The 227,222-nt window shown below is 72.1% G+C and carries 207 protein-coding genes (1 of these 207 running past the window's edge); 85 read left to right on the plus strand and 122 right to left on the minus strand.

The window, feature by feature from the left end; all coding sequences use genetic code 11:
- Positions 1-121 precede the first annotated feature (121 nt).
- Both ACFIF2_RS19580 and ACFIF2_RS19585 read right to left on the minus strand, forming a co-directional pair.
- Positions 122-1,774: a DUF3152 domain-containing protein gene (locus ACFIF2_RS19580; RefSeq protein ID WP_395574326.1), complete on the minus strand. Its 1,653-nt coding sequence runs from the start codon at positions 1,772-1,774 to the stop codon at positions 122-124.
- Positions 1,775-1,782: 8 nt separating this feature from the next.
- Positions 1,783-2,805 (minus strand): alpha/beta fold hydrolase, encoded by a 1,023-nt coding sequence (locus ACFIF2_RS19585; protein WP_395574328.1) that lies wholly within the window; start codon positions 2,803-2,805, stop codon positions 1,783-1,785.
- Between the two features lie 218 nt (positions 2,806-3,023).
- Between ACFIF2_RS19585 and ACFIF2_RS19590 the strand changes: the two genes are divergently transcribed.
- The 4 genes from ACFIF2_RS19590 to ACFIF2_RS19605 all read left to right on the plus strand — a co-directional run bounded on the left by ACFIF2_RS19590 (position 3,024) and on the right by ACFIF2_RS19605 (position 5,004).
- Positions 3,024-3,245: a hypothetical protein gene (locus ACFIF2_RS19590; protein ID WP_395574330.1), complete on the plus strand. Its 222-nt coding sequence runs from the start codon at positions 3,024-3,026 to the stop codon at positions 3,243-3,245.
- A gap of 249 nt (positions 3,246-3,494) precedes the next feature.
- Positions 3,495-4,136 (plus strand): TetR/AcrR family transcriptional regulator, encoded by a 642-nt coding sequence (locus tag ACFIF2_RS19595; protein WP_395574332.1) that lies wholly within the window; start codon positions 3,495-3,497, stop codon positions 4,134-4,136.
- Positions 4,137-4,293: 157 nt separating this feature from the next.
- Positions 4,294-4,521, plus strand: coding sequence for a DUF3107 domain-containing protein (locus ACFIF2_RS19600; protein WP_159535660.1), 228 nt, complete (start codon positions 4,294-4,296; stop codon positions 4,519-4,521).
- Positions 4,522-4,734: 213 nt separating this feature from the next.
- Positions 4,735-5,004: a hypothetical protein gene (locus ACFIF2_RS19605; RefSeq protein WP_395574334.1), complete on the plus strand. Its 270-nt coding sequence runs from the start codon at positions 4,735-4,737 to the stop codon at positions 5,002-5,004.
- Between the two features lie 82 nt (positions 5,005-5,086).
- On the opposite strand, the gene ACFIF2_RS19610 is transcribed toward ACFIF2_RS19605, so the two are convergent.
- Positions 5,087-5,860 carry a ferritin-like fold-containing protein gene (locus tag ACFIF2_RS19610; protein ID WP_395574336.1) on the minus strand — a complete coding sequence of 258 codons (774 nt, stop codon included), beginning with the start codon at positions 5,858-5,860 and terminating at the stop codon, positions 5,087-5,089.
- A gap of 565 nt (positions 5,861-6,425) precedes the next feature.
- Here ACFIF2_RS19610 and ACFIF2_RS19615 point away from each other — a divergent pair.
- A complete protein-coding gene (locus ACFIF2_RS19615; protein ID WP_395574338.1) occupies positions 6,426-9,029 on the plus strand; it encodes a DEAD/DEAH box helicase in 2,604 nt (867 codons plus the stop codon).
- Positions 9,030-9,191: 162 nt separating this feature from the next.
- Positions 9,192-10,085 carry an alpha/beta fold hydrolase gene (locus tag ACFIF2_RS19620; protein ID WP_395574340.1) on the plus strand — a complete coding sequence of 298 codons (894 nt, stop codon included), beginning with the start codon at positions 9,192-9,194 and terminating at the stop codon, positions 10,083-10,085.
- Positions 10,086-10,145: 60 nt separating this feature from the next.
- Here ACFIF2_RS19620 and ACFIF2_RS19625 read toward each other — a convergent pair whose 3' ends face one another.
- Positions 10,146-11,051 (minus strand): NYN domain-containing protein, encoded by a 906-nt coding sequence (locus ACFIF2_RS19625; protein WP_395574645.1) that lies wholly within the window; start codon positions 11,049-11,051, stop codon positions 10,146-10,148.
- A 235-nt stretch (positions 11,052-11,286) separates the two neighbouring features.
- Here ACFIF2_RS19625 and ACFIF2_RS19630 point away from each other — a divergent pair, with 235 nt between their 5' ends.
- The gene (locus tag ACFIF2_RS19630) at positions 11,287-11,439 is read left to right on the plus strand and encodes a hypothetical protein (protein WP_007444413.1); all 153 of its coding nucleotides are present in this window, start codon (positions 11,287-11,289) and stop codon (positions 11,437-11,439) included.
- Between the two features lie 115 nt (positions 11,440-11,554).
- Here ACFIF2_RS19630 and ACFIF2_RS19635 read toward each other — a convergent pair whose 3' ends face one another.
- The 3 genes from ACFIF2_RS19635 to ACFIF2_RS19645 all read right to left on the minus strand — a co-directional run bounded on the left by ACFIF2_RS19635 (position 11,555) and on the right by ACFIF2_RS19645 (position 13,856).
- Positions 11,555-12,160, minus strand: coding sequence for a MarC family protein (locus ACFIF2_RS19635; RefSeq protein WP_395574342.1), 606 nt, complete (start codon positions 12,158-12,160; stop codon positions 11,555-11,557).
- Positions 12,161-12,215: 55 nt separating this feature from the next.
- Positions 12,216-13,073, minus strand: coding sequence for a PHP domain-containing protein (locus tag ACFIF2_RS19640; RefSeq protein ID WP_395574344.1), 858 nt, complete (start codon positions 13,071-13,073; stop codon positions 12,216-12,218).
- 141 nt (positions 13,074-13,214) lie between these two features.
- Positions 13,215-13,856: a DUF6758 family protein gene (locus ACFIF2_RS19645; RefSeq protein ID WP_395574346.1), complete on the minus strand. Its 642-nt coding sequence runs from the start codon at positions 13,854-13,856 to the stop codon at positions 13,215-13,217.
- 157 nt (positions 13,857-14,013) lie between these two features.
- On the opposite strand from ACFIF2_RS19645, the gene ACFIF2_RS19650 reads away from it, so the two are divergent.
- Positions 14,014-15,237, plus strand: coding sequence for an MFS transporter (locus ACFIF2_RS19650; protein ID WP_395574646.1), 1,224 nt, complete (start codon positions 14,014-14,016; stop codon positions 15,235-15,237).
- 30 nt (positions 15,238-15,267) lie between these two features.
- Here the strand turns inward: ACFIF2_RS19650 and ACFIF2_RS19655 are convergent, their stop codons facing one another.
- Positions 15,268-15,864: a suppressor of fused domain protein gene (locus ACFIF2_RS19655; protein WP_395574348.1), complete on the minus strand. Its 597-nt coding sequence runs from the start codon at positions 15,862-15,864 to the stop codon at positions 15,268-15,270.
- Between the two features lie 542 nt (positions 15,865-16,406).
- Here ACFIF2_RS19655 and ACFIF2_RS19660 point away from each other — a divergent pair.
- Together ACFIF2_RS19660 and ACFIF2_RS19665 are read left to right on the plus strand one after the other, a co-directional pair.
- Positions 16,407-17,522, plus strand: a complete 1,116-nt coding sequence (locus ACFIF2_RS19660; RefSeq protein WP_395574350.1) for a magnesium and cobalt transport protein CorA — start codon at positions 16,407-16,409, stop codon at positions 17,520-17,522.
- A gap of 33 nt (positions 17,523-17,555) precedes the next feature.
- Positions 17,556-18,068, plus strand: coding sequence for a hypothetical protein (locus tag ACFIF2_RS19665; RefSeq protein ID WP_395574352.1), 513 nt, complete (start codon positions 17,556-17,558; stop codon positions 18,066-18,068).
- A gap of 6 nt (positions 18,069-18,074) precedes the next feature.
- Here ACFIF2_RS19665 and ACFIF2_RS19670 read toward each other — a convergent pair whose 3' ends face one another.
- On the minus strand, positions 18,075-18,815 hold the full coding sequence (locus tag ACFIF2_RS19670) for a hypothetical protein (RefSeq protein WP_395574354.1): 741 nt from the start codon (positions 18,813-18,815) through the stop codon (positions 18,075-18,077).
- 248 nt (positions 18,816-19,063) lie between these two features.
- Here ACFIF2_RS19670 and ACFIF2_RS19675 point away from each other — a divergent pair, with 248 nt between their 5' ends.
- From ACFIF2_RS19675 to ACFIF2_RS19685, 3 genes are read left to right on the plus strand one after another with little or no spacing between them, the layout of a single operon-like run.
- On the plus strand, positions 19,064-20,353 hold the full coding sequence (locus tag ACFIF2_RS19675) for a magnesium transporter MgtE N-terminal domain-containing protein (protein ID WP_395574356.1): 1,290 nt from the start codon (positions 19,064-19,066) through the stop codon (positions 20,351-20,353).
- On the plus strand, positions 20,343-20,942 hold the full coding sequence (locus ACFIF2_RS19680) for a DUF1003 domain-containing protein (RefSeq protein WP_395574358.1): 600 nt from the start codon (positions 20,343-20,345) through the stop codon (positions 20,940-20,942). Before ACFIF2_RS19675 ends, ACFIF2_RS19680 begins: the two co-directional genes overlap by 11 nt.
- 43 nt (positions 20,943-20,985) lie before the next feature.
- A complete protein-coding gene (locus tag ACFIF2_RS19685; protein ID WP_395574360.1) occupies positions 20,986-22,119 on the plus strand; it encodes an Mrp/NBP35 family ATP-binding protein in 1,134 nt (377 codons plus the stop codon).
- Between the two features lie 65 nt (positions 22,120-22,184).
- Here the strand turns inward: ACFIF2_RS19685 and ACFIF2_RS19690 are convergent, their stop codons facing one another.
- The 5 genes from ACFIF2_RS19690 to sigE all read right to left on the minus strand — a co-directional run bounded on the left by ACFIF2_RS19690 (position 22,185) and on the right by sigE (position 27,487).
- Complete coding sequence (locus tag ACFIF2_RS19690) at positions 22,185-22,859, minus strand: hypothetical protein (protein WP_395574362.1); 675 nt, start codon at positions 22,857-22,859, stop codon at positions 22,185-22,187.
- Between the two features lie 215 nt (positions 22,860-23,074).
- Positions 23,075-23,521: a sec-independent translocase gene (locus ACFIF2_RS19695; RefSeq protein ID WP_395574364.1), complete on the minus strand. Its 447-nt coding sequence runs from the start codon at positions 23,519-23,521 to the stop codon at positions 23,075-23,077.
- A 148-nt stretch (positions 23,522-23,669) separates the two neighbouring features.
- Complete coding sequence (locus ACFIF2_RS19700) at positions 23,670-25,733, minus strand: trypsin-like peptidase domain-containing protein (protein WP_395574366.1); 2,064 nt, start codon at positions 25,731-25,733, stop codon at positions 23,670-23,672.
- 96 nt (positions 25,734-25,829) lie between these two features.
- Positions 25,830-26,747: an anti-sigma factor family protein gene (locus tag ACFIF2_RS19705; protein ID WP_395574368.1), complete on the minus strand. Its 918-nt coding sequence runs from the start codon at positions 26,745-26,747 to the stop codon at positions 25,830-25,832.
- Between the two features lie 68 nt (positions 26,748-26,815).
- Positions 26,816-27,487, minus strand: coding sequence for an RNA polymerase sigma factor SigE (gene sigE, locus ACFIF2_RS19710; RefSeq protein WP_395574370.1), 672 nt, complete (start codon positions 27,485-27,487; stop codon positions 26,816-26,818).
- Positions 27,488-27,776: 289 nt separating this feature from the next.
- Between sigE and ACFIF2_RS19715 the strand changes: the two genes are divergently transcribed.
- Entirely contained in the window at positions 27,777-28,475 is a 699-nt protein-coding gene (locus ACFIF2_RS19715) for an O-methyltransferase (protein WP_395574647.1), read from the plus strand.
- A 200-nt stretch (positions 28,476-28,675) separates the two neighbouring features.
- On the opposite strand, the gene ACFIF2_RS19720 is transcribed toward ACFIF2_RS19715, so the two are convergent.
- Positions 28,676-28,843: a DUF3117 domain-containing protein gene (locus ACFIF2_RS19720; RefSeq protein WP_003966491.1), complete on the minus strand. Its 168-nt coding sequence runs from the start codon at positions 28,841-28,843 to the stop codon at positions 28,676-28,678.
- Between the two features lie 348 nt (positions 28,844-29,191).
- Between ACFIF2_RS19720 and ACFIF2_RS19725 the strand changes: the two genes are divergently transcribed.
- Positions 29,192-29,995, plus strand: coding sequence for an enoyl-CoA hydratase/isomerase family protein (locus ACFIF2_RS19725; protein WP_395574372.1), 804 nt, complete (start codon positions 29,192-29,194; stop codon positions 29,993-29,995).
- Between the two features lie 48 nt (positions 29,996-30,043).
- Here ACFIF2_RS19725 and ACFIF2_RS19730 read toward each other — a convergent pair whose 3' ends face one another.
- Together ACFIF2_RS19730 and ACFIF2_RS19735 are read right to left on the minus strand one after the other, a co-directional pair.
- The gene (locus ACFIF2_RS19730) at positions 30,044-30,640 is read right to left on the minus strand and encodes a DNA-3-methyladenine glycosylase I (RefSeq protein ID WP_395574374.1); all 597 of its coding nucleotides are present in this window, start codon (positions 30,638-30,640) and stop codon (positions 30,044-30,046) included.
- A complete protein-coding gene (locus ACFIF2_RS19735) occupies positions 30,637-30,993 on the minus strand; it encodes a DivIVA domain-containing protein (protein WP_395574376.1) in 357 nt (118 codons plus the stop codon). Before ACFIF2_RS19735 ends, ACFIF2_RS19730 begins: the two co-directional genes overlap by 4 nt.
- 282 nt (positions 30,994-31,275) lie before the next feature.
- Here ACFIF2_RS19735 and folP point away from each other — a divergent pair, with 282 nt between their 5' ends.
- Positions 31,276-32,136 carry a dihydropteroate synthase gene (gene folP, locus ACFIF2_RS19740; RefSeq protein ID WP_395574648.1) on the plus strand — a complete coding sequence of 287 codons (861 nt, stop codon included), beginning with the start codon at positions 31,276-31,278 and terminating at the stop codon, positions 32,134-32,136.
- Between the two features lie 95 nt (positions 32,137-32,231).
- Here the strand turns inward: folP and ACFIF2_RS19745 are convergent, their stop codons facing one another.
- Positions 32,232-32,990: a TIGR00730 family Rossman fold protein gene (locus tag ACFIF2_RS19745; RefSeq protein WP_395574378.1), complete on the minus strand. Its 759-nt coding sequence runs from the start codon at positions 32,988-32,990 to the stop codon at positions 32,232-32,234.
- A 108-nt stretch (positions 32,991-33,098) separates the two neighbouring features.
- Complete coding sequence (gene dapE / locus ACFIF2_RS19750) at positions 33,099-34,178, minus strand: succinyl-diaminopimelate desuccinylase (protein WP_395574380.1); 1,080 nt, start codon at positions 34,176-34,178, stop codon at positions 33,099-33,101.
- An 85-nt stretch (positions 34,179-34,263) separates the two neighbouring features.
- Between dapE and ACFIF2_RS19755 the strand changes: the two genes are divergently transcribed.
- Positions 34,264-35,316, plus strand: coding sequence for a heavy metal transporter (locus tag ACFIF2_RS19755; protein WP_395574382.1), 1,053 nt, complete (start codon positions 34,264-34,266; stop codon positions 35,314-35,316).
- A 322-nt stretch (positions 35,317-35,638) separates the two neighbouring features.
- Positions 35,639-36,070, plus strand: coding sequence for an ATP-binding protein (locus ACFIF2_RS19760; protein ID WP_395574384.1), 432 nt, complete (start codon positions 35,639-35,641; stop codon positions 36,068-36,070).
- A gap of 640 nt (positions 36,071-36,710) precedes the next feature.
- On the opposite strand, the gene ACFIF2_RS19765 is transcribed toward ACFIF2_RS19760, so the two are convergent.
- Both ACFIF2_RS19765 and fdxA read right to left on the minus strand, forming a co-directional pair.
- Positions 36,711-37,808: a bifunctional succinyldiaminopimelate transaminase/glutamate-prephenate aminotransferase gene (locus tag ACFIF2_RS19765; RefSeq protein ID WP_395574386.1), complete on the minus strand. Its 1,098-nt coding sequence runs from the start codon at positions 37,806-37,808 to the stop codon at positions 36,711-36,713.
- Positions 37,809-37,918: 110 nt separating this feature from the next.
- A complete protein-coding gene (gene fdxA, locus ACFIF2_RS19770) occupies positions 37,919-38,239 on the minus strand; it encodes a ferredoxin (protein ID WP_003973842.1) in 321 nt (106 codons plus the stop codon).
- A gap of 140 nt (positions 38,240-38,379) precedes the next feature.
- On the opposite strand from fdxA, the gene ACFIF2_RS19775 reads away from it, so the two are divergent.
- The gene (locus ACFIF2_RS19775) at positions 38,380-39,405 is read left to right on the plus strand and encodes a GNAT family N-acetyltransferase (protein ID WP_395574388.1); all 1,026 of its coding nucleotides are present in this window, start codon (positions 38,380-38,382) and stop codon (positions 39,403-39,405) included.
- A gap of 17 nt (positions 39,406-39,422) precedes the next feature.
- Positions 39,423-40,295, plus strand: coding sequence for a transglutaminase-like domain-containing protein (locus ACFIF2_RS19780; RefSeq protein ID WP_395574390.1), 873 nt, complete (start codon positions 39,423-39,425; stop codon positions 40,293-40,295).
- A 53-nt stretch (positions 40,296-40,348) separates the two neighbouring features.
- Here ACFIF2_RS19780 and ACFIF2_RS19785 read toward each other — a convergent pair whose 3' ends face one another.
- From ACFIF2_RS19785 to ACFIF2_RS19800, 4 genes are all read right to left on the minus strand, one after another.
- Entirely contained in the window at positions 40,349-42,634 is a 2,286-nt protein-coding gene (locus ACFIF2_RS19785) for a hypothetical protein (protein ID WP_395574392.1), read from the minus strand.
- Between the two features lie 156 nt (positions 42,635-42,790).
- Positions 42,791-43,210, minus strand: coding sequence for a DUF6113 family protein (locus tag ACFIF2_RS19790; protein ID WP_395574394.1), 420 nt, complete (start codon positions 43,208-43,210; stop codon positions 42,791-42,793).
- Positions 43,207-44,076, minus strand: a complete 870-nt coding sequence (gene mshB / locus ACFIF2_RS19795; RefSeq protein WP_395574396.1) for an N-acetyl-1-D-myo-inositol-2-amino-2-deoxy-alpha-D-glucopyranoside deacetylase — start codon at positions 44,074-44,076, stop codon at positions 43,207-43,209. The genes ACFIF2_RS19790 and mshB overlap by 4 nt, the downstream gene beginning before the upstream one ends.
- 128 nt (positions 44,077-44,204) lie before the next feature.
- A complete protein-coding gene (locus tag ACFIF2_RS19800) occupies positions 44,205-44,399 on the minus strand; it encodes a hypothetical protein (RefSeq protein ID WP_029393692.1) in 195 nt (64 codons plus the stop codon).
- A gap of 197 nt (positions 44,400-44,596) precedes the next feature.
- Here ACFIF2_RS19800 and ACFIF2_RS19805 point away from each other — a divergent pair, with 197 nt between their 5' ends.
- On the plus strand, positions 44,597-46,711 hold the full coding sequence (locus tag ACFIF2_RS19805; protein WP_395574398.1) for a prolyl oligopeptidase family serine peptidase: 2,115 nt from the start codon (positions 44,597-44,599) through the stop codon (positions 46,709-46,711).
- 128 nt (positions 46,712-46,839) lie between these two features.
- Here ACFIF2_RS19805 and ACFIF2_RS19810 read toward each other — a convergent pair whose 3' ends face one another.
- The 5 genes from ACFIF2_RS19810 to ACFIF2_RS19830 are packed head-to-tail and all read right to left on the minus strand — an operon-like array spanning position 46,840 to position 52,459.
- Positions 46,840-47,931: an ABC transporter ATP-binding protein gene (locus tag ACFIF2_RS19810; protein WP_395574400.1), complete on the minus strand. Its 1,092-nt coding sequence runs from the start codon at positions 47,929-47,931 to the stop codon at positions 46,840-46,842.
- Entirely contained in the window at positions 47,924-48,907 is a 984-nt protein-coding gene (locus ACFIF2_RS19815) for an ABC transporter ATP-binding protein (RefSeq protein WP_395574402.1), read from the minus strand. Before ACFIF2_RS19815 ends, ACFIF2_RS19810 begins: the two co-directional genes overlap by 8 nt.
- Positions 48,908-48,915: 8 nt before the next feature.
- A complete protein-coding gene (locus ACFIF2_RS19820) occupies positions 48,916-49,896 on the minus strand; it encodes an ABC transporter permease (RefSeq protein ID WP_395574404.1) in 981 nt (326 codons plus the stop codon).
- On the minus strand, positions 49,889-50,812 hold the full coding sequence (locus ACFIF2_RS19825) for an ABC transporter permease (protein ID WP_395574406.1): 924 nt from the start codon (positions 50,810-50,812) through the stop codon (positions 49,889-49,891). The genes ACFIF2_RS19820 and ACFIF2_RS19825 overlap by 8 nt, the downstream gene beginning before the upstream one ends.
- A 9-nt stretch (positions 50,813-50,821) precedes the next feature.
- Positions 50,822-52,459, minus strand: coding sequence for an ABC transporter substrate-binding protein (locus ACFIF2_RS19830; RefSeq protein ID WP_395574408.1), 1,638 nt, complete (start codon positions 52,457-52,459; stop codon positions 50,822-50,824).
- Between the two features lie 513 nt (positions 52,460-52,972).
- Here ACFIF2_RS19830 and ACFIF2_RS19835 point away from each other — a divergent pair.
- From ACFIF2_RS19835 to ACFIF2_RS19855, 5 genes are all read left to right on the plus strand, one after another.
- Positions 52,973-53,998, plus strand: coding sequence for an ABC transporter permease (locus ACFIF2_RS19835; RefSeq protein WP_395574410.1), 1,026 nt, complete (start codon positions 52,973-52,975; stop codon positions 53,996-53,998).
- Between the two features lie 80 nt (positions 53,999-54,078).
- The gene (locus ACFIF2_RS19840) at positions 54,079-55,836 is read left to right on the plus strand and encodes an ABC transporter substrate-binding protein (RefSeq protein WP_395574412.1); all 1,758 of its coding nucleotides are present in this window, start codon (positions 54,079-54,081) and stop codon (positions 55,834-55,836) included.
- 105 nt (positions 55,837-55,941) lie between these two features.
- The gene (locus tag ACFIF2_RS19845; protein ID WP_395574414.1) at positions 55,942-56,922 is read left to right on the plus strand and encodes an ABC transporter permease; all 981 of its coding nucleotides are present in this window, start codon (positions 55,942-55,944) and stop codon (positions 56,920-56,922) included.
- Positions 56,923-56,968: 46 nt separating this feature from the next.
- Entirely contained in the window at positions 56,969-58,006 is a 1,038-nt protein-coding gene (locus ACFIF2_RS19850) for an ABC transporter ATP-binding protein (RefSeq protein WP_395574416.1), read from the plus strand.
- 26 nt (positions 58,007-58,032) lie between these two features.
- Positions 58,033-59,073, plus strand: a complete 1,041-nt coding sequence (locus ACFIF2_RS19855) for an ABC transporter ATP-binding protein (protein ID WP_395574418.1) — start codon at positions 58,033-58,035, stop codon at positions 59,071-59,073.
- 187 nt (positions 59,074-59,260) lie between these two features.
- Here the strand turns inward: ACFIF2_RS19855 and ACFIF2_RS19860 are convergent, their stop codons facing one another.
- From ACFIF2_RS19860 to ACFIF2_RS19890, 7 genes are all read right to left on the minus strand, one after another.
- On the minus strand, positions 59,261-60,382 hold the full coding sequence (locus ACFIF2_RS19860) for an ABC transporter ATP-binding protein (RefSeq protein WP_395574420.1): 1,122 nt from the start codon (positions 60,380-60,382) through the stop codon (positions 59,261-59,263).
- A 72-nt stretch (positions 60,383-60,454) separates the two neighbouring features.
- A complete protein-coding gene (locus ACFIF2_RS19865; RefSeq protein ID WP_395574422.1) occupies positions 60,455-61,516 on the minus strand; it encodes an ABC transporter ATP-binding protein in 1,062 nt (353 codons plus the stop codon).
- 15 nt (positions 61,517-61,531) lie between these two features.
- Positions 61,532-62,509, minus strand: coding sequence for an ABC transporter permease (locus tag ACFIF2_RS19870; protein ID WP_395574424.1), 978 nt, complete (start codon positions 62,507-62,509; stop codon positions 61,532-61,534).
- Positions 62,510-62,608: 99 nt separating this feature from the next.
- Positions 62,609-64,405 carry an ABC transporter substrate-binding protein gene (locus ACFIF2_RS19875; protein ID WP_395574426.1) on the minus strand — a complete coding sequence of 599 codons (1,797 nt, stop codon included), beginning with the start codon at positions 64,403-64,405 and terminating at the stop codon, positions 62,609-62,611.
- A gap of 111 nt (positions 64,406-64,516) precedes the next feature.
- A complete protein-coding gene (locus ACFIF2_RS19880; protein WP_395574428.1) occupies positions 64,517-65,560 on the minus strand; it encodes an ABC transporter permease in 1,044 nt (347 codons plus the stop codon).
- 646 nt (positions 65,561-66,206) lie between these two features.
- The gene (gene typA / locus ACFIF2_RS19885; protein WP_395574430.1) at positions 66,207-68,114 is read right to left on the minus strand and encodes a translational GTPase TypA; all 1,908 of its coding nucleotides are present in this window, start codon (positions 68,112-68,114) and stop codon (positions 66,207-66,209) included.
- 189 nt (positions 68,115-68,303) lie between these two features.
- Positions 68,304-70,637: an ABC transporter family substrate-binding protein gene (locus ACFIF2_RS19890; protein ID WP_395574432.1), complete on the minus strand. Its 2,334-nt coding sequence runs from the start codon at positions 70,635-70,637 to the stop codon at positions 68,304-68,306.
- Between the two features lie 345 nt (positions 70,638-70,982).
- On the opposite strand from ACFIF2_RS19890, the gene ACFIF2_RS19895 reads away from it, so the two are divergent.
- The 4 genes from ACFIF2_RS19895 to ACFIF2_RS19910 are packed head-to-tail and all read left to right on the plus strand — an operon-like array spanning position 70,983 to position 74,853.
- Positions 70,983-71,270, plus strand: a complete 288-nt coding sequence (locus ACFIF2_RS19895; RefSeq protein WP_395574434.1) for a hypothetical protein — start codon at positions 70,983-70,985, stop codon at positions 71,268-71,270.
- A 28-nt stretch (positions 71,271-71,298) separates the two neighbouring features.
- Entirely contained in the window at positions 71,299-72,135 is an 837-nt protein-coding gene (locus ACFIF2_RS19900) for a hypothetical protein (protein ID WP_395574436.1), read from the plus strand.
- Between the two features lie 16 nt (positions 72,136-72,151).
- Positions 72,152-74,089, plus strand: a complete 1,938-nt coding sequence (locus ACFIF2_RS19905) for a fumarate reductase/succinate dehydrogenase flavoprotein subunit (RefSeq protein WP_395574438.1) — start codon at positions 72,152-72,154, stop codon at positions 74,087-74,089.
- Entirely contained in the window at positions 74,086-74,853 is a 768-nt protein-coding gene (locus tag ACFIF2_RS19910; RefSeq protein ID WP_395574440.1) for a succinate dehydrogenase/fumarate reductase iron-sulfur subunit, read from the plus strand. Before ACFIF2_RS19905 ends, ACFIF2_RS19910 begins: the two co-directional genes overlap by 4 nt.
- Before the next feature lie 16 nt (positions 74,854-74,869).
- Here ACFIF2_RS19910 and ACFIF2_RS19915 read toward each other — a convergent pair whose 3' ends face one another.
- The 7 genes from ACFIF2_RS19915 to ACFIF2_RS19945 form a co-directional block, all read right to left on the minus strand.
- Positions 74,870-76,093 carry a hypothetical protein gene (locus ACFIF2_RS19915; RefSeq protein WP_395574442.1) on the minus strand — a complete coding sequence of 408 codons (1,224 nt, stop codon included), beginning with the start codon at positions 76,091-76,093 and terminating at the stop codon, positions 74,870-74,872.
- 241 nt (positions 76,094-76,334) lie between these two features.
- Positions 76,335-78,920, minus strand: coding sequence for a SpoIIE family protein phosphatase (locus ACFIF2_RS19920; protein WP_395574444.1), 2,586 nt, complete (start codon positions 78,918-78,920; stop codon positions 76,335-76,337).
- Positions 78,921-79,300: 380 nt separating this feature from the next.
- Positions 79,301-79,711, minus strand: coding sequence for an ATP-binding protein (locus tag ACFIF2_RS19925; RefSeq protein WP_395574446.1), 411 nt, complete (start codon positions 79,709-79,711; stop codon positions 79,301-79,303).
- A gap of 135 nt (positions 79,712-79,846) precedes the next feature.
- On the minus strand, positions 79,847-80,269 hold the full coding sequence (locus tag ACFIF2_RS19930) for a (deoxy)nucleoside triphosphate pyrophosphohydrolase (protein WP_395574448.1): 423 nt from the start codon (positions 80,267-80,269) through the stop codon (positions 79,847-79,849).
- A gap of 28 nt (positions 80,270-80,297) precedes the next feature.
- Positions 80,298-80,489: an SPOR domain-containing protein gene (locus tag ACFIF2_RS19935; RefSeq protein ID WP_395574450.1), complete on the minus strand. Its 192-nt coding sequence runs from the start codon at positions 80,487-80,489 to the stop codon at positions 80,298-80,300.
- Positions 80,490-80,862: 373 nt separating this feature from the next.
- A complete protein-coding gene (locus ACFIF2_RS19940; RefSeq protein ID WP_395574452.1) occupies positions 80,863-81,615 on the minus strand; it encodes a GntR family transcriptional regulator in 753 nt (250 codons plus the stop codon).
- 147 nt (positions 81,616-81,762) lie between these two features.
- Positions 81,763-82,998, minus strand: a complete 1,236-nt coding sequence (locus tag ACFIF2_RS19945) for a DUF4190 domain-containing protein (RefSeq protein ID WP_395574454.1) — start codon at positions 82,996-82,998, stop codon at positions 81,763-81,765.
- A 143-nt stretch (positions 82,999-83,141) separates the two neighbouring features.
- On the opposite strand from ACFIF2_RS19945, the gene ACFIF2_RS19950 reads away from it, so the two are divergent.
- Positions 83,142-84,338, plus strand: coding sequence for a serpin family protein (locus tag ACFIF2_RS19950; RefSeq protein ID WP_395574456.1), 1,197 nt, complete (start codon positions 83,142-83,144; stop codon positions 84,336-84,338).
- 76 nt (positions 84,339-84,414) lie between these two features.
- Here ACFIF2_RS19950 and ACFIF2_RS19955 read toward each other — a convergent pair whose 3' ends face one another.
- A complete protein-coding gene (locus tag ACFIF2_RS19955; RefSeq protein WP_395574458.1) occupies positions 84,415-86,007 on the minus strand; it encodes a S8 family peptidase in 1,593 nt (530 codons plus the stop codon).
- 302 nt (positions 86,008-86,309) lie between these two features.
- On the opposite strand from ACFIF2_RS19955, the gene ACFIF2_RS19960 reads away from it, so the two are divergent.
- A complete protein-coding gene (locus tag ACFIF2_RS19960) occupies positions 86,310-87,686 on the plus strand; it encodes a phosphatase PAP2 family protein (RefSeq protein ID WP_395574460.1) in 1,377 nt (458 codons plus the stop codon).
- Between the two features lie 478 nt (positions 87,687-88,164).
- Here the strand turns inward: ACFIF2_RS19960 and ACFIF2_RS19965 are convergent, their stop codons facing one another.
- The 3 genes from ACFIF2_RS19965 to ychF form a co-directional block, all read right to left on the minus strand.
- On the minus strand, positions 88,165-88,578 hold the full coding sequence (locus ACFIF2_RS19965; RefSeq protein WP_395574462.1) for a DNA-binding protein: 414 nt from the start codon (positions 88,576-88,578) through the stop codon (positions 88,165-88,167).
- Positions 88,560-88,844 carry a hypothetical protein gene (locus tag ACFIF2_RS19970; RefSeq protein WP_395574464.1) on the minus strand — a complete coding sequence of 95 codons (285 nt, stop codon included), beginning with the start codon at positions 88,842-88,844 and terminating at the stop codon, positions 88,560-88,562. The genes ACFIF2_RS19965 and ACFIF2_RS19970 overlap by 19 nt, the downstream gene beginning before the upstream one ends.
- Positions 88,845-89,029: 185 nt before the next feature.
- Complete coding sequence (gene ychF / locus ACFIF2_RS19975) at positions 89,030-90,118, minus strand: redox-regulated ATPase YchF (RefSeq protein WP_395574466.1); 1,089 nt, start codon at positions 90,116-90,118, stop codon at positions 89,030-89,032.
- A 186-nt stretch (positions 90,119-90,304) separates the two neighbouring features.
- Between ychF and ACFIF2_RS19980 the strand changes: the two genes are divergently transcribed.
- Positions 90,305-90,916 (plus strand): DUF6542 domain-containing protein, encoded by a 612-nt coding sequence (locus tag ACFIF2_RS19980; RefSeq protein ID WP_395574468.1) that lies wholly within the window; start codon positions 90,305-90,307, stop codon positions 90,914-90,916.
- Between the two features lie 33 nt (positions 90,917-90,949).
- On the opposite strand, the gene ppgK is transcribed toward ACFIF2_RS19980, so the two are convergent.
- Both ppgK and ACFIF2_RS19990 read right to left on the minus strand, forming a co-directional pair.
- A complete protein-coding gene (gene ppgK, locus ACFIF2_RS19985) occupies positions 90,950-91,714 on the minus strand; it encodes a polyphosphate--glucose phosphotransferase (RefSeq protein WP_395574470.1) in 765 nt (254 codons plus the stop codon).
- Positions 91,715-91,743: 29 nt separating this feature from the next.
- Positions 91,744-92,775 (minus strand): 4-hydroxy-3-methylbut-2-enyl diphosphate reductase, encoded by a 1,032-nt coding sequence (locus ACFIF2_RS19990; RefSeq protein WP_395574472.1) that lies wholly within the window; start codon positions 92,773-92,775, stop codon positions 91,744-91,746.
- Positions 92,776-92,903: 128 nt separating this feature from the next.
- Here ACFIF2_RS19990 and ACFIF2_RS19995 point away from each other — a divergent pair, with 128 nt between their 5' ends.
- The 3 genes from ACFIF2_RS19995 to ACFIF2_RS20005 all read left to right on the plus strand — a co-directional run bounded on the left by ACFIF2_RS19995 (position 92,904) and on the right by ACFIF2_RS20005 (position 95,877).
- Positions 92,904-94,307 carry an APC family permease gene (locus ACFIF2_RS19995; protein WP_395574474.1) on the plus strand — a complete coding sequence of 468 codons (1,404 nt, stop codon included), beginning with the start codon at positions 92,904-92,906 and terminating at the stop codon, positions 94,305-94,307.
- A 103-nt stretch (positions 94,308-94,410) separates the two neighbouring features.
- On the plus strand, positions 94,411-95,619 hold the full coding sequence (gene xseA, locus ACFIF2_RS20000) for an exodeoxyribonuclease VII large subunit (protein WP_395574476.1): 1,209 nt from the start codon (positions 94,411-94,413) through the stop codon (positions 95,617-95,619).
- A 9-nt stretch (positions 95,620-95,628) separates the two neighbouring features.
- On the plus strand, positions 95,629-95,877 hold the full coding sequence (locus tag ACFIF2_RS20005; RefSeq protein WP_395574478.1) for an exodeoxyribonuclease VII small subunit: 249 nt from the start codon (positions 95,629-95,631) through the stop codon (positions 95,875-95,877).
- Positions 95,878-95,900: 23 nt separating this feature from the next.
- Here ACFIF2_RS20005 and ACFIF2_RS20010 read toward each other — a convergent pair whose 3' ends face one another.
- The 4 genes from ACFIF2_RS20010 to ACFIF2_RS20025 all read right to left on the minus strand — a co-directional run bounded on the left by ACFIF2_RS20010 (position 95,901) and on the right by ACFIF2_RS20025 (position 100,613).
- Entirely contained in the window at positions 95,901-96,116 is a 216-nt protein-coding gene (locus ACFIF2_RS20010; RefSeq protein ID WP_395574480.1) for a DUF4287 domain-containing protein, read from the minus strand.
- A 93-nt stretch (positions 96,117-96,209) separates the two neighbouring features.
- Entirely contained in the window at positions 96,210-97,748 is a 1,539-nt protein-coding gene (locus ACFIF2_RS20015) for a polysaccharide deacetylase family protein (protein ID WP_395574482.1), read from the minus strand.
- A gap of 100 nt (positions 97,749-97,848) precedes the next feature.
- A complete protein-coding gene (locus ACFIF2_RS20020) occupies positions 97,849-99,312 on the minus strand; it encodes a glycosyltransferase (RefSeq protein WP_395574484.1) in 1,464 nt (487 codons plus the stop codon).
- A complete protein-coding gene (locus ACFIF2_RS20025; protein WP_395574486.1) occupies positions 99,309-100,613 on the minus strand; it encodes a nucleotide sugar dehydrogenase in 1,305 nt (434 codons plus the stop codon). Before ACFIF2_RS20025 ends, ACFIF2_RS20020 begins: the two co-directional genes overlap by 4 nt.
- A gap of 213 nt (positions 100,614-100,826) precedes the next feature.
- Here ACFIF2_RS20025 and ACFIF2_RS20030 point away from each other — a divergent pair, with 213 nt between their 5' ends.
- Positions 100,827-101,417, plus strand: coding sequence for a malonic semialdehyde reductase (locus ACFIF2_RS20030; protein WP_395574488.1), 591 nt, complete (start codon positions 100,827-100,829; stop codon positions 101,415-101,417).
- A 120-nt stretch (positions 101,418-101,537) separates the two neighbouring features.
- Here the strand turns inward: ACFIF2_RS20030 and ACFIF2_RS20035 are convergent, their stop codons facing one another.
- On the minus strand, positions 101,538-102,071 hold the full coding sequence (locus ACFIF2_RS20035; RefSeq protein ID WP_395574490.1) for a DUF4245 domain-containing protein: 534 nt from the start codon (positions 102,069-102,071) through the stop codon (positions 101,538-101,540).
- Positions 102,072-102,196: 125 nt separating this feature from the next.
- Here ACFIF2_RS20035 and glpX point away from each other — a divergent pair, with 125 nt between their 5' ends.
- Positions 102,197-103,228 carry a class II fructose-bisphosphatase gene (gene glpX, locus ACFIF2_RS20040; protein ID WP_395574492.1) on the plus strand — a complete coding sequence of 344 codons (1,032 nt, stop codon included), beginning with the start codon at positions 102,197-102,199 and terminating at the stop codon, positions 103,226-103,228.
- Positions 103,229-103,303: 75 nt separating this feature from the next.
- On the opposite strand, the gene ACFIF2_RS20045 is transcribed toward glpX, so the two are convergent.
- Complete coding sequence (locus tag ACFIF2_RS20045; RefSeq protein ID WP_395574494.1) at positions 103,304-103,684, minus strand: WhiB family transcriptional regulator; 381 nt, start codon at positions 103,682-103,684, stop codon at positions 103,304-103,306.
- 105 nt (positions 103,685-103,789) lie between these two features.
- Positions 103,790-104,497 (minus strand): DUF1707 domain-containing protein, encoded by a 708-nt coding sequence (locus tag ACFIF2_RS20050; RefSeq protein WP_395574496.1) that lies wholly within the window; start codon positions 104,495-104,497, stop codon positions 103,790-103,792.
- Between the two features lie 200 nt (positions 104,498-104,697).
- On the opposite strand from ACFIF2_RS20050, the gene ACFIF2_RS20055 reads away from it, so the two are divergent.
- From ACFIF2_RS20055 to ACFIF2_RS20070, 4 genes are all read left to right on the plus strand, one after another.
- The gene (locus tag ACFIF2_RS20055; RefSeq protein ID WP_395574498.1) at positions 104,698-106,365 is read left to right on the plus strand and encodes a fumarate hydratase; all 1,668 of its coding nucleotides are present in this window, start codon (positions 104,698-104,700) and stop codon (positions 106,363-106,365) included.
- 88 nt (positions 106,366-106,453) lie between these two features.
- Positions 106,454-107,839, plus strand: coding sequence for a class II fumarate hydratase (locus ACFIF2_RS20060; RefSeq protein ID WP_395574500.1), 1,386 nt, complete (start codon positions 106,454-106,456; stop codon positions 107,837-107,839).
- 78 nt (positions 107,840-107,917) lie between these two features.
- The gene (locus ACFIF2_RS20065) at positions 107,918-108,622 is read left to right on the plus strand and encodes a DUF402 domain-containing protein (RefSeq protein WP_395574502.1); all 705 of its coding nucleotides are present in this window, start codon (positions 107,918-107,920) and stop codon (positions 108,620-108,622) included.
- A 280-nt stretch (positions 108,623-108,902) separates the two neighbouring features.
- Positions 108,903-111,041, plus strand: a complete 2,139-nt coding sequence (locus ACFIF2_RS20070; protein ID WP_395574504.1) for a SpoIIE family protein phosphatase — start codon at positions 108,903-108,905, stop codon at positions 111,039-111,041.
- Positions 111,042-111,110: 69 nt separating this feature from the next.
- Here ACFIF2_RS20070 and ACFIF2_RS20075 read toward each other — a convergent pair whose 3' ends face one another.
- Positions 111,111-113,423 (minus strand): transglycosylase domain-containing protein, encoded by a 2,313-nt coding sequence (locus tag ACFIF2_RS20075; protein WP_395574506.1) that lies wholly within the window; start codon positions 113,421-113,423, stop codon positions 111,111-111,113.
- A 270-nt stretch (positions 113,424-113,693) separates the two neighbouring features.
- Here ACFIF2_RS20075 and ACFIF2_RS20080 point away from each other — a divergent pair, with 270 nt between their 5' ends.
- The 5 genes from ACFIF2_RS20080 (at position 113,694) to ACFIF2_RS20100 (ending at position 118,739) form a co-directional block, all read left to right on the plus strand.
- The gene (locus tag ACFIF2_RS20080; RefSeq protein ID WP_395574508.1) at positions 113,694-114,668 is read left to right on the plus strand and encodes an SPFH domain-containing protein; all 975 of its coding nucleotides are present in this window, start codon (positions 113,694-113,696) and stop codon (positions 114,666-114,668) included.
- A complete protein-coding gene (locus tag ACFIF2_RS20085) occupies positions 114,665-115,039 on the plus strand; it encodes a hypothetical protein (RefSeq protein WP_395574510.1) in 375 nt (124 codons plus the stop codon). The genes ACFIF2_RS20080 and ACFIF2_RS20085 overlap by 4 nt, the downstream gene beginning before the upstream one ends.
- 147 nt (positions 115,040-115,186) lie before the next feature.
- On the plus strand, positions 115,187-115,714 hold the full coding sequence (locus tag ACFIF2_RS20090) for a PadR family transcriptional regulator (protein ID WP_395574512.1): 528 nt from the start codon (positions 115,187-115,189) through the stop codon (positions 115,712-115,714).
- Positions 115,711-116,400: an ABC transporter ATP-binding protein gene (locus ACFIF2_RS20095; protein ID WP_395574514.1), complete on the plus strand. Its 690-nt coding sequence runs from the start codon at positions 115,711-115,713 to the stop codon at positions 116,398-116,400. Before ACFIF2_RS20090 ends, ACFIF2_RS20095 begins: the two co-directional genes overlap by 4 nt.
- Positions 116,397-118,739: an ABC transporter permease gene (locus ACFIF2_RS20100; protein WP_395574516.1), complete on the plus strand. Its 2,343-nt coding sequence runs from the start codon at positions 116,397-116,399 to the stop codon at positions 118,737-118,739. The genes ACFIF2_RS20095 and ACFIF2_RS20100 overlap by 4 nt, the downstream gene beginning before the upstream one ends.
- A 140-nt stretch (positions 118,740-118,879) precedes the next feature.
- Here ACFIF2_RS20100 and ACFIF2_RS20105 read toward each other — a convergent pair whose 3' ends face one another.
- A complete protein-coding gene (locus tag ACFIF2_RS20105) occupies positions 118,880-119,818 on the minus strand; it encodes a hydrogen peroxide-inducible genes activator (RefSeq protein ID WP_395574518.1) in 939 nt (312 codons plus the stop codon).
- 137 nt (positions 119,819-119,955) lie between these two features.
- On the opposite strand from ACFIF2_RS20105, the gene ACFIF2_RS20110 reads away from it, so the two are divergent.
- Positions 119,956-120,510: a peroxiredoxin gene (locus tag ACFIF2_RS20110; RefSeq protein ID WP_395574520.1), complete on the plus strand. Its 555-nt coding sequence runs from the start codon at positions 119,956-119,958 to the stop codon at positions 120,508-120,510.
- Between the two features lie 5 nt (positions 120,511-120,515).
- A complete protein-coding gene (locus ACFIF2_RS20115; protein ID WP_395574522.1) occupies positions 120,516-121,052 on the plus strand; it encodes an alkyl hydroperoxide reductase in 537 nt (178 codons plus the stop codon).
- Positions 121,053-121,117: 65 nt separating this feature from the next.
- Here ACFIF2_RS20115 and ACFIF2_RS20120 read toward each other — a convergent pair whose 3' ends face one another.
- The 3 genes from ACFIF2_RS20120 to ACFIF2_RS20130 form a co-directional block, all read right to left on the minus strand.
- Positions 121,118-122,569 carry an AI-2E family transporter gene (locus ACFIF2_RS20120; protein WP_395574524.1) on the minus strand — a complete coding sequence of 484 codons (1,452 nt, stop codon included), beginning with the start codon at positions 122,567-122,569 and terminating at the stop codon, positions 121,118-121,120.
- Positions 122,570-122,735: 166 nt separating this feature from the next.
- Positions 122,736-123,440 (minus strand): transglycosylase SLT domain-containing protein, encoded by a 705-nt coding sequence (locus ACFIF2_RS20125; protein ID WP_395574526.1) that lies wholly within the window; start codon positions 123,438-123,440, stop codon positions 122,736-122,738.
- Positions 123,441-123,876: 436 nt separating this feature from the next.
- Entirely contained in the window at positions 123,877-125,202 is a 1,326-nt protein-coding gene (locus ACFIF2_RS20130; RefSeq protein WP_395574528.1) for a PhoH family protein, read from the minus strand.
- 1,022 nt (positions 125,203-126,224) lie between these two features.
- Between ACFIF2_RS20130 and ACFIF2_RS20135 the strand changes: the two genes are divergently transcribed.
- Positions 126,225-126,392, plus strand: a complete 168-nt coding sequence (locus ACFIF2_RS20135; protein ID WP_395574530.1) for a hypothetical protein — start codon at positions 126,225-126,227, stop codon at positions 126,390-126,392.
- A gap of 13 nt (positions 126,393-126,405) precedes the next feature.
- On the opposite strand, the gene ACFIF2_RS20140 is transcribed toward ACFIF2_RS20135, so the two are convergent.
- From ACFIF2_RS20140 to ACFIF2_RS20155, 4 genes are all read right to left on the minus strand, one after another.
- Entirely contained in the window at positions 126,406-127,206 is an 801-nt protein-coding gene (locus ACFIF2_RS20140) for a methyltransferase domain-containing protein (RefSeq protein WP_395574532.1), read from the minus strand.
- An 88-nt stretch (positions 127,207-127,294) separates the two neighbouring features.
- Entirely contained in the window at positions 127,295-128,167 is an 873-nt protein-coding gene (locus tag ACFIF2_RS20145) for an LLM class flavin-dependent oxidoreductase (protein ID WP_395574534.1), read from the minus strand.
- 65 nt (positions 128,168-128,232) lie between these two features.
- Positions 128,233-129,276 carry a hypothetical protein gene (locus ACFIF2_RS20150; RefSeq protein ID WP_395574536.1) on the minus strand — a complete coding sequence of 348 codons (1,044 nt, stop codon included), beginning with the start codon at positions 129,274-129,276 and terminating at the stop codon, positions 128,233-128,235.
- The gene (locus ACFIF2_RS20155) at positions 129,264-129,920 is read right to left on the minus strand and encodes a hypothetical protein (protein ID WP_395574538.1); all 657 of its coding nucleotides are present in this window, start codon (positions 129,918-129,920) and stop codon (positions 129,264-129,266) included. Before ACFIF2_RS20155 ends, ACFIF2_RS20150 begins: the two co-directional genes overlap by 13 nt.
- Positions 129,921-130,096: 176 nt before the next feature.
- Between ACFIF2_RS20155 and ACFIF2_RS20160 the strand changes: the two genes are divergently transcribed.
- Positions 130,097-130,468 (plus strand): DUF192 domain-containing protein, encoded by a 372-nt coding sequence (locus ACFIF2_RS20160; protein ID WP_395574540.1) that lies wholly within the window; start codon positions 130,097-130,099, stop codon positions 130,466-130,468.
- A gap of 5 nt (positions 130,469-130,473) precedes the next feature.
- Here ACFIF2_RS20160 and ACFIF2_RS20165 read toward each other — a convergent pair whose 3' ends face one another.
- On the minus strand, positions 130,474-131,031 hold the full coding sequence (locus tag ACFIF2_RS20165) for a hypothetical protein (protein WP_395574542.1): 558 nt from the start codon (positions 131,029-131,031) through the stop codon (positions 130,474-130,476).
- A 482-nt stretch (positions 131,032-131,513) separates the two neighbouring features.
- Between ACFIF2_RS20165 and ACFIF2_RS20170 the strand changes: the two genes are divergently transcribed.
- Entirely contained in the window at positions 131,514-131,807 is a 294-nt protein-coding gene (locus ACFIF2_RS20170) for a hypothetical protein (protein WP_395574544.1), read from the plus strand.
- 50 nt (positions 131,808-131,857) lie between these two features.
- Here ACFIF2_RS20170 and ACFIF2_RS20175 read toward each other — a convergent pair whose 3' ends face one another.
- The 4 genes from ACFIF2_RS20175 to ACFIF2_RS20190 form a co-directional block, all read right to left on the minus strand.
- Complete coding sequence (locus ACFIF2_RS20175; RefSeq protein WP_395574546.1) at positions 131,858-132,391, minus strand: hypothetical protein; 534 nt, start codon at positions 132,389-132,391, stop codon at positions 131,858-131,860.
- Complete coding sequence (locus ACFIF2_RS20180; RefSeq protein WP_395574547.1) at positions 132,388-133,116, minus strand: hypothetical protein; 729 nt, start codon at positions 133,114-133,116, stop codon at positions 132,388-132,390. The genes ACFIF2_RS20175 and ACFIF2_RS20180 overlap by 4 nt, the downstream gene beginning before the upstream one ends.
- Before the next feature lie 76 nt (positions 133,117-133,192).
- Entirely contained in the window at positions 133,193-135,490 is a 2,298-nt protein-coding gene (locus ACFIF2_RS20185) for a Tox-REase-5 domain-containing protein (RefSeq protein WP_395574549.1), read from the minus strand.
- A gap of 546 nt (positions 135,491-136,036) precedes the next feature.
- Positions 136,037-136,543 carry an ATP-binding protein gene (locus tag ACFIF2_RS20190; RefSeq protein ID WP_395574551.1) on the minus strand — a complete coding sequence of 169 codons (507 nt, stop codon included), beginning with the start codon at positions 136,541-136,543 and terminating at the stop codon, positions 136,037-136,039.
- 268 nt (positions 136,544-136,811) lie between these two features.
- On the opposite strand from ACFIF2_RS20190, the gene ACFIF2_RS20195 reads away from it, so the two are divergent.
- On the plus strand, positions 136,812-137,663 hold the full coding sequence (locus ACFIF2_RS20195) for a helix-turn-helix domain-containing protein (protein WP_395574553.1): 852 nt from the start codon (positions 136,812-136,814) through the stop codon (positions 137,661-137,663).
- Between the two features lie 10 nt (positions 137,664-137,673).
- Positions 137,674-137,865 (plus strand): hypothetical protein, encoded by a 192-nt coding sequence (locus ACFIF2_RS20200; protein ID WP_395574555.1) that lies wholly within the window; start codon positions 137,674-137,676, stop codon positions 137,863-137,865.
- 4 nt (positions 137,866-137,869) lie between these two features.
- Here ACFIF2_RS20200 and ACFIF2_RS20205 read toward each other — a convergent pair whose 3' ends face one another.
- The 14 genes from ACFIF2_RS20205 to ACFIF2_RS20270 all read right to left on the minus strand — a co-directional run bounded on the left by ACFIF2_RS20205 (position 137,870) and on the right by ACFIF2_RS20270 (position 149,602).
- Positions 137,870-138,484, minus strand: a complete 615-nt coding sequence (locus ACFIF2_RS20205; protein WP_395574557.1) for an OmpA family protein — start codon at positions 138,482-138,484, stop codon at positions 137,870-137,872.
- Between the two features lie 8 nt (positions 138,485-138,492).
- On the minus strand, positions 138,493-139,074 hold the full coding sequence (locus ACFIF2_RS20210; RefSeq protein ID WP_395574559.1) for a hypothetical protein: 582 nt from the start codon (positions 139,072-139,074) through the stop codon (positions 138,493-138,495).
- 34 nt (positions 139,075-139,108) lie between these two features.
- The gene (locus ACFIF2_RS20215) at positions 139,109-139,699 is read right to left on the minus strand and encodes a pilus assembly protein TadG-related protein (protein ID WP_395574561.1); all 591 of its coding nucleotides are present in this window, start codon (positions 139,697-139,699) and stop codon (positions 139,109-139,111) included.
- A complete protein-coding gene (locus tag ACFIF2_RS20220) occupies positions 139,699-139,899 on the minus strand; it encodes a Flp family type IVb pilin (RefSeq protein ID WP_395574563.1) in 201 nt (66 codons plus the stop codon). Before ACFIF2_RS20220 ends, ACFIF2_RS20215 begins: the two co-directional genes overlap by 1 nt.
- Positions 139,900-140,059: 160 nt before the next feature.
- Positions 140,060-140,935: a response regulator gene (locus ACFIF2_RS20225; protein ID WP_395574565.1), complete on the minus strand. Its 876-nt coding sequence runs from the start codon at positions 140,933-140,935 to the stop codon at positions 140,060-140,062.
- Between the two features lie 44 nt (positions 140,936-140,979).
- On the minus strand, positions 140,980-142,536 hold the full coding sequence (locus ACFIF2_RS20230) for a sensor histidine kinase (protein ID WP_395574567.1): 1,557 nt from the start codon (positions 142,534-142,536) through the stop codon (positions 140,980-140,982).
- 16 nt (positions 142,537-142,552) lie between these two features.
- Positions 142,553-143,446 carry a DUF5936 domain-containing protein gene (locus tag ACFIF2_RS20235; RefSeq protein WP_395574569.1) on the minus strand — a complete coding sequence of 298 codons (894 nt, stop codon included), beginning with the start codon at positions 143,444-143,446 and terminating at the stop codon, positions 142,553-142,555.
- 14 nt (positions 143,447-143,460) lie between these two features.
- The gene (locus tag ACFIF2_RS20240) at positions 143,461-144,405 is read right to left on the minus strand and encodes a type II secretion system F family protein (protein WP_395574571.1); all 945 of its coding nucleotides are present in this window, start codon (positions 144,403-144,405) and stop codon (positions 143,461-143,463) included.
- 9 nt (positions 144,406-144,414) lie between these two features.
- Positions 144,415-145,752, minus strand: a complete 1,338-nt coding sequence (locus tag ACFIF2_RS20245) for a CpaF family protein (RefSeq protein WP_395574573.1) — start codon at positions 145,750-145,752, stop codon at positions 144,415-144,417.
- A gap of 18 nt (positions 145,753-145,770) precedes the next feature.
- Positions 145,771-146,136: a TadE/TadG family type IV pilus assembly protein gene (locus tag ACFIF2_RS20250; protein ID WP_395574575.1), complete on the minus strand. Its 366-nt coding sequence runs from the start codon at positions 146,134-146,136 to the stop codon at positions 145,771-145,773.
- 1 nt (position 146,137) lies between these two features.
- On the minus strand, positions 146,138-146,467 hold the full coding sequence (locus tag ACFIF2_RS20255; RefSeq protein ID WP_395574576.1) for a pilus assembly protein: 330 nt from the start codon (positions 146,465-146,467) through the stop codon (positions 146,138-146,140).
- 188 nt (positions 146,468-146,655) lie between these two features.
- The gene (locus tag ACFIF2_RS20260; RefSeq protein ID WP_395574577.1) at positions 146,656-147,945 is read right to left on the minus strand and encodes a CpaE family protein; all 1,290 of its coding nucleotides are present in this window, start codon (positions 147,943-147,945) and stop codon (positions 146,656-146,658) included.
- Positions 147,946-147,952: 7 nt separating this feature from the next.
- Positions 147,953-148,660 carry a Flp pilus assembly protein CpaB gene (cpaB, locus tag ACFIF2_RS20265; protein WP_395574578.1) on the minus strand — a complete coding sequence of 236 codons (708 nt, stop codon included), beginning with the start codon at positions 148,658-148,660 and terminating at the stop codon, positions 147,953-147,955.
- Positions 148,661-148,735: 75 nt separating this feature from the next.
- Positions 148,736-149,602, minus strand: coding sequence for a hypothetical protein (locus ACFIF2_RS20270; RefSeq protein ID WP_395574649.1), 867 nt, complete (start codon positions 149,600-149,602; stop codon positions 148,736-148,738).
- 373 nt (positions 149,603-149,975) lie between these two features.
- On the opposite strand from ACFIF2_RS20270, the gene ACFIF2_RS20275 reads away from it, so the two are divergent.
- The gene (locus ACFIF2_RS20275; RefSeq protein WP_395574579.1) at positions 149,976-151,718 is read left to right on the plus strand and encodes a chitinase; all 1,743 of its coding nucleotides are present in this window, start codon (positions 149,976-149,978) and stop codon (positions 151,716-151,718) included.
- A gap of 120 nt (positions 151,719-151,838) precedes the next feature.
- On the opposite strand, the gene ACFIF2_RS20280 is transcribed toward ACFIF2_RS20275, so the two are convergent.
- From ACFIF2_RS20280 to ACFIF2_RS20315, 8 genes are all read right to left on the minus strand, one after another.
- Complete coding sequence (locus ACFIF2_RS20280; RefSeq protein ID WP_395574580.1) at positions 151,839-152,771, minus strand: hypothetical protein; 933 nt, start codon at positions 152,769-152,771, stop codon at positions 151,839-151,841.
- Between the two features lie 85 nt (positions 152,772-152,856).
- A complete protein-coding gene (locus ACFIF2_RS20285) occupies positions 152,857-153,264 on the minus strand; it encodes a peptidase inhibitor family I36 protein (RefSeq protein ID WP_395574581.1) in 408 nt (135 codons plus the stop codon).
- A 101-nt stretch (positions 153,265-153,365) separates the two neighbouring features.
- Entirely contained in the window at positions 153,366-154,712 is a 1,347-nt protein-coding gene (locus tag ACFIF2_RS20290) for an Nramp family divalent metal transporter (RefSeq protein WP_395574582.1), read from the minus strand.
- Between the two features lie 67 nt (positions 154,713-154,779).
- Positions 154,780-155,340 carry a hypothetical protein gene (locus ACFIF2_RS20295; RefSeq protein WP_395574583.1) on the minus strand — a complete coding sequence of 187 codons (561 nt, stop codon included), beginning with the start codon at positions 155,338-155,340 and terminating at the stop codon, positions 154,780-154,782.
- Between the two features lie 81 nt (positions 155,341-155,421).
- Positions 155,422-156,906, minus strand: a complete 1,485-nt coding sequence (locus ACFIF2_RS20300) for a GntP family permease (RefSeq protein ID WP_395574584.1) — start codon at positions 156,904-156,906, stop codon at positions 155,422-155,424.
- Between the two features lie 131 nt (positions 156,907-157,037).
- Positions 157,038-157,448, minus strand: coding sequence for a RidA family protein (locus ACFIF2_RS20305; RefSeq protein WP_395574585.1), 411 nt, complete (start codon positions 157,446-157,448; stop codon positions 157,038-157,040).
- The gene (locus tag ACFIF2_RS20310) at positions 157,445-158,209 is read right to left on the minus strand and encodes an IclR family transcriptional regulator (RefSeq protein WP_395574586.1); all 765 of its coding nucleotides are present in this window, start codon (positions 158,207-158,209) and stop codon (positions 157,445-157,447) included. Before ACFIF2_RS20310 ends, ACFIF2_RS20305 begins: the two co-directional genes overlap by 4 nt.
- Positions 158,206-159,246 (minus strand): sugar kinase, encoded by a 1,041-nt coding sequence (locus ACFIF2_RS20315; protein WP_395574587.1) that lies wholly within the window; start codon positions 159,244-159,246, stop codon positions 158,206-158,208. The genes ACFIF2_RS20310 and ACFIF2_RS20315 overlap by 4 nt, the downstream gene beginning before the upstream one ends.
- Before the next feature lie 147 nt (positions 159,247-159,393).
- On the opposite strand from ACFIF2_RS20315, the gene ACFIF2_RS20320 reads away from it, so the two are divergent.
- Both ACFIF2_RS20320 and ACFIF2_RS20325 read left to right on the plus strand, forming a co-directional pair.
- Positions 159,394-160,689 (plus strand): amino acid deaminase, encoded by a 1,296-nt coding sequence (locus tag ACFIF2_RS20320; RefSeq protein WP_395574588.1) that lies wholly within the window; start codon positions 159,394-159,396, stop codon positions 160,687-160,689.
- An 11-nt stretch (positions 160,690-160,700) separates the two neighbouring features.
- Positions 160,701-162,311: an amidohydrolase family protein gene (locus ACFIF2_RS20325; protein ID WP_395574589.1), complete on the plus strand. Its 1,611-nt coding sequence runs from the start codon at positions 160,701-160,703 to the stop codon at positions 162,309-162,311.
- A 63-nt stretch (positions 162,312-162,374) separates the two neighbouring features.
- Here the strand turns inward: ACFIF2_RS20325 and ACFIF2_RS20330 are convergent, their stop codons facing one another.
- Positions 162,375-163,307 carry a serine protease gene (locus tag ACFIF2_RS20330; RefSeq protein WP_395574590.1) on the minus strand — a complete coding sequence of 311 codons (933 nt, stop codon included), beginning with the start codon at positions 163,305-163,307 and terminating at the stop codon, positions 162,375-162,377.
- Positions 163,308-163,720: 413 nt separating this feature from the next.
- Here ACFIF2_RS20330 and ACFIF2_RS20335 point away from each other — a divergent pair, with 413 nt between their 5' ends.
- Together ACFIF2_RS20335 and ACFIF2_RS20340 are read left to right on the plus strand one after the other, a co-directional pair.
- On the plus strand, positions 163,721-164,932 hold the full coding sequence (locus ACFIF2_RS20335) for a pyridoxal phosphate-dependent aminotransferase (protein WP_395574591.1): 1,212 nt from the start codon (positions 163,721-163,723) through the stop codon (positions 164,930-164,932).
- A gap of 76 nt (positions 164,933-165,008) precedes the next feature.
- On the plus strand, positions 165,009-165,431 hold the full coding sequence (locus tag ACFIF2_RS20340) for a hypothetical protein (RefSeq protein WP_395574592.1): 423 nt from the start codon (positions 165,009-165,011) through the stop codon (positions 165,429-165,431).
- Positions 165,432-165,576: 145 nt separating this feature from the next.
- Here ACFIF2_RS20340 and ACFIF2_RS20345 read toward each other — a convergent pair whose 3' ends face one another.
- Positions 165,577-167,328 carry an Ig-like domain repeat protein gene (locus ACFIF2_RS20345; RefSeq protein ID WP_395574593.1) on the minus strand — a complete coding sequence of 584 codons (1,752 nt, stop codon included), beginning with the start codon at positions 167,326-167,328 and terminating at the stop codon, positions 165,577-165,579.
- A 249-nt stretch (positions 167,329-167,577) separates the two neighbouring features.
- Between ACFIF2_RS20345 and ACFIF2_RS20350 the strand changes: the two genes are divergently transcribed.
- The 4 genes from ACFIF2_RS20350 to ACFIF2_RS20365 are packed head-to-tail and all read left to right on the plus strand — an operon-like array spanning position 167,578 to position 172,028.
- Positions 167,578-168,660: a substrate-binding domain-containing protein gene (locus tag ACFIF2_RS20350; protein ID WP_395574594.1), complete on the plus strand. Its 1,083-nt coding sequence runs from the start codon at positions 167,578-167,580 to the stop codon at positions 168,658-168,660.
- Positions 168,657-169,877 (plus strand): toxic anion resistance protein, encoded by a 1,221-nt coding sequence (locus tag ACFIF2_RS20355; RefSeq protein WP_395574595.1) that lies wholly within the window; start codon positions 168,657-168,659, stop codon positions 169,875-169,877. The genes ACFIF2_RS20350 and ACFIF2_RS20355 overlap by 4 nt, the downstream gene beginning before the upstream one ends.
- Positions 169,874-171,430, plus strand: coding sequence for a substrate-binding domain-containing protein (locus ACFIF2_RS20360; RefSeq protein WP_395574596.1), 1,557 nt, complete (start codon positions 169,874-169,876; stop codon positions 171,428-171,430). Before ACFIF2_RS20355 ends, ACFIF2_RS20360 begins: the two co-directional genes overlap by 4 nt.
- Positions 171,417-172,028 (plus strand): hypothetical protein, encoded by a 612-nt coding sequence (locus ACFIF2_RS20365; RefSeq protein WP_395574597.1) that lies wholly within the window; start codon positions 171,417-171,419, stop codon positions 172,026-172,028. Before ACFIF2_RS20360 ends, ACFIF2_RS20365 begins: the two co-directional genes overlap by 14 nt.
- A 232-nt stretch (positions 172,029-172,260) precedes the next feature.
- Here ACFIF2_RS20365 and ACFIF2_RS20370 read toward each other — a convergent pair whose 3' ends face one another.
- Entirely contained in the window at positions 172,261-174,090 is a 1,830-nt protein-coding gene (locus tag ACFIF2_RS20370) for a phosphoenolpyruvate carboxykinase (GTP) (RefSeq protein ID WP_395574598.1), read from the minus strand.
- Between the two features lie 297 nt (positions 174,091-174,387).
- Between ACFIF2_RS20370 and ACFIF2_RS20375 the strand changes: the two genes are divergently transcribed.
- Both ACFIF2_RS20375 and ACFIF2_RS20380 read left to right on the plus strand, forming a co-directional pair.
- Complete coding sequence (locus ACFIF2_RS20375; protein ID WP_395574599.1) at positions 174,388-175,092, plus strand: hemolysin III family protein; 705 nt, start codon at positions 174,388-174,390, stop codon at positions 175,090-175,092.
- A gap of 60 nt (positions 175,093-175,152) precedes the next feature.
- Positions 175,153-175,884, plus strand: a complete 732-nt coding sequence (locus ACFIF2_RS20380; RefSeq protein WP_395574600.1) for a Mut7-C RNAse domain-containing protein — start codon at positions 175,153-175,155, stop codon at positions 175,882-175,884.
- Positions 175,885-175,906: 22 nt separating this feature from the next.
- On the opposite strand, the gene ACFIF2_RS20385 is transcribed toward ACFIF2_RS20380, so the two are convergent.
- From ACFIF2_RS20385 to ACFIF2_RS20405, 5 genes are all read right to left on the minus strand, one after another.
- Positions 175,907-178,321 carry a galactose oxidase-like domain-containing protein gene (locus tag ACFIF2_RS20385; RefSeq protein WP_395574601.1) on the minus strand — a complete coding sequence of 805 codons (2,415 nt, stop codon included), beginning with the start codon at positions 178,319-178,321 and terminating at the stop codon, positions 175,907-175,909.
- Positions 178,318-179,535, minus strand: coding sequence for a glycosyltransferase (locus tag ACFIF2_RS20390; RefSeq protein ID WP_395574602.1), 1,218 nt, complete (start codon positions 179,533-179,535; stop codon positions 178,318-178,320). Before ACFIF2_RS20390 ends, ACFIF2_RS20385 begins: the two co-directional genes overlap by 4 nt.
- Positions 179,532-181,181, minus strand: a complete 1,650-nt coding sequence (locus tag ACFIF2_RS20395) for an ArnT family glycosyltransferase (protein ID WP_395574603.1) — start codon at positions 181,179-181,181, stop codon at positions 179,532-179,534. Before ACFIF2_RS20395 ends, ACFIF2_RS20390 begins: the two co-directional genes overlap by 4 nt.
- Positions 181,178-182,440 (minus strand): glycosyltransferase, encoded by a 1,263-nt coding sequence (locus tag ACFIF2_RS20400; protein ID WP_395574604.1) that lies wholly within the window; start codon positions 182,438-182,440, stop codon positions 181,178-181,180. Before ACFIF2_RS20400 ends, ACFIF2_RS20395 begins: the two co-directional genes overlap by 4 nt.
- Positions 182,441-182,646: 206 nt before the next feature.
- Complete coding sequence (locus ACFIF2_RS20405; protein ID WP_395574605.1) at positions 182,647-184,701, minus strand: thioredoxin domain-containing protein; 2,055 nt, start codon at positions 184,699-184,701, stop codon at positions 182,647-182,649.
- A 163-nt stretch (positions 184,702-184,864) separates the two neighbouring features.
- Here ACFIF2_RS20405 and ACFIF2_RS20410 point away from each other — a divergent pair, with 163 nt between their 5' ends.
- Positions 184,865-188,074 carry a tetratricopeptide repeat protein gene (locus tag ACFIF2_RS20410; RefSeq protein ID WP_395574606.1) on the plus strand — a complete coding sequence of 1,070 codons (3,210 nt, stop codon included), beginning with the start codon at positions 184,865-184,867 and terminating at the stop codon, positions 188,072-188,074.
- 114 nt (positions 188,075-188,188) lie between these two features.
- Here ACFIF2_RS20410 and ACFIF2_RS20415 read toward each other — a convergent pair whose 3' ends face one another.
- Positions 188,189-188,419, minus strand: coding sequence for a hypothetical protein (locus tag ACFIF2_RS20415; RefSeq protein ID WP_395574607.1), 231 nt, complete (start codon positions 188,417-188,419; stop codon positions 188,189-188,191).
- Positions 188,412-189,272, minus strand: a complete 861-nt coding sequence (mca, locus tag ACFIF2_RS20420) for a mycothiol conjugate amidase Mca (protein ID WP_395574650.1) — start codon at positions 189,270-189,272, stop codon at positions 188,412-188,414. The genes ACFIF2_RS20415 and mca overlap by 8 nt, the downstream gene beginning before the upstream one ends.
- Before the next feature lie 202 nt (positions 189,273-189,474).
- Here mca and ACFIF2_RS20425 point away from each other — a divergent pair, with 202 nt between their 5' ends.
- Together ACFIF2_RS20425 and greA are read left to right on the plus strand one after the other, a co-directional pair.
- Positions 189,475-189,873: a DUF4307 domain-containing protein gene (locus ACFIF2_RS20425; protein ID WP_395574608.1), complete on the plus strand. Its 399-nt coding sequence runs from the start codon at positions 189,475-189,477 to the stop codon at positions 189,871-189,873.
- A gap of 181 nt (positions 189,874-190,054) precedes the next feature.
- Entirely contained in the window at positions 190,055-190,552 is a 498-nt protein-coding gene (gene greA, locus ACFIF2_RS20430) for a transcription elongation factor GreA (protein WP_395574609.1), read from the plus strand.
- 79 nt (positions 190,553-190,631) lie between these two features.
- On the opposite strand, the gene ACFIF2_RS20435 is transcribed toward greA, so the two are convergent.
- From ACFIF2_RS20435 to ilvA, 3 genes are all read right to left on the minus strand, one after another.
- A complete protein-coding gene (locus ACFIF2_RS20435) occupies positions 190,632-191,489 on the minus strand; it encodes an ABC transporter permease (RefSeq protein WP_395574610.1) in 858 nt (285 codons plus the stop codon).
- The gene (locus tag ACFIF2_RS20440; protein WP_395574611.1) at positions 191,486-192,493 is read right to left on the minus strand and encodes an ATP-binding cassette domain-containing protein; all 1,008 of its coding nucleotides are present in this window, start codon (positions 192,491-192,493) and stop codon (positions 191,486-191,488) included. The genes ACFIF2_RS20435 and ACFIF2_RS20440 overlap by 4 nt, the downstream gene beginning before the upstream one ends.
- A 152-nt stretch (positions 192,494-192,645) precedes the next feature.
- Positions 192,646-193,875 (minus strand): threonine ammonia-lyase, encoded by a 1,230-nt coding sequence (ilvA, locus tag ACFIF2_RS20445; protein ID WP_395574612.1) that lies wholly within the window; start codon positions 193,873-193,875, stop codon positions 192,646-192,648.
- Between the two features lie 168 nt (positions 193,876-194,043).
- Between ilvA and ACFIF2_RS20450 the strand changes: the two genes are divergently transcribed.
- From ACFIF2_RS20450 to ACFIF2_RS20460, 3 genes are all read left to right on the plus strand, one after another.
- The gene (locus ACFIF2_RS20450) at positions 194,044-194,541 is read left to right on the plus strand and encodes a MarR family winged helix-turn-helix transcriptional regulator (RefSeq protein WP_395574613.1); all 498 of its coding nucleotides are present in this window, start codon (positions 194,044-194,046) and stop codon (positions 194,539-194,541) included.
- A 162-nt stretch (positions 194,542-194,703) separates the two neighbouring features.
- A complete protein-coding gene (locus ACFIF2_RS20455) occupies positions 194,704-195,228 on the plus strand; it encodes a sigma factor-like helix-turn-helix DNA-binding protein (protein WP_395574614.1) in 525 nt (174 codons plus the stop codon).
- Between the two features lie 64 nt (positions 195,229-195,292).
- On the plus strand, positions 195,293-195,550 hold the full coding sequence (locus ACFIF2_RS20460; RefSeq protein WP_395574615.1) for a hypothetical protein: 258 nt from the start codon (positions 195,293-195,295) through the stop codon (positions 195,548-195,550).
- Between the two features lie 19 nt (positions 195,551-195,569).
- Here ACFIF2_RS20460 and ACFIF2_RS20465 read toward each other — a convergent pair whose 3' ends face one another.
- On the minus strand, positions 195,570-196,724 hold the full coding sequence (locus tag ACFIF2_RS20465; RefSeq protein ID WP_395574616.1) for a cystathionine gamma-synthase: 1,155 nt from the start codon (positions 196,722-196,724) through the stop codon (positions 195,570-195,572).
- A 97-nt stretch (positions 196,725-196,821) separates the two neighbouring features.
- Here ACFIF2_RS20465 and ACFIF2_RS20470 point away from each other — a divergent pair, with 97 nt between their 5' ends.
- Positions 196,822-197,940 carry a hypothetical protein gene (locus ACFIF2_RS20470; protein WP_395574617.1) on the plus strand — a complete coding sequence of 373 codons (1,119 nt, stop codon included), beginning with the start codon at positions 196,822-196,824 and terminating at the stop codon, positions 197,938-197,940.
- An 89-nt stretch (positions 197,941-198,029) separates the two neighbouring features.
- Here the strand turns inward: ACFIF2_RS20470 and msrA are convergent, their stop codons facing one another.
- Positions 198,030-198,542: a peptide-methionine (S)-S-oxide reductase MsrA gene (msrA, locus tag ACFIF2_RS20475; RefSeq protein WP_395574618.1), complete on the minus strand. Its 513-nt coding sequence runs from the start codon at positions 198,540-198,542 to the stop codon at positions 198,030-198,032.
- Between the two features lie 176 nt (positions 198,543-198,718).
- Between msrA and ACFIF2_RS20480 the strand changes: the two genes are divergently transcribed.
- On the plus strand, positions 198,719-199,387 hold the full coding sequence (locus ACFIF2_RS20480) for a HEAT repeat domain-containing protein (protein ID WP_395574619.1): 669 nt from the start codon (positions 198,719-198,721) through the stop codon (positions 199,385-199,387).
- A gap of 3 nt (positions 199,388-199,390) precedes the next feature.
- Complete coding sequence (locus tag ACFIF2_RS20485; RefSeq protein ID WP_395574620.1) at positions 199,391-200,398, plus strand: MerR family transcriptional regulator; 1,008 nt, start codon at positions 199,391-199,393, stop codon at positions 200,396-200,398.
- Between the two features lie 25 nt (positions 200,399-200,423).
- On the opposite strand, the gene ACFIF2_RS20490 is transcribed toward ACFIF2_RS20485, so the two are convergent.
- Positions 200,424-201,533: an ABC transporter substrate-binding protein gene (locus tag ACFIF2_RS20490; protein ID WP_395574621.1), complete on the minus strand. Its 1,110-nt coding sequence runs from the start codon at positions 201,531-201,533 to the stop codon at positions 200,424-200,426.
- Positions 201,534-201,728: 195 nt separating this feature from the next.
- Between ACFIF2_RS20490 and ACFIF2_RS20495 the strand changes: the two genes are divergently transcribed.
- Positions 201,729-202,322 (plus strand): DUF4291 domain-containing protein, encoded by a 594-nt coding sequence (locus ACFIF2_RS20495; protein WP_395574622.1) that lies wholly within the window; start codon positions 201,729-201,731, stop codon positions 202,320-202,322.
- A gap of 61 nt (positions 202,323-202,383) precedes the next feature.
- Here the strand turns inward: ACFIF2_RS20495 and ACFIF2_RS20500 are convergent, their stop codons facing one another.
- Together ACFIF2_RS20500 and ACFIF2_RS20505 are read right to left on the minus strand one after the other, a co-directional pair.
- Positions 202,384-202,977: a TetR/AcrR family transcriptional regulator gene (locus ACFIF2_RS20500; RefSeq protein WP_395574623.1), complete on the minus strand. Its 594-nt coding sequence runs from the start codon at positions 202,975-202,977 to the stop codon at positions 202,384-202,386.
- 135 nt (positions 202,978-203,112) lie between these two features.
- The gene (locus ACFIF2_RS20505; protein ID WP_395574624.1) at positions 203,113-204,153 is read right to left on the minus strand and encodes an NAD(P)-dependent alcohol dehydrogenase; all 1,041 of its coding nucleotides are present in this window, start codon (positions 204,151-204,153) and stop codon (positions 203,113-203,115) included.
- Positions 204,154-204,324: 171 nt separating this feature from the next.
- Here ACFIF2_RS20505 and ACFIF2_RS20510 point away from each other — a divergent pair, with 171 nt between their 5' ends.
- Positions 204,325-205,200 (plus strand): helix-turn-helix domain-containing protein, encoded by an 876-nt coding sequence (locus tag ACFIF2_RS20510; RefSeq protein WP_395574625.1) that lies wholly within the window; start codon positions 204,325-204,327, stop codon positions 205,198-205,200.
- A 68-nt stretch (positions 205,201-205,268) separates the two neighbouring features.
- Here the strand turns inward: ACFIF2_RS20510 and ACFIF2_RS20515 are convergent, their stop codons facing one another.
- The 3 genes from ACFIF2_RS20515 to ACFIF2_RS20525 all read right to left on the minus strand — a co-directional run bounded on the left by ACFIF2_RS20515 (position 205,269) and on the right by ACFIF2_RS20525 (position 210,830).
- Positions 205,269-208,667, minus strand: a complete 3,399-nt coding sequence (locus tag ACFIF2_RS20515) for a S8 family peptidase (protein WP_395574626.1) — start codon at positions 208,665-208,667, stop codon at positions 205,269-205,271.
- A 337-nt stretch (positions 208,668-209,004) separates the two neighbouring features.
- The gene (locus ACFIF2_RS20520; protein WP_395574627.1) at positions 209,005-210,252 is read right to left on the minus strand and encodes an Ig-like domain-containing protein; all 1,248 of its coding nucleotides are present in this window, start codon (positions 210,250-210,252) and stop codon (positions 209,005-209,007) included.
- Between the two features lie 224 nt (positions 210,253-210,476).
- Positions 210,477-210,830 (minus strand): hypothetical protein, encoded by a 354-nt coding sequence (locus ACFIF2_RS20525; protein ID WP_395574628.1) that lies wholly within the window; start codon positions 210,828-210,830, stop codon positions 210,477-210,479.
- Positions 210,831-210,939: 109 nt separating this feature from the next.
- On the opposite strand from ACFIF2_RS20525, the gene ACFIF2_RS20530 reads away from it, so the two are divergent.
- A complete protein-coding gene (locus ACFIF2_RS20530; protein WP_395574629.1) occupies positions 210,940-211,257 on the plus strand; it encodes a hypothetical protein in 318 nt (105 codons plus the stop codon).
- A 118-nt stretch (positions 211,258-211,375) separates the two neighbouring features.
- Here the strand turns inward: ACFIF2_RS20530 and hutH are convergent, their stop codons facing one another.
- The 3 genes from hutH to ACFIF2_RS20545 form a co-directional block, all read right to left on the minus strand.
- Positions 211,376-212,914, minus strand: a complete 1,539-nt coding sequence (hutH, locus tag ACFIF2_RS20535) for a histidine ammonia-lyase (protein WP_395574651.1) — start codon at positions 212,912-212,914, stop codon at positions 211,376-211,378.
- A 99-nt stretch (positions 212,915-213,013) separates the two neighbouring features.
- Positions 213,014-214,168: a diguanylate cyclase domain-containing protein gene (locus ACFIF2_RS20540; RefSeq protein ID WP_395574630.1), complete on the minus strand. Its 1,155-nt coding sequence runs from the start codon at positions 214,166-214,168 to the stop codon at positions 213,014-213,016.
- A 143-nt stretch (positions 214,169-214,311) separates the two neighbouring features.
- The gene (locus tag ACFIF2_RS20545; RefSeq protein ID WP_395574631.1) at positions 214,312-215,112 is read right to left on the minus strand and encodes an enoyl-CoA hydratase/isomerase family protein; all 801 of its coding nucleotides are present in this window, start codon (positions 215,110-215,112) and stop codon (positions 214,312-214,314) included.
- 221 nt (positions 215,113-215,333) lie between these two features.
- Between ACFIF2_RS20545 and ACFIF2_RS20550 the strand changes: the two genes are divergently transcribed.
- Positions 215,334-215,996, plus strand: coding sequence for a hypothetical protein (locus tag ACFIF2_RS20550; protein ID WP_395574632.1), 663 nt, complete (start codon positions 215,334-215,336; stop codon positions 215,994-215,996).
- 38 nt (positions 215,997-216,034) lie between these two features.
- On the opposite strand, the gene ACFIF2_RS20555 is transcribed toward ACFIF2_RS20550, so the two are convergent.
- Complete coding sequence (locus ACFIF2_RS20555) at positions 216,035-217,177, minus strand: adenylate/guanylate cyclase domain-containing protein (protein WP_395574633.1); 1,143 nt, start codon at positions 217,175-217,177, stop codon at positions 216,035-216,037.
- Positions 217,178-217,422: 245 nt separating this feature from the next.
- Positions 217,423-218,289, minus strand: coding sequence for a biotin--[acetyl-CoA-carboxylase] ligase (locus tag ACFIF2_RS20560; RefSeq protein ID WP_395574634.1), 867 nt, complete (start codon positions 218,287-218,289; stop codon positions 217,423-217,425).
- Positions 218,290-218,399: 110 nt separating this feature from the next.
- Here ACFIF2_RS20560 and ACFIF2_RS20565 point away from each other — a divergent pair, with 110 nt between their 5' ends.
- The 4 genes from ACFIF2_RS20565 (at position 218,400) to ACFIF2_RS20580 (ending at position 221,087) form a co-directional block, all read left to right on the plus strand.
- Complete coding sequence (locus tag ACFIF2_RS20565; protein WP_395574635.1) at positions 218,400-220,001, plus strand: acyl-CoA carboxylase subunit beta; 1,602 nt, start codon at positions 218,400-218,402, stop codon at positions 219,999-220,001.
- Positions 220,002-220,019: 18 nt separating this feature from the next.
- Complete coding sequence (locus tag ACFIF2_RS20570) at positions 220,020-220,226, plus strand: acyl-CoA carboxylase epsilon subunit (protein ID WP_395574636.1); 207 nt, start codon at positions 220,020-220,022, stop codon at positions 220,224-220,226.
- A gap of 79 nt (positions 220,227-220,305) precedes the next feature.
- Entirely contained in the window at positions 220,306-220,434 is a 129-nt protein-coding gene (gene mmpB / locus ACFIF2_RS20575; RefSeq protein ID WP_395574637.1) for a morphogenic membrane protein MmpB, read from the plus strand.
- A 32-nt stretch (positions 220,435-220,466) separates the two neighbouring features.
- The gene (locus tag ACFIF2_RS20580; RefSeq protein WP_395574638.1) at positions 220,467-221,087 is read left to right on the plus strand and encodes a nucleoside triphosphate pyrophosphatase; all 621 of its coding nucleotides are present in this window, start codon (positions 220,467-220,469) and stop codon (positions 221,085-221,087) included.
- Here the strand turns inward: ACFIF2_RS20580 and ACFIF2_RS20585 are convergent.
- A complete protein-coding gene (locus tag ACFIF2_RS20585) occupies positions 221,056-221,535 on the minus strand; it encodes a hypothetical protein (RefSeq protein WP_395574639.1) in 480 nt (159 codons plus the stop codon). The two genes, ACFIF2_RS20580 and ACFIF2_RS20585, sit on opposite strands and share 32 nt — an antisense overlap.
- A gap of 374 nt (positions 221,536-221,909) precedes the next feature.
- Between ACFIF2_RS20585 and ACFIF2_RS20590 the strand changes: the two genes are divergently transcribed.
- On the plus strand, positions 221,910-223,682 hold the full coding sequence (locus ACFIF2_RS20590) for an acetyl/propionyl/methylcrotonyl-CoA carboxylase subunit alpha (RefSeq protein ID WP_395574640.1): 1,773 nt from the start codon (positions 221,910-221,912) through the stop codon (positions 223,680-223,682).
- Between the two features lie 99 nt (positions 223,683-223,781).
- Here the strand turns inward: ACFIF2_RS20590 and ACFIF2_RS20595 are convergent, their stop codons facing one another.
- On the minus strand, positions 223,782-224,768 hold the full coding sequence (locus ACFIF2_RS20595; RefSeq protein WP_395574641.1) for a DeoR/GlpR family DNA-binding transcription regulator: 987 nt from the start codon (positions 224,766-224,768) through the stop codon (positions 223,782-223,784).
- A gap of 171 nt (positions 224,769-224,939) precedes the next feature.
- Positions 224,940-226,388: an NAD(P)H-quinone dehydrogenase gene (locus tag ACFIF2_RS20600; RefSeq protein ID WP_395574642.1), complete on the minus strand. Its 1,449-nt coding sequence runs from the start codon at positions 226,386-226,388 to the stop codon at positions 224,940-224,942.
- An 85-nt stretch (positions 226,389-226,473) separates the two neighbouring features.
- Here ACFIF2_RS20600 and ACFIF2_RS20605 point away from each other — a divergent pair, with 85 nt between their 5' ends.
- Together ACFIF2_RS20605 and ACFIF2_RS20610 are read left to right on the plus strand one after the other, a co-directional pair.
- Entirely contained in the window at positions 226,474-226,911 is a 438-nt protein-coding gene (locus tag ACFIF2_RS20605) for a gamma-glutamylcyclotransferase (protein WP_395574643.1), read from the plus strand.
- Positions 226,912-227,006: 95 nt separating this feature from the next.
- A protein-coding gene (locus ACFIF2_RS20610; protein WP_395574644.1) for a purine-nucleoside phosphorylase crosses the window boundary here: on the plus strand, positions 227,007-227,222 show its start. 609 nt of this gene lie beyond the right edge of the window; 216 of the gene's 825 nt are visible here — the first part of the coding sequence; the start codon lies at positions 227,007-227,009; its stop codon lies beyond the right edge, outside the window.

The raw sequence follows: 227,222 nt of genomic DNA on the forward strand, positions 1-227,222 counted from the left end.
TTTCCAATCGCGCCACCAAAAGGGGTGAACGGTCGTAACTTTCCCGTGCGGGATGCGTTCCGTCGCGCTAAGAGATCACTCGGTCACCATCGGTGACGCATCGGCCACACCTTGTCGGCGGTCAGCTGTTCGGGAACGCCCAGGGGTTGGGACGGCAGTCGATCCCGTCGTGATCGACGAACTTGGTCTGCTGCTGCATGACGGGGGCGAGCTCGCCGTCCTTGTCGCAGGAGACGTGGTTGTAGCCGATGCGGTGGCCGATCTCGTGGTTGATCAGCATCTGCCGGTACGCGTGGATCGCGTCGCCGTACGGCTCGGCGCCCTGCGCCCACCGGTAGGCGTTGATCATCACGCGCTCGGTGGCGGCGGAGTCGCAGGAGACGTTGTCCTGGGTGGTGTCCAGGCCGGACTTGGCACACCACTCGGCCGTGGTGCCCGGACTGGCGAGCGTGATGACGAAGTCGGGCTGCCCGGAGTGGATGCGCTCGAAGGAACGGGCGCCGTTGTGCGCCCAGCTCCGGTCGTCGTTCAGCGTCTTCTGCACGGCTTCGGCGAAGAGCTCCCCGTCCAGGCCGAGCCCCTGCTCCACGTCCACGCGGTAGGTGTACTTCTCTCCCTTGCCCGGCCCCTTGGCGATACCGGGGATCGCGTAGAACGTGCCGGAGCCCTTGAGCGTGGCGCCGAGCGGGTACCTCTTGCCCATCTTCTGCGCGTACGTCAGCGGCGCGGCGGACTCCGACGCGGAGGGTGTCGGCCGCCCGTCCGCCCGTGACGCTGAGTCGTGGATGTCGCGGGCCTGGTCGGTGGCGGACTGCGACCGTACGCCGCCCCCGTCCGCACCGTCGGCGACCTGACCGGCCACGACGACCGCCAGCACGGTGGTGACGGCGGCCGCGGCGATGCCGGTGAACGTTCTGCCCTTGCCGCCGCCGGCCGGTGCCGGGTCGCCCGTGGGCGCCCCGTCGTCGTCGGCGGCTCCGGCCTCGGCGCCGGGCGGGAGGTGTCCGCCACCGTCGGCGTTCCAGTCGGTGCCGGCGGCGTACGGGTCGGCGGGCGCCGCGGAGTCGGGGGTACGGCGCGGGGGGCGGGCCGCGAAGACGTCGTCGTGGCGGGCCGCGAAGACGTCGTCGTTCTCACCGAAGGCGTCCAGGTAGTCCTGCCGCGGTCCTCCCGGAGGCGTCTGCCGCTGCCGCGGGAAGGGCCCGCCGGACCTCGTCGACCGCACCGGGTGGCCGGGGTGGGCCGGCTGGCCGGGGTGTGCGGGGCGGGCGGGGCGCCCCGGGGGCGCGGGAGCAGCGGCGGGCGGTCCCGTCGGCACGCCGTACCCGGCGCCGGTCCGACCGTTCAACTCGCCCCAGCCACCGCCGGGTTCCCGCTGCTCGGGATGTCCGCCACGGACGTGCGGCACACCGCGTGCCGGGGTGCCCTCGGGAAGCCGGGGAACACCACGCGCGGGCGTGCCGTCCGGGATCCTCGGAACACCTTGCGCCGGAGTCCCGTCGGCGAACCGCGGCACACCACGCCCCGGTGTGCCATCGGGCCGGCCCTGGACGGCGCGCGGCGGCACACCGTCCACCGGCGCCGGCCGGAACTCCGGGCCGGGCGGCATCCCGCTCGCCGGTGGGACCCGCTCACTCGCCGACGGTGCCTGCCCGCCCGCGGACGAGCCGGCGCTCCGGCGGCGTCCCAGCAGGCCGGCACGCTCCTCCCGCGCCGGGGCGGTCTCCGCGGCGTCGGCCTTGGGTGCGGGTCCGCGGCGGCTGTGGCGTCCCACGTCGCGCCTCAGCCTCCTGTGGTCTGGTTGGCGGGCTCGTCCTCGACGACCCCGTCGGTCCTCTCGCCGACCGGCGACTTGCCGGTGTCCGCGAGGAGTTCGCGAAACGCCGTGGCCACGGTCTCCGGGTATTCCATCATCGCCACGTGCCCCGCGTCCGGCAGGGTCAGCAGCCGGGAGTCACGGAAGGCGCGGGCGGCGCGCTGGGCCATGCGGTAGCCGACGAGTTGGTCGCGTCCACCGTAGACCAGGAGCGTGGGTGCGAGAACCCGTTCGGCCTGCCGCCACAGCGCGTGCTGGCCGCCGAGCGTGTACGCGTTGACGATTCCGCGGGCGGAACGCGCCATCGCGTCCCAGAAGTACGGCAGCTGCAGCCGCCGCTCCATCTCCTCCACGGCGTTGCGGAAGCCCTCCTCGCTCACCCTCCCCGGGTCGCCGTAGCAGAGCGCCATCACACCGCGCACCCGCTGCTCCGCGGTCCACTGCCGAGTGAGCCGGGTGAACAGCGCGGCCACCCCCGGCAGGGCCAGCAGTCCCGTCGGCACGGCGCTGCGCTGCACGCGGATCTCCGGCAGGGCGGGCGACACGAGCGTCAGCGTCCGCACCAGGTCGGGGCGCGCCGCGGCCACGCGGGTGGTGACTGCGCCGCCGAGCGAGTTGCCGAAGAGATGTACGGGACCGCGCCCGGAGGCGTCGAGGTAACGGATGACCGCGCGCGCCTGACCCGTGATCGAGTAGTCGCCGTCGTCCGGGGGCGGGGAGTCGCCGAAGCCCGGCAGGTCGACGGCCTCGTTGTCGACGACGCCGTCCAGGAGCGGCATCAGTGCCGACCAGTTCTGCGAGGAACCGCCGAGGCCGTGGACGTAGAGCGCGGGCGGGAGCCCTTCGCGGGCGGGCGGGCGCGAGCGCACCGTCAGCGTGATGCCGGGCAGATGCACCGACCTGAGACGCTCACCGTCCGCGATCTTGACGGCCGCGACCTTGGGCAGCACGTTGGCGGGCGGCACGGACTGCGGCTCGGTCGAGGGCATGCGGCAATATTACGAGACGATCACACCGTCGTTCATGTGTTCGCCGTCACAAGCGGGGGTGCGTCGACGTGACGGCCGGGTACCGGTACCTCGCGGCGCACACACCGGGCGCGGGCGACGCATGGCGTCCGGAACGGGTGTCTCCTACGCTCGTGGAGTGGGCACCCGCGTGTGGCCCCTGCATCTTTACAGGGACGTTCGTAGGAAGGGAGCCCAGCATGACCGTCGATCCGACCGACCCCGAGACCTTCGACGCCGATGCGCGGGAAGCGGAGGAGTTCGACGTCGAGGCGCCGGACGCCGACGCGGCCGAGCAGCAGGCGGACCTCGCGCCGGAGCGCGACGATCCGCTGACCGACGTCGAGCCGGACCGCGCCAACGAGGCCGACCTGGCGGAACAGGCCCGGGTCGTCACTCACGACGAGGACGACTACCGGTGACGTGACGGAAGCGGTCGGCCACCGGAAGAGGGCGATCGCCGGAACACGGCACCGCGCGGTGACCGAGAGGCCCGCCGAGCAGGAGGGAGGCCGATTTCTGCCCGTCCTGGACACTTTTGAAACCTGTTGTGCGGCTTTCGCCGCCGTCCGGTCCGTGAAATTCTGCGCTCGCACCGCACACACCACGGTTACCGAAAAGTACGATGGCGACGCGGCGCACACCGCACGAGGACGACTATGGGAGGCGGCGTGACAGCCATCGAGCAGACAGAGGCGGTACGCCCACGGGGCACACGCCTTCCCCGCCGAGCCCGACGCAACCAGCTGCTGGGCGCCGCACAGGAAGTGTTCGTCGCCCAGGGGTACCACGCGGCGGCGATGGACGACATCGCCGAGCGCGCCGGCGTCAGCAAGCCGGTGCTGTACCAGCACTTCCCGGGCAAGCTCGACCTCTACCTCGCCCTGCTGGACCAGCACTGCGAGGCGCTGATCCAGTCCGTACGGAGCGCGCTCGCGTCGACGACCGACAACAAGCAGCGCGTCCGGGCGACCATGGACGCCTACTTCGCGTACGTGGAGGACGACGGCGGCGCCTTCCGCCTGGTGTTCGAGTCGGACCTGACCAACGAGCCCGCCGTGCGCGAGCGCGTCGACAAGGTCACGAACGAGTGCGCCGAGGCGATCTGCGACGTCATCGCCGAGGACACCGGCCTCTCGCGCGCCGAGTCGATGCTGCTGGCCTCCGGTCTGGGCGGCCTCGCCCAGGTGGTGGCCCGCTCCTGGCTGCACAGCGACCGCAGCGTGCCGCGCGACCAGGCGGTCCAGCTGCTGACCTCGCTGGCCTGGCGGGGCATCGCCGGCTTCCCGCTGCACGGCAGCGAGCAGCACTGACCGGCGCGGCGCGGGCCACGCCCGGCGGACGTGTTCCCGTCGGCTGTTCGCTCCTGGCGTTCTCCGGCGCACCGTGTACGTCCCCTCACCGGGCTAATGTGTGCGGGGTACGGCGCGGAAGATCGCGCACATCACTGACCGTCGGAGGGACATAGCCGTGGAGGTCAAGATCGGCGTGCAGCACGCGCCCCGCGAGATCGTTCTGGAGAGCGGTCAGAGTGCCGAGGAGGTCGAGCGGGTGGTGGCCGAGGCACTGGCCGGCAAGTCGCAGCTGCTGAGCCTCGTGGACGAACACGGCCGCAAGGTCCTGGTACCGGCCGACCGTCTCGCCTACGTCGAGATCGGCGAGCCCGCCCCGCGCAAGGTGGGCTTCGGCGCGCTGTAGCCGGCGGCCGCTGGACGACGGACGCGCATCGGGAGGGGCCCGGCGGTGACTCACCGCCGGGCCCCTCCCGCGTCCGGAACACGGTTCACGGACGGAGCACGGTTCACGGGCGGAGCACAGTTCACCCACAGGGGGAGGGTTGCATTCCGCAGGTCAGGGGTAAGACGGGTATGACCGTTTCGGGCAGGCCGGCCGCGTGGGAGGGACCCCGACATGCTCTTGGAAGCGCTCAGCGCCGCGATCCTCGGCCTCGCCCTGGCATGGGCCGCCGCCCACCGTCTGCCGCATCGTCTGCCGGCCCGCGTCCTGGTCCTGCCGACGGGGATCGCCGGAGCCCTCTTCGGGGCGTTCGTCACGCACACCGCGCTGGGCGCCGGGGGCCTCGTGGCCGTACTGCTGGGCTCGGCGGCGCTCTCCGCCGCCTCGCTGTCGCTGCTCCTGCGCCCCGCCGGAAGACTGCACCGCCGCTCGGCGACCGCCTGACGGACGCCCGACGGCAGACCGGGGCGGCCCGCACCGCACCGGTCCGACGCGCCGGGCCGGGCGCCGCGGGCCTCGACCCCGGTCAGGCAGCCAGGCCCAGAGCGGCCATCCGCTTGGTGTGCGCCTCGGTGATCCGGGAGAACATCCGGCCGACCTCGGCGAGGTCGAAACCGTCCGCGACACCGCCCACCAGCATCGTCGACAGCGCGTCCCGGTCCGCGACCACCCGCTGGGACTGCGACAGGGCCTCCCCCATCAGCCGCCGCGCCCACAGCGCGAGCCGCCCGCCCACGCGCGGGTCCGCGTCGATCGCCGCGCGCACCTTCTCCACGGCGAAGCCGGCGTGCCCGGTGTCGTCGAGCACCGCCAGCACCAGCTCACGGGTGTCGGAGTCGAGGCGGGCCGCGACCTCCCGGTAGAAGTCACTGGCGATGGAGTCGCCGACGTAGGCCTTGACGAGGCCCTCCAGCCAGTCGGAGGGAGCCGTCTGCTTGTGGAAGCCGTCGTAGGCGGCCACGAACGGCTCCATCGCCGCCGTCGGCTCCTCGCCGATCTCGGCGAGCCGGTCGCGCAGCCGCTCGAAGTGGTGGAACTCCGCCGAGGCCATCTTCGCCAGCTCCGCCTTGTCCGCCAGCGTGGGCGCCAGCTTGGCGTCCTCCGCGAGCCGCTCGAACGCCGCCAGCTCGCCGTACGCGAGCGCGCCGAGCAGGTCCACGAGCGCGGCACGGTACTGCGGGTCGGCGGCGGCCGTCGCCCAGTCCTGGGCGGCGACTCCGGTGGCGCCGGTGGCACCGGCGGTTTCGGCGGTTTCGGCGGGGGCGTCTGCGGCGTTTCCAGGCTTGTCAGAGCTCGTCATGCAGCGCACAATAGCCCGCCGACTCCCGACCGGAAGGCCCCCGGTCGCCCTCGAACCGTCCCCGATCCGTCCCCCATCCGTCCCCGATCCGTCCCCGATGCGTCCGTGGTCGTCCCAGGTCAGTCAGTGTGACGACGACTACGTGACCAAATCGGCCATCGCGTGTGCGCGAATCCGGGGTATGGTGGTAATGCGCCTGCCGAGTATGTGACGTACGGGTACGTGACATCGTCGTCGGGCCGCACGCATGAGGATGCCCGGTCGGTGGCCCGATCGGCTCCGACCCGACAGCCCTCCTGCCGTACGCGACAGTGCGTACGGGATCCGGAGGGGGACCCTCAGTGGTACGAGCGCTGGAGCGTCGACAGAGGTCCCGTGTCCTACGGCTCCCGCAAGGCGGCCGACGTCCCCGACACGGTCCGGCACGACCCGCGCGCTCGCCTCGCACCACGTACACAGAAGAGGCAGCACCCTGACTACGACGTTCCGATCCCTCGGGATCCTCCCCGAGACCGCCGAAGCCCTCGAAGCCGTCGGCATCATCACTCCCTTCCCCATCCAGGAGATGACGCTCCCCGTAGCCCTGTCGGGCAAGGACGTCATCGGCCAGGCCAAGACCGGCACGGGCAAGACGCTGGGCTTCGGCCTCCCGCTCCTCGAGCGTGTGACCGTCCCCGCCGACGTCGAGGCCGGCCGCGCCGCTCCCGAGGCCCTGACCGACGCCCCGCAGGCCCTCGTCGTCGTCCCGACGCGCGAGCTGTGCCAGCAGGTCACCAACGACCTCCTGACCGCGGGCAAGGTGCGCAACGTGCGCGTCCTCGCGATCTACGGCGGCCGGGCGTACGAGCCGCAGGTGGAGGCCCTCAAGAAGGGCGTCGACGTGATCGTCGGCACCCCGGGCCGTCTGCTGGACCTCGCGGGCCAGAAGAAGCTGAGCCTGAAGCACATCAAGAGCCTGGTCCTCGACGAGGCCGACGAGATGCTCGACCTGGGCTTCCTGCCCGACGTCGAGAAGATCATCAACATGCTGCCGGCCAGGCGCCAGACGATGCTGTTCTCGGCCACCATGCCGGGCGCGGTCATCGGACTGGCCCGCCGCTACATGTCGCAGCCCACGCACATCTCCGCCACCTCGCCGGACGACGCGGGCGCGACGGTCGCGAACACCAAGCAGTTCGTCTACCGCGCGCACAACATGGACAAGCCCGAGATGGTGGCGCGCATACTGCAGGCCGACGGCCGGGGACTGGCCATGGTCTTCTGCCGCACCAAGCGCACGGCCGCCGACCTGGCCGACCAGCTCAAGCAGCGCGGTTTCGCCTCCGGCGCGGTCCACGGCGACCTGGGCCAGGGCGCCCGCGAGCAGGCCCTGCGCGCCTTCCGCAACGGCAAGGTGGACGTGCTCGTCTGCACCGACGTGGCCGCCCGCGGCATCGACGTCGAGGGCGTGACGCACGTCGTCAACTACCAGTCGCCGGAAGAGGAGAAGACGTACCTGCACCGCATCGGCCGCACCGGCCGCGCGGGCGCCAAGGGTACGGCGATCACGCTGGTCGACTGGGACGACATCCCGCGCTGGCAGCTGATCAACAAGGCGCTGGACCTGGGCTTCAACGACCCGCCGGAGACGTACTCCACCTCCCCGCACTTCTACACCGACCTCGGCATCCCCGAGGGCACCAAGGGCGTCCTGCCGCGTTCGGAGCGCACGCGCGCCGGGCTCGACGCGGAGGAAGTGGAGGACCTGGGCGAGACGGGCGGCCGAGGCGGCCGTGACCGGGGTGGCCGTGACCGCGGCGGTCGTGGTGACCGGGGCGGTCGTGGGGGCAGGGACGAGTCCCGTTCCGCCGACCGCGAGGATGCGTCCCGTACGACGCCGCGTCGCCGCCGCCGGATGCGCGGTGGGGCGCCCGTGGACGCGGAGCTCTCCTCGACCGCCGCGCCCGAGGCCGTGGCCCAAGGTGCGGACAGCGCCGCCGACGCCGGCCCGGACACCGCACAGGGTCCCCGCACGCTGCGCCGCCGACGCCGTACGCGTGGTGGCGAGTCGGCGCGCGGGCCGGTGACGGCCACCACGACCGACGCACCCGTCGTGACGCCGGCCGTCGACAGCACGCCCCTCGCCGCGCCGGACGCCGTCGAGGCGGTCGAGGCCGTCGAGTCGGAGGCCCCGGCCAAGCCGCGCCGCCGCCGCACCCGCAAGCCGGCCGAGGCCGCCGCCCCGCTGGAGACGCAGGTGGAGACCGCCCCGGTGGTCGAGCCCGCGATCACCGAGCCGGCGGTCGTCGGGACTCCGGCGGCCGAGGCTCCCGCGGAGACCAAGCCGCGCCGCCGCACCCGGAAGGCCACCGCCACCGCCGCCGACCCCACGGCCACGGCCACGGCCACCGCCGCGGAGACGGCGGTCGACACGGCCGAGGGGACGACCGAACCGGCGGAGGCGAAGCCGCGCCGTACCCGCAAGACGGCTGCCACCAAGACGGCCGCCGCCAAGGCGGACACCGCCGTCGACACCGCCGAGGCCACGGAGACCAAGCCCCGCCGCCGCACCCGCAAGGCCACCGAGCCCACCGAGAGCGCCGCCGAGGCCACCGCCGGCATCCCGGCCCAGTCGGTGCAGGAGCCGGAAGCGGCGGAGGCGAAGCCGCGCCGTACCCGCAAGACGGCCGCCGCCAAGACGGCCGCCACCAAGACGGCCGCCGCCAAGGCGGACACCGCCGTCGACACCGCCGAGGCCGCCGAGGCCAAGCCCCGCCGCCGCACCCGCAAGACGGCCGAGCCCACCGAGGCCACCGACACCGCGGTCCAGGCACCGGAGACCACCGAGGCCAAGCCCCGGCGCACCCGCAAGACGGCAGCCACCAAGACGGCAGCCACCAAGGCGGACACCGCCGTCGACACCGCCGAGGGCACCGAGGCCAAGCCCCGCCGCCGCACTCGCAAGGCCACCGAGCCCACCGAGGGCGCCGCCGAGGCGACCGCCGGCATCCCGGCCCAGGCCGACTCGCAGGAGTCCGAGGCCGCACCGCGCCGCCGGACGCGTAAGGCCGTGGCTGCCGTGGACGCGCCCGCCGAGGGCGCCGACACCGCGGAGGCGAAGCCGAAGGCCCGCCGCACCCGCAAGGCGGCCACGGCCGCCGCGCAGCCCGCGGATTCCGGAGAGAGCTGATCCACCCGGGCCGTCCGGCCCGCCCGACCGTCGGCCCGGTCCCGCTGCCCATGCGGGGCCGGGCCGACGGCGTTCCCGCACCCGCTCGGGCTCGCGCGGTCCCGTCCCCCGGTGAGCCCCGCTCCCGCCGCCGGCCCCCGCCCCGCCCGATACCCTCGGCCCGTGAGCAGGAACGCCGCCTTCATCCCGCCCTCCGATGCCCGCGCGTACCGGCTGGACACCGCGCGCGGTGAGTTCGCCGTCGTCGACTCGCCCGTGCCCGACGGAGTCGAGGCGAAGGGGACCGTCCTGATGCTGCCCGGGTTCACGGGGAGCAAGGAGGACTTCACGCTGCTGCACGAGCCGCTGGGGGCCCGCGGGTACCGCACGGTCGCCGTGGACGGGCGGGGGCAGTACGAGTCGGACGGTCCGGAGCACGACGAGGCCGCCTACGCGCGCGCGGAGCTGGCCCGGGACGTGCACGCCCAGGTCGCCGCCCTCGGGACCCGGGTGCATCTCGTCGGGCACTCCCTCGGCGGTCAGATCGCCCGTGCCGCCGTGCTGCTCGACCACGGCCCGTTCGTCACCCTCACCCTGATGTCCTCCGGTCCTGCGCGGATCTCCGAGTCCCAGCAGCAGCGCGTGAAACTCCTGCGGGACGCGCTCGACACCATGACGATGGCCGAGGTCTGGAACGTGATCCAGGCGATGGGACCGCCCGAGGAGGTCGGCGCCCCGGCTCCCGCTCACGGCCCCGAGGACTCGGAACGGCTGCGGGACCGCTGGCTGGGCACCAGGCCCGCGCAACTCCTCGCGACGGGACGGCAGTTGTGCACGGAGCCGGACCGCGTCGCCGAGCTGGCCGCCGTACCGCTGCCCTGCCACGTGCTGTCGGGGGCCTACGACGACACCTGGCCCGTACCGCTCCTGGACGAGATGGCCGTCCGGCTGGACGCACGCCGGACCGTGATCGCCGGTGCCGAGCACTCCCCCAACACGGACCAGCCCCTGCCGACCGCCCGCGCTCTCGCCGACTTCTGGGACGACGCCCGGCACCGCTCCCCGCACGGCGCCTAGTACCGCGTGCCCAATACTGGGTATCCAACTGCCCCCTGGTACGGCGCCCTGGTACTGCGCCTAGTACTGCGCCTGCAAGTGCTCCCAGAAGCCGTCCCGCAGCGCCCGGCGCAGGTCGGCCTGGCCGCGCAGCGAGTACTGGAGCAGCCCCTCGGCCTCCACCAGGAGGTCCTGGTCCACGGAGCCGGGGAGGTAGGGGTGGCCGGGGAGGAGTTCCACCAGCGACTCGCGGCCCCGGGCCGCCAGCCACTTCGCCGCGATCTGCGCGCCGACGAAGCGGACGTCCTCGCGGGCGGGCCGGCCCGCGCCCGTCGGATCGAAGGTGTGGGCGGTGCGCCGGGAGACGTACGGCTTGAAGAACTCCAGGTCGAAGGTGCGCTGACTGTCGACCTCCCACAGCAGCGGGTCGGCCTGGTTGCGGCCCTCGGGCGCCTCGATGCCCCACAGGTGGACCCGGGCGCCGTACCCCTGGGCGGCCTCGACCGCCGAGACCAGGTCCTCGTCACCGCCGAGCAGGGCCGCGTCGCTGATGGCACGGTGCCGAGCAAGGGACTCCAGGTCGGAGCGGATGAGGGAGTCCACGCCCTTCTGCTGGTTGTTGGCGTTGAGGTTGCCGAGGCGGACCTTGACGTCCGGCAGTTCGGCGATGGTCTGCTGCTCGGCGGTGTGGATGCGGCGCCGGGCACCGTCGTACCAGTAGACCCGCAGCAGGCGGCTGTCCGCGAAGATGGTGCGCGCCGTGTCGATGAACGCGTCGATCAGGCCCTCGGCGTCCAGGTCGAAGGCCCTGCGGTCCTCGGTCCCGGCCACCAGGCGGCCCGCCGCCGCGTAGAGGTACCCGGCGTCGACGAAGATCGCGTGGGTCGAGGGCGTCTTCGCCACCTCGGCGAGCATGCGCTGAAGCAGCTCGTTGGTGCGGTCGATGCGGGCGTTCAGGGACGCGAGGTCGTCGTTCATCGTCTCCATTGTCCCGGCGGTCACGCTGCGAACACAACTGGTCCCGGTCAGTCTCACATCCGCGCGATGCGGCTCCGAAGCGGACGGCTTACCGGTCAGTAATTAGCCGTTCGAAAAATTTCTTTAGCGTAGGGAATGTTTGTAACACGCAGGCCGTTGACTATGAGGACTCCCCGGGCACCGACGACCCAGGAGTCCCACCAGTAGTTCTCCTCAGGAGGATGACCAGATCAAGGGAGAGGCCATGCGCTTTGAAGTCATGCGACTCGACGACGTCGACGGAACCCCCGTGGACACGACCGTCGTGGACGCCGCCTCTGTGAACCGCATCGTTCAGCAGGCCGCCGCCATCGGGCAGCGTCTGTGGATCCGCCCCGCCGACACCTCGGCCTTGTAGCGCGGACCTCCGCACACATTCGGGCCCCCGCACGGAACACCGTGCGGGGGCCCCGCGCATACCGTCGGCCGCCTGATGCCGCATGCCGCCGCATGCCGCCGGCTGCCGCATACCGCTAGGCGCCCTGGATCACCTGGGTCACGCCGTTGATGATCTGCTGCACGGCGATCGCGGAGAGCATCATGCCGGCGAGGCGGGTCACCAGGACCACGCCGCCGTCCTTGATGACCCGGATGATCAGCAGCGAGTACCGCATCACCAGCCACAGCACCACGTGGATCGCGAGGATCGCCGCCCACACCGACACCTGGGTGCTCACGCTGTCGGCCTTCTGCACCGCCAGGATGACCGACACGATCGCGCCGGGCCCGGCGAGCAGCGGCATGCCCAGGGGCACGAGGGCGACGTTGACGTCCTTGGTCTGCTTCGGCTCGTCCGTCTTGCCGGTGAGCAGGTCGAGCGCGATCAGCAGGAGCAGCAGCCCGCCCGCGATCATCAGCGCGGGGACGGACACGTGCAGGTAGTCGAGGATCTGGTGTCCCAGCAGACCGAACACGGTGATCACGCCACCGGCGACACAGACGGCCTGGAAGGCCATCCGCTTCTGCGCCTTGGCGGGCCGGCCGGAGGTCAGCGCGAGGAAGATCGGGGTGATCCCGGGGGGATCCATGATGACGAACAGGGTCAGGAAGAGGGAGCCGAAGACGGCGACGTCGAACATGGGTGAGCTACTGGCCTTGCGGAGGAGCGGAAAAGTGGACGCGCGGAGGTGAGGCTCAGGCCCCGCCGGCCCCCGGCACGGGGAACGCCCCGAACGCCCGCCGCGTGATCTCCCCGTACACCTCGGGGTCGGTCGTGTACTCGCCGAGCACACAGGTCTTCCGGTGGCCGTGGTAGTCACTGGAGCCGGTCACCAGGAGCCCCAGCTCCTTCGCCATGCCCCGCAGCCGTGCCCGGGTGTCCGCGTCGTGGTCCATGTGGTCGACCTCGATGCCGTCGAGCCCGGCGGCGGCCAGCTCGGCGATCGTGGTCTCCGGCACCGTACGGCCCCGCTTGGCGGCGGCCGGGTGCGCGAACACGGCGACCCCGCCGGCGCCCTTGACCAGCCGGAGCGCCTCGAACGGGTCGGTCTCGTGCTTCGCCACGAAGGCCCGTCCCCCGTCGGCCAGCCACTCCTCGGTGAAGGCGTCGCTCACGGTCGGCACGACGCCGAGCTCCACCAGCGCGGAGGCCACGTGCGGCCGCCCGACCGAGCCGTCGCCGGCGATGCGCTCGACCTGCTCCCAGGTGACGGGCACGCCCAGCGCGTTGAGCCGGGCGACCATGCCCTTGGCCCGCGGCACCCGGTCGTCCCGGACCAGCTCGCGCTCGGCGAGCAGGGCGGGCTCCTCGGGGTCGAAGAGGTAGGCCAGCATGTGCATGCTGACGCCGCCGACGCGGCAGGAGAGTTCGGCGCCGGTGACCAGCGTGAGCCCCTCGGGCAGCGCGGCGACGGCCTCGGCGTGCCCGCGGGTGGTGTCGTGGTCGGTCAGCGCGACGACGTCCAGCCCGGCCGCGGCGGCCTTGCGCACCAGCTGGGCCGGAGTGTCCGTGCCGTCGGACGCGGTGGAGTGGGTGTGCAGATCGATGCGCACGACGCTGACTCCAAGCGGTGACGGGACGGAGGGGGACGCTCAAGGATAACCGGAACTCCACCCGCCACTGTCACACCCGCAACGGCCCTGCGCCCCCTACGTCCACCCCGGGACCCACCCCTGCCCCCTCGGGGCACTCCCCTACGGCTGGAGCAGGCGCGGGGACAGCGCCCCGCACGGCACCAGGTCCACCTCGGCGCCCGCGTCCCGCAGGTCGGTCAGGACCAGCTCCTCGTACATCAGCAGCCCGGACCGCTCGGGCCACACCACGGCCCACAGCCACATCCCGAGGGCCTCTCCGGCGAAGACGGCCCGGTCGACGGGGGCGCCGGAGACGTGCCAGAGGGGGGTGGGGCGGCCGGCGGCGAGCACCTTCGCCTGGGCCGGCTTCTCGACGTCCATGTACGGCCCCGGATCGGGGGCGTCGAGGCCCGCGTACCGGGCGCCGAGGCCGACGCCGAGTTCCTCGGCGATCAGGATCAGCTCACCCATGCCGCCCAGGGGGCCGGGGCCGGAGCAGGCCACCGCGGTCGCGCGTCCGCCGCTGCGGTCGTCGCCCGCGCAGGCGACACCCGTGAACAGCCAGCCGACCGGCAGCGGCCACGGCATCCACACCGGGACCTGCGTGCGGTGCACCACGACGCCGAGCGCCTCGACGCTGGGCGGTAGCACGGGCTGCAGCGGATGCACGGCCCCGTGCAGGTCGCACTGCCAGGAATCGGCGAAGAGACCGGGAGCCCTGACCCGGCCACCACACTTCGGGCAACTGGGTTCGCCCCTCATAGAGCCCCACGGTCCTACCCTCACTCCGCCACGTCAAGGACGATCACCCATCCGGGCGGAGCGGCCGGTCGCCCGAAACTAGATGTATGTTGCATTAATTAGCGGCGCTAACTTACTATGTGCATACATCAACCATCCCGTCGTGATCGGAGCAAGCATGGACCCCTTCGACGCGGGTGCGGGCGGCATCCTGCGACAGCCCAAGGCGGTGTGGGCGACCGCGGGCGCGTCCGTCGTGGCCTTCATGGGCATCGGGCTCGTCGACCCGATCCTGCCGTCCATCGCCGAGGGCCTGGACGCGAGCGCCGGCCAGGTCTCCCTCCTGTTCACCTCGTACTTCCTCGTCACCGCGCTCGCGATGCTGGTCACCGGGTTCGTCTCCAGCCGCATCGGCGGCCGCGGGACCCTGCTGCTCGGCCTCGCCTTCGTCGTGGTCTTCGCGGGCCTGGCGGGCACCTCCGACACGGTCGGCCAGCTCGTCGGCTACCGGGCCGGCTGGGGCCTCGGCAACGCGCTGTTCGTCTCGACGGCCCTCGCGGTCATCGTCGGCGCGGCGGCCGGCGGCAGCGCGGCGGCCATCCTGCTGTACGAGTCCGCCCTCGGCCTCGGCATGGCCTGCGGCCCGCTGCTGGGCGCGCTGCTGGGCGACGCGAGCTGGCGCTACCCGTTCTTCGGCACGGCCTTCCTGATGGCCGTCGGCTTCCTGTGCATCACGGTGTTCCTGAAGGAGCAGCCGAAGCCGGCCCGCAAGACCTCGCTGCTGGACCCGCTCAAGGCGCTGGGCCACGGCGGCCTGGCCTCCGCCGCGATCTCGGCGTTCTTCTACAACTACACGTTCTTCACCGTGCTGGCCTTCACGCCGTTCGTGCTGGACATGACCCCGTACAGGTCCGGCGCGGTGTTCTTCGCCTGGGGCGTCCTGCTCGCCGTCTTCTCGGTGCTGGTGGCGCCGCGCGCGCAGCGGCGCTTCGGCTCGCTGACGGTGCTGGGCGGCTCGCTGGTGCTGCTGGCGGCCGACGTCCTGGTCCTCGGCTACGGCGACCACACGACCGCGATCGTCTGCACGGTCCTGTCGGGCGCCTTCATCGGCGTGAACAACACCGTCTACACCGAGCTGGCCCTCGGCGTGTCCGACGCGCCGCGCCCGGTGGCGAGCGCCGGCTACAACTTCGTGCGCTGGTTCGCGGCGGCCGCGGCGCCGTACTTCGCGCCGAAGATCGAGGAGTGGACCGACATCCACGTCCCGTTCGTCGTGGCGGCGGTCACCGCCGTGCTGGGCGCGCTCGTGGTCGTAGTACGACGCCGGGCGCTGACGCGCGACGCGCGGGAGGCGGAACCGCGGCACGCCGCCGAGGACGGGGTCACCGTCTTCGCCAACTGAGCCGCCGCGCACGGGGTTTGGTGAGTTCCGTCACTCCAGCGGGACGGACCTGCGGGACGGATCGCGCAGGTCCGTCCCCTGGGTCAGCCAGCGCTCTTGGAGGGCCTGCGCGCCGTGCACGCGCTTCCAGGCGGCCTCGTTCGGCGTCATCGGCAGCAGCGGCAGGAACCGCACGGGGTCCAGCGGGGCGTCCAGCTCCAGGTCCTCGACCAGGCCGCCCGGCTCGGCGACCAGGACCGAGGTGAACGGCGCCCCGGGCCACAGCGCCTCACCGACGTCGAGGGAGGCCCCGGGCGCCACGACCACGCCCTCGACCTGCGGGGACGCGGCCAGCACGGCCAGCGGACGGAGCACCTTGTCGGTGTCGGCGAGACCGGCCCGCACGGAGAGGACCAGTTCGGCCCGGGGCCCCTTCACCGGGTCGGCGAGCACCGCCGTGGGGTCGGCCATGGGCTGCGTGGACATGCCGAGCGTGGCGTAGCGGACGATGTCGCCGTCCTGGCCGCCACCCGGAAAGCGCAGTACCTCGATACGGTCGGTGCCCAGGAAGGTGACCGCCGCGCGCGCGTCCGGTTCGCCCAGCGCACTGAGCAACCGGGCCTCGACCAGGGGAAGAACATCAGCCATGCGGCGAGCATAGAACTCGTCGTGAAGAGGCAAAGCGTCGCCTTGACACGTCGGGCGACTGGTACTCTGGGCCAGCGGTTCGGGGCAGCACGCAGAAGCGGCTCGATCAAGACCCCGCCGCCTGAAGACTCCCCTACGGGGAACCCCTCCAAACAGAGGGAATCGATCGTCCCTCACGAGGGACCGGCCGGAGGAGGTGGGGCTGGCATGGACCGAAGTCGACCGTGCAGTACCACCCGCTCTTCCGGCCGCTGACGCGACTGCTCCGGCTACCCGCCCCCGCCGTCACCCGTCACCCGCGCGCCTTCACACGGAAGAGCACTTCGTCTCGTTTTGCCTGATCCGGCCCGTGGTGCCCGCCGATCCCGTCGGTGCACCGGTCCGATCAGCGGCTGTACCAGCAGCAGCGAAGTCGGCCACCGCGACGGTGCGGTGCTCCCCGCTTTGTGGACGCGCCGAAACACGCGTGATCAGGACGTCCTCATTCCGGGTTGTTCCACCCGACGCCGGCCCGTTCGCTGCCCGTCGCGAAGGAGCCTGCCATGTCGATGATCCGTGACCTGCGCGCCGCGGTCCGCCCGTCCCGCGTCTCCCTGCGCAAGGACAGCGGCGCCTACGACACCACCCGCGACCCGGCCACCGCCTCCGCGGTCGTCGACTGCGCCGTCTACCGCGACGGCGCGCGCGTCGAGACCGCGGAGCCGCTGAGCCCGCACCAGGCGATGCGTCAGGTGCGCCGCGACGGCGGGTTCGTGTGGATCGGCCTGCACGAGCCCACCGAGGACGAGTTCGCCGGTATCGCCCGGGAGTTCGGCCTGCACCCGCTGGCCGTGGAGGATGCCGTCCAGGCCCACCAGCGGCCCAAGCTGGAGCGCTACGACGACTCCCTGTTCACGGTCTTCAAGACCATCCACTACGTCGACCACGACGAGCTGACCGCCAACAGCGAGGTCGTGGAGACCGGTGAGGTCATGTGCTTCACCGGCCGGGACTTCTTCATCACCGTCCGGCACGGCGGGCAGGGCTCCCTTCGCGCGCTGCGGCACCGGCTCCAGGAGGACCCGGAGCTGCTGCTCAAGGGTCCCTCGGCGGTGCTGCACGCCATCGCCGACCACGTCGTCGACGGCTACATCGCGGTCGCCGACGCGGTGCAGGACGACATCGACGAGGTCGAGACGGAGGTGTTCTCGCCGGGCCGCAAGGGCACCCCGCGCGGCACCGACGCCGGCCGGATCTACCAACTCAAGCGCGAGGTGCTGGAGTTCAAGCGGGCGGTGTCCCCGCTGCTGCGCCCCATGCAGCTGCTCAGCGAGCGGCCGATGCGGCTGGTCGACCCGGAGATCCAGAAGTACTTCCGGGACGTCGCCGACCACGTCGCGCGCGTCCAGGAGCAGGTCGTCGGCTTCGACGAGCTGCTGAACTCCATCCTCCAGGCCAACCTCGCCCAGGCGTCCGTCGCGCAGAACGAGGACATGCGCAAGATCACCTCGTGGGCCGCGATCATCGCCGTACCGACGATGGTGTGCGGGGTGTACGGGATGAACTTCGACTACATGCCGGAGACGCACTGGAAGTTCGGCTACCCGCTGGTCCTGTCCATCACGGTCGGCATCTGCCTGGGCATCCACCGCACGCTCAAGCGCAACGGCTGGCTCTGAAGCCGGCCGCGGGCTCCTGGATAGGCTGACCGCATGACAAGCGAGCTGCTCGGCCAGGCCCTCGTCGAGGAGGCCACGAAGAAGTCCGGTCTCATCTGGGTCCGGGGGCCGGGCGTGCCCGCCCGCCCCCTGTGGCACGTCTGGCACGAGGGCGCGGCCTGCGTCGTCGGCGACGGACCCGGCGAGCAGCCGCTGCCCGGGCTGGCCGACACCGCCGCGGCCGAGGTGACGGTGCGCAGCAAGGACAAGGGCGGCCGGCTGGTCTCCTGGACGGCGCGGGTCGTGGAGCTGCCGCCCGGCTCCGAGGCCTGGCAGGCGGCGGTCGCCGACCTCAAGGGCAAGCGCCTGAACGCCCCGGACGGCGAGGCGATGACCGACCGCTGGGCCCGCGAATGCCGGGTGCTGCGCCTGGAGCCGACGGGGGCGACGGCACCGCTGCCCGACGGTTCGCTGGCCGAGGCGCCGCTCGCGAGCCCGGCGACGACCCGCGAGCCGGTCCCGGCGGGCCTGCCGCGCCTGCTGCTGAAGCGCCGGAAGAGGCGGTAGCGCGCCCTAGGACGTCGGCAGCTGCTTGCCGTAGTCGAGGGTGTCGTCCTTCGCCGGCTCCTCGAGTGCGAAGTCCCTGTTCCAGTCCGAGAAGCTGAGCGTGCCCGCGCTGCCCGCCCGCACCAGGCGCAGCGGGTACGGGGTGCCCTCCAGGGAGACGTCCAGCGAGCCGCCGGAGCCCTCGTCGCCGGTGATCCGGACGGTGCGCACGCCCGCCTGCTCGTGGCGGCCGTCCGTCGCCACCTCGCCGTGCAGGGTGACCAGGCCGCCGAGGAGGACGTCCTTGTCCGTGAAACCGCTGAACTTCTTGTACACCGGGTCGCTCTGCGGCACCTTCACGTACTTGCCGGCCAGCTTCTCGGCGGCCTTGGCGTCGCCGCCGTCCTGGCTCCAGAAACCGGCGTCGGCCTTGAGGAAGAGCTGCTCACCGACGCGCAGCAGCCCGAACGTCGTGCCCTCGGCGGCGACCGACCCGGTCCCTCCGTCGGGCTTCAGCCGCATGTCGAGGGTGTACGTGTTCCCGCCGGCGGCCACGGTCCCGTGCAGGCGTACCGCACCGGCGGACTCGGCGGCCGTACGGGCCTTGGCCTGGATCTTGTCGGCGGAGAGCTTCCCGACGCCGTTGGTGCCCGCGTCCGGGTCCTCCTCGGCGCTGCATCCCGTGAGCCCCGCTCCGGTCACCGCCAGGGCGCACACGGCGCCCACCAGTGCGGCCCTGCGGATTCGGCGCCGGGGAGTCACAGACACGGGTGGGGCTGCCTTTCTGACGGGGGCGGGCAGGAGCCGGCAGGGCGCTGGTCGGGTCCGAGCGGCGTACCGCAGCGTACCGGGGCCGTGCGCGGCCGGCGGAGCCAGTCCGTCCGGACCGGCCGCCAGGGCGGCGCCGTTCGGGACGGGCTAGCCTGAAGCCCGTCCGAGCGGGCAATTCGGGAAAGAGACACCGTACGAACCAGCCTTCACACTCTGAGGCACGCTTACGAAAAGGAGCCGCGGCCATGGCAGCGGGCGCCCCCCGGATCTTCGTCTCCCATCTCTCCGGCATCGCCGTGTTCGACCCGGCCGGCGACCAGGTGGGGCGTGTGCGCGATCTGGTCGTCATGCTCCGCGTCGGCCGCAAGCCCCCACGGGTGCTGGGCCTGGTCGTCGAACTGCCCACCCGGCGCCGCATCTTCCTGCCCATGACCCGGGTCACCGGCATCGAGTCCGGGCAGGTCATCACCACCGGCGTGCTCAACGTGCGGCGCTTCGAGCAGCGGCCCACCGAGCGTCTCGTCTTCGGCGAGCTGCTGGACCGGCGGGTCACGCTCGCCGGGACCGGCGAGGAGGTCACCGTCCTCGACCTGGCCGTGCAGCAGCTCCCGGCCCGCCGGGACTGGGAGATCGACAAGGTCTTCGTCCGCAAGGGGAAGAAGGGCGGCGCCTTCCGGCGCAACAAGGGCGAGACCCTGACCGTCGAGTGGTCCGCCGTCACCGGCTTCTCCGTGGAGGAGCAGGGACAGGGCGCCGAGAACCTCCTGGCCACCTTCGAGCAGCTGCACCCCGCCGACCTCGCCAACGTCCTGCACCACCTGTCCGCCAAGCGCCGCGCCGAGGTCGCCGCCGCCCTCGACGACGACCGCCTGGCCGACGTGCTGGAGGAGCTGCCGGAGGACGACCAGATCGAGATCCTCGGCAAGCTCAAGGAGGAGCGCGCCGCGGACGTCCTGGAGGCGATGGACCCCGACGACGCCGCCGACCTGCTCGGGGAGCTGCCCGAGGCGGACAAGGAGCGGCTGCTGAGCCTCATGGAGCCCGAGGACGCGGCCGACATGCGGCGCCTGATGGCGTACGAGGAACACACGGCCGGCGGTCTGATGACGACCGAGCCGATCGTGCTGCGGCCCGACGCGACCGTCGCCGACGCCCTGGCCCGCATCCGCAACCCCGACCTGTCCCCGGCGCACGCGGCCCAGGTCTACGTCTGCCGGCCGCCCGAGGAGACGCCGACCGGCAAGTACCTGGGCACGGTCCACTTCCAGCGCCTGCTGCGCGACCCCCCGTACACGCTGGTCGGCTCGATCCTCGACGACGACCTGCAACCCCTGGACCCGGACGCCGCGCTGCCGGTGGTCGCCGGGTTCTTCGCCGCGTACGACATGGTGGCGGCGCCCGTCGTCGACGATTCCGGGTCGCTGCTGGGCGCGGTCACCGTGGACGACGTACTGGACCACATGCTGCCCGACGACTGGCGGGAGACCGAGTACCACCTGGACGAGGCCGAGGAGGTGAGCGCCGATGGCGCCTGAGCGCGAGACGGCGACCCGTGAGCGCGCGGTGTCGGGGGCCACGGCCGCCTCCCGTTCCCGGACCCGCCTGGACCAGCCCCGGCCGCCGCGCCGCCGGCTGCTGCCCGAGTGGGACCCGGAGTCCTTCGGCCGGCTCTCCGAGCGCGTGGCGCGGTTCCTGGGCACCGGGCGGTTCATCGTCTGGATGACCGTCGTCATCATCTGCTGGGTGGTGTGGAACGTGTCCGCGCCCAGCGGCCTGCGTTTCGACGAGTACCCGTTCATCTTCCTGACCCTGATGCTGTCGCTCCAGGCCTCCTACGCGGCCCCGCTGATCCTGCTCGCGCAGAACCGGCAGGACGACCGGGACCGGGTCAACCTGGAGCAGGACCGCAAGCAGAACGAGCGGTCGATCGCCGACACCGAGTACCTGACTCGGGAGATCGCCGCCCTGCGCATCGGGCTGGGCGAGGTCGCGACGCGGGACTGGATCCGCTCCGAGCTGCAGGACGTCCTCAAGGACCTGGAGGAGCGGCAGAACGGCCATCACCCCGACCGCGGGGCATTCCCGGCGGACCGGTCCGCGGGACGTGACGTACACGACCGCTGACGGGGCTTTCCGCGCCCCCGGTGCGGCGCCGTACCATCGACCCATGGCTACGGAAGACGCGGTGCGCGAAGCACTGGCGACGGTGAACGACCCCGAGATCAACCGGCCCATCACCGAGCTGGGGATGGTCAAGTCGGTGGAGATCGGCGCGGACGGAGCGGTCGCGGTCGCCGTGTACCTGACGGTCTCCGGCTGCCCCATGCGGGACACCATCACGCAGCGCGTGACGGACGCGGTGTCGCGGGTCGAGGGCGTCACCCGCGTCGACGTCGAGCTGGACGTGATGAGCGACGAGCAGCGCAAGGAGCTGGCCACCGCGCTGCGCGGCGGCCAGACCGAGCGCGAGGTGCCCTTCGCCAAGCCGGGCAGCCTGACCAGGGTGTACGCGGTCGCGTCCGGCAAGGGCGGCGTCGGCAAGTCCTCGGTGACGGTGAACCTGGCGGCGGCGATGGCGGCGGACGGGCTGAAGGTCGGTGTCGTCGACGCCGACATCTACGGCCACTCGGTGCCGCGCATGCTCGGCGCCGACGGGCGGCCCACCCAGGTCGAGAACATGATCATGCCGCCTTCGGCCAACGGCGTGAAGGTCATCTCCATCGGCATGTTCACCCCGGGCAACGCGCCGGTCGTCTGGCGCGGCCCGATGCTGCACCGCGCGCTCCAGCAGTTCCTTGCGGACGTGTACTGGGGCGACCTGGACGTCCTGCTGCTGGACCTGCCGCCCGGCACCGGCGACATCGCGATCTCGGTCGCCCAGCTCGTGCCGAACGCCGAGATCCTGGTCGTGACGACCCCTCAGCAGGCCGCCGCCGAGGTGGCGGAGCGGGCGGGCGCCATCGCCGTGCAGACCCACCAGAAGATCGTCGGCGTGGTCGAGAACATGGCGGGGCTGCCCTGTCCGCACTGCGGCGAGATGGTCGACGTGTTCGGCACGGGCGGTGGCCAGGCGGTCGCCGACGGCCTGACCCGCACGACCGGCGCCTCGGTCCCGGTCCTCGGCTCCATCCCGATCGACGTCCGGCTGCGCGAGGGCGGCGACGAGGGCAGGCCCGTCGTCCTGTCCGACCCGGACTCCCCGGCGGGCACGGCGCTGCGGTCCATCGCGGGGAAGCTGGGCGGGCGTCAGCGCGGCCTTTCGGGGCTGGCGCTGGGGATCACGCCGAAGAACAAGTTCTGAGGCTCCGTACGACGTAGGGGCGCCGTCCGCCGGACGGCGCCCCTACGTCGTACGCGGTCACCCGGTCAGGCGTCGTACGCGGTGATGTCCTTCACCACGGAGAAGGCCAGCCCGTACGCGCTCATGCCCCGGCCGTACGCACCCAGGTGGACGCCCTGTTCGGTGGAACCGGCGAGCACCCAGCCGAACTCGGACTCCCGGTAGTGGAAGGGCGTCGGGACGCCGTCCACGGGGAGGGACAGGACCGTCCAGTCCTCTCCGTCGAGATCGTCCGCGAGGACCCACGCGGTCTCCGTCTGCTGCTCCAGCCAGTCGTCCCGCAGCGCGTGGTCCATCTGCCCCGGCCAGGTGAAGGACAGCAGGCCCACACCGGCCAGCCAGGCCGCCGAGGACACCGAGGTGGCCTCCAGCAGGCCGGTGCCGTCGGCACTGCGCCGGTCGGGGCTGGCCGCGACGGTCACGACGACCGCGAACTTCTCCTTCGCGTCCTGGTCGTCGCCCGACACGTGCTCGTTGCGCACCGACGGTTCGTCACCGTGCCCGAGGGAGCCGTGCTCCACGGCCCCGTCGGCCGCCGTACCGACCTGCATCAGCCAGCGCCGCCCCGTGAAGGCCTCGTCGAGGCCGTACCACGGGAAGGGCGCACGCAGGTAGCCGTCGACCGTACGCCGGACGGAGGGGACGTGTGGTCCCTCCTCCGCGGCCGGCGTCTGCGCGACTGCCCGACTCGTCGTCTCCATGTGCCCGGACGCCTCCTCGCTCTCGTCGGAACGGAACGGCCCGCCCCCCTTCGGGCGCACTCGTCCGGTCCGCACAACAACTCGGGCAGCATAGCCACACCACTGGCGGCAGCCGGGAAACCGCCCGGCGCGTGGGTCGCGCGGGCGTCGTCTTCAGGGCCCGTACGCCCCGTCCGGAGTGTGAGACGCGTCACTCGGGGGGCGAGTCGGTGGGATCAGGTGGCGTCCGCGTCGAAGGGCGGACGGTCGTCCGGGGCGGGGGCCTCGGGCTTCTTCGACATGTCGATACGGCCGCCGGTGGAGCCGGACGAGGACGACGTGCCGGACGACGACTCGGACTCGCGGCCGTGGACCGCGTCGGTGACCTCGGCCATCTCCTTCTTCAGGTCGAAGCCGTTGCGGATCTCCTTGAGTCCCAGGTCGTCGTTGTCCAGCTGCTTGCGGAGGAACGTCTTGGGATTGAGGTCCTCGAACTCGAAGTCCTTGAACTCCGGGCCCAGCTCCTGCCGGATGTCCTGCTTGGCGCTGTCCGAGAACTCCCGGATCTTCCGGATGGTGCGCGTCACATCCTGGATGACCTTGGGGAGCTTGTCCGGTCCGAAGACGAGCACGGCGAGGACGACGAGCGTCACCAGCTCTAGTGCGCCTATGTCATTGAACACCTGAAGCTCCTTGGGATGTCCGGGCCGCCCCCACGGTACCCGGCGATCCCGTCCGACCGGTACCGTCCCGTGACCCCCGAATGCGTGTATGCGGACGCTTTCCGAATTGTTTGCCTTCCTGGTGCCTTGGGCGGACCCGGGCGGCCGTTCAGCCCCCGTCGGAGGAGCCGAGGACCAGTGAGACCTTCGTCTCCTCGCCGTCGCGTTCGAGCGTCAGTTCCAGGCGGTCGCCGGGGCGGTGGGCGCGGGTCCTGACGATGAGTTCCTCGCCGGAGTGCACCCGTTTGCCGTCCACGGCGGTGATCACGTCCCCCGGCCTGATGCCGGCCTCGGCGCCGGGGCCGCCGGTGGTGACGGCCGGTCCCCCGTCGCTGCCCTTGGCGCCCACGCGGGCGCCGTCGCCGGTGTAGTTCATGTCGAGGGTGATGCCGATGACCGGGTGGGTGGCCCGGCCGGTGTTGATCAGCTCCTCGGCGACGCGCTTGCCCTGGTTGACGGGGATGGCGAAGCCGAGCCCTATCGAGCCGGCCTGGCCGCCGTCCGACTCGGTGCCGCCGCTGTCGGCCGACCGGATGGCGGAGTTGATGCCGATGGCCCGGCCCCGGGAGTCCAGCAGGGGGCCGCCGGAGTTGCCGGGGTTGATGGGCGCGTCGGTCTGCAGGGCGTCGACGTACGAGATGTCGCTGCCGTCGCCCTCCTCGCCGCCGGCCGTGATGGGCCGCTCCTTGGCGCTGATGATGCCGGAGGTGACCGTGCCCGCCAGGTCGAAGGGGGCGCCGATGGCGACGACGGGGTCGCCGACCCGGACGTTGTCGGAGTTGCCGAGCGGCATGGGGGTGAGTCCGCCGACGCCTTTCACCTTCACCACGGCGAGGTCGTAGCCGCTGTCGCGGCCGACGACCGTGGCCTCGGCGGTGTCGCCGCTGTGGAACGTCACGGTGATCTCGCCGCCGGATCCGGCGGGCTGCACGACGTGGTTGTTGGTCAGGATGTGGCCGCGGTCGTCGAGGACGAAGCCGGTGCCGGTGCCCGCCGCGTCGCCGCCGCTCGCGTGCAGGGTGACCACGCTGGGCAGGGCCCGCGCCGCGATGCCCGCCACGCTGTCCGGCGCCCGCTCGACCGCCTCCTGACCGGCCTGGGGCAGCTCGACCGTCCCCACGCCGCCGTTGCGCTCCAGGTAGACGCCGACGGCGCCGCCGATACCGCCGGAGACCAGGGCGACGACCAGCGCGCCCACGACGATCAGCTTCCTGGCACGCCGCCGCGGCTCCCGTGCCGCCGGGACCGTGCCGGCCGCCGGGACGGCCCAGGGGTCGTAGCGCCGCCAGGGGTCGGCGCCCCGGCCGTCCCCGTCCGCCGCCGCGGCCGCGGGCCCGGGGTGCGCCGGCGGTGGCTCCTGGGCGCCGGGGACCGGAGGCGGCGCGTCCGCGAACGCCGGGTCGGGCATCGCGCCCGCCGGCGGGGCCGACGGCGCGACCGGGGCGGCCGGCGCGGGGAGCGGCCCCGTCCCCGCCGTCGCCGTCGCCGTGCCGTGCGCCGGTGTGGCCGCCGGATGCTGCACCGGAGGAGCGGGGGCCCAGGGGCCGGGCTCGCCGTAGGGCGGGGTGCTGTACGGATCCGGCTCGTGCAGTGGCTTGGGACGCTCGGCCACCGGCACGGCGGCCCCGGCGTCACCGCCCTCGGCGGCGCGGGGGCCGGTGCCCGCGTGCGGGGGTGCGTCCGCGCCGGCGCTCACGGGTGGGCCCGCGTCCGCGGCCTCCGTCCCGCCCGGGGTCGGGTCGGCGGGGGCGCCGGTGGGGGTGCTTGTGGGCGGGCCGCCACCCGGGCCGCCGCCCGTCCGGAGGTCCGCGCCCTCGTCGGCCCCGGCCGTGCGAGGACCGGCGCCCGGGTGCGGGGCTGCGTCGGAGGGCGGGGTGGGGCGGGGGACCGCGGGCGGGTGGCCCGCGGCGGGGTCGCGTGGGTCGGGGGCCGTGCGCGGCCGTGGGGTCGCGTCCCCGCGCCCGTCCGGCCCGGCGGCCGGGCGGTCCAGCTCGTAGTCCCCCTCGTCGGTCGCGTGGGGTGCTGCCGGGCGTTCTAGCTCGTAGTCGCCGCCGTCGGTGCCGGTGGCGGGGGCCGTGCGCGGGCGCTCCAGTTCGAAGTCGCCGTCGGTCGCGTCGCCGGACGAGCGGGGACGGCTCCACCACTTCGCCTTCGTGGGCTTCCCCTCGGTCATGTTCTCCCCCACAGCTGGCCGCAGATGGTCGGCGCCAAGGGCTCTGGCGCCGTCCCGGGATTCAATCAGGTTCCCGGGCCGGCGCGCAGATCCCCGTCAGGGAGCCGGACGGTGGGAGGCGGCGGGGGCCGCCGCCGGGTAGGGCGACGGGACCGGGTCGGGGACGGGCGCGGCGAGCAGGCCCGGCGGCCCGGCCTCGGGGGCCGTGGACCAGGAGGTCAGGGCACGCGGCGGAAAGGCTTCGAGCGGACGTATCAGCGGTGACATGGCGGCGGCACCGGCCCTCACCGGGGTGGTCAGCGCGTGCACGGCCCGCTCGCGCGGATCGCCGGCGGCGGGCGGCGGCAGCCCGGGCAGCAGCGGCGCCGACCTCGCGGTGGGCGCGACGGGGGTGTCGCCGAGCGCCCGATGCCCCTGGACCTGTCCGAGCAGCGGACCGGCGGAGCGGCGTCGCTGGCTCTCGGGGTTCACCGCTCCCGCGCCGGAGGTGCGCGTCGGCGTGACGTTGCTGCCGTTGCCGGAGCCGCGGGCCTCCGTCGTGGTGTCCGGTGTGCCGACGGTGACCCCGCCCAGCGCGATCGCGGCCAGCGACACGGCCCCGGCCGCGGCGAAGGCGAAGCGCAGGCCGCGCGACGACGACCGCTCGGCCTCGTGCCGGCTCACGTCGTGGATCCGCAGGCCCCGCTCCCGCGCGGAGGACGGCAGCACGGCGGAGTGCGCCCGGGCGGGGACGTAACCGAACTCGAACCGCTCGCCCCGCTTCGTTCCGAAGACCCCGTCGAGGCCCGTGGCGAACCCGCCGCCGCCCAGCGGCGAGCCGCCGCCGTCCGGGTCGCCTCCCGCGGGCAGCCCCTGAAGGCGCGCCAGGAAGCTCTCGGAGGGGGCCGGCGGGGCCGCTTCGGCGAAGACGTTCTTCAACCTGCGCTGCGCGTCGACCTCCGCCTTGCACTTCGGGCAGGTCGCCACGTGCGCCAGCACGCGCTCACGCGCGTCATGACCGAGCTCTCCGTCCACCAGGGCGGAAAGTCGGTCTCCCAGATGCTGCTCCGCGAGGCGTCCCTCGCCTTCACGCCGTGATCCACTCACGCGGCCGTGCCCCCTCCTCCCAGAGCGGGAACACGGGCCGCGAACGAGCGACGCTCGGCGCGCGCCTGGGGAGAGCGGTGCGCGAGTGCCTTGCGCAGCTGGGAGCGGCCACGGTGGATCCGCGAGCGGACCGTGCCGAGCTTCACGCCGAGGGTCGCGGCGATCTCCTCGTACGACAGCCCCTCGATGTCGCACAGGACGACGGCCGCGCGGAACTCGGGCGCGAGGGTGTCCAGCGCCTGCTGGACGTCCGCGTCGAAGTGGGCGTCGTGGAAGACCTGCTGCGGGTTGGGCTCCTTGCTGGGCAGCCGCTCGGCCGCGTCGTCGCCGAGCGCGTCGAAGCGGATGCGCTGCTTGCGGCGCACCATGTCCAGGAAGAGGTTGGTGGTGATGCGGTGCAGCCAGCCCTCGAAGGTGCCCGGCGTGTACGTCGACAGCGACCGGAAGACGCGGACGAAGACCTCCTGCGTGAGGTCCTCGGCGTCGTGCTGGTTGCCGGTGAGGCGGTAGGCGAGGCGGTAGACCCGGCCGCTGTGGGTGCTGACGATCTCCTCCCAGGTGGGCGGAGTCCACGCCTGCCCGTCCGCGTCGCCGGCGAAGGTCGCGGTCTGGGCGTGTCCCGTGGCGGGACCGTCGGCGTGGCTGTGGTCAGCAGCGGTGTCGTTCACGGATTTCGGCCTGCCTGCCGATCCGAGGAAGCGCCGCAGCACTCCGCCCCGATCCGCGGGTGCGGCCGCACCTCCCCTGTCGGCTCTGGTGGTGTCCAGTGGAGCCCCTACCATAGCCACCTCGCCCGTTAGCTCCGGATAAGCGGTTTTACGAGAATTTGATCTGGGCTGACACGGCTCGTACGGCTGCGTCAGCACTTGCTCGGCGCACCTGCCCAATTCGCTGCCCCCCGGTCGCAGTCCCGGCCGCTCGGCCCCTGGTTTGCTCTCCTCTTAAACGACCGGTCCCATCTGCGGGTTCCCGACGCCAACGGATACAGTCACGCCGAGGCAACAACGGGGACAGGAGAGGGTCATTACCGGCAACCGGCAGACGAGCTGGGCGTTCGCCGACGCCTTTGTCGCCGAGGACGACGCGCTGCTGTGGGCACGCGACCGGGCCCGCGACGCGGGCCTGCGCTCGGTGACCCCGGGCACGGGCTCCGCGCTGGGACTGCTCGCCGCCGCCGTGGACGCCAAGGCGGTCGCCGAGATCGGCACCGGTTGCGGCGTCTCCGGGATCCATCTGCTGCACGGCATGCGGCCGGACGGCGTCCTGACCACGGTCGACCCGGAGCCGGAGCACCAGCAGTTCGCCCGTCAGGCCTTCCGGGCCGCGGGCTTCGCCAGCAACCGGGCCCGTTTCATCCCGGGCCGCGCGCTGGACGTGCTGCCCCGGCTCGCGGACGCCGGCTACGACCTCGTCTTCTGTGACGGCGACCGTCTGGAGTACCTGGACTACCTCGCTGAATCGTTGCGCCTGCTGCGCCCCGGAGGTCTCGTCGCCTTCGAAGGCGTCTTCGGCGCCGGCCGGACCATCGACTCCGGACCGCAGCCCACCGAGGTGCTGCGCCTGCGGGACCTCCTGCGCGCGGTGCGCGAGAGCCAGGAACTGGTGCCGTCACTGCTTCCGGTGGGCGACGGGCTGCTCTGCGCCGTCAAACGGTGAACCGGACGGCGCCCCGACCGGACGGCGCCCCGACCGGACGGCGCCCCGACCGGACGGCGCCCCGATCGGATAGCGCCCCGAGGGGAATCCCCGCTCCGACCCCCGCTCCGGGCGTACGGGAGAACGGGAAAAAAGAAAAACAACCGCCCCGGCACCATGCGCGGTACCGGGGCGGCTGAACGGGTGTGGTCGCTCGCGCGTCAGCCGACGACCTTCTTGAGGGCGTCGCCGAGCGCGTCGGCCTCGTCGGGGGTCAGCTCGACGACGAGTCGACCGCCGCCTTCGAGCGGAACGCGCATGACGATGCCCCGCCCCTCCTTGGTCACCTCGAGCGGGCCATCGCCCGTCCGCGGCTTCATGGCCGCCATGCTCGTTCCCCTTCCTGATACCAGCTCACCGTCACCGCCGACGGCCCGTGAGGGCACGCGCAGTCCGGCATGGACGCGCGACACCGGCATCGAACACATTGCTTCCCAGCCATTATCCCGCATCCCAGGACCCGATGACCAACATCGGTCGGCATCGCTTGGGCAACGCACGCGAGCAAAACCACTCAATTCGGCGATGTGACTGCGATACTGCGCGCCCTCGCACACTTCCGCCGAATGGCTACGGACCGGAATTCTTTGACGCAGGTCACATCCCCCGTGCGGTCCGCTTCCGGCGATCTCCGTCATGCTGTCTCCCACACACGCCACGACGCGGAGGGGAAATCCATGGCCGACACCGTGCTCTACGAGGTGAGCGACGGGCTCGCGACGATCACGCTGAACCGCCCCGAGGCGATGAACGCGCTGAACATCGAGACCAAGGTCGCGCTCCGGGACGCGGTGCGTTCCGCGGCGGCGGACGACGCCGTGCGGGCGGTCCTGCTGACCGCGGCCGGGGAGCGGGCGTTCTGCGTCGGCCAGGATCTCAAGGAGCACATCGGGCTGCTGGCCGCCGACCGGGAGACCGGCTCGGGCCGGACCATGAGCACGGTGCGCGAGCACTACAACCCGATCGTGCGGGCGCTCGTGGAGGCCGCGAAGCCGGTGGTGGCGGCGGTGAACGGCGTGGCGGCCGGGGCGGGCTTCGGCTTCGCGCTCGCCGCGGACTACCGGATCGTCGCGGACACCGCGGCCTTCAACACGTCCTTCGCCGGGGTCGCGCTCACCGCCGACTCGGGCGTCTCCTGGACGCTGCCGCGCGTCGTCGGGCCCGGGCGCGCCGCCGACCTGCTGCTGTTCCCGCGCAGCGTCGGCGCCCGGGAGGCGTACGAGCTGGGCATCGCCAACCGGGTCGTCCCCGCCGCCGACCTGCGCGCGGAGGCCGAGCGGACCGCGCGGGCGCTGGCCGAGGGGCCGACGGTGGCGTACGCGGCGCTGAAGGAGTCGATGGCGTACGGGCTGACGCACTCGCTGGCCGAGACGCTGGAGAAGGAGGACGAGCTGCAGTCCCGGGCGGGGTCCTCGCAGGACCACGCGATCGCGGTGCGCGCGTTCGTCGACAAGGAGAAGCCCCGCTACCTGGGCAAGTGAGCCGGTCACCAGCGGCCCGGGAGGGCCGAGCGCCGCCCTCGGCCCCCCTCAGACGCCGGAGGGGGTCCCGCGGGCCACGCACGCCGCCAGGTGGTCGTCGACCAGTCCGCAGGCCTGCATCAGCGCGTACGCCGTCGTCGGGCCGACGAACCGCAGGCCCCGCTTCTTCAGGGCCTTGGACAGCGCCGTGGACTCCGGTGTGACGGCCGGGACGTCGGCGAGGGTCTTCGGCGCCGGGCGGCCGTCCGGGTCGGGGGCGTGGGACCAGATCAGCTCGTCCAGCTCGCCGGGGGCCCACTCGGCCAGCACGCGCGCGTTGGCGAGGGTGGCGTCGATCTTGGCGCGGTTGCGGATGATGCCGGCGTCGGCGAGCAGTCGGTCGCGGTCCTCGTCGGTGAAGGCCGCCACCTCGGCGATCGCGAAGCCCGCGAAGGCGGTACGGAAGCCCGGGCGGCGGCGCAGGATCGTGATCCAGGACAGGCCGGACTGGAAGGCCTCCAGACTCAGCCGCTCGTACAGCGCGTCGTCGCCGTGGACCGGGCGGCCCCACTCCTCGTCGTGGTACGTCACGTAGTCCGCGGTGGACAGGGCCCAGGGGCAGCGCGGCGCGCCGTCCGGGCCCGGGACGGCCTCCCCGGCGCTCACTGGTCCTCCTGGGACGGCTTCTCCATGGAGACGTGCTGGTGGGCGACGGCGGCCCGGGCACCCGCCAGCGCGGACTCCAGGTCGGCGATGCGGGCGTCGCGCTCGGCCAGTTCGGCGCCGAGGCGGCCGAGGGCGTCGTCGACGTCCGCCATGCGGTAGCCGCGGGCGACGAGGGGGAAGCGGAGCCGCTCCACGTCCGCGCGGCCCACCGGACGGTCCGGGGGCAGGGAGTCCCGCAGCCGCTCGGGGGCGGCGTCGGGCAGCGGGCCGCTGTCGCCGCCGCTCACCACGGCGAGCGTCACCGCGGCGACCACGACGGCCAGCGCGACGACGAGGAACAGGAACATGACCATCGCTGGGCCCCCATGGTCGGGTCGAGTGCGGCGATCGCGTCGGTCGACGGATCGCCCGGCTGATGGGATCGGAACCGGAATCCGGGACGGGTCCCGGAACCGGGTCCCGGAACCGGTTCCCGGACTGCGCCGGGCACTGGGTCGGAGTCGGTTGTGTCGGGTCCGATCGTGCCATGCGAGTCTGACAGTCGGGGCCGCAGGCGGTCGAAGCGCGGTCCCGGGCTCGATTCGGCGGGACGTGAGAACGGTATGGACGAGGAGATGTCACAGGGGATGCTCGGGATGCTCAAGCTGGGCAGGCGTGAATTCGCGGCGCACGAACCGGTGATCATGGCGATCGTGAACCGGACCCCGGACTCCTTCTACGACCAGGGGGCGACCTTCCGCGACGAGCCCGCGCTCGCGCGCGTGGAGCAGGCGGTGGCCGAGGGCGCCGCGATCATCGACGTCGGCGGGGTGAAGGCCGGTCCCGGGGACGAGGTGTCGGCCGAGGAAGAGGCCCGGCGGACGGTGGGCTTCGTCGCGGAGGTGCGGCGGCGGTTCCCGGACGTCGTGATCAGCGTGGACACCTGGCGGCACGAGGTCGGCGAGGCCGTGTGCGAGGCGGGGGCGGACCTGCTGAACGACGCCTGGGGCGGTGTCGACCCCAAGCTCGCGGAGGTCGCGGCGCGGTACGGGGTGGGGCTGGTGTGCACGCACGCCGGCGGCGCCGAGCCGCGGACCCGGCCGCACCGGGTGACGTACGACGACGTCATGGCCGACATCCTCCAGGTGACCCTGGGACTGGCCGAGCGGGCGGTGGCGCTGGGGGTGCCGCCGGAGTCGGTGCTGATCGATCCCGGGCACGACTTCGGGAAGAACACGCGGCACAGCCTGGAGGCGACCCGGCGGCTCGGGGAGATGGTGGAGACGGGGTGGCCGGTGCTGGTGTCCCTGTCCAACAAGGACTTCGTCGGGGAGACGCTGGACCGGCCCGTGAAGGAGCGGGTGATCGGGACGCTGGCGACGACGGCGGTGTCCGCGTGGCTGGGGGCGCGGGTGTACCGGGTGCACGAGGTCGCGGAGACGCGGCAGGTGCTGGACATGGTCGCGACCATCGCGGGCCACCGGGAGCCCGCCGTCGCCAGGCGGGGACTGGCCTAGCCACCGGCCCGGGTGCGCCGGGCGGGCCCGGCCCGGCCGGCCACCGGCTCGGGTGCGTCAGGCGGGCCCTGCCCCCTGGCGCACCCGGCCCGGGCCTACCGGCCCGCCTCCTTGGAGACTAGGGCGACCGCCTCGTCCACGTCGTCCGTGACGTGGAAGAGGAGCAGGTCCTTCTCCGCGGCCTTGCCCTGGGCGACCAGCGTGTCGCGCAGCCAGTCGACCAGCCCGCCCCAGTACTCGGCGCCGAACAGGACGATGGGGAAGCGGGTCACCTTCTGCGTCTGCACCAGGGTGAGGGCTTCGAAGAGTTCGTCGAGGGTGCCGAGACCGCCGGGCAGGACCACGAAGCCCTGCGCGTACTTCACGAACATCATCTTGCGGACGAAGAAGTACCGGAAGTTCAGCCCGATGTCGACGTACGGGTTGAGCCCCTGCTCGAAGGGCAGCTCGATGCCGAGGCCGACCGACGTCCCCTTCGCCTCCAGCGCGCCCTTGTTGGCCGCCTCCATCGCGCCGGGACCGCCGCCGGTGATGACCGCGAAGCCCGCCTCCACCAGGCCGCGCCCGAGCCGGACGCCGGCGTCGTACTCGGGTGAGTCCGCCGGCGTGCGGGCGGAGCCGAAGACGCTGATGGCGGGCGGGAGTTCGGCGAGCGTGCCGAAGCCCTCGATGAACTCCGACTGGATGCGCAGCACGCGCCACGGGTCGGTGTGGACCCAGTCGGTCGGAGCGCGCTCGTCCAGCAGGCGCTGGTCCGTGGTGCTCTTCTGGACCTGGCCCCGCCGCCGGAGGACAGGGCCCAGGCGCTGCTCCTCCGGTGGCCGCTTCTTGCCCTCGGGGTTGCCGGTAGCCATGCGCGCTCCCTCCAGTTGCAGGTTCTTCCACCTCAGCGTAGATCTACGCGGGTTACGTACGAGGGACCTGAGCATGTCCGCCACGCTGCGGTCCAAACCCGCCGTGGATCACGTCGTCAGCCAGGACCGCAGGCGCTCCTCCCCCGCCAGGATCTTGGCCGTCTCCACCCGCTCGTCGCGCTTGTGCGCCAAGTGCGGGTTGCCGGGGCCGTAGTTGACCGCCGGCACGCCGAGCGCCGAGAAGCGGGACACGTCCGTCCAGCCGTACTTGGGCTGCGGGGTGCCGCCCACCGCCTCGATGAAGGCCGCCGCGGCCGGGTGGGACAGCCCCGGCAGGGCCGCACCGCTGTGGTCGTCGACCACGAACTCCGCCACCCCGCAGTCCGCGAAGACCTCCCGCACGTGGGCGAGGGCGTCCTCGGGGCTGCGGTCGGGGGCGTAGCGGAAGTTGACCGTGACCACGCACTCGTCGGGGATGACGTTGCCCGCGACCCCGCCCGTGATGCCGACCGCGTTCAGGCCCTCGCGGTACTCCAGGCCGTCGATCACCGGGTAGCGCGGCTCGTACGCCGCCAGGCGGGCGAGGATCGGGGCGGCGGCGTGGATGGCGTTGGAGCCCATCCAGCTCCGCGCGGAGTGCGCCCGCTCCCCCGTCGTCCTCAGCAGCACCCGCAGCGTGCCCTGGCAGCCGCCCTCCACCTGGCCGTCGGAGGGTTCCAGGAGCACCGCGAAGTCGCCCTCCAGCCACTCGGGGTGCGCCTCGGCGACGTGCTTGAGGCCGTTCAGCTCGGCGGCGACCTCCTCGTTGTCGTAGAAGACGAAGGTCAGGTCGCGGTTGGGGGCCGGGACGGTGGCCGCGATGCGCAGCTGCACCGCGACGCCCGCCTTCATGTCGCAGGTGCCGCAGCCCCACAGCACGCCGTCCTCGTCCAGCCGGGAGGGGACGTTGCCGGCGATCGGGACGGTGTCGATGTGACCGGCCAGGATCACGCGCTCCGCCCGGCCCAGGTTCGTGCGGGCCACCACGTTGTTGCCGTACCGCTCGACCGACAGGTGCGGCAGGGCGCGCAGGGCGCTCTCGATCGCGTCCGCCAGTGGCTCCTCGGTGCCGCTCTCGGAGGGGAAGTCGACGAGCCGCGCGGTGAGCTCCGCGGCGTCCAGCGTGAGGTCAAGCGGGGTATCGGCCATGGCCCCGACCCTAACGCCCCTGCCCTTTCGGGCATTGCCCGTACCAGGCGGACACCACTCCCTACCCTCCAGTACCTTGTAACGCGTGCTTCAGCCGTCGCCAACCCGCAAACGCCGTGGCCGCCTTCTCCGCTCCGGGGCGGCCTTCGCGGTCCTGCTCGCGGTCGCCGGTTACCTCGCGGTGCAGTACGTCACCGGGGGCGCGCCCGGGTGCAAGGTGGTCTCGGACGGGGACGACCGGACGAGCTACGAGTTCACGCCGGAGCAGGCGGTGAACGCGGCGGCCATCACCGCCGTGGGCACCGCGCGCGACCTGCCGGAACGGGCGGTGACGATCGCGCTGGCGACCGCCCTGCAGGAGTCCTCGCTACGCAACATCGACTACGGCGACCGCGACTCGCTCGGCCTGTTCCAGCAGCGCCCCTCGCAGGGCTGGGGCGAGCCGGAGGAGATCATGGACCCGGCGTACTCGGCGGGCATGTTCTACGACCACCTGGTCGAGGTGCCCGGCTACACGGACCTCCCGCTGACGGACGCCGCCCAGCGCGTGCAGCGCAGCGCCTTCCCGGACGCGTACGCCAAGCACGAGCCGGACGCCGCGCTGCTCGCCGCCGCGCTCACCGGACGGTCGGCGGCGACGCTGACCTGCGAGGGGCTCCCCGGTACGGCACCCGCCGACGGTACGGACGAAACCCCCGCCAAGGGGCCGCACGCGATCCGCGCGGCGCTCGTGCGGGACTTCGGGCGCGACGTGCTCCAGCCGATCGGCGCGGTGGTGGACGACGGGGCGGCGGCCCGCGGGGCCTCGCCGCCCCCCTCCCCGGCCACGGGTGCCGTGGACGAGTCCGACGGGCGGACCGTGACGCTGCCCGTCACCGCCGGCTCGGCACCGGACGCGGACGCGGAAGCGGTCTCCGGCGAGGACCTGGAACGGCGCGGCTGGCAGCTCGCGCACTGGGCGGTGGCCAACGCCTCCTCGCTGCGCATCGAACGGGTCGCCTACGCGGGCCGGGAGTGGACCGCGGGCAGCACCGACAGCGAGTGGCATCCCACGGGATCCGGCAGTTCCGGTGGTGCCGGTGGTGACGGTGGTGCCGAGCGGGGCGCGGGAGCGGTCCGGATCACGTCCGCGCGGTAGCGCCCACCCGTACGAGCGTTCACTCCTGGGAGTTACCCGCGCGGGTGGCGGATCGACGCGGTGCGTGCCTTATCCCGCCCCTCGCGCCGCATCCGGCGAAGCCCAGGAATATCAAGGGCTGTAAGGATTCGGCAGACTTTCGGACCGGCTCCGTTTTGCCCGTTTTTCTGTGCACCTGATAATGCGACGCATTACCAACTCTTTACGTTGGACCGCCGCAACCTTCGCGCCCTTCGAGCGGTAGTCACTGCGTCCGAGCCCGGACGATCAACCGCCGGGCACGGTCGGATCACTCATCGTTGACTTCCGTCGAAGGAGCATCATGTCCCTCCCCCTGACCCGCCGGATCGCCCGTGCCGCGCTGCTCGTCGCTGCGGGGGCGGCTGCCGGGGTCGGTGCGGCCGGCTCCGCCAGCGCGGCTCCCGAACTGCCCGCCGCCCCGAACCTCGGAGGGCTGACCGCCCTGGACGGTGCGAACGTGGGCAACACCGTCGACGCCGCGGCCCAGAACGTCACCGAGACCGCGGGCGACACGGGCAGCAAGGCGGTCAAGAAGACCGTCCCGGCCGCGGGCAAGACCGGCGGCTCGGTCGTCAAGAAGACCACGCCGGTGGCGCAGAAGACCGCCGGTGACGCGGCGGGTTCCGCCGGGGACATCGTCGGTGACACGGCGCAGACGGCCACGAAGGGTGGGCTGCCGACGGACGCGCTGGGCGCGGGTGGGCTGCCGGTGCAGGGGCTGCCGGTCGGCTGAGCGCCGGGCTTGTGCGGTGCGGTGCGGTGGCGGGGTCCGGGGTTCTTCCCCGGGCCCCGTCGCCTTTTGCGTGCCCGCGTCGGTGGGCTTACGCCGGTGCGGGGGGCTGACGCCCGGTGCGGAGGACTTACGCCGGTGCCGTGGGCGTGGGTTGGCCGTGGCCCGGCGTCGGGGGCTGTGCCCACCCGTTCCGCCCTGCGGAACGACTGCCCACAGCCGGGTGGGCGGGAGCCGGGCGGGCAGCCAAGCGGCCAGCCGGGCGGGCGACGGCCGGGTGGGCGGGCGACGGCCGGGTGGGCGGGCGTCAGTCAGGCGGGCGACAGCCGGGGGGCGGGCGTCAGCCGGGCGGCAAGGCAAGCCGCCAACCCGGCGGGCGACAGCCGGGCGAGCAGCCAAGCGACCGGCCAGGCGAGCGACACCCGGGCGAGCAGCCAAGCGGCCAGTCAGGCGGGCGACAGCCAAGCGGCCAGGCAAGCCGCCAGCCCAGGCGGGCAGCCAAGCGACCAATCAGGCGAGCGACACTCGGGCGACCAGCCAGGCGAGCGACACCCGGGTGGGCAGCCGCGGCCAGCCAGGCGGCCAGCCGGGTGAGCTGTCCGGCGGGAGCCGCGCGGGCGGGAGTCGGGCGGGACGTCGGGGGTCAGGGGGTCAGGCGTTGTACTGCCGCGTCGACTCGGGTGTCCGTGGCGGTGAAGGCGACGCGGATGAAGTTCTGGCCGGCCGGGCCGTAGAAGTCGCCCGGTGCCACCAGGATGCCGCGCTCGGCCAGGTGGGCCACCGTGTCCCAGCAGGACTCGTCGCGGGTGGCCCACAGGTAGAGGCTGGCCTCGCTGTGCTCGATGCGGAAGCCGTGGCCGAGCAGGGCCTCGCGCAGGGCCGCGCGGCGGGCCGCGTAGCGCTCGCGCTGGACGCGGACGTGCTCGTCGTCGCCGAGGGCCGCCACCACGGCCGCCTGCGTCGGCGCCGACGTCATCATGCCGCCGTGCTTGCGGATCTCCAAGAGCGGGCCCAGGACCGCCGGGTCACCGGCCAGGAAGGCCGCGCGGTAACCGGCCAGGTTGGAGCGCTTGGAGAGCGAGTGGACGGCGACCAGGCCGTCGTACGAGCCGCCGTTGACGTCCGGGTGCAGGACGGACACCGGGTCGGCCTCCCAGCCCAGCTCCAGGTAGCACTCGTCGGAGACGACGAGGACGCCGTGCTCGCGGGCCCAGGCCACGATCCGGGTCAGCTCGTCCTTGGACAGCACCTGGCCGGTCGGGTTCGACGGCGAGTTGAGCCACAGGAGGCGCAGCCCCGCCGGGTCCAGCGACGTCGGGTCGTCGTACGCCTCGTACTCCGCGCGGGCCAGCCGGGCGCCGACCTCGTACGTCGGGTAGGCCAGGCGGGGGAAGGCGACCCGGTCGCCGGGGCCGAGGCCCAGCTGGGTCGGGAGCCAGGCGACGAGTTCCTTGGAGCCGACGACGGGCAGGACGTGGCGGTGGGTGACGTCGCGGGCGCCCAGGCGGCGTTCGACCCAGCCGGTGATCGCGTCGCGCAGTGCCGGTGTGCCCCAGACCGTCGGGTAGCCCGGGGAGTCCGCCGCGTCGACCAGGGCCTTCTGGATCAGCTCGGGGACCGGGTCGACCGGGGTGCCGACGGAGAGGTCGACGATGCCGTCCGGGTGCGCGGCGGCCGTCTTCTTGTACGGCTCCAGCTTGTCCCAGGGGAAGGTCGGAAGGCGGTCGGAGACTGCGGACACGGTTACTGGCTCACTTTCGTCGGTACGGCAAACGCCTCGGTCCCGTGCGGCGCCGATCGGGGGCGATCAGGCCGTACGGGACCGAGGCGGCGCGGGTGTGCGGGCCGCTCTTACTGGTTCTGCGGCGGCAGCGCGGCGACGAAGGGGTGGTCGCGCTCGATCAGCCCCAGCTTGCTGGCACCACCGGGCGAGCCGAGCTCGTCGAAGAACTCGACGTTCGCCTTGTAGTAGTCCTTCCACTCCTCCGGAGTGTCGTCCTCGTAGAAGATCGCCTCGACCGGGCAGACCGGCTCACAGGCACCACAGTCGACGCATTCGTCCGGGTGGATGTACAAGGACCGCTGGCCCTCGTAGATGCAGTCGACCGGGCACTCCTCGATGCACGCCTTGTCCTTCACGTCGACACAAGGCTGCGCGATGACGTAGGTCACGCTGTCGTTCCTCCTCGATAGGGCGCTGGCGGGCCTCCTCAGGCTCCGCCGCCTGGCGCGCGGGAGCGCGGCGTCGTCGATGCCCGCCCCTAGTATCTCCGTTCTCGGGCATGATCCGAACAGGAGGGGTGGACCGACCCGTGGAAATCTCTGCCGCCGGACGTCTCGAGGTCCGCATTACCGCTGCTGACGTGGGCAAACGAGTCTCCGTCCGGCGCTTGAACGAGCCTAGTGACACGGCTGAGAAGTTCACCGACACGGTCGGTGTTCTCACATCATGGAACAACGGTGTGCTGCTGATCACACGGAAGAGTGGCGAGAGCGTCCGTGTTGCCGAGTCGTCGCTGGTCGCGGGCAAGGTCGTGCCCGCCGCCCCGGCGCGCCGACGCGGCCCCTCGGCGTCCTACGAGGAACTGGCGCGGGTCGCCGCACGGGCCTGGCGGCCGGTGGAGAGCGAGTGGCTCGGCGCGTGGGAGCTGCGGGCGGCGGCCGGGTTCACGCGGCGCGCCAACTCCGTGCTGCCGCTGGGTGATCCGGGGCTGCCGCTCGACGAGGCGCTGGCCGCCGTACGGCGCTGGTACGGCGAGCGGGGCCTGCCCGCGTACGTCCAGACCGCCACCGGGGCCGAGGGCACGCAGGAGCTGCTGGGCGCGGAGCTGGAGCGGCGGGGCTGGGTGCGGGAGGTGACGGCCGAGGTGTGGACCGGGGCCCTGGCACCGGTCGCCGACCTGGCGGAGGGCACCGGTGTGGTCCTGTCCCGGGAGGCGGACGAGGCGTGGCTGGCGCGGTACGGGCGCAAGGGGGTGAGTGACGTGGCCCTGCGCGTGCTGGCCTCGGGGCCGTCGGTGTGGTTCGCGACGGTGCCCGGCGCGAAGGCGGGCGCCCCGGCCGCGATCGGCCGGTGTGTCGTGGACGGGCGGTGGGCCTCCTTCGCGGCCGTCGAGGTCGATCCGGAGCAGCGGCGCCGGGGCCTGGCGACCGCCGTGATGGCCGCGCTGGCCCGGCGGGCGCTCGACGAGGGCGCGTCGGCGGCGTGGCTCCAGGTCGAGACGGACAACGCGGCGGCGCGGGCGCTGTACGCCGGGATGGGCTTCGCCGCGCACCACGCGTACCACCACTACCGGGAGCCCGCGAGCACCGGGGCGGCCGGTGACCGATCGCCGTGAAAGGGCACGAGTCAGCCATGCGTCATCCTCATCCCCCGTACCCCCCGTCGGCGGAACGTTCCGCCGAGGTGCGCCGGCGATTCGCCGACGAGGCCAGGTCCGAGCGGCCCGATCTGTCCACGCTGTGCCTGCTGCTGGGCGCCCAGGCGGACGGGGCGCTGGACGAGGACGGTCTGGACGCCGCGCAGATGGAGCTGGACCGGCTGGCCGGGCAGGTGCCGTTCCGGCCGGGCACGCCGCGGGCCTGGGCGGTGGCGCTGCGGGACCTGCTGGGTGAGCGGTACGGGTTCCACGGCCTCGCCGCGGACTACCGGCGGCTGGAGTCGTCGTTGCTGCACGAGGTGCTGCGGCGCCGGCGCGGGCTGCCGATCATGCTGTCGGTGGTGTGGCTGGAGGTGGCCCGGCGGGCGGGGGCCCCGGTGTACGGCGTGGCGCTGCCGGGGCACTTCGTGGTCGGGTTCGGGTCCGAGTCGGGGCCCCAGGAGGAGCGGGTGCTCGCCGATCCGTTCGACGGAGGGCGGGTCCTCGACGGCGGCGACGCGGACCTGCTGGTCGCCGGGGCCACGGGGGCGGGGCTGAGCCCCTCGATGCTGGAGCCGGCGGCGCCGCTGGATGTGGTGACGCGCGTCCTGAACAACATCCGGGCGTGGGCGGCGGCCCGGCCGGAACGGTCGGACGTCGGGTTGTGGGCGATCGAGCTGGCCCTGCTGCTGCCGGCGCACGCGGCGCGCCTGCGGTACGAGCGGGCGCGGCTGCTGGTGCAGCGGGGCGAGTTCACGGCCGGGGCCGGGGAGTTGGAGGCGTACGCCGAGGTCGTGGGGGCGGTGGACGAGGCGGTGGCGGAGCAGGTGCGCGGCGAGGCGCGGGCGGCTCGCGCGATGCTCAACTGAGCCGACGAGGGGGGCGCCCGGCGGTCGCCGGGCGCCCCCCTCGTTCCGGGGCGTCAGCTCGGGTCGGTCTCGATGACCGCGACGCGGTCGGTGCTGCTCCTCAGGGCCTGGCGCAGGGCGCCGTAGACGTCCTGCGGGGTGACGGGCGTCTTCTCACCGTTGGCCCGGGTGATGAGCACGCCGTCGAACGCCCCGCCGTAGAGGTCCTCGAGGGCCTTCAGGTCGGGCTTGTCGACCAGCTTGCCGTTGACGGCCGTGACCTTCAGGAACTTCCACAGGGACTTCTCGGGGCTCATCGGGACGGAGTGCGCGGCGTCGGTCCGCACGGTGACGTTGGCGGACATCGCCGGTTCGGCGAACTCCTTCATCATCCGGTCGACCTCGGCCTTGGAGACCGTGGGCTGCTGAGTGGTCGTCGGCACGTTCACCGGGGTGGCGGTGCCCGTCTCCACCTGCGCGCGGTACGCGGCCCGGACGGCCTCGGTCGACCTGGCGACGTCGATGCCCTTGCCCGCCTTGCCGTACACGGGCACGGCCTTGCCGGACTCGAACCTGATGGTTCCCTCGGTCACCGACCCGGCCCCGCCGGCGGCGTCCTGGAGGGCGGCGTGCAGCTTCTCCTCGTCGACGGGCATGACCGGGTCGACGACCCGCTTCTGGCCGAAGAGGGTGCCGAACACGGAGACCGGGTTGTAGTCGCTCTTCGCCGCCGCGCTGGCCGTGGCCTGCGCGTCGAGCTGGAGCCCCGCCTGGTCCGGCTTCAGGGAGACGGTCTCGCCGCCCACCGTCAGCTTGAGCGGCTTGCCCGCGCGGGCACCCAGGACGTCGTCCAGCTTCTCGACGGCGTCGTCGCGGGTGCCGCCGCCGATGTCGACGCCGAGCACGGTGGTGCCCTTGGGCACGTCGGAGCGGTTCATGAGCAGGCCGGCGCCGTAGGTGACACCGGCGATCACGACCAGGCCGCCGACGAGCAGCGGGAGCTTGCCGCGCCCCTTCTTCTTGGCGGGCTTGGCGGAGCTCGCCGGGGGCGTGGAGACCGGCTCGGGCAGCTTGGGGGGCGTCTGCGACAGCGGACCGTCGCCGGGCCCGCCCTGGAAAGGCGCGTTCCGGTCGGTCGGCACGACGGGGATGCCGCTGGTGACGGTGTTGCCGGAGACGTTGTCCGGGTTGCCGTGGCCGGGGGCGCCGGGCCCGGGTACGGGCTTCTGCGGGGTGAGGATCGCGGTGTCGTCACTGAGCCCGCCGCCGGGACCGCCGTGGGCGGCGCCGGGGGCCTGGGGCCTGCCGGGAGCGGCCGGAGCGCCGGGGCCGCGCAGGCCGCCCGGGCCGGGGCCGCGCTGTCCGCCCGGCGCGCCGGGCATCCCGGGTACGCCGAGACCGCCGGCCGGCGGTGGCGCCAGCGGGCTGTCGCCGGTGACCGGGCCGCCCGTCGGGCCCGCGGGGCCGCCCTGGACGCCGTACGGGGACTGCCCGTTGGGGCCGCTGTGCGCGCCGCCGGGGCCCGCGGTCCGGTCGTCGTGACCGCCCTGGCCGCTCCCGCCGGCGTACGGCAGGTCGTCGCGGCGCGGCTCGCCCGCGTCGGCGCCCGGGCGGGTGCCGTTGCCGGTGCCGCCGTTGCCCAGCGGGCCTCCCGCCAGGGCCTCGGTCACGTCGAAGGAGCCGGTGCCGCCACCGTGACCGGGCGCCACGGGTCCGCCCGTCGCGCCGGAGCGTCCGGCGCCGCCGCCGGGTCCGGGCCGGGAGCCGCCCGGCACGCTCATGGAGCCGACGACGCCACCGGGACGGCCACTCCCGCCGCCCGGTCGCGCACCGGCACCGGCACCGGGGGTACCGGCGCCCGGGCCCGCGGGCCCCGCGCCGGGCGCGCCCTGCGCACCGGCCGCCGCTCCCGAACCGCCCGGCGCGCCGGCGCCGCCCGCGGAGCCGCCGCCCTGAGCACCCTTGGCCGGGCCGGACCTGCGCGGCGCGAACCAGTCGCTGGTCGGCTTGTCGTCGGCCGGCTGGGCGGGCTCGGCGGGAGCCTCGGCGGCGCCCGAGGGCGCGGCGGAGCCCGGCGCGGGCCGCTCGTCGCTCACGGCGCCGGAGGAGTCGTCCTCGGCGTCCGCGACGGGCTTGCGCACGACGACCGGCGGGATGGGCCGCGATCCGGGGATGTTGATCCGGATCCGGGTCGTCAGCGTCGTCTCGGTCTTGCGCTCCTCCGGCCGCGAGGCCGAACGGCCCGCGTCCGCACCGGCGTCGGAAGCCGCGGGCGTCCCGTAGGGCGGGGTGCCCGAGGGGTATGCGGCTCCGCCGCGCCCGTGGGGCCCGGAGGACGGACTGTCAGTTTCACGACTCAAGGCAGGTTCTCCCGGTTGGCTCCGCCGCCCGGCACACCAGAAAGCGGGCGGCCCGGCGGCGCGCACCACCATACTGGCCACTTCTCGCGCGTATCCCGTGACCGCCGGGGAAACCCACACCGGACTCGCACGCGGGGGCCGCGGCGAAGCAGTACGTCACTTGCGAAGTCGGCCGGGGCCGCCGTCCGGTTGCCGCAGCGGCGCGAGGGTGGCGCACATCACAGCGATGGCGATCCCGCCGAGCAGGAAGAGATAGGAGCCGCTGCCGGCGGCGAAGAGGAAGTCGCCCTCCGGGCGGCTGGTGGTGAGCAGGACCACGACGAGCGCCCAGCCCGCGGCGGGGGCGACGGCACCGCCGCGGCGGCCCACGGCCCGGCCCGCGCCGACGCACAGGCCCGCCTCCGCGGCCAGCGCGAGCAGCAGCCCGCCCGGGAACCACGCCGGCTGGAGCAGCGCTCCGGCCACCCCGGCCACGGCCCCGAGAACGAAGAGCCCGAGGTAGAGGGCGGCCCGCCCGAGGGACGGCGCGCGCAACGGCCGGGCCAGGGCCGAGGCCGGCTCGGTACGGCCGCTCACGACGCCTCCTCGACGCCGAGCCCGGCGAACAGGTCGCTCTCGCGCCCGTCCGCCGCGCGCTCGCCGCGCACCAGTTGGTAGTACTCGGTGGTGAACAGCGGCTGGGCCAGGTCGTTCGAGAGGGCGAAGTACGGCTCGGCGACGGTGATCTGGGTGGCGTGCGCGCGCATGGCGGCGGCCTTGGCGGCGTGGGTGAAGCCCTCGCCGCGGATCTCGGTGGTGATCAGCTCGTCCTCCACCACGCCCGGCACGTCCTCGAGGCCGGCCGCCTTGTCGAAGGGCAGGCCGGGCAGTTCGTCGCCCAGGCGGGCGAAGGCGTCCTCGGCGACGGTGCGCGGCACCCGGTTCCAGTAGACCTTGTCGACCGGGCACCCCTCCTCGGCCGCCAGCTCCACCGCCCTCATGGCGATGCGGTGGGTCTGGATGTGATCGGGGTGTCCGTATCCGCCGTCGGGGTCGTAGGTGACGAGGACCTGGGGGCGCACCTCGCGGATCACCTCGACGAGGAGGCCGGCGGCCCGGTCGACGTCGGCCTGCCACAGGCAGCCCGGGTCGTCGTTGTCGGGCAGGCCCATCATCCCGGAGTCGGCGAACCGCCCCGGTCCGCCCAGCAGCCGGACGTCGTCGACGCCGAGCGCGCGCATCGCGGCCGCCAGTTCCTCCCGGCGGTGCCCGCCCAGCGCGGGCCCGCTCAGGTGGGCCAGCTCGGGCGGGACGACCTCGCCCCGCTCGCCGAGGGTGCAGGTCACCAGGGTCACGTGGACGCCCTCGGCCGCGTACCTGGCCATGGTGACGCCGTTGTTGATCGACTCGTCGTCCGGGTGCGCGTGCACCAGCAGCAGACGCCGGGCGGGGAGTTCCGTCATGAGCCCCACCCTATGAGGCCGCGCGCCCGTCCCCGTAACGAGGGAGACCGTCCGGGGGACCTCGCCGAGGTGCCACACCACCGAGGGAGCGAGGCGGCCCCGGACGCCCGAAGGCGCCGGCCCGTCCGTCAGAAGTTGATGCTGCCGATCATCCCCGCGATGTTCGTCGTCAGCTCACTGATCGTGGGCGCGACGGTCGAGGAGGCCAGGTAGAAGCCGAGCAGCATGCACACGACCGCGTGCCCCGCCTTCAGGCCCGACTTCTTGACCAGCAGGAAGACGATGATCGCCAGCAGCACAACCGCCGAGATCGAGAGTGCCACGGCGGCTCACCTCCTATAAGCCCAGGGACATGGGGGGGTCGGACGCAGTAGGACGCGGTCGAACCTCGGGGCAGATAAATCCACGCGACGGGCACCTGGTTGGTACCCACTCTGCGCTAGTGATCATAACTATCCGTGCGCGCGCATCTCTCGGCGCACGGCCGCACAAGGGGGCGCATGGCCAATATGGTCAGGGCATGACGACCGAGTCCGACTCCTTCCCCAAACGGCACGCCCGCACCCAGCGGTTCACGCTCGGCGCGCCGCGTTCGTTCACCGTGGCGCCCGACGGTTCACGGGTCGCCTTCCTGCGCTCCGGCACCGGTACGGACCGGGCCAACTCCCTGTGGGTCCTCGACGTCGAGGAGGGCGCGGAGCGCGTGGCGGCCGACCCGCGCGCCCTCCTGGGCGGCGCCGAGGAGCACCTGTCGCCGGAGGAACGGGCGCGGCGCGAGCGCAGCCGCGAGGGCGGCGCCGGCATCGTCGGGTACGCCACCGACGCCGCCGTCGAGCTGGCGTCCTTCGCCCTGTCCGGGCGGCTCTTCGCGGCCGAGCTGCGGGCCGGCACGGCGCGCGAACTGCCCGTCCCGGGGCCGGTGATCGACCCGCGCCCCTCCCCCGACGGCCGCCACATCGCCTACGCCGCCGGGGGCGCCCTGCGGGTCGTGGGCGCCGAGGGCGACGGGGACAGGGCGCTGGCCGAGGCGGAGGAGGAAGGCGTCACCTACGGTCTCGCCGAGTTCATCGCCGCCGAGGAGATGGGCCGCGTCCGGGGCTTCTGGTGGAGCCCGGAGTCGGACCGACTGCTGGTGGCACGCGTGGACGACACGCCGGTGAGCCGGTGGTGGATCTCCGACCCGGCCCACCCCGAACGTGATCCACAACACGTCCCCTACCCGGCGGCGGGCACCGCCAACGCCGACGTACGGCTGTTCCTGGTCGGGCTGGACGGGGGGCGCACGGAGGTTCTCTGGGACCGGGCCCGGTATCCGTATCTGGCGCGAGTGCACTGGTCAGCGGCGGGTGCGCCGCTCCTTCTCGTCCAGGCGCGCGACCAGCGCAGCCAGTTGTTCCTGGCCGTGGACACCACCTCGGGGACGACCCGGATGGTGCACGCCGACGAAGATCCAACTTGGCTGGAACTCTTCCCCGGTGTGCCCTGCTGGAGCCCCTCCGGGCAGCTCGTGCGCGTCGCCGACGAGGGGGGCGCGCGGGTGCTGGCCGTCGGCGAACGTCCGCTCACCGGAGCCCTGCTGCATGTGCGCGCGGTCCTGGACGTCTCGGACGACGACGTGCTGGTTTCCGCCTCGGCGGGCGAGGAGGCCGCCGAGCCGGAGACCGGCGAGGTGCACGTGTACCGGGTGAACGAACTCGGCGTGGAGCGCCTGTCGCGGGAGCCGGGCGTGCACTCGGCGGTCCGCGCCGGGGACGTGACCGTTCTCGTGTCCGCCACGCTCGGCCGGCCGGGTGCGCGGGTGCGGGTTCTGCGGGACGGCAAGGCGGTGGCGACGGTGGCCTCGCACGCCGAAGACCCCGATTTGTCCCCGCGCGTGACGCTCACCCAGGGGGGCGCACGCCGTGTCCCGTGCGCCGTGCTTATGCCAACGGACTACCACGGTGACACCCCCCTGCCGGTCCTCATGGACCCGTACGGTGGCCCGCACGGCCAGCGCGTGGTGGCGGCGCACAACGCCCACCTCACCTCGCAGTGGTTCGCCGACCAGGGGTTCGCCGTGGTCGTCGCCGACGGGCGGGGCACACCGGGACGGTCCCCGGCCTGGGAGAAGGCCATCAAGGACGACGTGGCCGCCGTCGTGCTCCAGGACCAGGTGGACGCGCTCCAGGCCCTCGCCGCCGACTTCCCGCTGGACCTGAACCGCGTCGCCGTCCGCGGCTGGTCCTTCGGCGGGTACCTGGCGGCGCTGGCCGTCCTGCGCCGGCCGGACGTCTTCCACGCCGCCGTCGTCGGCGCCCCGGTCACCGACCTGCGGCTCTACGACACCCACTACCAGGAGCGGTACATCGGTCACCCCGGCGAGCAGCCGGAGGTCTACCGCCGCAACTCGGTGATCGACGACGCCGGCCTGGTGGACGCCGCCGAGCCGCACCGGCCCATGATGATCATCCACGGGCTCGCGGACGACAACGTGGTGGTCGCCCACTCGCTGCGCCTGTCCTCGGCCCTGCTGGCCGCCGGCCGCCCGCACGAGGTGCTGCCGCTGTCCGGCGTCACGCACATGACCCCGCAGGAGTCGGTCGCGGAGAACCTGCTGCGGCTCCAGGTGGACTTCCTCAAGCGGGCCCTGACCTGACGTCACCCGCACGCCCCGACCGCTTTAACACGCGGGCAACTTCACCGAAGCGGTACCGATATACGGACCGGGCACGCTGTTCAGCGTACGGCCGTGCGGGTGCCGTTAGCGGGCCGGGGAGCGCCATGTCACCCCGGCCCGCTGCCGTTCCCGGCGCCGTCCGCGTCCGTCCCGGGGTCCGTCCCGGACTCCTTCTCGGGCGGCACGACCCGCTTCTCCTCCGCGAAGTGGCACGCCGAGTCGTGGGCGGCGGGACCGGTGGTGTGCCGGAACTCGGCGGGCACCGCGAGCGCCGGGACCTCCAGGGCGCAGCGCTCCCGCGCCTTCCAGCAGCGGGTGCGGAAGCGGCAGCCGGAGGGGATGTTCGTCGGGGACGGCACGTCGCCGGTCAGGATGATCCGCTCGCGGTGTTCCCGGGCCTGCGGGTCGGGGACGGGCACGGCGGACAGCAGCGCCTGGGTGTAGGGGTGCGTCGGGTGGTCGTAGATCTCGGCGTCCCTGCCGGTCTCCACGATGCGGCCCAGGTACATCACGCCGACCCGGTCCGAGATGTGCCGCACGATCGACAGGTCGTGCGCGATGAAGATGTAGGACAGGTCGAACTCGTCCTGGAGGCGGCCCATCAGGTTGATCACCTGGGCCTGCACGGACACGTCGAGGGCGGAGACCGGCTCGTCCGCGACGATGATCTCCGGGCGCAGGGCGAGGCCGCGGGCGATGCCGATGCGCTGGCGCTGCCCGCCGGAGAACTGGTGGGGGTAGCGGTTGATGTACTCCGGGTTGAGGCCGACCACGTCCAGCAGGTGCTGGACCCGTGCCCGCCGGTCGCCCTTCGGCGCCACCTCCGGGTGGATCTCGTACGCCTCGCCGATGATGTCGCCGACCGTCATGCGGGGGTTGAGGGAGGTGTAGGGGTCCTGGAAGACCATCTGGATGTTGCGGCGTACGGCCTTGAGCGCGCGGCCGGACAGCCGGGTGATGTCCTCGCCCTTGTAGCGGATCTCGCCGGCCGTCGGCTTCTCCAGGCTGACCAGCATCTTGGCGACCGTGGACTTGCCGCAGCCGGACTCGCCGACGATGCCGAGGGTTTCCCCGCGGTCCAGGTCGAAGTCGACGCCGTCGACGGCCTTGACGGCGCCGACCTGCTTCTTGAAGAGGATGCCGGTGGTCAGCGGGTAGTGCTTGACGAGGCCCCTGACCTGAAGGATCGGCTCAGCCATGCAGGCACTCCCTCCAGAAGTGGCAGGCGCTGCCCCGCCGCGCGCCGGTCTCCGTCACGTCGTAGAGGGGCGGTACGTCGGTGCGGCAGACGTCCTGGGCCATCGGGCAGCGCGGGTGGAAGGCGCAGCCGGGCGGGATGCGGGTGAGGTTGGGCGGCAGGCCCTTGATGGCGTACAGCTCCCGGCCCTTGTGGTCCAGGCGCGGGATCGACTCCAGCAGGCCCCGGGTGTACGGGTGGGCGGGCGCCTTGTAGATGTCGTGGACGGGGGCCGTCTCGATGATCCGGCCCGCGTACATGACGGCGATCTTGTCGGCCACGTCGGCGACCACGCCCAGGTCGTGGGTGATGAGGATCAGGCCCATGCGCAGTTCGCGCTGGAGTTCCGCGAGGAGGTCCATGACCTGGGCCTGGACGGTGACGTCGAGGGCGGTGGTCGGTTCGTCGGCGATGATCAGCTTGGGCTCCAGGGCCATCGCCATGGCGATCATGATCCGCTGGCGCATGCCGCCGGAGAACTGGTGCGGGTACTGCCGCACCCGCTCATTCGCGGCCGGGATGCGGACGCGGTCCATCAGCTCCACGGCCTTGGCCCGGGCGTCCTTGCGGGACATGCCGCGGTGCACGGTGAACATCTCGCCGAGCTGGTCGCCGACGGTGAGGACGGGATTGAGCGAGGACAGCGCGTCCTGGAAGATCATCGCCATCTCGGCGCCGCGCACCTTGCGGCGTTCCTCCTCCTTGAGCTTCAGCAGGTCCCGGCCCTCGAAGAGGATCTCCCCGGCGGTGACGCGGCCCGGCGGCACGTCGAGGATGCCCATGACCGTCTGCGCGGTGACGGACTTGCCGGAGCCCGACTCGCCGAGGACGGCCAGGGTCTCGCCCGCGTCGACGCCGTAGCTGACGCCGTTGACGGCCTTGGCGACGCCGTCCCGGGTGTGGAACTCCACGTGCAGGTCGCGCACTTCGAGCAGCATGCGGCGGCTCACCTCAGCTTCGGGTCGAGGGCGTCGCGCACCGCGTCGCCGAGCATGATGAACGCGAGGACGGTGAGGGCGAGGGCTCCGGAGGGCCAGAGCAGGGCGTGCGGGGCGTTGCGGACGTAGGGGGCGGCGGCGGAGATGTCGATGCCCCAGGAGACGCTGGGCGGCTTGAGGCCGACGCCGAGGAAGGACAGGGTCGCCTCCAGGGAGATGTAGGTGCCGAGCGCGATGGTCGCCACGACGATGACGGGGGCGACGGCGTTGGGCGCGATGTGGCGCAGCAGGAGCCGGGAGTTGGAGGCGCCCAGCGCACGGGCGGCCTGGACGTAGTCGTTCTGCTTGGCGGTGATGACGGAACCGCGGGCGATGCGGGAGATCTGCGGCCAGCCGAGCAGCACGATGAAGCCGATGACCGGCCAGACCGTGTTGCTGGTGATGACGGAGAGCAGGACGAGACCGCCCAGGACCACCGGGATCGCGAAGAAGACGTCGGTGATGCGGGACAGGACCGCGTCCCCCGCGCCGCCGAAGAAGCCGGCGAGGCCGCCGAGGACGCTGCCGAGGACGGCGACGCCGAGCGTGGCGAGGACGCCGACCGCCACCGACGTACGGGCGCCGTAGACGGTGCGGGTGTAGACGTCGCAGCCCTGGCCGTTGAAGCCGAACGGGTGGCCGGACTGGGAGCCTTCCTGGGCCTTGGCCAGGTCGCACTTGAGGGGGCTGCCGGAGGTGATCAGGGACGGCCAGACCGAGATGACGATCAGGAAGAGGATCACCAGGGCGGAGAGGATGAAGACGGGGTTGCGGCGCAGGTCGTGCCAGGCGTCGGACCACAGGCTGCGGGGCTTGTCCTGGGGGCTGCCCCCGTCCGGGCCCGGTGCCTTCTCCAGGGTCACCGCCTCGCTCGCGCCCAGGTCCATCGTCCCGCCCATGCCGGTGCCGGCGATGACACGTTCGGGCTCGTAGGGCTCCTGTTCAGGCATAGCGGATCCTCGGGTCGAGTACGGCGTACAGGAGGTCGACGAGGAGGTTGGCGAGGAGGAAGACGAGGACCAGGACGGTGACGAAGCCGACGACGGTCTGGGTGTTCTGGCGCAGGATGCCCTGGTAGAGCTGGTAGCCGACGCCGTGGATGTTGAAGATCCGCTCGGTGACGATGGCCCCGCCCATCAGGGCGCCGATGTCGGTGCCGATGAAGGTGACGACGGGGATGAGGGAGTTGCGCAGCAGGTGCCGGGTGACGACCCGGCGGCGCGGCAGGCCCTTGGCGATGGCGGTGCGGACGTAGTCGGAGCGCCGGTTCTCCGCGATGGAGGTACGGGTCAGCCGGGTGACGTACGCCAGCGACACCGAGGCGAGGACCAGGCCGGGGACGATCAGCTCGCCGAAGGCCGCCTCGGAGGAGACGGCCGGGTCGATCCAGCCCCACTTGACGCCGAGCAGCAGCTGGAGGAGGAGGCCGGTGACGAAAGTGGGGACGGAGATGACCACCAGCGTGAGCAGCAGGACGCCGGTGTCGACGGGCCGCCCGCGGCGCAGGCCGGTGACGACGCCGAGGACGATGCCGACGACGATCTCGAAGAGGACGGCGATGAGGGTGAGCCGGATGGTCACCGGGAACGCCGTGCCCATCAGCTCGGTGACCGGCTGGCCGTTGAAGGCGGTGCCGAAGTCGCCGGTGAAGACGTTGCCCATGTAGGTCAGGTACTGCTGCCACACGGGCTGGTCGAGGCCGAACTCGTGCCGCAGCCGGGCGGCGGTCGCCGGGTCGCACTCCCGGTCGCCGCAGAGGCCCGCGATGGGGTCGCCCATCACGTTGACCATCAGGAAGATCAGCAGCGTGGCCCCGATGAAGACCGGGATCATCTGGAGCAGCCGCCGGACGACGTAGCGTCCCATGGCGCCCCCTCAGCCGACCTTGATCTCGTTGTAGACCGGGACGCTGAACGGGTTGAGCTCCACGTCGGACAGGCGGTCCGAGTAGCCGGCGCTGCCGTTCTGGTACCAGAGCGGGATGGCCCCCATCTCGTCCCTCAGGACCTCCTCCGCCTGCTGGAAGAGGCCGATGGCCTTGGCGGTGTCGGTCTCGGCGTTGGCCTGGTCGACGAGGTCGTCGAACTCCTTGCTGGACCACTTGCCGTCGTTGGAGGAGGCGTTGGTGTAGTAGAGCGGCTGGAGGAAGTTCTGGATGAGGGGGTAGTCCATCTGCCAGCCGGCCCGGAAGGGACCGCTCATCTTCCGGTCGGTGATCTGGCCCCGGAAGTCGGCGAAGGTGCCGACCGGGTTGCCGACGCAGGCGCGGTCGTTGTCCAGGGCGTTGTTGATGGAGTTGCAGACCGCGTCGACCCACTGCTTGTGGGAGCCGGTGTCGGCGTTGTACGTGATCTTGACCTGGCCGCCGGGGAGGCCACCGCCGTCCTTGATCAGCCGCTTGGCCTCGTCGGGCTTGAACTCGCACGCCTCTCCGCACAGACCGGCCTTGTAGCCGCCGTCCTCGCCGAGGACGGGCGAGGTCCAGTCGGTGGCCGGGGTGCGGGTCTGCTGGAAGATCGTGTCGGTGATCTGCTTGCGGTCGATCGCCATGGACAGGCCCTTGCGGACCTTCTCGGAGCCGGGCTTGTTCCAGTCGTCGTCGTAGAACGGGAACGCGAGCGTCTGGATGATGCCGGCCGGGGTGTTGATGTAGCGGTCGCCGAGGTCGCTCTCGACGTTCTTGAGCTGGGCGGCGGGGACGTCGTCGACGAGGTCGAGGTTGCCGGCCATCAGGTCGGTGTAGGCGGTGTTGTTGTCGGTGTAGACCTTGAGGTCGACGCCTCCGTTGACCGCCTTGTCCGGCCCGGGGTACTGCTCCCACGTGCGCAGGGACATCTGGGAGCCGCGGGCGTAGTTGTCCACCATGTACGGGCCGTTGCCGACGGGCTTCTTCAGCCAGGCGTCGTGGTCGTCGAAGAAGGCCCGGGGCAGCGGCGCGAAGGCGGGGTAGCCGAGGGTGTCGGGGAAGGTCGAGAACTTCTGGCTGAGCTTGACGGTGAAGGTGAGGGGGCCGGTCACCTTCAGCCCGGAGAGCGTCTCGGCGCTCTGCTCGCCCCCGTCCTCGGGGTGGACCTTGTCGTAGCCGTCGATGTAGGCGAAGAAGTACGCGTTGCGCTGGTTGTTCTTCAGGCTCGCGCCGTAGTTCCAGGCGTCCACGAAGGACTGGGCGGTGACCTTCTCGCCGTTGCTGAAGGTCCAGCCGTCCTTGACGGTGACGGTGAAGTTCTGCGAGTCGGTGGTCTCGATCTTCTCGGCGAGCATGTCCTGCGCCTCGCCGGTCTTCGGGTCGTACTTCTTCAGCCCCCGGAAGATCATGTCGAGCACCTTGCCGCCCTGCACCTCGTTGGTGTTGGCCGGCTCCAGCGGGTTCTGCGGGTCACCCCAGGAGGAGCTGAGCACCGCGCCGGCGTCTCCGCCGCCCTCTCCACCCCCGCCCCCGCCTCCGCAGGCCGCTGTGGCGAGGACTACCGCCGCCGCGCATGCGGCCCATGTGGCGTGCGTGGCTCCGCGCATGGAGTGCCTCCTCGTGCCCTGACTCGTCCGACTCGTTCGCTGACTCGTCCGCTGATCCATTACCGGCCAGCATCAGGGCAAAAGGTGCACATCGCACACGCATACCTCCCTTTGGAGGAACCCCACAACCTCCCACGAGTCATGGAACGGCCGCCGGAGCGGACACCCATAACCCGCACCGAAGGATTCGAGGCGGCTGCGCAACGGATCTTCACCATCCGATGCGGAACCGTTGGATTTCGAACCCTCGACGTACACATTTCGACGACCCGGCGTCCGCATAACGAACACCTTGACCGATTAGTCCAGTTGGCCCTATTTAAGACACGGAATGATCACAGCATGCTACACGCGTAGCTATGGTTCCCCCAAGCAACGATCAAGAAGGTAAAGAGAAAGCCAAGCCGAACGGGATTTTATTGACCTTGAACGAATTGCGTTGAAAAAGTCCGGCGTAGCCCGTAGGGGGACGCCCTGCGGAGTCATTCAGCCCCTCCTTGGGCCAGGAGCACCATGACCCTCCCCACTCCATCAGCGGCCGCCCCGCTCGAGGTGACCGACGACAGCGTCGTCACGTCACCCACGCCCTCCCCCCGGGGCAGCGAGAGCCGCTCCCCCGGGCGCCTGGCCTGGACCCGCTTCAAGCGTGACAAGACGGGCGTCGTCTCCGCGTGCATCGTGGTCTTCTTCTTCGTGATCGCGCTCACGGCTCCCCTGATAGCCAAGCTCTACGGCAAGAACCCGTACACCACCTACGCCAGTGAGCGCCCCGAGCTGCTGGACCCCTTCTCCTACCCGGCCGGCCCCAACGGCGGGATGAGCGGCGAGTTCTGGTTCGGCATCGAGCCGCAGCTCGGCCGGGACGTGTTCACGTTCCTGCTGTACGGCATCCGCACCTCGCTGGGCATCGCGGTGGCCGCCACCCTGCTCACCGCGGTCGTCGGCGTCGTCGTGGGCATCACGGCGGGCTACCTCGGCGGCAGGACCGACTACTTCGTCAGCCGGGTCATCGACATCCTGCTCTCGTTCCCGTCCACGCTCTTCTTCATCGCCTTCATGCCGGTGGTCTACGGCCTGTTCGTCGCGGACGACGAGAACGTCCCGACCTCGCTGCGCGCCGTCTCGCTGATCCTCGTGCTGTCGGCCTTCGGCTGGGCGTCCCTCGCCCGGCTGCTGCGCGGCCAGGTGCTCGGCCTGCGCGAGCGGGAGTTCGTCGAGGCGGCCAAGGTCACGGGCGCGTCCCCGTTCCGGATCGTCTTCAAGGAACTGCTGCCCAACCTGTGGACGCCGATCATCATCCAGTCCACCCTCATGCTCCCGGCGTTCGTCACCGCCGAGGCCGGGCTGGCCTTCCTCGGCGTCGGCATCATCGACCCGACCCCGGACTGGGGCGTCATGATCCAGCGCGGCGCCCAGTTCTACACCGAGGACCTCACCTTCATGCTCTTCCCGGGCGTCTCGATGGTGATCTTCGTACTCGCCTTCAACCTCCTCGGCGACTCGGTGCGTGACGCGCTCGACCCCAAGTCCAAGCGCTGACCCCTCCGTTCCACCCCGGCTCGTTCGACGCCGTCCGGCCGGCCGTCCCGTCCCGTTCGTCCTTCTCTGGCAGGTGCCTCATGTCTTTCTCCCGTAGGAACTTCCTCATAGCCACCGGTGTGGTCGCGGCTTCGTCCACGGTGCTGACCGCGTGCGGCGGGGACAGCGGCTCCTCCGCCAAGCACGACGGCCCCAAGGTCAGCGGCAGCGAGACCATCGAGATCGCGGTCGGCACCAAGGCCGACTCGGCCGGTCCGGCCCCCGAGGTCAAGGGCGCGGTCAAGGGCGGGACGATCTACTCGCTGGACCAGTTCGACATGGACCACATGGACCCGGCGCAGATCTACGTCTCGACCGAGGCCGCCATCACCGTGCCGATCATGCGTGGCCTGACCGGCTACAAGATCGACGACAAGGGCGTCACCACCCTGGTCGGCGACGCCGCCACCGACGCCGGCACCATGAAGGACGGCGGCAAGACCTGGTCCTTCACCCTGAAGGACGGCCTGAAGTGGGAGGACGGATCGGACGTCACCGCCGAGGACGTCCGCCACACCTTCGAGCGCATCTTCGCCCCGTTCATCACCGAGGGCCCGCGCTACGTGCAGGAGTGGCTGGAGGGCGGCGACAAGTACGAGGGCCCCTACGAGGGCAAGCACCTCGACTCCGTCGAGGTCGACGGCAAGACCATCACCTTCCGCCTGAAGGAAGCGCGCAGCGACTTCAACTTCACGGTGGCCATGCGCGGCTACTCCCTGGTGCCCAAGAAGCTCGACACCAAGGAGAAGTACGACAAGAAGCCGGTCTCCTGCGGCCCGTACAAGATCAAGAGCCGTAGCGTCGGCAAGTCGATGACCTTCGTGCGCAACGAGCACTGGGACCCGCAGACGGACCCGATCCGCAACGCCTACCCGGACGGCTACCACTTCCAGTTCGGGTACGAGCTGGTCGCCTCCACCGACCGCTACATCGCGGACAAGGGCAACGACCAGTACGCGATGTCGATCTTCAACGAGGTCGCCCCCGAGCGCATCGCGCAGGTGCTCACCAACGCCGAGCACAAGAAGCGGGTCCTCACCCGGGTCGACACGGTCACCTACTACTGGCCGATCAACACCACCCGCATCACGGACGTCAAGGTCCGCCAGGCGATCAACTGGGCGTGGCCGCACCAGCAGCTCCAGACGATCAGCGGCGGTGCCTACAGCACCGAGATCGCCACCACCATCCTCAGCCCGGTCACCCCCGGTCACGAGAAGTTCGACCTCTACGGCACGACGAAGAAGCCCGGCGGTGACCCGGCCAAGGCCAAGGCGCTGCTGAAGGAGGCCGGCAAGCTCGGCCAGAAGCTCGTCATCGCCTACCAGTCCTCGGACACGCAGGTGAAGGTCGCCGTCGCGGTCAAGAACGCCCTGGAGGCGGCCGGCTTCGAGGTCGTCAACAAGCAGGTCGACAAGTCGACCTTTTACACCCAGATCGGCAAGATCGACAACGAGTACGACCTGTTCGGCGCCGGCTGGAGCCCCGACTGGCCGAACGGCTACTCGGTCTTCTACCCCTGCTGGCACGGCGACAACATCGGCGACGGCCGCAGCAACTACGCCCAGCTGAACGACACGGGCGTGAACAAGGCGATCGACGCCGCCGCGAAGATCACCGACCCGGACGAGGCCAACAAGGCCTGGGGTGCCGTCGACCGCCAGATCATGGAACTCGCGCCGGTCGTCCCGGACTACCACAAGATCCGCAACTGGATGTACGGATCCAAGGTCGGCAACGTCGTCTACGACGGCGGCAACAACTGCATCGCGCTCTGCAAGCTCTACGCCAAGAAGTAAGCGCGCACGAACCCCGGGGGGCGGTCACCAGCCGTGCGACCGCCCCCTGGGGCCCACCCCCTCCACGCCCCCGGCGACGGCGCCCCGTCCGGAAAGTCACGCCCCATGCTCCGCTTCCTAGTCCGCCGAGTCATCGGCGCGATGGTCATCCTGCTGATCATCAGCGCCGTCACCTTCTGGCTCTTCTACGCGATCCCGCGTGACCCCGCGATGATGTCCTGCGGCAAGAACTGCACGCCGGAAGCCCTGGAGAAGATCCGGCAGAACATGGGCATCGACGAGTCGATCGTCATGCAGTTCTGGCACTGGCTCGTGGGCGTGTTCTCCGGACGCGACTACGGCGGCTACGGCTACTGCGACGCGCCCTGCCTCGGCTACTCGTTCGCCAACAACGAGCCCGTCTTCGGCACGATCATGGACCGTCTGCCGATGACCCTCTCGCTCGCCTTCGGCGCGGCGTTCTTCTTCCTGATCATCGGTGTCGGCGCGGGCATGCTCGCCGCGCTCAAGCAGGGCAAGTTCCTGGACAAGTTCGCCAGCTCGGTGTCGCTGCTCGGCTCCTCGCTCCAGATCTACTTCGTCGGCTACGTCGCCATGTTCTTCCTCGTCTCGGAGCTGGGCATCTTCAGCCAGCCCTCGTGGACGCCGTTCACCGAGAACCCGGCCGCCTGGCTCTCCGGTCTGCTGCTGCCCTGGCTGGTGCTGTCGATCATCTTCACCGCCAACTACACCCGTATGACGCGCTCCCAGATGGTGGAGCAGCTCAGCGAGGACTACGTCCGCACCGCCCGCGCCAAGGGCCTGTCCCGGTCGAACGTCTTCTTCCGGTTCGCCTGGCGGGGCGCGATGGGACCGATCGTCACCCTGTTCGGCATCGACCTGGGCACGCTGATCGGCGGCGCCATCATCACCGAGTCGGTGTTCTCCCTGCCGGGCATCGGCCGGCTCGCGGTGCAGGCCGTGAACCAGAGCGACCTGCCCATGCAGCTGGGGGTCACCGTGCTCGCGGCCGGCGCGATCGTGTTCTTCAACATCATCGTCGACGCGGTCTACGCCCTCATCGACCCGCGGATCCGGCTCGCCTGACCTCCGCCCTCCCTACCCCCTCTGCATCACCTCCTGGAGCGTCCCCGTGACGAGCACCGAACAGCAGCCCTTCCTCTCCGTCAGGGACCTGAAGGTCCACTTCTCCACCGAGGACGGCATCGTCAAGGCCGTCGACGGGCTCTCCTTCGACCTCGCCAAGGGCAGGACGCTCGGCATCGTGGGCGAATCGGGCTCGGGCAAGTCGGTCACCAACCTGACGATCCTGGGCCTGCACGACCGGAACCGCACCGCGATCGAGGGCGAGATCCTCCTCGACGACAAGGACCTGCTCACCGCCACCGAGCGGGAGCTGGAGCGGCTGCGCGGCAACAAGATGTCCATGATCTTCCAGGACGCGCTGGCCTCGCTGTCGCCGTACCACACCATCGGCAAGCAGATCGGCGAGACGTACCGCAAGCACACCGGCGCCTCCAAGAAGGAGGCCCGGGAGCGGGCGATCGAGATGCTGCGCCGGGTGGGCATCCCGCAGCCGGACGTCCGGGTGGACGACTACCCGCACCAGTTCTCCGGCGGTATGCGCCAGCGCGCGATGATCGCCATGGCGCTGGTCTGCGACCCGGAGCTGCTCATCGCGGACGAGCCGACCACGGCCCTCGACGTGACGGTCCAGGCGCAGATCATGGACCTGCTCAAGGACCTGCAGCAGGAGTTCGGCACGGCCATCGTCTTCATCACCCACGACCTCGGCGTCATCGCCGACATCGCGGACGACGTGCTGGTGATGTACGGCGGCCGGTGCGTGGAGCGCGGCACCAAGGAGGAGGTGCTGCGCGACCCGCAGCACCCGTACACGCTGGGTCTGATGAGCTCCATGCCGAGCCTGGACGGACCGGTCGACGTGCCGCTGGAGCCGATCCCGGGTTCGCCGCCCTCGCTGCTCAACCCGCCCACCGGCTGCCGGTTCCATCCGCGGTGCGCCTTCGTGGAGAAGGTCGAGGGCGGACTGTGCTCCTCCGAGCGGCCGCTGCTCGAGGTGGTCGGCGGCCGGGGGTCCGCCTGCCACCTGCCGAAGGAGCAGCGCGAGGAGCTGTTCGCCGACTTCGCCGCGATCCGGCACAACTGACGTACAAGAGACGGGACTTCACCATCATGAGCAACGCGGAAACGCTCCTGGACGTCAGCGGACTGACCAAGCACTTCCCGATCAAGGGCGGCTTCCCCATCCCGCGCACGGTCGGCGCGGTCCGGGCCGTGGACGGCCTCGACTTCACGGTGGGCGCGGGCGAGAGCCTGGGCCTGGTCGGCGAGTCCGGGTGCGGCAAGTCCACGACCGGCCGGCTGATCACCCGGCTGCTGGAGCCCTCGGGCGGGACGATCACGTACCGCGGCCAGGACATCACGCACGCGGGGCGCAAGGCCCTCGCGCCGATCCGGTCCGAGATCCAGATGATCTTCCAGGACCCCTATGCCTCCCTCAACCCCCGGCAGACGGTCGGCAAGATCATCTCGGGTCCGATGGAGATCAACGGCATCGACCCGGCCGGCGGCCGGGAGAAGCGGGTACGCGAGCTGCTGGAGATCGTGGGTCTCAACCCCGAGCACTTCAACCGCTTCCCGCACGAGTTCTCCGGCGGTCAGCGCCAGCGCATCGGTGTGGCACGGGCGCTGGCCCTGGAGCCCAAGCTGATCGTGGCCGACGAGCCGGTCTCCGCGCTGGACGTGTCCATCCAGGCGCAGGTGGTCAACCTGCTCCAGAAGGTGCAGCGGGAACTGGGCATCGCCTTCCTGTTCATCGCCCACGACCTCGCCGTCGTACGGCACTTCTCCCAGCGCGTCGCCGTCATGTACCTGGGTAAGATCATGGAGATCGCCGACCGCGACGATCTGTACGACAACCCGCGTCACCCCTACACGCGCGCCCTCCTGTCCGCCGTGCCCGAGGCCACGGTGGAGGACACGCCCCGCGAGCGCATCCGGCTCGTCGGAGACGTGCCCTCGCCGATCAACCCGCCCTCGGGCTGCCGCTTCCGCACCCGGTGCTGGAAGGCGACGGACAAGTGCGCGTCCGAGGCCCCGCCGCTGGTGCGGGTGGAGGGCAACAAGCCCGGCCACCTGACCGCCTGCCACTACCCCGAGACGGCCGACGTCCCCTCGCCCCGCCTCACCAAGAGCCCCCGGGCGGCTGCCTGACGACACCCCTTTTCCGTCGGCACCGCCCGCGGAAGGGACGCTCCACGGCCCATTGACCCGAGCCCGGACACGTCGCCTTCCAGGGAGACCGAGGGCCCGCGCCTCCCCAGGCACGGGCCCTCGGTCTGTTCACGGGCGGGGCGGGCCGGACTCGGTCATTGCCCGTCCCCCTCCAGCGGGACCGGACTCAGTCCTTGTCCGTCTCCTCCAGCGCGGCCAGCGCCGGGTCCAGCACGATGTCCTCCTCGCGGGCCGCGATCGTCGGCTCCTCCGGGAAGTGGCAGGCGGTCAGGTGACCGTCGAGGTTGCCGTCGATGCGGACCAGCGGGGGCACCTCGCTCGCACACTTGTCCTGCGCCTTCCAGCACCGGGTGCGGAAGCGGCAGCCCGAGGGCGGGTTGATCGGGGACGGCACGTCACCGGCCAGGCGGATGCGCTCGCGCCGGCCGCTCTCGCCCTCCCCCAGGTGCACCTCGGGCACGGCGGACAGCAGGGCGTGGGTGTAGGGGTGGCGGGGGCGGGTGTAGATGGAGTCCCGGTCGCCGACCTCGATCACCTTGCCGAGGTACATGACCGCCACACGCTGCGAGAAGTGCCGGACGACGGCGAGGTCGTGGGCGATGAACAGGAAGGCGATGCCCATCTCGCGCTGCACCTTCTGGAGCAGGTTGACCACCTGGGCCTGGATGGACACGTCCAGCGCGGAGACCGGCTCGTCGGCCACGATCAGCTTCGGCTCCAGGGCCAGAGCGCGGGCGACCCCGATGCGCTGGCGCTGGCCGCCGGAGAACTCGTGCGGGAAGCGGTTGAAGTGCTCGGGGTTGAGACCCACGGTCTCCAGCAGCTCGCGCACGCGCTTCTCCCGGCCGCCGGCCGGGTCGATGCCGTTGATCTCCATCGGACCCGAGATGATCTTGCCGACCGTCTGCCGGGGGTTCAGCGAGGAGTACGGGTCCTGGAAGATCATCTGGATCTCGGACCGGATCGGCGCGAGACCCCTGCGGCTGGCGTGGGAGATGTCCTGGCCCCGGTACGTGATCTTCCCGGCGGTCGGCTCCAGCAGCCGGGTGATCAGCCGGCCCGTGGTCGACTTGCCGCAGCCCGACTCCCCCACCAGGCCGAAGCTCTCGCCGGCGTTCACGGTCAGGTCGATGCCGTCGACGGCCTGGACGTGGCCGACGGTACGCCGGATCGGGAAACCGCCCTTGACCGGGAAGTGCTTGGTCAGGCCCTCCGCCACCAGCAGCGGCTCCCCTGATCCGCCCGCCGCGGCCTCGCGCGGGGCGGGGAGGACGAGGTCTTCTTTCATGACTCCTCTTTCATGCGGCGTTCATGCGGCGGGCTGCTCCCCCTCGTGGGCGTCCCGGACGGTCGGGCGGTCCTACCCCAGCCGGGGCTTGATCTCCTCGGCGAAGATGGTCCGCTTCTGCTCCGCCGTCAGATGGCACGCGGAGGACCGGTCCTCGCCCAGCAGCGGGCGCTCGGTCACGCAGCGGTTGCCGCCGACCCGGTCCTTGAAGGTGCAGCGCGGATGGAAGCGGCAGCCGGAGGGCGGGTTCAGCAGCGACGGCGGGGTGCCGGGGATCGGTTCCAGCGCGGCGCTGAGGTCGGAGTCCAGGCGGGGCATCGAGTTCAGCAGGCCCCAGGTGTACGGGTGCCGGGGCGCCCTGAGCACCTCGTCCGTGGTGCCCCGCTCCACCGCGCTGCCCGCGTACATCACCATGATGTCGTCGGCGACGTCGGCGATGACGCCGAGGTCGTGCGTGATGAAGACGATCGCCGAGCCGAACTCCTGCTGGAGGTCCTTGAGCAGGTCCAGGATCTGCGCCTGCACCGTCACGTCCAGCGCGGTGGTCGGCTCGTCGGCGATCAGCAGGTCGGGGTCGCAGACCAGCGCCATGGCGATCATCGCGCGCTGGCGCATACCGCCGGAGAACTGGTGCGGGTAGTCCTTGGCCCGCTGCGCCGGGTTGGGGATGCCGACCTTGCCGAGCATCTCCACCGCCCGGTTCCACGCCTCCTGCTTGGAGCAGCCGGTGTGCTTGCGGAACGGCTCGGCGATCTGCCGGCCCACCGTGTAGTACGGCGACATCGCCGTCAGCGGGTCCTGGAAGATCATGGCGATCCGGTTGCCGCGCAGCTGCTCCAGCTCCCGCTCGGTGGCGGTGACGAGTTCCTTGCCGTCGAAGACGATCTCGCCGTCGATCGTGGTGGTCCGCGGGTTGTGCAGGCCCAGGATCGTCAGGTTGGTCACGGACTTGCCGGAGCCGGACTCGCCGACGATGCCCAGGGTCCGGCCCCGCTCGACGTCGAAGGAGAGCCCGTCGACCGCCTTGACGACACCGTCCTCCGTGGCGAACCGCACGCTCAGGTCCCGGACCGACAGGAAGCCCTCCGGCCCGGTGGGGGGCGGCGCGTCCTGGGTCTTGGTCAGTGTGGTCACGGGGGTGCCCTCTTCCTAGGAAAGCCGGACGCGCGGGTCGATCCAGGCGTACGCGATGTCGACGAGGATGTTGAGGATCAGGATCATGAAGGCCCCGACCAGCATGACGCCCATGGTCAGCGGCAGGTCCTTGTTGACCGCACCGTCCACCGCGAGCCGGCCGATGCCCTGGAGGGAGAAGGTCAGCTCGGTGACGACGGCGCCGCCGAGCAGGCTGGAGAGGTCGATGCCGAGGATGGTGACGATGGGGATCAGCGAGCCGCGCCAGGCGTAGCGGAAGAAGACGTACTTCTGCGACATGCCCTTGGCGCGGGCGGTGCGCACATGGTCCTCCGCCAGCTGCTCGATGAGCGAGGAGCGCGACATACGGGTGTACTGCGCGGTGAAGATGGTGGCCATCACGACCATCGGGATGGACAGGCCGACGAGCCAGCCGAACGGGTCCTCGGTGAAGGGGACGTACTTGGGGTCCTCCATCAGGCCCGTGCCGTACACGAGGACCATCAGGGCGATCGGGCCGAGGAAGTAGATCTGGAACGAGCTGAGCACCATGGAGGCGCCGGTGGCCACCTTGTCCACGTGCGAGCCGCGCCGGAAGGCGGCGAGCATGCCCGTGCCGAGGCCGACGATCAGGAACACGAGCGCGGCGCCGATGGTCAGCGACACCGTCAGCGGGAAGCGGTCCATGATGGTGTCCCAGACGAGGTCGCCCGAGTAGAAGGACTGCCCGAGGCACGGTGCGGAGCAGTGCCCGGTGGGGAAGTCGCGCCCCATGACGATGCCGGACATGAAGTCCCAGAACTGCTGGGCGACCGGCTGGTTGAGGCCGAGCACCTCACGGATCTCCTCGAGCCGCGCGGCCGAGCAGTCCTTGCCGCAGGCGAGGGACGCGTAGTCGGACGGGCCGGCGACGAAGAGGAAGAACGTCGCGGCACCGATCAGGAACAGGGTGACGGCGGCACCGACCGTGCGCCGGATGATGAACTGAAGCATGGCGGGTGGGCTGCTCTCTGCGGAGGCGGTCGGGAAGATTCACGGAACCCTGGGGGTGCGCTCCGCCTGGTGCGCACCCCCGCAGTCAGCCGTAGAGAGTCACGACTTGAGGAACAGGCCGTTCAGGTCGATGTAGCTGGACTCGGTGCTGTAGCGAGCGCCGCCGACGTTCGAGCCGTAGAGCTGGAACTGCTTCGTGTACCACAGCGGAGCGGCCGGGTTGACCTCCTCCAGGATGTAGCGGTGCGCTTCCTTCCACGTCGCCGCGGCCTCGGTCGGCTCCTGGGTGAGCGCCTTCTTGATCAGCTCCTGGACCTTGGGGTCGTTGATGTGCGAGTAGTTCGGCGAACCGTCGGCGACCTGCTCACCGTCGTAGACCGGCGTGACGACCGTGCCCGGGGACGGCCAGTCCTGGCCCCAGCCCGTGATGTACATGTCGTACGGGTTCTTCAGCTTGCCGATCTGCTCGTAGAAGCTGGCCGCGTCGATCTCCTTGGAGACGACCTCGATGCCGATCTTGGACAGCGCGTCCTCGATGGCGACCTTGTGCTTCTGGCCGGCCTCGTTGTTGCGGTAGGCGAAGACGAGCTTCTTCTCGGCGGCCGGGACGTCCTTGAGGAGTTCCTTGGCCTTCTCGATGTTGCCCGACGGCGTCTTCAGCCGGCCGTACGGGTCGTAGTCCGCCTCGTAGCCCGGCAGGGTCGGGGCGAACAGGTTGGGTGCGACGTCACCGCCGTACGCGCCGCCCTCGCCGGCGATGAGCGACTTGGAGTTGACCCCGTAGGTGATGGCGTCGCGGACCGCCTTGTTCTTCACCCGGTCGAGGTTGAAGGTCAGCGTCATCACGTAGGGCTGGTAGCCCTTGATGGTGCGCTTGTTGACCGCCGGGTCGCTGACGACGTCCTGGATCTGCGTGGCCTCCACGGCCCGGGTGAGCTGGATGGCGTTCTTGGCCTCGCCCTGGTCGGCGATCAGGCGCTTGGTCTGCGTCGACTCGGTCACGCCGAAGTCGAAGTTGTAGCCGTCCACGTACTGGTGACGGACCACGTCGGTCTTCGGGTCCCAGTTCTCGTTCTTGACGAGCTTGAGGGACTTGCCGACCTTGTACTCGGCGATCTTGTACGGGCCCGTGGCGACGGGGGCCTTGTCGTACTTCTCCTTGGTGTCGGTCTCCTCCGGCACGACCGTGTAGCCCGGCATGGCCAGCGTCTGCGGCAGGTCGGGACGCGCGGTGTCGAAGTGGAAGACGACCGTCTTGTCGTCCGGGGTCTCCAGCACGGAGTCCGGCAGGTGCTTGTCGCCGTAGCCGCCGTCGGGCAGGGCGTCGCGGTACTTGGGGCCGCTCAGCCAGGTCTGGAGGTAGGTCGGGCCGTCGAAGATGAACTTCGCGTACTGGCGCTCGACCGTGTGCCGTATGTCGGCGGACGTGATCGGGTTGCCGTTCTGGTCCTTGACGCCGTCCTTGAGCGTGAACGTCCAGGTCTTGCCGCCGTCCGAGGACTTGCCGGAGTCGGTGGCGAGGTCGCCGACGACGGAGACGTTGCCCTGGCCGTCCTCCTGGAAGTTGGTCAGGCCGCGGAAGAGCAGGTTGGCGACCTGTCCGGCGTCGGAGACGTAGATCTGGCCCGGGTCGAGGTGGGTCAGGCCCGCCTCCTCGTAGACGTTGATGGTGCCGCCGGGCTTGGCACCGGGGACCTCCTTGGCCGGACCGGTCGAGGCCGCGGCGTCGCCGTAGGTGACCGGCTTCGCCTGGACCTCGGCCTCCTTCTGGTCCTTCTTCGAGTCCTTGCCGGAGCTGCCGCCGCCCTTGTTCTCCGAGCAACCGGTGAGGACGAGCGAGCCTGCCGCGAGCGCGACCATCACGGCGCGCGCAGTGCGAGAGTTGAACGACTTCATGTGGTGATGCACCTGCCTGTCGGTTTTGTTATCCACTGAGCACTGCTGTGCACTGCCTGACGCGGCGTGAGCCGACGCGGGGGCGGCAGTCCCCCCACCCATGGACCCCTCTTACCGTCCTGACTTGGGGTCGAGGGCGTCCCGCACGGAGTCTCCGAGGAGGTTGAAACACAGGACGAAGACGACCAGCGCCACGCCCGGGAAGAACATGAACGCCGGGTCCTGCTCGGCGACCTTGGCACCGGTGGCGAACATCCGTCCCCAGTCGGGGGTCGGCTCGACGAAGCCGACGCCGGCGAAGGACAGGAACGCGATGCTGAGGATGGTGCTGGGGAGCAGGTAGGTGAACTGGATGAGGATCGGCGAGACCACGTTCGGCAGGATCTCCTTGCGGATGATCCGCCAGGGCGAGGCACCGGCGACCTTGGCCGCCTCGACGAACTCCCGCTCCCGCAGGGACAGCACGGTGGACCGGACCAGGCGGGCCATGCCCATCCAGCCCAGCAGCCACAGCACGATCAGGATGGCCAGCGCCCGGAAGTAGGTGGGCGTCTCGTCGCGCGGGTCGACGAAGAAGGAGGTCACCACCGGCATGAAGGCGATGAAGAAGAGCTGCTGTGGGAAGGAGAGGAAGAAGTCGGTGAACCGGCCGAGGAAGTAGTCGGTGCGGCCGCCGAAGTAGCCGCCCACCAGACCGATGAGGACACCGGTCAGCATCAGCAGCGTGGTCACACCCAGCGCCATGTACAGCGAGGTGCGCATGCCGTAGAGGAGCATGGTGAAGACGTCGCGGCCGAACTGCGGCTCGACGCCGAACCAGTGGTCGCCGGTGACACCGCCGAAGTAGCCGAGCGGCAGCCCGAAGTCGTCGAGGACGGGGTTGTCGGTCGCGTACTCGGGGTCCTGCCCGTACAGGGTGTACGGGTTCTTGCCGTAGAGCTTGGCGATCACCGGTGCCAGCGCGGCGATCAGGAAGTACGCGATCACGATCCAGGCACAGATGACACCGGTCCGGTCGCGCTTGAAACGCAGCCACATCAACTGCCCGGGAGACCGGCCCTCGAGACTGCCGGTCTCGCTCTTGCGGGCCGGCTCCGGTGCGCCGTCGACGGCGGCCGGTGTTCCGCCGCCCTCAAGGTCGATTGGACTTGTCACAGTTCGCCCATTTCACAGGTGTGGGTGTGCCGAACCGTCGACCGGCGCAGGGTGTGCGCGATCGCGGAACGGATCATGATGAAGCGTCGGGATGTCCCGGGGACGCGGGAGGAAACCCGCAGCCGGACGCGCGTAGCCGGATGCCCGGACGTCAGCGGCCGGCCCCGCTCCTCAGGGGCGATCGCCGTCCGACGGGGCGAACTCGGGGGCGACGGACCCAGTGACCCACCTGGTGCTCGTGACACCGCGCATGGGGCTCCTCCTCATGACTTCACGTGTTCACCGACAGGAGAGGGCGCACGCCTTGCCTCCGACACCCCTGACGGAAGCTCAGGCACCCCCTGGTGCTCGTGAGTCGGCACTGTCCCCACAGTGCGAGACCCATTGACCCGAGCGCTACGCGGCTAACTATCTGCCATGAGCAGAAGGACCGACCACCGTCTTTAAATCTCAATTCAGTCACGGCTCACGTCTAGATCTTCCAAAATCTGGACAAACTGTTCGCGACGAGAAGGCCGCGAAACGGACGTGTTACATGGCTATCGGGCGTTGATCTCCGCATGCCGGACGCCGGGCCCCGGAAAACCGGTTGAAAAAAGCCCGGATGCCCCCACGATGGGGGCACCCGGGCTCCGGGGGTGCGGGATCAGCCGTGCTTGGCGCGGCTCGCGGCGCGGGCGCGCTCGCGGGCGTCCAGGTTCACCTTGCGGATGCGAACGGCCTCCGGGGTCACCTCGACGCACTCGTCGTCGCGGCAGAACTCCAGCGACTGCTCCAGGGAGAGCTTGCGCGGCGGGACGATCGCCTCGAACGAGTCGGCCGAGGCCGACCGCATGTTCGTGAGCTTCTTCTCCTTGGTGATGTTGACGTCCATGTCGTCGGAACGGGAGTTCTCGCCGACGATCATGCCCTCGTACACCTCGGTGCCGGGCTCCGTGAAGAGCACGCCGCGCTCCTGGAGGTTCGTCATCGCGAACGCGGTGACGGCACCGGAGCGGTCGGCGACCAGCGAGCCGTTGTTACGGGTCGTGAGGGTGCCGAACCAGGGCTCGTGGCCCTCGTGGATGGAGTGGGCGATTCCGGTGCCGCGGGTCTGGGTCAGGAACTCGGTACGGAAGCCGATCAGACCGCGGGACGGCACGACGAACTCCATGCGGACCCAGCCGGAGCCGTGGTTCGACATGTTGTCCATGCGGCCCTTGCGCACGCCCATGAGCTGCGTGACCGCGCCCATGTGCTCCTCGGGCACGTCGATCGTCATGCGCTCGACGGGCTCGTACGTCTTGCCGTCGACCTCCTTGGTGACGACCTGCGGCTTGCCGATGGTCAGCTCGAAGCCCTCGCGGCGCATCTGCTCGACCAGGATGGCCAGCGCCAGCTCACCACGGCCCTGCACCTCCCAGGCGTCGGGGCGCTCGGTGTCCAGGACGCGGAGCGAGACGTTGCCGATCAGCTCCCGGTCGAGGCGGTCCTTGACCTGGCGGGCGGTGACCTTGCGGTCCTTGACGACCGCCTTGTTGTCCGCGCCCTTGCCGGTGGCGCCGCGGCCGACCAGCGGCGAGGTGTTGGTGCCGATGGTCATGGAGATCGCGGGCTCGTCCACCGTGATCAGCGGCAGCGGGACCGGGTTCTCCTGGTCGGCGAGGGTCTCGCCGATCATGATGTCCGGGATGCCGGCGACGGCGCAGATGTCACCCGGGCCGGCCTTCTCGGCGGGCTTGCGGGTGAGCGCCTCGGTCATCATCAGCTCGGAGATGCGCACGTTGCTGACGGTCCCGTCGCGCTTCATCCAGGCGACGGTCTGGCCCTTCTTCAGCTCGCCCTGGTGGACGCGCAGCAGGGCGATGCGGCCGAGGAAGTTGTCCGCGTCCAGGTTGGTCACGTGCGCCTGGAGGGGGGCGTCCTCGTCGTAGGTCGGCGCCGGGATGTGGTCCAGGATCGTCGAGAAGAACGGCTCCAGGCTGGTGGAGTCCGACGGGACCGTGCCGTCCTCCGGCTTGGTGAGGGAGGCGACGCCGTCCCGGCCGCAGGCGTAGACGATCGGGAACTCGATCTGCTCCTCGTCGGCGTCCAGGTCGAGGAAGAGGTCGTACGTCTCGTTGACGACCTCGTCGATCCGGGAGTCCGGGCGGTCCGTCTTGTTGATGCAGAGGATGATCGGCAGCCGCTGCTGGAGCGCCTTGCGGAGCACGAAGCGGGTCTGCGGCAGCGGACCCTCGGAGGCGTCCACGAGCAGGACGACGCCGTCGACCATCGACAGACCGCGCTCGACCTCGCCGCCGAAGTCGGCGTGGCCGGGGGTGTCGATGATGTTGATGGTGATGACGTCGCCGCCATCCTTCGGGTGGTACTTCACCGCCGTGTTCTTGGCCAGGATCGTGATGCCCTTCTCACGCTCCAGGTCGTTCGAGTCCATCATGCGGTCGTCGACGGAGTCGAGCTGGTGCGCGGCGAAGGCACCGGCCTGCTTGAGCATTCCGTCGACGATGGTGGTCTTGCCGTGGTCGACGTGGGCGACGATGGCGACGTTGCGGATGTCGTGGCGCGTGGCCATATGAGGCGTACTCCCGGAGGGTGTGAGGACGGCCCTCGCGTACGTCCGTGTCACGCGGGCCTGCCGGGCGATACATGCCACGGCCTCACCCAATGGTACGGGGCCCGGGGGACTGGAGCTTGCCGGGTGCGGCCGGGACGGGCGGGAGGGGCCGCGCGGGGCCCCTCCCGGAGGGTGGACCGGGCCCGGTCAGGAGGCCGGGGAGGCCGACGGGCGCGAGCCCTGGGCACCCTTCTTCAGGAAGCCCATGTCCTCGAAGACCGGCGTCTCGAAGCCGAAGGCGCCCGCGTTGGCCAGGTTCTTCCGGGCCGCCGTGAGCTGGGGGCGCTGGTAGAGGGGCAGGGAGCCCGCCGCCGCCCAGATCCGCGAGTCGGCCTTGCGCAGCAGGCCCCGGGCCTCCTTCTCGTCCAGCGTCGCGAGGGCCTGGTCGAAGAGCTGGTCGACCTGGTCGGTACCGACCCGCGTGTAGTTCTGCGCGACGTTCAGGGAGCCGTCGGCGGCCGGGACGGGCTTGGCGTAGATGGGGCGGGCGTCGGTGGCGGGGAAGGCGGTGGCGGGCCAGGAGTAGAGCGCCAGGTCGTACTCGCCGGAGGCGACGTGGTCCTTGAAGTAGCTCTCGTCCGGGACCTTGGTGATGTCGGTGCCGATGCCGATCTTGTCCAGCATGTCCGAGACCCGGTCGGCCACGGTGCGCAGGGCCTCGGAGCCGGGTCCGGAGGGGAGCACGAAACGCAGGGTGAGCGCCTTGCCGTCCTTGGCGAGGGGGGCCGCCGCCGAGCCGGCCGGGGCGGCGGTGCCCTTGGGGGCGTAGGCGCCGGGGGCGCCGCCCTGGGCGGTGTTCCTGCCGTCGCTGTGCTCCTCGCCGCTCTCCCGGCCGGAGCCGCCGCCCCCGCTGCCCTCGTCCCCCTTGCCCTTCTCCTCGTCCTCGCCCTCGTCCTTGCCCTTCTCCTTCTCCTTCTCTTTTTCCTTGTCCTTGTCCTCGTCGTTCTTCCCGTCGTCCTCGCCGACGATGTACGTCCCGTCGTCGCCGCCCTCGGACTCCTCCTCGTCCTTGCCGTCGTCGGACTTCTCCGCGCCGGCCGCCTTCTCGCCGTTCTCGGACTTCTTCACGGGCCCGCCGGGCACCCACCCGGCGTCCGCGAGGAGGGCGCGGGCCTCCTTGACGTCCTGCTCGCCCAGGGCGCCGCTGCCGTCGGCGTAGACGGGCTGGCCGGACAGGGCGAGGTGGCTGTCCACGGGCTCGGCGGGCAGCCCCAGCGGCTTCAGCACCGCCTCGGCCAGCTTCTCCCGGTCCACGGCGCGGGCGACGGCCCTGCGGACGCGTTCGTCGGCGAGGGGGCCGTCGGCGCCGTTGAGGGCGAGCTGCGTGTAGGCGGGCTCCAGCGACTTGCGGACCTCGAAGCCGCTGAGGGCCTTCTGCCGCCGTTCGAGCTTCGCCCGGGCCTCGCGCCGCTCCTCGCGGGCGAGGACCTCCTCCTCGGCGGCCTCCTCGTCGGAGCCGTTGGCGACCGCCCAGGAGCGCAGCGCCTGTGCGGCGGACCTGCCCTGCGGGCCGGGCAGCGGTGAGCCGCCCGCGCCGGCGGCGGGGGTGCCGTCCGGTCCCATGAGCGGCGTGCCGGTGTCGCCGGCGCCCGCGTCCGGGGGTCCGGCGGCCACGGCGACCTGCTCGGCGGTCTTCGGGTCGATCTCGGCCAGGTCGAGCCGGCCGGCGACCAGCTCGGAGACCCGCTCGTCGCGGGGTACGGCGCGCAGGACGATCTTCCTGAGCTTGGGCGCGCCGCCCCACCAGCGCGGATTGGGGGTGAGGACGACCTGGTCCTCCTGCGTGTCGACCTTCTTCGGGACGAAGGGGCCGGCGGTGACCGCGAGCGTCCGCCGCGCCCCGTCGTTGAAGGCGTCCGGCGTGCCCGTGACGTCCTTCGGGTACAGCGGCGTGAACAGCGACTTCCAGTCGGCGTAGGGCCGGCTGAAGGTGACCTTGACCTCCAGGTCGCTGGCGCCGCGCTCGATCTTCTCGATGCGGTCGTAGCCGGCGTTGCGGGCGGTCCAGTACGCGCTGTCCTTGCCCGACAGGGCCCGCCACTGGGCGGCGAAGTCGGCGGCGCCGATCTCCCGTCCGTCGCTCCAGACGGCCTGCTGGTTGAGCTTGTAGACGACGACCTGCTTGGGCTCGGTCTCGACGACCTCGGCCGACTCCAGGTAGTCGGGGTTGCGCACCGGGCGGCCGGTCTCGTCCGTCCGGTACATCGAGGGCAGCACGGCCTGCGCGACGCGGGTGGTGGTGGCGTCGGCGTCCGACTGGAAGGTGTTCAGCGTGTCCGGTACGGAGTCCACGGCCCAGCGCAGGGTGCCGCCGTCGGAGACCCGGGCGCGGGCCGCGGCGGCGATGTCCTGTTCGGCGAGCGGCTTGCCCGACGGGTCCTCGGAGCTGCATCCGGTCAGCACGGGAAGCGTGAGCACGCCCGCGGTGAGGAAGGCGACCGAGCGCGTGACCGCGCGCGGTCCGACGCCGACGTGGGACATCTCTGCTACCTCCGGAAGGCCGCGGGCCTGGTGATCGCTGTGGGCGGCATGCGCCTTTCCTGCGGCATGCGCCTCATATGCGGTATTTGGAGTTGATCATTTGTATCCGGACGGGGATGCGGCCACTGAAGAGGAAACGGTTCGGCGACGCCGGGAGACACGGCGACGACGGCCCCCAAGCCCACCCGTGCGGCCCAACGCCACCCGCGATGCGCCGACACGCCCCGGCCAATCACCGCACGTCCCTTCCCAGCGGCGGGTGTGACGCGCGACACTCTCAGGCGCATGAGCGTCACCATCCAAGGCCGGCCGCCGTGCCGTGTCCGACGGAAGCGAGGTCACGTCATGTCCGTGCACGACGACCTGTCATCGATCCAGCGCAGTCTCGACGACCTCTCCCGGTCGGTGGCCCGGCTGGAGCGCCTGCTGGGCGACGGCGGCCTGGAGGTCCGCCGGGTCCGCACCGACGCCGACCACCTGCGCGAGAGCGTCGCGCTGCTGCGCGCGGCGGCCGTACCGGACGCGCCCAGGCGTCCGGACCTCGTCACGATCCCCGACACGCCGTACGACGGCTCACTGTGGACGGACTCGGACGACGAGGGCCTGGGAGCCCGCGACCGCCGCGCTCCCTGAACCCGACCCGACCCACCGGAGTCGCCCAGTGGCCACTGGTACGGAACCCCCAGCCACCGACCCCCGCCCCGGGGGTGGTGGCGTCCACACCCCGACGCGCGCCGCCATCCGCGCCCCGCACCTGCGCACCGACCGCTGGTGGCTGGCGCCGGCCGCCACCGCCGCCGGCCTGCTGGCCTTCGTCGTCTACTCGACCTGGCGGGCCTTCGCCGCCGCGGACTACTACGCGGCCCCGTACGTCTCGCCCTTCTACTCCCCCTGCCTGGCCGAGAACTGCGAGCCGATGCGCGGCGGTCCCAACTGGGAGCTGTTCGGGAGCTGGTGGGGGATCTCCCCCGCGATCATCATCCTGATCTTCCCGCTCGGCTTCCGCCTGACCTGCTACTACTACCGCAAGGCCTACTACCGGGGCTTCTGGGCGTCCCCGCCGGCCTGCGCGGTGGCCGAGCCGCACAAGAAGTACACCGGCGAGACCCGCTTCCCGCTGGTCCTGCAGAACGTCCACCGGTACTTCTTCTACGCCGCCCTCCTGGTCGCGCTGATCCTCACCTACGACACGGTGCTCGCCTTCCGCGACGAGCACTACGCGTGGGGCCACATGGGCCTGGGAACCCTGGTGTTCCTCGCCAACATCGTGCTGATCTGGGCGTACACCCTCTCCTGCCACTCCTGCCGGCACATCGTCGGCGGCAAGCTCAGGCACTTCTCCCGGCACCCCGTGCGCTACCGGCTGTGGCAGTGGGCCGGCAAGCTCAACGCCCGCCACATGCAGCTGGCCTGGGCGTCGCTGCTGAGCGTGGCGCTCGCCGACTTCTACGTCTATCTCGTCGCGTCCGGTGCCTTCGACGATCCGCGTTTCTTCTGATGAGTGGGGCCTTGTGATGTCCGTGGTCGACCGGCAGGAATGGGACGTCGTCGTGGTGGGCGCGGGCGGCGCCGGCCTGCGCGCCGCCATCGAGGCCCGCGAACGGGGCGCCCGTACGGCCGTGGTCTGCAAGTCGCTGTTCGGCAAGGCGCACACCGTGATGGCCGAGGGCGGCATCGCGGCGGCCATGGGCAACGCGAACCCGGGCGACGACTGGAAGGTCCACTTCCGCGACACGATGCGCGGCGGCAAGTTCCTCAACCAGTGGCGGATGGCCGAGCTGCACGCCCAGGAGGCCCCGCAGCGGGTGTGGGAGCTGGAGACCTGGGGCGCGCTGTTCGACCGGACGAAGGACGGCCGGATCTCGCAGCGCAACTTCGGCGGCCACGAGTACCCGCGCCTCGCCCACGTCGGCGACCGCACGGGCCTGGAGCTGATCCGCACCCTCCAGCAGAAGATCGTCTCGCTCCAGCAGGAGGACTTCCGCGAGACCGGCGACCACGAGTCGCGGCTGAAGGTCTTCCAGGAGTGCACGGTCACCCGCGTCCTCAAGGAGGGCGGCCGGGTCGGCGGTGTCTTCGGCTACGAGCGCGAGACCGGCCGCTTCTTCGTGCTGGAGGCCCCCGCCGTGGTGATCGCCACCGGCGGCATCGGCAAGTCCTTCAAGGTGACGTCGAACTCGTGGGAGTACACCGGGGACGGCCACGCCCTGGCGCTGCTGGCCGGGGCGCCGCTGCTCAACATGGAGTTCGTGCAGTTCCACCCGACGGGCATGGTCTGGCCGCCGTCGGTCAAGGGCATCCTCGTCACGGAGTCGGTGCGCGGCGACGGCGGGGTGCTCAGGAACTCCGACGGCAGGCGGTTCATGTTCGACTACGTGCCCGACGTCTTCAAGGACAAGTACGCGGTGACGGAGGAGGAGGCCGACCGCTGGTACGACGACCCGGACCACAACCGGCGGCCTCCCGAGCTGCTCCCCCGGGACGAGGTGGCCCGGGCCATCAACGCCGAGGTCAAGGAGGGCCGGGGCTCCCCGCACGGCGGGGTCTTCCTCGACGTCTCGACCCGGATGCCCGCCGACGTGATCCGGCGCCGGCTGCCCTCCATGTACCACCAGTTCAAGGAGCTGGCCGACGTCGACATCACGGCCGAGCCGATGGAGGTCGGGCCCACCTGCCACTACGTGATGGGCGGCATCGCCGTCGACTCCGACACGGCCGCCGCGCGCGGGGTGCCGGGGCTGTACGCGGCCGGTGAGGTGGCCGGCGGCATGCACGGCTCCAACCGGCTCGGCGGGAACTCGCTCTCCGACCTGCTGGTGTTCGGGCGCCGGGCGGGCCGGCACGCGGCCGGGCACGCGGCACAGCGGGCGCCCGGGGCGCGGCCCCGGGTGGACGACGTACAGATCGACGCGGCCGCGGCGGAGGCCCTGCGGCCCTTCTCCGCGGAGGCGGAGGACCCCGGCGCGGGCCCGCCGGAGAACCCCTACACCCTCCACCAGGAACTGCAGCAGACGATGAACGACCTGGTCGGCATCATCCGCCGCGAGGCCGAGATGAAGCAGGCCCTGGAGCGGCTCGCGGAGCTGCGGCTGCGGGCCCGCCGGGCCGGCGTCGAGGGGCACCGGCAGTTCAACCCGGGCTGGCACCTCGCCCTGGACCTGCGCAACATGCTGCTGGTCAGCGAGTGCGTGGCACGGGCCGCGCTGGAACGCACCGAGTCGCGCGGCGGGCACACCCGCGAGGACCATCCGTCGATGGACCGCAGATGGCGCCCGGTCAACCTGCTCTGCTCGCTGGCCGACCCGACGGGCGGCCTGGCGGCGACGGACCCCGAGCGCGGCCAGATCACACTGGAGCGGGAGACCACCGAGCCCGTCCGGCCCGACCTGCTGGCCCTCTTCGAGAAGGAGGAGCTGGTCAAGTACCTCGCCGAGGAGGAGCTGTCCGAATGAGCGGCTACGAGGCCCGCTTCCGGGTGTGGCGGGGCGACGCGGACGGCGGCGGCCTGGAGGACTTCCGGGTCGAGGTGAACGAGGGCGAGGTGGTCCTCGACATCGTCCACCGCCTCCAGGCCACCCAGGCCCCCGACCTCGCCGTGCGCTGGAACTGCAAGGCGGGCAAGTGCGGTTCGTGCTCGGCGGAGATCAACGGGCGGCCGCGGCTGCTGTGCATGACCCGCATGTCCGTCTTCAGCCGCGAGGAGACGATCACCGTCACGCCCCTGCGCGCCTTCCCGGTCGTCCGCGACCTGGTGACGGACGTCGGCTTCAACTACACCAAGGCCCGTGAGATCCCGGCGTTCGTGCCGCCCGCCGACCTCGGACCGGGCGAGTACCGGATGACGCAGGAGGACGTGGACCGCTCGCAGGAGTTCCGCAAGTGCATCGAGTGCTTCCTGTGCCAGGACACCTGCCATGTGGTGCGCGACCACGAGGAGAACAAGCCGGCCTTCGCGGGCCCGCGCTTCCTCATGCGCGTGGCCGAACTGGACATGCACCCGCTGGACGCGGCCGGGGACACCGGCCTGGACCGCAGCCGCGCGGCCCAGGACGAGCACGGCCTCGGCTACTGCAACATCACCAAGTGCTGCACGGAGGTCTGCCCCGAGGGCATCAAGATCACGGACAACGCGCTGATCCCCCTGAAGGAGCGGGCCGTGGACCGCAAGTACGACCCGCTGGTGTGGCTGGGTTCGAAGATCAGGCGCCGGTCCTGACGGCGCACGGCCGCGCTCAGCGGACCCAGCCCTCCCGGTACTCCTTCCAGTTCGTCTCCGTCGCCGCGAAGTCGATGTAGGGGGCGAGACCGAACAGTTCCCGGTCGGCGTCGGTCCGGGACAGGCCGAGGCGGGCGCCGCGGACGGCGGCGGCGACCGTCTCGGCATGACCCCAGTGGTCGAAGTTGCTCTCGTGGTAGAAGGGCAGGCCGATCAGCAGGTGGGTGGTGGGCGGGGTGACCTCCAGGGCGAGGGAGGTCTGCTGGGCGACGTAACCCCCGTAGGTGCTCTCCAGTGGCTGCGCGGTGTCGTACGTCATCACGGCGATCTGGTCGACGCGGCGGGCGACCTGGCCGAAGAACTCCTGCGACCACCACTTGGGGTGCTCGGTGAAGACGCCGAAGACGGTGTGCAGGGCCGGGAGCGGGTCGATCTGGTGGGCGGCCACGGACAGCCGGGCGTCCCGGGCGCGGGTCGTCTCGCGCAGATCGTCGAGGAGGGCGAGGTAGTTCCGGTCGCCGGAGTGCAGGGGCTCCAGGTCGAGGTGGACGCCGTCGTAGCCCGCGTCCAGGACCTGAGCGGCGCTGCGGACGACGGCGGCACGGGTGCCGGCCCGCTCCAGGACCATGCCGTCGGGGCCCTCGGTGGCGAGGACGTCGCCGAGGAAGGCCTGCACACGGACGCCGGGCAGCTCGCGGTGCACGGCGTCGATCAGCCAACGGGCCCTGGGGTACCGGGAGGCGGGCAGGGTGCCGTCGTGCTCCATCGGCCCGGTGTGGACGTAGAGGTCGCGGATGCCGGTGGTCTTGACGCGACGGGCGAAGGCGGCGAGGTCGGCGTCGGTCTTGCGGCCGTCGACCCAGGCGTGGCCGAGCCACATCGCGTCGCGGTTCCTGGTGTGGGTGCCGTCGGCGGGGTCGCCCATGTACGTGACGCGCAGGGCCGTCTCGGCGGCGAGGAGGGGGAGGAGCAGGACGAGGAGGACGGCGAGGGCGGTCCGGCGGATGCGGGTGCGGGTGCGGGGGCCGGTGCCGGTGCGTGGGGGTTCGGGGGCCTCGGCTTCGCCTTCGGCGTTCTGGTTCCCACCCGCACCACCCGTGCGGCTTTCGGGGTCGGGTGCGGGTGGCCCCTGTGGGGGTTGATCGCCGTCGGCGGCTTTCGGTTCGGCTTTCGGCTCGGGTGTCGGTTCGGCTTCGGGCTCGGGTGTCGGTTCGGTGTCTCTCGGCTCCGTGTTCGCCACGGGGTCCCCTCCCTTTGGCCCGGGCCCGGTCGCGGTGGCCGGTTGCCGCGCATACGCTCCGAGCGTGTTGCCAGCGTGGACGACTCGAACCGGTGTTCCGGTTGCGGCGAGGGGTGCCGCGTCGTGATCTCCGCCGACCTGGTGCCGCCCCTGGTCACGGCCGGGGCGGCGCTCCTGCTGGCCGGGTACGCCCGCGCGCGCCGCGTCCGGCGGGCCCGCACCCGGACGACCCCGGGCCGGGTCAGAACAGGCTCAGCAACGCCTCCGCCGGGTCCGCCAGCGGGGTGTCGCCGCCCGGCAGGGGCAGCTCGAACCACACCGTCTTGCCGCGTGGCGTACGGCGTGAGCCCCAGGCCGCGCTGAGCAGGCCGACCAGCTGCAGGCCGCGGCCGCCCTCGTCGGTGTCGCGGGCGCGGCGCCGACGGGGCTGCACCAGGCCCGAGTCCCAGACCTCGCAGACCAGGGTGCGGTCGAGCAGGAGGCGGAGTCTGATCTCGCCCTCGCCGTAGCGGAGGGCGTTGGTGACCAGTTCGCTGACCAGCAGCTCCGTCGTGTCGACCAGCGGTTCCAGGTCCCAGTCGAGCAGCTGGGCGCGGGCCAGCTCGCGGGCCCGGCCGACGCTGCGCGGCTCGCGCGGCAGAGTCCAGTCGCCGACACAGTCGCTGGGCAGTCCCTGGACGCGGGCCATCAGCAGGGCGATGTCGTCCTCGCCGTGGTGGCTGTCGAGGGTGTTGAGGACCTGGTCGCAGACGTCCTCGAGGGGGCGCGTGGGGTCGGTGAGGGCGCCCACGAAGGCCTGGAGTCCCTCGTCGAGGGGGTGGTCGCGGCTCTCGACCAGGCCGTCCGTGTAGAGCGCGAGCAGCGAGCCCTCGGGCAGTTCGACCTCCACCTCCTCGAAGGGTTCCCCGCCGACGCCGAGCGGCAGGCCCGGCGGCACGTCCAGCATCAGCGCGGACTCGCCGGGCTCGACCAGGACGGGGGGCAGGTGGCCCGCGTTGGCGAAGGTGCAGCGCCTGGTCACCGAGTCGTAGACGGCGTACACGCAGGTCGCCAGGTACACCTCGGAGAGGTCCTTCTCGCGGGGGCGGCGGGCCGCGCGCGTCGCCTGCTGGACGCCGCCGGGGGCGCCGAGGCCGCGGGCGATCTCGTCGAGCTGGGAGAGCACTTCGGCCGGTTCGATGTCGAGCTGGGCCAGGGTCCGTACGGCGGTGCGCAGTTCGCCCATCGCGACGGCGGCGCGCAGCCCGCGGCCCATGACGTCGCCGACGACCAGCGCGGTGCGGTGGCCGGGGAGTTCGATGACGTCGAACCAGTCGCCGCCGACTTCGCTGGGCCGTCCGGTGGCCGCGTTCCCGGGCAAGTAGCGGCAGGCGATGTCGAGGCCGGACGCCTCGGGGTCGCCGGGCGGGAGCAGGGAGCGCTGCAGTATCAGCGCGCGCTCGTGCTCGCGGCGGTAGAGGCGGGCGTTGTCGATGCAGACGGCGGCGCGCGCGGCCAGCTCCACGGCGAGGTCGCGGTCGCGGTCCCCGAACGGTTCGCTGCCCTTGGTCCGGGCGAACTGCGCCAGTCCGACGACCGTGTCGTGGGCGACCATCGGCACGGCGAGCGTGGACTGCACGAGCCCGCCCTCCTCGGCGGGGACGGTGCGCGGCCGGGCGGTGCGCAGGGCGTCGGCGCAGGGCGAGTTGAACGGGTAGTGGTGGAGGGCCCCGAGCTTGACCCGCTCGCCGGTGCCGTGGAACGGCGCGTCGGAGACGGCGCTGGAGAACGCGACCCGGCGCAGCTCCGCGCTGCCGTCGGCGAGGCCGGGCGGGGTCTCGTCGCCCACCAGCAGGCCCTGGTAGAGGTCGACGGTGGCCAGGTCGCAGAAGCCGGGGACGACGACGTCGAGGAGTTCGCGGGCGGTGGTCTCCAGGTCGAGGGAGTTGCCGATGCGGGCCCCTGCCTCGTTGAGGAGGGCGAGGTTGCGCCGGGCGTTGGCGGCCTCGCGGGCGGCCTCGCGGCGGGCGGTGATGTCGGTTCCCAGCCAGGCGACGCCGATGGGCCGGCCCGAACCGCTGTGCACGCGGTAGAGGTTGACGGACCAGTGGCGGCGGTCCTCGGTGCCCGGCGTGAACCCGGTGACGTGCATGTCGGTGATGGAGTCGCCGGTCTCCAGGACCCGCCGCAGGGTCGCGGAGACCCGGTCGGCCTCGGCCCGCGGCAGGTAGTCGTGGACGCCCTTGCCGCGGTGGTCGTCGGGGGTGCCGCCGAAGACGGAGGCGAACCGCTCGTTGGCGCGGCGCACCCTCAGGTCGGGGTCGATGAGCAGGAAGCCGAAGGGAGACTGGCCGAATATGGCCTGTGAGGCGGCGAGGTCGGTCTCGATGCTGCGCAGCACGCGGACGTCCACGACGATGCAGACGGCGGCCTTGTCCCCGTCCTCCGTCCGCGTCGGCATGACGTACACCTCGGCGAGCCCCCGCCGGCCGCCGCCGCGCTGCGCGCCGTCGGTGCCGTCGTCCGGCACCCGGAAGGGGACCACGCCGGTCCACTCCCGCCCGTCGAGGATCTCGGCCATCTTGCGCTGGCCGCGGGCCCGCAGGTCGGGATCGATGAAGGCTTCGATGGGGTCGGTGCCCACGGCGTGCCGGGCCGGGATGCCGAGCAGTTGTTCCGCGCGCAGGCTCCACTGGTCGACGAGTCCGTCGGGGCCGATGGAGAAGGAGGCGACCTTGATGTAGTCGTAGATGGAGCCGGGCGGGCTGCTCTGCCACACCGCGTCACCGAACGGCACGCCGTCCGACGGGCCCTCGGACTCCGTGGCCCTCGCTGGTATCTCGCTCACGCGAACCGTCCCCTCCAGCTCACCGCGTCCGGCACCGGTCACCGGGGGCGGCTGCCCGCAGTATCCAGCACTACGGCGCCGCACGACACGGTGTTCACGATCACAGCACGGTCCCGATGGTTTTCGGTCCGGACCGTGACAACACTTCCAGTCTTCTAACCAGCGGACACGGCATCGAATCACGCGGGTCCACAACTGCCACTGGCCTGGACCGGCCGGCGGGCGGGACCGGGCCCGATACCGGGACGTTCCGGCCGCGCGGAGGCACCGGGGCATGGAGGCGCGAAGGCGTGGAGGCGCGAAGGCGTGGAGGCGCGAAGGCGCGGAGGCGCGGAGGCCTGGCGGGAACGGCCGGGGCGGGAGGCGGCCCGCGTCGGCGGTCATTCCGGCAGCGCGAGTTCGAACCACACCGTCTTGCCCACGTCGGCGGGCCGGGTCCCCCAGCGGCGGGCGGAGGACGCGACCAGGTGCAGGCCCCGCCCGTCCTCGTCCCCGGGCCGGGCGACGCGCTCGCGGGGCGGGTCGGGCAGCGGGTCGGAGACCTCCACCAGCAGGACGGCCACCGGCCCGGCGGGGCGTCGCAGCAGCCGTACGCCGATGGGGCCGGTGGCGTGCCGCAGGGCGTTGGTGACCAGCTCGCTGACCAGCAGGGCGGCGATGTCGCCGACGCTGTCGAGGTCCCATCCGTGCAGGGTGCGCCGGACGTGGGCGCGGGCGGTGCGCACGGCGTCGGGCGCCGCGGGAAAGACCCACTCCGCACAGCCGCCATCGCTGTCGATCACGCCGATCACTTCCCCGGCCGGTGACCCGCACCCATGCCCGGTTTCATGGGGTTAATGGGCACATACCCGATATTCGGGTCCGGTTACCGCCCGGGAGGGCGCACGGCGGCACCGGTGGTGCGGGCGGCTCGCACGCCGGTCCGTTCAGGCGCCCGGCGCGTTCTTCGCCGCCGGCCCCAGGTGCGCGAGCGCCTGCTCGACGGCCGGCACGTCCTGGTCGAGCCAGGGCACGTCCCACACTTCGGCCGGGGCGAGCCAGCGCAGGGCGTCGTGGTCCTCCAGCGGCTCGGGGGCGGGCGAGCCGGGCAGCAGGCGCGCGGTCCACACGTGCAGGACGAAGGGGGACCGCAGGGGCCACTGCCCGGGGACCCGCGTACCGGGCTCGGCGGCCACGCCCAGCTCCTCGCGCAGTTCGCGCACGAGGGCCGCCTCGGGCGTCTCGCCCTCCTCCACCTTGCCGCCGGGCAGCTCCCACCGTCCGGCCAGCTCGGCCGGGGCGCTGCGGCGCGCGGCGAGCAGGCGTCCGCCGTCGATCAGGGCGGCGCCCACCACGATCCGTTCCGTCATGCGACGGAGCCTACGGGCCGGGGCGTGGTCAGTCCGACGCGCCCGTGCCGTTCGCGCCGAGCTTCTCGACCCAGTAGAGCTGCTTGTGTCCGCGACCGTCGAGGGTGTCCGCGATCCGCTGGGCCTCGGCCCGGGTCGCGTACCTGCCCACGCGGTAGCGGTTGCCGTTGTCGTCCTGCCGGAAGACCAACCAGGGCAGAGTGACCGTGCTGTCGTTCATCGCGCCCCTCCCCATCCCGTCCACGGCACGCGCCGCGCCCCGCCCGTCAAGGAAACCGCATTCCGCATATGCCCGAGCCTACGCCTAACCTTCACGGAGCGAATACGGCTTTACACAAAGAGGTACGCAACCAGCCAGAACGCCGGGGGCGCACGATGCGGAATGCGCCGTCCCCGCACTCATGCGCTTCCGGTCAGAGGGCATGCCGGGGCGACGGTGACGACCTGGGGGAACGACCGGATCGCGGCGCCGCACGGAGCACGGCGGGGAGTGCGGAAGCCGGTCGGACGACGGAAAAGGGGCGCGGGAGGCGCACGGGAGGCGTGCGCCATCTCACACCACCGGGGGCGCCTGAACTCCCCCGGCGGCGCCGCTACTTGACGGGCAGGTGGTACGCCACCCGGTAGCGGTCGGCCGGGACGACCACGTCGGCCGTCTCGACGGCCCGGCCCGAGGCGTAGAAGGTGCGCTGGACGACCAGGACCACGTGCCCCGGGACCCCGCCCAGCGCGAGCAGCTCCTCCGCGAGGCCGGGGCGGGCGCCGACCTCCTCGGTGACGTTGTCCACGATGACGTCGATGGCGGCCATCCGCTCGACGACGCCCATGCCGCCGAGCGGCCCCTCCTCGGGCAGCATCACCGGTGTGCGGCCGGTGAGGTCCAGCGGCTCCCAGGAGGTGGAGAGCATCATGGCCTCGCCGGCCTCCCGGAAGACGTACCGCGTGCACATCACACGGTCGCCGGGCTTGATCCCGAGCCGCTCGGCTACGGCGCCGCTCGCCTCCGCCTGCTCGCTGCGCGACTCCCAGGTGCCGCGCGCCTCGCCGTCGGCCTGCTCCTGCCGGAAGGGCGTGGCACCGCCGGCCGGCCGGAACCCGGAACGGGCGATGCGCCGGGGCACGGGCCGCTCGCGCACGTACGTCCCGGAACCGGAGCGCCCCTCGACCAGTCCTTCGGCCATCAGGACCTTGCGCGCCTCCAGGGCGACGGTGTCCGAGACGCCGTACTCCTCGCGGATCCGCGCCTGGGACGGGAGGCGGGTGTGGGGCGGCAGCAGGCCGTCGGCGATCTTCTTGCGGAGATCACCCGCGACACGCAGATACGCCGGCTGCTCACCGAATGTCACTGGCCGCTCCCATCGGGTTGTACAGACAGCAACAGCGTGGCAACCGTAGGTTGTGCCAGGCAAGCAAAGGCCAGAGAATCACTCGATGTGATGACTTGTGGCCCCGGAGGGCTTTACGCAGGCACTTTCTCCCCGCTATAGCCGTCCTCACACCTCTATGCTGGGGCTCTCTCCCCCGCCGCCGCCCTCTCCCTCGTGGACCGGCGGCGTCGTGTCCAGCCCCAGAGCCTTGCGGGCGGTGACCGTGGAGTCGGCCTCGACGAGCGCGTACCCCTGGTCGAGGTGTTCGTAGTAGGTGTCGGCGTCGGTGGCCTTCGCGGCCAGGCCCCACTCCTTCTGGGCCGCCTCCAGGTCCTCGACCAGGTCGGCGACCGGCCGCTCGGCGTCACCGGGCCAGCCGTGCCCGCGCAGCAGGCCGGTCTCCCGGATGAGCGCCTCCGACACCTGGCCCGCCCAGACCTGGTATCCGGGCAGGTCCTCCTCGACGGTCCCGGCCACGGGGATCTCGTCCATGGCCCGGTTGAGGTGGCCCTCCGCCAGCAGGTAGGTGTGCTGGTCCGGGTCGAGCCGCGCGCCGTCGTTGCGCAGCGAGCCGGTCAGGGTGCCCCGCTCGTCCGTGTTCCCGAACAGGCAGGTGACCTCGCGGTCGCCCGTGCGCCAGCTCTGCGAGGTCGGCGTCAGGTAGTACACGTCGACGTCGTCCGGAACGGCCCAGCGGTCCATGGCGTAGGTGTCCTGGAGGGCGTAGCAGCGTTCGTCGGCGGTCCGGCCGATCTCCCCGTCGCCGGGGAAGTCCCCGCCCGGCAGGTCGAAGGCGGCGAAGACCTCGCCGTCGTGCTCCTGGGCGCACGGCACCTCGTCGACGTCGTACGTCACCCCGCGCAGGGAGCCGCTCGGGGTGGTGAAGCACTGGCCCTCGGCGAGCGCGTAGGCGGTGCCCTCGCCCCGCGCGGCGTCCCGGAAGCCGTCCCAGAAGTCACCGGCGGCACCCGTGGACAGCGACAGGACCCACAGCGCCAGTCCCACCGAGGACAGCACCGACCCGGCCACGGCGAACCCCTTGCCCCGCTCGCCCCGCCGCCGGATCCGGGCCAGCGCGATCAGGCCCAGCACGAGACCGGCCGCGGGTACGAAGCAGAGGACGCCGAGCACGAACGCGGCGATGGCGACACCGTTGACGGGCGCCGGCCGGGGCGGGGCGGCGTACGGCCCGCCCCAGGCGCCCGGGTGGTGGCCCTGCGGCGGGGGATACGGCCCCTGCGGCGGGTAGGGCCCCCGCGGCGGGAACTGTCCCTGCGGGGGCGGGGTCCGCGCGGCCGGGGTCTGCGGGAACTGCCCGTAGGAGTAGGGCCCTTGGGGGCCGGGCGGCGGCGGTATGGACACGTGTACCGTGCTCCTGTTTCGGGCGGTGACGCGAAGGCGCCGCGGGACGGGGGCGGCCGGCCCCGACGGACGGACGGCCGATCACTGAGCGCATGGTAAGCGCGGCACGGAGGGGGCGGTATGCGCGGCGCGGAGGGGGCGGTATGCGGGTCACGAACGCGACGATCCGGGCGGTGAACGACCTCACCGCGCGCTGGGCGGCCACCACGAGGGGCGGCACGGTGTTCTCGGCGGTGGGCGTGTGGCCCCTGCTCGCCCTCCTCGCGGACGGCGCGGCGGGCCGGGCCCGGGCCGAGCTGGAGGAGGCGGTGGGCCTGCCCGCCGACCGGGCGGCCGGCGCGGCCCGCGACCTGCTCGCCGGGCTCGGCTCGGTGCGCGGCCTGGAGAGCGCCCTCGGCCTGTGGACCAGGCGCACGCTGGAACTGCGCGAGGAGTGGGAGGCGGGGCTGCCCGTCGGCGCGCACGGCGTGCTCACCGGCGACCTGGAGGCCGACGGGGCGTCGCTGGACGCCTGGGCGGCGAAACGCACGGGCGGGCTGATCGAGCGGATGCCGGTGGCGGTGACGCCGGACACCGAGATGGTCCTGGCGAGCGCGCTGGCGCTGCGCACCCGATGGCTGAAACCGTTCGAGGAGGGGTGGCTCATCCCGGAGACCGGTCCCTGGACGGGCCGCGAGCTGGGGAGCCTGTGGCGCCGCAGCGCCCTGCTGGACCGGGTCGGCGTGGCGGACACGCCCCACGGGCACGTCACCGAGCTGAAGGTGCTGGGCGACACCGCCGTGGACGTCCACCTGCTGCTGGGCGAGGAGGGGACGGCGCCCGGGCGGGTGCTGGGCGCGGGAGTCGGGATCCTCGCGCGCGAGCACCCGGTGACGCCGGGCACCCATCTGCCGTACGGGGAGCCGGGTCCGGGACTCGACGTCGTACGGGAGGGCACGACGCGGCCCGGGCCGCCGACGCTGGACGTGACGTTGCCGCCGTACTCGGTCACGTCCGAGCACGACCTGCTGGAACGCCCGGAGCTGTTCGGGCTGACGACGGCCGTGCGGCGGGTGCCGGGCCACTTCCCGGGCGTCAGCGCGTACCCGCTGTGCGTCGAGGCGGCCCGGCAGTCGGCGCTGGCCCGGTTCGGAGCCCGGGGCTTCGAGGCCGCCACGGTGACGGCGATCGGCATGCGGGGCGGCGGGTTGCCCCGGCTGCGCTGGCTGCGCACCACCGTCCGGGCCGTCTTCGACCGCCCCTTCGGCTTCCTCGCCGTCCACCGGCACACGCGCCTCGTCCTCGCGGCGGGCTGGGTCACCGACCCGGAGCCGTACCGCGAGGACGAGGATCAGTACTGACCGGAGAACTGGCCGGAGAGCTGGCCGGAGGACTGGCCGGAGGACTGGCCGGAGTACCGGCCGGGGTGGCCGGTCGTCAGAACTGCAGGGCCCAGGCGTCGATCCGCCCGGTGTCGAAGGTCGCGTTGTCACTGACCCGCAGCTTCCACGTGCCGTTCGCGGTCTCCGAGGAGGCGTTCACGGTGTACGTGGCGTTGATGTCGTCCGCGCTGCCGCCGGTGCCGTACGACTTCAGCGTGTACGCCGTGCCGTCCGGGGCGACCAGCTGGACCTGGAGGTCGCCGACGTAGCTGTGGACGATCTTCACCTCGACGGAGAGCGCCGAGGGCGCGTTGCCGGAGACGCCGGAGACGGTCACCGGGGACTCGACGGTGGCGTTGTCCCGGATGGTGTGGTCGGCGGTGTTCTCGAAGCGGTCGCCGGTCGGCGGGGGCGTGGTGCCGCCGCCGACGCGCAGCAGCCGGTTGGGCGAGCCGGTGCCGGGGCTGGTGACGACGCCGCTGGTGGCGGCGGAGGTCAGCGCGGTCGCGACCTGCGCGGGGGTGGCCGAGGGGTTGTCGGCCAGGTGCAGCGCGGCGGCGCCGGCGACGTGCGGGCTCGCCATGGACGTACCGGAGATGGTGTTGGTGGCCGAGTCGCCGGTGCTCCAGGCGGAGGTGATGGAGGAGCCGGGTGCGAACAGGTCCAGGACCGAGCCGTAGTTGGAGTAGCTGGCGCGGGCGTCGCTCGACGTGGTGGCGCCGACCGTGATCGCCTCCGTCACCCGGGCCGGGGACTTGGTGGAGGCGTTGGTGGACTCGTTGCCGGCCGCGACGGCGAAGGTGATGCCGGAGGCGATGGCGTTGCGCACGGCGGTGTCGAGGGCGCTGTCGGCGCCGCCGCCCAGCGACATGTTGGCGACGGCCGGCTTGACGGCGTTGCGGGCGACCCAGTCGATGCCGGCGACGACCTGCGCGGTGGTGCCGGAGCCGGAGTTGTCGAGCACCCGGACGCCGACGACCTTCGCCTGCTTGGCGACGCCGTAGGAGGTGCCCGCGACGGTGCCCGCGACGTGGGTGCCGTGGCCGTGGCCGTCCTGGGCGGTGTTGTCGTTGTCGATGGCGTCGTAGCCGTAGGAGGCGCGGCCGCCGAAGTCGCTGTGGGTGATGCGGACGCCGGTGTCGATGACGTACGCCGTCACCCCCCGCCCGGCGCTGTCCGGGTAGGTGTACGAGCTGTCCAGCGGGCGGTTCTGCTGGTCGATGCGGTCCAGGCCCCAGGACGGCGGGTTGGGCTGGGTGCCGGTGGCGTGGAAGGTGCGGTTCTGGACGACGGAGGCGACGGCCGGGTCGGCGGCGAGACGTTTCGCCTCGGTCTCGGAGGCCTCGATCGCGTACCCGTTGAGGGCCTTGGTGTAGGTGCGCTCGATGTCGGCGCCGTACTTCTTCGCCAGGGCGCGGCCCTCGGCGGAGCCGGACTTCGCCTCGTCCGCCTTCAGGGTCACGATGTAGCTGCCGGCGACGGCGTTCACCGCGTCCTCGTACTGGACGACGCCCTCCGCGGCGGCCGGGGCGGCGCCTGCGGGGAGCGCGGAGACGAGGCTCGCGGTGAGGGCCGCGGTGGCCGCGGCGCCGACGAGGGCCAGTCTTCGCCGGGTGGTGCGGTGGGGGTGGTGACGCAGCACTGCCATGTGAGGGGTCCTCCTCAGTCGGTGGTGCGTGGTGGGGTTCGTGCACGCCGAGCAGGCCGTCCGCGAGGACCGGGCCAGGTCATGCCCATGTCAACACGGACGACGTCATTGCGCGTCAGCCGAAAGATTGGGGCTTCCAGAGGAATTGCACAAGGGCCCTGCACGGATGCGCGTGCCCCTCCCCCTCCCCGGCCCGCACGCCGCCGGACGATATCCCCCATGAGCAGCGAAAACCCACCCTCTGCGCACAGCTAACATATGCGAACTGACGACCGTCGGACTCGAGCGCATGGAACACACAAGTGAAGACCAGCCCCACCCACATACCCACGCGCACGCGCCCCGACGGCGGCCCCCTGCCCCCCGCCCCGCGTCGAGCGGCGGCGGCGCTGTGGGTCACGGCGGGCGTGACGGCCCTCGGTTTCCTCGTCGCGCTGGAGTTCACCGCCCGCGGCTACGGCGTGGCGGGACCACTCACGCACCAGGTGCGCGAGGTGGTCCTCGCCCCCGAGTCGGGGCCGCTGCTGTACGCCGGTCTGGCCCTGACGCTGGTGGTGCTCACCTGGCGGCAACGGCTCGTCGCCCTCGCCGCCGCGATCGGCGTCGACGTCGTCTTCTTCCTGGTGCGCTGGGCGGCCGGCGCCGACATGAACTTCGGCAACGGCGCCCTCTGGGTGGTCCTCGGCTGCGCGGCCGTCGCCCTCACCCGCCGCACCGGCGCGGAACGCGCCCTGCTGCTGAAGGGCGCCGGGCTGGGTCTGCTGCTGGTGGCCGGCCACAAGACGGGCGACACCTGGCTGCTCATCACGTCACAGACCCGCACGACCGTGCTCGACGCGTACGTCGCGACCGCCGACCACGCCCTGGGCGACCCGTCATGGCTGGTGGGCCGGCTCGTCGAGGCCACGGCCCCGGTCAGCACCGGCGTCCTCCACGTCGTCTACGGCCAGCTCCCGCTGGCGGCGGCCCTGGTCGGGCTGTACCAGTTGCGCCACGTGGGCGTCGAGCGCCGCTTCCCCCGCCACCACCTCGTCCGCACGTTCCTGGTCATCGGCCTGCTGGGACCGGCCGTCTACATGGTCTTCCCGGTCGTCGGGCCGGTCTACGCCTACGGCGCGGACGGCGGAGCGTGGGCCGTGTCCCACCTGTGGCCGGACACCCTCCCGTCGATCGGCACCCCGCAGCCGATCCCGTTCGACGAGATCACCCCGCGCAACTGCATGCCCAGCCTGCACACGGCGTGGGCCGTCACCCTCTTCGTCCACTCCCGCGAGGGCTCCCGCCCCATGCGGTTCGCGGGCACCTTCTGGCTGGCCGGCACCCTCACCGCGACGCTCGGCTTCGGCTACCACTACGGCGCGGACGTCATCGCCGGCGTCGTCTTCGCCCTCACCGTCGAGACGGCGATGCGCTCCCTCGCCCACGGCTGGCACCGGCCGGCCGTCCTGCTGGTGGCCCACGGCACGGCCGTCTTCGCCGCGCTCCTCGCGTCGTACCGCTTTCTGCCGGCCCAGTTGGCCGCACACCCATGGATCTACGGCCCCGCCCTCACCCTGGCGACGGCATCGGTGATCTACGGCTACGCACGCGCCGCCGGACGAGGAACCACCCCGAAGCTCCCGAGGCAACGGCGACCGACATCGAGCCCGGCCGGGGAACCGCAGCCCGAACTCGCGTGAGGAAACCACACGGAAAACACCAAGGGGTCCGACTCCACAGAGTCGAACCCCTTCCGCACCGCATGCTCGCCGGATCAGCGATGTGCTGGCACTACGCCCGCTACACGTTGAACCGGAACTCCACCACAACAAACCTGACCTGTGACGGCAGGGAGCCGAGGTCTGCGGGACTTCTCCCAACGTCTGCAACCTGATCGCGGCGCTCACCAACTCTCGTGCGCGCCTGCAATGCCGCAGCCGTGTCCCGGCTCTTCGCGCGCCTTAGGCCCCAGGCTTGCGCATGCGGTCGCCCTTGCCGCCAATCGCCCGGAAAGCTGGTGCTACAGCGGTCCCAGAACCTCCGCACAATCAAGGGCGAGGCGTCCGATGCCTCCGGCTTCACCCGGGGATCGGATGAAGGTAGAGAGTCGTCGGCTCCCCCCTCCCCCAAGCCCTGATCTGGCGCTACGGGGCACCGCATGCCGTGGACAAAGGGAGATCACACCGCCACGAGCCGGACGCGATCACCGCAGAGTTTGGTCATGTCGTCGATGTCGGAGGTCAACATGACCACAGGGCGGTGCTGCCGCAGCGCGGCTTCGGCGACCGCGGCATCGATCGCGTACTTGTGCCCGTGCAAGCCGGCATCCATCAGCAGCTTCGAGGCCGCCTTGGCCTCCTCGTCGCCCACCGGGGCCACGCGCAGTCCGGAGAGCACCCAGTTCAGGCGGGATTTGTCCGTACGGGCGTGGACGGCCTCGATGATGGTGAGCGCGCTGATCACGACCTCCATGCCGCGTGAGCGAGCCTCGGCAACCAGGGCCACCACCTGCTCGTCGTCGGCGAGCAGCTTCGACAACCCCTCGCTGTCGAGGACCAGCGTCCCCTCGTGACTCAGCTTGCGGCGGGCCACTCGGCCTCCTCGGCGAACACCTCGTCGAAGACCTGCCGCGCCCGCTGCCGAGCCTGCTCGGAGACCGGTCCCTTGCGATGCTCGTAGTCCGCCAGGTACTCGTCAAGGACCTGACCGCGCAGCTCACGCTCCACTGCCGCGGCGATGAACGCGGAGAACTCCCGCTTGCCCACCCGCGCCCGGATCGCCTCCGCGGTCCCCTCCGGCAGCGACAGGCTCACCCGCGTCGCCGGCCCTTCCCCGATGCTGTACGTCGTCTCAGCCACAACTCGAGTGTGTCAAACAAGTAGGAAAACTGCTACGGTCGCCCGCGCCTGCGACACGACGGGGGAGCCGGCCGCATCCCGGCACGATCCCAGCACGGGAAGGAACCAGGGGCCCGACCCCGGAGAGTCGGACCCCCTCTGACCTGCACGTTTGCCAGGTCAGCGACGTGGTGGCATATCGCCCGCTACACGTTGAACCGGAACTCCACCACGTCCCCGTCCTGCATCACGTAGTCCTTGCCCTCCATGCGGGCCTTGCCCTTGGCGCGGGCCTCGGCGACCGAGCCCGTCTCGACCAGGTCGTCGAAGGAGATGACCTCGGCCTTGATGAAGCCCTTCTGGAAGTCGGTGTGGATGACTCCGGCGGCCTCGGGGGCGGTGGCGCCCTTCTTGATGGTCCAGGCGCGGGATTCCTTGGGGCCGGCGGTCAGGTAGGTCTGCAGGCCGAGGGTGCGGAAGCCGACGTGAGCGAGGGTGGCGAGGCCGGGCTCCTCCTGGCCGACGGACTGGAGCAGCTCCAGGGCCTCGTCCTCGTCCAGCTCGGCGAGGTCCGCCTCCAGCTTGGCGTTGAGGAAGATCGCCTCGGCGGGGGCGACCAGGGCGCGCTGCTCGTTCTTGAAGTCGTCATCGGTCAGCTCGTCCTCGTCGACGTTGAAGACGTAGAGGAAGGGCTTGGTGGTGAGGAGGTGGAGGTCGTGGAGGAGCTCCGCGCGCTCGGTGCCCTGGACGATGCCCTGGGAGAAGAGGGTGTCGCCCTTCTCCAGGATCTCCTTGGCCTCCTCGACGGCCTTGACCTTCGGCGCCACGTCCTTCTTGATCCGGGACTCCTTCTGGAGGCGCGGGAGGACCTTCTCGATGGTCTGGAGGTCGGCGAGGATCAGCTCGGTGTTGATCGTCTCGATGTCGTCCTTGGGCGAGACCTTGCCGTCGACGTGGACGACGTTCTCGTCCTTGAAGGCGCGGATGACCTGGCAGATCGCGTCGGACTCACGGATGTTCGCCAGGAACTTGTTGCCCAGGCCCTCGCCCTCGCTCGCGCCGCGCACGATGCCGGCGATGTCGACGAAGTCGACGGTGGCGGGTAGCACCTTCTCGGAGGAGAAGATCTCGGCCAGCTTCGCCAGGCGGGGGTCGGGGACGCCGACGACACCGACGTTGGGCTCGATCGTGGCGAACGGGTAGTTGGCCGCGAGCACGTCGTTCTTGGTCAGGGCGTTGAACAGGGTCGACTTGCCGACATTCGGCAGACCGACGATTCCGATCGTGAGCGACACGTTGCGACTTCCCGTACGTGAGGATGCGGAGGGCTGGAAGGGGTGGGGCGGGCCAGGCGAGGGCCGATCCACCAGTCTACGGGGTGGCCGGCACCGGCCCCGCGCCGTGTCGAACGCTTGGCCAAGGTCGGCCCGACGGCGTGTCTGTCGGGCTATTCGGCACATAAACAGACCTAAGTTGGTCCAGTGGAGCAACACAGGACGCGACCTGCGCAGTACGGACCGCGACGGGGCCGGGCGCCGCTGCCCCCGCAGGGACGGGGGGCGGGCGGTGGTCCGCGCAGGCCGGCCGCGGCGCGGCCCTCGACGGCACGCCCTCCGGCGGCGCGGCCGCCCGCGCGGTCCGGGACGGCGGCGGCGCGGACGCCGGGTGCCCCGCGCGGCCTGCGGAGGCTGCGGGCGCTGCCCAACCCGCGGCTGACGGGGCTGGGCAGCGGCCTGTTCTGCGCGGCGGTGATGCTGGTGCTCGGCTTCCTCGACCAGGTGCTGTTCGGCGCGTCCCCGACGGTGTACGGCGTGCTGTTCCTGCCGGTGTGCCTGCTCACCGCGCTCTGGGTGCGCAAGGGCGACCTGCTGACCGCGCCGGTCGTCGTGCCGATCGCCTTCGCCGTGGGGCTGCTGGCCCTCGCCGAGAGCGGCAAGGGGGTGGGAGGGCGGCTGATGGGGCTGGTGACCGCCCTGGCCACCGAGGCGGGCTGGCTGTACGGCGGGACCCTGATCGCCGGGTCGACCGTGATCGTCCGCCGGGTACGGCTGCTGCGGCGGAGGGCCGCGGCGCGCGGCCGTACGGTGGGGTGAGCGAGGGCGAGGGGCCGCCGGTCCGTGTGACGGTCAGTCCCGCGCGGTGCCGCCGGTCCGTTCCGCCGCGCGCATCGCCGCGCCCACGATCCCCGCGTTGTTCTGGAGCTGCGCGGGGACGATCTCGGCCTTGATGCCCTCGATGTGGTGCAGGAACTTGCCGGCCTTGCGGCTGACCCCGCCGCCGATGATGAACAGCTCCGGCGAGAAGAGCATCTCGACGTGCGCGAGATAGCGCTGCACGCGGTGGGCCCAGTGCTCCCAGGACAGGTCGTGGTCCTCCTTGACCTTGCTGGAGGCGCGCTTCTCCGCGTCGTGGCCGTCCAGCTCCAGGTGGCCCAGCTCGCTGTTGGGGACGAGGACGCCGTCGGTGAAGAGGGCGCTGCCGATGCCGGTGCCGAAGGTGAGCAGGATGACCGTGCCCTCCCGGTCACGGCCGGCGCCGAAGTGCATCTCGGCGACGCCCGCCGCGTCCGCGTCGTTGACGACCGTCACGTCGAGCCCGCCGAGCCGCTCACCGAACAGGGCCCGCGCGTCCGTGTCCACCCAGCTCTTGTCGACGTTGGCCGCGGTGCGGACCGTGGCGCCGCCCGTCACCACACCCGGGAAGGTGAGCCCGACCGGGCCGGTCCAGCCGAAGTGCTCGACGACCTGCTTCACCCCGTCGGCGACGCCGTCGGGGGTGGCCGGGTGCGGGGTCAGTACCTTGCAGCGCTCCTGGGCCAGGTCGCCCCTGTCGAGGTCCACAGGGGCGCCCTTGATTCCGGATCCGCCGATGTCCACGCCGAAGATCTGCATGGCACCACGTTACGACGGAGGACCGACGGTCACGCCCCGGCCGTACCGGAAGCGGCCGTACCGGAGCCGCCGCGCTCCGCGACCAGGGACGCCGCCTCCTCGCGCAGGTCCCGGCGCAGCTCCTTCGGCAGCGAGAAGATGATCGACTCCTCGGCGGCCTTGACGATCTCCACGTCCTCGAAGCCGCGTCGCGCGAGCCACTCCAGGACCTGCTCGACCAGGACGTCCGGGACCGAGGCGCCGGAGGTGACGCCGACCGTGGTGACGCCCTCCAGCCAGGACTCGTCGATCTCGTCGGCGAAGTCCACCAGGTACGCCTCGCGGGAGCCCGCCTGCTTGGCGACCTCGACGAGGCGCTTGGAGTTGGAGGAGTTGCGGGAGCCGACGACGATCACCAGCTCGGCCTCGGCGCCCATCTGCTTGACCGCGAGCTGACGGTTCTGCGTGGCGTAGCAGATGTCGTCGCTCGGCGGGGAGATCAGCTGCGGGAACTTGTTCTTCAGCGCGTCGACGGTCTCCATGGTCTCGTCGACGGACAGTGTGGTCTGGGAGAGCCAGACGACCTTGGACGGGTCGCGGACCTCGACCTTCGCGACGTCCTCGGGGCCGTCGACGAGCTGGATGTGGTCGGGGGCCTCACCGGAGGTGCCGATGACCTCCTCGTGGCCCTCGTGGCCGATCAGCAGGATGTCGTAGTCGTCGTTGGCGAAGCGGACGGCTTCCTTGTGGACCTTGGTGACGAGCGGGCAGGTGGCGTCGATGGTGGCGAGCCTGCCGCGCTCGGCCTCCTCGTGGACGACGGGGGCCACGCCGTGCGCGGAGAACATCACGATGTTCCCCGGGGGGACCTCCTCCGTCTGCTCGACGAAGATGGCGCCCTTCTTCTCCAGGGTCTGGACGACGTACTTGTTGTGGACGATCTCGTGCCGGACGTAGACGGGAGCCCCGTACTGCTCCAGGGCTTTCTCGACGGCGATCACGGCGCGGTCCACACCCGCGCAGTAGCCACGGGGGGCGGCGAGCAGGACACGGCGGCCGGGCGAAGCAGTCATGGCACCCATCGTAAGGCCGCGTTCGGCGGGTCAGAGATCGCGTGGGTGCCGGGTCGCCGTGGAGACTGACGGGGACGTTGACGTGGACGCGGACGGAGACGTTCCGAGGCACGGTCCGATGCGCTGGCGGAGGCACGATGTCCGAGACCGGTACGGCGGCCCAGGGGGCCGGTGGAGAGCAGCGGCTGAAGCGGAGCCTGGGCTTCAGAGACCTGGTCGTCTACGGGCTGCTGTTCATCGCGCCCATGGCGCCGGTCGGCGTGTTCGGCACGCTGGACGCCAAGTCGCACGGCGCGGTGGCACTGGTGTACGTCGTGGCGACGATCGCGATGGCGTTCACCGCGTTCAGCTACGCCCAGATGGTGCGGGTGGTCCCGCAGGCGGGGTCGGTGTTCGCGTACGCGCGTGTGGGGCTCGGCAACGGGGCCGGGTTCGTCGCCGGCTGGATGGCGATGCTGGACTACGTCCTCATCCCGGCGGTGGCGTACCTCTTCTCCGGCATCGCGATGGAGGCGCTGGTCCCGGAGGTGTCGCGGTGGGTGTGGACGGCGATCGCGGTGGTCGTCACGACGCTGCTGAACCTGTGGGGGGTGCGCGCGGCGGCCCGGGTGGGCTTCCTGGTGCTCGCGATGGAGATCGTGGTCCTGCTGGTGTTCGTGGTGGCGGCGGTCGTGGTCCTCGCGCGCGACGGAGCCGAGCGCGGCTGGCTGTCGCCGCTGTCCGGGGACGGGACGCAGGGGGCGTTCGCGCTGTCGGCGGTGTTGGGCGCGGTGTCGGTGGCGGTGCTGTCGTACCTGGGCTTCGACGCGATCGCCACCTTCGCGGAGGAGGTCACCGGCGGGTCGGCGAAGGTGGCGCGGGCGCTGCTGTTCTGCCTGGCGCTGGCGGGCGTGCTGTTCGTGGCGCAGACGTATCTGGTGGCGCTGCTGGAGCCGGTGACGTCCGCCGAGCTGGCGGCGGAGCCGGAGCGGCAGGGGGCGGCGTTCTACGACGCCGTGGACGCGTCGGTCGGGACGTGGCTGCACGACCTGGTGGCGGTGAGCAAGGCGATCGGCGCGGCGTTCGCGGCGCTGGCGGGGCAGGCGGCGGCCGGGCGGCTGCTGTTCGCGATGGGGCGCGACCGGCGGCTGCCGAAGGCGCTGGCGCGGACCGACTCCGGGGTGCCGCGCGTCGCGCTGCTGGTCTCCGCCGTGATCACGATGGCGGCGGCGGTGTGGGCGGCCCGGCGCGACGACGGTCTCGACCACCTGGTCTCGGTCGTCGACGTCGGCGCGCTGACCGCGTTCACCCTGCTCCACGCGAGCGTGGTGGGCTGGTTCGTGATCCGGCGCGGCGGGGGTGCGCCGGTCCGCTGGTGGCGGCACCTGGTGGTGCCGGTGCTCGGCGCGGCGATCACGGTCGCGGTGATCGTGGAGGCGTCGCGGACGGCGCAGGTGGTCGGGGCGATCTGGCTGGCGGTGGGATTGGCGGTGCTGGCCGCGCAGGCACGGGGGCGGCGGGCCGCGGGGAACGGTACGGACGGGGGGCCGGGGCGGGGCTGAGGCGGGGGGCCGGGGCGGGGGGGGCCGGGGCGGGGGCGGCTCGGTGGTGCCTCGGTGTCACGGCCGGGCCGGGTTGTCGGACCCGGCCGTTACGCTCGGGCGCATGGCTGTTAACTCGACTCCCGAAAGCCCCCTGCCCGTGGGCGAGGTGTCACGGCTGATCGGGGGCTGGATCGACCGGCTCGGCGCGGTGTGGGTCGAGGGGCAGATCACGCAGTTGTCCCGGCGGCCGGGCGCGGGGGTCGTGTTCCTGACGCTGCGCGACCCGTCGTACGACATCTCCGTGAGCGTGACCTGCTACCGGCAGGTGTTCGACGCCGTGGCCGACGTGGTCGGCGAGGGCGCGCGCGTCGTCGTGCACGCCAAGCCGGAGTGGTACGCCCCGCGCGGGCAGCTGTCGCTGCGGGCCGCCGAGATCAAGCCGGTGGGCGTCGGGGAGCTGCTCGCGCGGCTGGAGCAGTTGAAGAAGGCGCTCGCGCGCGAGGGGCTGTTCGCGGCCGAGCGGAAGAAGCCGCTGCCGTTCCTGCCGCAGCTCATCGGCCTGGTCTGCGGGCGCGCGTCGGCGGCCGAGCGGGACGTCCTGGAGAACGCCCGGCACCGCTGGCCCGCCGTCCGCTTCGAGGTGCGCAACGTCCCCGTGCAGGGCGTGCACGCCGTGCCGCAGGTGGTGCAGGCGGTGAAGGAGCTGGACGCGATGGACGACGTGGACGTGATCGTCGTCGCCCGGGGCGGCGGCAGCGTGGAGGATCTGCTGCCGTTCTCCGACGAGCAGCTGGTGCGGGCGGTCGCCCAGTGCCGTACGCCGGTCGTCTCGGCGATCGGCCACGAGCCGGACAGCCCCCTGCTGGACCTGGTGGCCGACCTGCGCGCCTCCACGCCGACCGACGCCGCGAAGAAGGTCGTCCCGGACGTCGGCGAGGAGTACGAGCGGGTGCGGCAGCTGCGGGACCGCGCGCGGCGGTGCGTGGCCGCGTTCGTCGACCGGGAGGAGCGGGGGCTGGCCCACGCGCTCACCCGGCCGTCGATACAGGATCCGCACCGGATGATCGACGACCGGGCCGAGCAGGTGACGGCCCTGCTGGAGCGGGGCCGCCGCACGCTGCGGCACCACCTCGACCGGGCCGACTCGGAGCTGACGCACACGCACGCGCGCGTGGTGGCCCTCTCCCCCGCCGCGACCCTGAAGCGCGGGTACGCCGTCCTCCAGCGGGCCGACGGGCACGCCGTCCGTGACCCCGGCGAGGTGGAGGCGGGCGAGGCGCTGCGCGCCCGCGTGGCCGAGGGTGATTTCTCCGTACGAGTCGACGCATAGGGTGGGTGGATGACCAGCGAGGTGGAGCAGCCGACGGCCGTGTCCGAGGCGCTCGGGTACGAGCAGGCGCGGGACGAGCTGATCGAGGTCGTACGGCGGCTGGAGGCCGGCGGTACGACGCTGGAGGAGTCCCTCGCCCTGTGGGAGCGGGGCGAGGAGCTGGCGAAGGTCTGCCGTCGCTGGCTGGACGGTGCCCGGGCCCGCCTGGACGCGGCGCTGGCCGAGGAGGCCGGGGCCGAGGAGGACGAGGGCCGCTGACGAGGGCCGCCAGGGGGTGCCGTCTACTTCGCGGTGTCCTCGGCCAGCGTGTGGGCGACGAGGGCGCCCGCGTGGCCGTGGCCCAGGCCGTACTCGGTCTTGAGCCAGGTGACCAGCTCCATGTGCCGGGTGAGCGGGGAGGAGCGGATCAGCTCCTTCCACTCGGCGACCGGGCGGCCGTACTTCTTCTCGATCGACGGGAAGTAGGAGGCGGGGCCCTTGACCGTGCCGTTGGTCATGTCGGTGTGCTCCATCCGTGCGCGTGGGCGGTGTACTGCCCTGTACGACCGCGGCCGGCGACGGAAGTGATCGCCGAGCGACTGTGGCGTGCGTCACTCGACCCTGAGCGAGGTGAAGCGCGGCCACGGCGTGTCCGGCCCGCCGACGCGCACGCTGAGGGCGAAGCCGCCGGCGCCCTCCGCCGTGCGCCGACCGCCCGCACGGACCGTCGCGCAGGGCCGGCCGTCCACGCTCACCCGCACCCGCTCGGGCGTCACCGAGACGTCGGCCTCGTGCCGGGCGGCGGGGTCGAGCCGGCAGGACGACCGGGCGTCGGCGCCTCGCGGCCCGCGGGAGGCGAGGGTGGCCGTGTTGCGGCCGACCGAGAGCGCCACCGGGTGCTCGCTGTCGGACCGTACGGTGATACCGGCGCTGTTGGTGGTGGAGCGCAGCCCGCCGACGGTGGCGCGCAGGCGGTAGGTGGTCCAGTCGGCGGTGGCCAGGGGCCGGTAGGCGGCGGAGACGAAATCCGTGCCGTGCGGGGGCCGGTCCGCGCCGGTGAGGGTGCCCAGGCCGGCCCGCTGCGACTTTGTGCCGCCGGTGACCCGCCAGTGCTCCGGGTGGGAGAGCGGCCTCTCGGCGTCGGACGGGGCGACGGGCGCCCACCGGGCGAGGTCCCGCAGCAGGTCGGCCGGTGTCGTGCCCCGGGTGACCTCGAGGCGCTGCACCTGCCCGGCGGCGGCCGCCCGCCGCCCCGGCGGCAGCGGCCGGAACGTGCTGTTGGTGAGCGTGGCCGTGAAGCGTTCCCGCAGCAGTGACCGCAGGACCTCGGCCCCGCGCGGGCCCAGGTTGGACCGGTCCAGTCGCTCGGAGAAGGGGTAGGCGAACAGCTCCGGCCGGGGCAGGCCGTGCTCGGTGAGGTCGCGGACCGAGCGGTCGAGGTCGGCCGCGATCCGGCGCCGGTACTCGTCCTGGGTCTCGACGCGGCCGTCGGCGGGCCGCCAGAGCCGGTTGGTGAACGCAGACCGTTCCCGCCCGGCCGCGTCCACCGGGGCCCGGTCGTGACCGAGGTGGGTGTGGGCCTGGAAGTCCCAGCGTCCGGAGTCCGCCATCCGGTCGACCTCCGCCCAGGACAGGTAGTAGGGACGGTGGGTGCCCACCTGGCCGGTGATGAGGTAGGCCGCCCCCTTCATGCCGTGCCGGGCCAGGATCGGGTCGGCGTGCACCCACAGGCCGTGCGCGCCGTCGTCGAAGGTGAGGTAGACGGTGCGCGGCGCCGGGGTGCGGCCGGTGCGCAGGAAGTCGGTGAACTCCCGGGTGGACAGGGCGCGGTAACCGGCCTCGCGCAGGGCGCGCAGCTGGGCGTCGAAGTCCTCGGCCGAGACGGTGTAGCGGCTGCGGGAGTCGGGGCCGATGTCGTGGTAGGCGAGGACGACGGGGGCGTTGCGGGCCGGGGCCGCCTTCGCGTCCGCGCCGGCCGCGCCGGCCGCCGCCGGGGGCGCCGCCTGGTCGGCCACCGACCGCTGGAGGGCGTCGTACTGCCAGGCGGCGGCGAAGGGCAGGGCGAGGACGGCCGGTGCGAGCAGGCCGAGGGCGGCGCGCAGCAGCGGCCGTCGCACGCCCCGGCCGCCGGGGGAACCGTGGTGTCTCACAGCGGGCGTCCTCGGGTGATGACGAACAGGTAGACCAGCGCGATCACGGCGAGCGTGGCGCCGACGGCGAGCGCACGGCCCAGCCCGTGCAGCAGACTTCTCATGCGGGACTCCTCGACCAGACGTCGCGGCGCAGGGTGAGCAGGGCGTACGGCAGCAGCCAGGCCAGGACGCAGCAGGACAGCAGGCTCATCAGGGGCCGGCACCGCCAGGCCCGGTCCCCGGAGTGGTCGAGCCGGTAGGCGATGCCCCACACGCAGCCCTTGAGGACCACCCCGCACAGGTAGAGCAGGGTCAGCAGACCGGCCAGCTGGAGCGGGGCCCACACCAGGTGCCGCAGGACCAGGGCGGGTGCGGCGATCACCCACAGGGCGTGTCCGTAGTACAGCGCGGCGGCGGCCGGGCCCCGGCGCCACATGAAGCGGCCGGTGAAGAACAGGTTCCTGATGAAACTCTTCTTCCAGCGGATCTGCTGGCGCAGGAAGGAGGAGGGCCGGGACGGCACCCGCGTCCACACCCGGGCGGCGCGGCTGTAGCCGACCTCCCAGCGCAGCTCGGGGTAGTCGTGCCCGCGCACGAACGGGGAGTCCGCGTGCCGGTCCTTGAGCGCGCGGCCGTGCCAGGCCTGGCCCAGGACGTAGCCGGTGAGCTGGCGGTCGGTGGCGAAGCGGAAGGGGGCGCCGAGAAAGCGGTCCTCGGCCCAGGCGGGGAGGTAGTTCCAGATCGCCTCGCGGCGGAACGCGGCGAGCGGGCCGGAGACGCAGGTCACCGAGCCGAAGGCGGCCTCGGCTGCCTTGGTGATCCGGAACTGGCCCTCGTACCAGACGTCCTGGACGCGGGCCAGCAGTCCGGCGTCGGTGTTCAGCGCCCGGCAGTGGCCGCTGACCGCGCCGAGTTCCGGGTGGCGGAGCATGGCGTCCACGCAGTGCCGTACGGCGTCCGGTGCGACGACGCAGTCGGAGTCGGTGAACAGCAGGACGTCCCCGTCGGCGACGGCGCAGGCGCGGACCAGGGCGCCCTTCTTGCCGAGGTTCTCCTCCAGCCGGACGAGGGTGAGCGGCAGTTCGGCGGCGAGCCGACCGAGGACGTCCGCCGTGCCGTCGTCGGAAGCGTCGTCGACCACGACGAGCTGGAGGTCCGGGTAGTCGACGGCGGCCATGGAGCGCACGCAGGCCTCGATGTGGTCGCGTTCGTTGCGCACGGCCAGCAGGAAGCTCACCCGGGGCTCGGCGGGCAGGGCCGGGAAGGCCGCCACGTGGCGCGGGCGCCTGCGCAGGGGGCGCAGGGCCGGGTCGTCGTAGCGGCTGTAGGCGACGTGGAGGAGGCAGACGGTGCCGGCCAGGACGGTGAGGCCGTAGAGGGTGAGCAGGTCGAAGGCGTGGGGCAGGCGTACGGCGCGGCGGGCCAGGAGCAGCAGGAGGGGCAGCAGCGCCAGGAGGGTGAGCAGGCGTACGACGTCGCGGCGGACGCCCGGGTCCAGGGCGTCCAGGCGGGTGCCGAGCCGGTGGCGGACGCCGGTGCGGACCGGGGAGGCCGGTGCGCGGCCGGGACGGAGCGCGGTCATGCCGTGACCTCGGCCTCGGCGGTGACGCCGGCCGGGGTGCCCGTCGCCAGGGCGCCGCGCTGCCGGGGGTCCAGGACGGGCGGGGCGTCGCCGGCGCACAGCCACGTCAGGTCGTGCACGGGGTGGACGGTGTGCAGGACGACCAGGTCCCAGGGGCGGGTGTGCGGGTCGGGCACGTGATGCAGGGTGCCCGCGCCGACGCCGACCGAGGGCACCAGGGGGTCGCAGTAGGCGACGTCGGCGCCGGCCGCGGTGAGCCGGTCGATGATCTCCAGCGCGGGGCTCTCCCGGACGTCGGCCACGCCCTCCTTGTAGGCGACGCCGACCAGCAGCACCCGCGCGCCCCGTCCGGAAACGTCGGTGCGGGCGAGCAGGTCCAGGGCGCGTTCGGTGATCCGCGCGGGCCGGCCGGTGTTGGCGGCGAGCGCGGTCGCCACCACGGGGGCCTGCTGGCGGACCTTGTCCAGCTGCCACAGCAGGTAGTGCGGGTCGCAGGGGATGCAGTGGCCGCCCACGCCCGGCCCGGGGTAGAAGGGCTGGAAGCCGTACGGCTTGGTCGCCGCCGCCTCGATGACCGGGACCGGCGCGAGGCCCAGCGCGTGGCAGGCGTCGGCCAGTTCGTTGGCCAGGGCGATGTTGACGGCGCGGTACGTGTTCTCCCAGAGCTTGGCCATCTCGGCGGTCTCGGGGTCGGCGACGGTGCGGACGACGGAGGCGGTGGGTGCCAGCAGGGCGGCGGCCGCCCGGCTGCTGCGCGGTCCCACTCCGCCGACCAGGCGCGGGGTGCGTTCGGGGGTGTGGCGCTCGTTGCCGGGGTCGATCCGCTCGGGGGCGAAGGCCACGTACACGTCCTCGTCGGCGACGAGTCCGCGGGCCCGCAGGGGTTCGACGAGGAGGTCCCTCGTGGTGCCGACGTAGCTGGTGGAGGTGAGCACGATCAGCTGTCCGGGCACGGCGTACTCCACCACGCGGGCGCAGGCGGCGGACAGCGCCGTGAGGTCGGGTTCGCGGCGGGCGTCGACGGGGGTCGGCACGCAGATGACCACGGCGTCCGCCGCGCCCACGGCCGAGGGCTCCGTGGTGAGGCGGAAGCCGTCGCCCGCGACGGCGCAGGCGAGCTGGGCGTGGTGCAGGGGGAGCAGGTCCACGGCTCCCCGGGCGATCGCGCGCAGCCGGTCGGGACTGGTGTCGACGCCGATGACCGTCGCGCCCGCGTCCGAGAGGGCGAGGGCGGTGGGCAGTCCCACGTAGCCGAGGCCGACCACCGCGACGGTGTGACCGGCCACCTCGCCATGCGACATAGATTTCACATCGTCATATAGACGCATTTCCCCCGGGCACCCCACGGCCGACACGCCTGGCCACCCGGCCCACCGGGGCTTCTTCACCCCGGCGGCGGTGTGAAGCGGATCACCGCACTCCGAGTTTGGTTGAATGTTGAACTTCTTTCGCGTAAGGTCGTCCCCGTCAACGGCATCCGCCGCACCCGACGCACATCCCCGAGGAAGTCACGCATGTCTCTCGTTCTTGACCGCGCCGCCCAGGACCTGCTGTTCCGCGAGGCCCGTACCGCGAACTCGTTCACCGACGAGCCGGTGACCGACGAGCAGGTGCAGGCGATCTACGACCTGGTCAAGTACGGCCCCACCGCCTTCAACCAGTCGCCGCTGCGCATCACGCTGGTCCGCTCCCCCGAGGCCCGCGAGCGTCTCGTCCGGCACATGGCCGAGGGCAACCGGCCCAAGACGGCCACCGCCCCGCTGGTCGCGATCCTGTCCGCGGACAACGAGTTCCACGAGGAGCTGCCGCAGCTCTTCCCGCACTTCCCGCAGGCCAAGGACGCCTTCTTCAGCGAGCGCCCGGTCCGCGAGGGCGCCGCCACGCTGAACGCCGCCCTCCAGGCCGCCTACTTCATCGTCGGCGTCCGCGCCGCGGGCCTGGCCGCCGGCCCGATGACCGGCCTCGACTTCGAGGGCGTCCGCAAGGAGTTCCTGGACGACGACCACACCCCGCTGATGGTCGTCAACATCGGCCGCCCCGGCCCCGACGCCTGGTTCCCGCGCTCCCCGCGCCTGGCGTACGACCAGGTCGTCACCACCGTCTGAGCGGACGAGCGGGTCGCCACCACGGACCGAGGCACCCGGACCCGCCGACGCGCACACGACGAAGCCCCCGGCGCGGTGCCGGGGGCTTCGTCGTGTGCGCCGGGGTGCGGCGGCGGGCGCTCACGCCAGCTTCAGCGCCGCCGCCATCCTGCTCAGCTGCTCGAACGAGCCCGTGCCGGCCACGACCGTCGTCGCGCCCTTCATGTCGTCCGCGCCCTCCAGCACCAGCGCGTCGTACCGGCCACCCGTGTACCGGACCCACGTCCGGCCGCCGATCTCCTCGGTCTCCTCGGTCGCCCGCGCGCCCTGGCTCGCGTCATCGATGAACGTGGCCGGCTTCTTCGTGGACTGCTCGACCGCCACGTACTCGCCGTCGGGGGCGTGGAAGCCCAGGTGCCAGGCGTCGAAGTCGTCGCCCTTGAAGCGGACGGAGGTCGGCTTCCAGTCCTCGGACAGTCCCTGGGGCGCGGCCACCGGGTACGAGGCGGCGCGCTGCGCGGTGAGCAGTTCGACCCGGTAGTCGACCCGCTCGACGGGGGGCTCGCCGTCTTCATGCGGGATGAACATCCAGATCACGCCCGCCGCGAGCACGATGAGCCCGAGGGAGAGGATCATGTCCCGGGCCGACTTCTGCTTGCCACTCATTCCTGCCACGCCCCCTATCGTCGCAGGTGCCTGGAGCGCTCATACGTGGGGTCCCCTGCTCATTTTGTCGGACTGACGATAGAGTCTGGGCACACCCTCATCCGGCCGTCGTCGTATCAGAAAGGTGCGCTCCGATGACCGAGCATCACTTGCCGTCCGAACTGGACGTCCCCTCCGAGGCCCCCGACCGCAACCTCGCCATGGAACTCGTACGCGTCACCGAGGCCGCGGCGATGGCCGCCGGCCGCTGGGTCGGGCGCGGCGACAAGAACGGCGCCGACGGTGCCGCCGTGCGCGCCATGCGGACCCTCGTCCAGACCGTCTCGATGAACGGCGTCGTCGTCATCGGGGAGGGCGAGAAGGACGAGGCCCCGATGCTCTTCAACGGGGAGCGGGTCGGCGACGGCACCGGGGCCGAGGTCGACATCGCCGTCGACCCGATCGACGGCACCACGCTGACCGCCAACGGCATGACCAACGCCATCGCGGTGCTGGCCGCCGCCGAGCGCGGCTCGATGTTCGACCCGTCGGCCGTCTTCTACATGGACAAGCTGGTCACCGGCCCGGAGGCCGCCGACTTCGTCGACATCAACGCCCCCGTGTCCGTCAACATCCGCCGGATCGCCAAGGCCAAGCGGCGCACGCCCGAGGACGTCACCGTCGTCATCCTCGACCGTCCCCGGCACCAGGGCCTCATCAAGGAGGTCCGGGAGACCGGCGCCCGCATCAAGCTGATCTCCGACGGCGACGTGGCCGGCTCCATCCTGGCGCTGCGCGAGGGCACCGGCATCGACCTGCTGCTCGGCGTCGGCGGCACACCGGAGGGCATCATCTCGGCCTGCGCCGTGAAGTGCCTGGGCGGCACCATCCAGGGCAAGCTGTGGCCCAAGGACGACGAGGAGCGGCAGCGGGCGATCGACGCCGGGCACGACCTGGACCGGGTGCTGACCACCGGCGACCTGGTCTCCGGGGACAACGTCTTCTTCGTCGCCACCGGCATCACCGACGGCGAGCTGATGCGCGGGGTGCGGTACCGGTCGGAGACGGCCACGACCGACTCGATCGTGATGCGCTCCAAGTCGGGCACGGTGCGGCGGATCGACTCCGAGCACCGGCTGAGCAAGCTGCGGGCGTACAGCGCGATCGACTTCGACCGGGCGAAGTGACACCGGCTCGACCTTCCCCGGCGTGAATCAGGGCACCCTCTGTGCGGAGAGGGTGCCCTTTCGCGTGCGCGCGTCCTAGCCGGCCGCGGCTATGCGGCCCGCCGCGGTGCGGGACGCCTTCTTCAGCTCGACGTCGCGGCGGCGGCGCCTGGCCAGGACCACCCGGCGTTCGGCGGCGGTGAGGCCGCCCCAGACGCCGTACGGCTCGGGCTGGAGGAGGGCGTGCTCGCGGCATTCGACCATGACCGGGCAGCGGGCGCAGACCCGCTTGGCGGCCTCCTCACGCGAGAGGCGGGCCGCGGTGGGTTCCTTGGAGGGTGCGAAGAACAGTCCGGCCTCGTCGCGCCGGCACACCGCCTCGGTGTGCCACGGAGCGTCTTGGTCCCTGTCCCGCACCGGCCCCCGCTGGGCCGGTACGGCAGCTACCTGCAGGGACGAATGCGGCGGTTGCAGCACGGTCTACTCCTGACGACGGCTTCGCGAGCGAGAGACGATGCGTCAAGGCTTACCCGTTGTACGCGCGCCTATGCACAGGGTTTCCCACCGCGGCCGGGGCCGCGCTCACCCGTGCTTGCGCAAACCCTTCGCGACCCCCCGGTGCACCCGGTCGAGGATGTCCGCGACGAGTTTGCCGCGTCTGGGGCGCGCCTCGATGCTGCCCAGCACCGCCCAGCCGTCCACGTAGACGACGGGCGCGTCGGCCTCCGCCGAGTCGAGGGTGTCCACCTCGAAGCTGCCGAGTATGCCGCCGCCCGCGCCGCGCAGCGACACGTTCTCCGGGACGCGCACCTCGACGCTGCCGAAGACGGCGTACGCCTTGATCACGACCTGCCGGTGCTGGAACACGGCCTCGCTGAGGTCGATCTCGACGCTGCCGAAGACCGCGTACGCGTGGATGCGGCGGCTCGCCCGCCAGCGGCCCTTGCGGACGGCGCTGCTGAAGACCGCCACCAGGTTCTCGTCGGGCTCCGCCGGGACGGTGCCCGCGGTGGGACGGTCGGGGGCCGGGGCCGCGGCGGAGTGCCCGCCGGCGTGCGCGGCGGGCAGGTCGCGCACGAAGACGTCCAGCTCACCGACCGTCCGGGCGGACAGCACGCCCTCGACGCGCTCGGCGTGCTCGTCGGCGGTGAGCCGTCCCTCGGCGAGGGCTTCGCGCAGCATGTCGGCGATACGGTCACGGTCGGCGTCCGAGGCGCGCAGCTCGGAGACGCGCGGACCGGTGCCGTGCGGTGCCGCGTCCTGCGCTGGGGCGTGCTTGTGTAGGTCCACGGCAGCAGCGTACCGAAACGCGATAGATCGCGACCAGCCCTGTGGACAACCTTGTCGCGACCCGGAGCGGGACGTACTGAGCCTTACCTCACAAGCTCGCCGTCGGTGGCAGGTTCTACGCTGGTGGGCGCTGCCGATGGAGGCCAGCCGTCGTGCTGTGGAATCCAGCCCGCGCGTCTGTCGAGTGAGGAATGGGCGAGATGCCTGAGTTCGCGTACACCGATCTGCTCCCCCAGGGAGAGGACACCACTCCGTACCGGCTGGTGACCTCCGAGGGTGTCTCCACCTTCGAGGCCGACGGGCGGACCTTCCTCAAGGTGGAGCCCGAGGCGCTGCGCAAGCTGGCCGAGGAGGCCGTCCACGACATCCAGCACTACCTGCGCCCGGCCCACCTGGCGCAGCTGCGCCGCATCATCGACGACCCCGAGGCGTCGGGCAACGACAAGTTCGTGGCGCTGGACCTGCTGAAGAACGCGAACATCGCGGCGGCGGGCGTGCTGCCGATGTGCCAGGACACCGGCACGGCGATCGTCATGGGCAAGCGCGGCCAGAACGTGCTGACGGCGGGCGGCGACGAGGAGGCCCTGAGCCGGGGCATCTACGACGCGTACAAGAACCTGAACCTGCGCTACTCGCAGATGGCCCCGCTCACCATGTGGGAGGAGAAGAACACCGGCTCCAACCTCCCGGCCCAGATCGAGCTGTACGCGACCGACGGCGGCGCCTACAAGTTCCTCTTCATGGCCAAGGGCGGCGGCTCGGCCAACAAGTCGTTCCTCTACCAGGAGACGAAGGCCGTCCTGAACGAGTCCTCCATGATGAAGTTCCTGGAGGAGAAGATCCGCTCGCTGGGCACGGCCGCCTGCCCGCCGTACCACCTGGCGATCGTGGTCGGCGGCACGTCGGCCGAGTACGCGCTGAAGACCGCGAAGTACGCCTCCGCGCACTACCTGGACGAGATCCCGGCCGAGGGCTCTGAGCTGGGCCACGGCTTCAGGGACAAGGAGCTGGAGGAGAAGGTCTTCGAGCTGACGCAGAAGATCGGCATCGGCGCGCAGTTCGGCGGCAAGTACTTCTGCCACGACGTGCGCGTGGTGCGCCTGCCCCGGCACGGGGCGTCCTGCCCGGTCGCCATCGCCGTCTCCTGCTCGGCCGACCGCCAGGCCGTCGCGAAGATCACCGCCGAGGGCGTCTTCCTGGAGCAGCTGGAGACCGACCCGGCGCGGTTCCTGCCGGAGACGACGGACGAGCACCTCGAAGCGGACGGTGACGTCGTCAGGATCGACCTCAACCAGCCGATGGACGCCATCCTGGCCGAGCTGACGAAGCACCCGGTCAAGACCCGGCTGTCGCTGACCGGCCCGCTGGTCGTGGCCCGTGACATCGCGCACGCCAAGATCAAGGAGCGGCTGGACGCGGGCGAGGAGATGCCGCAGTACCTGAAGGACCACCCGGTGTACTACGCCGGTCCCGCCAAGACGCCCGAGGGGTACGCCTCCGGGTCCTTCGGTCCGACGACCGCCGGGCGCATGGACTCCTACGTGGAGCAGTTCCAGGCGGCGGGCGGCTCCAAGGTGATGCTGGCCAAGGGCAACCGCAGCAAGCAGGTCACCGACGCGTGCGACGCGCACGGCGGCTTCTACCTCGGCTCCATCGGCGGCCCGGCCGCGCGCCTCGCCCAGGACTGCATCAAGAAGGTCGAGGTCGTCGAGTACGAGGAGCTGGGCATGGAGGCCGTCTGGAAGATCGAGGTCGAGGACTTCCCGGCGTTCATCGTGGTGGACGACAAGGGCAACGACTTCTTCCAGGACCCGGCTCCGGCGCCGACGTTCACGTCGATCCCGGTGCGGGGACCGGGTCTGGCGTAGTCCGTCGCGCCGCCGTCGCCCGGGGTGGCGGGAAACCTCCCGCCACCCCGGCCGGAACATCCGCACCACCCCGCACGCTGTACCGGGTATGAGCGAATACCGCATCGAGCACGACTCCATGGGCGAGGTCCGCGTCCCCGCGGACGCCAAGTGGCGGGCGCAGACGCAGCGTGCCGTCGAGAACTTCCCCGTCTCCGGGCAGCGGATCGAGCGCGCGCACATCGAGGCGCTGGCGCGGATCAAGGGCGCGGCGGCGAAGGTGAACGCCGAGCTGGGGGTGCTCGACCAGGACGTCGCCGACGCGATCCGGGCGGCGGCCGGTGAGGTCGCCGAGGGCAAGTGGGACGACCACTTCCCGGTGGACGTGTTCCAGACGGGGTCGGGGACCTCGTCCAACATGAACACCAACGAGGTCATCGCCACCCTGGCCGGCGAGCGGCTCGGCCGCGACGTGCACCCCAACGACCACGTCAACGCCTCCCAGTCGTCCAACGACGTCTTCCCGTCCTCGATCCACATCGCCGCGACCGCCGCCGTCACCCGTGACCTGATCCCGGCCCTCGACCACCTCGCCGCCGCCCTGGAGCGCAAGGCGGAGGAGTTCGCCGACGTGGTGAAGTCCGGGCGTACGCACCTCATGGACGCCACGCCCGTCACCCTGGGCCAGGAGTTCGGCGGGTACGCCGCCCAGGTCCGGTACGGCGTGGAGCGGCTGAACGCCTCGCTCCCCCGCCTCGCCGAGCTGCCGCTGGGCGGCACCGCCGTCGGCACCGGCATCAACACCCCGCCCGGCTTCTCCGCCGCCGTCATCGAGGAGGTGGCCCGCGTGACGGGGCTGCCGCTGACCGAGGCGCGCGACCACTTCGAGGCGCAGGGCGCCCGGGACGGCATCGTCGAGACCAGCGGGCAGCTGCGGACCATCGGCGTCGGACTGACGAAGATCGCCAACGACCTGCGGTGGATGGCGTCCGGGCCGCGCACCGGCCTCGCGGAGATCTCGCTGCCCGACCTCCAGCCGGGGTCGTCGATCATGCCGGGCAAGGTGAACCCGGTCATCCCGGAGGCCGTGCTCATGGTCGCCGCCCAGGTCACCGGGAACGACGCGACGGTCGCCGCCGCCGGAGCGGCCGGCAACTTCGAGCTGAACGTCATGCTGCCGGTCATCGCGAAGAACGTGCTGGAGTCGGTGCGGCTGCTCGCCAACGTCTCCCGGCTGCTCGCCGACCGCACCGTCGACGGTGTCGTCGCCCACCGCGACCGGGCCCGCGAGTACGCCGAGTCCTCGCCCTCGGTGGTCACGCCGCTCAACAAGTACATCGGGTACGAGGAGGCCGCCAAGGTCGCCAAGAAGGCGCTGGCCGAGCGCAAGACGATCCGTCAGGTCGTGCTGGAGGGCGGCTACGTCGAGCGGGGCGACCTCACCGGCGAGCAGCTGGACGAGGCGCTGGACGTGCTGCGGATGACCCGCCCGTGAGGTCGCCCGTGCGGCCTCCCGTGAGGCGCTGTGCCGATCACCGCCGCACCGGGTGGGCGGGGCACCTAATATCTGGTCATGGCAGACGGTGAGACGGTGAGCGCGGCGGCGGACGCGGAGGGGCCGGCGGCGCCGGCCAGGTTCTGGGCACCCGGGAGTCACATCCTGTGGCGGTACCGGGAGAACGGCGGCCCGCACGTGCACATCGCCCGGCCCGTCACCGTCGTACGGGACGACGCCGACCTGCTCGCCGTGTGGCTGGCGCCCGGCACCGAGTGCGTGAAGCCGGTGCTCGCCGACGGCACGCCCGTGCACCTGGAACCGCTGGCGTCGCGCTACACCAAACCGCGCGCCGTGCAGCGCGACCGGTGGTTCGGCACGGGTGTGCTGAAGCTGGCGCGGCCCGGCGAGGCCTGGTCGGTGTGGCTGTTCTGGGATCCGGGCTGGCGGTTCAAGAACTGGTACGTGAATTTGGAGGAGCCGCTGTCCCGCTGGGAGGGCGGGGTCGACTCCGAGGACCACTTCCTGGACATCTCCGTCCACCCGGACGGCGGCTGGCACTGGCGCGACGAGGACGAGTTCGCGCAGGCCCAGCGGGACGGGCTGATGGACGCCCGGCTCGCCGAGCGGGTGCGCGGGGCGGGCCGGGCCGCGGTGGCCGGGATCCGTGCCTGGGGCTCGCCCTTCGCGGACGGCTGGGAACACTGGCGACCGGATCCCTCCTGGGCGGTACCGTCGCTGCCGGCGGACTGGGACCGCACGCCCGCGCACGTGTCCTCATGAGACCCTTGATGCGCCCCCGGCCGGGAAACGTAGGATCGTCCTCCGCAAGGACGCGGGGCCGTAACCTGCGTAGCGTGCACTGTGCTTGACCGATCGTCACCGAGGGGCGGCTGGACGTGAGCGAGGGGTACGAGGGCAATCCGGGCACGGGCCGCAGACGGTCCGCCGGTGACACAGGAACAGCCTCTGACCACGCGGGAATCCCGTTCCCTGGGCACGTATTCGGGGTATCGGGTTCTCTGCGGGACGAACCGCGCGCGCCGCGCGCGGTTCCGGACGGATGGATTCGACACGCGTGACGGAGCACCCGACCTCCTTCGACCGCCCCTCGACGGGCGCCGACCCCGCGGATCCCCGCGGGGCGCTCCTGCGTACCCCCGTGCCGCCGCGTTCCTCCGGGTCCGCGTTACCGGTACAGGGCCGCGCGGGAGAGACACCGCTCCCCTCCGGCGCGGGTGCCTTCGAGCACTCCCAGCCCGGCGCCGAGCAGGCGGAGCCGGACACGCACCGCCCGCGTCCCCCGTCCGACGGCGTCCCGGTCCAGCCGGGCGGCGCGCCGCCCGCGGTGGGCACCCCGGCGGACGGGGAGCGCCGCACCACGCCCCAGGAGCCGGACCGCCGTACCTCGCCCCAGGAGCCCGACCGCCGTACCACGCGCCGGGACCCCGACCGCCGTACCGGGCAGCTCACCGCGCCGGGCCGGCCCACGCCCATGCGGCGGGACGGGGACCGGCTGCGGTTCGTGGGCGCCGCGACCCGGCGGATCGCCCGGGGCATGGACCTCGACGAGATCGTGATGGGGCTGTGCCGGGCCACCGTGCCGACCTTCGCGGACGCGATCCTGGTCTACCTGCGCGAGCCGCTGCCGGTCGGTGACGAGCGGCCCACCGGCCCGCTCGTGCTGCGGCTGCGGCGCACCGACCGGATACCGGCCGAGCGGGACACCGAGAGCGGGTTCATCCCGGCGGTCCAGCCCGAGCCCTCGGAGCTGGAGTCGGTCGGCTCCGAGCTGTGCGAGGTGCGGCCGGGCAGCGCGCTGGCCGAGGTGCTGCGCGGCGTGCGCCCGGTCTTCACGGACACGGCCGCCGCCAGCGCCGCCCTGCCGGACCTGCTGGGTGACGGCTGCGAGTTCGCCGTGCCCGACGGCCGGCGGGCGATCCTCGCGCCGCTGCGCGGCCGGCGCCGGGTGATCGGGGCCGCCCTGTTCCTGCGCGGCCCCGAGCGCGTCGCCTTCGAGGCCGACGACCTCCTGGTCGCCGCCCAGCTCGCCACGCACAGCGCGCTCGGCATCGACAAGGCGGTGCTGTACGGGCGTGAGGCGTACATCGCCGACGAGCTGCAGCGCACGATGCTCCCGGAGAACCTGCCGCGCTGCACCGGCGTCCGGCTGGCCTCGCGTTACCTCCCGGCCGCCGAGACCGCGCGGGTCGGCGGCGACTGGTACGACGCCATCCCGCTGCCGGGCAGCCGGGTCGCGCTGGTAGTCGGGGACGTGATGGGCCACTCCATGACGTCGGCGGCCATCATGGGCCAGCTGCGGACCACCGCGCAGACCCTGGCCGGGCTCGACCTGCCCCCGCAGGAGGTGCTGCACCACCTCGACGAGCAGGCCCAGCGCCTGGGCACCGACCGCATGGCGACCTGCCTGTACGCGGTGTACGACCCGGTCTCGCACCGCATCACCGTCGCCAACGCCGGGCACCCGCCGCCCGTGCTGCTGCACCTGGGCGGCCACGCCGAGGTGCTGCGGGTGCCCGCGGGCGCCCCGATCGGGGTGGGCGGCGTGGACTTCGAGGCCGTGGAGCTGGACGCCCCGGCCGGTGCCACGCTGCTCCTGTACACCGACGGACTGGTGGAGTCCCGCCTGCGGGACGTGTGGACCGGCATAGAGCAGCTGCGGGAGCGCCTGGCCGCGACCGCGCGGCTGACCGGCCCCGACCATCCGCCGCCCCTGGAAGCCCTGTGCGACGAGGTGCTGGACATGCTCGGGCCGGGCGACCGGGACGACGACATCGCGCTGCTCGCCGCCCGCTTCGACGGCATCGCGCCCAGCGACGTGGCGTACTGGTTCCTGGAGCCCGAGGACGCCGCCCCCGGCCGGGCCCGCCGCCTGGCCCGGCGCGCCCTGGCCCGCTGGGGCATGGAGGACCTCACGGACTCCGTGGAGCTGCTGGTCAGCGAGGTCGTCACCAACGCCGTGCGGTACGCCACCAAGCCGGTCACCCTGCGGCTGCTGCGCACCGACGTGCTGCGCTGCGAGGTCGGCGACGACGTGCCGCAGCTGCCCCGGCTGCGGCAGGCGCGGGCCACCGACGAGGGCGGGCGCGGGCTGTACCTGGTGAACCGGCTGGCCCGGCGCTGGGGAGCGACCCGGCTGAGCACCGGCAAGGTGGTCTGGTTCGAGCTGAACCGGGGCTGAGCGGCCCCACGGACACGCGCGAGGGCGCCCGGTGGAGCACCGGGCGCCCTCGCGCGTTCCTGCCGTCGGTCACCGCGTCTGCCGGTCCCCGTCCCCGTCCGGGAAGAGCGGGTCCTCCGGCTCCGTCGACGCCCCGCCGGTGGGCGGCTGGGTGGACGGGCTGTTCGACGGGGACTGCGAGGGCGACTGGGACGGCGACTCGGTCGTCGGCTCCTCGCTCGTCGGTTCCTGCGTCGTCGGCTCCTGGGACGGCGACTCGGTGGCCGTCTCCTCCTCGGTCGGCGACTGGCTCGGCGACTCGGTGACCGTCGGCGAGGTGCTCGGCCGCACCGCCGCGCCCTGCTTGGTCCTCAGCTCGAACTCGGTGACCTCGTCCATGACGCCGAAGGTGTACGCCGCCCAGATCTCCGCCGGGAAGCCACCTCCGTTGACGCGATAGTCAACGCCGCCCGCGCGGTACATCGGGACCTGGGCGTGGGTCTTCGGGTCCTCGCCGAACAGGCCGACCGAGGTGACCAGGCCGGGGGTGAACCCGGTGAACCAGGCCGACTTGTTGTTGTCGGACGTACCGGTCTTGCCGGCGACCTGCTGGCCGTCGCGCAGCGGGTTCTCCCGCACCGACTGCTTGGCCGTACCGTCGTCGACCACGCCGGTCAGCACGGAGGTCACCGTGTCGGCGGCCTCGCGGCTGATGACCTGCTCGCCGATCGGGTCGGGGAACTCGAACGCGCGGTCCTTGTGCTCGACCGACTTCACGACCGCCGGGGTGACCTTCTTGCCGTGGTTGTCGAGGGTGGCGTAGACGCCGGCCATCTCCAGGGGGCTGGCGCCCATACTGCCCAGGGTCTGGGCGGGCACGGCCTCCATGCCCTCGGTCTCCATGCCGAGGTCGCCCGCGACCTTCACGACCTCGGGCATGCCGACGTCGATGCCCATCTGCGCGAAGACGGAGTTGACGGACTTGTTCATCGCCTCCTGGACGGTGATGTCGCCGTAGCTCTTGTCGTCCTCGTTGGGGGGCGCGAAGCCGACCTCCTGGTCGCCGTCCATGACGGGGCGCTCGCTCGTGCCGTCGTAGAGGGTGCTCGCGGTGATCGGCACGCCGTCCTGGGTCTCGGCGTCCTGGTCCACGGCGGCGGCGAGGATCAGCGGCTTGAAGGTGGAGGCGGGCTGGTAGTCGTCGCGGGTGGCGTTGTTGGTGAAGTGCTTCACGTAGTCCACGCCGCCGTACATCGCGACGACCGCGCCCGTCTTCGGGTCGACGGAGACGGCGCCGGCCTGTACGTCGGCGTCGACCTCGCGCACCTTCGGGTCGAGCTTGCTGGTGAGCTTGGTCCTGACCGCCTTCTCCAGGGCCGCCTGCTTCTTCTTGTCGACGTTGAGCGTGACGGTGTAGCCGCCGAGGTCCACCAGTGCCTTGGCCTGTTCCATGTCCTCGGCGGTGCCCTGGGCGACGAGCTGCTGCTTGAGCGCGTAGTTGGCGGCCTCGACCAGGTACCCGGTCTGGCCCTCCATCCCGGCGGCCGCCTTGGGCTCCTCGGGCTCCGGGAAGGTCATGCCCCGGCGGGCGGAGGAGTCCAGCCACTTCTGCTCGACCATGTTGTCCAGGACGTAGTTCCAGCGCTCCTGGACCATCTTCTTGCCGGTGTCGCTCGCGACGGCCCAGTCGTACTGGTTCGGCGCCTGGAGCAGCGCGGCGAGGTAGGCGCCCTGTTCGACCGTCAGGTCCTCGGCGTCGACGCGGTAGTACGCCTGCGCGGCGGCCTGGATGCCGTAGGCGCCGCGGCCGTAGTAGCTGGTGTTGATGTAGCCGGCGAGGATGTAGTCCTTGGACTTCTCCCGGTCCAGCTTCAGGGAGATGATCAGTTCCTTCGCCTTGCGCGTGACGGTCTGTTCCTGCGACAGGTAGTAGTTCTTGACGTACTGCTGGGTGATCGTCGAACCGCCCTGCGCGCCCTTGCCGGCGAACGTGTTGAGCAGGCCGCGCGCGGTGCCCTTGAGGTCGACGCCGGAGTCCTTGTAGAAGGTCTTGTTCTCGGCGGCGACGAAGGTGCGCTGGACCTCCTTGGGCACCTTGGCCAGGTCGACGATCTCGCGGTTGCGTTCGCCGGTGCGGGCCATGATGCTGCCGTCGCTGTACTTGTAGACGTTGCTCTGCAGCTCCGCCTCGGGGTTGCCCTCGGGGATATCGATCACCATGTACATGACGATGAAGGCGCCCATGCCGAGCAGGCAGACACCGAAGAAGGTCCCGAGGACCTTCTTCCAGGTGAACAGCCGGCGTATGCGACCGCGTCCGTCCCCGGGGGACGAGCGGCGCCGCCCCGGCGCCGCGCGGCGGCCACCGCGCTGTCGCGCTCTTCTCTCTTCCGCTCGTCCCATGGGTCCGATCCGCTCCGCTTCGGTCGTGTGTGCTCACGCGTCACACAGGTTCGCCGCTCAGGTCAGCTCAGAAAGCTAACACCGGGAGATATGGCAAACGGCTGCCGATCCGGCCTTTTACGGACGTGAGAATCAGCACCCGCTCCTATGGAACCGACGTACGAGAGGGGTTCAGGGTTGTGATGCGCGGGTAAAGTGATATCACTTAGATAGACAGACGCTAGACGCTGGGGGTGCGCGTGAGCGCGCCCTCGAGAACGGGGGAGCCTCATGGCCACACCGGACACGCACGACACGCCCGACACGCCCGACACGCCCGGCACCGGGCAGGTCACCGCGGACGTGCCCGAGATGCCGGCACCACGGGTGCGCGAATCGCAGGCGCACAGCGTCGGGGGCGGGGTCGCGCTGCTGCTGGGGCTGGTGGGGCTGCTCGTCGGCGCCGGCCTGGTCGCCGGCGCGACGGCGGTCTCCTCGACCGGCGGGAAGGCCGCGCTGATCGCGGGCGGCGTCGTCGTCGCCCTGGCCGCCTTCCTCGCGATGTGCGGGCTGAACATGGTGGCGCCGGGCGAGGCGCGGGTGGTGCAGCTCTTCGGGCGGTACCGGGGCACGATCCGGCAGGACGGCCTGCGCTGGGTGAACCCCCTCACCTCGCGCACCAAGATCTCCACCCGGGTGCGCAACCACGAGACGGCCGTCCTGAAGGTGAACGACGCCTACGGCAACCCGATCGAGCTGGCCGCGGTCGTGGTGTGGCGGGTGGAGGACACCGCGCAGGCCTCCTTCGAGGTGGACGACTACGTCGAGTTCGTCTCCACCCAGACCGAGGCGGCCGTGCGGCACATCGCCATCGAGTACCCGTACGACGCCCACGAGGAGGACGGGCTCTCGCTGCGCGGCAACGCCGAGGAGATCACCGAGAAGCTCGCCGTCGAGCTGCACGCGCGCGTGGAGGCGGCCGGCGTGCAGATCATCGAGTCCCGCTTCACGCACCTGGCGTACGCGCCGGAGATCGCCTCGGCGATGCTCCAGCGGCAGCAGGCGGGCGCGGTGGTCGCCGCGCGGCGGCAGATCGTGGACGGAGCGGTCGGCATGGTCGAGGCCGCCCTCGTCCGCATCAGCGAGCAGGGCATCGTGGAACTGGACGACGAGCGCAAGGCGGCGATGGTGTCCAACCTGATGGTCGTGCTCTGCGGGGACCGCGCCGCCCAGCCGGTCCTGAACACGGGGACGCTCTACCAGTGACGACCCCGTCCGAGGGCGCGTCCCCGACCGAGGGCCCGTCCCCGACCGAGGGCCCGTCCCCGTCCGAGGGGGGAGCCCTCTCCCAGGGGGAGACACCCGCCGAGGAGGGAGCCCCGCCCCAGGGCTCGGCCCCCGCGCGTCGGCCGCAGCAGCGCAAGCAGGTGCTGCTGCGGCTGGACCCCCAGGTGTACGAGGCGCTGGCCCGCTGGGCGGGCGACGAGCTGCGTTCGGCCAACGCCCAGATCGAGTTCCTGCTCCGCAGGGCGCTCGCCGAGGCGGGCCGGCTGCCCACGGACGCCGGCCCGCTGCCGCGCCGGGGACGGCCGCCGCGGGGCTCCGGGCCCGGGCCGGGGTCCGCGCCGCCGCCGTAGCCCCACCTCGCCTCTGGCCCCACCTGGCGTCCCACCTCGTAGCGGAACCGTGACATCCGGCCCTGACCTGCGCTTCCGCACCTCTCGCCGTCGACTCTGCACAGGGCGTATACATGCCGCGTATACACCCTGTGTAGAGTGCTCGGCATGTCCATCGGTCACACCCTCCTGGGGCTCCTGGAGTCCGGGCCACGCCACGGTTACGACCTCAAGCGTGCCTTCGACGAGAAGTTCGGTCACGACCGGCCGCTGCACTACGGCCAGGTCTACTCGACGATGTCCCGCCTGCTGAAGAACGGGCTCGTCGTCGTCGACGGCATCGAGACGGGCGGCGGTCCCGAGCGCAAGCGGTACGCGATCACCGACGCCGGCATCACCGACGTCCAGCGGTGGCTCGCCACGCCCGAGAAGCCCGAGCCGTACCTCCAGTCGACGCTGTACACCAAGGTCGTCCTCGCGCTGCTCACCCACCGCGACGCGGCCGACGTCCTCGACACCCAGCGCTCGGAGCACCTGCGCAGCATGCGCATCCTCACCGACCGCAAGCGCAAGGGCGACCTCGCCGACCAGCTGATCTGCGACCACGCCCTGTTCCACCTGGAGGCCGACCTGCGCTGGCTGGAACTGACCGCCGCGCGTCTCGACAAGCTCCGTGAGGCGGTGGCTCCCCGATGACCCCTCCCGCCGGTTCGCTGCTCTCGGCCGAAGGGCTGCGCAAGGCCTACGGACCGACCCTCGCCCTCGACGGCGCCGAGTTCTCCATCCACCCCGGCGAGGTCGTCGCCGTCATGGGCCCCTCCGGGTCCGGCAAGTCGACGCTGCTGCACTGCCTCGCCGGCATCGTGCCGCCCGACTCGGGGACCATCACGTACGACGGGCGGGAGCTGTCCGCCATGGGCGACGCCCGGCGTAGCGCCCTGCGCCGCTCGGAGTTCGGGTTCGTGTTCCAGTTCGGGCAGCTCGTGCCGGAGCTGACCTGCGTCGAGAACGTCGCCCTGCCGCTGCGGCTGAACGGCACCTCCCGCAAGGAGGCCGAGCGGGCCGCGCTGACCTGGATGGAGCGGCTGGAGGTCGACGACCTCAGGAAGAAGCGGCCCGGCGAGGTCTCCGGCGGCCAGGGGCAGCGCGTCGCGGTGGCGCGTTCGCTGGTCACGAACCCGCGGGTGCTCTTCGCCGACGAGCCGACCGGCGCCCTGGACTCCCTCAACGGCGAACGCGTGATGGAACTGCTCACGGACGCCGCCCGCTCCACCAACGCCGCCGTCGTCCTGGTCACCCACGAGGCCCGGGTGGCCGCCTACTCCGACCGCGAGATCGTCGTACGGGACGGCAAGTCCCGGGACATGGAGCGGGTCGTATGAGCGTGCGGCAGTGGACCCGGGACCTGGCCATGGGCGTCCGGTTCGCCTTCACCGGCGGGCGCGAGGGCTGGACCCGGGCCGTGCTGACGGCCATCGGCGTCGGACTCGGCGTGGCGCTGCTCCTGCTGACGACGGCGATCCCGAACGCGCTGTCCGTCCGCCACGAGAGGGAGGCCGCGCGCACCGACATCACGTTCACCGACGACCGGCCCGCGAAGAGCGACGCCACCCTGATCGTCGCCAACGTCGACACCGATTTCCGGGACGACACCGTCCGGGGCCGCGCCCTGGAGGCCGAAGGGCCCCGGGCGCCGCTGCCGCCGGGGGTGGGCGGGTTCCCCGCCCCGGGCGAGATGGTGGTCTCCCCCGCGCTGAAGGAGCTGCTGGCGTCGGACGCCGGCAGGCTGCTGCGGGAACGGCTGCCGGAACGGATCACCGGCACGATCGGGGAGAGCGGGCTGATCGGCTCCCGGGAACTCGCCTTCTACCGGGGCGCCGAGGGCCTCGCACCGCACCTCGACGGCGGCCGGATCGTCCGCATCGACCACTTCGGCGACCCTGATCCGGGATCCGAGCGGTCCGACCCGGTCCTCCTGCTGCTGGTCCTCGTCGTGTTCGTGGTGCTGCTGATGCCGGTCGCGGTCTTCATCGCCGCGGCCGTACGGTTCGGCGGCGACCGGCGTGACCGGCGGCTCGCCGCGCTGCGGCTGGTCGGCTCCGACAGCGGCATGACCCGGCGGATCGCCGCCGGTGAGGCGATGGCGGGGGCGGCGCTGGGGCTGGTCTTCGGCGCCGGGTTCTTCCTGCTCGGGCGGCAGCTCGCCGGGTCGGCCGAGGTGTACCGCGTCAGCGTGTTCCCCAGCTACCTCGACCCCTCGCCGGCGCTGGCCCTGCTGGTGGCGGTGGCGGTACCGGCCGCGGCCGTCCTGGTGACGCTGTTCGCCCTGCGCGGGGTGGTCATCGAGCCGCTCGGTGTGGTGCGTACGGCCAAGCCCACGCGGCGCCGCCTGTGGTGGCGGCTGCTGCTGCCGGTGGCCGGTCTGGCGATGCTGTACCCGATGATCGGCCAGGGCCGCTCCAACGGGGAATTCAACCAGTACCTGGTGACCGGCGGGGTGGCCCTGCTGCTCGTCGGGATCACCGCGCTGCTGCCCTGGATCGTCGAGGCGGTCGTCGCCCGGCTCGGCAGCGGTGCCGTGTCCTGGCAGCTGGCCGTGCGCCGGCTGCAGTTGAGCAGCGGCGCGGCGGCCCGCATGGTCAACGGCATCGCGGTGGCCGTCGCCGGCGCGATCGCGCTCCAGATGCTGTTCGCGGGCGTGGACGACGACTACACCAAGAGCACCGGGCAGGACGTGACGCAGGCGCAGATGGAAGTGTCCCTGCCGAGCGGGGCGCCGATCGCCCCGGCCGCCGCGAGACTGCGGGACACCCGGGGTGTCGAGGCCGTCTTCTCCTACTCCGAGGGATACGCGGGCGACCGCCGCCACGACCCCGAGAACTCCACGACTCTGACCGTGGGCGACTGCGTGTCGCTGCGTGCGATCGCGACGCTCTCCTCCTGCCGGGACGGCGACGTGTTCGCCGTGCGCGGGGCCCAGTGGGACGGCGGTGTCGACGTGATGGCGATGGCCAGGGACCGGCGCACGATGTACCTCGACCCGTCGTACGAGGGCTCGCCGAGGGGCCTGGAGCTGCCCTGGAAGGTGCCGTCGGGCGTCAAGGAGGCGAAGCCGCGCACCGGCCTGCTCGCCGGTACGGACCGGGGCGGCTTCCTGATCACCCCGAAGGCGCTGCCGGAGTCGCTCGCCCCGGGGCTGGAGGGGCACGCCTACCTGCGGCTCGACGAATCGGTGCCCGACGTCCACGAACGGGTGCGGAACACGGCGGCCGCCGTGGATCCGCTGGCGTACCCGATGGTCTGGGCGGCGACGGAGCGCAGTGGCCGTTTCGACGCCATCCGCACCGGTCTGTTCGTCGGGGCGGCGTGCGTGCTGGGCCTGATCGGCGCCAGTCTGCTGGTCTCGCAGCTGGAGCAGTTGCGCGAGCGCAGGAAACTGCTGTCGGCCCTGGTGGCCTTCGGCACCCGGCGGCGCACCCTGAGCCTGTCGGTGCTGTGGCAGACGGCGATCCCGATCGCGCTGGGCCTGCTGCTGGCCGCGGTGGTGGGGCTGACACTGGGCGCGGTCCTGCTGAAGATGACGGGCACCCCGGTCGGCGTCGACTGGACCGGCGTGCTGTCGATGACCGGGATCGGCGCGGCGGTCGTCCTGGCGGTGACCCTGCTCAGCCTGCCGCCACTGCTGCGGCTGATGCGGCCGGAGGGGCTGCGTACGGAGTAGGCGCGACGTACGGACCCGTCGGGCCGGAGCCGTGGACCCGCCACGACCGGCCCCGGCCGACCGGACCGGAACCGAGGGCACGCCCCGCCCGGACCCGGCCCCCGAACCCGACGCGGAGGGCACGCCCCGGCGGCGTGCCCTCAGCTCTCGACCGTGCGCACCGGCAGGTCCGCCATCGCCTCCCGCAGGGCCGCCGCCAGTTCCTCGTACTCCGCGGACCGGGCGGCGCCCGTGCGCATGGCGAGGGCGATGCGGCGGGTGGGGGCCGGGTCGGCGAAGGAGCCGGTGAGCAACTGGCTGGAGCGGGACGTCTCCACCCGGACCGCCGTGCGCGGCAGCAGCGTCACACCGAGGCCGCCCGCCACCAGCTGCACCAGCGTCGACAGGCCGGCGGCCGTGGTCGTCGCCGGAACGCCCGCGCGGCCCGCCTCCCGGCAGATGTCCAGCGCCTGGTCCCGCAGGCAGTGGCCCTCGTCGAGCAGCAGCAGCCGCAGCTCGCGCAGCACCGAGCGCGGGATGCCCTCCCGGCCGCCGAGCTGGTGGTCGAGCGGAGTGACGAGCACGAAGTCCTCGTCGAAGAGGGGTAGTTCGGTGACCCCGGGGACGCCGAGCGGTACGGCGAGCAGCAGCAGGTCCAGGCGGCCGGAGGCGAGGCCCTCCAGCAGGTTCGCGGTCTGCTCCTCGTGCACCTGGAGGTCCAGGTCGGGGTAGCGGTCGTGGACCAGCCGCAGCACCGTCGGCAGCAGGTACGGCGCCACCGTCGGGATGACCCCGAGCCGCAGCACGCCGGTGAACGGCGCCCGTACCGCCTCCGCCTCCTCCAGCAGCGCGCCGACCTCCGCCAGTACCGCCTTGGTGCGGACCGCGAGCCGTTCACCGGCCGGCGAGAGCAGCACCTTGCGCGTCGTACGCTCCACGAGGGTGACACCCAGTGTCTCCTCCAGCGCGGAGACGGCGCCCGAGAGCGCGGGCTGGCTCATCCCGATCGCGGCGGCGGCGTCGCGGAAATGCAGGTGCTCGGCGACCGCGGCGAAAGCTCGCAGCTGGGCGAGGCTGGGCTGCCTCTTCTTGCTCGTCACTAATAGCCACCTCCGATCAACTCGACCGAGTGTAGCTATTTCACTAATCAATGCACCCTGTGCCAACATCAATAGCGTCCAACCCATGGGAAACACTCGCAAAACGGGTGTTTCTTCGCTGCACTTTTGGAGAGCGTGTGCTCACTGTCGGTGACAAGTTCCCCGAGTTCGAACTGACCGCCTGCGTCTCGCTGGAGAAGGGCAAGGAGTTCGAGACGATCGACCACAAGACCTACGAGGGCAAGTGGAAGGTCGTCTTCGCCTGGCCCAAGGACTTCACCTTCGTGTGCCCGACCGAGATCGCCGCTTTCGGCAAGCTGAACGACGAGTTCGCCGACCGTGACGCCCAGGTCCTCGGCTTCTCCGGCGACTCCGAGTTCGTCCACCACGCCTGGCGCAAGGACCACCCGGACCTGACGGACCTGCCGTTCCCGATGATGGCCGACTCCAAGCACGAGCTGATGCGCGACCTCGGCATCGAGGGCGAGGACGGCTTCGCCAAGCGCGCCGTCTTCATCGTGGACCAGAACAACGAGATCCAGTTCACCATGGTGACCGCCGGCTCGGTCGGCCGGAACCCGAAGGAGGTCCTGCGGGTCCTCGACGCCCTGCAGACCGACGAGCTGTGCCCGTGCAACTGGAGCAAGGGCGACGAGACCCTCGACCCGGTCGCGCTGCTGGCCGGGGAGTGATCTGAATGTCGCTCGACTCCCTGAAGTCCGCCGTACCGGACTACGCCAAGGACCTGAAGCTCAACCTGGGCTCGGTCATCGGCAACTCCGACCTGCCGGCGCAGCAGCTGTGGGGCACCGTGCTGGCGACCGCCATCGCCTCGCGCTCCCCCATCGTGCTGCGTGAGCTGGAGCCGGAGGCGAAGGCGAACCTGTCGCCGGAGGCGTACTCGGCCGCCAAGTCGGCCGCCGCCGTCATGGCGATGAACAACGTCTTCTACCGCACCCGGCACCTGCTGTCGGACCACGAGTACGGCACCCTGCGCGCCGGTCTGCGGATGAACGTCATCGGCAACCCGGGCGTCGACAAGGTCGACTTCGAGCTGTGGTCCTTCGCGGTGTCCGCCATCAACGGCTGCGGCATGTGCCTGGACTCGCACGAGCAGGTGCTCCGCAAGGCCGGTGTGGACCGCGAGACGATCCAGGAGGCGTTCAAGATCGCCGCCGTGGTCGAGGCCGTCGGTGTCACGCTGGACGCCGAGGCGGTCCTGGCCGCCCAGTAGCCCGCGACGCGGCACGCGGCAAGGGGCCCCGCTCACCGAACCGGTGGGCGGGGCCCCTTGCCGTCTCACTTCTCCGTCGGGGCACCCGGCGGCGGCTCGGTCTCCGTCGGGGGCGGCTCGGGCGCCGGGGTCACCGGGACCACCGGAGCCACCGGAGCCACCGGGGTCATCGGTTCCACCGGTCCCACCGGGGCCGCCGGTGAGGCGTCCGTCGACGTCGCTCCGTGCGGCCCGGGCGCCTGCCGCAGGGCGGCCTCGCGGGAGTACGCCCGCAGGTAGCCCACGACGGTGTTCGTCACCGCCACCAGCGGTACGGCGACGACCGCGCCGCCGATGCCGGCGATCATGCCGCCGGCGGCCACCGACAGCACCACCGCCAGCGGGTGGACCCGCACCGCGCGCCCCAGGATGAACGGCTGGAGGATGTGCCCCTCGATCTGCTGCACCGCCAGCACCACGATGAGCGTCATGACGGCCGCGAACACGCCCTGCGTCACCAGCGCCACGACGACCGCGAGCGCGCCCGACACCACCGCGCCGACGAGCGGGATGAACGCGAACAGGAAGATGAACACGGCCAGCGGGACGGCCATCGGCACGTCCAGGAAGTAGATGCCGAGGCCGATGAAGATGGCGTCGATCAACGCCACGATCACCGTGCCGCGCACGTACGCCGTCAGCGTCCGCCACGCGCGCGGACCGGCGCCGGCCACCCCCGGCCGGGCCGCCGTCGGCACCAGCTTCAGCGTCCACTGCCAGATGCGCTTGCCGTCGTAGAGCAGGAACAGCGTCGAGAAGGCGGCCAGCAGGATGCCGGTGAGCGCCTCGACGACGACCGTGACGCCCTCCAGCCCGGCGGACGTTATCTGGTCGGTGTTGGCGCCCACCGCCTCGCGCAGGTTCTTGGCGATCTCGTTGATCTGCTTGTCGGTGACGTGGAAGGGGCTGTTCAGCAGCCAGTTCCGCAGCTCGTCGATGCCGTCCTGGACCTGGTCGGAGAGGTTGTCGATGTTCTCCATCACCTGCCAGGTGACGAACCAGCCGATCAGGCCCATCACGACGAACCCGAGGATCGCGGTCAGGGCGGTGGCCGGCCCCCGCGGCACCCCGCGCCGGCGCAGCCACGTCACGCTCGGCTGGAGCAGCGCCGTGATCAGCAGCGCGGCCACGAACGCCAGCACCACCAGCTGTACGGCGCTGATGACCCGCATCAGCACCCAGACGGTGCCCGCGAGGACCAGCAGCCTCCATCCGGCCTCCGCGGCGACCCGTACGCCCCAGGGCACGGCCTGCGCCGGGTCGGGGCGGTGGTGGACCGCGGTCCGGGGATGCCCGTCGGCGTACGGGGAGGCGTGTCCCGGGGAGACGTCGTGCGGTGGCGGTACGTCGGCGGCGGCCGACGCCGGTGCGTCCTCGGCGTCCTCCCCCCGCGCCTGTGCACGACGCTGGTCCAACCGCTCACTCATCCGGGTCAGTCCGGCGCCGAGCCGGCCGAGCCACCCTGGCACTCGAGACATGATCCGTCCTCTTCCCCCGTCTCTCCTCACCACTCCCCCCTGGAGTCGTTCCGCACCGACCGTACATGGCGGGACCGCGAAAGCCCCTCACCGTAGGACGGTGAGGGGCTTCACGAGGTTGAGCGGTGGGGCCGGAGGGCGCCGGGGCGGGCCCGGGCGAGAGGGCCTAGTACCAGTGGTTGGCCTGCCAGAACGTCCAGGCGTCGCACGGGCTGCCGTAGCGGCTGTCCATGTAGTTGAGGCCCCACTTGATCTGGGTGGCCGGGTTGGTCCGCCAGTCGGCGCCCGCGGAGGCGTACTTGCCGGCCGGGAGCGCCTGGAAGAGACCGTAGGCACCGGAGGAGGGGTTGACCGCCTGGTAGTTCCAGCTCGACTCGTGGTCCACGATGTTGCTGAAGCACTGCCACTGGCCGCTGGGCACCATCTGACGGGCCATCGACTGGATCTGGCTGATGCTGTAGGAACTCTGGACGGCGAAGGTGGTCGACTCGCGCGCGGCGTCGCGGCTGGCCGCCTCCTTCTCCGCCTCGCGCTTCTTGGCCTCCTCGGCCGCCTTGGCTTCCTTCTTGGCCTGCTCCTGCTTGGCCACGGCGGTCTCGGCGGCCGCCTTGCGGGCCGCCTCCTCGGCGTCCTTCTTGGCGCTCGCGTCCGCGGCGATGGCCTGCACGTCGGCCTGCTGCGTCAGGGACGCGGTCTGCACCTGCGCCTGCTCGCCCATGGGGATGTCCGCGAGCAGCGTCGAGCCCGCTGCTGTGGCCTCAGCGTCGTTGTTCTGCGCGGTGCTGCCCGAGGCAACGCCGACGACGCTTCCGACTGCGGTGACCGCCGTGGCCGAGGCCACTGCGAATCCCCGGACCGAGATCCGGCTCACACGGTTTCCTTCCAGCATCGCCCGCTTCGGTGACCCTCGCGGACGCAATCGTGCCCCTGGCACTGGCCTCCCCAACTTCGGGTCACGGGAGGCACGGGCCCGGTGGACAACTCCCGCGAGGGGAGCGCCGTGTGGTGCGCGGGCGGCATACGACGCTGCTATGGAGTTGATGGGTGCTTCTGTGGCGCCGTACCGCTGGGGGTACAGCTGTGTCGTATGCGGGGCCTGACAGGAAGGAGACTCTGCCGTAACCCCCAGGGGTGAGGCAATTCTGTGTTGCGTGTGAAAGCTCACATCCCGTTTGGCCCAAGGGATTCCCGGAAACCCCCACACGCGTCGGCGCCGCCCGGCTAGGCTCTTGGCCTTTCCGGGCGGCGCCGGCTCTCGGGTAACCGCCCCGTCCCGGGACAGAGTTCCCGGTGGGGGCGGGGACGGGTCAGATGTGGCCGTCCTCCAGCATTTCGGTCACCAGCGCGGCGATCTGGGACCTTTCGGAACGCGTCAGCGTGACGTGGGCGAAGAGCGGATGCCCCTTCAGCTTCTCGATGACGGCGACGACTCCGTCGTACCGCCCCACCCGCAGGTTGTCCCGCTGGGCCACGTCGTGGGTCAGGACGACCCGCGAGTCGGCCCCGATCCGGGACAGCACGGTCAGCAGGACGTTCCGCTCCAGGGACTGGGCCTCGTCCACGATCACGAACGCGTCGTGCAGCGAGCGGCCCCGGATGTGGGTGAGCGGCAGCACCTCGAGCATGCCGCGCGCGGTCACCTCCTCGATGACCTCCCGGCTGGTGACCGCCGACAGCGTGTCGAAGACCGCCTGCGCCCAGGGGCTCATCTTCTCGGCCTCGGAGCCGGGCAGATAGCCCAGTTCCTGACCGCCCACCGCGTACAGCGGACGGAACACCATCACCTTCTGGTGCTGCCGGCGCTCCAGCACGGCCTCCAGTCCCGCGCACAGGGCGAGCGCCGACTTGCCGGTGCCCGCCCGGCCGCCCATCGACACGATGCCGACGTCCGGGTCGAGGAGCAGGTCGAGCGCGATCCGCTGCTCGGCGCTGCGGCCCTTGATGCCGAACGCCTCCCGGTCGCCGCGCACCAGCCGGACGTTGCCGTCGGGCGTGACCCGGCCGAGGGCCTTGCCGCGCTCCGACTGGATGGTCAGACCGGTGTGCACGGGCATCTCGGCGGCCTCGGGGACGTAGACCCGGCCCTCCTCGAAGAGCACGTCCACCTGCTCACCCGGCAGGGTGAGTTCGGACATTCCGGTCCAGCCGGAGGCGTCCGTGATGGCGAGCTCCGCGCGGTACTCCTCGGCCAGCAGGCCGACGGAGGACGCCTTGATCCTCAGGGGGAGGTCCTTGGAGACGACGGTGACGTCGAATCCCTCCGCCTGGAGGTTGCGGGCGACCGCGAGGATGCGGGAGTCGTTGTCCCCCAGGCGGTAGCCGCTGGGCAGCACGCTGGGGTCCGAGTGGTTGAGCTCGACACGCACGGTGCCGCCGAGATCCCCGATCGGAATGGGGGCGTCGAGGCGACCGTGCCGCACCCGGAACTCGTCGAGCAGGCGCAGGGCCTGCCGGGCGAAGTAGCCGAGTTCGGGATGGTGCCGCTTGGCCTCCAGCTCCGTCACCACGACGATGGGGAGCACGACCTCGTGCTCGTCGAAGCGGTTCAGAGCGTTCGGGTCGGCCAGCAGGACGCTGGTGTCGAGAACGTAGGTGCGCCTATCTGGCTTGTGGCGCTTTGTGCTGGTCACCACGGAAGGACGTACCCCCTCGGAAGAGGTCGGGGAGCGACGGAGTGGACGCTGGGCCGGGAGGGCGGGAACGAGCCGGCCACTGCAGGACCTGCCTGACGGGAACGGTCGGGCGGGGCCTTGGGGCCGCCCTGCACTGGCGCGGGCCGTGAAGCGGCCCTCCGCCGTGTCTTCCGTGCCGCGACCGCACGGTGGGGCTGGTGCAAAGGGCCTCCCGGGCGGACGGCTCCGTGCCGTCCGCTGAGATCCGACACCCGTGGTTCGGGCGTCGACCTGCTTGCGTTATGCCCTCCAAATCGCGCCGCCATGCCACGGCACGGGACGACAGACCGGTGAACTCCTCATGACGGGCGTCCCGCCGGGGACCGCGCCGCGCCTCGGGAGGGCCGGCGCGCCGAGGGCCGGGAAGCGGGAGGCGCCCGGGTGCCGCGCGGTGGGCAGAAAAAACGGGCCGGTCCGTGGGGGGGAGACGGACCGGCCCGAGGGGGGGTTTCCACCATAACCCTTCGTGAGGGCTGTCGTGTGCATCGGCGTGCCACAACTACTCTCCGAAATCGCCCGACGACGCCCGGAGTGCCCCGGAAGCGCCCATTCCGCCCTGAATCATGGCCAGAACCCAACGGCCACCGCCCGCCCGCCGGTGACCGGAGTGACGACAGAGAGGCCGAGGGGACCCGCACCGCGAACGGCACGGTTCCCTCCACCGGGTGACCTCACCGGCGACCGCCCCCTTGACCTGGCACCGCGCAGCCCCCTCCACCGCGCGGTGCCACACGCGCAGCTTTGCTCACGCGAATTATCTGGCGTCGAACTTACGCGCCCGGACGACGCGATGGGATCCGAGAAGGGCACCGATGAATAACGATGTGGAAACCCTGTGCGGATCACGGTCCGATCCCGTGCCTGCTCCCCGCGCCAGTGGCTGTTTGCAAAAATACGCCCTCCTGACGACGCCTCATGGTGACCGTTACGGCGATCGCTTGAGGCGCCGCGCGCGCAGGCGGCTCGAACGGCGCTTCCTGGCCATGTCCGCCCGAACGGGCGCACCGGTCGCCGACGTGGCCGTCGCCCTGCACGGCGTCCACTCCCGGGTACTGTCCAGGGCTGAGCCGTCGCTGGGCATCCGGGGCGACGCCGTGCCCGTACGGACGTACGGACGGACGTACGGGCACACTCCCAGCCCCCGTCCGTGACCTGCCGCCGGGGCTACCGGCGTCGTCCTGGCTTGCGGGCGTCGAAGAGGTGGCGCGTGCTGTGGGCGACGAAGGGGCCCTCGGCCCGGATGCGCTCGTGCAGTTCCCGCAGCCGGTCGCGGTACGCGTCGACGGTGAAGCCGGGGACCATCCACACGACCTTGCGCAGGAAGTGGACGACGGCGCCGACGTCGTGGAACTCCATCCGCAGCCGCTCCGCCCGCAGGTCGACGACCTCCAGCCCGGCGGCCTCGGCGTCGGCGCGCTCCCGGTCGGGGTGACGGCCGTCGCGGATCTCCTGGGGCTGGGGTCCGAGGAAGTACTCGACGAGCTCGAAGACGCTGGCGGGGCCGACGTGCTGGGCGAAGTACGTGCCGCCGGGGGCGAGGACACGGGCGATCTCGTCCCAGTGGGGTCGGACGGGGTGGCGGCTCACGACCAGGTCGAAGGCGCCGTCCGCGAAGGGGAAGGGCGCGTCGTCGGGCGAGGCGACCACGGGGACGCCGCGCGGGCGGAGCAGCTCGGTGGCCTTGGCGACGTTGGGGGGCCAGCCTTCGGTGGCGACGACGAGGAGGGGGCGGTGCGGAGCGCCGGCCGTTTCGAGGGCGAGGTCGAGGACCTCCCCTCCCCCGGTCTGCACCTCCAGTACGGCGGTGGCCCCGGCGAGCCGCCCGGCCAGGGACCGCGCGTATCCCCAGGAGGGCCGGGCCTCGGTGGCCCGCCCCTCGAACCAGGAGAAGTCCCACCCCTCGGTGGGGACGGAGGCGCCTTCTGCCACGAGGTCGTCGAAGGTACGGGGGTGCTGCTGAGCCATGGGGGTGTGCGTCCGATCGGGAGAGCACCGCGCGGGGCGGACGGTGGGGGTGACGGGGTGAGGTCGGAGTCGGGACGGGGTGAGGGCGTCAGGCCACCAGGGGCCGGACTTCCTCGGCGGCGAAGCGTACGAACCCCTCCGGGTCGGGCTCGTCACCGGTCGGCTGGAGGATCACCGTGTCGGCCCCGGCCCCGGCCAGCCTCCGTACGGCCTCGGCGACGGTCCCCGCGTCCCCGGCCACACCGAGGTCCGGCACGGACGCGACGCCTTCGGCGACCAGTTCGGCCCGCAGCCGTTCGCCGGCGCCGGGCCCGGTGGCGGCAAGGAGATACACGACCACCTTGTGCGCCCCGGTGCGCCCGGCCGCCGCACGCCCCTCGTCGATCAGCCGCCGCGCGCGACGTACGCCCTCGGGCGGGGTGGACGCGGTGAGGACGGTCCCGTCGGCGGCCTCACCGGCCAGCCGCAGCGAACGCGGCCCCGTGGCGCCGGCCAGCACCTCGACGGCCCGCTCCGGGGGCCAGTCGAGCGCGACGTCGTCGAGCCGGACGTAGCGCCCCTCGGTCGTCACCCGCTCCCCGCCCAGCAAGGCCCGCAGCGCCAGCAGATGCTCCCGCAACAGGGTCACGGGCGACTCGGCCCGCGCCCCGACCTGCCCCATCCAGTCCTGCACGCCGTGCCCGACGCCGAGGATCGCGCGCCCGGGGAACATCCGGTGCAGCGTGGCGGCCTCCATCGCGGTGAGGGCGACGTTCCGCAACGGCACGGGCAGCAGTCCGACGCCGACCCGCACCCTTTCCGTCCAGGCGAGCGCGGCGGCGGCCGAGGAGATCCCTCCCTCACGGAAGCAGTCCTCCCAGAGCCACAGTTCCTCCAGCCCGGCCTCGTCGGCGGCCCGAGCGACGGCACGCAGCCGCTCGGGGGCGAGCTGGGGGCGGAACACGGCACCGAGTCCAGTCATGCCGCCTTCCTACCCGGCGTCCCGGGCGCGGGACAACACCATTTCGGGTGGCGCCGGGGGCGTTGTCAGCGGTTGACGGCCTGGATCTCCTGGACGACGACGTCCTGGGTGGCTCCGAACGTCCCGTCGGGAAGGTTGCCGCCCGCGCCGGCGGTGCCGGTCCAGTGGATCTTCCACGTGACCGTCGCCTGGAGTGGGAACGTCCCGTCTCCCGAGGAGCGCAGGTACTTAACTCCGCACGGCGGCGTGTCGTCGGCCCTGCCCTTCGCGTACGGCTCGCCGATGCGGCCGCCCTCGATCTCGCAGACGCCCGATGCCGGGTAGGTCTCGGCGTCCGGGGTGCCCGGCTCGATCTCCAGCGCGACCGGCTCCGCGGTGGCCGTCGCCTGGATGCCGATCGCTTGCACGGACGCGGTGACCGAGACCGGCTTGAACTCGGCACCGTTCAACCACGCCCACGTCGGGAGGTTCACCTTGGTGGCCTCGGCGGGCGCCATCGTCACCTCGGTGCTGGGGACGCGGATCTCGGCGTAGGCGAGTTCGGCGAGGATCTCGGGGGTCAGGGCGTTCTCGATGCCCGGGGGCGGGGCCTCGCCCGTGTCCACCCAGAAGGGGCCCTTGTTACACGAGTCCCATCCCGGCGGGTAGCTCTCGTCGACGTACGAGTCCCACCAGTAGCCCTTGCCGGACTTGTCCTTGTTGAAGCCCTTCTTCTCGTCGTCGGCGTTGTACTTCTCCCGCTGTGTGGCGTCCCACTCGTGTCCGGTGGAGCCGGCTTCCCAGATCGGTTCCAGGTACTTCTGCAACTGCTCGGGGGTGTACTTCGGGCCGTACCAGCAGGGCGGCGGGCTCCACGACGTGGACGACGTCAACGCCCCGGCGGAGTTGCCGGAGCCGTTCTTCGAACGGTCGAAGACGACCCCGCCGACGGTGACCGAGAGAGTGCCGTCGGCACCGGTTTCGGCGCGCTGGTCCGTCCCCGAGTTCTGAGTATTTCCGCCCAGAATGTCGTCGGCACGCGCCGTACTGGGGAACGAGAGACAGGAGAGACATGCCCCGGCCGCGACGGCAGCCGGCAGCATCCTCATGACGCGTGTCAGGGCTGGCACTTGGCGCTCCCACTCTGCGAAGCGATCTCCTGAATCTGCCACACACCCTCGCCGTTCTTCTTCAACGACGTGTGATAGATGACGTAGCTCTTCGCCGTGACTTCGGTCTTCCTGATCTTGTTGTTCTTGAGGAACTTCACGTACGCCTTGCCTTGGTCCTCACAGTAAGTGAAGGAAGCGGTGCCATCCTTGTCCACGGTCACCTCGGGGGCGTAGAAGCGGTAATTGCCAGTGATGGCCGCCTTTTGATCCACGTAGTTCTGGATGAACTTCTCAGTACCGGCCGCGGCTTCGCCCTCGTAGTAGTAGAGGTATGCCTTGTCGAGCGCATCCTGCTTGACGATGGCCAGGTCCACAGCCTTGATGGACTGCTCGCTGTCGGCAAGCACAGCGTCCTTCTCCTTGTCGCCGGTCTTCGGCCACTCGAAGGTGTAGGAGAGGTCCGAGGGCAACGCGATCTTCGGCCGGTCGGACGCCGTCGGCTCATTCGTGGTCGGCGAGGCCGTCGGGGTGGTGCTGCCTGTGTCCGCCCCTGCGATCTTGTCATTGCCAGCGGAGTCGTCCTCGCTTCCGCATGCGGACAGCGTCAGGGCCGCTGCGGCGGTCAGCGTGAGCGCTGCGAGCAGGGTGGGGCGGCGGTTCACGGTCGGCTCCTGGGTGGGACGGATCTTCTCTTGAGCGAAGCAACGCTATCCACCGGGGCCCGGTGGCACCAGGGTGAAACCTGTCGCCCGGTGGTGTGCGGCGAGTTCGCAGCAACCGGACGTGGGAGTTCGTCGGCAATAACGGTTCAGTCACACGACGAATAGGAGACATCGGTATGGCACGGCGCTGGTCGGACGGGGTGGGGGTGCTGGTGGTGGAGGGGGAGGCCGGCGGTGCGGGTGTGCGCGTTCCGTTGGAGATCGCCACTTCCTACCGGGCACGGACCAAGGGCCTGTTGGGGCGGGACTCCCTCCACGGCGCGATGCTGCTGTCGCCGGCCGGCGGCGTCCACACCTTCCGGATGCGGATGCCCATCGACGTGGCCTACCTCGACCGGCGGCTCACCGTCATCGCCGTACGCACCATGCGGCCGGGCCGGCTGGGGCTGCCCCGGCCGCGTTCCCGGCATGTGCTGGAGGCGGAGGCCGGGGTGATGGCCGGGTGGGGTCTACGGGTGGGGACGCGGGTGGAGGTGGTCGAGGCGTAGGCGCGTCAGGGGGACACGATGTCGAGGCGGGCCGTGCCGTCCCCTCCCGCCGCCGCCTGGATCACGACGGCGTCGGGTACGGGGCTGGGCTTCGCGCCGTCGCCGCCCATGCCACCGCACGAGGTCCCGCTGCCGTTGGCGCGGAGCGCGGTGACGCAGCCCTGTCCGGTGCCTCGGGCGCTGCCCTTGGCCTCGCCCTGACCCGACTTCAGCGTGTAGGCGACCTCGTTCGGGCCGACCTCGGTCACCTTCAGCGTCGCCGTCGCACCGGACGGGGTCCGGAAACGGACCGTCACCGGCTCGGTCACCAGGATCTGGCAGTCACCGTCCGCGCAGGCGGCGACGGACCTGCCGTCCGCCGCCGAAGGTGACGGGCTCGCGGGCGTGGCTGTCCGCGCCGGGTCCGGGGCCGGGGCCTCGCTGCCGCCGGGTGAGGACGCCGATGCCTCGTCGGGCTCGGCCGAGCCTCCGCAGCCGGTTGCCGTCAGCAGCGTCAGCAGTGCCGTGAGTACGGGGGCCGCCCCCGCTGTTCGCCCGTTGGGGCCTGGAGCCGTCCGTGCCATCGCGCTCTCCCCTGCCGTCCCTCGTTTCGGCCTGCGCGGGCCAGCCTTCCCAGGCGGCTCGCTTCTGATGCCCGGGCCGCGCGCCGCGTCTCGCCACTGTTGGCCGGGGTGGACGAGGGGTATACCCGCCGAGGGGGGGGTGACTGCCATGGCGGACACCGTGGTCAGGTGCCGGTGCGGACACCTGTGGACGGTCCATGAGGAGGGCCGCTGCCACAGCCGGGACGACGCCTGCGACTGCACGGGCTTCTATCCGGACTACTGGCGTCCCAATCGGACCGACACGTGCCGCGGATGCGGCCACGACCGAGCACGGCACCCGGGTGGTCGCTGTCAGGTGCCGGTCGGGGAGGACACCGTGACCGTGCGTCACTTCGGCTTCGAGGGGGACACGTGGACCACGCGGAAGAAGATCGACGTGCTCTGCCGGTGTGCGAGCTTCTGGTGAGCGCGGCGTCGTCCGCCCGGACGCGGAGCCCGAAGTGAGTTCGGCCGACGTCATCGGTGCGGTGGGGATCGCGGTGCTGGTGGTGGGCGTCGTGGCCCTCGTGGTCATCGTGCGCAGCGGTCCGGTCGTCCCGGGCGTCCCGTCCCACCACCGTACGTGCGCCCGGTGCGGGCACCGGTCGTCCGAGCACGGTGTGAGCGGGGGACGCTGCCGGGTGGCGGTGGGAGGAAGCAATGACCGCTACGACGGGGGCGGCAACTGGATCGGCTGGTGGAACCCGACGTACTGCGACTGCTCCGGCTACCGGGAGCGTGGCGGCGCCGGCTGACCGCCCCGCCGACGGGTGAGTGCGCGTGGGGCCGGCTTCAGCCCGGGGTGTCAGGTGTCAGCGGGTTCCGTGATCGGGCGGATGCTGACCAGGGCGGTGATGATCATGGGGGCGTCGCCGTCGGACTGGTTGAGGGAGAGGGCGAGCCAGCGGGGGCCGGCGGGCGGTGCGCCGGACGGCACCGGGCCCCATACCGCCAGGTCGCCGTAGCAGTCCGTGGCGGCCAGGGTGTGGAACGGTTCGGGGAGGGGGTCACCCGTCTGGCTGCGGTGCAGGGGGACGCGCATGCTCACCGTGCGGTGAGGGCCCCAGCGGCGGTCCAGTTCCGTGACGAGCGCGGTCAGGTGCGCCTCGGCCGCCGCCTCGGCGTCGTTCCACTCGGGGCCGTACACGCCCGTGAGGGCCTCGCTCTCCCAGAGGGGCAGGAGCAGGAAGCCCTCGCCGCGGGTCACGGTCCACTCCCCCGTGGCCGGCTCGCCCTCGCTGAGCGCGGGGCCGGTCGTCGGTACGGGGGCGGACAGGGCGGCTTCGACGTCGGACGTCGCGCGGGTCAGGTCGAAGGGCTCGTCGGCGCGGGCGGTCACAGCGTGGGCCTGGTCATCGGCTGGGGCAGCGGTTCCAGGGCCCCGGCCTTCCTGAGCACGTCGTAGGCCCGGACCACCTCGGCCGTGTCGCCGGGCGCCGCGATGTCCAGGAGTACGCCGACGCCGGGGAGTTCCCTGCGCGGGGCCGGCCAGTCGGCGGGGACGCGGGTCGCGCGGCCCGGGGACAGGAAGCCGGCCCAGCCGACCGACGGGGTGCCGATCCTGAAACCGGCCTCCTTCTTCAGCGCCGCCGTCACCGCCCGGTCGCTCACGTCCCCGTGGTCCGGGTGCCACGCCTCGGCGACGGCGGTGAGGAGGCCGGCGTCGGGGAGCGGCTCGTCATCGGGGGACACGATCGTGGTCACCAGCGACTGGAGCAAAAACTCCGGTGTACCGCCCGCCAGTCCGGCGACCTCCACCTTCCAGCCCGGCGGCAGGCCGTCGGCGACCAGGCGCAGTGACGTGCCGTTACCTGCCGACCAGTCGTCGGCCGCCTGGGCCGTGCGCAACGCCTCGACCAGTGACGCCTCGTCCGGCTGGAGCGGCAGGGAAGGACCGGAGGCCGGAGCGGTCCGCCACGTCCACTGCGCACCGGGGCCGGGGTCAGCGCCCGGAGCGGGGGTGAGGAGCCGGGCGAATCGGTTCAGGGTCGTGCTCCAGCGTTCGGCGAGCGCCTCCACCGGTTCCTGCCACGGGCCCCAGAAGCCCCGCACCACGCGTCGCATGTGCCGTCTTCTTCCCTTCTTCCATCGTCTCTCGTCCCGCCGTTCCCACCTTAGGGCGGACCCGGTCGGGGACCCGTCAGTCGAACGCCTCGGGTCGTCGGTCGCCGGCGACGGGCTCCGGTGAGGTGTGGACGACCTCGATGTCCAGGCCCGCGTCCTCGAACGCGTCCCTGGCCGCGTCGGCGACCTCCCCGTTGGAGAAGTGCCACTCGACGTCCTTGCCCCGCGCGGCCTCGACCTGCCTGCGCGCCTCGGCCAGCAGCCGTTCCCTGCCGGACGGGGTCAGCTCCGTACGGTCCGCGGCCAGGAAGCTGTCGTAGCCGTTCTTGGCCTCCAGGTAGGTCTGGCGCGAGGAGTCCCAGCCGTCGAACTCGACGTCCGGCACGTCCGGGTCGGTGTGCGGGACGACGTACTCGTAGCCGCGCTGGGTGCCGGTGACCTGTTCCTGGTAGCGCAGCCAGGACTCGTTCTTCCAGCCGGGCTCGGGGTTGCGGTCGCGGCTCGCCCAGAAGCCGTCGCCGGCGTCGGCGTCCCCGTACGTGCGGCTGTGCAGGTTCTCGGCCCAGTCCGGCGGGTTGTAGTTGCGCGGGTCGCCGGTGTCGTTGCGTTCGGGGTCCGGCCACCGCTTCTTGTTCTCCAGCGCCTGCCGGGCGCGCTCCGGTTCCTCGGCGCGCTTGCGCTCCAGGTAGGCCTGGCGCTCGTGCTCGCGGGCCTTTCGCGCCTGTTCCGCGGCCTCCTCGTCGCAGCCGCCGCCCTCCGCCAGGACGACGTGGGGGGTACGGGCGAGGGGCGCGGCGAGGACCGTGGTGCCGGTGCCGGGGCCTCCGGTGAGAGCGGGGGCGGGGGGTGCGCCGCCGCCGTACGGGACTCTGCGGGGCGGTGCGGAGATGGTGCAGCCCGTTCTGCGGGCCGCTTCCTCCGCCTCGTCCGCCGCCTCGTCGGCCCGGCGGGCTGCGTCCTCCAGCGCGTCCAGGTCACCGGCGTCGGCGGCTCGCCGCGCGTCCTGCGCCGCCTCGGCCGCGTCGTCGACGACCTTGCTCAGCCGGCCGAGCGAGCCGACCTTCTCGGCGACCTTGACTCCGCCGTAGCCGGGGATGAACAGCGAACCGACGTTCCAGACGACGGTGGTGACGGCCCGGGTCTCGTTGCCGTCGTTCCACTGGTCGACCACGTCGTCGCCCACGAACGAGTCGAACAGGACCGTGCCGCCCGTGCCCAGCGAGGCGCCGCCCCAGTCCAGGACCGCGCCGAGGTAGTCGCCGTCGCCCCACTTGTCGCGGGCGTCCGCGGTGTCGTTCCACCACTCCTCGCCGAGCGAACGGCCGTAGTCCATGAGGCCGTTCCAGGTGTCGCCGGGGTTGGTGACCGTGTTCCAGATGCCGGTGAGGTCGCCCCAGACACCGTCGACGAAGAGGCCTTCGCCGACCTGCTTGATCTGGTCGCCGGCGCATCCGAAGAAGGCGCCGAAGCCGGAGAAACAGCCTTCGTCGTCCTGACCGCCGCCCTCCTCGCCGCCGTCGCCGTCTCCCTCGTCTCCGCCGGCGGCCGGGTCCTCGTACGGGGGCTCGTCGATCTCGTCCTCGGCGGCCACGGGGTCGACGACGGACGGGTCGCCACGGGGATCCGTGGCGTCCCCGTCCCCGCCCCCGCCCTCGCCGGTGTCGGTTCCCCCGGTGTCACCGCCCGGGTCTCCGGTGCCGTCGCCGGGGCCGGAGTCGCCGCTCCCACCTGTGTCGCCGCCGGCGTCACCGGAGTCCCCTCGCGCGCCGCCCTCGGCGGTGACGCCGTCGGCCCCGGCCCCGGGCGCGGGGCACGCCGTGCCCGTGACGCGGCACACCTGGGCCTGGATGCCGGTGAGGAGCTGCGTACCGAGGCCGCTGACGACGAGCGCGGCGATGATCGCCGCGACGACCGCGATCAGGCCCGCGTACTCCACCGCCGTCTGTCCCTCGTCCCGGCGCCAGCGGATCAGCCGGGCCAGGGAGAACGGGCGGCGCTCCCGCCGGTCCGGTCCGGCGAGGCGGTACCAGGCGCGGCTCTCCGGGCGGGTCAGGAAGAACAGGATCAGGACAGGGAGCAGGAGCTGGGTGAGGCCGCGCGCCGATCCGTCGACGATGTTGGACACCGAGCCGAGGACCAGCCACGCCTGTACGACGATCAGTCCGCCCCAGATCCAGCCGCCGCCCTCCCACGTACGGCGGGCCAGCCACCAGCCGAACACGCCGGGACCGGCCGCGTACGCCACCTGGGCGAGCAGCATGCCGTCCACCGCGTCGAGGGAGGCGGCCGTGAGGAGCAGACCCAGGCCACCGAGCACGGTGAGCGCGAACAGCGTGTGGACGAGCGCGAGCGCCCACGACAACGGCCGGGGCATGTCCCGCCGCCCTCCGGACCCGGCCGGCCGCGGGGCACCGAACTCCGCTCCTCCCCCGATCGAGGCCATGCCTCTCCTCAACTCCCCCCGTACGCGACGCGCTTGATGCACGGCACGGCCCGAGGGTAGGGAGGAGCGATGGTCATGACATGGGCCCGTGGACCCAAATCGGCACCCGCGCGTCGACGTGCGCGCTCCGGTCGTGACCGTCGCTGTGCGGGGCGAGCCCGCGCTCTCACGTGCCGGCCCTGTCCATGCCTCGCCCGAAAGCGTGAGCAAACAGGCCCTTACCGTCCTCGTGGCGCTCGGATGAGCGCTTGAGTGACAGTCGTCTGCCTTCTGCTCACGTGCTGCGCGCCGACCAGCCCGGCAAGCCGCCGACGGCTGAGGCCCCTGGGCACAGGCACCGCCACATAGGCGACTGTCTCCGTCGTCCTGCCCTCAAGAGCTGAACCGACCACGGTCCACCGGGTCCCACCTGGCGCTGCAAGCGGGGCCGGGGCGCGGGTGGAGGCGGTGAGGGAATTGACCGACGAGCCGGCCCACCTACTGCTCCCCGCCCACGTACGCGCGGGCGCCCTCCCTGGGCAGGACCGCCCACATCCGGGTCCCGCCGCCCGGCTCCCGCGCGTCTCCGAAACCCCAGTCGCCCGCGCACGCCCTGACGACACAGGCCAGCACCCGAAGCGCGGCGCGGCGGCGGGCGTCACAGGCGGCGGCCAGGCGGGGGTGCGTGTGGCGGGGGCGGGCGTCGTAGAGGATCACCCGGAGCGCGTCGTCGCGATAGCGGAGCGATACGTACATCGCCGCAACGGGGGCCAGGCGGCTGGCGCACGCGGTGAGTTCACCCACGACCTGGACGGCCGCGTCCGTCACGTCGTCCAAGCCGTGGGTGCGCAGGATCGTCCGGGTCGCGGTGCGGGCGACCGCGGGGCTCTGCGGGGACGGGGGGAGGGTGAGGCTGTAACTGAGGGTGTCGGGGGGCTGCGGGGCGAACGGCTTGTCGAGAGGAGCGGCGATCGGGCAGAGGCCGCCGGCCATCGGTTCGGGCATGGAAACTCCCTGAGCTGAGCGGGTGTTCGGCAGCTCCGGCCGGTGGCTTGTCTCCCTGACACGGGACCACCCCTCCCAGGGCAGGAGAGTGCGGGCGGACTCGCGTGATGCGCTTCCGGGCGGTGCGGGTCGTAGTCGACCCGTCGCTGACAGTAGAACGAGGGGGTGGCAATTTGCCACCTCGCTATCGGATTTTCCACCCGTGTGGGTGGACCGAGGGGGTGGCCAAGGGGCAGACTGACGCCGCGACTACGGGAGGTAGTGACACATGCCGCCGAGGGCAACGCCCACTGAACGTCAGAAGCGATTGGGCGCGGAACTGCGCAAGATGCGTCTCGCAGCGCAGGTGTCCACGGAGTACGCAGCCGGACTGCTCGGCATCGACCGGACGAAGATCTCCAACATCGAGGCGGGGATCCGGACCATCACGCCCGATCGCCTCCGGACCCTCGCCTGCAACTACGACTGCCGTGACCAGGCGTATGTCGACGCACTGGTCCACATGACGGAAGACCGCACGCGCGGTTGGTGGGAGGTGTACCGCGGACAACTCCCCGCCGGCGTCCTGGACATCGCGGAGATGGAATGGAACGCGCAGAAGGTGCGCGCCGGCCTGGCCATGCACGTTCCCGGCCTTCTGCAGACCGACGCGTATGCCCGCACACTGTTCGCCGCCGCCCTGCCGCCGCTCTCACCGGCAGAGGTCGAGTTGCGTGTGGCGCATCGCATGCAGCGCCAACAGGTGCTGTACCGAGAGAACCCGATCACCTACGTCGGGTACGTGCACGAGGCCGCGCTGCGGGTCGAGTTCGGTGGCGCGAAGGTGGTACGGGCACAACTGGACCGCCTCTGCGAGTTGTCCGAGCGCGAGAACATCGACGTGCGCGTGATCCCCTTCACAGCGGGCGCCTTTCCCGGCGCCGGACAGGCCTTGACGTACGCGGAAGCAGTGGTGCCCCAGCTGGACACGGCAGAGCTCGACTCCGCTCACGGACCCGAGTTTCTCCACGGGCAGTCACAGTTGGACAAGTACCGAGCACATCTGGACTGGATGGAGACCGCGTCGCACTCGTCGGCCGAATCGCGGGACTTCATGCGCAGCATCGCCAGCGACCTCTGAGGAGCGCCTGATGACAGACATCACCTGGGAAGAGCCGTTCTGCGCCGAGGGCGCCAACTGCTTCCGCATAGGCACCGACTCCGACGGCAACGCCTACATCGCCGTCGCCGGACAGGAAGACACCCCCCTCACCGACAACAGAGAGGCCCTGCGCGCCCTGATCCTGGAGATCAAGGCAGGCAGGGCCGACCACCTGCTGTGACTCGCTAGCTCTCCGTGCGCGGGAAGGAGATCTCGACCCGGCGGTTCTTCTTGCGGCCGGCCTCCGAGGAGTTGTCGGCGATCGGGTACTGCTCGCCGTAGCCGCGTACCTCGTAGGTGACGTTGGCGTCGTTCAGTTCCTGTTGCAGGATGCCGTGCACGGCGTTCGCGCGCCGCCGGGACAGGACGTCGCCATGCGCGGAGGAGCCGAGGTTGTCGGTGAACCCGAAAACGCGGATCTTCGTCGCGTTCTGGGTCTTGATCTCCTCCGCGATCGTGGAGATACGGGACTTCGCCTGCGCGCTGAGCTTGGCACTGTCCTTGCCGAACAACACCTCGGCCTGGAGCGCGAACGTCACGTTGGTGTTGGTGTCCTCGCGGCGTTCGTCACCGCTCTGGTCTTCGACGACCGTCTTGATGTCCAGCACCTTCGGCTCGGCGAGCGTCGCACCGTCCGGGAGCTTCAGGTCCGGGTCGTTGGCGTCCAGTTCGACGGGGGCCGAGGCGGTGGCTTCGGTGCCTGGGGGGACGCTGGGGGCGTCGTCGGCGTGGGCCACCCCCACGCCGGCGAGGAGGAGGGTGGTCAAGGCTCCGGTGAGGATCAGGCGGGTGTGAGTCATGCTGTGCCTCAACCGGAGATCTGGATGGTGCCGCTGGCGAACGTCGGCAGTTGGAAGGAGACTTCGGCCGTGCTGGTCGGTGGCGCCGGGAACTGGATGAACACCGCGAGAGACTCGCCCGGCTTGACTGAGGAAAAGCCGGTCGTCGTCAACGGCCGCCCATCCGTGTCACGCAGGACGTAGTAGCGCTTCTTGTCCTTGCCATCCACCAGGGTGGCTCCCCCCAGTGACATGCCATGCCGGAGGATCTCCGTCTCATTCCCGCGAACGGCGGCCGGTACGGTGACCCGCTTGGCGCCATCGTTCTTGAGATTGCCACTGACCGTGACGAATCCTCCGACATCACGCTGGGCGGACGTGATCTGCAGCAACAAGCCATCGGAGCCCTTCAACTCTGCCATGGGCTCCTCCGCTTGACCGTCCTGAGGGCTCGGATCGGACCCGTTGTCGTTGGAAGCAGAAGCCGAGGCCGTTGGCTTCTTGTCATCATCACCACCCCCGCCACATCCGGCCACTCCGAGGGCCAGTGCGGCCGCAGCGGTCAGCACGACCATCCCCCTGCGGGCCTTTGCAGTGATCCGCATGCTCATGCCTCTGCTTCCTTCATCACTCGTCGTTCGCTTGTCAATCAGCCAGATGGACGTCGAAAAGGTCCTCGGGTCCGGGAAGAAGGTCGGCAGGGCCCTTCGGATCCAACTTCCACTCCCTGTCCTCACATGCGAGCAGGGGCAAATCGTCGCCCCCCGCATCTCCCACGGGAAGGCAGCGCGGTTCGATCACGGCAGTGGCCTGCGCCGTGGCGTACTTGTTCTCGGTTCCGGGGACGATGGAATCGCCAACAGGCTTATTCGTTTTGACCTCAACCTTGTATCCCAGCAGCCCCTGGGGCGCACACGTCACTACGTCGGCGTCGTTCTGCGCCGCGAGTTCATCGGCACGCGGGCACGAAAGATCGAGTGTCGGCACGTCACCGTCGAAGATCTCTTGCCACTTGGTGGGGTCGAGCAGATTCTCCACCCACTCGCCGGCCAATTGGTCTCGTCTGTCCTGCGCAGCCGCAAGCGCTGCCGCATCAGCAGCCGTCTGAGCACCGTTTCGATTCGCCGCAGCCTGGCCGACCGCAAGGTACGCGAACGCGAGGAAGAGCAGGCCCCCCACCACTGTGATGTAGATGGGGAAAGCCTGCCCTGCGTCGCCGTACCTGCGGGATTGCATCAGCCGCCGCCGACGACCTCGTTCACCTTGTCCGTGATCGCGGTGTAGATCGTGTTGCCGATATCCGTCCCCGTGATCGCCAGCACGATCGCCACGACCACCGCGATGATCCCCAGGTACTCCACCGCGGTCTGGCCCTTGTCGTCGCGGGCGGCGCGGGAGTGGAGGTACGCGACCGTCGTGTTGATCCAGCTGCTCATGGTGTTCCCCTCCGGCTGACGCGGTAGCGGCTTCCTGCACGGTGCCGCTTTCGACATGAGCAACGTAGGGGCGGACACCCCGTCCGCCGGAGGGCCCCAGGGCCCAATCCCGGGCCCAAGCGCAGGCCCAGTTCGTCTTCCCCCCTGCCGCCATCGCCGGTCACCCCACTCCCCGGCCGGAGCCCGGTGCCGTGCCGAGCCACTTCGCGGCGGCTTCGGCACGGCTCGTGCTGTGGAGCTTGGCGAAGATGCGGTTGATGTGGTTCTTGACCGTCTTCTCGCTGATGAAGCACGTGGCGGCGATCTGCTGGTTGTTCATGCCGGACGCGATGAGGTCCATGATCTCCGCCTCTCTCGTGCTCAGTCGGAACCTCGACCTGTCGGGAGCGGCCGGGCGGCCACTCGTCCACCCAGACGACGACTGTGCCACATCCGGTTGCAGTTGCGAAAGGGTTTCCGCAGAAGTGGGGGGAGGCGGGATGCGGGATAGGGTGATTGCCGGGGTATTGCCGGGAGTTGTCCTCGCATCGCTCAAGCCCTCCGGCAGCGGCGGACCGCTCCCCACCCCCTTGCGAAGTTGCGTAAGCAATGCCCCCGCCGCCGTCGGGGTGAAGTGGGCCCGGCCCTCCTTGATGTCCCGTACCGCCGCGACCAACTGGTCCGCCGTGAACTCGCCGTGGACCAGGTAGCCGCCCGCTCCCCTGCGCAGGGCCTCCTGGACGATCTCCGACTCCCTGCTGTACGTCAGCATCACCACCGGGGCGATCCGCACCAGGTGGGGCAGGGCCGAGAGGCCGTCCACGCCCGGCATGCGGACGTCGAGGAGGACGACGTCGGGGCGGTGGGCGTGGGCCGCCTCGTAGGCCTCCCTGCCGTCGGCGGCCTCCGCCACGACCGTGATGTCCGGGCGGCCGGAGAGCAGGGCGGTCAGGCCGGCGCGGACCACCGGGTTGTCGTCGGCCACGACCACCCGGAGCGCGGTGGGCGGGGGCACGTTCTCGAAGGGGTTCGGCGGCGGCTGCTGGGGACTCTGCATGAGGCTGGCCCCTCTCCGGGGGTGGGCGGACGCGTACGGCGTGTTCATGGGGTGGCCTCCGTGGGGCCGGACGGCGTCACCGCCGCCAGGGGGAGTTCCAGCCGGACCTCAGTGCCCCGGGCGTGCGAGCCGCGGCCTATGCGGATGCGGGCGCCGACCGAGGCCGCCCGTTCGACCATGCCGAGCAGGCCGAAATGGCCGGCGCGGCGCAGTTGTTCCAGGTTCGTGCCGGGCGGGAGGCCGCTGCCGTCGTCGTGGACGCTGATACGGAGCAGGCCGCCGTGGACGCCCGCGTGGACGTCGACCCGGGTCGGCCCGGCGTGGCGGTGGGCGTTCTCCATGGCCTCCGAGGCGATGGTGAGCAGTTGGCGGGCCACCGCCGGCGGCACCGGGGGCGCCGCGTCGCCGCCCGTCGGGCGGTACGTCGCCGGCAGGCCGGTGCGGGCGCCGAAGTCGCGCGTACGGGCCGCCAGCTCGGCCAGGACGTCCGTGCCCTGGTCCGGGTCCGACTCGCGGCGCAGGTCGGCGAGGAGTTCGCGGGATTCCGCCGCCGCGCGGCGGGCCGAGCGGGCGACGAGTTCGGCCTGCTGCCGCACCAGGGCCGGGTCCGGGCGCCGCGCGTCCGCCGCCGTGCGCGCCAGGCCGTCGGCCGCCAGGGCCACTCCGTGCAGGGTCTTCGCCACCGAGTCGTGCATCTCCCGGGCCAGCCGGGCGCGTTCCGCGCCGACCGCCTCCGTGACGGCCAGGCGGGCCTGGACCGCCGTCAGGGCCTGGGTCGCCGCTCCGAAGCGGAGCATGAGGTTGCGCAGGCTCGAGCCGACCGCGCCCGCGACCACGCAGAGGCCGGGGAGGAGCAGCGCCTCCGCCAGGCCCGCCTGCGGGTCCTCCACGGTCGCGTAGACGAGAAGCAGGAGCAGGCCCTGGAGGGAGGCGAAGACGGCCGCGCCCCGCCAGCCGTAGGCGAGGCCCGCCAGCAGCGGCGTGCACACGCTGACGTAGGCGAGGGTGGTGTCCGGGCCCGCGGAGACGAGGAGCAGGGCGCCCAGGAGGGTGTCCACGGCCAGGAGTGTGGGGTGGCGCAGGAGGAGGGGGCCGAAGCGTTCCCAGTCCCGGAAGAGGACGTAGGACGCCATGAAGGTGACCACCACCGCGATGCCGACCAGGCGGGTGCCCCAGCCGGGGGCCGCGTTGAGGAGGGCGGCGGGGGCGGCGAGGGCGATCATCGCCAGGCGGAAGCCGAATGCCTGGCGGCACAGGGCTTGGAGGGCGTTGACCTGGATGCGCACGTCCGGGGCGGGTTGCGGGGGCTGCGCCCGGCCCTCGGCCGCGACCTCGTTCCCACCCTCACCGGCCGTACGGCCTTCCGCACCACCCGTGCGGCCCGCGCCGTCGGGTGCGGGTGGCCTCCGCGGGGGGCGGGTGCCGTCCGTGACCGCCGGTTCCCAGCCCGGTGGCAGCGCCGGGGTCGCCGTCGTCACCGGGATGTCCGTCGCGCCCGTCCGGGCGTGGGCCGGGAGGACCGTGCCCGCCGGCGGGGTGGTGATCTCGGGTGGGCCGGGGTGCCGGCGGAGCAGCCCCGTGCGTTCCCCTGTCGTCGTCATGGCACCCAGCCCCCTCCTACTCGCCCGTGATGGTGCCGAAGTCGGTGCCCGAGCCCAGGATCAGGCCGGCGCCGAGGAGGATCATCGTGGCCGGGACCATGAAGGTGGTGATCATCATCGTGGCCTTGGGGACGGCGCGGGCGGCCTTGCGGCGGGCGTTCTGGGCGTCCGTGCGGCGCATGTCCCTGGCCAGGGAGACCAGGGTGTCGACGATGGGGGCGCCCAGTTCCTCGCCCTGCTGGAGCGCGGTCACGAACATCGCCACCTGTTCGGACTCGTTGCGCCGGCGCAGTTCCGCGAACGCCTGGCGGCGGCTCATGCCGAGGTCCATCTGGCGCAGGGTGATGCGCAGTTCGTCGGCCCAGGGGCCCTCGTAGCGCGTCGCCACCCGGTCCAGGGCCTGGCGGAAGCCGAGGCCGGCGCTGACCACGACCGCCAGGACGTCCAGGAAGTCGGGGAGGGTGCGCTCGATCTCGTCCTTGCGGATGCGGATCGCCGCCCAGATGCCGACCTCCGTCCAGAAGGCGCCGAAGGCGAGCAGCAGCAGGGCGACCACGAACTGGCCGCGCAGGAGGAAGACCAGGAAGCCGACGGCGCCCAGGAAGCCGTAGACCGCGCGGCGGGCGGCGTAGCGGTCGATGGTGAGGCCGCCGGGGTTGCCAGCGAGGTCGATCTTGCGGCGGTACCTGGCCACCAGGGCGGGGCCCATGACGCGCAGGACGGCGGGGGCGTAGCGCATGCCCATGCGGTCGACGAGGGAGTCGACGGCGCCGGTGCGGGTGGAGCCGACCTCCAGGGCGAGGGCGAGGTCGCCGGGGAGCTTGGCCTCGGCCCGGTACATGCGCAGGCCGGCGAAGACGCCCCAGACGCTCAGGGCCGCCAGCAGTGCGAGGAGTAGTCCGAGACCCATGTGCGGCTCCCTTCTCAGACGTCGATGCGGGACAGGCGGCGGATGAGGACGAAGCCGACGGCGTAGAGCGCGAAGGCGATGATGACGGCGATCTGGCCGGCCGGGGAGCCCGTCATGCGTTCCAGGGCGCCGTCCTTCACCCCGTTCATCAGGAACAGCGAGCCGACGCCGAGGACGGGAACGGCGTACGAGGTCATGCTGACCTGGGAGAGCTGGGTGCGGACCTCGCGCCGGGTCTCCTTGCGCTCCTCCAGGGTCTCCGTGAGGTTGCGCAGGGCGCTGACGACCTGGCCGCCCGCCCGGTTGGACAGGACGAGGGTGGTGACCAGGACGACGAGTTCGCGGGAGGGGAGGCGGTCGGCGAGTTCGCCGAGGGCGTCATCCAGCGAGGCGCCGACGGTCAGCTGGTCGGCCACCTTGCCGAGTTCCTCGCCGGCGGGGGCCTCCAGCTCCTCCGCGGCCATGCCGATGGCGGTGCGCAGGGCGAGGCCGGCCTGGGTGGCGTTGGCGAGGATGCGGGCGAGTTCGGGGAGCTGGTTGATGAACTTCTCGATGCGTTTCTGGCGCTGCCAGTTGAGGAACTGGACGGCCGCCGCGATGCCCAGCAGGCCGGCGAGGGGGCCGAAGAAGGGGGCCAGGGCGGCCTGGCCGATCAGCCACAGGCCGGCGACGGCCGCCAGCATGCAGGCGAAGAACTCGCCGGGGGTGATGTCCAGGCCGGTCGCGGCCAGGCGCAGTTCCAGTTTGCGGCCGAGCTTGGTGCGGCGCAGGCGGCGGTCCAGGGCGCGGAAGCGGCGCCGGCGGCCCGCCGACGGCACCTGGCCGGCGGCGGAGAGGCGGTCGACCAGGGCCTGGCGCTGTGCCTTGCCGGACGCGTAGGAGTGCACGCCCAGGACCGCCAGGACGCAGGTCAGCAGCGTGACGCCGGTGGTGAGGGGGACGAGCGTTTCCAGTTCCATCGGGCGGTCCTACCTGGCCTCTCGGGTGGCGAGCTGTTCCGCGGTGTGGGCCACGCCGAAGGCCTGCGGGACGGGCTGGCTCGCCATATAGAGGCGCTCGGCGGTGCGGCGCGGGAGGGGGAAGTACTCGAAGGCGCCGTAGATGCGGCCGTCCGCGGTCATCGGCTGGGCGCGGAAGCGGGCGGCGGTGGCCAGCCGGTACGGCTCGCCGCCGTGGCTGGCCAGCAGGGCGATCTCGGTGATGCGGCGGGCGCCGTCGGCGAAGCGGGTGAGCTGCACGATGACGTCGACGGAGCTGTTGATCTGGTCGTGCAGGGCGACGAAGGGGATCTCCACGTCCGACATGGAGGCCAGGGTCTGCAAACGCATGAGGGCGTCCTCGGCGCTGTTGGCGTGGACCGTGGCGAGGGAGCCGTCGTGGCCGGTCGACATGGCCTGGAGCATGTCCAGGGACTCGCCGCCGCGGACCTCGCCGACGACGATGCGGTCGGGGCGCATGCGCAGCGAGTTGCGCACCAGGTCGCGGATGGTGACGCGGCCCTGGCCCTCGACGTTCGGCGGGCGGGACTCGAGGCGGATGACGTGCGCCTGCTGGAGCTGGAGTTCGGCCGAGTCCTCGATGGTGATGATGCGTTCGGTCTCCGGGATCAGGCCGGAGAGGGCGTTGAGGAGGGTGGTCTTCCCGGTGCCCGTGGCGCCCGAGACGATGATGTTGAAGCGGGCCTGCACCAGTCCGGCCAGCAGGTACAGCATGTGTTCGTCGAGCGAGCCGAGGCCGATCAGCTCCTGGAGGGTGAAGGAGCGCGGGAAGCGGCGGATGGTGAGGGTGGCGCCGGTCAGGGAGAGCGGCGGGATGATCACGTTGACGCGTTCGCCGGAGGGGAGGCGGGCGTCGACCATCGGGTTCGACTCGTCGACGCGGCGGTTGACCGTGGAGACGATGCGTTCGATGGTCTGCATCAGCTGGTCGTTGGAGGCGAAGCGGAGCGGGAGCTGCTCCACCCGGCCGCCGCGTTCGACGAAGATCGCGTCGGGGCCGTTGACCATGATCTCGGTGATCGACGCGTCTTCGAGGAGGGGTTCCAGGATGCCGAGGCCCAGGGCCTCGTCCACGACCCGGCGGATCAGCTGGGAGCGTTCGACCGTCGACAGGACCGGGCCCTCGCGGCTGATGATGTGCCCGAGGACCCGCTCCAGGCGTGCCCGGCGCTCGGCCGTCGCGAGCGAGCTCATCTCGGCGAGGTCGATCTCCTCCAGGAGCTTGGCCCGGTAGGAGGCGACCAGGTGGCCGTCCTCGCCCCTGCTGCCGTGCTCCTCGGGGGAGTGGATGCGTGCGCGCAGGCTCATGCGTCCTCGGCTCCTCGGTCAGTGGTCGAGCGGCATGGTGGCCGTCCGGGTGGCGGGGTCGAAGTCCCAGCCGGGGACGATCGAGGGGATCTGGACGGTCGCGGTGACCGTCACCTCGTCGCCGCCGTAGGACGGCGGGCAGTCGGTGCCGTCCGCCAGCCAGCTGCTCACGGCCGCCGCGCACGCCGCGTCCGCGCTCTCCTGGAGCGAGGCGCTGCGCGCTCCGGCGCGGGCCGCGGTGCCCGCCTGCTGGGCGGTGTACGCGATCAGGCCGAGCTGTACGGCGGCCATGCCGACGATGATCAGGACGGGGAGGAACCCGAGGTACTCGAGGGCCGCCTGGCCCCGGTCCCGGGCGCGGCCCTCGCGGTGGAAGTACGGCATCTCAGTCGTCCTCCTCCTCGACGGCTCCCGCGTGCCCGTTCACGGTGAACGGGAAGCTGACCGTGCCCGGGAAGAGGAGGGGCACGTCGATGCTCACGTCGGCGGTGACGTAACCGCCCCCGGTGCCGCAGTCCACGCCGGCGCCCCCCTCCCACGCACCGGGCAGCTTGTCCCGGCCCGCCTCCTGGCAGGCGCTCTGCCGCGCCCCCGGTTCGGCCGCCGTCGCGGCCCGCACCGCCTCGTCCGCAGCATTACCCGCGAGCGTGTACGTGTATCCCACGAGGACGAGCTGCCACAGCACCACCAGCGTGGCGATGATCGCCGGCAGCATGCCGAGGAACTCGACGGTGACCTGGCCGACATCGCGGAACCGGCCCAGTGACCCGGCCGGAGACCGGCCCCGTGCCCCGGCCGGTGACCATCCCCGTGACCGGCCCAGTGCCCCGGCCGGTGACCGTCCCCGGGTCCCGGCCCGTGACCGGACCCGTAACCGCCCCCGTGCCCCGCCCGGTGACCCGCTCATCCCCCACCGTCCCTCCGCCGCCGGAAGCTCACCGCGCCGCGGTCGCCGCGGGAGCGGTCGCCGCGCTGGCGGTCGGCCCGCGACCGGCCCGCCTTGCGGGCGCGGTCGCCCTCGGCCGCCTTGACCAGCCCCAGTTCGCCCGCGAGGGCCCACAGGGCCTGCTTCACCGTGCTCTTGCCGTCCAGGTCGTGCACGCGTCCGGCGTCCACGGCGCCCTGGAGTTCCTTGAAGTTGGCGGGGACGGCGGTCGCGGCGACCGGCGTGCCGGTGATCCGCTGGATCAGCGCGGGCTGGATCTCGGTGCCCCGCGTGTGCCGGTTGACGACCACGGTGGTCTCCTCGGCCTTGCGGATCTGGAGCCGGTCCCACATCCGCACGGCCCGTTTCGCGCCCCGTACGGAGATCACGTCCGGGGTGGTGACCAGCAGCGCCGCGTCGGCCATCTCCACGGCCGCCGCGCCGGCCCCGCCGAGCTGGGCGCCGCAGTCGATGACGACGACCTCGTAGCGGGAGCGCAGGGCGCTGACGATCTGGCGGGCGGCGCGGTCGGTGACGTCCTCGCCGCGTTCGCCGTCGCCGGGGGCGAGCAGCAGGGCGAGGCCGGTGTCGTGGCGGAAGACGGCGTCGGCCAGGACGCGCGGGGAGATGTCGGTGATGGCGGCGAGGTCGACGACGGAGCGGCGGAACTGGACGTCCAGGTAGGAGGCGATGTCGCCGGTCTGGAGGTCCATGTCGACCAGGGCGGTGGGCCGGCCGGACGCCTGGGCGGCGAGGGCCAGGTGGATCGCCGTCAGGGAGGCGCCCACCCCGCCCTTGGCGCCGCTGACGGTGACGACGGTGCCGCCGGCGCCGGTGAAGACGTCGCCGCCGCTGCCGAGGTGCCGGCGCACGCCCACCGACCACTGGGCGACGGCCTGGACGCGGCTGGCGAGTTCCTCGTAGCTGAGCGGCAGGGCGACCAGGCCGCGGGCGCCGTAGTCCATGGCGGCCTGGAAGAGGCCGGGGCCGGGGTCGGAGGTGACGAGGATGACGCCGACGGCCGGGAAGCGGAGGGCGACCTCGCGGATCAGTTCCAGGGCCGGGACCGGGCCGATCCGCTCGTGGACGACGACGACCTCGGGCAGTTCGTCGACGGACTCGGCGGCGAGCCGGGCGAGGGTGTCGACGAGCTGGGTGGAGTCGACGACCGGGGCGACGGGTTCGGCGTCCGGGAGCTGGCTGAGCAGGGTCGTGAGGGACCGTACGGCGTCCGCGTCGCCGACTGCCGGGAGGATCCTCGTGGCCATACGCGTCTCACTTGTCCTTCGCGAGTTCGTACGTCCGGTCCTTGTCGGGGACCGTGGTGCCGCCGCCGGGAGCCACCAGCGCGAGCCGGACCCGCTGGGCGAACGACTCGGCGTAGGTGATGCGCTGGGCGTCGATGGTGGACAGGGCGAAGGTGATGGGGACGGCGTCGGTGGGCTCGCGGTCGCGGCTGTTCTCGTCGGGTTCGAGGGAGGTGAGGTCGCCGACGTCGATGACCCGGGCGTTGGTCACGATGATCTTGGACTGGGCGGGGTCGCCCTCGCGCTCGCCCTCGAAGGTGGCGTACACGTTGACGGTGGCGCCCGGTGTGATCTTGCCGGCGACGCCGGTCGCCGCGTCGATCATGATGGCGACCTCCTGCTGCCCGGGCTGCAGGGCGGGCTGGTCGACGATCATGTCGCTCTGGAGCAGCGAGCCCTCCTTCAGCGTCGTCACGGCGATCTTGCCGCGGACCCGGCCGAGGTCGGTGACGGCGTTCTCGGACAGCCAGCGCTCGGGCATCTCGATCTTCTCGAACTGCGCCGTGGTCAGGGGTGTGTAGGGCTCGATGTCGGTCTTGAGCCGGTACGCGGTGACCTCGGGGCCGACCTTCGACTTGACGTCGTTGACGACGGACAGCACGCCGGCGAACGCGCCGAGGGCGCAGAGGACCGACAGGATCAGCAGGATGATGCCGCGGCGCTGACGGGAGTTCATGTGCCGTGCAACCTCATTGGGGGAATCGGTCGAACCGGATCGGATGTCGGGCGGGCGGTACCGGGCGGTACCGGCCTACCCCGTGAGGGCGCGTCTCTCCCCTGCCTCCAGGGCCCGGCCCCCGTCGCGGGGCCGTCCGCCGTCGTACGGACGCTCGTGTTCCGGTGGTGTCGCGGAGCAGAACACGCAGCGGTCGCCGATGACGTCGATGCCGCACCAGTGGCACCGGCTCCGCCGCACCGACGTGACCAGTTGGTAGAGGACGGAGAGGTCGGGCAGGTAGGCGCAGAACTCGGTCAGTCTCCCCGTCCCCCACCAGGCCGGGGAGTCGGCGGGCAGCGGCACCTCGCGCAGCCCCTGCACCCGCCAGGACGGGGCGAGGGTGCCGGTGACCCAGTCGGACGGGAGCTGGCCCTTGGCGACCAGCAGCCAGGTCCCGAACTCCGGCCCGTCCAGGGCGGCTTCGGGACCGATCCGCACGAGCTGCGGCACGGGGTGGGCGACGACGCCGAACTGGCTGCCCGGCATCCAGGACCTGGCGTGCGACTTCAGGCCCACGGGGACGTGGTCGAGCCGGGCGACGGAGCCGAGGAGCGCGCCGGCGTGGATGTAGTGGGTGAGCAGGCGGCCGGCCGAGGCGAGGACGCCGGGGCCGAGGTCGCAGGAGGCGAGCTGGCGCAACTGGCGGGCGAGCACGGCGAGTCCGAGCGGGGGCAGCGGTGGGCGGAACAGGGCGATCCGGTCGGTCTCCAGGAGGGCGCGGACGGTGTGCAGCCGCCGTTCCACGCTCGGCGGGAGGTCCCGCGAGCACACCACGATCACGTGTCCGTGCTGCTCGACCAGCCCCTGCAGCTCGGCCAGCGCCTGCCCCAGCGGACGCTGGTCGACGTCCTGGAGCACGACCGCGGGCAGCGTCCGTTCGTCCTGCGGCGGCAGTGCCATGTCGGCACTGGTCACGGCAATGGCAGTTGGCACGCGCGGCTCCCCGTCTCCCCATGCCCGTCGATGCGCCGGTGTTACTCCGGCACACCCGGATGACTTCACTGCGTGACTACCTGAGCACTGTATCCACGCGCCTGTGACCGGAGAACAGCGTTTCTGTAGCTCTGGGACAACTCGCGTTGCACAAGGTGCGGCAAATCGGGGCAGGTTGAGCATTTCCCGGTCACGGGTCGGACGGCCTCGGAGGCCATCTCGGAAAGCGCCAAGTCCGCCGGGCGGCGGCGAACTTGGTCCGGACCTACCTCTTGACACCCTCAATTGGTCTGGACCACCTTGTATGCCACTGCCCCCACTCCCCCCTCGGAGGCCCCCAATGGAGCCCGTACGCAGACGGACCGGCACACGCGCCGGCACACGGACCGGCACACGCCTCGGCGGCCGCGCGAAGTTCTGGGCGGGTGCCGTCACCGCCGCGCTCGCCCTCTCGGTCACGAGCGTCGGCCAGGCGTCCGCGGCGGACGTCAACAACGCGCGGAACGCCGGCTTCGAGGCCGGGCTGAGCGACTGGACCTGCTCGGCGAACAGCGGCACGACCGTCTCCTCCCCGGTGCACGGCGGTACGTCCGCGCTGAAGGCCACGCCGGCCGGGCAGGACAACGCGCGGTGCGCCCAGACCGTCAAGGTGCGGCCGGACTCGCAGTACACGCTCAGCGCGTGGGTGCAGGGCGGCTACGCCTACCTCGGCGCCTCCGGGACCGGTACGACGGACGTGTCGACCTGGACGCCGGGGTCGTCCTCCTGGAAGCAGCTGACGACGACGTTCCGCACGGGGTCCTCGACGACCTCGGTGACGGTCTACACCCACGGCTGGTACGGGCAGGCCGCCTACCTCGCCGACGACGTGTCCGTCCTCGGCCCCGACGGGGGCGGCACCGGCGGCGAGCCCGAACCGACGGTCCCCGGGACCCCGGCCGGGCTGAGCGTCTCCGGAACCACGGCCTCCACCGTGTCCCTGTCCTGGAACGCCGTGTCGGGAGCGACCGGGTACACGGTCTACCGCGACGGCACGAGGGTGACGGCGGTGAGCGGGACGTCCGCCACCGTGACCGGGCTCGCGGCCGCCACGTCGTACTCCTTCCAGGTGGCGGCGACCAACGCGGCCGGCGAGTCCGCCAGGTCCGCGGCCGTCAGCGCGCGGACCGCCGAGCCGGGCGGCGGCGGGGGCGGTGACCTGCCCAGGCACGCGGTGACCGGCTACTGGCAGAACTTCGACAACGGGGCGGCGGTCCAGCGGATCTCGGACGTCTCGTCGCAGTACGACATCATCGCCGTGTCCTTCGCGGACGCCACGACGACGCCCGGCGCGGTGACCTTCAACCTCGACACGGCCGGCCTCGACGGCTACACCGTCGAGCAGTTCAAGGCGGACGTCCGGGCCAAGCAGGCCGCCGGGAAGAAGGTCATCATCTCGGTCGGCGGCGAGAAGGGCACCGTCTCGGTGAACGACTCCGCCTCGGCGGCCAACTTCGCCAACTCGGTGTACGCGGTGATGCAGGAGTACGGCTTCGACGGCGTCGACATCGACCTGGAGAACGGTCTCAACCCGACCTACATGACGCAGGCCCTGCGCGCCCTGTCGGCGAAGGCCGGCCCGGACATGATCCTCACCATGGCGCCGCAGACCATCGACATGCAGTCGACGTCCGGTTCGTACTTCCGCACCGCGCTGAACGTGAAGGACATCCTCACGGTCGTCAACATGCAGTACTACAACAGCGGCTCCATGCTGGGCTGCGACGGCAAGGTCTACTCCCAGGGCACGGTCGACTTCCTCACCGCCCTGGCCTGCATCCAGCTGGAGAACGGCCTCGACCCGTCCCAGGTGGGCCTCGGCCTGCCCGCCTCCACCCGCGCGGCCGGCGGCGGCTACGTCGCCCCGTCGGTGGTCAACGCCGCCCTGGACTGCCTGACCAAGGGCACGAACTGCGGCTCCTTCAAGCCCTCGCGGACCTACCCCGGCCTGCGGGGCGCGATGACCTGGTCCACCAACTGGGACGCGACGGCGGGCAACGCGTGGTCGAACGCGGTGGGAGCCCACGTGCACGCGCTGCCGTAGCCGGCTTGCCCGGAACGCCGCCGCGCTCGCCCTCGGGAGGGTCGTCCTGGACGGTCACCCCGAGGGCGGCGCGGTGGCGGGGCGGGCGCGGACGGAAGGCGCCGCCTCCGAAAGGCGCCGTCAGCCGGGAGGATTGACGGCCTCTGCCGCCTCGAGCTGATACCGCTTGTCCTGGAGCACCGGTTTCAGGTCCTTCTGATTCTCCGCGATCAGCGACTTCTGGTACTCCACCTCGACGGCGAACCAGATGCCGACCAAATTGACGCGCCCCTTGCAGGCCACATCGGCGACGGCTGTCCTGATCTCGAGCGGAGTGGACTTCCGTCCTTGGAAGCGGCTGTCGTTCATCACAGTCAGCGGGTCCGGATAGGAGAATCCCTCGTCCTTCATGCACCGCGACCAGGACGTGAACGCCGCGAGCACGCGCGGATCCTCCTTGGTGGCGGAGAAACTCTTCCCGTTGAGGTCCTGCGCCACGTCGCTCGATCCGAGCTTGTCGTCCTTGGACAGTTTCCGTCCGGCCTCACCGGCACAGCCCCCGGCCGGCACCTCGACCCCGTTGACCTTTCCGCCACCGGAAGCTCCGGATTTCCCGGTCAGCACCGTCAGCATCTTCCCCTTGGGGACCTCGAACTCCTCCGTCTTCGTGGTCCGGGGATCGCGGTCGCCCAGATGGTAGCCGTCCGCGCGCGCCAGCTTCGCGTCGGTGAGCCCGTACCGTCGGTCCATCAGGCTGCGGGGGCCGACGGGCGGGCCCGCGGAGACGGGCTCGTAGGTCAGATCGAAGCGGCGTGCGCAGCGCTCGATCAGCGTCTGCTGGGCCTGCCGGACCCTGCCCGCCTCGGCGTCGGAGAAGAGGTAGTCCTCGATGGGCAGGCGGAGATCGGCCGAGGCCAGCAGGGCCGAGGCCCGCGGTGCGGCGGTCCGCCCGCCCTCCGGCTCCGGCTCCGGCTCCGCGTGCTGCGTGGAACAGCCGACAGCGGCGAGCAGTACCGCTCCGACCCCCAGCGGCCGACAGCGCGAAAACTTGTCACTCAGCAGACCGAAACCCATGACCCCCGACCCGAATCTCCTACGTGTCGCCGGCCCGGCCCCCTCGCGGGAGCCGGGCCGGTGAGCTTTTCGCCGATCTGCCGAATCAGGAAGTTACCCAGTGGAACGACGCGTTCTCGTTGTACGTGTTGCTCAGGTTCCTGGCGCTGGACGGGCCGACGTTGTCGTAGACGCCGCCGTAATTCGAGTTGTAGAAGATGCGCGCGCTCCTGCCGCTGCTCGTCGGGAATCCGTTGGTCGCGGAGGCGGCGTTGTTCTTCACGGCCTGCCCGTATCCCGCACCGTCACCCGTGAAGGTGTAGCCGGCGAAGTCCGGGGTGTTCGTGACGAACACCCGGAACGAGCCCTGCTGGTTCGAGTTGTAGTACAGGCAGAGATAGAGCGTGCTGCAGCGGGTCTCCGCCTGCGCCGTGGGAGCGGCGAGACCGACAGCCGCGCCTGCGGTCACCAGGACGGCGGACGCGGCCGCGATTCTCTTCCTCAGACCCATCATGATCCCCCTCTTTTCACATCCGAACACACGATCTACATCCGGAAGGATGCCCCGCAAGATCCTTCACCGCAAGCGGATATGGAGCGATGGCTCGATCGCGCCTACTGGAAGAACTCGCCCCACGGCTGGTCCCAGATCTCCTTCAGGCACAGCACCAGGAACAGCAGGCCCGCGACGATGAGCATGGCGTTGCTCAGCCAGCCGTTGCGCCACTCGGCGGGGGTGCGGGAGGAGTTGAGGAGCCAGACCAGGGTGAGGGCGAGGAAGGGCATGAAGGCCGCGCCCAGGACGCCGTAGATGATGACCAGCCGGAAGGGCTCGCCCTGGAAGAGCAGGACGATGGGCGGGAAGGTCAGCCACAGCAGGTAGACGCGGAAGGGCCAGGAGCGCTCGTGCTCGCCGGAGACGATCTCCCTGGCCCGGCCCGCCGTCCCGCCGGCCCCGGCCGCCCTCCTCTCGCGCAGCCGGGCCACGAAGTCCGCGAACATCAGGCTCACGCCGTGCCAGACGCCGATGAGCGAGGTGAAGGACGTGGCGAAGAAGCCGATGAGGAAGAACTTGGCCGTCGCCGTGCCGTACTCGTCCTCCAGGATGTCGCCGAGCTGCACCAGGCCCTTGCCGCCGCCGGACAGCGCGATGTTCGCGGCGTGCAGCAGTTCCGCGCCGACGAACAGCATGGCGACGACGAAGACGCCGGTCGTGATGTAGGCGACCCGGTTGTCCAGCCGCATCACCTTCATCCAGCCGGAGTTGGCCCAGCCCTTGGCGTTGACCCAGTAGCCGTAGGCGGCCAGCGTGATCGTGCCGCCGACGCCGCCGATCAGGCCGAGGGTGTTGAGGACGGAGTCCTCGCCGTCGGGGATGACGGGGAGGAGACCGGCGAACGCCTTGCCCAGGTTGGGCGTGACCCGGATCGCCAGGTAGACCGTCACCGCGAACATGACGCCCACCAGGACCGTCATGACCTTTTCGAAGACGGCGTACTTGTTGAACCAGACGAAGACCAGGCCGACCACGCCGCAGGCCACGCCCCACCATTCGAGGTCCATCACGCCGGGGAACAGGGCCTGCAGCGGCAGGGCGCTGGACGACATCGCCGCGGCGCCGTAGGAGAAGCCCCAGATCACGACGTAGATCGCGAAGAACCACGTGGTCCAGGGGCCGAGGCTGGCCCAGCCGTCGAAGAGGGTGCGGCCGGTGGACAGGTGCCAGCGGCCCGCCGCCTCGGCCAGGGAGATCTTGACCAGGCAGCCCAGGACCGCCGCCCACAGCAGCGTGTAGCCGAAGTTGCTGCCCGCGATCAGGGTCGCCACGAGGTCGCCGGCGCCGACCCCGGTCGCCGCGACGACGATGCCGGGGCCGATGTAGCGCCAACTGGATTTACGGGGTGCCGATTCGGGGCCGCCGGCCGCCCCGGTGTCCTGGGTGTTGTCCGTGGTGTCCGCCATGCGGATCAACCAAGCCCAAAGCCGCCCGCGCGACAAGAGGGCGTGCGGGGATCTTCACCCGAGGTACTCACTCGGCCTCGGCCGGCTCCTTCTCCTCGTCCGGCCCGGCCTTCGCCTCGCCGTCCTCGAAGTACGCGTCCAGGACCTCGTCCAGGGCGGCGTCCCACTCCTTGAAGCGGCTCCTGGACGGCGCCTCGATCTCGATCGGGTACCAGCGGCGGTCCGGTGTGTGCACCGTGACGGTGAACCGCTTGCCGAAGCGGCCGGTCTCCGTCTCGACGGCGCCCACCTCGTCCCAGCGGAACTCGCAGCTCTGGTCGTCGAGGGAGAGGTGGACGCCCTTGTGGTCGGCGACGATCCGGGCGCGGCGGTCGGCGGCCTCGAAGACGGGGCCGTCGGGGGCGGCCTCGTCCTCGTCCTCCGCCGGCTCCCCGGCCTGGTCGGCGGGTTCCACGGCCGTGGTCGGGTCCTCGTCGCGGACGGCCTCGGTCTCCTCCTCCGCCTTGTCCTGCGCCGGTTTCCCGTCCTCGGGCTCACCGGTCACGGGCGCGGTGAGCCCGGGGATGAATGCCGGGTCGAATCCGGCGCCTTCCAGGGGCTGGCTGATCGGTCCTCTGCGCTGCTCCACAGCGGGCAGTATGGTCGACGAACCTGTGCCGGACACAGTCCGGCCCCGACTTCGTTATCAGACGCCTACACGCGCACGCCTCTACACGAACAGGCTCAGCAGCGCCGCGACCACGAACCCGGCGACCGACAGGACGCTCTCCAGCACGGTCCACGTCTTGAGCGTGTCCCGCTCGCTGATGCCGAAGTACTTGGCGACCATCCAGAAGCCGCCGTCGTTGACGTGCGAGGCGAAGATGGAGCCCGCCGAGATGGCCATGATGACCAGGGCGACGAACGCCTGCGAGTGGTCGCCCTCGGCCAGCAGCGGCGCCACGATGCCCGCCGTCGTCACGATGGCCACCGTCGCCGAGCCCTGCGCGACCCGCAGCACCACGGAGATCAGGTAGGACAGGACGATCACCGGCAGGCCGACGTCGTTGAAGGTGTCGGACAGGGCCTGGGCGACGCCGCTGGCCTTGAGGACGGCGCCGAAGACGCCGCCCGCGCCCACCACCAGCAGGATGTTGCCGACCGGCTTCAGCGAGGCCGTGGAGACGGTCTCCAGGGACTTGCGGGACCAGCCGCGCCGGATGCCCAGCAGGTAGTAGGCGAGGAACAGGGCGATGGTCAGGGCGACGAACGGGTTGCCGAAGAACTCGATCACCGAGCGGAGGGTGGACGGGTCCAGGGCGATGGAGGAGAAGGTCGCGGCGAGGATCAGCACCAGCGGGGTGCCGATGATGCCGAGGACCGTGCCGAGCGCGACCGGCGTCTCGCGCGGCTCGACGCCCGCGCCGCGCTGCTCGTCGATCACGGCCTGCTTGGCCTCCTCGGCGGCCTCGACCATGTCCTGCGGGACGGGCACGAAGATGCGGCGGCCGATCCAGGCGGAGAACACCCAGGCGGCGAGCACGGCGGGGATGCCGCAGACGATGCCCATGAGGATCACCCAGCCGAGGTCCACCTTCAGCAGTCCGGCGGCGGCCACCGGGCCGGGGTGCGGCGGCAGGAAGGCGTGGGTCATCGACAGGCCGGCCAGCAGCGGCAGGCAGTAGAGCAGGACCGACTTGCCGGAGCGCTTGGCGGCGGCGTAGACGATCGGCGCGAGGACGAAGATGCCGACGTCGAAGAAGACGGGGACGCCGAAGATGAGGCCGGTCAGGCCCATGGCGAGCGGGGCGCGCTTCTCGCCGAAGAGGCCGAGCAGGCGGGAGGCCAGTACCTGGGCGCCGCCGCTGACCTCGAGGATCGCGCCGAGCATGGTGCCCAGGCCGATGATGATGGCGACGTGGCCGAGGATGCCGCCCATGCCGGACTCGATGGTGGAGACGGCGTCGGACTTCTGGACGGTGCCGAAGAGTTCGGTGACCGACAGGCCGGCGAGCAGGCCGACGGCTATGGAGACGGCGAGCAGCGCGACGAACGGCTGGAGCCGCACCTTGATGATCAGGAAGAGCAGGAGCGCGATACCGATCGCGGCGACGGTCAGCAGGCCCGCCGTGCCGTCGATCAGGAGGAGCAGACCTCCGGTGTGCGGCGGTGTCTCGGGGGCGGAGGCGGCGAGCTGGAGGGGCATAGGGGACATACGGGGGTCCTCTGCGTAAACACATACAGCTTTCGGGCACGGCGGGGCGCGGCACGGCGCCCCGGAGGGTGTGGGGCGCCGTGCCGTGCGACAGACAGACGGGCGGAACGGAGGAGAGACCGGCGAAGGGGTCAGCCGAGGACGGCGAGCGCGTCGATCTCGATGAGGAGTCCGGCGGGCAGGCCGACGTAGACCGTCGTGCGGGCCGCCGGGGGCGCGGTGAGGCCCTGCTCCTCGAAGTAGGCGTTGTAGATCTCGTTCATCTCGGCGAAGTGGTCCACGTCGGTGAGGTAGACGCGGATCATCATCACGTCGTCCCAGCTCGCGCCGCCCTCTTCGAGGATCGCCTTGACGTTGGCGAGGGTCTGGAGGGTCTGCTCGCGCAGGGTGGGGCCGGCCGGGGTGGGGGCCTTGCCGTCCTCGTGGGGGAGGAAGCCGACCTGGCCGGCGACCTGGAGGATGTTGCCCTTCTTGACGCCGTGGCTGAACTTCGCCGGGGGGACGGTGTGGGTCGCGGGGGTGAGGGCGATCTTGTCGGTCATGCGGTGACTTCCTTGACTGGGGTCCTGCCGGAGTACTCGCCGCTGATCGCGTCCGCCGTACGGCGCACCAGCGGGAGCAGGGTGAGGAGTTCGTCGGCGGTGACGACGACGTTCGGCGCGGAGACCGACATCGCGGCGACCACCCGGCCGTCGGCGCCCCGGATGGGCGCGGCGACACAGTTGATGGACTCCTCGTGGCCACCGAGGTCGGTGGCCCAGCCCTGTTCGCGCACCTTGGCCAGCTCCTTGAGGAAGCCTTCGGCGTTCGGTGTGGAACGGGCCGTGTAGAGGGGGTAGTCGAGCTTCTCGACCACGGCTCGGCGTTCGTTCTCGGGGAGGTCGGCGAGCAGGAGTTTCGCCACGGCCGCCACCGTGATGGCGACGGGCTTGCCGATCCGGGAGTACATGCGGACCGGGTAGCGGCTCTCCACCTTGTCGATGTAGAGGACCTCGTTCTCCTCGTGCACGGCGAGGTGGACGGTGTGGCCGCAGCTCTCGTTGAGGCGTACGAGGTGGGGGTGGGCGATCTCGCGGACGTCCAGGTTCTCCATCGCCTCCTGGGCGAGGGCGATGAGCCGGGCGCCGAGGCGGTAGCGCTGGTCGGACTGGCGGTAGACGAAGCCGTGTTCGTGGAGGGTGCGCAGCAGCCGCAGCGCCGTGGACTTGTGCACGCCGAGGCGGTCGGCGACCCGGCCCAGGTCGGCGGGGCCCTCGGCGAGCAGCGGCAGGATGCTCAGCGCGCGGTCGACGGTCTGGCTCATGGGGTGCGTACCTCCTCCTCGGCCCTCGCGTCGGCCTGTGTCCAGCCGGGGCCGAGTCGCAGTCTCCCCCACGCCCCGTCGTCGAGGGCGGCCAGGCGGTCGGCGTGGTCGCGCGCCGGGGGCGTGGCGAGGTCGCCGGGGACGGTGAGGGCCGCGGCGGCCATCAGGTGGCCGTGCCGCAGCCGGTCCCGTACGGGCAGGTCGCGCAGGGTCGCGGAGAGGAACCCGGCGGCGAAGGCGTCGCCCGCGCCGACGGCGGCGGCGACGTCGACGGTGAGGGCGGGGACGAAGGTGGCGTCGGACCCGTGGAAGGCGGTGGCGCCGGTCGCGCCCTGCTTGACGACGAGCAGTTCGGGCTCGGGCAGGGCGGCGCGCACGGCCTCGGGGCCGCCGAGTCCCCAGGCCTCGTCCTCGCCGACGAAGACGAGGTCGGCGCCGCGCGCCAGCTCCAGCAGCACCCGGGGGCCGTCGTCGCGCCCTCGCCACAGTCCGGGGCGGTGGTTGACGTCGAAGGAGACCAGGGGCCGGCCGGGGCGGCGGGCGGTCAGCTCGCGCATCAGATCCAGGCAGTCGGCGGAGAGCGCGGGCGTGATGCCGGACAGGTGCAGGACGCGTCCGGAGCGGATCGCGTCGAGGTCCATGGTCGCGGCCGACATGGCGGAGGCGGCCGAGCCCGCCCGGTAGTACGCGACCTCGTGGGCGTCGGTGGCGCGGTCCCCGGCGGTGCGGAAGTAGACGCCGGTGGGGCGGCCGGGGTCGCGGCGCACGGCGGACACGTCGACCCCGTAGGCGCCGATCGCCTCGACGAGGTGGTCGCCGAAGCCGTCCGCGCCGACCCGGCTGATCCAGCGGGCGGTGTGTCCGGCGGCGGCGAGGACGCAGGCCACGTTGGACTCGGCGCCGCCGATGGCCCGGTCGAAGGAGGGCACGTCGGCGAGGCGCCCGGGACGGGAGGGGAGGAAGGTGACCATGGACTCGCCGAGCGCGACGACGTCCACGACGCCGGGGGTGGTGCTGCGGGGTCCTTCGACGGTCACGATGGTCTCGGCTCCTGGTCGTCTCTGGCGGGCGGGGGCTCCGTTGACCCCGCGTTCGCCGAGATGTTAGACAGCAGTAAGCGATATACGCAACGGTCGTTGCAGGTGTTGCAACGCACCCGCGACGCATCAGACCAGGGAGGCTCCATGGCCCTCGACTCCGGCCCCGCTCACGGCCGCGAAGCCCTCGACAAGCTGGCCGAGGAGCACGTCGACCACCGCTTCAAGGGCCTCCCGCCGGACGCGTACGGCCTGACCGTCGCCGAGCTGGCCGGCCAGCGCCGCAACCTCTTCACCGGCGGCTTCACCACGCCCGTGCTCGCGCTGTCCGCCGAGCGCCTGGAGCACAACCTGAAGCTCATGGAGACGTACTCCGCCCGGCACGGCCTCGCCTTCGCGCCGCACGGCAAGACCTCCATGGCCCCGCAGCTCTTCCAGCGCCAGATCGAGCACGGCGCCTGGGGCATCACCCTCGCGGTGCCGCACCAGGTGCGGGTGGCGCGGGCCTTCGGCGTCCAGCGGGTCTTCCTGGCCAACGAGCTGGTCGACGCCGCCGCCCTGCGCTGGATCTCCTCGGAGCTGGACGCCGACCCGGACTTCCGCTTCGTCTGCTACGTCGACTCCGTGCGCGGGGTCGCCCTGATGGACGCGGCGCTGACGGAGGCGGGCGCCGGCCGTCCGGTGGACGTCGTGGTGGAGCTGGCCGCCGGTGAGCGCGCGCGGACCGGCGTGCGCACCGAGGCGGAGTGCGCGGCGGTCGCCGACGCGGTGGCCGCCGCTCGGACGCTGCGGCTGGCCGGGGTCGCCGGGTACGAGGGCGAGGTGCCGGACGCCGGCCCCGAGAGGGTGCGCGCCTGGCTGCGGCGACTGGTCGCCCTCGCCGTCGCCTTCGACGGGGCCGGGCGGTTCGGCGGGCTGGACGAGATCGTGGTGAGCGCGGGCGGCAGCGCCTGGTTCGACGCGGTCGCCGACGTGTTCGCCGAGATCCCCGGCCTGTCCCTGCCGGTGCTGAAACTGCTGCGCTCGGGCGCCTACGTCTCCCACGACGACGGCCACTACCGCGAGCTGACCCCCTTCAATCGGGTCCCCGAGGAGGGCGCCCTGGAGCCCGCGTTCCGCCTGTGGAGCCAGGTCGTCTCCCGCCCCTCCCCCGAGCAGGCGTTCACCAACGCGGGCAAGCGGGACGCGGCCTACGACCTCCATCTGCCCTTCGCCCAGGTCGTCCGCCGCGACGGCGCCGAGCGCCCCGCCACCGGCATCGAGGTCACCGGCCTGTCCGACCAGCACGCCTGGCTGCGCACGAGCGCGGACGCGGACCTGGAGGTGGGCGACTGGCTCGGGACGGGCCTGTCGCACCCCTGCACGTCCTTCGACAAGTGGCAGCTCATCCCGGTCGCCGAGGCGGACGGGACGGTCGTCGACTACATCCGCACGTTCTTCTAGAGGAGGCCCCGGTGGACGAGCTGGTCATCAGGGACGCGGACGTCGTCGACGGCTCAGGCGCCGACGCGTACCGCGCGGACGTCGTGGTGGACGGCGGCCGGATCGTGTCGATCGTCAAGGAGGCGGCGGCCGCCGGCTGCCAGCGCCCGAAGGCGCGCCGCGAACTGGACGCCGAGGGCCTGGTCCTGGCCCCCGGCTTCATCGACATGCACGCCCACAGCGACCTGGCGCTGCTGCGGGACCCCGATCACAGCGCCAAGGCCGCGCAGGGCGTCACCCTGGAGGTCATCGGCCAGGACGGGCTGTCGTACGCGCCGGTCGACGACCGCACGCTCGGCGAGGTGCGCCGCGCCATCGCCGGGTGGAACGGCCCCGGCGACGACGTCGACTTCGACTGGCGGTCGGTCGGCGAGTACCTGGACCGGCTCGACCGGGGCATCGCGGTCAACGCCGCCTACCTGATCCCGCAGGGCACGGTGCGCGCCCTCGCCGTCGGCTGGGACGACCGGGAGGCGACCGAGGCCGAGCTGGAGCACATGCGCCGGCTGGTCGCCGAGGGCATGGAGCAGGGCGCGGTCGGCATGTCGTCGGGGCTGACCTACACGCCGGGCATGTACGCCAAGGACGCCGAGCTGACGGAGCTGTGCCGGGTGGTGGCGTCGTACGGCGGCTACTACTGCCCGCACCACCGCTCGTACGGCGCCGGGGCGCTGGAGGCGTACGAGGAGATGGTGGCGCTGACCCGCGAGGCGGGCTGCCCCCTCCACCTCGCCCACGCCACCATGAACTTCGGCGTCAACAAGGGCCGGGCGCCCGAGCTGCTCACCCTGCTCGACGACGCGCTGGCCGGCGGCGCCGACATCACGCTCGACACCTACCCGTACACCCCCGGCTGCACCACCCTCGTGGCGCTGCTGCCGAGCTGGGCGAGCGAGGGCGGCCCGGAGCGGATCCTGGAGCGGCTGGCGGACGACGACACCGCCGAGCGGATCCGGCACCACCTGGAGGAGACCGGCTCCGACGGCTGCCACGGCGTGCCCGTGGAGTGGGAGACGATCGAGATCTCCGGCACGGGTGAGGCGGCCCTCGCCGAGTACGTCGGCCGTACGGTCCTGGAGTCGGCGCGGCTGCGCGGCGAGAGTCCGTGGACGGTCGCCCGGCGCCTGCTGCTGGCGGACCGGCTGACGTCCACCATCCTCCAGCACGTCGGCCACGAGGAGAACGTGCGCGCGATCATGCGGCACCGCGTCCACACCGGCGGCTCGGACGGCATCCTCCAGGGCGCCAAGCCGCACCCGCGCGCCTACGGCACGTTCCCGCACTACCTGGGCCACTACGTGCGCGAGCTGGGCGTGCTCTCGCTGGAGGAGTGCGTGGCGCATCTGACCTCGCGCCCGGCGGCCCGGCTGCGGCTGCCGGACCGGGGGCTGGTCCGCGAGGGGTACAAGGCGGACCTGGTGGTCTTCGATCCGGGGACGGTGGCCGCGGGCTCCACGTTCGAGCAGCCGCGGACGCTGCCGACGGGCATTCCCCACGTGCTGGTCGACGGGCGGTTCGTGATCGAGGACGGGCGGCGCACGGACGTGCTGGCGGGGCGGTCGGTCCGCAGGACTCCCCGCTGACCGGCCGCCGCCGCCCGGCGGACGCCGGCGGCCGCCGCTGACCGGCCGCCGGCGTCCGCCCGGTCACGGCTTGGGCAGGGCGCAGCCGCCGGCGTCGAGGTCGAGCTTGTTGTCCAGGCCGAAGCAGGCGGGGAACAGGTAGGTCTGCTGGGCGTAGTTGATGCCCCGGCGGACCGTGACCTCGCCGTTCTCGTCGACCTCGCACGGGTTGTCGACCGTGCAGCGCTCACCGTCGTTGTTACCGGTGTTGTTGACGGCGACCACCGTGCCGGTGGCGCTGTCGACGACGGGTGAGCCGGAGGTGCCGCCGACGGTGTCGCAGGCGGGGGTGTAGCGGACCGAGTCCTTCCAGGTCCAGTCCCCCTCCTTCACGCGGTACGCGAACCCGTCGATGGAGCAGGAGTAGATCCGCTTCCAGTACCCGGAGACCACGCTGATGGCCGTGCCGGCGGCCGGCCGGGTGTCGCCCAGCGTCAGCGCGTCGATCCCGTACGCGCTCTTGATCCGCGCGTACGTCGTGCCGAGCCGGTATATCGCCGCGTCCGTGTCGGTCATGGTCGCGTACAGGAGCCGGTCGGCGCGCAGGGTGGCGACCCGGGAGCCGGCGGAGTTCAGCAGCCCGAAGGCGCGGCTGGACGCCCGGTCGGCCTGGACCTCGCCGGGCGCGGGGAAGCCGCTCTCCAGGCAGTGGCCGTTGGTGAGCACGAGCGCCGGGTCGTCGTCCTCGGAGTCGGGCATGCGGACGACGGAGCCGGAGCAGTTGCTGAGCGAGACGGTGCCGGCGAAGTCCACCGCGCCCGCCCGGGGCGCGGTGAGCGCGGACAGGGTGTCCGCGACGGTCCCGACCGCGCCGTCGACGGTGTCCGCCAACGTGGTCGGGCCCGCCTCGGCGGTCGTGCCGGCGCCCGTGGGGGAAGGCGCGACGGCGGCCGCGTCGGTCGCGCCCGCCCCGGCGAGGGCCAGGGCGCAGAGCGCGACGACGAGAGGTTTTCTCATGGGGGTCCCCTCTTGCGACGACGGGCGGCCGGGAATCCGTCGGCCGCCCTGCAAATTGTCATGTGCATTGTCATCATGTGAGCGACGAGGGGGCAAGGCTTGTTTCCGACGAGTAGCTTCGCCGGGCGGCGGCGGTCCGCAGGGGGGCGCCGTGGGGAGGGTCGGTGTGGAGGCGATGGAGGCGGCACCCCGGCGACCGTTCACCCCACCGGCGACCGTTCACCCCATCGGCGGACGGTCACACCCCGGACGCGGCCGTGCACCGCCCCGGTCGGACGCCCCGGACGGCGCCGCGGACCACTGGGGCGCAAGGGGCTCGCGGGACGACGACCGGACATAGTCACCCGAACCGACGCGTCTCACGTGGTGGAGAACACGGCCCGAAGGGCGATACCGGGCCGTAAGCTCCCAGCATGCAGGTGATCCAGTCGACCAAGCTCGCCAACGTCTGTTACGAGATCCGGGGCCCGGTGCTCGAGGAGGCGATGCGGCTGGAAGCGGCCGGTCACCGGATCCTCAAGCTGAACACCGGCAACCCGGCGGCGTTCGGCTTCCAGTGCCCGCCCGAGATCCTGGAGGACATCCTCCGCAACGTCTCGACGGCGCACGGCTACGGTGACGCGAAGGGCCTGCTGGCCGCGCGCCGCGCCGTCGTCATGCACAACCAGACCCTCGGCATCGAGACCGACGTCGAGCACGTCTTCATCGGCAACGGCGTCTCCGAGCTGATCGTGATGGCGATGCAGGGCCTGCTGGACGACGGCGACGAGGTCCTCGTCCCGGCGCCGGACTACCCCCTGTGGACGGCGGCCGTCGCGCTCTCCGGCGGCACGCCGGTGCACTACCGCTGCGACGAGCAGTCCGACTGGATGCCGGACCTCGCCGACGTGGAGCGCAAGGTCACCGACCGCACCAAGGCGATCGTCGTCATCAACCCGAACAACCCGACCGGCGCGGTCTACGACGAGGCGGTCGTCAAGGGACTGACGGACATCGCCCGCCGCCACAACCTGCTGGTCTGCTCGGACGAGATCTACGACAAGATCCTCTACGACGACGCCGAGCACATCCCCACCGCCTCCGTCGCCCCCGACCTGCTCACCCTCACCTTCAACGGCATGTCGAAGGCGTACCGGGTGGCCGGCTACCGGGTGGGCTGGATGTCGATCTCGGGACCGCGCGCCCACGCCGACTCCTACATCGAGGGCCTGACCACCCTGGCGAACATGCGCCTGTGCGCGAACATGCCGGGCCAGCACGGCGTGGTCGCGGCGCTCAGCGGACGCCAGACGATCGAGGACCTCGTGCTGCCCGGCGGACGCCTGCGCGAGCAGCGGGACGCGGCGTACGAGCTGCTGACCCGGATCCCGGGCGTGAGCTGCGTGAAGCCGAAGGGGGCGCTGTACCTCTTCCCGCGCCTCGACCCCGACGTCTTCAAGATCAAGGACGACCGGCGGATGGTCCTCGACCTGCTGCGCCGCGAGAAGATCATGGTGGTCCAGGGCACCGGCTTCAACTGGCCCGAGCCCGACCACTTCCGGGTGGTGACCCTGCCGGCGGTCGGCGAGCTGCGCGAGGCGGTGGGCCGGATCGCGAACTTCCTGGACGGCTACAGCCAGCTCTGACCCAGATCCCGATCACTCTCAACTTTAGATTGAATCTAATGTAGGATGGCTTCCTGAAGCACTCAGGAGGCCGTCCATGTACGAACCGATCCGCGGCAAGTCGGTCCACAGCACGACGGCCGACGCCCCCACGGACTTCCCCCACCGGTCCCGGGAGGAAGAGCTGGACATCCAGCTCGCGGGCCACCTCGCCGCCCTGCTCGCCGTCACGGACGAGCTGCGCGCGCTGGCGCCCGACCCCGGCCTGGAGACCGCCGCCGACCGGCTCGCCGGTCAGGTGGCCCGGCTGCGGGGAGGCCGGGCGCCGGCCCGTGTGCCGCTGACCGCCGCCCGCCCCGAGCCGCACCTGGCGGCCCTGCACCGGCGGGCGCACACCCTGGCGGGCCGCGCCCTGGTCGTGGCGGCCTCCCGCGCGGACACGGCGGTCGCGATCCTGACCGCCGAGCGCATGGACGCGCACGCGGCGGCCCTGGAGCCGCGCGAACTCGCCTCCCGCTGAGCCCCTTCCACCGGGCTCCCCCCGACGGCCCCGGTCCGCGCGCACCCGCAGCGACGCGCGGACCGGGTGCCACTCACCCCGCGCACGGGCGGGGCACCCAGGACCACGCGTCCCGAGTGCCCCGCCCGTGTCCGTGCGCTCGGCCTCAGCGCGTGACGCGGACCGTCGCCGACGCGGTGGCCCCCGTGTGCAGGTCGTCGCCGGGCCAGCTGACCGTGTAGGTCGTGTCCCGGCGGGTGCGCGGCAGGTCGTCGATCGTGAAGGTGCCGTCGGCGGCGACCGTCACCGAGGACAGCGTGCCGGTGCCGAGCCGGTCGGCGCGCTCCACCTTCAGCACGGCCCGCTCGGGCAGCGCCCTGCCCTGCGCGGCGAACGTGCCGGTGATGTGGACGCCGGCGCTCATCGGCGCCTCCGCCGGGGCGGTCAGCGCGATCGAACTGGCCGCCTTGCCGACGGACACCGTGTGGGTGACGTCGGTGGCCGGGCGGTGGGTGAGGTCACCGAGGAACGACACGGTGTACGTGGCGTCGCCGAGCAGGTCCGGCTCGTCGAGCACGGTGAAGGTGCCGTCCGCCTTGACGGTGGCGGTGCCCAGCTCGTGGGTGCCGCCCGCGTCGGTGCGGGTCGCGGTGACCCTCAGCGGCTCGGCGGGCGCCGGACCGTCCAGCTCCAGCCGGCCGCGCACCGCCAGCGCCTCGCCCGCGACCGCCTGGGCGGGGCTGTGGGTCAGGCCCCCGGTGAAGCGGGCGTCGTACTGGACGGCGGGCGGCTGGACGACGTGCAGCCAGTACTGGTTCCCGGCGGTGTTGGTGGTGACCGCGAACAGCCGGGAACCGTCGGCGGACCACTCCAGGCCGCGCGGCGCCACCCGGTCGCCGTCGAGGCTGCCCTCGAAGGCGAACTCCAGCGGAGCGGTCGCGTCGCCCGGGTCGGCGGGCGAGAGCAGCAGGTCGGGTGTCGCCCCGGAGGCCGAGGCGCCGCGCGCGAGGTACTTCCCGTCACCGCTGAAGGCGACGGCGGAGGCGGAGGCGCCGGCCGGGAGCGCCGGGTAGCCGGTCGGGGCGTCGGACAGGTCGGCGCCGTCCAGCAGCCGGGTACCGGCGGCCGCGTCGGCGACGGCGACCTTGGTGCCGTCCGGGGAGAACGCCATGTCCTTGAGGTTCAGGGCGCCCGTGCCGTCGGCACCGGCGAACCGGCGTCCGGCCGTGCGCACCAGGGTCGTCCCGCTCGCGTCGAACACCGAGACGAACGGGTCCGGGGCCTTGGAGTTCGCGGGCTGGCCCATCATCAGCCGGTCGCCGGGACCCGCCTCCAGCTGGAGCCTGCCGTTGTCCTGCCATCCGCTGCGCTGCCAGGTGTTGTCGGTCTGGCTGTAGTCCAGGTACGTCAGCGTCGTGTCGCACTCCGAGGCGTAACTGGCGTACGGCGCGGTGTGGTACGCCCTGCCGCCCGCGAAGGCCAGGCTGCGCCCGCAGACGTCCGTGCTCGCCACCCCGGCGGTGAGCGGCAGGTACGTGGTGGTGTCGTACCGCAGGATCCCGTCCCGGCCGCCGACGTACAGCACGCTGCCGTCGGCGTTCAGCGCGAGACCGGAGACGTGGCGCGTGGTGGTGAGGGTGGTGACCCGCTCACCGGAGAAGTCGTAGACGGCGATGAGCCCCTTGTTGTCGTAGTAGCCCAGGTTGCTGTCGGCGACGTACACGCGCTGGTGCGCGGAGTCGACCGCCAGTCCCGAGAACGAGGAGATCGGCAGCTTGGCCACGGCCTCGGAGGCCGCGGCGTGCGCGGCCGGCGCGGCGGCGACGGTCAGGCCGCCGGCGGCGAGCGCGGCGGCCAGCAGCGTGGCCGCGAGCCGTCCGGTACGTCTGGCGGTTCTGGTGCCTCGATCGGTGTGCAACTGTGCCCCCCACAGGCTGTGTCGGCGGCCCTGAACGGAACGGCGCTCCCCTCTCCCCACTGGACGGAGAACAGCCGTTCAGGCCGTGCGAGATCGGGAGCGTACCCCGCCGCACCCCGCGCCGTGGCGGAGTTCCGGCGGCGGGTCGGTGCGGAGTGGCTTGTTCCCGTTGCATACCGGTATGGCTCGGCCACCTCGCGTTCACCCGGGACGCCGGGGAACGTGGGGTTCCGGCGAGATGCTCCACGGGTGAGACGAATCGTGGGAATAGTCCTCGCGGTCCTGCTGATCGGCGGAGTGGTGGCAGCCGTCGTCGCGGGCCGGGAACCGGGGGACGCAGAGGGCACGGCAACGAAGACCGTGCGCGCGGTGATCGGGTCGGAGAAGGCAGCCTTCTTCGCCGACCCCGACGTGGTGAAGGCCCTCGCCGCCAAGGGCTGGACCGTACGGGCGGAGACCTCCGGCTCCTGGGCCATGGAGCAGCTCGACCTCAAGGGGTACGACCTCGCCTTCCCCTCCAGCCAGGCCCCGGCCGACGAGCTGGCCGAGAAGCACGGCGTCCGAAAGCCGCTGCCCCGGCCCTTCTACTCGCCGCTGGTCGTGGTCGCCCACCGCGGCGCCGCCCAGGTGCTCGCGGCGAACGGGCTGGCCACGCTGGACCGCAGCAGGGGCGGCACCCTGAAGATGCGCGCCTACCTCGACGCGGCCCGTGCCGACCGCACCTGGCAGCAGTTGAAGGGGGCCGGGAAGCACGGCGAGCTGACCGGGACGGTGTACGTCGCGACCACGGACCCGGAGACCTCCAACTCCGGCGCCCTGTACCTGGCCGCCGCCTCCTACGTGGCCAACGGCCACCGGGTGGTCGCGAGCGAGGCCGACGTGGACCGGACCGCGCCCCTGCTGCGCGGGCTGGTCCAGGTGCAGGGCGCCCAGAAGTCCAGCTCGGACCAGGCGTTCCGGGACTTCACCAGCGGTGTCGGCGATCCGCTGGTGCTGGTGTACGAGTCGCAGGTCGCCGCGCTGCTGCGGGAGGGCGGCGACACCGTCGGGGACCTGACCGTCCTGTACCCGGACACCACCGCCACCAGCGACCACACCGTCGTACCGCTCACCGAGGAGGGCCGGGCGCTCGGCGAACTCCTGGCCGCCGACCCGCGCCTGCGGGACCTGGCCGTGCGGCACGGCTTCCGGCCGCAGGGCGCGGGCGCCGAGTTCACCAGGGCGACCGAGGCCCACACCGCGTTCATCAACCAGCAGCTGACCGGCGTCCGGCAGGCGCCCGTGCCCACCTCCGAGGTGCTGCACGAGATGGCCCGCCGGGCGCGCGGATGACAGCGGACGACAGGGGGACCGTCCCAGTGACCGGCACCGGAGAAGACTTCACGCTCACCCTCACCCCGCCCGAGCCCGTGGCCCCCGTGCCCCGGGAGAAGGCCGGCGGACTCGTGCCCGTCGACGAGGGGGCCCGCGCGGACATGGCACGCAGGGCCGCCGCCCACGTCGAGGACCTCGCCGCGCTCGACGCCCGCTCGCCCGAGTTCGCCGGCAAGGTCGGCGAGATCACCGGGCTCGGCGCCGCCGAGATGCGCACCGCCGCCTCGCAGTCCAACCGCATGCTGGAGCGGACCGTGCGCAGCCTGCCCGACCGGGGCGGCGACGCCCAGGCGCGGGTCGCGGGCTCGCTGGTGGAGCTGCGGCGCGTGGTGGAGGACCTGGACCCGCGCGCCCTGCCCGCCGGCAAGGGCCGCAAGTTCCTGTCCCGGCTGCCCGGCGGCAACAGGCTGCGCGACCACGTCGCCAAGTACGCCTCCGCCCAGGGCACCCTCAACAGGATCGTGGGGTCGCTGCGCGGCGGCCAGGACGAACTGCGCCGCGACAACGCGGCGTTGCAGACCGAGCGGGTCCGCCTGTGGGAGACCATGGGCAAGCTCCAGGAGTACGTCGTACTCACCGAGGCCCTCGACACGGCCGTCGAGCGGCATGTCGCCGGCGTGGAGCCGGCCGATCCGCAGGCCGCCGACGCGCTGCGCGCCGACGTCCTCTTCCCGGTGCGGCAGAAGCACCAGGACCTGCTCACCCAGCTCGCGGTGTGCGCGCAGGGCTACCTCGCCATGGACGTCGTACGCCGCAACAACGAGGAGCTGATCAAGGGCGTCGACCGGGCGGCCACGACCACGGTGTCGGCGCTGCGGATCTCCGTGATGCTGGCCTCCGCGCTCGACCACCAGAAGAAGGTGGTCGAGCAGGTCAACGCGTTGCGGGGGACGACGGAGGAGCTGATCCGGGGCAACGCGGAGATGCTCGCCACGCAGAGCGGGGAGATCCAGCGCATCGCCGCCGACCCGGCCGTGGGGGCGGAAACCCTGCGCACCGCCTTCCAGCAGATCTACCGCACCCTCGACGCGATCGACACCTACAAGGTGCGGGCGACCGAGGCGATGGCGGCGACCGTGGAGTCGCTCACGGGAGAACTCCGGCACGCGAGCGCGTACCTGGAGCGCAGCCGCGCGCAGGGGCGGCTGGAGTCCCACGAAGGGGGCCGGGCATGAGACGCGCCCTGGCGGGGTGCCTCGCCGCGCTCGCCCTCCTCACCGCCTGCACGTCGCCGGACGACGACGGCACGGACGGCCCGCCGGCCCCCGGGGCGTCCGGCCCCGCCGAGCCCGGCACCCTGCGGGTGCTGGCCTCCAGCGAGCTGACGGACATGGCCCCGGTCCTGGAGCAGGTCCGCGAGGACACCGGCGTCACCGTCCGCCTCACCCCCATCGGCACCCTCGACGCCGTGGACCTGCTGGCGAGGGGCGGGACGGACGGTAGGTACGACGCCGTGTGGCTGTCGTCCAACGACGCGCTGCGGCTGCGTCCCGAGGCGGCGAAGCGGATCGTCTCCGAGACGCCGGTGATGACCAGCCCCGTCGCCATCGGCGTCAAGGACGCCACGGTGAGGGAGCTGGGCTGGCGGCCGGGACGGGTCACCTGGTCCGACGTGGAGCGGGCGGTCGCCGACGGGAAGCTCACCTACGGCATGACCGACCCGGCCCGCTCCCACTCCGGTTTCGCCACCCTCGTCTCGGTCGCCTCCGCGCTCTCCGGCGCCCAGTCCGCGCTCACGGACGCGGACGTGGCGAAGGCGACGCCGCGGCTGAAGGAGTTCTTCACCGGGCAGAAGCTCACCTCGGGCTCGTCGGGCTGGCTGGCGTCGGCGTACCGGCGGCGCGGGAACGTCGACGCGCTGCTCAACTACGAGTCGGTGCTCAAGGGCATCGAGGGCCTCACCGTCTTCCGCCCCACCGACGGCGTGCTCACCGCCGACTATCCGCTCTCCACGCTCACCTCGACGAACGCCGCCACCCGCGAGGACGTCCGCCGCGTCACCGAGGCGCTGCGCGGCCCGGCGACGCAGCGGGAGATCACGGCCCGGACGAACCGCCGCCCGGTCCTCGCCTCCGTGCCGCCCGCCGCCGGCCTGGACACGAGCCGGCGGCGCGAACTGCCCTCCCCCGGCAGCCGGTCCGTCGCCGACGGCCTGCTGGACGCCTACGAGAACGATCTGCGCCGCCCGTCCCGGACGGTGTACGTCCTGGACACCTCCGGCTCGATGGAGGGCGAGCGGCTGAGCCGCCTGAAGGCGGCGCTCACCGCGCTGACCGGCGACTTCCGCGACCGTGAGGAGGTGACGCTGATGCCCTTCGGGTCGGACGTGAAGCAGGTGTCCACCCACGTCGTGGACCCCGCCGACCCGCGCTCGGGACTGGACGGCATCCGCCGGGACACCGAGCGCCTGACCGCGCGGGGTGACACCGCGATCTTCACCTCGCTGCGCAAGGCGTACGACCGTCTCGGCGGCGGACGGGACGCGTTCACGTCGATCGTGCTGATGACGGACGGGGAGAACACCACCGGCGCCGACGCGGCCGACTTCGACCGGTTCTACGGCTCGCTGAGCGAGGAGCGGCGGGAGATCCCGGTCTTCCCCGTCCTGTTCGGCGACTCCGACCGCGCCGAGCTGGCGCACATCGCCGAACTGACCGGCGGCCGTCTCTTCGACGCCCGGAAGGGCTCGCTGGACGGCGCCTTCGAGGAGATCCGTGGCTACCAGTAAGGGCAACGGCGGCTGGGCGTACCTGGAGTCCCGCAAGAACCTCACCGGCAGTTCCTGCGGACTCGCGGGCGTGGTGCTGACGTTCACGGGGGTGTCGGGGCCGTACTGGCCGGTGGTCGTCGCCGGTCTGTACGGCGCCGGCGCGCTGATCGCCCCGCCGGAGCGGACCGCGCCGCCCGACTTCCCGGACCCGTCGGCGCAGCTGGACGAGGTACGCGGCGACTTCGGCCGGCTGCGCGCCTACCTGGCCGGTGTCGAGCTGCCGCCGGCCGCCGGGGAGCGGCTGGGTGAGCTGACCGGCCTGCTGGAGGCGCTGCTGGAACCGGGGTGGGTCGCCGAGGTGCTGGCGGCCGACCCGGACGGCGTGCACACGGTGTCACGGGCGGTGCGGCAGGACGTGCCGGAGGCGGTGGACGCCTATGTGCGGGCCCGGTGGTGGACGCGGATGACGCCGGGTCAACAACCGCCGGAACGGCACCTGGAGCGGCAGCTCGCGCTGCTCCACGAGGAGGCGGAGCGGCTGACGGCCGAACTGCGGGAGACCGAGGCCCGGCGGCAGGAGTCCCACACGCGGTACCTGGAGGACCGCTCGGGCTGAACGGAGGCGGGCGGCGGGCGACGGACGGCGGGCGGCGGGCCGGGGGAACGCTGAAGGGCCGGGTCCTCCGCACGCCGTTGTGCGGCGACCCGGCCCGAGCGGGACCTCCCCCGCTCCGGGTACTGCTGAGCTACTGGAGCGGAGGGAGACCCCCTCGTGACCGGCCTTCGTGACGACTTCGCGGGTCAGGGCTAGTCGGACCGGCCACGGAGCTTGGCGGTGTCGGTACTGCTCAGCCCAGGCGCTCCACCAGCGCCCGGTGCTGGTCCCACAGCTCGGCGGGCGTGTGGTCGCCGAAGGTGTTCAGGTGCTCGGGGACGAGCGCCGCCTCCTCGCGCCACACCTCCTTGTCGACGCTGAGCAGGAAGTCCAGGTCGGACTCCGGCAGGTCGAGGCCGTCGGTGTCCAGGGACTCCTTCGTCGGCAGCACGCCGATCGGGGTCTCGACGCCGTCCGCCTTGCCCTCCAGGCGCTCCACGATCCACTTCAGGACGCGGCCGTTCTCACCGAAGCCGGGCCAGACGAACCGGCCCTCGTCGTCCTTGCGGAACCAGTTGACGTAGTAGATCTTCGGCAGCTTGGACTGGTCCTTGTCCTTGGCCACGTCGATCCAGTGCCCCATGTAGTCGCCCATGTTGTAGCCGCAGAACGGCAGCATGGCGAAGGGGTCGCGGCGCAGCTCGCCGACCTTGCCCTCGGCGGCGGCGGTCTTCTCGGAGGCCACGTTGGCGCCGAGGAAGACGCCGTGGTTCCAGTCGAAGGACTCGGTGACCAGCGGTACGGCGGTGGCGCGGCGCCCGCCGAAGAGGATCGCCGAGATCGGCACGCCCTTGGGGTCCTCCCACTCCGGCGCGATGATCGGGCACTGCGCGGCGGGCGTGGTGAAGCGGGCGTTGGGGTGCGCGGCGGGCGTGCCGGACTCGGGCGTCCAGTCGTTGCCCTTCCAGTCCGTCAGGTGGGCGGGCGTCTCCTCGGTCATGCCCTCCCACCACACGTCGCCGTCGTCGGTGAGGGCGACGTTGGTGAAGACGGAGTTGCCCCACAGGGTCTTCATCGCGTTGGCGTTGGTGTGCTCACCGGTGCCGGGCGCGACGCCGAAGAAGCCGGCCTCGGGGTTGATGGCGTACAGGCGGCCGTCCTCGCCGAAGCGCATCCAGGCGATGTCGTCACCGATGGTCTCCACGGTCCAGCCGGAGATCGTGGGCTCCAGCATGGCGAGGTTGGTCTTGCCGCAGGCCGACGGGAAGGCGGCGGCGACGTACTTGGGCTCACCGGTGGGCGGGGTCAGCTTCAGCACCAGCATGTGCTCGGCGAGCCAGCCCTCGTCGCGGGCCATGACGGAGGCGATGCGCAGGGCGTAGCACTTCTTGCCGAGCAGGGCGTTGCCGCCGTAGCCGGAGCCGTAGGACCAGATCTCGCGGTCCTCGGGGAAGTGCGAGATGTACTTGGTGCTGTTGCAGGGCCACGGGACGTCCTGCTGGCCCTCCTCCAGGGGGGCGCCGAGGGTGTGCACGGCCTTGACGAAGAAGCCCTCGTCGCCCAGCTCGTCCAGGACCGGCTGTCCCATGCGGGTCATGGTGCGCATGGAGACGGCGACGTACGCGGAGTCGGTGATCTCGACGCCCAGCGCGGACAGCGGGGAGCCGAGGGGGCCCATGCAGAAGGGCACGACGTACATGGTCCGGCCGCGCATGGAGCCGCGGAACAGGCCGCCCTCGCCCTTCTCACCGGTGAAGATCTCCCGCATCTCGGCGGGGTCCTTCCAGTGGTTGGTGGGACCGGCGTCCTCCTCCTTCGCGGAGCAGATGAAGGTCCGGTCCTCGACGCGCGCGACGTCGGAGGGGTCGGAGGCCGCGTAGTAGGAGTTGGGGCGCTTGATCGGGTCGAGCTTGCGGAAGGTGCCCTTCTCGACCAGCTCCGCGCACAGGCGGTCGTACTCGGCCTCGGATCCGTCACACCAGACCACTTCGTCCGGCTGGGTCAGTTCGGCGATCTCGTTCACCCACGAGATCAGCTCCTGGTGGTCGGTGGGGACGGGGGGAGCAGCGATGTCGCGCGCCACGATTGCTCCTAAATGAGGGGTTTTTTGTTGGGAGGCCCCGTGGGGGCTGCGACCCGGATGCGTGATGGTGACCTCTTGGGCGCTCATCCGGTGTCGACCGCACTCATTTGATCATCCGACGTGAGCGCCCATCTGTCCAGAGGGCGTCACACCTGAGCGGCGTGAGGATCGCCACGTGTCCGGGGCGGGTGTTTTGGGTGGATGCGCGGCCGGGTACCCCGTGAGACGATGACCACTCAGGATCGACGAGCGCCCGTACTGATGCGTAACTTACGGTCCCGTAGGTACGATGCGCCCATGACTGCGTCCGTCCCCGACGCGCACGAGGACACACCGGCCGCCGGCCGCGGTCCCGTGCCGCTCTCCCTGCCGCATCCGGTCAAGCCCAAGCTGCGCGGTTGGCTGCACCTCGGGATGTTCCCGGCCGTGCTCATCGCGGGCCTGGTGCTCACCGCCCTCGCCGAGACGACCGAGGCACGCATCGCCTGCGGGATCTACGTCCTGACCGCCTGCCTGCTGTTCGGCGTCAGCGCGCTCTACCACCGGGGCGACTGGAGTCCGCGCATGGACGGCGTCCTGCGCCGTCTCGACCACGCCAACATCTTCCTGATCATCGCGGGCACCTACACCCCGCTCACGATGCTGCTGCTGCCCGACGCCAAGGGCCAGTGGCTGCTGTGGGGCATCTGGGCCGCCGCCGCGGCGGGCATCGTCTTCCGCGTCTTCTGGGTCGGCGCCCCGCGCTGGCTCTACACCCCCTGCTACCTCGCCATGGGCTGGGCGGCCGTCTTCTACCTCCCCGACTTCATGCGGTCCGGCGGCATCGCCGTCCTGGTCCTGGTCGTCCTGGGCGGCCTGCTCTACAGCGCGGGCGGCGTGATCTACGGCATCAAGCGCCCCAACCCCTCACCCCGCTGGTTCGGCTTCCACGAGGTCTTCCACTCCTTCACCCTGGCCGCCTTCATCGCGCACTACGTGGGGATCTCGCTGGTCGCCTACTAGGGCCTGCCGGCCCCCGGAAAAGACTGAGGCCGCTCCCCGCCCCCGTGGCATCCTGACCAGGTGAACGGTCCCGAGATCCACGTCGAGTTCGCCCCCGAACTGCACCTGTTCGTCCCCCGGGCCCGCCCCACCGGCGCCGCCCGCGCCGCCACCGACGGCGTCTCCACGCTCGGCCACGTCGTCGAGTCCCTCGGCGTCCCGCTCACCGAGGTCGGCACGCTCCTCGTGGACGGCCGCGAGGTGCCGCCCGGACACGTTCCCGCGGGCGGCGAGTCGGTGAGCGTACGGGCCGTGGAGCACCCCCAGAAGGTGCCGGGCGCTCCCCTGCGCTTCCTGCTCGACGTGCACCTGGGCACCCTCGCCCGCCGGCTGCGGCTGCTCGGCGTGGACACGGCGTACGAGTCGACGGACCTCGGCGACCCGGCGCTCGCCGCGCTGTCGGCGGCCGAGAAGCGGGTCCTGCTCAGCCGCGACCGCGGTCTGCTGCGCCGCCGCGAGCTGTGGGCCGGCGCCTACGTCTACGGCACCCGCCCCGACGACCAGCTCCGGGAGATCCTGGGCCGGTTCCGGCCCGGGTTGCGCCCGTGGACGCGATGCACGGCCTGCAACGGGCTGCTGGCGGAAGCCACCAAGGACGAGGTGGCGGACCAGCTCAAGGGCGGCACCCAGCGGTCCTACGACGTGTTCGCGCGGTGCCGGGACTGCGGGCGGGCGTACTGGAAGGGCGCGCACCACGAGCAGCTGGAAGCCATCGTGGAGCGCGCCCTCACCGAGTTCGGAGCCGGCCGCTAGGGCGTGTCGCAAAAGCGCCGCTCTAGCGCCTGCCGCGCACGTCGCCCTTGCCGCAGGCGACGCCGTCGCGGTCGCGGTCCAGCTTCAGCGGGTCGTCCTCGCCGTTGACCTTCAGACGGCCGTAGCCGTGCTCCTTCAGCCAGGTGCAGCGCTCCGCCGTCGTCGCCTTCACCTCGTCCGGGAAGGCGGTCGGCACGCAGACGTTGGCGGAGCCGTAGTGCCGGTCGCAGCCGGAGACGGTGGGGCTGACCGGCTGCGAGGTCCGCTTCCTGCCCGGCTCGGTCACCTTGCCCCGCGGGGCGTCGGCGAAGGAGTGGACGTGGGCGGCGGCGTCCTTGGTGCTGAGCGCCTGCGGGCCGTCGAGGTGCACCCACTTCGCCACCGAGGGCACGCCGTTCGCGTCGACCGCGAAGAGCATGTACCAGCCGGGCGGGGCCAGGTTGGGGTTGCTGGTGACGTTGAGGTCGACGTTGTTCCCGTCGACGGACAGCGGCAGGTCCACGAACCGCTGGTTCGGGTCCGAGGAGTGGGTGACGGCGGCCGGGCGGATCAGCTCGGCCTTGGCGATGGGCCGGTCGACGGTGATCCGCTGGGTGTCGCCGTAGGTCCACTCGGTGTCGATGACCGAGGTGATCGCCGGACGCTCGCCCTTGAGCAGGTAGGGCGGGGTGTAGACCGACACGTCGTGGTTCCAGGAGCCGTTGCCCGGGTTGTCGCCGGTCGTCATCACCCGGCCGTCGGGCAGCAGGAACGCCGAGGAGTGGTAGCCGCGGGCCTCGGGGTCGACGGCCACCGGGTCGAAGGTCTCGGTCGCCGGGTCGAAGATCGACGTCTCGAAGACCGGGTCGGCCCGGTTGTGCAGCGCGCCGCCCGTCTCCAGGACCTTGCCGTCGGGCAGCAGCACCGCGGAGGCGTACATCTTGCCCTGGTCGCCGGTCTGCGGGACCGGGCCGTCGCCCAGGTCGACGGTGCCCTGCGGGAGCGGGGGCCCGGCGACGTACGCGGGGTCGGGCTGCTTGAGGTCGATGATGTCGGTGAGGCGGTTGGCGTCCGGGTTGGAGTCGATGTTGCCGCCGCCGATGGTCAGCACCTTCTGGTCCTGCGCCGGGGGCAGCAGCACGCTCATCGACTGGTCCCGCTCGTCCTTCTTCCGCAGGCCCGGGACCTGGGTGATGGTGTTGGCGTCGTAGTCGTAGATCGCCGAACCGGTGCCGGGGATGTTGTTGCCGAAGACGTGGCTGCCCGAGTAGAAGAGGCGGCCGTCCTGCATCAGGATCATCGACGGGTACAGGCCCCAGTACGACCAGGTCTGGTTGACCTGCCAGGCCGGCAGCCACTTCTGCTGCTCGTCGGACCACAGGTCGGCCGTCACCGAGCCGGTGGAGTCCTCGCGCAGCCCGCCGAAGGAGATGACGTCGCCGTTGCCGAGGATGGTCGCCGACGGGTACCAGTGGCCGTCGTTCATGTCGTTGGTCTTGGTGTAGACCTCGGTCTCGGGGTCGAAGATGTACGAGTCCTTGTAGCCCTGGTAGCCGATCGTGCCGTCGGCGGACGGGTAGCCCTTGTTGCCGCTCATGACGAGGACCCGGCCGTCCTTGAGCTGCACGTGCCCGGCGCAGAACATGTCCTTCGGCGTCGGGATCGCCTTGTAGTCGCCGGTCTCGGGGTCGTAGAGCGCCGTTTCGAAGGTGCCCGCCTCGAACATCTCCGGGTCGTTGCCGGAGCCCGCGATCAGCAGCACCTTGCCGTTGTGCAGGACGACGGAGTGCATGGAGCGGACCGGGTTCCGGGTGGGCAGCACGTCCCAGCGGCCGTTGGCGCACTCCTCGGCGGTGCCCGTGCACTCGGGGTCCGGGACCGGGTCGGCGACCTGGTCCATCGTGTAGTCGTCGGTGGTCGCCGAGCCGGTGCCGTAGACGGACACGCCCCAGCTGATGCGGTCGGTGCCGGCCGGGACCTCGGGTGTGCGCACGCTCGCCCGCGTCCAGTCGGCCGCCAGGTCCAGCGTCTTGAGGTCGGTCCAGTACTGCCAGCCGGCGGTCGCGTCGTGCCGGAAGAGGGTGAGGGAGGCGTCCGGGGTGGTGGTCTTGTACCAGAGGGACAGGTCGTACTGCTTGCCCGCGGTCACCACCGGCGCGCACTCGGTGGACTCGGTGATCAGGGCCTTGCGGTCGCCTTCGGCGCGGCGGGTCAGCTCGACCTTCATCGCCTTGGTGCCGGAGTGGGCGTCGGCGACCGTCTCGAAGGTGAAGTCGTTGTCGCCCCAGCCGGACTTCGACCAGCAGTACGGCATGTCGCCGGTGCCGGCGGTCTCGAAGCCGGGGTTCTTGATCAGGTTGGCGGCGGAGGCGGGCTGCGGCGCGGTGAGCAGGAGGCCGCCGGTGAGGGCGGACACCGCCAGGAGGGCGGAGGTTCTCCTTCGGGATCTTCTTCTCATGCGTCACTCCTTGCGGTGCGGGCGGCCGTGCGGGTGGCCGTACGTGCGGCCTCGCGGGATCGGCGCGGGAGGTACACGAGCGCCTCCGTGCCCGCGAAGCGCAGGACGAAGGTGATGACCAGGGCCAGCGCGGTGGCCGGCAGCACGGACAGCCCGAACTGCCCGACCAGCAGCGCGATCAGCGGTATGCGCAGCACCAGGTCGGCGTTGGCTATCAGCGCGAACCGCGCGGTCCGGTCGGCCCAGTGCCGGTGCCGGCGCCGGTCGCGGAAGAGCAGCCGCTCCAGCAGCAGGAAGTTCCAGGCCACGCCGAACTGGTTGGCGGCGATCTCGGCGGGCAGGTAGTGCACGCCCGCCTCGGTGAGCGCCCACAGGGCGGCCAGGTTCGGCACGAAGCCGCTCAGCCCGATCAGCCCGAACACGACCATGCGGGCCAGCGGGGAGGCGGTGCGCAGTCCGGCCAGGTGGCGCAGGAAGCGCAGGCCCTCCTGGGCGGTGGACTTGGACTCCCCCGCGAACCGCTCCTCGAAGACGAACGGCACCTCGGTGACCGCCTGGGGGCGGCTGCGCACGGCCAGCTCAAGGAGGATCTTGTAGCCGAGCGGCTTGAGCACCTCGGCGGTGACCTCGCTGCGGCGGATGGCGAAGAAGCCGCTCATCGGGTCGCTGATGCCGTGCAGCCGGCGCGGGAAGAGCGCCTTGGTCAGCCAGGTCGCCGCCCGCGACACCGCGATCCGGTAGCTGCCCGCGAGGCCGGCGCGGCTGCCGCCCTTGATGTAGCGGGAGGCGACGACGAGCCCGGCGTTCGCCCGCTCGCCGGTGGCGACCAGTTCCGGCACCAGGGCGGGCGGGTGCTGGCAGTCGCCGTCCATGACGACGATCCAGTCCGACCCGGCCGCCTTCAGGCCCTCGACGACCGCGCCGCCGAGCCCGCCGGCCGGCTCCTCGCGGTGCAGGACGGTGACCGGGAAGGGGCAGTCGAGCGCCGCCGCGCGGATCACGTCCGGGGTGTCGTCGGTGGAGTCGTCCACGAAGACGACCTCGCACGGGAGCCGGGCGGGCACCGACTCGGTGATCAGGTGCAGCAGCCGCCGTACGTTCCCCGACTCGTTGAAGGTGGGCACGACGATGGTGACGGCGCCCGGCTCGGGCACCTCCGCGGCACGTACGGACGGATGCCCCAGCTCGCCGGGGACGGTGGACTCGTGGCTCATCGGGCGCCTCCGGAGGGCTGGACGCGTCGGATCTCGATGCGGTCCGCGCCGGTCCCGAAGACGGCGACCGGGGCCGAGTGGTTCATGGCGGCCTTGACGTTGGGCAGGTCGACCGCGTCGCGCCGCACCGTCGGGGAGGCGACCACGTAGTCGATGTCCCGCCAGCCGTCCGGCATCGTCTTCGTCACGGCCGGGTCGAGGTCGGCCTTGTAGAACCAGATGACGCCGAGCCCCGGTTCGTACCCGGCGTGCACGAGGTCCAGCCAGAGCGCGTCGTCGACCAGGACGCGGGTGTCCTCCGGGTCCGGCACCTCGGTCGCCAGCCAGTCGGCGGCGGCCTCGTAGGGCGCGTTGGCGTCGGCGGTGACGGCGGTGCGGTCACCGTCGTACCAGCGCGGTACGACGTAGGCGCCGGCGGCGAGCACCAGGATGCCGGCGAGCGCGTACCGGCCGACGGTGACGCCCCGTTTCTCGGCCTCGGCGCGCCATCTGCGCAGCACGGCGTGGGCGACGCTCGCGGCGCCGCCGGCCAGCACCAGGGCGAGGAAGGGCAGGGCCTGGATGACGTACATCGCGGGCAGGTAGCCGCTGGGGCGCAGGGCGAGGCCGGCGAGGATCGCGACCGCCAGGGCCGGCCCGGCCAGGGACCGGGCGGTGACCGACCAGCGCCAGGTGGCCAGCAGGAGCACCGCGCCGGCGAGGCCGCCCAGCGGCAGGACGCGGTCGTAGTACAGCCAGGACTGCAGGACGCCCCACGAGCCGGTGCCCTCGTCGAGGATGAAGCCGGAGCCGGGGCGGGTCAGCTGGTACTGGATTCCCTCCCACAGCGAGACGTGCCCGCCGCCCGGCAGCAACTCGCCCTTCAGCAGGGCGAACAGGGGGTAGGAGAACCCGATGAGCGCGCAGGCCGTGACGGCGCCGGTGAGCGCGAACTTGCGGGTGTCCCGGTGGCTGTGCCGCCACATGGTGAGCAGCACGGCGGGCAGGACGACGAGCATCGTCTCCTTGGTGAGCACCGCCGTGGCGGCGGCGACGCCCGCGCCGAAGTGGTGCCACAGGTGCCGGCTCGGCGAGGCGGCCAGCGCGAACGCCAGCAGCGTCCACATCACCGCGAGGTTGTCGAGGAAGATCTCCCGCTGGAGGACCACCGACAGCGGCGAGAAGCCGAAGAGGGCCATGCCGAGCCCGGCCGCCCAACGGGGCAGCGAGAGCCGGCGGCCGATGACGTAGACCAGGACGGCGGAGACGGCGCTGACGATCAGCATCACGCCGCGCATGGTGCCGACGGTCATCCAGTCGGGGCTGATCAGCGCGGGTATCCAGGTCAGGACGGCGATCTGGATCCAGCCGAGCGGCGGGTGGTCGTACCAGTAGGTGTAGTGGGCCAGCCCCTCGCCCTGCTGGACGGCCCAGGCCTGGGCGAGGTAGGTGCCCTCGTCGTCGCTGAGGGTCGGGTAGTCGGAGATGTTCCAGCCCTGCACGAGCATGATCGCCACGAGCAGCCCGCCGCACAGCAGCAGGTCGGCGCGGAACGAGCGCAGCCGGCCCGGCGGCGCGTCGGGCGCGGGGGCCGGGTGGGTGTCGTGGGCAGGCCTGCGTTGCGCGGGGACCTTGGTGCCGGTCGCCGCGGGGAGGGTGGAGGTCACGCGGGAACGTCCTCTCGGTCCACGGGCGCGAGGTGCGCGCCGACATGGCTGGTCAGCTCCCAGTCGGTGCGGCCGCGCTGCTCGCGCCACACGGCGCGGACGGCGGCACCGGCGAGGAGTACCTGGTAGAAGGGGCCGCCGACGATCAGCTTCAGGTAGTGCGTGAAGCGCACCCGCAGCCCGTACTGCTTGCCGAAGTCGTGCAGTCCGACGACCTCGAAGACGAAGGTGACCAGGGCGGTGACGGCCGGCAGGAAGGTGATGAAGGCGATGCCGACGGGTACGTCCAGGAAGAGCGCGATGGCCGCGTTGAGCGGGATGATGACGCCGGTGAAGGCCTGGAGGAACGGCGTCATCAGGGTGTAGCGGGCCAGCAACCGCTGGGTGAAGGTGGGCAGTTGCCGCCAGTCCTTCTTCCGGTACACCTGGAGGAAGCCCTGGTTCCAGCGGGTGCGCTGCTTGAGCAGGGACACCAGCGAGCCCGGGGTCTCCTCCCGGGTCACCATGTCGGAGTCGTAGGCGACGACGACCTTCTTGCCGGAGCTGGAGAGCCGTACGCCGAGATCGCAGTCCTCGGCCAGGCAGTCCGGGTCCCAGCCGTCGGCCGCCCGCAGCACGTCGGTGCGGACGAAGACGGTGTTGCCGCCGAGCGGGATGAACCCCTTCTGCGCGTGCAGGTGCAGCCGGGAGCGGAACCAGAAGAAGTACTCCAGGCAGTTGCGCAGGCTGTACCAGCTGGAGTGGAAGTTGATCAGCTGGACCCCGCCCTGCACGACGTCGGCGCCGGTGGTGCGGAAGGCGTGGTCGACGTGGGCGAGCAGTTCGGGGTGGACCTGGTCCTCGGCGTCGAAGACCCCGACGACGTCGCCGCGGCAGTGCGGCAGCGCCGTGTTCATGGCCTTCGGCTTGTTCTTCCGCTCGTGGACGTCGACGACGACCCGCACGCGCGGATCGCGGCCGGCGGCCCGCTCGGCGACGGCGGTGGTCTCCGGGTCGTCGTGTCCGACGATCACGATGATCTCGAAGTCGGTGTGGGACGAGGTCAGCAGCCGCTGGATGGTGTGGTCGAGCACGGCCTGCTCGTGCCGCGCGGGCACGAGCAGCGAGAACGACACGTGCTCGTCGCCGTCGGGCCGGCTGAACCGGGTGGAGGCGAGAACCTCCGGCGTACGCCAGGCGTGCATCTGCCACCACAGCGTGAACGCCGCCATCCAGAAGAGCGCCAGGGAAACGGCAGCGATGAAGACGGACGTCAGCAAAAAGATCCCCCCAGATCTTGAAATCCCCCTGCCGCGGCGGCCGCCCGAACCCGGGCGGCCCCTCCGCCGCGACACCGTGAAGAGATTAGGGGGTTTTCGTGAAACCCATCAGCCCTTTCAATGAAGAGCTTGTTTCCTCACAACGGGGGCCAGGTCTGAACATTTCGCCCCGCGGTTCCGTCCAGACCCTTGCTGTTTGTGTCGTTTTAGCTGTTCAGCGCGGCACGCAGACGTTCCGGATCGGTCGTCGGCGCGTCACAGGTGAAGTTCCGGCAGACGTACGCGGCCGGCGCCCCGCCCACCAGCGGCCGGTCGGCGAGCAGGGGGAACTCGTCGCTCCCCTCGGCGCCGAAGGCGACGACGGCACCGGGCGCGGTGCCCAGCAGAGCCGTGCGGTGCAGGCTCCTCGCCGCGTCGTCCCCCGCCCCGGACCCCGGCCCGGCCGCCGCCCCGGCCCGCACGACGGCGACCTCGCGGGGACCGTCGAGCAGCGCCTCCGCCGCGGCCAGCCCCCACCCGATGAAGCGCGGGACCCGCGGACCGAGCGCCTTCACCACGCCGAGGGCGTGCTCGGCGGCGGTGCGGTGCGGCTCGGAGCCGGTGTGGGCGGCGTAGGAGAGCAGGGCACCGGCGGCGGCGGTCCAGCCGGACGGGGTGGCGTTGTCGGTGGGGTCCTGCGGGCGGCGGATGAGCCGCTCGGCGTCGGACGCGGTGTCGTAGAGCGAGCCGTTCTCGTCGACGAAGCGGGTGAGGACGTGGTCGAGCAGCAGCCCGGCGAAGTCCAGCCAGACGCCCTCCCCGGTGACCGACGCGAGCGCGAGGAAGCCCTCCGCCACGTCCGCGTAGTCCTCCAGCACCCCGGCGTGGGCGCCCGCCCGGCCGTCCTTGCTGGTCCGGGAGAGCCGCGCCTGTTCGTCGAGGTGCAGGCGCACGAGCAGATCGGCGGCGCCGACGGCGGCGTCCACCAGGTCGGGGCGGTCGAAGTAGGCGCCCGTCTCGGCGAGCGCGGCGATCGCGAGGCCGTTCCAGGCGGCGACCACCTTGTCGTCCCGGCCCGGGGCGGGCCGCTCCTGACGCGCGGCCAGCAGCCGCTCCCGGACCGAGGCGATCCGCCCGGCGTCGAAGACGCCCTCCTGCTGCGGCAGTTGCAGCACGGAGGCACCGTGCTCGAACGTGCCCTCCACCGTCACGCCGAAGTACTGGGCGGCGAGCGCCGCGTCGTCCTCCCCGAGCACCTCGGCGAGCCGCGCGGGCGTCCACACGTAGTACGCGCCCTCGACGTGCCGGCCCGTGCCGTCGTCGCTGTCCGCGTCCAGCGCGGAGGCGAAACCCCCCTCGGCGGTGCGCAGTTCACGCACCATGAAGTCGGCGGTCTCCAGCGCGACCCGGCGCGCGAGGTCGGAGCCGGTGGAGCGCCACAGGTGGGCGTAGACCCGGCACAGCAGGGCGTTGTCGTAGAGCATCTTCTCGAAGTGGGGCACGACCCAGTCGCGGTCGACGGAGTACCGCGCGAAGCCGCCGCCCAACTGGTCGTAGATGCCGCCGCGCGCCATCCGCTCGCAGGTGTCCCGCGCCATCTCGAGCGCGCCCTGCGCTCCGGTGCGCGCGTGGTGGCGCAGCAGGAACTCCACCACCATGGACGGCGGGAACTTCGGCGCCCCGCCGAACCCGCCGCGCCGCGCGTCGTACTCCCGGGTCAGCCCGAGCAGCGCCTGCCCCAGCTCCGCCTCGCCGGGCGCCTCCTTGTCGCCGTAGGAGATCTCCCGCCCGGCCAGTTCCCGCACGATGTTCGCCGAGACCTCGGTGACCTCGTCCCGCCGCTCGGCCCAGGCCTGGTGGACGCCCTGGAGCACCTGGCGGAACGACGGCATGCCGTGCCGGGGCTCGGGCGGGTAGTAGGTGCCGAAGTAGAAGGGCTCGGCGTCCGGGGTGAGGAAGACGGTCATGGGCCAGCCGCCCTGCCCGGTGGCGGCCTGCACGGCCTCCATGTAGACGGCGTCGACGTCGGGGCGCTCCTCGCGGTCGACCTTGACGGACACGAAGTGCTCGTTCAGGTAGGCGGCGGTGGCCTCGTCCTCGAAGGACTCGTGGGCCATGACGTGACACCAGTGACAGGCGCTGTAGCCGACGCTCAGGAGGACGGGGACGTCGCGCCGCCGCGCCTCCTCGAACGCCTGGGGCTCCCACGGCCACCAGTCGACGGGGTTGTCCGCGTGCTGGAGGAGGTACGGGGACGTGGCCTGCGCGAGTCGATTGGACATACCCCCATCCTGGCGCACGCACCCCGGGCCGCGCCCGTGCGCCACGGGCCCCGGGGGGTCCCCGCGCAAACAGTGATCGTGGCCCCCTCGCGCTGACACCGTGTCGCAAGGACACTTGGAGGTCCAGGAGTTGCCAGGGAGTTGCCGCCGGAGGGGGCGCTAGATGCGGGACAGTCATCGGGCGGAGGCCGAGCGGCTGCTGCGGCGGGCCGTGGAGGAGGAGGTACGGCGCACGGGCGGGCGCACGGACGGCAACGTCCTGCTGTCCCGGGCGCGCGGGGCCCTCGACGCGATGGCGGGGACGGCCGCCGAGGAGTACGAGACCTACACCCGCGCCCTCGACGAGGCGGCGGCCGGCCAGCTCACCTTCCGGCAGCGCTACGCCCGGGAGGGCGCCGGCACCCCCCTGCTGGTGGCCGCCGTGGCGGCCGTCGCCGCGGTGGTCGCCGACATGGCGCTCGGCACCGGCACCGGCACCGCCGTGGGCGCGGGAGTGACCGTCGGGCTCGTCGGCGCCGCGGCGACCGTCGTGAAGGTCGTCGGCTCCCACGTACCGGCCGCCCACCACCGCGCCGGAGCGGCCGGCCAGCCCGGCGGGCCCGAGCAGTTGAGGCTGCAGTGGCTGACGGCGCTGGAGGTGCGGGGCATCCGCCCGTTCCTGGACCAGCAGCGGATGCTCGCCGCGTCCACCGGGCCGAAGAAGACCGGGCCGAAGCTGCGGGGCGCCGACAAGAGCGCCGCGGCCCGCGGACGCAACGCGCTGGAGCAGTCGTACGCGCAGCTCCCCGAGCCCGAGGGCACCTTCGCGGGCCGGCGCCACGAGATGGCGCGGCTGCGCCAGTGGGTGCAGGCGGCCCGGGCGAGCACGGAGACGCAGCCGACGGTGGTCGTGCTGCACGGCGCCCCGGGCAGCGGCCGTACGACGCTCGCGGTGCGGGCCACCCACGAACTGCGGGACTACTTCCGCGGGGCGTGCCTGGTCGACCTGCGCGGGGATGGTCCGGCGTCCGGCGGTGAGGCGCCGCTGAGCACCCGCGACGCCCTGCTGCACCTGCTGAACCGGCTCGGGGCGCCCCGCGAGCAGTTGCTGTTCCGCGAGCGGTCCTCGGCGGACCAGCAGGTCAAGCGGCTCAGCGAGTTGTACCACCAGCATCTGACGGGCGTCCCGGTCACCGTCGTCCTGGACGACGCCGCGGACGCCGAGCAGGTCCGCACGCTGGTGCCGGAGCGGTCGGACAGCCTGGTGCTGGTCACCGCGCGCCACGCGCTGGAGCTGCCCGCCGACCTGCCCGCCCGGGTGCACCACCTGCCGGTCGAGGCGCTGGACGCGGCGGGCGCGGAGGAGCTGCTGGGCGCCGCCGCCGAGGACGCCTCGGGGCCGTACGACGCCGAGTCCACCGACCGGATCCGGCAGTTGTGCGGCGGTCTGCCGCTGGCCCTGCGGGTCGCGGGGTCCTCACTGGGCCCGCGCTCGCCGCGCGCCCTGGCGACCGACCTGGGCGCCTACGGGCCCGTCGAGCCGGTCGAGCGGGCGCTGTGGCTGCGCTACACCGACCTGCCGGAGCCGGCCCGGCGGCTGCTGCGCCGGCTGGCGCTGGCGGGCCGCACCTCGCTGGGCGCGGCCGCCGCCGCCGCGCTGCTGGCCACGGACGAGACGGAGGCGACCCGGCAGCTGACGGCGCTGTCGCGGGCGGGCCTGCTCGACCACGTCCGGGGCAGCCGCTACCGGCTGCACGACGTCGTACGCGTCTTCGCCCGCGCCCGGCTCGCCGACGAGGAGGAGCCCGGCGAGCGGACGGCCGCGCAGGAACGCCTCATCGCCAACCACGCCGAGCTGGCCGACTCCGTGCTGCGCCTGGTCGACGGCAACGTGTCGACCCGCTCCGACCAGTTCGGGAGCCACGGCTTCACGTCCCTGGACGAGGCGCTGCGCTGGCTGGACGACGAGTCGAGCTTCATCACGGCGACGCTCAGGCACGCGGAGGGCGTCGACCAGGGCGCGGTGCTGAACCTGCTGGGCGCGCTGTGCGACTACTGCCTGCTGCGCGGCGACCTGTACCGGCTGGGTGAGATCAGCGAACTGGCGCAGTCCGTGGACCAAGGGCTGCTGGTGCGCTCGGTGCAGTGGCGCACCGGTATCGCGGCCCGGCAGCTGGGCGAGCTGGACAAGGCGCGCACCACGCTCACCTCCGTGGTCGACCTGTACATGGAGGCCCACCACGACGCGGGGGCGGCGCGTGCCCTGTGCTCGCTGGGCATCACGCTCCATCACCAGGGCAACCTGACCGAGGCGGCGGCGAAACTGCGGGAGGCGCTGGACCTCCAGGCCGCGCCCGAGCTGGACACGGACCGGGCGTGGACGCTGCACGCGCTGGCGGCGGTGCAGCGGGACCGGGCGCGGCTCGCGGAGGCCATGGACCTGCTCACCGAGTCACTGGTGCTGCACCGGGCGGGCGAGTCGGTGCACGGCCAGGCGTGGGCCCACTTCCAGCTCGGCCAGCTGCGCCTGCGCATGGGCGACGTGCCGCGGGCCGAGGCGGAGCTGCGCGCGGCCCTGGAGCTGTACGGCCGCACCCAGGACGCCCGCGGCGAGGCGTGGGCGCTGACCCAGCTGGCCCGGGCGCGCCTGGTGGACGGCGACGCCTCCGAGGCACTGGAGGAGCTGCGGCGGGCGGCGGCCCGGCACCGGGAGAACGAGGACGCGCGCGGCGAGGCGTGGACGGTCTACTACGTCGGCCAGGCGCTGGAGGAGACGGGCGCCCTGGACCAGGCGGTGCGCGAGCTGGAGCGCTCCCGCACGATGTTCTCCCGGATGCGGGACGTGTACGGCCTGGCCTGCGCCCGGCACCACTCGGCGCGGGTCACCCGCGACCAGCGCGCCGCCCACACCGGCTCGCTGCGCAACTCGGGCTTCGCCCGCCAGCTCCTCGTCGACGCCCGCGCCGACTTCCAGCGCATCGGCGTCGGCCACGGGGAGGCGTGGACCTGCCTGGAACTGGCGGTGGTGGACGCGGGCAACGCCCGTACGCCGCAGGCCCTGGCCCTGTGCGACGAGGCGCTGGCGCTGTTCTCGGCGTACGGCGACCGCCGGGGCGAGGACTGGGCCCGCTTCCTGCGCTGCACACTGCTGCCGTACGCCGCCCCGGGCGGGGTGGAGGTCGGTACGGCGGTGGCGCAGGAGGAGCTGGCCCAGCTCGCCCGGACCCGCCATCCGGCACGGGACACCAAGCTGGACGACTACGTCGACGCCTACCAGCTGCTCCTGGAGCGAGGCGTCCAGCTGGAGGCCGGCTGGCAGGCCTGGCGCCTGGGCATGGTCCCCGATCGCCAGGCCCGCGAGGTCATGGGCGTGGCGGTGACGGCCCAGCAGTGACCAGCCACGGCCGTCCCGGCCGCGGGCGGTCGTGCGGCTGGGGCGGCACGGGTGGCTGGGGCGGCACGGGTGGGCGCGGCGTGGCCCCCGCCCGCGCGCGCCCCGGCGACCCCGCTAACCCCGCCGCGTCTCCCCCGCCTCACCGCCGGAGGGGTCCGGCGCCTCCTTGAAGTCCACCTTGCCCATGTGCCGGCTCATGGACCGCATCAGCCCCCACACCGCCAGAGCCATCACCGCGAAGACGATGAACCCGAGGACACCGGGCGTCACCTTGTCCTCGTCCAGCTCGGCGAGAGTGACGAGGTGCGTCATTGCCATGCTTGCGCTTGCACTCATGTCAGGCATTGTCCCGGATGCCCGCGAAGAGGTCGTCCTCGGGGAGGGAGGTGTCCACGAGCGACTTCGCCAGCTCGTACTCCTCGGTCGGCCAGACCTCCTTCTGGAGCTCCATCGGCACCCGGAACCAGCCCCCGTCGGGGTCGATCTGCGTGGCGTGCGCGATCAGCGCCTTGTCCCGGATCTCGAAGAAGTCCGCGCAGGGCACGTGCGTGGTGAGCGTGCGCTCCGTGCGCTCGAACTCCGACCAGCGCTTGAGCCAGTCCCCGTAGGGGGACTCCAGGCCGCGCTCCAGCAGCGCGTTGTGCAGCGCCTCGGTGCGGGGACGGTTGAATCCCTGGTTGTAGTACACCTTCAGCGGCTGGTAGGCCGTCCCGTACTCGCCCTCCGGGTACTTCTCGGTGTCGGCCGCGCCCTCGAAGGCCACCATCGTGATCTTGTGGGTCATGATGTGGTCGGGGTGCGGGTAGCCGCCGTTCTCGTCGTAGGTGGTGATCACCTGGGGACGGAAGGAGCGGATCTTGCGCACCAGCTCGCCGGCCGCCTTGTCGACGTCCTCGAGGGCGAAGCAGCCCTCCGGCAGCGGCGGCAGCGGGTCGCCCTCGGGCAGGCCGGAGTCGACGAAGCCGAGCCACTCCTGCTTGACACCCAGGATCTCCCGGGCCTCGTCCATCTCCTTCCTGCGCACCTCGTGGATGTTCTCCTCGATGTACGCGTCACCCTGGAGCTTCGGGTTGAGGATGGAGCCGCGTTCCCCGCCCGTGCAGGTCACGACCAACACGTCCACCCCCTCGGACACGTACTTCGCCATGGTGGCCGCGCCCTTGCTCGACTCGTCGTCGGGGTGGGCGTGCACGGCCATCAGTCGCAGCTGGTCAGTCAAGACTCAATCCTCGGTCAGTCGGCGCCCTGTGTGCATCGGCGCAATCCAATAGGTGCCGCCCCGTAGGGGCGTCCGTGAGGGGCGGCGGTCGGGTGGCGGGTGGGAGGCTTCTATAGTGACCGAATCGGGAGCGGAATAATTCCGGAGCCCGGGACGACCGGCACCTGCCGAGAGGACGATCATGAGTACGGCGAGCACACGAGCGCCCGAGAGCCGCTACGGCCGCTCCTCGGACGCACGGGCCGACCGCAACCTCAAGATCGTCGGCGCCGTGCTCGGCGCCGTCATGCTCGCGGTGCTCGGCTGGTTCGGCTATCACTATGTCGGCCAGAACAAGATCAGCGGTGAGCTGATCGGCTTCGAGCTCGCGGAGGACTCGGTGCAGGTGCACCTGGAGGTCCGCAAGGACTCCGGCGTCACCGGTTACTGCACGGTCCGCTCCCAGGCCGAGGACGGCGGCGAGGTGGGCCGCGCGGACTTCCGCTTCGACCAGGACGCCACCCGCGTGGACAAGGTCGTCACCCTGCGGACGAAGGCGGCCGGCACGACGGCCGAACTGCTCGGCTGCCACGCGGACTGACCCCCGGGGAGGCCGACGGCGCGAATCCGTCCGCGCTGACCTGCGGTGACAGGAATCTGGTGGCTTATGTCCTCCCCCTTTGGCCACTGAATTGTTAGGCTCGTGGTTTCGCCCTTCCGTGAAGGAACATCCTTCTGGGTAGGGCGTTGATTTGTATTCCCAGTACCAACGAGGAGCACCCGTGACCCAGACCAGCGAGAACGTCACCTGGCTGACCCAGGAGGCGTACAACAAGCTCAAGGAGGAGCTTGAATACCTTACTGGTCCTGCGCGCACCGAGATCTCTGCCAAGATCGCCGCGGCGCGTGAGGAGGGGGACCTGCGCGAGAACGGCGGGTACCACGCGGCGAAGGAGGAGCAGGGCAAGCAGGAGCTCCGCGTGCGCCAGCTGACCCAGCTGCTCGAGAGCGCCAAGGTGGGTGAGGCTCCGGCCGCGGACGGCGTGGTCGCCCCCGGCATGGTCGTCACGATCGCCTTCGACGGTGACGAGGACGACACGCTGACCTTCCTGCTCGCCTCGCGCGAGTACGCGAGCTCGGACATCGAGACCTACTCGCCGCAGTCCCCGCTGGGCTCGGGCGTCATCGGCCACAAGGTCGGCGAGGACGCGCAGTACGAGCTGCCCAACGGCAAGCCGGCCTCCGTGAAGATCCTCAAGGCCGAGCCGTACAACGGCTGACCCGGTAGGCCCCCGGCCGGTGCGCCCGGCCGTCCGTTCCCGACCGGCCCCCGGCGCCCTCTCGGCGCCGGGGGCTTTGTCATGACGCGGCCGAGCGGTACTTGCGCACGGCCAGGGTCCGGAAGACCGCGATGATCAGGACGGACCAGATCAACGAGGCCCAGACGGGGTGCTGCATGGGCCAGGCGTCGGACTGCACGACGCCCGGGTTGCCGAACAGCTCCCGGCAGGCCTGCACGGTGGCGCTGAACGGGTTCCACTCGGCGATGTGCCGCAGCCAGGGCGTCATCTGGCTGGAGTCCACGAAGGCGTTGGAGACGAACGTCACCGGGAACAGCCAGATGATCCCTCCCGAGGTCGCCGCCTCGGGCGTACGCACGGAGAGGCCGATCAGCGCGCCGATCCAGGTGAACGCGTATCCCAGGAGCAGCAGCAGGGCGAAGCCGGCCAGGATCCGCCCGGCGTCGGTGGGTGCGGCGGAACCGGTGCGCCAGCCCACGATCAGCGCGACGATCGCGAGGACGAGCAGGGTGATGGCCGTCTGGACGAGGTCGGCGACGGTGCGGCCGGTCAGGACCGCGCCCCGGGCCATCGGCAGGGAGCGGAAGCGGTCGACGAGTCCCTTCTGCATGTCGTCGGCGATGCCGGCCGCCGATCCCGCGGTGGCGAACGTGACGGTCTGCGCGAAGATGCCCGCCATCAGGAAGTCCTTGTAGACGTCCGCGTCGGTGGTGTTCCCGATCTTCATGGAGCCGCCGAAGACGTAGGTGAAGAGGACCACGAACATCACCGGCTGGATGACCCCGAACAGGACCATCTCCGGGATCCTCGTCATCCGGATCAGGTTTCTGCGGGCGATGACCAGCGAGTCCCGGACGGACTGCCCGAGGGGGTGGACGGGCGCCGTGACCGGCGCGGTGTCGGTGGTGGCGCTCACGTGGCGGTCTCCTTCTCCTGCTGGTGACCGGCGTCGCCGGCCGAGCCGTCCGCCTCGCTCCCGGTCTCGGCCACGTGGCCGGTGAGGGAGAGGAAGACGTCGTCGAGGGTGGGGCGGCGCAGGCCGATGTCGTCGATCTCGATGCCGCGGACGTCGAGTTCGCGGATGACCTCGGCGAGCAGCTTGGCGCCGCCGGTGACGGGGACGGTGAGTCTGCGGGTGTGCTCCTCGACGCTGGTCGCGCCCTTGCCGAAGCCGGCGAGCACCTCGGCGGCCGTCCCCATGCGCTCGCGGTCGTGGACCACGACCTCGACGCGCTCTCCGCCGGTGCGGGCCTTGAGCTGGTCGGAGGTGCCGCGGGCGATGACGCGCCCGTGGTCGACGACCGCGATGTCGTGGGCCAGGTGGTCGGCCTCCTCCAGGTACTGCGTGGTGAGCAGCAGGGTGGTGCCGCCGGCGACGAGCTGTTTGATGACCTCCCACAGCTCCTGCCGGTTGCGCGGGTCCAGGCCGGTCGTCGGTTCGTCCATGAACATGACGGGCGGGGAGACGACCAGGGCGGCCGCCAGGTCGAGCCGACGGCGCATGCCGCCCGAGTAGGTCTTCGTCGGGCGGTCGGCGGCGTCCGCGAGGTGGAACTGGTCGAGCAGCTCGCCGGCCCGGGCCTTCGCGGCCCTGGCCCTCATCTGGTAGAGCCGGCCGACCATCTGGAGGTTCTCCCGGCCGGTCAGGTACTCGTCGACCGCGGCGAACTGGCCGGAGAGGCCGATGGAGCGCCGCACGTCGTTGGGGTGCTTGAGCACGTCGATGCCCGCGACGAGCGCTTCACCGCGGTCCGGGCGCAGCAGGGTGGTGAGGCAGCGGACGGCGGTGGTCTTGCCCGCGCCGTTCGGCCCGAGCAGGCCGAGGACCGTGCCCTCGGGGACGTCGAGGTCGACGCCGTCCAGTGCCCTTACGTCGCCGAAGGTCTTCACCAGGCCTTCGGCGTAGATGGCGCCTGGCATATGAGTCTCCACGTCGTCGGGGATACTTCGAAAAGCCTAGGTTTGTACGTTTCGCTCCGCCCAGCGAGCGAGCCGCGATTCACCATAACGCGATGTATCGCGTCCGGCGGGGAGACGTGTCCCGTACTTGCCTCGAACGAGTGAACCCGCAGTCAGCCGATGACGGGGTACCCCGCCTCCCGCAGCGCCCTGCCGACCTCGGCACAGTGCTCCGGGCCCTTCGTCTCCAGGTGCAGCTCGACCTCCGCCTCCGTGAGCCCGAGCCGCGGGTCGGTCCGTACGTGGCTCACGTCCAACACGTTCGCGTCCACCACCGACAGCACCCCCAGCAGCGTGGCCAGCGCGCCCGGCCGGTCCGTCAGACGCAGGCGAACGGCCAGGTAGCGGCCCTGCGCGGCCATGCCGTGCCGCAGCACGCCCTGCATCAGCACCGGATCCACGTTGCCGCCCGACAGCACCGCCACCACCGGTCCCTCGAAGGCGCCCGGGTCGCTCAGCAGCGCCGCGACCGGACTCGCCCCGGCCGGCTCCACGACCAGCTTCGCCCGTTCCAGGCACAGCAGCAGCGCGGTGGACAACGCGTCCTCGGAGACCGTGCGGACCTCGTCCACCAGCTCGCCGACGATCCCGAACGGCACGTCACCGGGCCGTCCCACCTTGATGCCGTCGGCCATCGTCGCCGGGTTCTCGACGGCCACCGGGCGCCCCGCCGCCAGCGAGGGCGGATAGGCCGCCGCGCCCTCGGCCTGCACACCCACGATCCGCACGTCCGGCCGCAGTGCCTTCACCGCGACCGCGATCCCGGCCACCAGCCCGCCCCCGCCGATGCCGACCACGACGGTCCGCACCTCGGGGCACTGCTCCAGGATCTCCAGCCCCACCGTGCCCTGGCCCGCGATGACGTCCGGGTGGTCGAAGGGGTGGATGAACACCGCGCCCGTCCGCTCCGCGTACTCCTGCGCGGCGGCCAGCGTCTCGTCGACCACCTGTCCGTGCAGCCGCACCTCGGCGCCGTACTCCCGGGTCGCGCTGATCTTCGGGAGCGGGGCGCCCTTCGGCATGAACACCGTCGCACGCACCCCGAGCAGCGACGACGCCAGCGCCACGCCCTGCGCGTGGTTGCCCGCGCTCGCCGCGACCACTCCGGCGGCCCGCTGCTCGGGCAGCAGCCCGGCGATACGGACGTAGGCGCCGCGCAGCTTGAACGAACCCGTCCGCTGGAGGTTCTCGCACTTGAAGTGCACCGGCGCGCCGACCAGCTGGGACAGGTGCCTGCTGCCCTCCATCGCCGTCACCCGCGCCACACCCGAGAGCATCTTCTGGGCCCCGCGCACATCGTCGAGGGTGACGGGGCGGGCGAGGGCGGCCGTGCTGTAGCTCATACCTCCAGCATCGCAGTTCACGGGCGCCGGACGCCGTTGTGACCAACGTCCGAGACCCGCTTTGCGCAGCGCCGGTACGCCTCGCTGCCCGGCCGCGTACCCTGTCCCCCAATTAGCAGCCCTCCACGAAGTGAGCCCCCGGCCATGCCCACAACACCTGAAATGTCGATGGACATGACGACCGCCGGTGACACCGGTCTTCTCGAGACGCTCCAGCACGAGGTGGCGCTCTTCGCCCGTCGTGCCGAACAGACCCGGCTCGGCGGTGTCGGGCAGGTGCGCAACTCCATGGACCGCGCCGCCTACCTGCTGCTCAACCGCCTCGACAAAGAGGGCCCGATGGGCGTCAAGGCGCTCGCCGCGAGCATGGGCATCGACTCCTCGACGGTCACCCGCCAGGTGGCCCCGCTCGTCGACACCGGGCTCGTCAAGCGCACCTCGCACCCCGAGGACGGCCGCGCGGTGGTGCTCCAGCTGTCCCCGCGCGGCGTGTCGCGGCTGGAGGAGGTCCGGTCGTCGCGGCGCCGGCTCATGGCCGAGCTGACCCACGACTGGGCACCGGAGGAGCGCGAGGCGTTCTGCACGCTCCTCACGCGCTTCAACGGCGCCCTGTCCGCCCGTATGGCCCCCTCGGGTGCGGCGGGCCAGGAGTCGCCGGCCTCCTGAGGCGCCTTCGACGGCTCCCCGCTGCGCCGCGTCGCCGTCACCGGGGTTTCCTGCCGGATCGCACCGGAGTCTTGACCGGCGGGCCGCCCCTGGCCTGATATGAGACCTCAGGGGATCGCCGTACGAGACTCAGGGGCCGTCGGTCCCTGGGCGGGAGGCGCGGTGCGGGAACGGCATGCGTCCCACAGTGCCCGCCGGGCACGGGAATTCGAGGCGTTCGTCGCGGGCGCGGCGGGCCGGCTGCTGCACGCCGCGACCCTGCTCACGGCCGAACCCCCGGACGACAACCCGCGCGCGCGGCGGCTGCTGGGCCTGTCCCTGGCCCACACGTACGCGTACTGGGACCGGCTGCACGGCGAGGACCCGTACGACCGGGCCCGCCAGTACCTGGCCACCCGTTTCGCCCGCGAGGCCTGGCACCGGTACGGCGGCGGACTCGGCCGGACCCGCCGGCGCCCGTCCGGCCCGCTGGGCGGGCTCGCCCCGCAGGAGCGGCTGATCCTGGTGCTCCGGCTCTACGAGGGCGTCGGCGAGGAACAGGCGGCGGCTCTGCTGGGGCTGCCCGTCGAGCGCGTGCGGACGATCTGCGACCGGGCGACGGCCACCCTGCTGCACCCGCCCGCACAACCGGCCCGCCCGGTGACGGAGGCCAAGGCGCCGAACGCGCCGAAGGCGGCGACGCCATGACGGCGGGCGCGGCGGTCCTGGAGGGGACGGCGGGCACGCGCGCGTGGAGCCCCGGGAGGCGGCCGTGAACCGCCCCCAGCGGGAGGCCGCCGCGCGGCGGATCATGGAGCAGTCGCCGCCCCGGGTGCCGCCCGGGCTGTACGCGGACGCCGTGCGGCGCGGTGGCCGCCTGCTGCGGCGCAGGACCGCCGTGCGCCGGCTGATGTGGCTGGTGCTGTGCGCCGCGGTCGTGGCGTTCACCGTGTGGGCGCTGACCGTCCAGCCATGGGTGGAGCCGCCGTCGGAGACGACCCCACCCGTGACGGGCTGGGAGGGCTGGTGAGCCCGGCGTACGCGTCGGACTAGCCGAGGGCCTGCTGGAGGTCGGCGAGCAGGTCGTCGACGTTCTCGATGCCGACCGACAGACGCACCAGGTCGGCGGGGACCTCCAGGGCCGAGCCCGCGGCGGAGGCGTGCGTCATGCGGCCCGGGTGCTCGATCAGCGACTCGACGCCGCCCAGGGACTCGCCGAGCGTGAACACCTTCGCGCGGTCGCAGACCTCGACCGCCGCCTCCTCGCCGCCCTCGACGCGGAAGGACACCATGCCGCCGAACGCCTTCATCTGCTTGGCGGCGACCTCGTGCCCGGGGTGCTCGGGCAGCCCCGGGTACAGCACGCTCGTCACGCGCGCGTGCCGGGTGAGCATCTCGGCGACCCTGGTCGCGTTCTCGCTGTGCCGGTCCATGCGCACCGCGAGGGTCTTGGTGCCGCGCAGCACCAGCCAGGAGTCGAAGGGCCCGGCGATGGCGCCCATCGCGTTCTGGTGGAACGCCAGCTCCTCGCCCAGTTCCTGGTCGCCCACGATCAGCGCGCCGCCGACGACGTCGGAGTGGCCGCCCATGTACTTGGTCAGGGAGTGCACGACGACGTCCGCGCCCAGCGCCAGCGGCTGCTGGAGGTACGGCGTGGCGAAGGTGTTGTCGACGACGAGCCGGGCGCCGGCGTCCCGGGCGACCTGGGCGACGGCGGCGATGTCGGTGATGCCGAGCAGCGGGTTGGACGGCGTCTCCACCCATACGGCCTTGGTCTTCGGCGTGAGCGCCGCGCGCACGGCGGCCGGGTCGCCCGAGTCGGCCACGGACCACTCCACGCCCCACCGGGCGGCGACCTTGGCGAAGAGCCGGAAGGTGCCGCCGTACGCGTCGTTGGGGATCACCACGTGGTCGCCGGGGCGCAGCAGCGTACGCAACAGGCAGTCCTCGGCCGCCAGTCCGGACGCGAAGGCGAGGCCGCGACGGCCGCCCTCCAGGGCGGCGAGGTTCTCCTCCAGGGCCGTGCGGGTCGGATTGGCGCTGCGGCTGTACTCGTAGCCGCCCCGCAGTCCGCCGACGCCGTCCTGCTTGTACGTCGACACCTGGTAGATCGGCGGGACGACCGCGCCGGTCTGCGGATCGGCGGTGTTGCCCGCGTGGATCGCGAGCGTCTCGAAGTGCTGACTGATGTGCCTGTCGCTCATGGGCACCGAGGGTAGCGGCGCGGGCGGCTCCGCGCGTTTTCCACAGGAACGCGGCACTGGTTGGCCAATCGTCGGCGCCGTCTGGTTCGCTTGAGACATGGAGATTCTCTGGGTCCTGATGGCACTGGCCATGCTGGCCGTCGTGCTGGCCCCCGTTCTGCGGCGCCGGCGGAGCGCGGTCGGCCTCGTACACCCCGGCCACCCGGACGCGGCGGACCCCGCGAACTACGGCTTCGCCCGCGAGGAGGAGCTGGACGTCCGGATGCCCGGTCCCGACCAGGACCTGCTCGACGTCCTGGACCTGGTGCAGCGCACGCAGGACTACCGGGGGGCGCAACAGCTCCTCGCGGGCACGGACGCGCGGGACGAGCGTCGCTGGCAGCGCGTGCAGGCCTTCGCGGGCGCCGCGTCGCTGGAGCTGCGGCAGCGGCCCGGCGGCGTCGGTGAGGCGCCGGGCGGGCAGTGGCTGCGGGTGTGGCGGGCCGAGGCGCCGAAGGACGCGGGCGGGGCGGCGGTGCACGCCGAGTTCCTGGTCCAGCAGGCGTGGCGGACGGCGACGCCGGGGACGGACGAGTTCCGGATCATCATGGAGGAGGCGAAGGCGGCCTGCTCGGAGGCGGCGCTGCTGGCTCCGGGCGACCCGATCCCGTACATCGTCGAGCTGTCGGTGGCCCGCGGCCTCGGTTACCGGCGCGAGGAGTTCGAGCAGCTCTGGCTGAAGATCCTGGACCGCGCCCCGAACCACATGGGGGCGCATCTGGCGGCCCTGCACTACTGGTGCGAGAAGTGGCACGGCTCGCGGGAGCTGGCGTACTCCTTCGCGGAGGCCGCTGCGGCCCGCGCCCCGCAGGGCTCACTGCTCGCGGCGATGCCGCTCTTCGCGGTCTTCGAGCACCTGCCCGAGGTCAACCTGGTCAGCGGTTTCTACCAGAGCGAGGTCGTCACCAAGGCGGTCCACGGCGCCCTGCACGCGGTCCACTCCGCCCGCCCCGACGACCCGACGCAGGCGCACGTGCGCCATCTCCTGGTCTTCTTCCTGGTCCGCGGCGAACGCTGGGCGGAGGCCATGAACCAGCTGATAGTCATCGACGGCCACGTGGGCGCCCTGCCGTGGACCCTCTCGACCGACCCGGCGGCCGAGTTCGCGGTCTACCGGGCCCTGGCGGTGGCGGGCTACGAGGCGAACGGCGGCAGCCCGGCGACGCTGCCGCACTGAGCGGCCCCCTTCGCACCGACGCCGGCTCGCACGGACGCCGGCTCGCACGGACGGCCCGGCCGCCTCGCGGCCGGGCCGTCGCCGTACGGTCAGCCCTCGGTGCGGGCGGGCAGCCGCCATCCCGGGCGCGGGAAGTGGCAGGTGTAGCCGTCGGGGTAGCGCTGCAGGTAGTCCTGGTGCTCGGGCTCGGCCTCCCAGAAGGGGCCGACCGGCTCCACCTCGGTGACGACCTTGCCCGGCCACAGCCCGGAGGCGTCCACGTCCGCGATCGTGTCCTCGGCGATCCGCTTCTGCTCGTCGTCCACGTAGTAGATCGCGGAGCGGTAGCTGAGGCCGATGTCGTTGCCCTGGCGGTTCTTGGTGCTCGGGTCGTGGATCTGGAAGAAGAACTCCAGGAGCGCGCGGTAGTCGGTCTGCTCGGGGTCGAAGAGGATCTCGATGGCCTCCGCGTGCGTGCCGTGGTCGCGGTACGTCGCGTTCGGCACGTCGCCCCCGGTGTAGCCGACCCGGGTCGCGGTCACGCCCGGGAGCCGGCGGATCAACTCCTCCATCCCCCAGAAGCATCCGCCCGCCAGCACGGCCCTCTGCGTCTGCGCGGCCATCACGGCCCTCCAATTTCTCTCAGCCAGGTCACTCGGGCCACCGGCCGGCTCGGCGAACACGCCGGACCTCCGGGCCCTCGCGCTGTTCAACACGTGAGGGATCCCGGCGATTCCGTGACCCGGATTGACCTTGACACAGTGGCAAGGGCTTCACTGCCGTCCAGGAGGTGGTTGCGATGACCACGAGACACGACACGGACGCGCCGCGGGCGCTCGAGGCCCTGGAGGACGGCCGTTCGTCCGTGCGTCTGCGGGCCGCTCTGGCGGCCGGCACGGCGCCGGACTCCCGCCTGGTCGGCAAGCTCGTCGAGCGGTGCGCGATCGAGCCCGAGTTCTTCGTCCGCGACATGCTGACCTGGGCGCTCACCCGCCACCCGGTGTCGCTGACGCTCCCGGCGCTGCTCGGGGAGGTCCGTTCGGAACGTGCGCAGGCCCGCAGCCAGGCACTGCACACGCTGTCCAAGATCGGGGACCGGCGGGCGTGGCCGGCGATCACCCGGGCGCTGCTGTCCGACGCCGACGACGAGGTGGCGCACAGCGCCTGGCGGGCCGCGGTCGTCCTCGTGCCTCCGGGCGAGGAGTCCGGGCTGGCGGCGGTGCTGGTGACGCAGCTCGGGCGCGGTGACCGGGAGACGCGGCTGAGTCTCAGCCGGGCGCTGGTCGCGCTCGGGGAGGTCGTCGTACCGGCGCTGCGGGCCGCGACGAAGGCCCGTGACCCGCGCGTGCGCGCGCACGCGCTCGCCACGCAACGCCTGCTGAGCGACCCGGACGCCGGTTTCGAGTCCGCGATCGAGGAGGCGAAGCGCGTCGTGGCCCTCGGCGGGTCGGGACCCGAGGGACCATAGGGCGTGCTGATCGGTGAGGTGGCGCGACGGTCCGGGGTCAGTGCCCGCATGCTCCGGCACTACGAGTCGCTCGGCCTGATACGGCCCTCGAGCCGTACGGGCTCGGGCTACCGGGAGTACTCCGGCGAGGACATCCGGCGGATCTTCCACATCGAGAGCCTGCGGACGCTGGGGCTCTCGCTGCGCGAGATCGGGCGCGCGCTCGACGATCCCGGTTTCGCGCCCTCGGCGCTCGTCGACGACCTCATCCGTCAGACGCGGGAACGCATCGCGGCCGAGACCGAGCTGCTCACCCGGCTCCGCCGGATCGGTGCGGCGGAACCCGCCGACTGGGAGGACGTCCTCCAGGTCGTCTCGGTCCTCCACGCGCTGGCGTCCAAGAGCGCCACCGCCCGCCAGCGCGCCGCCCTCTCCTCGGTGGACGAGGTCCCGGTGCCGGTGGAGGCCCTGGTCGAGGCCGTACTGAGCGAGACGGACCCGCACGTCGCCGGAGCCCTCCGCTGGGCGCTGGCCCGAGCGGGCGACGGCGGCACGGGCACGGCACTGCTGGCGCGCGGCCTCGCCTCACCGGTGGCCGCGGTGCGGGAACGCGCCGTGCGGACCCTCGCCGCGATGCCCGGTGACGGGGCGGGGGCCCGGCTGCGGGACGCCCTGGCGCATCCCGACCCGGTGGTCCGGGGCCGGGCGGCGCTGGCGCTCGGGACGCAGGGGGTGGCCGAAGCGGTCCCGACACTCATCGACATGATCGCGGAGGGCCGGAACGACACCGACGCGGCCGACGCGCTGGGCGTGCTGGCGAGCGACACCGCCACGGCGGACCGGATCGCGGCCGGGCTCGTCGAGCGCCTCGCCCACGCCGCCACCGGGCCCCCCGCACGCGTCCGGCTCACCCAGGCGCTGGCGGACATCCCGGGGACCACGGCGTCGGACGCCCTGCGGGAGCTGTCCCACGACGGGGAACGCGCCGTCGCGGTGACAGCGACGTACCTCCTGCGGCTGCGCGGCGAGTGACGGCGGATCAGCCGGGGTGACCCGCTCAGCCCACGTGGAGGACCCGGAAGCGATCGGGCGCGGCCGGATCCCGGTCGGCGACCTGGACCGGCGCCCAGACCCACTGCCACACGCCGATGCCCGGCGCGCGGGAGAACCGGATCCTCCCCCGGGTGCCCTCGACCGCCACACGCGGCCAGGCCTCGGCGATACCCGCACGGTCCACGCCGTGCGCGCGCAGCACCTCGGCGAGGACCGCGACCGCGTCGTACCCCTCCAGGGCGACGAACGAGGGAGGCGCGGCCAGCCGCTCGCGCAGGACCGCCTCGACCCGCGCGCCGAGCGGGGTGAGCCGCCCGGGCAGGTAGCGCAGGAAGGGGATCGCGGCGCCGTCGCCGCCCAGCGACGCCGCCCAGCCGGGGAACTCCGGCTGTCCGGCCGGAGCGCCGATCAGCACGTCGGCGAGGCGCACGTCGCGCCGCACGGCCCGGACGATCGGCACCGCCGGCTCCGGGGTGCCGACCAGGAGCAGGAGCGCCGTCGCACCGTGTTCGAGCAGGGCGTCCCCGACGGCCTCGGGAGCGAGCGCGCGCATGTCCAGTTCGACGACGACGTCGCCGCCGCGCGCGGTGAGGTGGTCCCGCAGGACGCGGGTCCCGGACGCCCAGTACGCGCTCGGCTCGGCGGCGACGGCGACACGCCGGTGACCCGCGCCGAGGAGGAAGTCCCCGTAGATCCGCCAGCCGTGGGACTGGGCCGGGGCGATGCGCGCGACCCACCGTGTGGGCTGCTCGGTGAGCGCGTCGAGCACCGCCGACGAGCAGAGGAACGGCAGCCCGAGCGCGTCGGCCCGGGCGGCGGCGGCACGCGCGACGACGCTGTGGTACTCCCCCACCAGGGCGGCCACGCCCAGCCCGGCCAGCTCGTCGACGGCCGCCGCGGCCCGCTCGGGAGAGGCCGCGGTGTCCCGGACCACCAGCTCGATCGGCCTTCCGTCGATCCCGCCGGCGTCGTTGGCCTCACCGACGGCCAGTTCGAGCCCGGCGAGCAGATGCCGGCCGGCCTCGGTCCAGCCGGGCCGGCCGAGCGGCACGAGCGCCCCGATCCGGACGTCGTCGGTCCGTCCGGCACCGGGCGGCGAGGGTGGCGTGTCCATGCGTGGGCGTCTCCCGAGTGAGGCGGAGCGGTCGCGGGCGGGCCGGATCCCGCAGCGATCATCGGTGGCGCCGAGGGTAGCCGGTGGGCCGCCCTCCCACAGGGGAATTACGGCCGGTCACCGCGGCGCCCCACCGGGGCGCGGCCCCCGGAAATTCGCTGGCCGCCGGGAGGCGCCGCCTCCACGCTGTACGTCATGGCAGAACCGCAACGCGAGATCCGGGCGGCCCACACCGCGTCCAAGGTCACCGTCTACCAGGCGTACTCCCCGGAGATCGGCCTTCCCGCCGTCCGCGAGGGGCGCTTCCCGGCCACGTGGAAGCGGGACAGGATGACGTGGATCAAGCCGTCCTTCCTCTGGATGATGTACCGCTGCGGCTGGGCCACGAAGGCGGGCCAGGAGACCGTGCTGGCCGTCGAGATCAGCCGGGACGGTTTCGAGTGGGCGCTGCGCCACGCGTGCCTGTCGCACTACGTCCCCTCGGTCCACGCCGACCGGGCCGGCTGGCAGCGTCGGTTGAAGCACGCGCCCGCCCGGGTCCAGTGGGACCCCGAGCGGGACCTGCGGCTCCGGCCCCTGCCGCACCGCTCGCTGCAGCTCGGCCTGACCGGCGAGGCCGCACGGCGGTACGCCGACGAGTGGACGGTCGCCATCCGTGACGTGACACCCCTCGCCCGGGAGGTCCGCGCGCGCGTACGCGACGGCGAGCTGGAGGCGGCGGCGCGTCTGCTGCCGAGGGAGCTTCCGTATCCGGGCGGTGACGAGCTGACGGCCCACCTTCGGCCCTGACGGAACCGGCCGCTCGTGATCGGACCGATCGTGGTCAGGCCGTGGTCAGGCCGGTTCGTGGTCACGCCGGCCGGCGCAGGCCCGCGACGAGGAGGCCGACCAGGTGGCGCGCGTCGTAGCGGGGGTCGCTCTCCGCGCCGATGCAGAGGTTGCCGACGCCGCGCATGAGGGCGTAGGGCGACAGGTCGGTCCGGATCTCGCCCGAGGCGACCGCGGCGTCGAGGAGCCGGCCGCAGACGGGGACGAGACGGTCGAGGAAGTAGGTGTGCAGCGCCTCGAACGCGGCGTCGTCGGACTGGAGGACGGCGGCGAGTCCGTGCTTGGTGACCAGGAAGTCGACGAAGAGGTCGATCCACTTCCCCAGGGCGGCGTGCGGGGTCGGGCCGCTCTCCAGCAGGGCGGGCCCGGCCTCGGCGCAGGCCTCCACCTGGTGCCGGTAGACGCCGATGATGAGGTCCGCCCGCGTCGGGAAGTGGCGGTAGATCGTCGCCGTGCCGACGCCGGCCCGGGCCGCGATGTCGCGTACGGGCGCGTCCACGCCGGACGTGACGAAGACGGCGGCGGCGGCGTCCAGCAGGGTCTGCTGGTTGCGCCGGGCGTCCGCCCGCCGGGGGCGGGGCCGCGACCCGGTGGGCTCGTCGCCGCCGTCGTTCACCACGTCGTTCCTCCGCTGCCGGGACCGCTGAGCGGAACACCGCCCCGTACGATCAAACGGGACGCCGTTCCGTTTGCCGCCCATGATGCCAGAGCGCGGACCCCGTCACCAACCGGCCGTGCCCGCCGGCCGGCGTCAGATCGTCGCCGTGTCGATCACGAAGCGGTACCGCACGTCGCTCGCCAGCACCCGCTCGTACGCCGTGTTGACCTCGGACGCGGCGATCAGCTCGATCTCGGCGCCGATGCCGTGCTCGGCGCAGAAGTCCAGCATCTCCTGCGTCTCGCGGATACCGCCGATCATGGACCCGGCGAGGGTCTTGCGGCCGCCGAGCAGCGTGAACAGGTTGAGGGAGACGGGCTCCTCGGGGGCGCCGACGTTCACCAGGGCGCCGTCCGTCTTCAGCAGGCCCAGGTAGGCGCCGAAGTCGAGCGGGGCCGAGACCGTCGAGACGATCAGGTCGAAGGTGCCCGCCAGCTGCTCGAAGGTGGCCGGGTCGCTGGTGGCGTAGTAGTGGTCGGCGCCCAGCTTGAGGCCGTCGTCCTTCTTGCGCAGGGACTGCGACAGCACGGTCACCTCGGCGCCCAGGGCGTGCGCCAGCTTGACGGCCATGTGGCCGAGGCCGCCCATGCCGACGACGGCGACCTTCTTGCCGGGACCGGCGTTCCAGTGCTTGAGCGGGGAGTACGTGGTGACGCCGGCGCACAGCAGGGGCGCGGCCTCGTCCAGGGCGATGCCCTCGGGGATGCCGACGACGAAGTTCTCGTCGACGACGATCTTCTCGGAGTAGCCGCCGTAGGTGGGCTCCCCGTCCTTGCCGATGCCGTTGTACGTCATCACGTTGCCGCCGGTGCAGTACTGCTCCTGCCCGGCCCGGCAGTTCTCGCACTCGCGGCAGGAGTCGACCATGCAGCCGACGCCGACCCGGTCGCCGACGGCGTACTTGGTGACGCCGGGGCCGACCTCGGAGACGATGCCGGCGATCTCGTGGCCGGGGACCATCGGGAAGATGGCCTCGCCCCAGCCTTCCTGGACCTGGTGGATGTCGGAGTGGCAGATGCCGGCGAACTTGATGTCGATCAGGACGTCGTGCTCGCGCACCTCGCGCCGCTCGATCGTGGTCCGCTCCAGCGGAGCCTTGGCGGCGGGTGCGGCGTATGCGGCGACAGTGGTCATGCCGGGTTCTCCGGGTTCCTCGTGACTGCTCTTGCGTGGGATGCCTCCAGCCTGCCGCGACACCGCCCGTCCACCCAGACCACGCTTGTGCCTACGACCGGCGTGCGTACCACTGGCGGGGACAGGCTCGGGTGCGTACGACCGGGAATACGTCCGGCGATACTGGAGGACATGGATGGACAGCTGGACCGGCGTGCCGAACTGAGCGAGTTCCTGCGCACCCGGCGGGCCAGGCTGAAGCCGCAGGACGTGGGGCTTCCGTCGTACGGGCGGCAGCGCCGGGTGCCGGGGCTGCGGCGCGAGGAGCTGGCGCAGCTGGCCGGGGTGTCCGTGGCGTACTACACGCGCCTGGAGCAGGGCAACGGGCGGAACGTCTCGGTGGAGGTCCTCGACGCGATCGCCCGCGCGCTGAGGCTGTCCGACGCCGAGCAGGCGCACCTGACGCACCTGGCGAAGCCGCAGCAGCGGCGCGGGCGGGCGGCGGCGGCCCGGGCGCAGCGGCCGGTGCGGGTGGCGCTGCTCCAGCTGCTGGAGTCGATCGACACGGTCCCGGCGTACGTGACCGGCCGGCGGTCGGAGATCCTCGCCTGGAACCGGATGGCGGCGGCCCTCTTCGGCGACTGGGGCAGGCTCCCGGCCCCGGAGCGCAACTGGGCGCGGCTGGTGTTCCTGAACCCGGACTACCGGGAGCTGTTCACGGACTGGGAGCAGAAGGCCCACGACATGGTCAGTTTCCTGCGCATGGACGCGGGCCGGCACCCGGACGACCCCCGGCTGTCCGCGCTGGTCGGCGAGCTGTCCGTGAAGAGCGAGGAGTTCCGGCGCCTGTGGGCGACCCACGACGTCAAGGAGAAGACCTACGGCGTCAAGCGGATGCGGCACCCGCTGGTCGGTGACCTGACCCTGTGCTTCGAGACGTTCCGCCTGGTCGACGACGACGAGCAGGCGTTCATCACGTACCACGCCGAGCCGGGCTCGCCGTCGGCCGAGGCCCTGCGGCTGCTGGCGAGCTGGGGGACGGACGCGGCGCCCTCGCTGCCGTCGTGACCCGGCCGGAGCCGACGTGACCCGGCCGGAGCCGAGGGCTCCGGCCGGGCCGTTCGCGTGCCGCCGGCCTACTTGCCGTGGTACGCGTCGTAGATCGAGATCACCGACTCGTTCTTCTTCGTGTCGACGATCGTGGCGCGGAAGGAGAGGGACTTCCCCTTCGCCGGGTTCTTGACGCTGATCTTCCCCTTCTTCACCGTGACCTTCTTCCAGGTCTTGCCGTGGTCGTACGACACCTGCACCGTCAGCGACTTGAGGTTGCGGCCGGCCGCCGCGCCCTCGACGGTGACCGGGACGGTGACCTTCCGGCCGGCCGGGACCTTGCTGTCCAGGCCGGTGGCCACGGCGAAGCGGACGCCGGACGCGGGCAGCTCGGTGGGGTCGGCGGTCTTCTTGGAGCGGAACGTCCAGCTGGCGTCGACGCGGCTGGAGGCCGCTGCGACCTTGGCGGACCGCTTGACCGACGTCGTCAGCCGGTACCGGGCGTCACCCGAGGGGACCTTGAACTCGCCCTCGCCGAACAGCGGGTCCTTGTGCGAGCCGACCTTGGTGCCGTTGCGGTAGAGCGTGGTGGCGACCGAGGTGAAGACCGAGGAACCCGCGTGGCCCTTGCCGTCGGCGAAGAGCGGGACCACGCCGGTGATGGTGTCGCCGTCGCGGTGCAGGCCGAAGTCGCCGGTGAGGCGCGGCCCGAAGACGGCGGTGTTGAAGGTCGCCGAGTAGCTCTTGCCCGCCTTGTAGCGCTGCGGGGCGTCGAGGACGTAGCCGGCCTCGACGACGGGGAAGCCGTCGGCGTCCCGGCCGCCGTACTGCTCGAACTCGAGGTCCCACGTCACGCCGTTCCCGGTGGACAGGTGCAGGGTGCGGGTGCCGGGCAGGGACTGCTCGATGCCGATGGAGGAGCCGCCGAAGCCGCCGGGCAGCCAGCCGACCGCGGAGACGGCGCCCTTCTTGCCGCTCGCGGAGGCGCCGAGACCGGCCTTGAGGGTGGCCAGCTCGCCCTTCTTGAAGTGCCGGGTGTAGCCGGTGGCGAGCTGCTTGACCTTGCCGCCGGAGACGGTGTCGTACTGCTCCTTGGCGCCCTTGGTCCAGTGGCCGTCCCACTGCTGGCTGAGCGAGCCGTCGGTGACCTGCGGGCCGAGGTGCCTGGTGCGCAGGCCCGCGTAGGAGTCCAGCAGCCAGCCGAAGCCGTAGGCGCCGTCCTCGGTCTCCACGGTGAAGTCCGCGGAGGCGAACTCCCACTTGGCGCCCTTGTCCGGCACGGTGATGTCCACCGGCTTCGTGGTGCGCGCGTCCAGGGTGACGGTCGTGTTCTTCCTGACCTCCAGCTTCGGCTGGGCGATCCAGTCGGCGCCCTTCCACTTCTCCGGGTCCGCGCTCACGCGGATCGAGGAGTTGAGGACGTAACCGCCCTTGGGCACGCGGACGGTGACGGTGCCGTCGGCGTCGTACGGCATGAACCAGGTGTCCGCGGCGAGGCCGGAGACACCGGTCAGGTCGGCCTCGTAGGCGGCGCTCGGCCTGCCGTCGCGGCCGATGGCCTTCAGCGTGACGTCGTACGACTCCACCTCGCGCTCGACGGCGGCGGCCGTACGGACGCTCTGCCCGCCGCCGGTCGCGGTGACGTACGCCGAGTAGGCGCCGTCGGCCGTGCCGCCGAGCTTGGTGTTCACGGTGAGGTCGACAAAGGCCCTGCCGCCCGCGGGGACGGTGACCGAGCCGGCGCCCAGCGTGAAGAAGCCGGCGGGGGCCGCCTTGCCCTGGGGGCCGGTGGCGGTGGACGTCAGCTTCAGCGTGACGTCCTCGGTGCCGGCGTTGCGGTAGGTGAGCTGCCGGGTGACCGGCTTGTCGTCGGTGTGCGGCCACTGCTGGGTGCCGAAGGAGACGGACACCGGCTCGGCGAACACGCTCTGGCCGATCGCCCTGTCCGCCTGGACGCGGCCCGCGCCCTGCTGGAAGGGCGTGTACGCGCCGCCCTTCGCCGACCCCGTCAGCGCGCCCTTCAGCTCGGCGTACGTCCACTCGGGGTGCTGCTGCTTGAGGAGGGCCGCGGCGCCGGCGACGTGCGGGGTCGCCATGGACGTACCGGAGATGGTGACGTACCCGGCGGGCTTCTCGCCGACCTCCTGGGCGATGACGCCGCCCTTGGCGGAGGCGGCGGTGATGTCGACGCCGGGTGCGGTCACGTCGGGCTTGATCGCGCCGTCGAGGCCGGGGCCGGTGCTGGAGAAGGAGGCGAGCTTGTCCTTGCCGTCGACCGCGCCGACGGTGAGGGCGGCGGCGGCGCTGCCCGGGGAGCCGACGGTGCGGTCGCCGAACTCGCCCTCGTTGCCGGCGGCGATGGCGAAGAGGATGCCCTTCTCCTCGGAGAGCTTGTTGACCTGCGCTTCCAGCGGGTCGATCTCCGGGGTGTCGCCGCCGCCGAGGCTGAGGTTGACGATGTCGGCGCCCTGCGCGGCCGCCCACTCCATGCCGGCCAGGATGCCGGAGTCGTCGCCGAAGCCGTCGTCGCTGAGCACCTTGCCGTTGAGCAGCTCGGCGCCGGGGGCCACGCCCTTGTACTTGGCGCCGGCCTTCGCGCCGGTGCCGGCGGCGATGGAGGCGACATGGGTGCCGTGGCCGTACTTGTCGGTGGCGTCGGGTGAGACGGAGAAGTTCTTGGACGCGACGACCTGGTTCTTCAGGTCGGGGTGGGTGGTGTCGACGCCGGTGTCCAGGACGGCGATCCTGACGCCCTTGCCGTCGTAGCCGGCGGCCCACGCCTTGGGGGCGCCGATCTGCGGGACGGACCGGTCGAGGCTGGCCCGGCGGACGCCGTCGAGCCAGACGTGCGCGATGCCGGAGGCGGTCTTCTCGCCGTCGGTGACCGCGTCCCACAGCTCGGGCGTGTCCTCGTGGCGGGCCTGGACGGCGTCGGCGTTCAGGGAGGTCAGCGTGCGGCGCAGGGTGCCCGCGTCGCGGACGTCGGCCTTGGTGGCCCGGGCGCCGCCCCGGTAGCCGACGATGACCTTGAGGCCGTTCTTCTGGGCCTTGCGGGTGGCGGCCCCGCTCAGCTCGGTGACGTCGAAGAGGCGCTTGTCCAGCTTGCCGGTGGCGACCAGGCGGGCGGCGTCGGCCGGGACGACGAAGGTGTGCCCGCCGGCCCTGCGGACCTGCACGGGTATGTGCTCACGTCCCCCGGCCCGCTCCAGGCCGACGACGCGGCCCTTGGCGTCGACGACCACCCGGTCGCCGGTGATCAGCGTGACGCGGTGCCTGGCCTTGCCGGAGGCGGACCGCTCGGCGGCGGACCGCGCGGCGCCGGCGTCGGCGGACCGCGCGGCGCCGGCCACGGCTCCCTCGCCTGCCGCCGAGGCCGCCGTCCGTCCCCCGTCCGCCGCGGCCGGGCCGGTCAGGCCCGCCGTGAGCGCCACGGCCGCCGCCGTGGCGACCGTGGCCGCGCCGGCTCTTCTCACTTGTCTGCGCAACGTTCCCCCTTGCTGAGGTACCGGGAGAATTCCCCGTTCACCCGGCCGGGGGTGGTCTCGCACGCGCGTGCTCCCCCGGAGTCCGGAGTATGCCGAGGGGGCGAACGGCCGCTCAAGACCGGGAGGGCGGAGACGGCGGACGGTCGGGAAACCGCCTGCCAACCGTTACGTGATCGCCGTCCGGCGTTACGCGCCCGCGTGAACACCGTTACGTGATCGCCGGGTTGACGGGGCGTCACCACGACGGGCGTCCGGGGGAACGCCGGACGCCCGCCGCCCCGGATGCGGGGTGGCGGGCGCCTGGGTCAGATCGCGGTGGACCGCGGTGCGTTCGGCGTCAGACGGCCGAACCCGCCTTCCACTGGGCCCAGTCCATGTTCCAGCCGTTGAGGCCGTTGTCCGGGGCGATGGTCTTGTCGCCGGTGTTCTGGACGACGACCACGTCACCGATGATCGAGTTGTCGTAGAACCAGGAGCCCGGCGTGTTCGGGTCGTCGGCGCCCTTGGCGTCCTCCAGGCCCACGCAGCCGTGGCTGGTGTTGGCCTTGCCGAAGATGCCCTTGCCCCAGTAGTTGCCGTGGATGAAGGTCCCGGACGTGCTCAGCCGCATGGCGTGCGGCACGTCCTTGATGTCGTACTCGCCCTTGCCGTCGTCGTCGGTGAAGCCGACCGTCGAGCCGTCCATCCGGGTCTCCTTGAACTTCTCGGAGATGACCATCTGGCCCTCGTAGGTCTTGTTCTCGGGGGAGCCGGCGGAGATCGGGATGGTCTTGACCGTCTTGCCGTCCTGCGTGACCTTCATCTGCTTGGTCTTCGCGTCGACGTACGAGACCTGGTTGCGGCCGATCTTGAAGGTGACCGACTTCTGCTGGACGCCGTAGACGCCCTGGGCGCCCTCGACCCCGTCGAGCGCCAGCTTGAGGGTCACGGTCGAGCCCTCCTGCCAGTACTCCTGGGGGCGGCAGTCCATGCGCTGGGTGCTGAACCAGTGGCAGGCGACCTCCTGGCCGCTGCTCGTGTTGACCGTGATGCCCTTCTGGACGGCGGCCTTGTCGGTGATCTCCTTGTCGAAGTTGATCGACACGGGCATGCCGACGCCGACGGTGGTCCCGTCGTCCGGGGTGAAGGTGCCGATGAAGCTGTTCTTCGGGGAGACCGTGGTGAACGACGCGTTCTCGTGGGCGGCGCGGCCCTCGGAGTCCTGCGCGGTCGCCGTCAGCTTGTAGGTGGTGGCCCGCTCCAGCTGCCCGGTGGGCTTCCAGCTCGTCTTGTCGGCGGATATCTGGCCGCTGACCTCGGTGCCGTCGGTGGCGGTCATCTTCACCTGCGTGAGCGTGCCCTTGCTCACGGTGACGCCGGCCGCGTTGTTGATGGAGGCGTTGTCCGAGCCGTCCTCGGGCGTGATCTTGATCTGGGCCTCGGAGGACTCCTGGGCCGCCGCCTTGTCGGCCTCGGCCTGTGAGGTCCTGGTGTCCCCTCCCCCGGAGGTGTCGGCGTCGCTACTGGAACATGCCGTCAGCACCAGCACACCGCCGAGCAGTGCGGACGCGGCCGCCAGGCCCTTGCGCCGCTTACCGTCCGTCATCACACGCTTCTCCATCGTCGCCGATTCCCGAACCCCGAGATTCCCCGTCAAGACCTTCAACGCTACGACCGGTTCGTCCCGTTCCACATCGCTCACGTATGTGGGTCATGCCACGTTTGCCCGCTCAGGCGGGAATGGTGCGCGGGTCGGTCAGTGCGCAGGCTGAGACGACGAAACCCCGGACGGTGGTTGCCGCCCGGGGTCACGAATTTCCCCACACCGCGTCAGCCGACCGTCATTTCATCGTCTTCCGGGTCGCTCTCGCCGCCATCATCCTCGTCGAGGTCCCACTCGGTCGAATCGGGGTCGTAGTCGATCTGTTCGCTGCTCCAGGAGGCCTGCTGGAGCTCGACCCCCGGTACCGCGCTGACCAGGTCGAACGGATCGACGAGGTAGGCCAGGGCCTCGGCGGTGTCCTCCGTCACAGCGCTCTCGGCGTGGGCCCGTTCCGCGTCGGAGAGGTCGGTGTCGTCGGCGATGGACTGCAGCGCGGCCCCGGTGACGGCCTCCTCGTCGTCGACCTCCAGAACGAGATCGACGCGAATCCGTACAAACCGTGATGTCTCTGGAGTGCTCATGTCCGGAGCGTAAGGCCGACGGCTCCCGTGACTTTCCTGTGACCCGCGACTTTCACTAACATCTGCCCACACGGCCAATTCGCCAGCGCCACAAGGGGATCGATATTCCGTGTCATCCGCTCGCCGACCGTTGCTGACCGCCGCCGCCGCGGGCGGCCTGCTGTGCGCCCTGTGGTTCGTCCCGTCCGCGAACGCGACCTCCGGGACACCGGTGCTCGAATCCGCGGCGGCGACCCCGTCTCCGCAGGTCACCGAGCAGGCCAGAGCCGTGTCCACGGACACGGGGGCCGCCGGTGAGGGCACGGCCCGCCTGGCCGACACGGGCAGCTTCGACAGCACGCCGTACGTCGTCGGCGGCGCCCTCTGCCTCGGGCTCGGGGCCGGCTTCGTCGGATACTCGGTGCGCCGGGAACGGCTGGAGTTTTAAGAGAACTTGACGTTCTTTTGGCTTCCTTGACCCGGAGGGGCACAAGGGCGTCCGCCCCTTCGCCGACCGCGCGAAGGGGCCCCGCCGTCCCGGCGGAGCCCCTCGGCGCGCGGCGTCGCTAGCGCAGCGGCCCCGTGACCGTCTGAGCGGCCGCGACCAGGTGCCCGCCACGCACGAACGCGTCCGCCGCGGCCAGGTCGGGGGCCAGGTAGCGGTCCGGTCCGGGACCCTGGACACCGGCCGCCCGTACGGCGTCGATGACGGCCCGCGAGGCCGGGGCCGGGGTGAGCCCCTCGCGGAGCTGGATCGCGCGCGTGGCGGCGTACAGCTCGACGGCGATCACGCGGGTGAGGTTGTCGACGGCCGTGCGCAGCTTCCGCGCCGCCGACCAGCCCATGGACACGTGGTCCTCCTGCATCGCGGAGGACGGGATGGAGTCCGCGGAGGCCGGTACGGCGAGCCGCTTCAGCTCGCTGACCAGGGCGGCCTGTGTGTATTGGGCGATCATCAGGCCGGAGTCGACGCCCGCGTCGTCGGCGAGGAACGGCGGCAGGCCGTGACTGCGGTTCTTGTCCAGCAGCCGGTCGGTGCGCCGCTCGGCGATGGAGCCGAGGTCGGCGGCGGCCACGGCGAGGAAGTCGAGCACGTAGGCGACCGGGGCGCCGTGGAAGTTGCCGTTGGACTCCACCCGTCCGTCGGGCAGGACGACCGGGTTGTCCACGGCCGACGCCAGCTCGCGCTCGGCGACCAGCGCCGCGTGGGCCATCGTGTCCCGCCCGGCGCCGGCGACCTGCGGCGCGCAGCGCACCGAGTAGGCGTCCTGGACGCGGGGCGCGTCGTCCTGGTGGTGCCCGGTCAGGCCCGAGCCCTTGAGCACGGCGAGCATGTTGGCGGCGCTGGCTGCCTGCCCGGGGTGCGGGCGGATGGCGTGCAGCTCGGGGGCGAGGACCTTGTCGGTGCCGAGCAGCGCCTCCATGGTCAGCGCGGCGGTGATGTCGGCGGACTTGTAGAGGGTGTCGAGGTCGGCGAGGGCCATGACCAGCATGCCGAGCATGCCGTCGGTGCCGTTGAGCAGGGCGAGGCCCTCCTTCTCGCGCAGCTCGACGGGGGCGATCCCGTGCTCGGCGAGCAGCTCGCCGGCCGGCCGCACGGTGCCGTCGGGGCCTTCGGCGTCGCCCTCGCCCATCAGGGTGAGCGCACAGTGCGAGAGGGGGGCGAGGTCGCCGGAGCAGCCCAGGGAGCCGTACTCGTGCACGACCGGGGTGATCCCGGCGTTGAGCACGTCGGCCATGGTCCGCGCGACCTCGGGGCGGACGCCGGTGCGCCCGGAGCAAACGGTCTTCAGCCGCAGGAACATCAGCGCGCGGACCACCTCGCGCTCGACGCGCGGCCCCATCCCGGCGGCGTGCGAGCGGACGATGTTGCGCTGCAGCCGGGCCCGCAGGTCGGGGCTGATGTGCCGGGTCGCCAGGGCGCCGAAGCCGGTGCTCACGCCGTACACGGGGTCCGGCTTGGCGGCCAGCGCGTCCACGACCTCGCGGGCCGCGGCGAGGGCCGCCACCGCCTCCTCGGAAAGCTCGATCCGGGCGCCGGCGCGCGCCACGGCGAGGACGTCGGACGCGGTGACCCCGGACGTCCCCACCACCACAGTGTGCATATCCATATTCAGGAGCGTACGCAGTGAATTCGATGATGTCACGAGGGGATACGTCACTACTGGGTGCCGCGTGCGCCCCTTACCGACGCGCCGCGTCCGTCACGGCTCCGGCGAGTGCCGCCCGCGGAACCGCCTGCGCTCCCCGTCCTCCTCCCGCGAGGGCTCGTCCGCGAGCCGCAGGACGGGGTCGTCGGGCCCCTCGCGGCCGGCGACGACCGGCAGCGCCGACCGTTCGGCCTTGGCGCGGTACTGCGCCGCGTCGGCGAGCCGGAACAGCCGGCGGGCGGAGCGCACCGGCCCGACGGGGTCCTCCGTGGACGCCACCCCGCAGGCCACGCCGTCACCCAGCTCCAATTCGGCCGCCCGGCGGCACAGCTCCTGGGCGGCCTTGACCACCGCGTCGGCGGACGGCCCGACCGCGAGCAGGCAGAACTCGTCCCCGCCGAGCCGTGCCGCGAGCGCGCCCGGCAGCATCGCCCCGCACAGCGACAGCACCGACCCGAAACGTTCCAGCAGCCGGTCGCCGACGGCGTGCCCGTGCGTGTCGTTCACCCGCTTGAGGCCGTTCAGATCGCACACCACGAGGCTGACGACGACGCCCTCCTCGCGGTGCCGTTCGACGGCCTCGTCCAGGGCGGAGTCGACGGCGCGGCGGTTGGCCAGCCCGGTGAGCGCGTCCGTGAACGCCAGGCGCCGGGCCTCCTCCAGCCGCTCGGTCTGCGCGATCCCGGCGGCGACGACCGAGGCCAGTACGGTGGCGAAGTCCGCGTCGGCGCGCGCGAACACCCGGTCCCCGACCGGACGGGCCACGTACAGCTCCCCCCAGGCGCGGCCGTGCAGCACGATCGGCGCGACCACGCAGCACCCGCGTCCCCGGCGGCGCAGGGCGGCGACGCGCTGGTGCACGTACCCCGGGCGCCCGGCGGCGGGACCCTCGGCCGTCTCGACCCAGGCGTCGGGCTCCCCGCCGCCCGCCCAGCGCTCGTGCAGGAACTCGGTGATCTCCGCGAACTGGTGCACCGGGTAGGACTCGTCCTCCGGGAACTCCTCCTCGCCGTCGGCCCGCTCGCCGACGTTCACCAGGACCCTCAGGCGGCCCAGCTCCCGTTCCCACACCGACAGTGCGGCGAAGCTGCCGTCCAGCGCCAGGCAGGCACCGACGGCCGCCGCCCGCCACGCCTCACGCGAGCTGTGCGCGGCGGCCATGCCCTGCGCCAACGCCACGACGGCCGTGAGCCGCCTGTCCTCACCCATCACTCCAGGCTAGGGAGATATACGGAGAAAGTGGACGTCAGGGCTCCGGCGGTTGGGCCGTTTGCGCGGCGCGGGCATCCGGCATCCGGCTCCCGGGCCCAGGGGCTCCGCGGCCCCGGTCCGTCACCGACCGGACCGCGGCCTCACTCCCCCGGCCACCTCGGCGCCCGCTTCTCGTTGAACGCCGCCACGCCCTCCGCGCGGTCCCCCGAGAACGCCACCGACCGCCACGCCGCGTCCTCGACCTCCAGCCCGGCCCGCAGGTCCAGCCCGTGCCCGAGGCGCAGCGCCCGCTTGGCCGCCCGCAGCCCCACGGGCGAGTTCGCGGCCATCCTGGAGGCGAGGTCCAGCGCCTCCTCCCGGTCCCGCCCCCGCGCCACGAGCTGGTCCACGAGCCCCAGCTCGCGCGCCTCCTCGGCCTCCACCCGCCGCGCCGTGAACACCAGCTCCGCGGCGCGCGCCGCCCCCACCCGGCGCGGCAGCAACTGCGTACCGCCGCCGCCCGGGATCACCCCGACCGACACCTCGGGCAGGCCCACCACCGCCGTGGGGTCGGCCACGATCACGTCGCACGACAGCGCCAGCTCGAAGCCGCCGCCCAGCGCGAACCCGTGCACGGCCGCGATCGTGGGCACCGGCAGCTCCAGCACCGCCGTGTACGCGCCCCGGGTCACCGGACGCTGCCGCAGCAGGTCGGCGTCGGAGAAGGAGTTGCGCTCCTTCAGGTCGGCCCCGACACAGAACGCCCGCTCGTGGGTCGAGGTCAGCACCACCACCCGTACGTCCCGGTCCTCGCCCAGCGCCGCGCAGGCCGCGGCGACGGACCGGGCCATCGCGGTCGACACGGCGTTCATGGCCTTCGGCCGGTCGAGCGCGAGCTCCGCGACATGCCCGTCCCCGTGCCGCCGCACCAGGACGAACTCTCCGAACCGCTCCTCGCTCATGGCACCCTCCGGTTGACGCGTTAACGCGGGTTAACAACTCGACGGACCGATCATCGCAGGCGGGCCCACGCGGGAAAAGGCCGGGCGCGTCCGCCGCGCCCCGCCGTGCCGCTTACCCGTTCGGGTGACATTCGGCGGACCGCCGTGTCCGGGCGGGCGCCTGCGCGTAGCGTCGCTCCGCCACGCGCAGGGGGGTGCGTGCGCACCGGGGAGGGACCACCATGACGACGACCGGCACACCGACGGGACCACAGCACCCGTGGGGCCACCGCGGGCGGCACCGCCGTCCCCGTCCCCGCAAGGCGCTGCTCGCCGCCGGCGGACTCGCGCTGGCGGCCGGCGCCCTGAGCGTCGTACGCCTGGCGTCCGGACCCGGCGGCGGCGCGGACGGGCTCGGCGCCGGGTCCGCGCCCCGCGTGGAGACGGGCGGGGACCGGAGCGGCGCGACGGGCCGGCCGAGGACACCGCCCGGCGCGAGCACCCCCGGCCGGCCGGGGCCGGGCCCGACGGCGACCTCCGTCATGGGCGGCCTGAGCGGCACCCCGGGCACCCGCCTGGTACCGGGCCCGTCCGCGAGCACTCCCCGGACGGCCTTCCCCTCCGGTACGACGGTGCCGGACGCGCCGGACGTGGGCCCGGGCCGACCGGCTCCGCCCGCCGAGGCCCCGCGACCGTCCCGGCCACCCCTGTCGCCCGAGTCACCCCAGTCCCCGCCGTCCTCGCGGCCACCGGAGCCCGGCGCCCCCGCGCCCCGTCCCACCCCGGCCCCGCCGCCCGACCGCGGCACACCGCCCGCGACACCCGGCCCCGAGCCCGGCCTCCCGGGCCTGTGCGTGCCGGTCGTCGGCCTGTGCGTCGACCTGTTGTCGGCCGGCGACGGCTGACCGGCGACGCCTCCCCCGGCCTGCCGGCCGACCGGGTCCTACGACTCCCCGCCGGTGCCCCGCCGGGAGAGCAGCCACGGCTCGACCACGCCCAGACCGCGCACCGGCCGCTGCCACATCGGCTGGAGCGCGAAGCGGTAGGCCGGCGGCTCCTCGCCCTCCTTCTCCGCCGCGGCGGCCTCCTCGGCCGCCGCCGCCTCCGAGGCCGGGGCGTCGCGGGTGCGGATCAGCTCCTCGGCGAAGGCGGTGTCGACGAGGACGGCGTCCCGGGGAGCTATCGAGGTGAGCCGGGAGGCGAGGTTGACGGTCGTGCCGAAGACATCGCCCATCCGGGTGGTCACCGTGCCGAAGGCGATCCCGACGCGCAGTTCCGGCATGGTCGCGTCGTTCGCCATCGTCTCGACCAGCAGCAGCGCGATCTCGGCGGCCGTACCGGCGTCGTCGGCGGCGTACAGCACCTCGTCGCCGAGGGTCTTGATCAGCCGTCCGCCGCGCGCGGCCACCAGATCGGCGGCGGTGGTCTCGAATGCCTCGACCAGCTCGCCGAGCTCCTCCTCCTCCATCCTGCGGGTCAGCCGGGTGAAGCCGACCAGGTCCGCGAAGCCGACCGCGAGACGCCGGTCCACCATCTCCTCGTCGTCACCGGCCTGCACGACCCGGCCGGCCGAGGCGGCGAGCTGGCGGCGCCAGACGTAGACGAGGAACTCCTGAAGCTCGGGCAGGAGCAGTTCGACGATCGGGTACGTCACCTCGGTGCGCGTCATGCCGGGCTCGGGCGGCTCGGTCAGGCCCTCCAGAAAGGAGTCGATCTGCCACTCCGCCAACCGGGCGGTGGTCTGCCCGGTGGACCGCGCCACCTGCACGGCCATCGCCTCGCTGAGCAGCCCCGCCTCCACCAGACCGGCGAGCCGCCGCAGGGCGAGGACGTCCGCCTCGGTGAGGGCCTTGGCCTGGCCGATGTCGGCGAAACCCATGGCCCGCCAGAAACGGGACGCCAGCTCCATGGAGACACCCGCGCTGCGGGCGGCCTGGAAGGGGGTGTAGCGGCGCTCGGCGCCCAGGATGAGCCCTTCGAGGCGCAGTGCGAGCGGGTCATCGCCGGAGTCGCCGGAGTCCGGGCCGGGCTCGGGGTCCACCCGGCCGTCCCCGTCCGCGCCGGAGCCCGTGTCGTCGACGGTCACGCCTGCTGCCCTTCCGATCTGCCGCGGTCAGGTTCGACCGGCCCCAACTTTACGTCAGGTGTGCCGCAGCTCACTCCCGCGCAGGCACCCCGGCGACGCCGGTCGCGTACCCGCTCCCCCGCCGGTCCGCGTGCCCGCACCCCGATCCTGACGCGTACCGGCCCACCCGGCCCGACGCGTACCGGCCCACCCGGCCCGACGCGGACCTGGCCCCACCCGACGCGGCCCCCGCCGCGCGCCCGTCGTCACGCCGGGCGCAGGTGCACGATGTCGCCCGCGCCCACCGGTTCCTGCACGCCCGCCCCCGTGGCGAGCACCAGCCGCCCGTCCCCGTCCACGGCCACCGCCTCCCCCACCAGCGACCGGTCGCCCGGCAGCTCCGCCCGCACCATCCGCCCGAGCGTCGCGCACCCCGCCGCGTACGTCTCCTGGAGCCCGCTGGCCGCCGGGTCGCCGGCCGCCGCCCGCCACCGCCCGTACCAGTCCTCCAGGGAGCGCAGCACGCCGCGCAGCAGCGGGTCCCGGTCGGTGTTGACGGCCCCGGCCAGCGCCAGCGAACCGGCCCTCGGGACGGGCAGCTCGTCCGCGTGGAGGGTGACGTTGATGCCGACGCCGATGACGATGCCGTCGTCACCGGCCCGCTCGGCCAGGATCCCGCCCGCCTTGCGCTCCTCGTCGCCGACCGTCACCAGCAGGTCGTTGGGCCACTTCAGGGCCGTGTCGACGCCCGCGACGCGGGACAGGCCGGTGGCCACCGCGACGCCGGTGAGCAGCGGCAGCCAGCCCCAGCGGGGCACGGGCACCTCGGCGGGGCGCAGCAGTACGGAGAAGAAGAGGCCGGAGCGGGCGGGTGCCGTCCACTGCCGGTCCAGGCGCCCCCGGGCGGCGGTCTGCTCCTCGGCGATCAGGACGGCGCCCTCTTCCAGCTCGCCGCCGGCGGCGCGGGCCACGAGATCGGAGTTGGTGGAACCGGTGCGCTGCACCACGTCCACCTGCCGCCACAGCCCGCCCTCCCGCACCAGTCCCCGGCGCAGGGCCATCGGGTTGAGGGGCGGCCGGCTCAGGTCGGACCACGGATTGCGGGGGGAGCCAGAGGCATCTCGGGGCGTCATGCAACCCACACTAGGTGTGGGAAACACCGCACTGCCGATCGGAAGGCCCCCCACTACTCTACGAACGAGTAACCGTCCCCCCTTTTGAGCAGGCAGGGAGCCGCATCCCGATGTCCGAGCCGGAAGAGCAGCAGCCCGACATCCACACGACCGCGGGCAAGCTCGCGGACCTGAGGCGCCGTATCGAGGAAGCGACGCACGCCGGTTCGGAACGCGCCGTGGAGAAGCAGCACGCCAAGGGCAAGCTGACGGCCCGTGAGCGCATCGACCTCCTGCTCGACGAGGGTTCCTTCGTCGAGCTGGACGAGTTCGCCCGGCACCGCTCCACCAACTTCGGCCTCGACGCCAACCGCCCCTACGGCGACGGCGTCGTCACCGGCTACGGCACCGTCGACGGCCGCCCGGTCGCCGTCTTCTCCCAGGACTTCACGGTCTTCGGCGGGGCGCTGGGCGAGGTCTACGGCCAGAAGATCGTCAAGGTGATGGACTTCGCGCTGAAGACCGGCTGCCCGGTCATCGGCATCAACGACTCCGGCGGCGCCCGCATCCAGGAGGGCGTGGCCTCGCTGGGGGCGTACGGCGAGATCTTCCGCCGCAACACCCACGCCTCCGGCGTCATCCCGCAGATCAGCCTGGTCGTCGGCCCGTGCGCGGGCGGCGCGGTCTACTCCCCGGCGATCACCGACTTCACGGTGATGGTCGACCAGACCAGCCACATGTTCATCACAGGACCCGACGTCATCAAGACCGTCACCGGCGAGGACGTCGGCTTCGAGGAGCTGGGCGGCGCCCGCACCCACAACTCCACCTCGGGCGTGGCCCACCACATGGCGGGCGACGAGAAGGACGCCGTCGAGTACGTCAAGCAGCTGCTGTCGTACCTGCCGTCCAACAACCTCTCCGAGCCGCCGGCCTTCCCGGAGGAGGCGGACCTCGAGGTCACGGACGAGGACCGCGAGCTGGACGCGATCGTCCCGGACTCGGCGAACCAGCCGTACGACATGCACACCGTCATCGAGCACGTCCTCGACGACGCCGAGTTCTTCGAGACGCAGCCGCTGTTCGCGCCGAACATCCTCACCGGCTTCGGCCGCGTCGAGGGCCGCCCGGTCGGCATCGTGGCCAACCAGCCGATGCAGTTCGCCGGGTGCCTGGACATCACCGCGTCCGAGAAGGCGGCCCGCTTCGTGCGCACCTGCGACGCCTTCAACGTGCCCGTACTGACCTTCGTGGACGTCCCCGGCTTCCTGCCCGGCGTCGACCAGGAGCACGACGGCATCATCCGCCGCGGCGCCAAGCTGATCTACGCCTACGCCGAGGCCACGGTCCCGCTCATCACGGTCATCACCCGCAAGGCCTTCGGCGGCGCCTACGACGTCATGGGCTCCAAGCACCTGGGGGCCGACCTCAACCTGGCCTGGCCCACCGCCCAGATCGCCGTCATGGGCGCCCAGGGCGCGGTCAACATCCTGCACCGCCGCACCATCGCCGAGGCCGAGGCGAACGGGGAGGACCTGGAGGCGGTCCGCGCCCGCCTGATCCAGGAGTACGAGGACGCCCTCCTCAACCCCTACGTCGCGGCCGAGCGCGGTTACGTCGACGCCGTGATCATGCCGTCGGACACCCGCCGCCACATCGTCCGCGGTCTGCGTCAACTGCGTACCAAGCGGGAATCCCTCCCTCCGAAGAAGCACGGCAACATCCCCCTCTGAGCCCGGCAAGGAGCCGCTGTGATCAAGGTCGTACGGGGCAATCCCACCCCGGAGGAGCTGGCCGCCGCTCTGGCGGTGGTCCGGGCGCGCGCGGTGGCGGCGGCCGCCGCGCCGTCCGGCGACGAGGGACCGCGTGACGCGTGGTCCGACCCGTCGCGCATCGCGGCCCACCGGCTCCCCCAGCCGGGCCCGACGGCATGGGGCCGCACCTTCTGGCCCGGCTAGGACCGGCCTCCCAAGGGGGGCGCCGATCTGAGTACGCCTACTCAGGCGCCCCCCACCGCCTGGGCCCCACGCTGGTGGCATGTTGTGGTCCGACCCCGAGAACGAGCCGCCCCAGGAACTGCGCGACACGCAGGAGATGCTGCGGCGGCTGAGCGTCCTGCTGGCGCTGGCCATGGTTCTCGCGATGATCGTGCTCGGCCTGAGGTGAGCCGCCCCCGCCCGGGTGGCTAACCTGGCCCCATGACCGCTCAGCGCCGCAGACGACTCGTCCTCGCCTCCCAGTCCCCGGCCCGGCTCGGCCTGCTGCGCCAGGCGGGGCTCGCCCCGGAGGTCCTCGTGAGCGGCGTCGACGAGGACCGCGTCACCGCACCCACCCCCGCCGAGCTGGCCCTCGCCCTCGCCGAGGCCAAGGCCTCCGTGGTGGCCGCGAAGCCCGAGGTGCACGGCGCCCTGGTGATCGGCTGCGACTCGGTGCTCGACCTGGACGGCCGGGCGCTGGGCAAGCCGGCGGACGCCGAGGAGGCCACCGCCCGCTGGAAGGCGATGCGCGGCCGGGCGGGCACGCTGCAGACCGGCCACTGCGTCTGGGACACCGCCTCCGGCCGCCACGTCTCGGCGACCGCCTCCACCGTCGTCCGCTTCGGCGAGCCGACCGACGAGGAGATCGCGGCCTACGTGGCCACCGGGGAGCCGCTGTACGTCGCCGGGGCGTTCACGCTGGACGGCCGTTCGGCCCCGTTCATCGACGGCATCGAGGGCGACCACGGCAACGTGATCGGCCTCAGCCTCCCCCTGCTCCGCCGGCTGCTCGCCGAACTCGGGGTCGGCATCACGGAGTTGTGGGCGCCGCCGGAGGGCTGACCGGGGAACCGCCGTCGCCCTTGCCATCCTCGGGGAGCCCGGCGGCGGGCTCCTCGCGGGCGTCGTAGGTCATCAGCAGCAGCACGACCAGGGCGAGGACGAGGACCATGAACAGGAACGCGTGCCAGCCCACCAGCCCCCAGCCGACGGCACCGAGCAGCCCGTGCACCACGGCCGCGCTGATCAGCAGGACCCGCCCGAGGCCGGCCGGCCGGCGGTCGCGCAGCGCCACCAGCAGGGCGACCAGCCCGCACAGCGCGAAGTAGAGCCCGAAGACGACTCCGCCGATCTTCGAGGACACGGACATCGCGTCCGGGTCGAGTCCGGCCAGGGACATGTCCTGCCGGTCGACGACGACCCCGAGGAACCAGTTCAGCGCCGCGACGCCGACCGCCTCCGCGAAGAGCACGACCGCCACGATCCATGCCACCGGCCTGCGAACCGCCACCGGTCCCCACCCACTTTCGACCGCTGCCGCACAGGACAGCTGTTACCCCAAGTACGTTCGAGACATCCGGAACGCTACTAACGGGTAAACCTCGCGACAAGGGGTCGGCGGCGAGCAAAGAATCGTTGGGCCATTCGTAGGGACTCGACAAAGAAACGGAGTGGCCCGCAGCACCCTCTTACAGAGACCTTGCCCACACCGGGAGGCTAGGGTTTCCCCGAAGAGTCCTGCGTATCGCGGCACGACAAGGGATTTCGCGGGTCGAGCAAGCCTCGCATCACGCTCCGTGTGGGCAAGCTCACCATTGGGGACGGGTCGTAGTGCCGTGTCGGCAGTCCCTAAACTCGGCTTGTTTCAAGGAGGGAGCCTCAATCGTGCGCAAGGTGCTCATCGCCAACCGTGGCGAAATCGCTGTCCGCGTGGCCCGGGCCTGCCGGGACGCCGGGATCGCGAGCGTGGCCGTCTACGCGGACCCGGACCGGGACGCTCTGCATGTCCGCGCCGCTGATGAGGCGTTCGCCCTGGGTGGTGACACCCCCGGCACCAGTTACCTGGACATCGAGAAGGTCCTGAAGGCAGCGCGCGAGTCCGGCGCGGACGCCATCCACCCGGGCTACGGCTTCCTCTCCGAGAACGCCGAGTTCGCGCAGGCGGTCCTGGACGCGGACCTGATCTGGATCGGCCCGCCCCCGCAGGCCATCCGCGACCTGGGCGACAAGGTCGCCGCCCGGCACATCGCCCAGCGCGCCGGCGCCCCGCTGGTCGCGGGCACCCCGGACCCGGTCTCGGGCGCGGACGAGGTCGTGGCGTTCGCCGAGGAGCACGGGCTGCCGATCGCGATCAAGGCGGCTTTCGGCGGCGGCGGCCGCGGCCTCAAGGTCGCCCGCACCCTCGAAGAGGTCCCGGAGCTGTATGACTCCGCCGTCCGTGAGGCGGTGGCCGCGTTCGGCCGCGGCGAGTGCTTCGTGGAGCGCTACCTCGACAAGCCCCGTCACGTGGAGACCCAGTGCCTGGCCGACCAGCACGGCAACGTGGTCGTCGTCTCCACCCGTGACTGCTCGCTCCAGCGCCGCCACCAGAAGCTGGTCGAGGAGGCCCCGGCGCCGTTCCTGTCCGAGGCGCAGCTCGCCGAGCTGTACTCCTCCTCCAAGGCGATCCTGAAGGAGGCCGGCTACGTCGGCGCCGGCACCGTCGAGTTCCTCGTCGGCATGGACGGCACGATCTCCTTCCTGGAGGTCAACACGCGCCTCCAGGTGGAGCACCCGGTCACCGAGGAGGTCGCCGGCATCGACCTGGTCCGCGAGATGTTCCGCATCGCCGACGGCGAGGAACTCGGGTACGGCGACCCGGAGCTGCGCGGCCACTCCTTCGAGTTCCGCATCAACGGCGAGGACCCGGGCCGCAACTTCCTCCCGGCCCCCGGCACCGTCACCGCCTTCGCCCCGCCCTCCGGCCCGGGCGTCCGCCTGGACGCGGGCGTGGAGTCGGGCAGCGTCATCGGCCCGGCGTGGGACTCCCTGCTGGCGAAGCTGATCGTCACCGGCCGCACCCGCAAGGAGGCCCTGCAGCGCGCCGCCCGCGCCCTGGAGGAGTTCCAGGTCGAGGGCATGGCCACCGCCATCCCGTTCCACCGCGCGGTCGTGCGGGACCCGGCGTTCGCGCCCGAGCTGACCGGCTCCACCGACCCGTTCACGGTCCACACCCGTTGGATCGAGACGGAGTTCGTCAACGAGATCAAGCCCTTCACCGCCCCCGCCGACACCGACGCGGACGACGAGACGGGCCGTGAGACGGTCGTGGTCGAGGTCGGCGGCAAGCGCCTGGAGGTCTCCCTCCCGTCCTCGCTCGGCATGTCCCTGGCCCGCACGGGCCTGGCGGCCGGTGCCAAGCCCAAGCGCCGCGCGGCGAAGAAGTCCGGCCCGGCGGCCTCCGGCGACACCCTCGCCTCCCCGATGCAGGGCACGATCGTGAAGATCGCGGTGGAGGAGGGCCAGGAGGTCAAGGAGGGCGACCTGATCGTCGTCCTGGAGGCCATGAAGATGGAACAGCCCCTCAACGCCCACAAGTCCGGCACCGTCAAGGGCCTGGGCGCCGAGGTCGGCGCGTCCGTCACGTCGGGCGCGGCGATCTGCGAGATCAAGGACTGATCACCCGCACGACACCACGTCCGGGGCGCCCGGTGGACGACAGCCGTCCGCCGGGCGCCCCGCCGTTGGCGCGGGGGGCGCGACGGACCGTGCGGTGGCTCAGCGCCGGCGCAGATCGGCGACGCGCGCCCGCTCCGCCCCGGCGCTCTGCTCCCCCAGGGCCGCGGCCGACCGCAGAGCGGCCGACGCGCCCGGGACCTGACGGCGCGGCCCCGGAAGCGGCACGTCCCGGCGCTGCTGACGCGCCGGGACGGCATCACCCCCCGGGGATCCCGCCGTCCCCGAGCCGGTCGCGGCACCTCCCGACGCCCCGGTCACGGCGATCTGCACGCCCTGGTCGGCCAGGGCCTGGAGTTCGGTGGCGGCCCGGTCGTCGTGGGCGGGCGGCTCGTCGGTGACCAGGCGGGTGATGAGGTCCGTGGGCACGGTCTGGAACATGGTGTCCGTGCCCAGCTTGGAGTGGTCGGCGAGGACGACGACCTCGGCGGCGGCCTGCACCAGCGCGCGGTCGACGGACGCCGACAGCATGTTGGACGTGGACAGGCCCCGCTCCGCCGTCAGCCCGCTCCCGGACAGGAATGCCTTGGACACCCGCAGCCCTTGCAGCGACTGCTCGGCCCCCGACCCGACCAGGGCGTAGTTGGACCCCCGCAGCGTGCCGCCGGTCATCACGACCTCGACCCGGTTGGCGTGGGCCAGGGCCTGGGCCACCAGCAGCGAGTTGGTGACGACGGTCAGCCCGGGCACCCGCGCGAGCCGGCGGGCCAGCTCCTGCGTCGTGGTCCCGGCTCCCACCACGATGGCCTCGCCCTCTTCGACGAAGCCCGCGGCGAGATCGGCGATGGCCGTCTTCTCGGCGGTCGCGAGATGGGACTTCTGCGGAAAGCCGGATTCTCGCGTGAACCCGCCCGGCAGTACCGCACCGCCGTGCCGGCGGTCGAGGAGTCCTTCTGCCTCCAGTGCGCGCACGTCCCGCCGTACGGTCACTTCGGAGGTCTGGACGACGCGGGCGAGCTCACGGAGCGACACGGCCCCGTTCGCTCGCACCATTTCGAGGATCAATTGGCGACGTTCTGCAGCGAACACGAAACTGACAGTAACCCCAACGACCGTCTGCTTTCAGCAGTATGCGCCGAATAACAGAAGTTGTTCGCACAGCAGACCTGGAAGTGGTATACGCGCCTACCCCATCCGCCTATGCCACCCGCAAGCCCCGCAACTCACCGTGACCGGTGGGGAGTCGATTCCGGCCGCGGGCTAGCCCTCCCCGCCGGCCTTCCGCGTGTGCAGCTGCCGTGCCACCTCCGCGATCGACCCCGAGAGGGAGGGGTACACGGTGAAGGCGTTCGCGATCTGTTCGACCGTCAGGTTGTTGTCGACCGCGATCGAGATGGGGTGGATGAGTTCCGAGGCGCGCGGCGCCACGACCACGCCGCCCACCACGATCTCGGTGCCGGGCCGGCAGAAGATCTTGACGAAGCCGTCCCGGATGCCCTGCATCTTGGCGCGCGGGTTGCGCAGCAGCGGCAGCTTCACCACGCGGGCGTCGATCTTCCCGGCGTCGACGTCGGCCTGGGAGTACCCGACGGTGGCGATCTCGGGGTCGGTGAAGACGTTGGCGGAGACGGTCTTCAGGTTCAGCGGCGTGACCGCGTCCCCGAGGAAGTGGTACATGGCGATGCGCCCCTGCATCGCCGCCACCGAGGCCAACGCGAACACCCCGGTGACGTCACCGGCGGCGTAGACGCCCGGAGCGGAGGTCCTGGACACCCGGTCGGTCCGGATGTGCCCGGAGTCCTTGAGCTTGACCCCGGCCTCCTCCAGCCCCATCCCCTCCGTGTTGGGAATGGCGCCCACGGCCATCAGGCAGTGCGACCCGGTGATGACCCGCCCGTCGGCGAGCGTCACCTCCACCCGGTCCCCCACCCGTTTGGCGGACTGGGCCCGGGACCGCGACATGACGTTCATCCCGCGCCGCCGGAAGACGTCCTCCAGCACGGCGGCGGCGTCCGGGTCCTCCCCGGGCAGCACCCGGTCCCGCGACGACACGAGGGTGACCCGGGACCCGAGCGCCTGGTAGGCACCGGCGAACTCGGCGCCGGTCACACCGGACCCGACCACGATCAGCTCTTCGGGCAGCTCGTCCAGGTCGTACACCTGGGTCCAGTTCAGGATCCGCTCCCCGTCGGGGCGCGCGTCCGGCAGCTCGCGCGGATGACCGCCGGTCGCGATCAGCACGGCGTCCGCGGTGAGCGTCTCCTCGCTCCCGTCGGCGGCGCGCACCACGACCTTCCGCGACCCGTCGAGGGCCTGCATGCCCTCCAGCCGCCCCCGCCCGCGCACGACGCGCGCGCCGGCGCGCGTCACTGAGGCGGTGATGTCGTGCGACTGCGCCAGGGCGAGCCGCTTCACGCGCCGGTTGACCTTCCCCAGATCGACCCCCACCACCCGGGCGGCCTGCTCCATGGGCGGAGTGTCGTCGGCGACGATGATCCCCAGTTCCTCATAGGAGGAATCGAAGGTGGTCATCACCTCGGCCGTGGCGATGAGGGTCTTGGACGGCACGCAGTCGGTCAGCACCGACGCCCCGCCCAGACCGTCACAGTCGACGACGGTCACCTCCGCGCCGAGCTGCGCGGCCACCAGCGCCGCTTCGTATCCGCCGGGTCCGCCACCAATGATCACGATCCGAGTCACGTACTCCATTGTCCCGCACCCTTCAACGCGGGGCCGCCCGGGGGCGCCTCCGTTACAGGAGTGATGCCCGATCCCCTGCCGTACCCTTCCCAGCATGTCGCTCTACGCCGCTTACGCCGGCAACCTCGACGCGCGGTTGATGACCCGCCGCGCCCCCCACTCGCCGCTGCGCGCCACCGGCTGGCTCGACGGGTGGCGGCTGACCTTCGGGGGCGAGCACATGGGCTGGGAGGGGGCGCTCGCGACCCTCGTCGAGGACCCGGTCTCCCAGGTCTTCGTGGCGCTCTACGACGTCGCCCCGATGGACGAGGACTCCCTCGACCGGTGGGAGGGCGTGGGCCTGGACATATACCGCCGCACACGCGTACGGATCCACACGCTGGAGGGCGAGGAACACGCGTGGACCTACGTCCTGAACGCCTACGAGGGCGGCCTTCCCTCCGCCCGCTACCTGGGCGAGGTCGCGGACGCCGCCGAGTCCGCCGGCGCCCCCCACGACTACGTCATGGAACTGCGCAAACGCCCCTGCTGAGCGCGCCCCCTCGTCAGAAGCGACAAAACAACGACCCGAATCCCGTGACCTCCATCATCTACGCGCGTAGGCGAAGACCGGCTACCCTCTTCGGCGTGAACGCATCTCTTCTTCCGGACGACATCCAGGGCGACCCCTACGCCGCCGCCGACGCCGCCGCGGCCCGCCTGCGCGAACTCACCGGCGCCGAGACCCACGACGTCGCCCTCGTGATGGGCTCCGGCTGGGCACCGGCCGTGGACGCCCTGGGCGACCCCGACGCCGATCTCCAGGTCACCGACCTGCCGGGCTTCCCCAAGCCGGCGGTGGAG

It is taken from the genome of Streptomyces sp. BK79 (genome assembly GCF_044142145.1).
Lineage (GTDB): Bacteria > Actinomycetota > Actinomycetes > Streptomycetales > Streptomycetaceae > Streptomyces.

Coding starts and splice junctions, on each gene's coding strand:
- ACFIF2_RS19760 (WP_395574384.1), top strand. CDS start 35,639: ATGTCCCTCCCCCTGACCCGCCGGATCGCCCGTGCCGCGCTGCTCGTC.
- ACFIF2_RS19810 (WP_395574400.1), bottom strand. CDS start 47,931: ATGGCTGAGCCGATCCTTCAGGTCAGGGGCCTCGTCAAGCACTACCCG.
- ACFIF2_RS19935 (WP_395574450.1), bottom strand. CDS start 80,489: ATGAACGACAGCACGGTCACTCTGCCCTGGTTGGTCTTCCGGCAGGAC.
- ACFIF2_RS20245 (WP_395574573.1), bottom strand. CDS start 145,752: ATGAGCCTGCGCGCACGCATCCACTCCCCCGAGGAGCACGGCAGCAGG.
- ACFIF2_RS19590 (WP_395574330.1), top strand. CDS start 3,024: ATGACCGTCGATCCGACCGACCCCGAGACCTTCGACGCCGATGCGCGG.
- ACFIF2_RS20005 (WP_395574478.1), top strand. CDS start 95,629: ATGACCAGCGAGGTGGAGCAGCCGACGGCCGTGTCCGAGGCGCTCGGG.
- ACFIF2_RS20305 (WP_395574585.1), bottom strand. CDS start 157,448: ATGACCGACAAGATCGCCCTCACCCCCGCGACCCACACCGTCCCCCCG.
- ACFIF2_RS20385 (WP_395574601.1), bottom strand. CDS start 178,321: ATGAGAAGAAGATCCCGAAGGAGAACCTCCGCCCTCCTGGCGGTGTCC.
- ACFIF2_RS20355 (WP_395574595.1), top strand. CDS start 168,657: ATGACAGCGGACGACAGGGGGACCGTCCCAGTGACCGGCACCGGAGAA.
- ACFIF2_RS19720 (WP_003966491.1), bottom strand. CDS start 28,843: ATGGCGGCCATGAAGCCGCGGACGGGCGATGGCCCGCTCGAGGTGACC.
- mshB (WP_395574396.1), bottom strand. CDS start 44,076: ATGACGGAACTCCCCGCCCGGCGTCTGCTGCTGGTGCACGCGCACCCG.
- ACFIF2_RS19615 (WP_395574338.1), top strand. CDS start 6,426: ATGACGCTCCCCGTAGCCCTGTCGGGCAAGGACGTCATCGGCCAGGCC.
- ACFIF2_RS19660 (WP_395574350.1), top strand. CDS start 16,407: ATGTCGATGATCCGTGACCTGCGCGCCGCGGTCCGCCCGTCCCGCGTC.
- ACFIF2_RS20030 (WP_395574488.1), top strand. CDS start 100,827: ATGTCTCTCGTTCTTGACCGCGCCGCCCAGGACCTGCTGTTCCGCGAG.
- mca (WP_395574650.1), bottom strand. CDS start 189,272: ATGGCCGTGCACGCCCACCCCGACGACGAGTCGAGCAAGGGCGCGGCC.
- ACFIF2_RS20540 (WP_395574630.1), bottom strand. CDS start 214,168: ATGGGTGAGGACAGGCGGCTCACGGCCGTCGTGGCGTTGGCGCAGGGC.
- ACFIF2_RS20300 (WP_395574584.1), bottom strand. CDS start 156,906: ATGTCCCCTATGCCCCTCCAGCTCGCCGCCTCCGCCCCCGAGACACCG.
- ACFIF2_RS19840 (WP_395574412.1), top strand. CDS start 54,079: ATGTCTTTCTCCCGTAGGAACTTCCTCATAGCCACCGGTGTGGTCGCG.
- ACFIF2_RS20200 (WP_395574555.1), top strand. CDS start 137,674: ATGACAGACATCACCTGGGAAGAGCCGTTCTGCGCCGAGGGCGCCAAC.
- ACFIF2_RS20220 (WP_395574563.1), bottom strand. CDS start 139,899: ATGAGCAGCTGGATCAACACGACGGTCGCGTACCTCCACTCCCGCGCC.
- ACFIF2_RS19860 (WP_395574420.1), bottom strand. CDS start 60,382: ATGAAAGAAGACCTCGTCCTCCCCGCCCCGCGCGAGGCCGCGGCGGGC.
- ACFIF2_RS20320 (WP_395574588.1), top strand. CDS start 159,394: ATGGCCCTCGACTCCGGCCCCGCTCACGGCCGCGAAGCCCTCGACAAG.
- ACFIF2_RS20075 (WP_395574506.1), bottom strand. CDS start 113,423: ATGGGACGAGCGGAAGAGAGAAGAGCGCGACAGCGCGGTGGCCGCCGC.
- ACFIF2_RS20255 (WP_395574576.1), bottom strand. CDS start 146,467: ATGCTGCCGGCGATCATCGCCACGCTGGTGGTGCTGTGGCAGCTCGTC.
- ACFIF2_RS19835 (WP_395574410.1), top strand. CDS start 52,973: ATGACCCTCCCCACTCCATCAGCGGCCGCCCCGCTCGAGGTGACCGAC.
- ACFIF2_RS20210 (WP_395574559.1), bottom strand. CDS start 139,074: ATGAGCATGCGGATCACTGCAAAGGCCCGCAGGGGGATGGTCGTGCTG.
- glpX (WP_395574492.1), top strand. CDS start 102,197: ATGACCGAGCATCACTTGCCGTCCGAACTGGACGTCCCCTCCGAGGCC.
- ACFIF2_RS19635 (WP_395574342.1), bottom strand. CDS start 12,160: ATGTTCGACGTCGCCGTCTTCGGCTCCCTCTTCCTGACCCTGTTCGTC.
- ACFIF2_RS20060 (WP_395574500.1), top strand. CDS start 106,454: ATGAGCGAATACCGCATCGAGCACGACTCCATGGGCGAGGTCCGCGTC.
- ACFIF2_RS20550 (WP_395574632.1), top strand. CDS start 215,334: ATGACGACGACCGGCACACCGACGGGACCACAGCACCCGTGGGGCCAC.
- ACFIF2_RS20235 (WP_395574569.1), bottom strand. CDS start 143,446: ATGGGTCTCGGACTACTCCTCGCACTGCTGGCGGCCCTGAGCGTCTGG.
- ACFIF2_RS19890 (WP_395574432.1), bottom strand. CDS start 70,637: ATGTCCCACGTCGGCGTCGGACCGCGCGCGGTCACGCGCTCGGTCGCC.
- ACFIF2_RS19630 (WP_007444413.1), top strand. CDS start 11,287: ATGCGCTTTGAAGTCATGCGACTCGACGACGTCGACGGAACCCCCGTG.
- ACFIF2_RS20160 (WP_395574540.1), top strand. CDS start 130,097: ATGGCACGGCGCTGGTCGGACGGGGTGGGGGTGCTGGTGGTGGAGGGG.
- ACFIF2_RS19645 (WP_395574346.1), bottom strand. CDS start 13,856: ATGAGGGGCGAACCCAGTTGCCCGAAGTGTGGTGGCCGGGTCAGGGCT.
- ACFIF2_RS20140 (WP_395574532.1), bottom strand. CDS start 127,206: ATGGCTCAGCAGCACCCCCGTACCTTCGACGACCTCGTGGCAGAAGGC.
- ACFIF2_RS20225 (WP_395574565.1), bottom strand. CDS start 140,935: ATGCAGAGTCCCCAGCAGCCGCCGCCGAACCCCTTCGAGAACGTGCCC.
- typA (WP_395574430.1), bottom strand. CDS start 68,114: ATGGCCACGCGCCACGACATCCGCAACGTCGCCATCGTCGCCCACGTC.
- ACFIF2_RS20080 (WP_395574508.1), top strand. CDS start 113,694: ATGGCCACACCGGACACGCACGACACGCCCGACACGCCCGACACGCCC.
- ACFIF2_RS20165 (WP_395574542.1), bottom strand. CDS start 131,031: ATGGCACGGACGGCTCCAGGCCCCAACGGGCGAACAGCGGGGGCGGCC.
- ACFIF2_RS20070 (WP_395574504.1), top strand. CDS start 108,903: ATGGATTCGACACGCGTGACGGAGCACCCGACCTCCTTCGACCGCCCC.
- ACFIF2_RS20310 (WP_395574586.1), bottom strand. CDS start 158,209: ATGAGCCAGACCGTCGACCGCGCGCTGAGCATCCTGCCGCTGCTCGCC.
- ACFIF2_RS20025 (WP_395574486.1), bottom strand. CDS start 100,613: ATGTCGCATGGCGAGGTGGCCGGTCACACCGTCGCGGTGGTCGGCCTC.
- ACFIF2_RS20180 (WP_395574547.1), bottom strand. CDS start 133,116: ATGCGACGCGTGGTGCGGGGCTTCTGGGGCCCGTGGCAGGAACCGGTG.
- ACFIF2_RS19680 (WP_395574358.1), top strand. CDS start 20,343: ATGGCGCCTGAGCGCGAGACGGCGACCCGTGAGCGCGCGGTGTCGGGG.
- folP (WP_395574648.1), top strand. CDS start 31,276: ATGCTCAAGCTGGGCAGGCGTGAATTCGCGGCGCACGAACCGGTGATC.
- ACFIF2_RS20510 (WP_395574625.1), top strand. CDS start 204,325: ATGGATGGACAGCTGGACCGGCGTGCCGAACTGAGCGAGTTCCTGCGC.
- ACFIF2_RS20545 (WP_395574631.1), bottom strand. CDS start 215,112: ATGAGCGAGGAGCGGTTCGGAGAGTTCGTCCTGGTGCGGCGGCACGGG.
- ACFIF2_RS20470 (WP_395574617.1), top strand. CDS start 196,822: ATGGAGATTCTCTGGGTCCTGATGGCACTGGCCATGCTGGCCGTCGTG.
- ACFIF2_RS20340 (WP_395574592.1), top strand. CDS start 165,009: ATGTACGAACCGATCCGCGGCAAGTCGGTCCACAGCACGACGGCCGAC.
- ACFIF2_RS20120 (WP_395574524.1), bottom strand. CDS start 122,569: ATGTCTCGAGTGCCAGGGTGGCTCGGCCGGCTCGGCGCCGGACTGACC.
- ACFIF2_RS19855 (WP_395574418.1), top strand. CDS start 58,033: ATGAGCAACGCGGAAACGCTCCTGGACGTCAGCGGACTGACCAAGCAC.
- ACFIF2_RS20190 (WP_395574551.1), bottom strand. CDS start 136,543: ATGCCCGAACCGATGGCCGGCGGCCTCTGCCCGATCGCCGCTCCTCTC.
- ACFIF2_RS20090 (WP_395574512.1), top strand. CDS start 115,187: ATGTCCATCGGTCACACCCTCCTGGGGCTCCTGGAGTCCGGGCCACGC.
- ACFIF2_RS20290 (WP_395574582.1), bottom strand. CDS start 154,712: ATGGCGGACACCACGGACAACACCCAGGACACCGGGGCGGCCGGCGGC.
- ACFIF2_RS20390 (WP_395574602.1), bottom strand. CDS start 179,535: ATGAGCCACGAGTCCACCGTCCCCGGCGAGCTGGGGCATCCGTCCGTA.
- ACFIF2_RS20330 (WP_395574590.1), bottom strand. CDS start 163,307: ATGAGAAAACCTCTCGTCGTCGCGCTCTGCGCCCTGGCCCTCGCCGGG.
- ACFIF2_RS19745 (WP_395574378.1), bottom strand. CDS start 32,990: ATGGCTACCGGCAACCCCGAGGGCAAGAAGCGGCCACCGGAGGAGCAG.
- hutH (WP_395574651.1), bottom strand. CDS start 212,914: ATGCACACTGTGGTGGTGGGGACGTCCGGGGTCACCGCGTCCGACGTC.
- ACFIF2_RS20335 (WP_395574591.1), top strand. CDS start 163,721: ATGCAGGTGATCCAGTCGACCAAGCTCGCCAACGTCTGTTACGAGATC.
- ACFIF2_RS20275 (WP_395574579.1), top strand. CDS start 149,976: ATGGAGCCCGTACGCAGACGGACCGGCACACGCGCCGGCACACGGACC.
- ACFIF2_RS20135 (WP_395574530.1), top strand. CDS start 126,225: ATGTCCGCCCGAACGGGCGCACCGGTCGCCGACGTGGCCGTCGCCCTG.
- msrA (WP_395574618.1), bottom strand. CDS start 198,542: ATGGCCGCGCAGACGCAGAGGGCCGTGCTGGCGGGCGGATGCTTCTGG.
- xseA (WP_395574476.1), top strand. CDS start 94,411: ATGGCTGTTAACTCGACTCCCGAAAGCCCCCTGCCCGTGGGCGAGGTG.
- ACFIF2_RS20425 (WP_395574608.1), top strand. CDS start 189,475: ATGAGTACGGCGAGCACACGAGCGCCCGAGAGCCGCTACGGCCGCTCC.
- ACFIF2_RS19990 (WP_395574472.1), bottom strand. CDS start 92,775: ATGGGTGCCATGACTGCTTCGCCCGGCCGCCGTGTCCTGCTCGCCGCC.
- ACFIF2_RS19650 (WP_395574646.1), top strand. CDS start 14,014: ATGGACCCCTTCGACGCGGGTGCGGGCGGCATCCTGCGACAGCCCAAG.
- ACFIF2_RS19780 (WP_395574390.1), top strand. CDS start 39,423: ATGCGTCATCCTCATCCCCCGTACCCCCCGTCGGCGGAACGTTCCGCC.
- ACFIF2_RS19735 (WP_395574376.1), bottom strand. CDS start 30,993: ATGGTCATGTTCCTGTTCCTCGTCGTCGCGCTGGCCGTCGTGGTCGCC.
- ACFIF2_RS19930 (WP_395574448.1), bottom strand. CDS start 80,269: ATGACGGAACGGATCGTGGTGGGCGCCGCCCTGATCGACGGCGGACGC.
- ACFIF2_RS20020 (WP_395574484.1), bottom strand. CDS start 99,312: ATGACCGCGCTCCGTCCCGGCCGCGCACCGGCCTCCCCGGTCCGCACC.
- ACFIF2_RS20230 (WP_395574567.1), bottom strand. CDS start 142,536: ATGACGACGACAGGGGAACGCACGGGGCTGCTCCGCCGGCACCCCGGC.
- ACFIF2_RS20520 (WP_395574627.1), bottom strand. CDS start 210,252: ATGACGGACGGTAAGCGGCGCAAGGGCCTGGCGGCCGCGTCCGCACTG.
- ACFIF2_RS20560 (WP_395574634.1), bottom strand. CDS start 218,289: ATGACGCCCCGAGATGCCTCTGGCTCCCCCCGCAATCCGTGGTCCGAC.
- ACFIF2_RS20010 (WP_395574480.1), bottom strand. CDS start 96,116: ATGACCAACGGCACGGTCAAGGGCCCCGCCTCCTACTTCCCGTCGATC.
- ACFIF2_RS20410 (WP_395574606.1), top strand. CDS start 184,865: ATGCGGGACAGTCATCGGGCGGAGGCCGAGCGGCTGCTGCGGCGGGCC.
- ilvA (WP_395574612.1), bottom strand. CDS start 193,875: ATGAGCTACAGCACGGCCGCCCTCGCCCGCCCCGTCACCCTCGACGAT.
- ACFIF2_RS19725 (WP_395574372.1), top strand. CDS start 29,192: ATGGCCGACACCGTGCTCTACGAGGTGAGCGACGGGCTCGCGACGATC.
- ACFIF2_RS19675 (WP_395574356.1), top strand. CDS start 19,064: ATGGCAGCGGGCGCCCCCCGGATCTTCGTCTCCCATCTCTCCGGCATC.
- ACFIF2_RS20440 (WP_395574611.1), bottom strand. CDS start 192,493: ATGCCAGGCGCCATCTACGCCGAAGGCCTGGTGAAGACCTTCGGCGAC.
- ACFIF2_RS20600 (WP_395574642.1), bottom strand. CDS start 226,388: ATGGAGTACGTGACTCGGATCGTGATCATTGGTGGCGGACCCGGCGGA.
- ACFIF2_RS19605 (WP_395574334.1), top strand. CDS start 4,735: ATGCTCTTGGAAGCGCTCAGCGCCGCGATCCTCGGCCTCGCCCTGGCA.
- ACFIF2_RS20055 (WP_395574498.1), top strand. CDS start 104,698: ATGCCTGAGTTCGCGTACACCGATCTGCTCCCCCAGGGAGAGGACACC.
- ACFIF2_RS19585 (WP_395574328.1), bottom strand. CDS start 2,805: ATGCCCTCGACCGAGCCGCAGTCCGTGCCGCCCGCCAACGTGCTGCCC.
- cpaB (WP_395574578.1), bottom strand. CDS start 148,660: ATGAACTCCCGTCAGCGCCGCGGCATCATCCTGCTGATCCTGTCGGTC.
- ACFIF2_RS20450 (WP_395574613.1), top strand. CDS start 194,044: ATGGACATGACGACCGCCGGTGACACCGGTCTTCTCGAGACGCTCCAG.
- ACFIF2_RS20505 (WP_395574624.1), bottom strand. CDS start 204,153: ATGACCACTGTCGCCGCATACGCCGCACCCGCCGCCAAGGCTCCGCTG.
- ACFIF2_RS20115 (WP_395574522.1), top strand. CDS start 120,516: ATGTCGCTCGACTCCCTGAAGTCCGCCGTACCGGACTACGCCAAGGAC.
- ACFIF2_RS19690 (WP_395574362.1), bottom strand. CDS start 22,859: ATGGAGACGACGAGTCGGGCAGTCGCGCAGACGCCGGCCGCGGAGGAG.
- ACFIF2_RS20565 (WP_395574635.1), top strand. CDS start 218,400: ATGTCCGAGCCGGAAGAGCAGCAGCCCGACATCCACACGACCGCGGGC.
- dapE (WP_395574380.1), bottom strand. CDS start 34,178: ATGGCCGATACCCCGCTTGACCTCACGCTGGACGCCGCGGAGCTCACC.
- ppgK (WP_395574470.1), bottom strand. CDS start 91,714: ATGCAGATCTTCGGCGTGGACATCGGCGGATCCGGAATCAAGGGCGCC.
- ACFIF2_RS19805 (WP_395574398.1), top strand. CDS start 44,597: ATGACGACCGAGTCCGACTCCTTCCCCAAACGGCACGCCCGCACCCAG.
- ACFIF2_RS19625 (WP_395574645.1), bottom strand. CDS start 11,051: ATGGAGACGATGAACGACGACCTCGCGTCCCTGAACGCCCGCATCGAC.
- ACFIF2_RS20375 (WP_395574599.1), top strand. CDS start 174,388: ATGACTGCGTCCGTCCCCGACGCGCACGAGGACACACCGGCCGCCGGC.
- ACFIF2_RS20095 (WP_395574514.1), top strand. CDS start 115,711: ATGACCCCTCCCGCCGGTTCGCTGCTCTCGGCCGAAGGGCTGCGCAAG.
- mmpB (WP_395574637.1), top strand. CDS start 220,306: ATGTTGTGGTCCGACCCCGAGAACGAGCCGCCCCAGGAACTGCGCGAC.
- ACFIF2_RS20240 (WP_395574571.1), bottom strand. CDS start 144,405: ATGGAACTGGAAACGCTCGTCCCCCTCACCACCGGCGTCACGCTGCTG.
- ACFIF2_RS19950 (WP_395574456.1), top strand. CDS start 83,142: ATGCGGGTCACGAACGCGACGATCCGGGCGGTGAACGACCTCACCGCG.
- ACFIF2_RS19955 (WP_395574458.1), bottom strand. CDS start 86,007: ATGGCAGTGCTGCGTCACCACCCCCACCGCACCACCCGGCGAAGACTG.
- ACFIF2_RS19830 (WP_395574408.1), bottom strand. CDS start 52,459: ATGCGCGGAGCCACGCACGCCACATGGGCCGCATGCGCGGCGGCGGTA.
- ACFIF2_RS19995 (WP_395574474.1), top strand. CDS start 92,904: ATGTCCGAGACCGGTACGGCGGCCCAGGGGGCCGGTGGAGAGCAGCGG.
- ACFIF2_RS19845 (WP_395574414.1), top strand. CDS start 55,942: ATGCTCCGCTTCCTAGTCCGCCGAGTCATCGGCGCGATGGTCATCCTG.
- ACFIF2_RS20415 (WP_395574607.1), bottom strand. CDS start 188,419: ATGCCTGACATGAGTGCAAGCGCAAGCATGGCAATGACGCACCTCGTC.
- ACFIF2_RS20360 (WP_395574596.1), top strand. CDS start 169,874: ATGAGACGCGCCCTGGCGGGGTGCCTCGCCGCGCTCGCCCTCCTCACC.
- ACFIF2_RS19815 (WP_395574402.1), bottom strand. CDS start 48,907: ATGCTGCTCGAAGTGCGCGACCTGCACGTGGAGTTCCACACCCGGGAC.
- ACFIF2_RS20145 (WP_395574534.1), bottom strand. CDS start 128,167: ATGACTGGACTCGGTGCCGTGTTCCGCCCCCAGCTCGCCCCCGAGCGG.
- ACFIF2_RS20270 (WP_395574649.1), bottom strand. CDS start 149,602: ATGGCACTGCCGCCGCAGGACGAACGGACGCTGCCCGCGGTCGTGCTC.
- ACFIF2_RS20285 (WP_395574581.1), bottom strand. CDS start 153,264: ATGATGGGTCTGAGGAAGAGAATCGCGGCCGCGTCCGCCGTCCTGGTG.
- ACFIF2_RS20260 (WP_395574577.1), bottom strand. CDS start 147,945: ATGGCCACGAGGATCCTCCCGGCAGTCGGCGACGCGGACGCCGTACGG.
- ACFIF2_RS20605 (WP_395574643.1), top strand. CDS start 226,474: ATGTCGCTCTACGCCGCTTACGCCGGCAACCTCGACGCGCGGTTGATG.
- ACFIF2_RS19665 (WP_395574352.1), top strand. CDS start 17,556: ATGACAAGCGAGCTGCTCGGCCAGGCCCTCGTCGAGGAGGCCACGAAG.
- ACFIF2_RS20215 (WP_395574561.1), bottom strand. CDS start 139,699: ATGCAATCCCGCAGGTACGGCGACGCAGGGCAGGCTTTCCCCATCTAC.
- ACFIF2_RS20490 (WP_395574621.1), bottom strand. CDS start 201,533: ATGGACACGCCACCCTCGCCGCCCGGTGCCGGACGGACCGACGACGTC.
- ACFIF2_RS20250 (WP_395574575.1), bottom strand. CDS start 146,136: ATGCCGTACTTCCACCGCGAGGGCCGCGCCCGGGACCGGGGCCAGGCG.
- ACFIF2_RS20065 (WP_395574502.1), top strand. CDS start 107,918: ATGGCAGACGGTGAGACGGTGAGCGCGGCGGCGGACGCGGAGGGGCCG.
- ACFIF2_RS19700 (WP_395574366.1), bottom strand. CDS start 25,733: ATGACCGAGGGGAAGCCCACGAAGGCGAAGTGGTGGAGCCGTCCCCGC.
- ACFIF2_RS20525 (WP_395574628.1), bottom strand. CDS start 210,830: ATGAGCACTCCAGAGACATCACGGTTTGTACGGATTCGCGTCGATCTC.
- ACFIF2_RS19820 (WP_395574404.1), bottom strand. CDS start 49,896: ATGCCTGAACAGGAGCCCTACGAGCCCGAACGTGTCATCGCCGGCACC.
- ACFIF2_RS19655 (WP_395574348.1), bottom strand. CDS start 15,864: ATGGCTGATGTTCTTCCCCTGGTCGAGGCCCGGTTGCTCAGTGCGCTG.
- ACFIF2_RS20195 (WP_395574553.1), top strand. CDS start 136,812: ATGCCGCCGAGGGCAACGCCCACTGAACGTCAGAAGCGATTGGGCGCG.
- ACFIF2_RS19610 (WP_395574336.1), bottom strand. CDS start 5,860: ATGACGAGCTCTGACAAGCCTGGAAACGCCGCAGACGCCCCCGCCGAA.
- ACFIF2_RS20280 (WP_395574580.1), bottom strand. CDS start 152,771: ATGGGTTTCGGTCTGCTGAGTGACAAGTTTTCGCGCTGTCGGCCGCTG.
- ACFIF2_RS19870 (WP_395574424.1), bottom strand. CDS start 62,509: ATGCTTCAGTTCATCATCCGGCGCACGGTCGGTGCCGCCGTCACCCTG.
- ACFIF2_RS20465 (WP_395574616.1), bottom strand. CDS start 196,724: ATGAGCGACAGGCACATCAGTCAGCACTTCGAGACGCTCGCGATCCAC.
- ACFIF2_RS19895 (WP_395574434.1), top strand. CDS start 70,983: ATGTCCGTGCACGACGACCTGTCATCGATCCAGCGCAGTCTCGACGAC.
- ACFIF2_RS19875 (WP_395574426.1), bottom strand. CDS start 64,405: ATGAAGTCGTTCAACTCTCGCACTGCGCGCGCCGTGATGGTCGCGCTC.
- ACFIF2_RS19825 (WP_395574406.1), bottom strand. CDS start 50,812: ATGGGACGCTACGTCGTCCGGCGGCTGCTCCAGATGATCCCGGTCTTC.
- ACFIF2_RS19910 (WP_395574440.1), top strand. CDS start 74,086: ATGAGCGGCTACGAGGCCCGCTTCCGGGTGTGGCGGGGCGACGCGGAC.
- ACFIF2_RS20185 (WP_395574549.1), bottom strand. CDS start 135,490: ATGCCCCGGCCGTTGTCGTGGGCGCTCGCGCTCGTCCACACGCTGTTC.
- ACFIF2_RS19905 (WP_395574438.1), top strand. CDS start 72,152: ATGTCCGTGGTCGACCGGCAGGAATGGGACGTCGTCGTGGTGGGCGCG.
- ACFIF2_RS20495 (WP_395574622.1), top strand. CDS start 201,729: ATGGCAGAACCGCAACGCGAGATCCGGGCGGCCCACACCGCGTCCAAG.
- ACFIF2_RS20480 (WP_395574619.1), top strand. CDS start 198,719: ATGACCACGAGACACGACACGGACGCGCCGCGGGCGCTCGAGGCCCTG.
- ACFIF2_RS19685 (WP_395574360.1), top strand. CDS start 20,986: ATGGCTACGGAAGACGCGGTGCGCGAAGCACTGGCGACGGTGAACGAC.
- ACFIF2_RS20405 (WP_395574605.1), bottom strand. CDS start 184,701: ATGTCCAATCGACTCGCGCAGGCCACGTCCCCGTACCTCCTCCAGCAC.
- ACFIF2_RS20205 (WP_395574557.1), bottom strand. CDS start 138,484: ATGACTCACACCCGCCTGATCCTCACCGGAGCCTTGACCACCCTCCTC.
- ACFIF2_RS20580 (WP_395574638.1), top strand. CDS start 220,467: ATGACCGCTCAGCGCCGCAGACGACTCGTCCTCGCCTCCCAGTCCCCG.
- ACFIF2_RS20100 (WP_395574516.1), top strand. CDS start 116,397: ATGAGCGTGCGGCAGTGGACCCGGGACCTGGCCATGGGCGTCCGGTTC.